Source organism: Acinetobacter sp. AG1 (assembly GCF_001005525.1).
Lineage (GTDB): Bacteria > Pseudomonadota > Gammaproteobacteria > Pseudomonadales > Moraxellaceae > Acinetobacter > Acinetobacter modestus.
Genome location: NZ_LBMZ01000124.1, coordinates 1 through 200,967, shown reverse-complemented (window position 1 = coordinate 200,967; position 200,967 = coordinate 1). Strand labels below are relative to the sequence as shown.

187 protein-coding genes, 1 tRNA gene, 1 pseudogene and 1 riboswitch are annotated in these 200,967 nt (G+C 38.2%); of the genes and pseudogenes, 77 read left to right on the top strand and 112 right to left on the bottom strand.

Annotated features, from left to right (window positions below; translation table 11 throughout):
• Positions 1–263: 263 nt before the first annotated feature.
• Complete coding sequence (locus tag AAV96_RS17730; RefSeq protein ID WP_046740269.1) at positions 264–1,067, top strand: tetratricopeptide repeat protein; 804 nt, start codon at positions 264–266, stop codon at positions 1,065–1,067.
• A gap of 45 nt (positions 1,068–1,112) precedes the next feature.
• Here the strand turns inward: AAV96_RS17730 and AAV96_RS17725 are convergent, their stop codons facing one another.
• Positions 1,113–3,242 (bottom strand): TonB-dependent receptor, encoded by a 2,130-nt coding sequence (locus AAV96_RS17725; protein ID WP_046740268.1) that lies wholly within the window; start codon positions 3,240–3,242, stop codon positions 1,113–1,115.
• 206 nt (positions 3,243–3,448) lie between these two features.
• On the opposite strand from AAV96_RS17725, the gene mutM reads away from it, so the two are divergent.
• Together mutM and AAV96_RS17715 are read left to right on the top strand one after the other, a co-directional pair.
• Positions 3,449–4,270 (top strand): bifunctional DNA-formamidopyrimidine glycosylase/DNA-(apurinic or apyrimidinic site) lyase, encoded by an 822-nt coding sequence (mutM, locus tag AAV96_RS17720; RefSeq protein ID WP_046740267.1) that lies wholly within the window; start codon positions 3,449–3,451, stop codon positions 4,268–4,270.
• Between the two features lie 33 nt (positions 4,271–4,303).
• A complete protein-coding gene (locus AAV96_RS17715) occupies positions 4,304–4,594 on the top strand; it encodes a peptidylprolyl isomerase (protein ID WP_004664683.1) in 291 nt (96 codons plus the stop codon).
• Between the two features lie 41 nt (positions 4,595–4,635).
• Here AAV96_RS17715 and AAV96_RS17710 read toward each other — a convergent pair whose 3' ends face one another.
• The 3 genes from AAV96_RS17710 to typA all read right to left on the bottom strand — a co-directional run bounded on the left by AAV96_RS17710 (position 4,636) and on the right by typA (position 7,636).
• Positions 4,636–4,974: a gamma-glutamylcyclotransferase family protein gene (locus AAV96_RS17710; RefSeq protein ID WP_004664685.1), complete on the bottom strand. Its 339-nt coding sequence runs from the start codon at positions 4,972–4,974 to the stop codon at positions 4,636–4,638.
• Positions 4,975–5,126: 152 nt separating this feature from the next.
• Positions 5,127–5,555: a large conductance mechanosensitive channel protein MscL gene (mscL, locus tag AAV96_RS17705; RefSeq protein ID WP_004664687.1), complete on the bottom strand. Its 429-nt coding sequence runs from the start codon at positions 5,553–5,555 to the stop codon at positions 5,127–5,129.
• Positions 5,556–5,800: 245 nt separating this feature from the next.
• Positions 5,801–7,636, bottom strand: coding sequence for a translational GTPase TypA (gene typA / locus AAV96_RS17700; protein WP_004664688.1), 1,836 nt, complete (start codon positions 7,634–7,636; stop codon positions 5,801–5,803).
• A gap of 176 nt (positions 7,637–7,812) precedes the next feature.
• On the opposite strand from typA, the gene AAV96_RS17695 reads away from it, so the two are divergent.
• The 5 genes from AAV96_RS17695 to AAV96_RS18320 all read left to right on the top strand — a co-directional run bounded on the left by AAV96_RS17695 (position 7,813) and on the right by AAV96_RS18320 (position 13,348).
• Positions 7,813–9,171, top strand: a complete 1,359-nt coding sequence (locus AAV96_RS17695; RefSeq protein ID WP_004664690.1) for a uracil-xanthine permease family protein — start codon at positions 7,813–7,815, stop codon at positions 9,169–9,171.
• Between the two features lie 62 nt (positions 9,172–9,233).
• Complete coding sequence (locus AAV96_RS17690; protein WP_046740266.1) at positions 9,234–10,250, top strand: methyltransferase; 1,017 nt, start codon at positions 9,234–9,236, stop codon at positions 10,248–10,250.
• Between the two features lie 18 nt (positions 10,251–10,268).
• Entirely contained in the window at positions 10,269–11,726 is a 1,458-nt protein-coding gene (locus AAV96_RS17685) for an amino acid permease (RefSeq protein WP_046740265.1), read from the top strand.
• A 253-nt stretch (positions 11,727–11,979) separates the two neighbouring features.
• Positions 11,980–13,185, top strand: a complete 1,206-nt coding sequence (locus tag AAV96_RS17680; protein WP_004664693.1) for an RtcB family protein — start codon at positions 11,980–11,982, stop codon at positions 13,183–13,185.
• A gap of 4 nt (positions 13,186–13,189) precedes the next feature.
• Positions 13,190–13,348 (top strand): hypothetical protein, encoded by a 159-nt coding sequence (locus tag AAV96_RS18320; RefSeq protein ID WP_171249182.1) that lies wholly within the window; start codon positions 13,190–13,192, stop codon positions 13,346–13,348.
• 148 nt (positions 13,349–13,496) lie between these two features.
• Here the strand turns inward: AAV96_RS18320 and omp38 are convergent, their stop codons facing one another.
• Positions 13,497–14,555: an outer membrane protein Omp38 gene (omp38, locus tag AAV96_RS17675; protein ID WP_046740264.1), complete on the bottom strand. Its 1,059-nt coding sequence runs from the start codon at positions 14,553–14,555 to the stop codon at positions 13,497–13,499.
• A gap of 387 nt (positions 14,556–14,942) precedes the next feature.
• Between omp38 and AAV96_RS17670 the strand changes: the two genes are divergently transcribed.
• The 3 genes from AAV96_RS17670 (at position 14,943) to AAV96_RS17660 (ending at position 17,315) form a co-directional block, all read left to right on the top strand.
• A complete protein-coding gene (locus AAV96_RS17670) occupies positions 14,943–15,455 on the top strand; it encodes a GspH/FimT family pseudopilin (RefSeq protein ID WP_046740263.1) in 513 nt (170 codons plus the stop codon).
• Between the two features lie 111 nt (positions 15,456–15,566).
• The gene (locus AAV96_RS17665; RefSeq protein WP_005214322.1) at positions 15,567–16,742 is read left to right on the top strand and encodes a thiolase family protein; all 1,176 of its coding nucleotides are present in this window, start codon (positions 15,567–15,569) and stop codon (positions 16,740–16,742) included.
• Positions 16,743–16,874: 132 nt separating this feature from the next.
• The gene (locus tag AAV96_RS17660; protein ID WP_046740262.1) at positions 16,875–17,315 is read left to right on the top strand and encodes a VOC family protein; all 441 of its coding nucleotides are present in this window, start codon (positions 16,875–16,877) and stop codon (positions 17,313–17,315) included.
• A 54-nt stretch (positions 17,316–17,369) separates the two neighbouring features.
• On the opposite strand, the gene AAV96_RS17655 is transcribed toward AAV96_RS17660, so the two are convergent.
• The 7 genes from AAV96_RS17655 to AAV96_RS17625 form a co-directional block, all read right to left on the bottom strand.
• Complete coding sequence (locus AAV96_RS17655) at positions 17,370–18,719, bottom strand: hypothetical protein (protein ID WP_227505860.1); 1,350 nt, start codon at positions 18,717–18,719, stop codon at positions 17,370–17,372.
• 132 nt (positions 18,720–18,851) lie between these two features.
• On the bottom strand, positions 18,852–19,205 hold the full coding sequence (locus tag AAV96_RS17650; RefSeq protein WP_046740260.1) for a DMT family transporter: 354 nt from the start codon (positions 19,203–19,205) through the stop codon (positions 18,852–18,854).
• A gap of 81 nt (positions 19,206–19,286) precedes the next feature.
• Positions 19,287–19,772, bottom strand: coding sequence for a DUF934 domain-containing protein (locus tag AAV96_RS17645; RefSeq protein ID WP_004664714.1), 486 nt, complete (start codon positions 19,770–19,772; stop codon positions 19,287–19,289).
• Positions 19,765–21,408: a nitrite/sulfite reductase gene (locus tag AAV96_RS17640; protein WP_046740259.1), complete on the bottom strand. Its 1,644-nt coding sequence runs from the start codon at positions 21,406–21,408 to the stop codon at positions 19,765–19,767. Before AAV96_RS17640 ends, AAV96_RS17645 begins: the two co-directional genes overlap by 8 nt.
• 221 nt (positions 21,409–21,629) lie before the next feature.
• A complete protein-coding gene (locus AAV96_RS17635; protein ID WP_046740258.1) occupies positions 21,630–24,026 on the bottom strand; it encodes a glucose/quinate/shikimate family membrane-bound PQQ-dependent dehydrogenase in 2,397 nt (798 codons plus the stop codon).
• Positions 24,027–24,113: 87 nt separating this feature from the next.
• Positions 24,114–25,334: a carbohydrate porin gene (locus AAV96_RS17630; RefSeq protein ID WP_171249185.1), complete on the bottom strand. Its 1,221-nt coding sequence runs from the start codon at positions 25,332–25,334 to the stop codon at positions 24,114–24,116.
• Positions 25,335–25,480: 146 nt separating this feature from the next.
• The gene (locus AAV96_RS17625) at positions 25,481–26,599 is read right to left on the bottom strand and encodes a CaiB/BaiF CoA transferase family protein (protein ID WP_046740256.1); all 1,119 of its coding nucleotides are present in this window, start codon (positions 26,597–26,599) and stop codon (positions 25,481–25,483) included.
• 213 nt (positions 26,600–26,812) lie between these two features.
• Between AAV96_RS17625 and AAV96_RS17620 the strand changes: the two genes are divergently transcribed.
• The gene (locus AAV96_RS17620; protein WP_004664725.1) at positions 26,813–27,826 is read left to right on the top strand and encodes an AraC family transcriptional regulator; all 1,014 of its coding nucleotides are present in this window, start codon (positions 26,813–26,815) and stop codon (positions 27,824–27,826) included.
• Positions 27,827–27,906: 80 nt separating this feature from the next.
• Here AAV96_RS17620 and AAV96_RS17615 read toward each other — a convergent pair whose 3' ends face one another.
• Positions 27,907–29,004, bottom strand: a complete 1,098-nt coding sequence (locus tag AAV96_RS17615; RefSeq protein ID WP_046740255.1) for an agmatine deiminase family protein — start codon at positions 29,002–29,004, stop codon at positions 27,907–27,909.
• Positions 29,005–29,224: 220 nt separating this feature from the next.
• Between AAV96_RS17615 and AAV96_RS17610 the strand changes: the two genes are divergently transcribed.
• Both AAV96_RS17610 and AAV96_RS17605 read left to right on the top strand, forming a co-directional pair.
• Positions 29,225–30,430, top strand: a complete 1,206-nt coding sequence (locus AAV96_RS17610) for an acetyl-CoA C-acetyltransferase (RefSeq protein ID WP_004908831.1) — start codon at positions 29,225–29,227, stop codon at positions 30,428–30,430.
• 10 nt (positions 30,431–30,440) lie between these two features.
• Complete coding sequence (locus AAV96_RS17605) at positions 30,441–32,576, top strand: 3-hydroxyacyl-CoA dehydrogenase NAD-binding domain-containing protein (RefSeq protein ID WP_046740254.1); 2,136 nt, start codon at positions 30,441–30,443, stop codon at positions 32,574–32,576.
• 90 nt (positions 32,577–32,666) lie between these two features.
• On the opposite strand, the gene AAV96_RS17600 is transcribed toward AAV96_RS17605, so the two are convergent.
• Complete coding sequence (locus tag AAV96_RS17600; RefSeq protein ID WP_046740281.1) at positions 32,667–32,954, bottom strand: hypothetical protein; 288 nt, start codon at positions 32,952–32,954, stop codon at positions 32,667–32,669.
• A 267-nt stretch (positions 32,955–33,221) separates the two neighbouring features.
• On the opposite strand from AAV96_RS17600, the gene AAV96_RS17595 reads away from it, so the two are divergent.
• From AAV96_RS17595 to AAV96_RS17585, 3 genes are all read left to right on the top strand, one after another.
• Positions 33,222–33,443 carry a hypothetical protein gene (locus AAV96_RS17595; protein WP_004664735.1) on the top strand — a complete coding sequence of 74 codons (222 nt, stop codon included), beginning with the start codon at positions 33,222–33,224 and terminating at the stop codon, positions 33,441–33,443.
• Between the two features lie 66 nt (positions 33,444–33,509).
• Positions 33,510–34,364 carry a patatin family protein gene (locus AAV96_RS17590; RefSeq protein WP_004664736.1) on the top strand — a complete coding sequence of 285 codons (855 nt, stop codon included), beginning with the start codon at positions 33,510–33,512 and terminating at the stop codon, positions 34,362–34,364.
• A gap of 266 nt (positions 34,365–34,630) precedes the next feature.
• Positions 34,631–34,870 (top strand): hypothetical protein, encoded by a 240-nt coding sequence (locus AAV96_RS17585; protein WP_046740253.1) that lies wholly within the window; start codon positions 34,631–34,633, stop codon positions 34,868–34,870.
• Between the two features lie 69 nt (positions 34,871–34,939).
• On the opposite strand, the gene AAV96_RS17580 is transcribed toward AAV96_RS17585, so the two are convergent.
• Positions 34,940–35,365 (bottom strand): GNAT family N-acetyltransferase, encoded by a 426-nt coding sequence (locus AAV96_RS17580; protein ID WP_046740252.1) that lies wholly within the window; start codon positions 35,363–35,365, stop codon positions 34,940–34,942.
• A 17-nt stretch (positions 35,366–35,382) separates the two neighbouring features.
• Positions 35,383–36,600, bottom strand: a complete 1,218-nt coding sequence (locus AAV96_RS17575) for a class I SAM-dependent methyltransferase (RefSeq protein ID WP_046740251.1) — start codon at positions 36,598–36,600, stop codon at positions 35,383–35,385.
• Between the two features lie 101 nt (positions 36,601–36,701).
• Between AAV96_RS17575 and trhA the strand changes: the two genes are divergently transcribed.
• From trhA to lpxO, 3 genes are all read left to right on the top strand, one after another.
• On the top strand, positions 36,702–37,343 hold the full coding sequence (gene trhA, locus AAV96_RS17570; protein ID WP_155857134.1) for a PAQR family membrane homeostasis protein TrhA: 642 nt from the start codon (positions 36,702–36,704) through the stop codon (positions 37,341–37,343).
• 103 nt (positions 37,344–37,446) lie between these two features.
• The gene (locus tag AAV96_RS17565; RefSeq protein ID WP_046740249.1) at positions 37,447–38,757 is read left to right on the top strand and encodes an MFS transporter; all 1,311 of its coding nucleotides are present in this window, start codon (positions 37,447–37,449) and stop codon (positions 38,755–38,757) included.
• A 156-nt stretch (positions 38,758–38,913) separates the two neighbouring features.
• Complete coding sequence (gene lpxO, locus AAV96_RS17560; protein ID WP_046740248.1) at positions 38,914–39,819, top strand: lipid A hydroxylase LpxO; 906 nt, start codon at positions 38,914–38,916, stop codon at positions 39,817–39,819.
• A gap of 54 nt (positions 39,820–39,873) precedes the next feature.
• Here lpxO and AAV96_RS17555 read toward each other — a convergent pair whose 3' ends face one another.
• Together AAV96_RS17555 and secA are read right to left on the bottom strand one after the other, a co-directional pair.
• A complete protein-coding gene (locus tag AAV96_RS17555) occupies positions 39,874–40,248 on the bottom strand; it encodes a hypothetical protein (protein WP_046740247.1) in 375 nt (124 codons plus the stop codon).
• Between the two features lie 146 nt (positions 40,249–40,394).
• Entirely contained in the window at positions 40,395–43,130 is a 2,736-nt protein-coding gene (gene secA / locus AAV96_RS17550; RefSeq protein ID WP_005214359.1) for a preprotein translocase subunit SecA, read from the bottom strand.
• A 337-nt stretch (positions 43,131–43,467) separates the two neighbouring features.
• Between secA and AAV96_RS17545 the strand changes: the two genes are divergently transcribed.
• From AAV96_RS17545 to AAV96_RS17535, 3 genes are all read left to right on the top strand, one after another.
• On the top strand, positions 43,468–44,103 hold the full coding sequence (locus AAV96_RS17545) for a peroxiredoxin (RefSeq protein WP_046740246.1): 636 nt from the start codon (positions 43,468–43,470) through the stop codon (positions 44,101–44,103).
• 300 nt (positions 44,104–44,403) lie between these two features.
• Positions 44,404–45,213 carry an MBL fold metallo-hydrolase gene (locus AAV96_RS17540; protein ID WP_046740245.1) on the top strand — a complete coding sequence of 270 codons (810 nt, stop codon included), beginning with the start codon at positions 44,404–44,406 and terminating at the stop codon, positions 45,211–45,213.
• Between the two features lies 1 nt (position 45,214).
• Entirely contained in the window at positions 45,215–45,802 is a 588-nt protein-coding gene (locus tag AAV96_RS17535; protein ID WP_171249181.1) for a dual specificity protein phosphatase family protein, read from the top strand.
• 155 nt (positions 45,803–45,957) lie between these two features.
• Here AAV96_RS17535 and AAV96_RS17530 read toward each other — a convergent pair whose 3' ends face one another.
• The 5 genes from AAV96_RS17530 to trpA form a co-directional block, all read right to left on the bottom strand.
• Positions 45,958–46,893 (bottom strand): DUF6929 family protein, encoded by a 936-nt coding sequence (locus tag AAV96_RS17530; protein WP_046740244.1) that lies wholly within the window; start codon positions 46,891–46,893, stop codon positions 45,958–45,960.
• A gap of 88 nt (positions 46,894–46,981) precedes the next feature.
• Positions 46,982–48,088 (bottom strand): SPOR domain-containing protein, encoded by a 1,107-nt coding sequence (locus AAV96_RS17525; protein WP_046740243.1) that lies wholly within the window; start codon positions 48,086–48,088, stop codon positions 46,982–46,984.
• On the bottom strand, positions 48,079–49,365 hold the full coding sequence (gene folC, locus AAV96_RS17520; protein WP_046740242.1) for a bifunctional tetrahydrofolate synthase/dihydrofolate synthase: 1,287 nt from the start codon (positions 49,363–49,365) through the stop codon (positions 48,079–48,081). The genes AAV96_RS17525 and folC overlap by 10 nt, the downstream gene beginning before the upstream one ends.
• A complete protein-coding gene (gene accD / locus AAV96_RS17515; protein WP_046740241.1) occupies positions 49,362–50,258 on the bottom strand; it encodes an acetyl-CoA carboxylase, carboxyltransferase subunit beta in 897 nt (298 codons plus the stop codon). Before accD ends, folC begins: the two co-directional genes overlap by 4 nt.
• Positions 50,255–51,058 carry a tryptophan synthase subunit alpha gene (gene trpA / locus AAV96_RS17510; RefSeq protein ID WP_004664768.1) on the bottom strand — a complete coding sequence of 268 codons (804 nt, stop codon included), beginning with the start codon at positions 51,056–51,058 and terminating at the stop codon, positions 50,255–50,257. Before trpA ends, accD begins: the two co-directional genes overlap by 4 nt.
• A gap of 276 nt (positions 51,059–51,334) precedes the next feature.
• On the opposite strand from trpA, the gene AAV96_RS17505 reads away from it, so the two are divergent.
• Positions 51,335–52,666: a Na+/H+ antiporter NhaC family protein gene (locus AAV96_RS17505; RefSeq protein ID WP_046740279.1), complete on the top strand. Its 1,332-nt coding sequence runs from the start codon at positions 51,335–51,337 to the stop codon at positions 52,664–52,666.
• 35 nt (positions 52,667–52,701) lie between these two features.
• On the opposite strand, the gene AAV96_RS17500 is transcribed toward AAV96_RS17505, so the two are convergent.
• Positions 52,702–53,724 (bottom strand): AraC family transcriptional regulator, encoded by a 1,023-nt coding sequence (locus AAV96_RS17500; RefSeq protein WP_046740240.1) that lies wholly within the window; start codon positions 53,722–53,724, stop codon positions 52,702–52,704.
• Between the two features lie 118 nt (positions 53,725–53,842).
• Between AAV96_RS17500 and AAV96_RS17495 the strand changes: the two genes are divergently transcribed.
• A complete protein-coding gene (locus AAV96_RS17495) occupies positions 53,843–54,718 on the top strand; it encodes a metal-dependent hydrolase (protein ID WP_046740239.1) in 876 nt (291 codons plus the stop codon).
• Between the two features lie 289 nt (positions 54,719–55,007).
• Here AAV96_RS17495 and AAV96_RS17490 read toward each other — a convergent pair whose 3' ends face one another.
• The 5 genes from AAV96_RS17490 to AAV96_RS17470 form a co-directional block, all read right to left on the bottom strand.
• On the bottom strand, positions 55,008–55,394 hold the full coding sequence (locus AAV96_RS17490; RefSeq protein ID WP_155857132.1) for a hypothetical protein: 387 nt from the start codon (positions 55,392–55,394) through the stop codon (positions 55,008–55,010).
• 108 nt (positions 55,395–55,502) lie between these two features.
• Entirely contained in the window at positions 55,503–56,498 is a 996-nt protein-coding gene (locus AAV96_RS17485) for a DUF2804 domain-containing protein (protein WP_005214382.1), read from the bottom strand.
• A gap of 18 nt (positions 56,499–56,516) precedes the next feature.
• Positions 56,517–57,542 (bottom strand): GGDEF domain-containing protein, encoded by a 1,026-nt coding sequence (locus tag AAV96_RS17480; RefSeq protein WP_227505859.1) that lies wholly within the window; start codon positions 57,540–57,542, stop codon positions 56,517–56,519.
• A 247-nt stretch (positions 57,543–57,789) separates the two neighbouring features.
• Positions 57,790–59,034, bottom strand: a complete 1,245-nt coding sequence (gene trpB, locus AAV96_RS17475) for a tryptophan synthase subunit beta (protein WP_046740236.1) — start codon at positions 59,032–59,034, stop codon at positions 57,790–57,792.
• Positions 59,015–59,674: a phosphoribosylanthranilate isomerase gene (locus AAV96_RS17470; RefSeq protein ID WP_046740235.1), complete on the bottom strand. Its 660-nt coding sequence runs from the start codon at positions 59,672–59,674 to the stop codon at positions 59,015–59,017. The genes trpB and AAV96_RS17470 overlap by 20 nt, the downstream gene beginning before the upstream one ends.
• Before the next feature lie 117 nt (positions 59,675–59,791).
• A riboswitch (cobalamin riboswitch) is annotated at positions 59,792–60,005 on the top strand.
• 36 nt (positions 60,006–60,041) lie between these two features.
• On the opposite strand from AAV96_RS17470, the gene AAV96_RS17465 reads away from it, so the two are divergent.
• The 3 genes from AAV96_RS17465 (at position 60,042) to AAV96_RS17455 (ending at position 63,345) form a co-directional block, all read left to right on the top strand.
• Positions 60,042–61,922 carry a TonB-dependent receptor plug domain-containing protein gene (locus AAV96_RS17465; RefSeq protein ID WP_046740234.1) on the top strand — a complete coding sequence of 627 codons (1,881 nt, stop codon included), beginning with the start codon at positions 60,042–60,044 and terminating at the stop codon, positions 61,920–61,922.
• A gap of 95 nt (positions 61,923–62,017) precedes the next feature.
• A complete protein-coding gene (locus AAV96_RS17460; RefSeq protein WP_018677785.1) occupies positions 62,018–62,605 on the top strand; it encodes a cob(I)yrinic acid a,c-diamide adenosyltransferase in 588 nt (195 codons plus the stop codon).
• A 20-nt stretch (positions 62,606–62,625) separates the two neighbouring features.
• Complete coding sequence (locus AAV96_RS17455; RefSeq protein ID WP_046740233.1) at positions 62,626–63,345, top strand: glycerophosphodiester phosphodiesterase; 720 nt, start codon at positions 62,626–62,628, stop codon at positions 63,343–63,345.
• Between the two features lie 29 nt (positions 63,346–63,374).
• Here the strand turns inward: AAV96_RS17455 and AAV96_RS17450 are convergent, their stop codons facing one another.
• Positions 63,375–63,902 carry an META domain-containing protein gene (locus AAV96_RS17450; protein WP_046740232.1) on the bottom strand — a complete coding sequence of 176 codons (528 nt, stop codon included), beginning with the start codon at positions 63,900–63,902 and terminating at the stop codon, positions 63,375–63,377.
• A 211-nt stretch (positions 63,903–64,113) separates the two neighbouring features.
• Between AAV96_RS17450 and AAV96_RS17445 the strand changes: the two genes are divergently transcribed.
• The 3 genes from AAV96_RS17445 to AAV96_RS17435 all read left to right on the top strand — a co-directional run bounded on the left by AAV96_RS17445 (position 64,114) and on the right by AAV96_RS17435 (position 67,616).
• Positions 64,114–65,283, top strand: a complete 1,170-nt coding sequence (locus AAV96_RS17445; protein ID WP_005214393.1) for an acyl-CoA desaturase — start codon at positions 64,114–64,116, stop codon at positions 65,281–65,283.
• A 137-nt stretch (positions 65,284–65,420) separates the two neighbouring features.
• Positions 65,421–66,863, top strand: a complete 1,443-nt coding sequence (locus AAV96_RS17440) for a protein adenylyltransferase SelO (protein WP_046740231.1) — start codon at positions 65,421–65,423, stop codon at positions 66,861–66,863.
• 432 nt (positions 66,864–67,295) lie between these two features.
• Positions 67,296–67,616: a hypothetical protein gene (locus AAV96_RS17435; RefSeq protein WP_046740230.1), complete on the top strand. Its 321-nt coding sequence runs from the start codon at positions 67,296–67,298 to the stop codon at positions 67,614–67,616.
• 53 nt (positions 67,617–67,669) lie between these two features.
• Here AAV96_RS17435 and AAV96_RS17430 read toward each other — a convergent pair whose 3' ends face one another.
• Complete coding sequence (locus AAV96_RS17430) at positions 67,670–68,356, bottom strand: response regulator (protein WP_004664800.1); 687 nt, start codon at positions 68,354–68,356, stop codon at positions 67,670–67,672.
• Between the two features lie 45 nt (positions 68,357–68,401).
• Positions 68,402–70,072, bottom strand: coding sequence for a sensor histidine kinase efflux regulator BaeS (gene baeS, locus AAV96_RS17425; RefSeq protein WP_046740229.1), 1,671 nt, complete (start codon positions 70,070–70,072; stop codon positions 68,402–68,404).
• A 131-nt stretch (positions 70,073–70,203) separates the two neighbouring features.
• Between baeS and AAV96_RS17420 the strand changes: the two genes are divergently transcribed.
• The 4 genes from AAV96_RS17420 to AAV96_RS17405 all read left to right on the top strand — a co-directional run bounded on the left by AAV96_RS17420 (position 70,204) and on the right by AAV96_RS17405 (position 75,253).
• Positions 70,204–70,557: a hypothetical protein gene (locus AAV96_RS17420; RefSeq protein WP_046740228.1), complete on the top strand. Its 354-nt coding sequence runs from the start codon at positions 70,204–70,206 to the stop codon at positions 70,555–70,557.
• A gap of 330 nt (positions 70,558–70,887) precedes the next feature.
• On the top strand, positions 70,888–72,690 hold the full coding sequence (locus AAV96_RS17415; protein WP_046740227.1) for an acyl-CoA dehydrogenase C-terminal domain-containing protein: 1,803 nt from the start codon (positions 70,888–70,890) through the stop codon (positions 72,688–72,690).
• Positions 72,691–72,851: 161 nt separating this feature from the next.
• A complete protein-coding gene (locus tag AAV96_RS17410) occupies positions 72,852–74,633 on the top strand; it encodes an acyl-CoA dehydrogenase C-terminal domain-containing protein (protein ID WP_005214402.1) in 1,782 nt (593 codons plus the stop codon).
• A 122-nt stretch (positions 74,634–74,755) separates the two neighbouring features.
• Positions 74,756–75,253, top strand: coding sequence for a phosphate-starvation-inducible protein PsiE (locus tag AAV96_RS17405; protein WP_046740226.1), 498 nt, complete (start codon positions 74,756–74,758; stop codon positions 75,251–75,253).
• A gap of 40 nt (positions 75,254–75,293) precedes the next feature.
• On the opposite strand, the gene AAV96_RS17400 is transcribed toward AAV96_RS17405, so the two are convergent.
• The gene (locus AAV96_RS17400) at positions 75,294–75,665 is read right to left on the bottom strand and encodes an RcnB family protein (RefSeq protein ID WP_004664807.1); all 372 of its coding nucleotides are present in this window, start codon (positions 75,663–75,665) and stop codon (positions 75,294–75,296) included.
• Positions 75,666–75,818: 153 nt separating this feature from the next.
• On the bottom strand, positions 75,819–76,307 hold the full coding sequence (locus tag AAV96_RS17395) for an RcnB family protein (protein WP_046740225.1): 489 nt from the start codon (positions 76,305–76,307) through the stop codon (positions 75,819–75,821).
• 180 nt (positions 76,308–76,487) lie between these two features.
• Here AAV96_RS17395 and AAV96_RS17390 point away from each other — a divergent pair, with 180 nt between their 5' ends.
• Complete coding sequence (locus AAV96_RS17390) at positions 76,488–76,928, top strand: hypothetical protein (RefSeq protein WP_034602063.1); 441 nt, start codon at positions 76,488–76,490, stop codon at positions 76,926–76,928.
• Positions 76,929–76,953: 25 nt separating this feature from the next.
• Here AAV96_RS17390 and AAV96_RS17385 read toward each other — a convergent pair whose 3' ends face one another.
• Positions 76,954–78,417 (bottom strand): phospholipase D family protein, encoded by a 1,464-nt coding sequence (locus AAV96_RS17385; protein WP_171249180.1) that lies wholly within the window; start codon positions 78,415–78,417, stop codon positions 76,954–76,956.
• Positions 78,418–78,496: 79 nt separating this feature from the next.
• Positions 78,497–80,563, bottom strand: coding sequence for a zinc piracy TonB-dependent receptor ZnuD (gene znuD / locus AAV96_RS17380; RefSeq protein ID WP_046740223.1), 2,067 nt, complete (start codon positions 80,561–80,563; stop codon positions 78,497–78,499).
• A 135-nt stretch (positions 80,564–80,698) separates the two neighbouring features.
• Here znuD and AAV96_RS17375 point away from each other — a divergent pair, with 135 nt between their 5' ends.
• The 9 genes from AAV96_RS17375 to AAV96_RS17330 all read left to right on the top strand — a co-directional run bounded on the left by AAV96_RS17375 (position 80,699) and on the right by AAV96_RS17330 (position 89,480).
• Complete coding sequence (locus AAV96_RS17375) at positions 80,699–81,472, top strand: DUF4184 family protein (protein ID WP_046740222.1); 774 nt, start codon at positions 80,699–80,701, stop codon at positions 81,470–81,472.
• Positions 81,473–81,612: 140 nt separating this feature from the next.
• On the top strand, positions 81,613–83,394 hold the full coding sequence (aspS, locus tag AAV96_RS17370) for an aspartate--tRNA ligase (protein WP_046740221.1): 1,782 nt from the start codon (positions 81,613–81,615) through the stop codon (positions 83,392–83,394).
• A gap of 126 nt (positions 83,395–83,520) precedes the next feature.
• On the top strand, positions 83,521–83,742 hold the full coding sequence (locus AAV96_RS17365) for a hypothetical protein (RefSeq protein WP_004664817.1): 222 nt from the start codon (positions 83,521–83,523) through the stop codon (positions 83,740–83,742).
• Between the two features lie 5 nt (positions 83,743–83,747).
• The gene (locus tag AAV96_RS17360; RefSeq protein ID WP_046740220.1) at positions 83,748–84,614 is read left to right on the top strand and encodes a lysophospholipid acyltransferase family protein; all 867 of its coding nucleotides are present in this window, start codon (positions 83,748–83,750) and stop codon (positions 84,612–84,614) included.
• 100 nt (positions 84,615–84,714) lie between these two features.
• Positions 84,715–85,773, top strand: a complete 1,059-nt coding sequence (gene rfbB, locus AAV96_RS17355) for a dTDP-glucose 4,6-dehydratase (protein WP_046740219.1) — start codon at positions 84,715–84,717, stop codon at positions 85,771–85,773.
• Positions 85,773–86,648, top strand: a complete 876-nt coding sequence (gene rfbA, locus AAV96_RS17350) for a glucose-1-phosphate thymidylyltransferase RfbA (protein WP_046740218.1) — start codon at positions 85,773–85,775, stop codon at positions 86,646–86,648. The genes rfbB and rfbA overlap by 1 nt, the downstream gene beginning before the upstream one ends.
• The gene (locus tag AAV96_RS18060; protein ID WP_081407502.1) at positions 86,645–87,505 is read left to right on the top strand and encodes a WxcM-like domain-containing protein; all 861 of its coding nucleotides are present in this window, start codon (positions 86,645–86,647) and stop codon (positions 87,503–87,505) included. Before rfbA ends, AAV96_RS18060 begins: the two co-directional genes overlap by 4 nt.
• Positions 87,502–88,620 carry a DegT/DnrJ/EryC1/StrS family aminotransferase gene (locus AAV96_RS17335; protein ID WP_046740217.1) on the top strand — a complete coding sequence of 373 codons (1,119 nt, stop codon included), beginning with the start codon at positions 87,502–87,504 and terminating at the stop codon, positions 88,618–88,620. Before AAV96_RS18060 ends, AAV96_RS17335 begins: the two co-directional genes overlap by 4 nt.
• Positions 88,617–89,480, top strand: a complete 864-nt coding sequence (locus AAV96_RS17330) for a glycosyltransferase family 2 protein (protein WP_046740216.1) — start codon at positions 88,617–88,619, stop codon at positions 89,478–89,480. The genes AAV96_RS17335 and AAV96_RS17330 overlap by 4 nt, the downstream gene beginning before the upstream one ends.
• Here the strand turns inward: AAV96_RS17330 and AAV96_RS17325 are convergent.
• The 4 genes from AAV96_RS17325 to AAV96_RS17310 are packed head-to-tail and all read right to left on the bottom strand — an operon-like array spanning position 89,477 to position 92,663.
• Positions 89,477–90,043, bottom strand: a complete 567-nt coding sequence (locus AAV96_RS17325) for an acyltransferase (protein ID WP_046740215.1) — start codon at positions 90,041–90,043, stop codon at positions 89,477–89,479. The genes AAV96_RS17330 and AAV96_RS17325 overlap by 4 nt on opposite strands.
• A gap of 19 nt (positions 90,044–90,062) precedes the next feature.
• Positions 90,063–91,094 (bottom strand): capsular polysaccharide synthesis protein, encoded by a 1,032-nt coding sequence (locus tag AAV96_RS17320; protein WP_046740214.1) that lies wholly within the window; start codon positions 91,092–91,094, stop codon positions 90,063–90,065.
• Positions 91,024–91,875: a family 6 glucosyltransferase gene (locus AAV96_RS17315; protein ID WP_046740213.1), complete on the bottom strand. Its 852-nt coding sequence runs from the start codon at positions 91,873–91,875 to the stop codon at positions 91,024–91,026. Before AAV96_RS17315 ends, AAV96_RS17320 begins: the two co-directional genes overlap by 71 nt.
• Before the next feature lie 14 nt (positions 91,876–91,889).
• Positions 91,890–92,663, bottom strand: a complete 774-nt coding sequence (locus tag AAV96_RS17310) for a glycosyltransferase family 25 protein (RefSeq protein WP_046740212.1) — start codon at positions 92,661–92,663, stop codon at positions 91,890–91,892.
• Between the two features lie 137 nt (positions 92,664–92,800).
• Here AAV96_RS17310 and AAV96_RS17305 point away from each other — a divergent pair, with 137 nt between their 5' ends.
• Positions 92,801–93,490 carry a glycosyltransferase gene (locus AAV96_RS17305; protein WP_046740211.1) on the top strand — a complete coding sequence of 230 codons (690 nt, stop codon included), beginning with the start codon at positions 92,801–92,803 and terminating at the stop codon, positions 93,488–93,490.
• On the opposite strand, the gene AAV96_RS17300 is transcribed toward AAV96_RS17305, so the two are convergent.
• From AAV96_RS17300 to AAV96_RS17270, 7 genes are all read right to left on the bottom strand, one after another.
• Positions 93,487–94,290 (bottom strand): glycosyltransferase family 25 protein, encoded by an 804-nt coding sequence (locus AAV96_RS17300; RefSeq protein WP_046740210.1) that lies wholly within the window; start codon positions 94,288–94,290, stop codon positions 93,487–93,489. The two genes, AAV96_RS17305 and AAV96_RS17300, sit on opposite strands and share 4 nt — an antisense overlap.
• A gap of 15 nt (positions 94,291–94,305) precedes the next feature.
• On the bottom strand, positions 94,306–95,058 hold the full coding sequence (locus AAV96_RS17295) for a glycosyltransferase family 25 protein (protein ID WP_046740209.1): 753 nt from the start codon (positions 95,056–95,058) through the stop codon (positions 94,306–94,308).
• 40 nt (positions 95,059–95,098) lie between these two features.
• Entirely contained in the window at positions 95,099–95,854 is a 756-nt protein-coding gene (locus AAV96_RS17290) for a hypothetical protein (RefSeq protein WP_046740208.1), read from the bottom strand.
• 173 nt (positions 95,855–96,027) lie between these two features.
• A complete protein-coding gene (locus AAV96_RS17285) occupies positions 96,028–97,188 on the bottom strand; it encodes a nucleotide sugar dehydrogenase (protein ID WP_046740207.1) in 1,161 nt (386 codons plus the stop codon).
• 144 nt (positions 97,189–97,332) lie between these two features.
• Positions 97,333–98,259: a branched-chain amino acid transaminase gene (locus AAV96_RS17280; protein ID WP_004664837.1), complete on the bottom strand. Its 927-nt coding sequence runs from the start codon at positions 98,257–98,259 to the stop codon at positions 97,333–97,335.
• Positions 98,260–98,285: 26 nt separating this feature from the next.
• On the bottom strand, positions 98,286–101,033 hold the full coding sequence (gene glnE / locus AAV96_RS17275; RefSeq protein WP_046740206.1) for a bifunctional [glutamate--ammonia ligase]-adenylyl-L-tyrosine phosphorylase/[glutamate--ammonia-ligase] adenylyltransferase: 2,748 nt from the start codon (positions 101,031–101,033) through the stop codon (positions 98,286–98,288).
• Between the two features lie 73 nt (positions 101,034–101,106).
• The gene (locus AAV96_RS17270) at positions 101,107–102,378 is read right to left on the bottom strand and encodes a sensor histidine kinase (protein ID WP_046740205.1); all 1,272 of its coding nucleotides are present in this window, start codon (positions 102,376–102,378) and stop codon (positions 101,107–101,109) included.
• A gap of 719 nt (positions 102,379–103,097) precedes the next feature.
• Here AAV96_RS17270 and AAV96_RS18150 point away from each other — a divergent pair.
• The gene (locus AAV96_RS18150) at positions 103,098–103,223 is read left to right on the top strand and encodes a BsuBI/PstI family type II restriction endonuclease (RefSeq protein WP_264673825.1); all 126 of its coding nucleotides are present in this window, start codon (positions 103,098–103,100) and stop codon (positions 103,221–103,223) included.
• A gap of 202 nt (positions 103,224–103,425) precedes the next feature.
• Here the strand turns inward: AAV96_RS18150 and AAV96_RS17265 are convergent.
• The 12 genes and pseudogenes from AAV96_RS17265 to AAV96_RS17210 all read right to left on the bottom strand — a co-directional run.
• Positions 103,426–103,939 (bottom strand): annotated as a pseudogene (locus AAV96_RS17265) (Fic family protein); the annotation flags it as partial.
• A gap of 7 nt (positions 103,940–103,946) precedes the next feature.
• Positions 103,947–105,857 carry a DUF262 domain-containing protein gene (locus AAV96_RS17260; RefSeq protein WP_052750607.1) on the bottom strand — a complete coding sequence of 637 codons (1,911 nt, stop codon included), beginning with the start codon at positions 105,855–105,857 and terminating at the stop codon, positions 103,947–103,949.
• A 360-nt stretch (positions 105,858–106,217) separates the two neighbouring features.
• Entirely contained in the window at positions 106,218–109,019 is a 2,802-nt protein-coding gene (locus AAV96_RS17255) for a DEAD/DEAH box helicase (RefSeq protein WP_046740204.1), read from the bottom strand.
• Positions 109,016–110,695, bottom strand: coding sequence for a site-specific DNA-methyltransferase (locus tag AAV96_RS17250; RefSeq protein ID WP_046740203.1), 1,680 nt, complete (start codon positions 110,693–110,695; stop codon positions 109,016–109,018). Before AAV96_RS17250 ends, AAV96_RS17255 begins: the two co-directional genes overlap by 4 nt.
• Before the next feature lie 19 nt (positions 110,696–110,714).
• Positions 110,715–111,296 carry a hypothetical protein gene (locus tag AAV96_RS17245; RefSeq protein WP_046740202.1) on the bottom strand — a complete coding sequence of 194 codons (582 nt, stop codon included), beginning with the start codon at positions 111,294–111,296 and terminating at the stop codon, positions 110,715–110,717.
• Positions 111,297–111,298: 2 nt separating this feature from the next.
• Positions 111,299–112,702 (bottom strand): AAA family ATPase, encoded by a 1,404-nt coding sequence (locus AAV96_RS17240; protein ID WP_046740201.1) that lies wholly within the window; start codon positions 112,700–112,702, stop codon positions 111,299–111,301.
• Between the two features lie 46 nt (positions 112,703–112,748).
• A complete protein-coding gene (locus AAV96_RS17235; RefSeq protein ID WP_046740200.1) occupies positions 112,749–115,607 on the bottom strand; it encodes an SNF2-related protein in 2,859 nt (952 codons plus the stop codon).
• Positions 115,608–115,652: 45 nt separating this feature from the next.
• Complete coding sequence (locus AAV96_RS17230; RefSeq protein ID WP_046740199.1) at positions 115,653–116,675, bottom strand: competence protein CoiA family protein; 1,023 nt, start codon at positions 116,673–116,675, stop codon at positions 115,653–115,655.
• 64 nt (positions 116,676–116,739) lie between these two features.
• Positions 116,740–116,970, bottom strand: a complete 231-nt coding sequence (locus AAV96_RS17225) for a helix-turn-helix transcriptional regulator (RefSeq protein ID WP_046740198.1) — start codon at positions 116,968–116,970, stop codon at positions 116,740–116,742.
• Positions 116,971–117,058: 88 nt separating this feature from the next.
• A complete protein-coding gene (locus AAV96_RS17220) occupies positions 117,059–117,955 on the bottom strand; it encodes a hypothetical protein (RefSeq protein ID WP_046740197.1) in 897 nt (298 codons plus the stop codon).
• A gap of 242 nt (positions 117,956–118,197) precedes the next feature.
• A complete protein-coding gene (locus tag AAV96_RS17215) occupies positions 118,198–119,274 on the bottom strand; it encodes a YqaJ viral recombinase family protein (RefSeq protein ID WP_046740196.1) in 1,077 nt (358 codons plus the stop codon).
• 166 nt (positions 119,275–119,440) lie between these two features.
• The gene (locus AAV96_RS17210; RefSeq protein ID WP_046740195.1) at positions 119,441–120,487 is read right to left on the bottom strand and encodes a DUF932 domain-containing protein; all 1,047 of its coding nucleotides are present in this window, start codon (positions 120,485–120,487) and stop codon (positions 119,441–119,443) included.
• Between the two features lie 320 nt (positions 120,488–120,807).
• Here AAV96_RS17210 and AAV96_RS17205 point away from each other — a divergent pair, with 320 nt between their 5' ends.
• The 4 genes from AAV96_RS17205 to AAV96_RS17190 all read left to right on the top strand — a co-directional run bounded on the left by AAV96_RS17205 (position 120,808) and on the right by AAV96_RS17190 (position 124,420).
• Entirely contained in the window at positions 120,808–122,433 is a 1,626-nt protein-coding gene (locus AAV96_RS17205) for a hypothetical protein (RefSeq protein WP_046740194.1), read from the top strand.
• 415 nt (positions 122,434–122,848) lie between these two features.
• The gene (locus AAV96_RS17200; protein WP_046740193.1) at positions 122,849–123,154 is read left to right on the top strand and encodes a hypothetical protein; all 306 of its coding nucleotides are present in this window, start codon (positions 122,849–122,851) and stop codon (positions 123,152–123,154) included.
• 178 nt (positions 123,155–123,332) lie between these two features.
• The gene (locus tag AAV96_RS17195; protein ID WP_046740192.1) at positions 123,333–123,944 is read left to right on the top strand and encodes a hypothetical protein; all 612 of its coding nucleotides are present in this window, start codon (positions 123,333–123,335) and stop codon (positions 123,942–123,944) included.
• 119 nt (positions 123,945–124,063) lie between these two features.
• Positions 124,064–124,420 carry a hypothetical protein gene (locus AAV96_RS17190; protein WP_046740191.1) on the top strand — a complete coding sequence of 119 codons (357 nt, stop codon included), beginning with the start codon at positions 124,064–124,066 and terminating at the stop codon, positions 124,418–124,420.
• 144 nt (positions 124,421–124,564) lie between these two features.
• Here AAV96_RS17190 and AAV96_RS17185 read toward each other — a convergent pair whose 3' ends face one another.
• The 4 genes from AAV96_RS17185 to AAV96_RS17170 all read right to left on the bottom strand — a co-directional run bounded on the left by AAV96_RS17185 (position 124,565) and on the right by AAV96_RS17170 (position 130,136).
• Positions 124,565–124,834 carry a hypothetical protein gene (locus AAV96_RS17185; RefSeq protein WP_046740190.1) on the bottom strand — a complete coding sequence of 90 codons (270 nt, stop codon included), beginning with the start codon at positions 124,832–124,834 and terminating at the stop codon, positions 124,565–124,567.
• 124 nt (positions 124,835–124,958) lie between these two features.
• Positions 124,959–125,807 carry an inovirus-type Gp2 protein gene (locus AAV96_RS17180; protein ID WP_046740189.1) on the bottom strand — a complete coding sequence of 283 codons (849 nt, stop codon included), beginning with the start codon at positions 125,805–125,807 and terminating at the stop codon, positions 124,959–124,961.
• Positions 125,808–126,306: 499 nt separating this feature from the next.
• On the bottom strand, positions 126,307–128,766 hold the full coding sequence (locus AAV96_RS17175; protein WP_046740188.1) for a hypothetical protein: 2,460 nt from the start codon (positions 128,764–128,766) through the stop codon (positions 126,307–126,309).
• A gap of 419 nt (positions 128,767–129,185) precedes the next feature.
• Positions 129,186–130,136 (bottom strand): hypothetical protein, encoded by a 951-nt coding sequence (locus AAV96_RS17170; protein ID WP_046740187.1) that lies wholly within the window; start codon positions 130,134–130,136, stop codon positions 129,186–129,188.
• A gap of 129 nt (positions 130,137–130,265) precedes the next feature.
• Here AAV96_RS17170 and AAV96_RS17165 point away from each other — a divergent pair, with 129 nt between their 5' ends.
• Positions 130,266–130,541 (top strand): hypothetical protein, encoded by a 276-nt coding sequence (locus AAV96_RS17165; RefSeq protein WP_046740186.1) that lies wholly within the window; start codon positions 130,266–130,268, stop codon positions 130,539–130,541.
• On the opposite strand, the gene AAV96_RS17160 is transcribed toward AAV96_RS17165, so the two are convergent.
• Both AAV96_RS17160 and AAV96_RS17155 read right to left on the bottom strand, forming a co-directional pair.
• Complete coding sequence (locus tag AAV96_RS17160) at positions 130,538–131,791, bottom strand: tyrosine-type recombinase/integrase (protein ID WP_046740185.1); 1,254 nt, start codon at positions 131,789–131,791, stop codon at positions 130,538–130,540. The genes AAV96_RS17165 and AAV96_RS17160 overlap by 4 nt on opposite strands.
• Before the next feature lie 151 nt (positions 131,792–131,942).
• Positions 131,943–132,029, bottom strand: a tRNA-Leu gene (locus AAV96_RS17155).
• A gap of 181 nt (positions 132,030–132,210) precedes the next feature.
• On the opposite strand from AAV96_RS17155, the gene queA reads away from it, so the two are divergent.
• The 7 genes from queA to secF all read left to right on the top strand — a co-directional run bounded on the left by queA (position 132,211) and on the right by secF (position 139,578).
• The gene (gene queA / locus AAV96_RS17150) at positions 132,211–133,248 is read left to right on the top strand and encodes a tRNA preQ1(34) S-adenosylmethionine ribosyltransferase-isomerase QueA (protein WP_046740184.1); all 1,038 of its coding nucleotides are present in this window, start codon (positions 132,211–132,213) and stop codon (positions 133,246–133,248) included.
• A 13-nt stretch (positions 133,249–133,261) separates the two neighbouring features.
• Positions 133,262–134,290, top strand: a complete 1,029-nt coding sequence (locus AAV96_RS17145; protein ID WP_046740183.1) for a hypothetical protein — start codon at positions 133,262–133,264, stop codon at positions 134,288–134,290.
• 56 nt (positions 134,291–134,346) lie between these two features.
• Positions 134,347–134,916, top strand: a complete 570-nt coding sequence (locus AAV96_RS17140) for a LemA family protein (RefSeq protein ID WP_004664869.1) — start codon at positions 134,347–134,349, stop codon at positions 134,914–134,916.
• A 160-nt stretch (positions 134,917–135,076) separates the two neighbouring features.
• Positions 135,077–136,207, top strand: a complete 1,131-nt coding sequence (gene tgt, locus AAV96_RS17135) for a tRNA guanosine(34) transglycosylase Tgt (protein ID WP_005162280.1) — start codon at positions 135,077–135,079, stop codon at positions 136,205–136,207.
• Between the two features lie 109 nt (positions 136,208–136,316).
• Complete coding sequence (gene yajC / locus AAV96_RS17130; protein ID WP_004664873.1) at positions 136,317–136,646, top strand: preprotein translocase subunit YajC; 330 nt, start codon at positions 136,317–136,319, stop codon at positions 136,644–136,646.
• Between the two features lie 51 nt (positions 136,647–136,697).
• Complete coding sequence (gene secD, locus AAV96_RS17125) at positions 136,698–138,599, top strand: protein translocase subunit SecD (protein WP_046740182.1); 1,902 nt, start codon at positions 136,698–136,700, stop codon at positions 138,597–138,599.
• A gap of 10 nt (positions 138,600–138,609) precedes the next feature.
• Complete coding sequence (secF, locus tag AAV96_RS17120; protein ID WP_004664877.1) at positions 138,610–139,578, top strand: protein translocase subunit SecF; 969 nt, start codon at positions 138,610–138,612, stop codon at positions 139,576–139,578.
• A 94-nt stretch (positions 139,579–139,672) separates the two neighbouring features.
• Here the strand turns inward: secF and AAV96_RS17115 are convergent, their stop codons facing one another.
• The 32 genes from AAV96_RS17115 to AAV96_RS16960 all read right to left on the bottom strand — a co-directional run bounded on the left by AAV96_RS17115 (position 139,673) and on the right by AAV96_RS16960 (position 169,048).
• Positions 139,673–140,326, bottom strand: coding sequence for a 4'-phosphopantetheinyl transferase family protein (locus tag AAV96_RS17115; protein ID WP_046740181.1), 654 nt, complete (start codon positions 140,324–140,326; stop codon positions 139,673–139,675).
• A gap of 54 nt (positions 140,327–140,380) precedes the next feature.
• Positions 140,381–140,815: a hypothetical protein gene (locus AAV96_RS17110; protein ID WP_046740180.1), complete on the bottom strand. Its 435-nt coding sequence runs from the start codon at positions 140,813–140,815 to the stop codon at positions 140,381–140,383.
• A 14-nt stretch (positions 140,816–140,829) separates the two neighbouring features.
• A complete protein-coding gene (locus tag AAV96_RS17105; protein ID WP_046740179.1) occupies positions 140,830–142,053 on the bottom strand; it encodes a beta-ketoacyl-ACP synthase in 1,224 nt (407 codons plus the stop codon).
• Positions 142,053–142,778, bottom strand: a complete 726-nt coding sequence (locus tag AAV96_RS17100; protein WP_046740178.1) for a 3-ketoacyl-ACP reductase FabG2 — start codon at positions 142,776–142,778, stop codon at positions 142,053–142,055. The genes AAV96_RS17105 and AAV96_RS17100 overlap by 1 nt, the downstream gene beginning before the upstream one ends.
• Before the next feature lie 14 nt (positions 142,779–142,792).
• Positions 142,793–143,224: a 3-hydroxylacyl-ACP dehydratase gene (locus tag AAV96_RS17095; RefSeq protein ID WP_046740177.1), complete on the bottom strand. Its 432-nt coding sequence runs from the start codon at positions 143,222–143,224 to the stop codon at positions 142,793–142,795.
• The gene (locus AAV96_RS17090) at positions 143,225–144,427 is read right to left on the bottom strand and encodes a beta-ketoacyl-[acyl-carrier-protein] synthase family protein (protein WP_046740176.1); all 1,203 of its coding nucleotides are present in this window, start codon (positions 144,425–144,427) and stop codon (positions 143,225–143,227) included.
• On the bottom strand, positions 144,424–144,978 hold the full coding sequence (locus AAV96_RS17085; RefSeq protein ID WP_046740175.1) for a DUF3261 domain-containing protein: 555 nt from the start codon (positions 144,976–144,978) through the stop codon (positions 144,424–144,426). The genes AAV96_RS17090 and AAV96_RS17085 overlap by 4 nt, the downstream gene beginning before the upstream one ends.
• Before the next feature lies 1 nt (position 144,979).
• Entirely contained in the window at positions 144,980–146,275 is a 1,296-nt protein-coding gene (locus AAV96_RS17080; protein WP_046740174.1) for an NAD(P)/FAD-dependent oxidoreductase, read from the bottom strand.
• Positions 146,276–146,299: 24 nt separating this feature from the next.
• Positions 146,300–148,612 (bottom strand): MMPL family transporter, encoded by a 2,313-nt coding sequence (locus AAV96_RS17075; RefSeq protein ID WP_046740173.1) that lies wholly within the window; start codon positions 148,610–148,612, stop codon positions 146,300–146,302.
• On the bottom strand, positions 148,587–149,192 hold the full coding sequence (locus tag AAV96_RS17070; RefSeq protein WP_413772452.1) for a LolA family protein: 606 nt from the start codon (positions 149,190–149,192) through the stop codon (positions 148,587–148,589). The genes AAV96_RS17075 and AAV96_RS17070 overlap by 26 nt, the downstream gene beginning before the upstream one ends.
• Positions 149,193–149,353: 161 nt before the next feature.
• Positions 149,354–149,779, bottom strand: coding sequence for an acyl-CoA thioesterase (locus AAV96_RS17065; protein WP_046740172.1), 426 nt, complete (start codon positions 149,777–149,779; stop codon positions 149,354–149,356).
• Positions 149,780–149,794: 15 nt separating this feature from the next.
• Positions 149,795–151,330 carry an HAL/PAL/TAL family ammonia-lyase gene (locus AAV96_RS17060; protein ID WP_046740274.1) on the bottom strand — a complete coding sequence of 512 codons (1,536 nt, stop codon included), beginning with the start codon at positions 151,328–151,330 and terminating at the stop codon, positions 149,795–149,797.
• Between the two features lie 25 nt (positions 151,331–151,355).
• A complete protein-coding gene (locus tag AAV96_RS17055; protein WP_046740171.1) occupies positions 151,356–152,288 on the bottom strand; it encodes an acyltransferase in 933 nt (310 codons plus the stop codon).
• Positions 152,288–153,028 (bottom strand): glycosyltransferase family 2 protein, encoded by a 741-nt coding sequence (locus AAV96_RS17050; protein WP_046740170.1) that lies wholly within the window; start codon positions 153,026–153,028, stop codon positions 152,288–152,290. The genes AAV96_RS17055 and AAV96_RS17050 overlap by 1 nt, the downstream gene beginning before the upstream one ends.
• A gap of 10 nt (positions 153,029–153,038) precedes the next feature.
• Positions 153,039–154,715, bottom strand: coding sequence for an AMP-binding protein (locus AAV96_RS17045; protein ID WP_046740169.1), 1,677 nt, complete (start codon positions 154,713–154,715; stop codon positions 153,039–153,041).
• Positions 154,716–154,728: 13 nt separating this feature from the next.
• On the bottom strand, positions 154,729–155,280 hold the full coding sequence (locus AAV96_RS17040) for a septation protein IspZ (RefSeq protein ID WP_046740168.1): 552 nt from the start codon (positions 155,278–155,280) through the stop codon (positions 154,729–154,731).
• Positions 155,277–155,525 carry an acyl carrier protein gene (locus tag AAV96_RS17035; protein WP_046740167.1) on the bottom strand — a complete coding sequence of 83 codons (249 nt, stop codon included), beginning with the start codon at positions 155,523–155,525 and terminating at the stop codon, positions 155,277–155,279. Before AAV96_RS17035 ends, AAV96_RS17040 begins: the two co-directional genes overlap by 4 nt.
• Before the next feature lie 11 nt (positions 155,526–155,536).
• A complete protein-coding gene (locus AAV96_RS17030) occupies positions 155,537–155,797 on the bottom strand; it encodes a phosphopantetheine-binding protein (RefSeq protein WP_046740166.1) in 261 nt (86 codons plus the stop codon).
• The gene (locus AAV96_RS17025) at positions 155,794–156,603 is read right to left on the bottom strand and encodes a lysophospholipid acyltransferase family protein (protein ID WP_155857131.1); all 810 of its coding nucleotides are present in this window, start codon (positions 156,601–156,603) and stop codon (positions 155,794–155,796) included. Before AAV96_RS17025 ends, AAV96_RS17030 begins: the two co-directional genes overlap by 4 nt.
• Complete coding sequence (locus AAV96_RS17020) at positions 156,588–157,202, bottom strand: beta-ketoacyl synthase chain length factor (protein WP_046740165.1); 615 nt, start codon at positions 157,200–157,202, stop codon at positions 156,588–156,590. The genes AAV96_RS17025 and AAV96_RS17020 overlap by 16 nt, the downstream gene beginning before the upstream one ends.
• Positions 157,203–157,466: 264 nt before the next feature.
• The gene (gene der, locus AAV96_RS17015) at positions 157,467–158,876 is read right to left on the bottom strand and encodes a ribosome biogenesis GTPase Der (protein WP_005214471.1); all 1,410 of its coding nucleotides are present in this window, start codon (positions 158,874–158,876) and stop codon (positions 157,467–157,469) included.
• Positions 158,877–159,052: 176 nt separating this feature from the next.
• A complete protein-coding gene (bamB, locus tag AAV96_RS17010; RefSeq protein ID WP_046740164.1) occupies positions 159,053–160,195 on the bottom strand; it encodes an outer membrane protein assembly factor BamB in 1,143 nt (380 codons plus the stop codon).
• Positions 160,195–160,893, bottom strand: a complete 699-nt coding sequence (locus AAV96_RS17005; protein WP_004664885.1) for a YfgM family protein — start codon at positions 160,891–160,893, stop codon at positions 160,195–160,197. Before AAV96_RS17005 ends, bamB begins: the two co-directional genes overlap by 1 nt.
• A gap of 31 nt (positions 160,894–160,924) precedes the next feature.
• Positions 160,925–162,217, bottom strand: a complete 1,293-nt coding sequence (gene hisS / locus AAV96_RS17000) for a histidine--tRNA ligase (RefSeq protein ID WP_046740163.1) — start codon at positions 162,215–162,217, stop codon at positions 160,925–160,927.
• Entirely contained in the window at positions 162,214–163,329 is a 1,116-nt protein-coding gene (gene ispG, locus AAV96_RS16995; RefSeq protein ID WP_004664888.1) for a flavodoxin-dependent (E)-4-hydroxy-3-methylbut-2-enyl-diphosphate synthase, read from the bottom strand. Before ispG ends, hisS begins: the two co-directional genes overlap by 4 nt.
• Before the next feature lie 22 nt (positions 163,330–163,351).
• Positions 163,352–164,152 carry a helix-turn-helix domain-containing protein gene (locus AAV96_RS16990; protein WP_046740162.1) on the bottom strand — a complete coding sequence of 267 codons (801 nt, stop codon included), beginning with the start codon at positions 164,150–164,152 and terminating at the stop codon, positions 163,352–163,354.
• Positions 164,143–164,946, bottom strand: coding sequence for a type IV pilus biogenesis/stability protein PilW (gene pilW, locus AAV96_RS16985; RefSeq protein WP_046740161.1), 804 nt, complete (start codon positions 164,944–164,946; stop codon positions 164,143–164,145). Before pilW ends, AAV96_RS16990 begins: the two co-directional genes overlap by 10 nt.
• 17 nt (positions 164,947–164,963) lie before the next feature.
• Entirely contained in the window at positions 164,964–166,199 is a 1,236-nt protein-coding gene (gene rlmN / locus AAV96_RS16980; protein ID WP_004664894.1) for a 23S rRNA (adenine(2503)-C(2))-methyltransferase RlmN, read from the bottom strand.
• A gap of 121 nt (positions 166,200–166,320) precedes the next feature.
• The gene (gene ndk, locus AAV96_RS16975) at positions 166,321–166,752 is read right to left on the bottom strand and encodes a nucleoside-diphosphate kinase (protein ID WP_003654870.1); all 432 of its coding nucleotides are present in this window, start codon (positions 166,750–166,752) and stop codon (positions 166,321–166,323) included.
• Positions 166,753–166,860: 108 nt separating this feature from the next.
• On the bottom strand, positions 166,861–167,061 hold the full coding sequence (gene iscX / locus AAV96_RS16970; protein ID WP_004664895.1) for a Fe-S cluster assembly protein IscX: 201 nt from the start codon (positions 167,059–167,061) through the stop codon (positions 166,861–166,863).
• A gap of 94 nt (positions 167,062–167,155) precedes the next feature.
• A complete protein-coding gene (locus AAV96_RS16965; protein ID WP_046740160.1) occupies positions 167,156–167,707 on the bottom strand; it encodes a phosphatase PAP2 family protein in 552 nt (183 codons plus the stop codon).
• Between the two features lie 24 nt (positions 167,708–167,731).
• A complete protein-coding gene (locus AAV96_RS16960; protein WP_171249179.1) occupies positions 167,732–169,048 on the bottom strand; it encodes a glycosyltransferase family 4 protein in 1,317 nt (438 codons plus the stop codon).
• Between the two features lie 111 nt (positions 169,049–169,159).
• On the opposite strand from AAV96_RS16960, the gene AAV96_RS16955 reads away from it, so the two are divergent.
• A complete protein-coding gene (locus AAV96_RS16955; protein ID WP_046740159.1) occupies positions 169,160–170,116 on the top strand; it encodes a hypothetical protein in 957 nt (318 codons plus the stop codon).
• On the opposite strand, the gene AAV96_RS16950 is transcribed toward AAV96_RS16955, so the two are convergent.
• The 4 genes from AAV96_RS16950 to AAV96_RS16935 form a co-directional block, all read right to left on the bottom strand.
• Positions 170,113–170,952: a symmetrical bis(5'-nucleosyl)-tetraphosphatase gene (locus AAV96_RS16950; protein WP_046740158.1), complete on the bottom strand. Its 840-nt coding sequence runs from the start codon at positions 170,950–170,952 to the stop codon at positions 170,113–170,115. The two genes, AAV96_RS16955 and AAV96_RS16950, sit on opposite strands and share 4 nt — an antisense overlap.
• Positions 170,953–170,954: 2 nt before the next feature.
• Complete coding sequence (rsmA, locus tag AAV96_RS16945) at positions 170,955–171,767, bottom strand: 16S rRNA (adenine(1518)-N(6)/adenine(1519)-N(6))-dimethyltransferase RsmA (protein WP_046740157.1); 813 nt, start codon at positions 171,765–171,767, stop codon at positions 170,955–170,957.
• Positions 171,768–171,799: 32 nt separating this feature from the next.
• Positions 171,800–172,768 (bottom strand): 4-hydroxythreonine-4-phosphate dehydrogenase PdxA, encoded by a 969-nt coding sequence (gene pdxA / locus AAV96_RS16940; RefSeq protein ID WP_046740156.1) that lies wholly within the window; start codon positions 172,766–172,768, stop codon positions 171,800–171,802.
• Between the two features lie 433 nt (positions 172,769–173,201).
• Complete coding sequence (locus AAV96_RS16935) at positions 173,202–173,831, bottom strand: hypothetical protein (RefSeq protein WP_005214496.1); 630 nt, start codon at positions 173,829–173,831, stop codon at positions 173,202–173,204.
• Positions 173,832–174,094: 263 nt separating this feature from the next.
• On the opposite strand from AAV96_RS16935, the gene rplM reads away from it, so the two are divergent.
• The 12 genes from rplM to AAV96_RS16875 all read left to right on the top strand — a co-directional run bounded on the left by rplM (position 174,095) and on the right by AAV96_RS16875 (position 182,993).
• Positions 174,095–174,523 carry a 50S ribosomal protein L13 gene (gene rplM, locus AAV96_RS16930; RefSeq protein ID WP_004664909.1) on the top strand — a complete coding sequence of 143 codons (429 nt, stop codon included), beginning with the start codon at positions 174,095–174,097 and terminating at the stop codon, positions 174,521–174,523.
• 12 nt (positions 174,524–174,535) lie between these two features.
• Complete coding sequence (gene rpsI / locus AAV96_RS16925; protein WP_004640839.1) at positions 174,536–174,922, top strand: 30S ribosomal protein S9; 387 nt, start codon at positions 174,536–174,538, stop codon at positions 174,920–174,922.
• A gap of 132 nt (positions 174,923–175,054) precedes the next feature.
• A complete protein-coding gene (locus AAV96_RS16920; RefSeq protein ID WP_046740155.1) occupies positions 175,055–175,714 on the top strand; it encodes a glutathione S-transferase N-terminal domain-containing protein in 660 nt (219 codons plus the stop codon).
• A gap of 11 nt (positions 175,715–175,725) precedes the next feature.
• Positions 175,726–176,151, top strand: coding sequence for a ClpXP protease specificity-enhancing factor (locus tag AAV96_RS16915; RefSeq protein ID WP_046740154.1), 426 nt, complete (start codon positions 175,726–175,728; stop codon positions 176,149–176,151).
• Between the two features lie 17 nt (positions 176,152–176,168).
• The gene (locus AAV96_RS16910; RefSeq protein ID WP_046740153.1) at positions 176,169–176,816 is read left to right on the top strand and encodes a hypothetical protein; all 648 of its coding nucleotides are present in this window, start codon (positions 176,169–176,171) and stop codon (positions 176,814–176,816) included.
• 381 nt (positions 176,817–177,197) lie between these two features.
• The gene (locus tag AAV96_RS16905; protein ID WP_005214502.1) at positions 177,198–177,557 is read left to right on the top strand and encodes a hypothetical protein; all 360 of its coding nucleotides are present in this window, start codon (positions 177,198–177,200) and stop codon (positions 177,555–177,557) included.
• A gap of 147 nt (positions 177,558–177,704) precedes the next feature.
• Positions 177,705–178,664 carry a hypothetical protein gene (locus AAV96_RS16900; RefSeq protein WP_046740152.1) on the top strand — a complete coding sequence of 320 codons (960 nt, stop codon included), beginning with the start codon at positions 177,705–177,707 and terminating at the stop codon, positions 178,662–178,664.
• An 8-nt stretch (positions 178,665–178,672) separates the two neighbouring features.
• The gene (locus tag AAV96_RS16895) at positions 178,673–179,215 is read left to right on the top strand and encodes a GTP-binding protein (protein WP_004664920.1); all 543 of its coding nucleotides are present in this window, start codon (positions 178,673–178,675) and stop codon (positions 179,213–179,215) included.
• Between the two features lie 32 nt (positions 179,216–179,247).
• Positions 179,248–179,667 carry a roadblock/LC7 domain-containing protein gene (locus AAV96_RS16890; protein ID WP_004664921.1) on the top strand — a complete coding sequence of 140 codons (420 nt, stop codon included), beginning with the start codon at positions 179,248–179,250 and terminating at the stop codon, positions 179,665–179,667.
• 455 nt (positions 179,668–180,122) lie between these two features.
• Positions 180,123–181,469, top strand: a complete 1,347-nt coding sequence (locus tag AAV96_RS16885) for a sphingomyelin phosphodiesterase (RefSeq protein ID WP_046740151.1) — start codon at positions 180,123–180,125, stop codon at positions 181,467–181,469.
• Positions 181,470–181,481: 12 nt separating this feature from the next.
• Positions 181,482–182,411 carry a lipase secretion chaperone gene (locus tag AAV96_RS16880; RefSeq protein ID WP_046740150.1) on the top strand — a complete coding sequence of 310 codons (930 nt, stop codon included), beginning with the start codon at positions 181,482–181,484 and terminating at the stop codon, positions 182,409–182,411.
• 114 nt (positions 182,412–182,525) lie between these two features.
• On the top strand, positions 182,526–182,993 hold the full coding sequence (locus AAV96_RS16875; RefSeq protein WP_046740271.1) for a hypothetical protein: 468 nt from the start codon (positions 182,526–182,528) through the stop codon (positions 182,991–182,993).
• A 31-nt stretch (positions 182,994–183,024) separates the two neighbouring features.
• Here AAV96_RS16875 and AAV96_RS16870 read toward each other — a convergent pair whose 3' ends face one another.
• Genes AAV96_RS16870 through AAV96_RS16850 form a run of 5 tightly spaced genes read right to left on the bottom strand, consistent with a single transcriptional unit; the run spans position 183,025 to position 189,556 of the window.
• A complete protein-coding gene (locus AAV96_RS16870; RefSeq protein ID WP_046740149.1) occupies positions 183,025–184,971 on the bottom strand; it encodes an acetyl/propionyl/methylcrotonyl-CoA carboxylase subunit alpha in 1,947 nt (648 codons plus the stop codon).
• Positions 184,971–185,804 (bottom strand): enoyl-CoA hydratase/isomerase family protein, encoded by an 834-nt coding sequence (locus AAV96_RS16865; protein WP_046740148.1) that lies wholly within the window; start codon positions 185,802–185,804, stop codon positions 184,971–184,973. Before AAV96_RS16865 ends, AAV96_RS16870 begins: the two co-directional genes overlap by 1 nt.
• A 10-nt stretch (positions 185,805–185,814) precedes the next feature.
• The gene (locus AAV96_RS16860; RefSeq protein WP_046740147.1) at positions 185,815–186,975 is read right to left on the bottom strand and encodes an acyl-CoA dehydrogenase family protein; all 1,161 of its coding nucleotides are present in this window, start codon (positions 186,973–186,975) and stop codon (positions 185,815–185,817) included.
• 43 nt (positions 186,976–187,018) lie between these two features.
• The gene (locus AAV96_RS16855; protein WP_046740146.1) at positions 187,019–188,632 is read right to left on the bottom strand and encodes an acyl-CoA carboxylase subunit beta; all 1,614 of its coding nucleotides are present in this window, start codon (positions 188,630–188,632) and stop codon (positions 187,019–187,021) included.
• 3 nt (positions 188,633–188,635) lie between these two features.
• Positions 188,636–189,556 (bottom strand): SDR family oxidoreductase, encoded by a 921-nt coding sequence (locus AAV96_RS16850; protein ID WP_005214516.1) that lies wholly within the window; start codon positions 189,554–189,556, stop codon positions 188,636–188,638.
• Positions 189,557–189,732: 176 nt separating this feature from the next.
• On the opposite strand from AAV96_RS16850, the gene AAV96_RS16845 reads away from it, so the two are divergent.
• Positions 189,733–191,700 carry a DUF2075 domain-containing protein gene (locus AAV96_RS16845; RefSeq protein WP_046740145.1) on the top strand — a complete coding sequence of 656 codons (1,968 nt, stop codon included), beginning with the start codon at positions 189,733–189,735 and terminating at the stop codon, positions 191,698–191,700.
• A gap of 64 nt (positions 191,701–191,764) precedes the next feature.
• On the opposite strand, the gene AAV96_RS16840 is transcribed toward AAV96_RS16845, so the two are convergent.
• On the bottom strand, positions 191,765–193,567 hold the full coding sequence (locus AAV96_RS16840) for an acyclic terpene utilization AtuA family protein (RefSeq protein ID WP_046740144.1): 1,803 nt from the start codon (positions 193,565–193,567) through the stop codon (positions 191,765–191,767).
• Between the two features lie 194 nt (positions 193,568–193,761).
• Between AAV96_RS16840 and AAV96_RS16835 the strand changes: the two genes are divergently transcribed.
• The 4 genes from AAV96_RS16835 to AAV96_RS16820 all read left to right on the top strand — a co-directional run bounded on the left by AAV96_RS16835 (position 193,762) and on the right by AAV96_RS16820 (position 196,423).
• Entirely contained in the window at positions 193,762–194,361 is a 600-nt protein-coding gene (locus AAV96_RS16835) for a TetR/AcrR family transcriptional regulator (RefSeq protein ID WP_004664116.1), read from the top strand.
• Positions 194,362–194,396: 35 nt separating this feature from the next.
• Positions 194,397–194,801, top strand: coding sequence for a hypothetical protein (locus tag AAV96_RS16830; protein ID WP_046740143.1), 405 nt, complete (start codon positions 194,397–194,399; stop codon positions 194,799–194,801).
• Between the two features lie 249 nt (positions 194,802–195,050).
• The gene (locus tag AAV96_RS16825; RefSeq protein ID WP_046740142.1) at positions 195,051–195,668 is read left to right on the top strand and encodes a DUF6915 family protein; all 618 of its coding nucleotides are present in this window, start codon (positions 195,051–195,053) and stop codon (positions 195,666–195,668) included.
• 17 nt (positions 195,669–195,685) lie between these two features.
• Positions 195,686–196,423 (top strand): hypothetical protein, encoded by a 738-nt coding sequence (locus tag AAV96_RS16820; RefSeq protein ID WP_046740141.1) that lies wholly within the window; start codon positions 195,686–195,688, stop codon positions 196,421–196,423.
• Positions 196,424–196,478: 55 nt separating this feature from the next.
• On the opposite strand, the gene AAV96_RS16815 is transcribed toward AAV96_RS16820, so the two are convergent.
• The 5 genes from AAV96_RS16815 to AAV96_RS16795 all read right to left on the bottom strand — a co-directional run bounded on the left by AAV96_RS16815 (position 196,479) and on the right by AAV96_RS16795 (position 200,903).
• A complete protein-coding gene (locus AAV96_RS16815; RefSeq protein WP_046740140.1) occupies positions 196,479–197,651 on the bottom strand; it encodes an acyl-CoA dehydrogenase family protein in 1,173 nt (390 codons plus the stop codon).
• Between the two features lie 93 nt (positions 197,652–197,744).
• The gene (locus tag AAV96_RS16810) at positions 197,745–198,908 is read right to left on the bottom strand and encodes an acyl-CoA dehydrogenase family protein (RefSeq protein WP_004664110.1); all 1,164 of its coding nucleotides are present in this window, start codon (positions 198,906–198,908) and stop codon (positions 197,745–197,747) included.
• A 131-nt stretch (positions 198,909–199,039) separates the two neighbouring features.
• Positions 199,040–199,603 carry a DUF4256 domain-containing protein gene (locus AAV96_RS16805; protein ID WP_046740139.1) on the bottom strand — a complete coding sequence of 188 codons (564 nt, stop codon included), beginning with the start codon at positions 199,601–199,603 and terminating at the stop codon, positions 199,040–199,042.
• A 22-nt stretch (positions 199,604–199,625) separates the two neighbouring features.
• Positions 199,626–200,000 (bottom strand): GFA family protein, encoded by a 375-nt coding sequence (locus AAV96_RS16800; RefSeq protein WP_046740270.1) that lies wholly within the window; start codon positions 199,998–200,000, stop codon positions 199,626–199,628.
• Between the two features lie 510 nt (positions 200,001–200,510).
• Positions 200,511–200,903, bottom strand: a complete 393-nt coding sequence (locus tag AAV96_RS16795) for a DUF2007 domain-containing protein (protein ID WP_004664103.1) — start codon at positions 200,901–200,903, stop codon at positions 200,511–200,513.
• Positions 200,904–200,967: the final 64 nt, after the last annotated feature.

Sequence of the window (200,967 nt, the reverse complement as noted above, 5' to 3'; positions counted from 1 at the left end):
CTCAACAAATTGAACAACTTCTATTAGAAGCACAAACTAAAAAATAGTATCTAATTAAGTGGTGGCTTTTCAGTTGATTAACAAGCCACCACTTAGAACATAAGATTCTGATTTATATTAATAATATAAAAATTAAAATAAATTAATTAAGCAAGATTTATACAAAATCTATATTTACATTTCACACCAAACTTTTATGATGAAGGCATTAAAAACTGCCATGTAATGGATTAAAGCAGATATCTGTGAAAGGAATAAATAAAATGAAAAAGTTGCTGATTGCCAGCTTAATTCTTGCTACAAGTCATTCAACATTTGCGGCTGATAGTAAAGTAACTGCAAAACCAGATGCATTTGCTCAAGCAACTAAACTATACGAAGCAAAAAACTACCCTGCTGCATTTCAAGAAATGCAGCGTCTCGCTGATACAGGTAATGCCCAAGCAATTTATAACCTAGGTTATATGACTCAAGTTGGTCAAGGCACAGTAAAAGATGAAAAGAAAGCCGTACAGCATTATCAAGATGCTTCAAATAAAGGCTTTGCTCAAGCTAGTTATACATTAGCACAGGCTTATCATAAAGGTGATTTGGGCATCACTAAAAATAATCAAAAATACAAAGAGTATTTAGATAAAGCTTCTAATCAAGGTTCTGATGAAGCCATTGTTGAAACTGCAAAAATTTTATTTGAGCAAGGCAAACCTGAATATGATCAGATCGCTGTTCAGAAACTATTACCACTACTGCGGAAGGATTACTATCCAGCAAAACATCTCAAAACAATCTACGATTTGAGTGTTGGTGTTAAAAATAAAAATCCTATTATGCAAGCACAGGCAATTGATAGCATTAAAGATTTAGCTAAAAAAGGTTATGCACCATCTTTAATGGTTCTCGGCAATATGTTAGCAAATGGAGGTATTGTTGACCAAGATTTAGAGCAGGCAAAAAATATTTTTGCTCGCTTAGCAGCAGCTAACTATCCAAATGCGAAGGAATCATTGGTTAAAGTTGAAGAAGCAATTGCTGCAAAAAAAGCAGCTTCAGTAAAAACAAAGAACTAAAATCAATTCAGCAGCACTGCAATTCTATAGAGTGCTGCTTTTTATTTAAAATTGTTTGCTTAACTTAATCCCAGCACTCCAATTTCGTCCATCTGCAGGTTCAAAGAAACGATTATTTCCTTCATTCACAATCACTGAACCGATATATTGTTTATTAAATAAATTATCTATACGGGCAAATCCATTTAAATTCCAATCCGTATAATGAAATGTATATCCTGCATAAGCCGATGCAATTGTATAATTCTCTGCTGCATCACCATTCATATCATTCACATAAACTTTATCCATGAATTGGGTATCAAGCCCTGCATAAAACCCCTGTTCTGGTTTCCAAGAAAAACCAATAAAAGCTTGGTTTTTTGCAATACCAGGAATGACATTACCTTCAGGGATTTGAGCAACTTTTCCAATCGCGGGTACTGTAGAGTCAAAAGTTGCATCTAAATAGGCATAACTTGCATTAACAACTAAATCTTTCCAAAACTTTTTATTCCATGCAAATTCAACGCCCTTACGCAAAGTCTTTTCGGCATTACGAAAGGTTGCTCGCCCACCTATATTTTCTGCAGCGACAATATCGTCTTTGGTCTGAATATAGAATGTTGCCAAATTAAAATCACCAAATACATTTGATGATTTTAAGCCTAGCTCATAATTATCACTTTTAGAGGGTTTTAAATCTAAGCTACTTGCTCCACCTTGTGCAGGATAAGCCATCTCCGTAAATGTCGGGGTCTCAAAACCTTTAGCATAACTTGCGTAGATTAAGGCTTGAGGGATAATCTGCCAGCTCAGAGCGAGAGAAGGTAGAACCTCTTGGTAAGTCGTTTTTCCACTGTTATCACCATTCAATCCAACAATATAATGGTCGTTGGATTGGTAATGGACATTACTATAACGAATACCAGTATCAAGCCGCATCGCAGGTAAAAAGTACCAAGCAGCTTGTAAATATGGATCTATATTCCACAATGTGTTTCTTTCATCTCGACGTAAAGCACCTTTAATACCTTTTTCACCAGTGTCATTAAAGTTCAGATATCCTTGTCGACTCTCATTCATCCCATCAATTGCAAGCCCCGCACTGAATTGGGTACGTGGCAACAAATCCTTTCCTGTCCAACGAAAATCGGCACCATAATAGTCACGTTTAAAATCAATTACTCCGCCCGCTTGATAAGGCGCATTAGGATTAGTCTGAGTTATTTGCAGAATAGATTGATACTGAGTTACATGGCGTTGTCCGATGTAACTCATTGCGTAAATTTCATTTTGATCATTTATCGGCTTTGACCATGTGACACCAGTTTGGGTTTGCTCAATTTTTTTTCGAGCATTGTAATCCAAAACATTTTTAGCCACTTGTTTAGGATTACTTTCCTTTTCCACACGAGTTAACCCACCTGGATCATCAGCATCGATGTTCACATAGTTTGTGATCCAATTAATTTTGCTACCATCATCTAAATTCCATGTGAGTTTTGCATTGTTTAAGACTTTTTCTGCACTACTATGATCGCGATAACCATCTGTATCAAAATAGGATGAGCTAATCATATAGCTTGGTTCATTTTGATTTTTTGAACCGCCTTGTAAAACTAAACCAGCATGATTTTTGTGATGACTACCGCCCGCATAACTCATCTCTATCGAATCTTTGCCCTGTCCTTCCTTTGTTGTTGCTAGAATCGCACCTCCTGAAGAATTTCCATATAACGAAGAAAATGGACCTGTTAATACTTCAAGATGACTTAAACTACTTAAATCAATATTTGAGGTTTGCCCTTGTCCATCTGGCATCGTGGCAGGAATACCATCGGTATATAAACGAATTCCACGAACTCCAAATGTGGAACGCGCACCAAAACCACGCATAGAAAGTTGTAAATCTTGTGCATAATTTTCTCGATTGCGCAGTTGAACGCTAGGTATCCCCTTCACAACCTCAGTTAAATTAACTTCTAAGCTCTGATCATTTTTAGGCATATCTATCCTAAAAATTGATGCTGGTGTTTCCATATAAGCTGTGTCAGTACGAGTTGCTTCGACCTTGATTGTCGGAAGTTGTATAGGCCGATCGACCTCTGATTCAGCAGCCCAAGCAAAAGAGCCATTCAAACCCATGCTTATTGCAACACAACCATATAAAAGATTTGTTTTTACTAAAGGCATGAAAATTCCTTGTTTCACAGAATTTAAGGGCAAGCTTTTTAAAGTAAGTATTTCATTATTTTATAATTAGATTAGATCTTTAACCTTAGCTAAAAAAACCAAAAATCAATTTTAATGATAATTAGCTAATCAAATTAAATATCGTCATAATTGTAAGTTAAACATTTGCCCTCATTGTATTGTTGTTGAAACAACTTGAGCTCACTATGCCCGAACTTCCTGAAGTTGAAACCACAAAAACCAGTTTACTGCCGCTTTTAGAGCAACGTGTACAAGCTGTAAGAGTACACAATCCTAGTTTGCGCTGGCCTATCCCTGATGATCTTGAAAAATTAATTGGTCAACGTTTAATTCAACTCAAACGTCGTTCCAAATATATTCTGGCCGAATTTGAACAAGATCAAATGCTTTGGCACTTAGGTATGTCAGGAAGCTTTCGCCTATGTCAATCCAGTGATGAATTAAAAAAACATGACCATCTTGTGATCGAATTTGAAGATCAGCAACTCCGCTATCATGACCCACGGCGCTTTGGGTGTATCCTGTGGTTAGATGAAACCAATCAAAGTAAATTGATTGATACGCTAGGCCCAGAACCACTAACTCAAGATTTTAATGCAACATATTTACATGAAAAATTAGCTAAAAAAAATGTCGGCATCAAAATTGCTTTAATGGATAACCATGTAGTGGTTGGTGTGGGCAATATTTATGCGACTGAAAGTTTATTCAACATTGGAGTTCATCCTGCACAACCTGCTTCGACACTGAGCAAAGCACAAGTGGAAAAGTTAGTCATCGAGGTAAAACGCATCTTAAAACAAGCAATTGATTTAGGTGGATCAACTTTGCGTGACTATAGTAATGCCATGGGGGAAAATGGCTATTTTCAGCAGACACTTTTAGCTTATGGTCGCGCAGGTGAGATGTGTGTTAATTGTGAAACTACATTAGAAAACTTAAAGTTAGGTCAACGTGCTAGTGTATTTTGTCCACAATGCCAACCTTTGAAACTAAGCAAAGTATAGATCATTTAAGATGCAATCAAGGAGAACAACCTTATGCAAACCGCAATTGTTCGACATATTCTCGTCAAAGATAAAGACTTAGCCGAACAGCTAAAAAAACGAATTCAGTCTGGTGCTGATTTTAGCAAAATCGCCAAACAATACTCGACTTGCAACTCAGCTAAACGTGGGGGCGAACTCGGTGAAGTGAAAAAGGGGCAATTGGTCCCAGTTATTGATAAATTAGTTTTTACAGCAGCAGAACGAATCTTACACGGCCCGATCAAAAGCCAATTTGGTTTTCACTTAATTGAAGTGAAATTTCGCATGGATGGCTTAAGATAATGGTTTGAGCTTAATTATTTTAAGCTCTCTCCTCTTCTCAGTTATTTTAATTCCTGCGGTTTCATCACATAAGTCCATGCATCTATTTTTTCACCAGATTCCAAGACAACCTCAGCAACAACTCGCTCATATTGGAATCCTTCAAACTCATCTAACATTTGCCAGTTTTGTTCTAATTTTTCCGTGCTGAATAAATATCCCATGATTAATGGATCTTGTTCAGCTAAAACTAAGGCAGGTAAACCTTTGTCTGGTCCCCAATCTAATATATGCACAGTTCCATGAACAGATCCCTTATTCCACTCTCCATCAATCGCTGCAAGGATATGCGCATTTTCTCGATTTGGGCATAATGTGCCATATACAAATAATCGATTCATATTGGTTAATCCCTCTTTTAATTTGTACAGCATCTTAAAATGAAAGCATTAAATTTTCTATGTAAAACGATGCATTATTCACTAAATATGATTCAGATACCCCATAAAAAACGGCATTTTAAAATGCCGTTTTTTATGAAAATAATGAGTACTTATTTTTTCAAAGAATCTCTAATTTCACGTAATAATTGAATATCTTCAGGCGTTGCTGCTGGTTCAGCTGGCGCTGCTTCTTCTTGTTTACGCATACGGTTCATTACTTTCACCATAAGAAACACAACCCATGCCAAAATAATGAAATTAATAAAGATCGTTAAGAAATTACCGTAGGTCAAAACATTGACACCTGCTTTCGTCAATTGATCTAAAGACTGTAAATTATTTGGATTGTCTCCGAGCACAATAAACTTTTGCGTAAAATCAACACCCCCACCTGTAATAACTGAAATAAGTGGCATGATGATATCTTTCACCAATGAATCAATAATTTTACCAAATGCACCACCAATGATGACACCAATGGCAAGATCCATCATATTGCCTTTGATGGCAAATTCTTTAAATTCTTGAATAATACTCATTTATAACTCTCCAGAGTTGAACTTAATCGCAACCCATTTTTGCATTGTTTATTACACAGGTGCGGCTATCCACATAATGTTGATAATTTAATATTTTTATCAAAAAAAGAAAGTTATTTCACACTTTAACAACACTTTTTATTTTAATAAAAATATGTGTTTAAGCATGTCCCTACCCTGAAATTTATGCAATAAAAAACCGCTAAATAAATTTAGCGGTTTTGTCATTTTTCAGTGAAGAAAAATTATTTATCACGGTTACGCTTACGTTCGTTTTCAGTTAAGTAACGTTTACGAATACGGATCGATTTTGGTGTTACTTCAACTAACTCATCATCTTCAATGAATTCAAGTGCTTGTTCAAGCGTGTATTCAATTGCAGGCGTCAAAGTTAAGGCATCATCAGTACCAGACGCACGAACGTTGGTTAATTGTTTTGCTTTAGTTGGGTTAACAACCATATCGTCCGAACGAGAGTTAATACCCACGATCATACCTTCATAAACTTCTAACTGAGGTTTAGCGAATAAACGACCACGGTCTTGTAAGCTAAATAATGCATAGCCCAAGCAAGTACCTTGAACCATAGAAATCAATACACCGTTTTGACGCTTCGCAACAGTACCTTGCTTAACAGGACCGTAATGAGAGAAGCTTGATGTCATGATCCCTGTACCAGAAGTCATGGTTAAGAACTCAGAACGGAAACCGATTAAACCACGTGAAGGTACAGTTGCTTCAATACGGATACGACCTTTTCCGTCAACTTCCATATTGGTCATTTCGCCTTTACGGTGACCCATTTGTTCCATTACTGAACCTTGATGTTGTTCTTCAACATCAAACGTTACGTTTTCGTATGGCTCTTGTCTTTCGCCATCGACTTCTTTCATGATCACTTGTGGACGTGATACGCCCATTTCAAAGCCTTCACGACGCATATTTTCAATCAATACTGAAAGGTGAAGTTCACCACGACCAGAAACTTTAAAACGGTCTGGACTATCAGTATCTTCAACGCGTAATGCCACGTTGTGAATCAATTCACGATCAAGACGTTCACGAATATTCCGTGAAGTTACAAATTTACCTTCTTTACCAGCAAACGGTGAGTTGTTTACTTGGAATGTCATCGAAACCGTAGGTTCATCTACAGACAATGGTGGCAAAGCTTCTACATTTTTTTGATCACAAATTGTGTCAGAAATATTGAGTGCATCAATACCAGTGATACAAACGATATCACCTGCTGATGCTTCTTCAACATCAATACGCTCTAAACCGTGGTAACCCATGATTTTTAAGATACGACCGTTACGTGTATTGCCTTCTTTATCAATCACAGTCACAGGAGTATTCGTTTTTACACCACCACGCTGAATACGACCAACACCGATAACACCAACGAAGCTGTTATAGTCAAGTGAAGAAATCTGCATTTGGAATGGACCATCAACATCAACTGCTGGTGGTTCAACGATATCAACGATAGTTTGGAACAATGGTGTCATATCTTCCGCTAATTCTTCAGGAGAAGGACCAGCTACACCACGTAAACCAGAAGCGTAAACGATTGGGAAATCTAACTGTTCATCAGTTGCACCCAAGTTATCAAACAAGTCAAATACTTGATCGATTACCCAGTCACAACGTGCACTTGGCTTATCAACTTTGTTGATAATTACGATTGGCTTCAAACCACGCGCAAATGCTTTTTGCGTTACGAAGCGAGTTTGTGGCATTGGACCTTCTTGAGAGTCAACAAGAAGCAATACGCAGTCAACCATCGACATTACACGTTCAACTTCACCGCCGAAGTCCGCGTGTCCTGGGGTGTCTACGATATTGATACGGTAAGTTGTGTCAGTACGTTGATCTAACCACGTAATTGACGTATTTTTTGCAAGAATAGTAATACCACGTTCACTTTCAAGCGCATTCGAGTCCATGACACGCTCAATCTCGCCTGCACGGTCACCCAAAGCACCAGATTGTTGAAGTAATTTATCGACAAGCGTGGTTTTACCGTGGTCGACGTGCGCAATAATTGCGATATTGCGGAGATTCTTAATATCAGACATAGAATTCGATACGCTTAAAATTTGAGGGCAGATTATATAGAAAAATCCTAAACTTTAGTAGTGACAGTTTGTTGACATGAAACTTTTTTTCGGACGAACTGTTTCAGAATCGTTGGTAAAGTAGGCTAACTCTATTAGAATATTCCACTATTGCTTATCGCTTTTCTTATACTCCCATGTCAAATTCTCAACCCCAACAGCCACTTGATCTCGTCTACGGACTCAATGATCGTCCAAAACCGTTCATCGCATTTTTAGCGGCTTTACAACATCTTTTAGCAATTTTAGTCCCAATTGTTACTCCAGGATTATTAATTTGCTTAGCACTTGGTGTATCTCGTGAAGACACCAATATGATCCTTTCAATGTCTCTGATCATCTCAGGAATTGCAACCTTTTTACAGTGTAAAAAGGTTGGTCCTTTCGGTGCAGGACTATTGATTGTTCAAGGTACAAGTTTTAACTTTATTGGCCCAATTATTGGTATTGGTAGCGCCATGGTTGCTGCAGGTACGCCTGTTGAGCAAGTGATGGCTGCTATTTTCGGTGTGGTAATTGCAGGCTCATTTATTGAAATGGGCGTGTCTCGGATTTTACCTTGGGTAAAACAATTAATTACCCCTTTAGTTACAGGTATCGTTGTTCTTTTAATTGGTTTAACACTGATTAAAGAAGGTCTGATTAGCATGGGAGGCGGTTATATGGCCATGCAAGATCATACTTTTGCCAATACAGATAATCTGATCATGTCCTGTACAGTACTGGCAGTCATTATTTTATTAAATCGTGTTCAAATTATTTGGGTGAAAAGTTCAGCAATTTTAATCGCATTGGTGATTGGTTACATTCTTGCTGGCTTTATGGGTCATTTAAACTTTTCCGTATTGCAAGATGCCCCATTAATTCAGATTCCTACGCCTATGCATTTTGGATTAAGTTTCTCTTGGAGCTTGTTCATTCCAATGGCATTCATCTATCTCGTTACTTCACTTGAAGCGATTGGTGATGTGACAGCGACCAGCAAAATCTCTAACCAACCTGTAGACGGTCCTATTTGGATGCAGCGTATTAAAGGCGGGGTGTTAGTGAATGGTGCTAACTCATTTTTAGCAGGTATCTTCAACACATTCCCAAGTTCAGTGTTTGCACAAAACAATGGCGTGATTCAACTCACTGGCGTGGCAAGTCGTTATGTCGGGATCTGGATTGCGATCTTATTGATCATTTTAGGCCTATTCCCTGCTGTAGCTGCCGTGATTCAAGCCGTACCACAAGCCGTACTTGGTGGTGCTGTGATGGTAATGTTCGGTGCTGTTGCGGCATCTGGTATCAATATTCTTTCAAGTATTCATCTTGACCGCCGCGCTTTGCTGATTATTGCGATTTCACTTGCATTAGGTTTAGGTGTAGCACAAGTTCCACAAATCCTTGAACATCTTCCTGAATTATTCAAAAACATTTTCAGCTCAGGTGTTGCAACGGGTGGTATTGCAGCGTTGATTTTAAATATTGTTTTACCTGAAACTCAAAAATAGTCTTTTAACCATCGTAATTGCCCAGTTTCACCACTGGGCTTTGTTTTTGATGAGAGATCAAAATGGATCCACGTAGTGAAGTCGTTATACGACAACAAGATTATTTAAATGGGCAAGTTTTATTGATTAATGCGCCCAATGATCAACTCGCCAAAAATTTACCTAGCCAAGTGCAAGCGTCTGTCTGGACTTGGAATTATGCTGATCATCAAGGTTTTCAAAGCAGTGGTATAAATTCATATTTTTCAGTTGAGTTTCCACAAGCAAGTTTTGATCAGGTTGTTATTTTCGTTCCAAAATCTAAAGAGTTATTGAATTATATTCTTCATGTCGTGGTGAGCCAGTTAACACTAGGTCAAAGCGTATTTTTAGTGGGTGAAAAAAAAGGCGGTGTTGAACGTGCTGCAAAACAACTACTGCAATATGGTAAAGCCTTCAAACTTGATAGCGCACGCCACTGTCAATTTTGGCACATGAAAATTGAAAAGACTGAAATACACAAACCACTTGACCATTGGTTAAAAAACTATATTGTCCAAGTCAATCAAGAACAGCTCGAAATCTGTGCTTTACCGGGTGTATTTAGTCAAGACCATTTAGATATTGGAACAGCCGTATTACTCCCTTACCTGAGCCAAGTAAAATCAGGTAAGATTGCCGACTTTGGTTGCGGTGCTGGAATTATTAGTGCTTATTTAGCCAAAATAAATGCAAACCAGCACATTTTTGCACTTGATGTTGATGCATTTGCGTTACGGTCTACTGAGTTCACTTTTCAAAAAAATGATCTGAACTTAGCACAGCTACATCTACTGCCTGTCACAGGTTTTGTTGATGCACCTAAAGATCTAGATGCCATCGTAAGTAATCCACCTTTTCATCAAGGCATTCATACCAATTACGATGCAAGTGAAGAACTCTGCCAATTGGCGAAAAAGCATCTGAAAAGTTCAGGTGAACTATGGATCGTGGCTAATCGTTTTCTAAATTATCCACCTCTGATTGAGCAGAGCTTTGGTCAATGTCTTGTGAAGGCAGATCAACAGGGATTCAAAGTGTTATATGCCTGTGCGAAATAAACAGTTTAAGGAATTTTTATGAGCGATACATCTGCTCCTCAACACCTTCAGCGTCAGCTCGGAGCACGCCATCTAAATATGATCGCCATTGGTGGATCAATTGGTACAGGTTTATTCCTTGCTTCAGGTTCAACGATTGCAACAGCAGGTCCTGGTGGTGCGTTATTGGCCTATGCCCTTATCGGAATCATGATTTATTTCTTGATGACCAGTCTCGGTGAATTAGCCACGCACAACCCAACTTCAGGTGCATTCTTCACCTATGGTAGTCGTTATGTCGAAGATGGTTTTGGTTTCGCCTTAGGATGGAACTATTGGTATAACTGGGCAATCACTGTTGCTTTTGAATTGGTCGCAGTTCAGTTCATCATGAAATTCTGGTTTCCAGATATTCCTGGGTTTTACTGGAGTGCAATCTTCCTTGCCATTATTTTTGCAATTAATGCATTGACGGTAAAAGGCTTTGGTGAAAGTGAATTCTTATTTTCTTTGATTAAAGTGATTGCAATTATCGTGTTTATCATCATCGGTATCTGGATGATTGCTAAAATTATGATGACACCGAATGTATCAACTTTCCAACACTGGCATTATAAAGATGCACCGTTTGTTGGTGGATTACAAGCCCTGATCGGTGTTGCCATGATCGCTGGATTCTCCTTTCAAGGAACTGAAATGGTTGGCGTTGCAGCAGGTGAATCTAAAGATCCAAAGAAAACGATTCCTTTGGCGATTAAACAAATCTTCTGGCGTATTTTACTGTTCTATATCTTATGTATTTTTATCATTGGTACATTGGTAAGCTATGATGATCCGCTTCTATTAAAAGCTGCACAAAGTGAAGATATTGCACTTTCACCATTTACCTTACTGTATGAAAAAGCAGGCTTTGCCTTTGCTGCAAGTTTGATGAATGCCGTTATTCTCAGTGCTATTTTATCTGCAGGTAACTCTGGGATGTATTCATCTACGCGTATGCTATTCGATATGGCAAAAGAAGGTCGAGCGCCAAAATGGTTCTCAAAACTTGATGGTCGTGGCGTACCCATGAATGCACTCTATGCAACAACAGCAGTTGCTGCATTATGTTTCTTGACCACCTTTATCGGCGAAAAACAAGTATTTAACTGGTTGTTAAATATGTCTGGGATGTGTGGTTTTATCGTCTGGTTAGGTATTGCCATTTCACATTATCGTTTCCGTAAAGGCTATATTGCTCAAGGGCATAAACTTGAAGATCTTGCTTATCGTGCCAAGTTTTTCCCATTTGCACCTTGGTTTGCCTTTGTTCTCTGCTCTATCATTATTTTAGGACAAAACTATCAAGCTGTGCTGGGTGGTAAAGTTGATTGGTTAGGCTTAGTTTCAACCTATATCAGTATTCCATTATTTTTGGCGATTTGGTTGGGTTATAAATGGAAGTACAAAACCAAATTGATTGCATATAAAGATATGAACGTGAAAGAAGGCGAATAAAAAGCCAAAAATTCACTTGACCCTTAAGTAAATATGAGTAAAATCAGCAGCTCATATTTTCAGCTGCACTATTATATAGGAGGACGACATCATGCCAGCAATACAAGGAACAACAACTTAAGATTTGGCACTGTCGACTCACGGACAAGTGTACAAATCAGAATCACTTGTCCGAATGCTCTATTTAACCTAGCATTCGCTAGGTTTTTTTATGCCTATTCGGACGAAAAATTAAAATACCCGAGATAAGAAAATGGGCATACAAAAAATACTTAATGCTAATGCTGAATATGGTGTTCCAGTAAAAATATTCACCAATGATATTGATAGCGAAAGCATTGAACAACTAAAGAAAATGGCACAACTGCAATTTGTGTATTCGCATATCGCCGTGATGCCTGATGTACATGTCGGTAAAGGTGCGACCGTAGGCAGCGTCATTCCAACAAAACACGCGATTATTCCCGCTGCTGTCGGTGTCGACATCGGTTGTGGCATGAATGCTATTCGACTCAATCTCAAAGCATCACAGTTGCCAGATAATCTCGCACCTTTACGTCATGCAATTGAACGCAAAGTCCCTGTAGGCTTTGAGTTACACAAACAAATTAAGGCGAAAGCCTCAAGCATTATTCCACTGGAAAAACGCTTGCAGCCGATCATTAAAAAGCACCCCGGCTTAGTTCGGATGCTCAGAAAGTTTGATGCAACATGGCAAAAACAACTCGGTACCTTGGGCGGTGGCAATCACTTTATCGAACTCTGTTTAGATGAAAATCAAGACATTTGGGTGATGCTACATTCTGGTAGCCGTGGTTTAGGTAATGTGATTGGAACTTATTTTATCGAGCTAGCAAAGAAAGAAGCTCAACATCGATTTGGGCATGTCCCAGATAAGGACTTGAGTTATTTTGCAGAAGGCTCAAATAGTTTTAATGACTATGTTGAAGCGGTGGAATGGGCACAGGAATATGCTTTTGAGAATAGACGTGAAATGATGCGTCTCATTTTAGAAGCAATTCGACCACTACTCCCATCCTTTCAATTGACTAAAGAAGCGATTAACTGCCACCACAATTATGTCAGCCAAGAAAATCACTTTGGTGAAGATCTCCTGATTACTCGAAAAGGTGCAATTCGTGCTGGTCAAAATGAATTAGGCATTATTCCTGGTTCAATGGGGGCTCGCTCCTATATTGTGAAGGGCAAAGCTAACCCTGAATCATTCTGCTCATGTTCGCATGGTGCAGGAAGAAAAATGAGCCGTAGTAAAGCCAAATTACTTTTTGGTCAAGAGGATTTGATTCAGCAGACCCAAGGTATTGAATGTCGTAAAGACAGTGGTGTAATTGACGAAATACCAAGTGCATATAAAGATATTGATCAAGTCATGGCAAACCAATCAGATTTAATCGAAATCGTGCACACCCTTAAACAAGTTCTATGTATAAAAGGTTAAATAGATGAAACTTAAAGCAATGCCTAAAATCAGAGTTCGTAATCCTGTTGCGCTCTCCCCTTTACTACAAAAAGGAGGAATCCATGAAACAGAAAAACCTAGAGCTCAGCACCGTCGAGAAAGACAAAATACCAAACAACAGCTTAGAAAAGAAGTTTGGTAAATTCTAGAAAATATTAATCAAACACATCAATCAAATTATTTTGCAGGAGTAATCAAAATGTTTATATATTCGAATCACTTGTATACAAACCCATATAAAAAAAGCGACTCATCAGAGTCGCTTTTTTTATTCAGTTCAAAAACTCAAATTATTGAGCTTGTTGACCTGGTTGTACTAGAACAGTACGGCTACCAGTGATCGCAGCGAATACGCGACGGTTCATAGCACGACCTTCTTTAGTTTTGTTGTCAGCAATCGGTTGATCCCAAGCAAAACCTTGAGTAGTCAAGCGAGATTCGTTAACGTTATATTCGTTAACAAGCGCTGATTTAACAGAGTTAGCACGAGCTAAAGATAAACGTTCGTTTAACTTACGTGGACCAGTGTTATCAGTGTGACCTTCAATACGTGCAGTCGCATTCGGGTATTCAGCTAATTTCTCAGCTACTTTCGCGATTTCAGACTTGTATTGTGGTTTGATGTCAGACTTGTTCGTATCAAAGAATACGCGAAGTTCCATGTTAAGATCTTCAGTCAACTCTTGTGGTTGTGGAGCAACTGGAGTTGGTTCAACTGGAGCAACTTCTACTACTGGAGCAGCTGGTTTCAAGTGACCACCAAGAACTACGTTTAAACCAGCAAGTGCTGTATAATTCCAGAAGTTTTCATCGATATTATAAGTACCACGAGCTTCTGTACGTAGAGATAAAGCATCATTTAAGCGCCAGAAAGCACCAAAACCTGCATTACCCAAAGTACCTTCTTCTTTCAAACCACGACCAGTACGACCTAATTGAACATCAGTAGCATTGTCGAATGTATATTTATAGTGGCCAGCACCTAATAATACATATGGCTTAATTTTGCTGTCATAGTTTTTAGTAATTAAATCAGAAGTAACATAGAAGTTACCATTGATTTGTTGTTGCTTATATTCACTAGTTGGCGAAAGGCTAGTTACATCACCTTTAACTTGATTGTATTCAGTCTCAAAACCTAACCAAGGCGTTAATTCAACACCAAGAGCAGCACCAACGAATAAATCGTCTTGTAACTCACCACCATTTGTTAAGTTTTCAGTGCTGTTGTTGTGCTTAGAATCTTGAAATGTGTAACCAAGCATTAATGGAGTTACTGTAACACCGGCATTAGCAGCAGCTAAAGGAGCAGCAACAAGTATAGCAAGTGCAATACGACTCAATTTCATGGATATCCTCCAGAGATAACAATTGTTTGTTGTTCAAGCTTAGCCTATGATTTGTGGCCCTGCGAACATAAAAATGTCTACAGTATTATTTTTAAGCTATTCACTTCACTTTGAATCATACAAACACTTGATGAATTTTCCAAGTGCTTGATAACTTTAACCTCGTAAATTATTGACAAAATTTCTTACAATTTCCGTTGTAGTTCAGTAAATTTTCAATTCAACTTTAAAGTTCGAATAGCTTATTGTTCGCTTTCTTCAATTTTAGCAGTATTTGCTTCATGAAGTAATGGTTAGTTTTCTAATACTAAACTTAATTTAATAAATACAGTAATTACTTAACACTTTGTTAATAAAAAAATTACAAAATTATCAAAAGGTAAAAAAATGTTAAAAGTTAGAGGATTCACGCTCAGTGAATTAATGGTCACACTTGCTATTTTTGCGATTGTTGTATGCCTTAGCTTACCCTTTTTGAATCAATTATTGATTTCAAATGAAGTAAATCAAATAAAAAGAACACTCACAATTTACATACAAAAATCCAAATCTGACGCACAGATTCATCATAAAAATGTGACTTTGTGCGCAAGTAAAAATTTAATTAGTTGTGATTCTGATTGGAACAGTGGGCTAATCGGATTCCTTGATTTAAATGCTAATCGGCAACGTGATTCAAATGATCCTTTATTGTATTCCACAGCATTTAATTATAAGTATGGGAGATTAGATTGGAGAGGTACATTAAGAGTAAATTCACTTACTTTCCAAGGTGATACAGGCCTACCAAGAGGCTCAAATGGAAGCTTCTTTTATTGTATGAATGATTCTAATCATCATACCCAATTAATTCTCAGCAATATGGGACAAATACGTAGTAAGGAAATTACCACGTGTTAAAAACTCTTCAGTCTAGCTTAAACGACGTAAAATACTTTATTCGCATGCTTTTTTTAATATACTGCATAGGTTTTGAACATTCTCTGCAAATTATAAGTCTGGAGACACATAATGACTGACATCGTAATTGTCAACGGCGCTCGTACAGCAATGGGCGGCTTCCAAGGCGCATTATCAAGCGCAACTGCACCCGAATTAGGTGCAATCACCATTAAAGAAGCAATTGCTCGTTCGGGATTACAGCCTACTGATGTAGAAGAAGTAATCATGGGCTGTGTGTTACCAGCAGGTTTAAAACAAGGTCCAGCTCGTCAAGCTATGCGTAAAGCAGGTTTGCCTGATTCAACTGGTGCAGTAACCATTAACAAACTTTGTGGTTCTGGCATGAAAGCTGTGATGCAGGCTGCGGATATGATCAAAGCAGGTAGTGCTGAAATCGTGGTTGCGGGTGGTATGGAATCAATGACCAATGCTCCTTACGTTTTACCTAAAGCACGTGCTGGTTATCGCATGGGTCATGGTGAAATTAAGGACCACATGTTCCTTGATGGTTTAGAAGATGCAGAAACTGGTCGTTTAATGGGATCATTTGCACAAGATATGGCAAATAAACGTAGCTATACCCGTGAACAAATGGATGATTTCGCTATACGTTCTCTACAACGTGCACAGAAAGCAATTACTGAAGGTTATTTCAAAGATGAAATCGTTCCAGTAACTGTATCTAGCCGTAAAGGTGATGTTGTTGTTGATCAAGATGAACAGCCATTAAATGCAAAAATTGACAAAATCCCTAGTTTGAAACCTGCATTTGCAAAAGACGGTACGATTACTGCTGCAAATGCGAGCTCTATTTCTGATGGCGCTTCTGCTTTAGTGTTAACCTCTAGTGAAGTCGCTACTCAACGTGGCTTACAACCTCTAGCGAAAATTGTTGCAACCGCATCAAATTCTCAACATCCCTCTGAATTTACGATTGCTCCTGTAGGGGCAATTGAAAAAGTTTTGAAAAAAGCTGGTTGGGATGCACAAGACGTTGATCTTTGGGAAATCAATGAAGCTTTTGCAATGGTTACAATGTGCCCAATTGATGACTTCAAATTAGATGCAGAAAAAGTGAACATCAATGGTGGTGCTTGTGCACTTGGTCATCCTGTTGGCTCTACGGGTTCACGTATCATTCTTACATTAATTCATGCACTTAAACGCACTGGTGGTAAAAAAGGTGTTGCGGCGCTTTGTATTGGTGGTGGTGAAGCAACAGCTGTTGCAATTGAATTGATCTAAACACTAATTCGATTAACTAAAAATCCTGCCAAGTGCAGGATTTTTTATTTTCATAATTACAAAAAATAATGCACCTGTTATTAAAATCCCGATAAGTTATGCACTGTATAAAAAACAATAAGGAGTTCCCCCATGCAACTCAACCATTACCTAAATTTTAAAGGACAAGCTGAACAAGCATTTATTTTTTACCAATCTGTTTTTGGCGGTGAATTCGCAATGATCAGTCGCTATGGTGATATGCCACACACGGAAGGGGTTATGTTATCAGAAGCAGATAAATGCTTAATTCTGCATGTTTCCTTACCTATTAATGAATATACCGTACTCATGGGTTCAGACGTTAATGATCAGTTCTGCTCTCCGAATAGTGTTTTCACCCAAGGCAACAATCATTATATTTCAATCAATATTGAACACGATGAAATGGAGGCACGACGTTTATTCAACCAGCTTTCTGTACGTGGTCATATTGAAATGCAATTAGAAAAAACCTTTTGGGGCGCACTGTATGGTGCTTTCACTGATCAGTTCGGAATCAAGTGGATGGTCAATTGTCAGCTTGAAGAATAAGATCATTTTGCTGATGCAATATAAAGCCTATATTGCATCAGCCATATTATTCACTTAAAGATTTCCGAGTATTTTCTTGACACCAACATCTTCAAAAATTTCAGAATATTGCTTCATAAAAACTGGTAATTGCTGTTTCATTTGGTCTTTCTGAATCACTGTCCATCGCGGCGGATGGATTTCATAACTTAGAAACTGTAGACGGCATCGTAAATGATAATAAAAATCCTGCCGATCTTTTTCAGTCTGTATATATTCTTGTTGAGTAACAAACCAATATAGCTGATCCCATAAACTATAGCCTTGTGTTAAGTCGAGTCTCTGCAGTAATGACAGATTATCTTTAACTAAAGATAAGTACTGTTTGAGTTCGTCCAAAGTTGGTTGAGTATCACTATATACTTTTGCTTTAATAAAGTTGTGTGGTAATAACTTCTGTTGGGTTAATGCAAAATAATCTAAATACTGGTGAAATTGAATAAACTTTTGCTTTAACGCAAACAAAACCAAAGCATTCGCAATCGTTTTAATTTCAATTTTTTCAATGATCTCAAAAAACTGTGCTTGCTCCCCTTTAAATAAAACCCATTGATATGCTCGAATTTTCACCTGCTGTGGACTGAGCAACTCGATCGGATACTGATTAAAATAATTTTTAAAATTAAAATTCTGCTGTCTTAATGCAAAATAAGCATAATCCATCACGGATAAAAAACGACTATGCCATAATTCAATAATATCATCAGTATTTAAAATTTTTCTTTGATATAAAACATCAAATAAATAATATTGCACATCTCTAAATTGACTATTTTTTAACTCAAATAATAATTTTTGGTCTGATTCATTTTGAGTAATATGATCTAACCAAAATTTACGCACGATTTGATCTTTCGCAATTTTAGATAATTCAAGTAATTGTTCCTGCTTAATCCATTGATATTTTACAATATAATTCAATAGTATACGAGGTAATTGACCTTGTTCAAAAATAACAGTGCGCTGCAAATAATCTGTATTTTCCGCGACGGTATTCAATAATAAATTTTCAATTTCAGGGACAGTGCGTACACGTTGTTGTACTGCGGCAATCTGTAAAAAATGCGCTATACACAATTGAGCAAATTCAGGACGCTGACTCCAACGTTGGATATGCTGTGCTGCCAACTCTCGATTGATTTCCACATAATCACTTAAACGAAATAATAAGGCAGGAAACAGTTCTTGTTCGTAGCAATCCTTTAAATGTTCTAATGTTCGTTGTCGCGCATAACCATCATAATATCTCAATGACTGTAGTAACTCATCCAAACTCTTTTTAATAAATGGAATATCTACGATTTCTGGTTCAGGCTGAGGAATATTCGATATATGTATTTGTTCAAGTACTTGGCGTTCTGCCAATATTTCGGCTGTATTTATATATAGCTCAGATGAAAAAAATATCTTTTTTAAAAATTTAAACATGTTCTTTCTAAATAAATGCTTTAATTTTTTATAACAAATTTAAAAATAGCTGTCACTTTATATTCCTTCTTAAACATCGATATTGGAATACTGCGCAATAATCATCAGCCCAACCGTAATAAATCCAATCCCAACCCACCCTGCTACATCAATATGCTGTCCTAAAAAAACTTTTGCTAAAGCGGCTGTCGCAATAACACCTAGCCCAGACCAAAGCACATATAAAATCCCAGCCTGCATATACTTCAATGCGATCGCAGCACAAGTAAAAGAAACAAGATACAGAACCAAAGCGATTCCTTGGTCAAACTTATTGACTAAACCATTTGCTTTGGCAGAATAAAAAGTTGAGAGCACATCAGTTGCGATGGCGAAAAGCAACCAAATCACCCCAGGATTTATTTTTGCAATAAATGTCAGCATTGTTATTCTTCAATCTATAAATTTTAAATAATACGCAATAAAAAAGCTGAACCTGAGTTCAGCTTTTTTACTTAAATGAGCTTAAGCACCTGTTTGGTAACTCGCTTGTGGCACAGCCGTTGATGCTTGATAAGGATTGGTGAAATCTTGAAGTCCAGCAGCGGCTTCATGAATATCTTTACCTTCTTTAACCACAAAGCTATCAAAGCCAGAACGTTTTAAATAGTTTAAAACATCTTTAAAGATATCACCGACAGCACGTAACTCGCCTTGGTAACCTTGACGACGTAATAATGCTGCAAATGAATAACCACGTCCATCATTGAAACCAGCGAACTCAATGAAGATCGCATCTAATTCATTTAATGGAAATTGATGAGTTTCAGGTGAATCATTAACAGTAATGTATAACGCTTTTTTAGCTTGTACATTTACCAATTGATCTAACTGAGCAGTTGTTACAACCACATCGCCTTGTGGAATTACGCCATCTTCAGCAATCACTTGATAAGTATTATCAGCAATCGTGCCATCTTTGAACAGCACTTGTAGCGATGTATTAAGCATAAGCACGCTCCTTAAATGGTTGGATGCCAACACGGCGATACGTATCAATAAAACGCTCACCTTCAGTACGTAGATCAAGGTAAGTATTTAGGATTTCTTCAATGACATCAGGTACTGCATCAGCAGCAAAAGATGGTCCTAAGATATCACCGATAGATGCATCATGATTAGCGTTACCACCTAGCGTGATTTGATAAAATTCTGCACCTTTTTTATCTACACCAAGGATACCAATGTTACCCACATGGTGATGACCACAAGCATTCATACAGCCTGAGATATTTAAATCAAGTTCACCAAGATTATAGATCGTATCTAAATCATCAAAACGACGGCTAATCGCTTCTGAAATTGGAATTGATTTCGCATTTGCCAATGAACAGAAATCACCGCCCGGACAGCAAATAATATCGGTAATAAAACCAATATGCGCACGTGCCATATTGTTCTGTTCTAAGATCTGCCACAATTCAAATAAATCTTTTTGTGGTACATCCACAAGTGAAATATTTTGTTCATGTGTGGTACGGAACTCACCAAAAGTGTACTTATCTGCTAAATCTGCAATTAAGTTCATTTCTTCAGTGGTGACATCACCAGGAGCAACCCCTGCACGTTTCAAAGAAATCGTCACAATACGATAGCCTTTGACTTTATGTGCATTGGTATTCACGTTAAACCATTGTTTGAATTTAGGATATTCAGCAAACAATGCTGTGAAATCTTGATCTTCTAAATCTTGATAATCAAACGGAGTGAATTCCTCATCTAATTTTTTCAAGATCTCAGGCTGAATCTTCAATGCTTCACGTGTGTGTTCAAATTCGGCTTCAACTTTTTCGGCAAATACCTGTGGTGTTAATGCTTTCACCAAAATCTTAATACGTGCTTTGTATTTGTTATCACGACGGCCATGCAAGTTATACACACGTAAGGTCGCTTCTAAATAAGCAATCAAATCTTCACGTGGTAAGAATTCACGGATTATACTACCAATAATTGGAGTACGACCTAGACCACCACCCGCCATGATTTTATAACCGATTTCGCCTGCTTCATTGCGAACGATATAAACACCAATATCATGGAAAGCTGTTGCAGCACGATCTGTTTCTTCTAAAGCAGAAACTGCAATCTTGAACTTACGTGGCAAGAACGCAAATTCAGGATGGAAAGTACTCCACTGACGAATCAATTCACACGTCGGACGTGGGTCTGCAATCTCACCAGCAACCACACCTGCAAACTGATCAGTCGTGGTATTACGAATACAGTTACCTGAGGTTTGTACTGCATGCATTTGTACTGTTGCTAGCTCAGCAAGAATATCAGGTACATTTTCTAAAGCAGGCCAGTTCAACTGAATATTTTGACGAGTTGAAACGTGGGCATAACCACGATCATATTCAGTCGCAATTTCAGCAATTTTTCTGAGTTGTTTAGTATTCATCAAGCCATACGGCACAGCGATACGGAGCATAGGTGCATAACGTTGCACGTACAGACCATTTTGCAAACGTAATGGACGATATTCGTCTTCGGTCAATTTTCCTGCTAAATAGCGTTCTGTTTGATCACGAAACTGAGCAACACGTTGGTTAATCAGTTGTTGATCGAAATCCGTATATAAATACATGGCGTATGGCTAGTCATTCATTATAAAGGCGACTAGCATAGCGAGCTTTTATTCATCAACAAAATGCTTTTTTTGCATATTTAATAACGATTTTATTGATAAGCCTATCTAATTACCACAAAAAGAAAAAGTCCAGATAAATCTGGACTTTTAATCTCCCCTAACCTCTCTTTATAAAAGAGGGGGACTCCTCCCTTTCATAAAGGGAGGTTGGGAGGGATTTAAGGCAATGCATAAGCCACGAGATAATCCCCCATTTTAGTTCCAAATGAGCCATGTCCGCCGGCCATAATCACCACATATTGTTTGCCATTGGCTTCATATGTCATTGGTGTAGCTTGCCCACCTGCAGGTAAACGCGCTTCCCATAACTTGTCGCCATTCGATACATTAAAGGCACGTAGATAATTATCCTGTGTTGCACCGACAAACATCACATTCCCTGCAGTCGAAATCGAACCACCTAAACCCGGTACTCCAATTTTAACTGGCGGTAATTGGAACAATTGCGGCAAGCTGTCACGAATGGTACCAATACGTTTTTTCCAGACCACATCATGTGTTTTTAAGTCAACGCCAGCAACGTAGCCCCAACCCGGTTGCTTACATGGTAAGCCGAATGGTGAAAGAAACGGACTAATCTCTACCCCATATGGCGTGCCATACATTGGCTGCATCCCTTGTTCAGTTCCTGCGCCTTTTGCAGTTTGAGGACGATTAGGATCAGCTGGAACCAATCGACTGACAAATGGTAAGCCAATCGGATTTGTCACCGCAACTTGGCGATCAGCATTTACAGACATCCCTCCCCACTCAAACACGCCCAAATTACCTGGAAAAACTAAAGTTCCATTTTCTGAAGGCGGTGTATAGATACCATCGTAGTTCAAACGTTTGAATTTTACTCGGCAGATTAACTGGTCAAACATAGTAGCGCCCCACATGTCTTTATCAGTTAATTTATCTTTTGGTGCTAAGTTAAAATCAGAAAATGGTTGTGTTGCTGAATAATGTTCGCCTTTAGTTTGTGGTCCCCACTTCACAGTTTGTGGTACTGGTTTTTCAGTGACTGGAACTACGGGTTGCCCAGTGCGACGGTCTAAAACAAAAGCATTCCCCGTTTTAGTTAACACATAAATTGCAGGAACCGTTTGACCTGATTTAACTTGGATATCTGCTAAAGATGGCTGTGATGGTACATCCATATCCCATAAGTCATGATGTGTGGTTTGAAAATGCCAGACTAACTTACCCGTTGTCGCATTGATCGCCAACATCGAGTTGGCATAACGCTCTTTTAACTCAGTTCGATCACCGCCCCAGATATCTGGTGTACCTACACCTGTTGGCACATAGACAATATCCAATTTTGCATCATAGGCAAGAGGCGCCCATGCATTTGGTGAGTTATTTACAAATGTGGTTTCTTGACCTGGCATTGCATTTGGATCGGCTGCGCCCGTATCAAATACCCATAACAATTTCCCTGTATTCACATCATAACCACGGATGACACCAGAGGGTTCTTTATTAGAATAATTATCCGTTACTGAACCTGCAATGACCACAGTCGTACCAGAAACTACACCAGGTGAAGTTGGGTTATAGCCACCTGGATACGCATACGGCATGAACTCTTGTAAGTTCACCTCACCATTTTGACCAAAGTCAGAACATGCTTTACCCGTATCAGCATTAACAGCGACTAAACGGCCATCATTGACAGGAACAAACACTTTACGTGGACATTCACTAGAGTCTGATTTTTTGCTTTGTAGACTGCTTGCAAATTCACTGGTATTAGCGGCATCGTAGTACATCACTCCACGACAGGTTAAGTGCTGAAAGGTTTTATCAGTTTTGAGTTTAGGATCAAAACGCCATTTTTCTTTACCTGTTGCAGGGTCAATCGCAATCAAATGCTGATGGGGTGTACACATAAACATATTGTTGCCAATTTTAATTGGAGTAACCTGATTTGTGGTTTCACCCGAATCATTCCCTGTCTTGAAGTCACCTGTACGAAATGTCCAAGCAACTTTAATATCTTTGACATTTTTATCATTAATCTGGGTCAGTGGAGAATAGCGTTCACCACCTTGAGTACGACCATAGGCAGGCCAATCTTCTGGTGCAACACCAGTAACAGCTTTGGCTTGTGCAGGTTGCGGCGTTTGAATTACACCGTTAATTTCTTGGGGATCATTAAAAATTGAATACACCATCACCACAATCGCAATAGCTAGTGTCGATGACAAAGCAACTTTGCTCGATGTCAGATTATAGATACCACGTGTAACTGCAGGAATCAGCAATGACAATCCCAAAATACCAAGAATATCGAGACGAGGTGCGAGCGCCCAGAAGTCTGTACCAACTTCCCAAACACCCCAAATCACACTGCCTAACATCAATGCGGCATAAACCCATAAAGGTCCTGATGCACGTTTATGCAGTTGCACCGCCACAACGAGCAGAAGAACACCTGCAACTACATAATAAATTGACCCTCCGATGACCGCGAGCCAAATACCACCAATAAGCAAGTACAAAGCAGTAATTATAAAAATAATTACCGTTAATGTCCTAAGCCCTGATTTTGAAGAAGATTGAGTCATACGATCACCTTACCTCTTTTATATTTTTAGAATCATTGAGAAGATGATCAATCTCCCCAACAGTCGGATACATAACAAAACTGAAACTTAGAAAATCGTTTGGAATTTAATACCGCCAACCCAAGTCTTATCACCATCTTTCAATGCACCAACTTGATGTACATATTGAATATTAGGTCGAATAGTCAACCAATTGGTTGCATGAATGCCGTAATACAATTCCGTATTGTATTCTTCATCTAATAAAGGATTATTTTCATCATTGGCATGAATACGTGCTAAACCTAAAGCGAGTTCATCTTGTGGTCGTTTTTGTAATAATCCTTTATAAATCAAACCAATATTTTGCATATCTTTGATCTGGTTATTTTTTGAATCATGCATTGTGATATTTATAAAACCACTCAACCCTCGATCTGAGTCCATATCTTGACGAATAAGTTGTTGCTTCGCTGTAAACCACCCACCTTGTTTATGTGAGCTTTTTGTAGGATTACTTATCTCAACTGCATCGGCTGTACTGTAGTAATATCCAAAGCGATATTCACCAGAAAGGGATTGCTGACTTAGTCTTGGTGACCAAACAACTTCTAATGGAATGATTGCACCACGTGAGCCATCTGTACTTAAATTAAAGCCCTTACCACGTTTAAGATTCTCTGGGTTATATTCATATACCCCGATTTGAGCATATAAGTCTGGCTGTAAATTATATTTAACACGTAATGCCCACTGACTCACAGGCCAGTTATACCATTGATCCCCGACCCAATTACCCACTTGAGAACCACATAAAGCTAGATTTTGAAAATCACAGGCGAAGCTATTGAAATCTTCACCTTCTCCAAAACGCCCCACTTTAATATCTAAGGCTTGATCTAAAAATTTCTTTTTGATCCATAGATCGGTTAAACGCCAAGTTTGACCACGTCCCCAAACTTCTTGCACAGAACTTTGGTGACCTTGTAAGCCTTCAGCAGTTTGAGATAAGGACTGACCATCACGATAAGTTACCGTAATCTGCGCCTCAGTATCTTGCCAACCTAAAATTTTATTTAAGTCGAAATGAGTACCCAAAGCCAATTGTCCAGTAAATTCACTGCCATGACTTGAATGTTGTTTTGAGTCTAAAATACCTGCAAACTCACCGGTGTAATCTGCAGAAAAATTGTATCCTTGCTGTTCTAACGCAGAGCGTTGACCGTTCCAATTACCAAGCAGCCATTGACCATTCGGATCAAAAACAGAAGCTGCCTGAGTCTGTTGAATAAATAAACTTAATGATAGAACGGATAAACAAGAAACAATCCGTGAATGAGAGATTGTCATGTTTGTGTAACCTTTTATATTCTTATTTATAAAAGGTTACTCTGATTCTTCTGATAACAATTTATTTAAAATGTTAAAGATCTGTACAACATCTTAACAATACAGTGATGAATCCCACATATTGTCTACCACTTTCCCTCACCTAAACCTTGACCAATAAAGGCATATTTAATTTGTGAACGAGAGAATTTAATTGGACATGCCAATTGTGCTTCTGTTTGCTCAGAATTCTCTGACAATGGTACATCCACAACCCAGCCACGTTGTTCAGCAATCGGTGAAACTAATGCTTCATCAAGACTGAGAACAGGTTCGACACAAATATCTAAGTGGTGAAAAAGCTGTTGCCATTCAGCAAAATCTTGACTCTTAAACTTTTCCTGTAATGCTTGTTTCACAGCTTGGCGGTCTTCAGAGTCAAATGAAGCACCTTTTGCCATTAAGATTGGCAATTCCAAAGCCGCTGATAAACCTGCCATAAATTGTGGTTCTAAACTTCCAACAGAGAAATAACGCCCATCTTTGGTTTCATAATAATCATAAAAACTCGCACCATTTAACATCCCTTGTTCTGGTGCTTGTGGCGTCTGACCTGCCAAGCTCGCTGAAGCAGCCATGCTATTTAAACTCGCAACACAATCCGTCATGGAAATATCGATATATTGACCAAGACCACTGCGGTGACGTTCAACCACAGCGGCAAGAATACCAATCACTGCATGCAGAGAACCACCTGCCACATCAGCAATTTGGATTCCAAGCGGTGGAGGTCCACTATCTTGACGACCACTATGACCTGAAACACCTGCTAATGCGAGATAGTTAATATCATGCCCAGCACGATCTTTATAACTTCCTGTTTGACCATACCCCGTAATCGAGCAATAAATTAAACGCGGATTAATCTCAGCTAAAGTTTCATAGTCCAAACCTAAACGGCGCATCACATCGGGACGGAACTGTTCCAAGACAATATCAAATTCAGAAATTTTAGTTTTGATCAGTTCAATATTGCTTGGATCTTTTAAATCAAGTGCAATCGACTGTTTATTTCGATTCAGATAACTGTGTGCAGTGGCTTGCCCATTGGCATAGGGTGGCATAATCCTTACTAAGTCTGGACGAGTTGGAGATTCCACATGGATCACTTCTGCACCCATATCCGCAAGATACATACTTGCAAATGGACCAGGCAACAAAGTAGAAAAATCTAGAACTTTCAATCCTTTTAAAGCAGATGGCATGATAATTTTTACTCGATTTGTTCAAATTTTCTTTTATACTAGGTTTGGATAAACACAAAAACAATGTCATGTTCAGCCATTTACCTTGATAGTTTCGGCAATTTAACATGTACAGAATGAGCAATTATTTTTCTTGTCAATTGCCCAATTTGATATTTTAGACGGTTATTTAGGTCAATTATCGTGAACAGTAAAGAAACTGAAGGATTCAATATGAGCCGTGATACGATCAGCATCCACTTCGTGAATGCGGCTTTAACAGGTGTTAAACGCCTAGGCATGGACGTTGAAACATTACTTTCACATGTCGGAATTGAGGCAGAACTACTGCGTCAACCCAAAGCTCGAATCTCCCCTGAGCAATATACTCGTTTTGTCAAAATGTTATGGATGGTCACCCAAGACGAACACGTTGGTTTTGATGTACAGCCTCGTCGTTTAGGTACATTTGCCATTATGTGCCAATTGATCATACATTCGAAAACACTTGGACAAGCACTCGAACTTTCCTCACAATTTTACAAATTATTCGGTGATGAATGGTCTGTAAGTTTAGAGCGCGATAAACACGAAGCTCGTTTAGTGCCTCACATTCCTAAAGCGCTTGACCCTGATCATTTCATTACTGAAAGTATGCTGATGATTTGGCATGGACTTGCATCATGGTTAATCGAACGTCGACTACCTTTGGAACGTGTTCATTTTGGCTATGAACGCCCTAACCACGCCGATGAATATGATGCGCTATTTTTTGCGCCTGTGATGCAATTCGATGCACCACGTACAGAAATCACTTTTGCTGCTGATTATCTAGATTTACCAATACGCCAAGATGACAAAACCTTAGAAGAGTTTTTGAAAGCAGCACCTGCACAATTACTGGTGAAATTTAAGAATACCAACTCATTAACTTCACGTATCCGAGATGTATTGAAGAGCCAAATTGGTGAAGAAATGCCAACTTTGAATGATGTTGCATCAATGTTGTATTTATCACCTCAAACATTGCGTCGTCGTTTGGCTGCGGAAGGTAAAAGCTATCAAGGTGTCAAAGATGCCTTACGTCGTGATGCTGCAATCCATTTATTATTAACACCAAATCTTACCCTTGAAGACGTAGCTCAACAGGTCGGCTTTAGCGAAACTAGCACCTTCCACCGTGCCTTTAAGAAATGGACAGGTGTTACTCCTGGTTTATATCGTCAATTGCACGGACATCATTCATAGATCATATTTCCAAGTTAGTCTGACCATGCTCAGGCTATCTTGGAAATTTCAATCACTCAATTTAATCTAAACATCTATTATTAGCGATCTCGTGCTGCTTGAATAAGTTTCACAGCATTGTCCCCCTTCACCTGCCAAGTGAGGCAACGTACACTACCACCCATTGGACAAACACTCTCAGCATTGATTGGAATGACTTTCTTCGAAGTATTTTGCTTGATGATCGTTAATGCCTTTTGATCATGTGCCATATTAAAGGTTGGCACATAAATATTGTTATGCGTGACTGTGGCATTGAGATTCACGCCACATGCCGATTCAAAGCCTTGCCACTCACCTTTTGGATTGGTTTTATATTCAACAGGAACTTCGACAATTTTCGCAGTTGGAAATGAAGCTTTCAACTCATCCATTACGGTTGTTCTAAATGATGGTGTTTTTGAATAGTCATTCACAAGCAAGGTATTTTGATCTACCCAACTGACCATGCCATCTGAATGTGCCAACACTTCTTCATCAGGCTCTAAGATAGCAACCTCTTTCGCCCCCAATGTATTTTTTAATTTCTGTTTGGCTTCACTATAACTCAGCTCATTATCTTGCATAAAACGTGTGGTGGTAATCACTCGACCCGCATAGTCATCAACAAAGTTCCCCCCATCAAGCATCAAATCAGTTTTGGCTCTTTGAATTTGATAACGATCAGCAAACTGACTAAAACTTTTTTGTACTTCTTTACTTTGCTTTTGGGTCATAGATGCCCAAGTGTAGGTAAATTGCACGGGCTGCATTGGATTAACGGTAGTAAAATCACGCATCCAGATATCACGCACATCATCCACCAGTAAAATGTCTTCTGGCACTTTGCCAGTGAAATACGGCTTGGTGTCTTTATCAACCAAAATCACCACATTATCATTGCCCAAAATGGACTTGGCGTAATCGATCTGGAAATCGACAATCCGTTGAAAAGCAGATTTGTAATAAGGATCATGCACAGAAGGTGCAGATAATACTAACAACATTTTGTCATCAGCAACTTGATTAGAATAGGTTTGACTAATCTTGTTTTTATCCTCCTTTGCTGTGCTGTTTTCAACATCCCGTCCAGATGAATCACATCCCAAAAGTGACCAGATCAATGCCGCCACTGCATAGTAAGGCTTTAGTTTTATCATGTATGCTCGCCCATTATTCTATCCATCATTTTGCTTTAGTCTAATCCAAGGCACGGTAAGACATATACAACGACACTAAAATTAACGATTGAATTAACGAGTTTTTCCCATTGGCGAAAAACATCAAACTTGCCAATGTTTATCATCATTGCACTGGCACTTAAATTGAGTACACTCGAAGCACAATGATTTTTAATTTAAGGCAATACAAGGAACAGCTATGAGCGAGGCCTATATTATTGATGCCATTCGCACACCACGCGGAAAAGGAAAAAAAGACGGCTCATTACATGAAGTAAAACCAATTACTTTACTGACAACATTATTGAATGAATTACAACAACGCCATCAACTCGACACCTCTAAAGTCGATGATATCGTTCTCGGTTGTGTGACACCAATTGGTGATCAAGGTGGGGATATTGCCAAGACTGCTGCGATTGCCGCAGGTTGGAATGATGATGTTGCAGGTGTCCAAATCAACCGCTTCTGTGCTTCTGGTTTAGAAGCAGTAAACTTGGCAGCACAAAAAGTTCGTTCAGGTTGGGAAGATGTTGTGGTTGCGGGTGGCGTAGAATCTATGTCACGTATCCCGATGGGTTCAGATGGTGGACCATGGGCACTTGATCCTGAAACCAATTTGAAATCATCTTTTGTACCACAAGGTGTAGGTGCAGACTTGATTGCAACTTTAGATGGTTATAGCCGTGCAGATGTAGATGCTTTTGCAGTTGGTTCACAACAAAAGGCCGCTGCTGCTCAAGCAAATGGTTATTTCGATAAATCCGTGGTGCCTGTGAAAGATCATGCAGGTGTAACAATCTTAGAAAAAGATGAATTTATCAAAGGAAATACCACTGTTGAAGGTTTAGCAAAACTGAATGCTAGCTTTGAAATGATGGGTCAAATGGGCTTCGATGCTGTTGCTTTACAGAAGTATCCTGAAGCGCAAAAAATTAACCATGTTCATCATGCAGGTAACTCATCAGGTATCGTTGATGGTGCTGCGGTGGTGTTATTGGCTTCTGAGAAAGCAGTTAAAGAGCAAGGCTTAAAACCTCGTGCCAAGGTGCTTGCAACTGCATTAGTCGGTACAGATCCAACCATTATGTTGACTGGTCCTGCTCCTGCTGCACGTAAAGCATTAGAAAAAGCGGGCTTAAGCATCGACGATATTGATTTATTTGAAGTGAATGAAGCTTTTGCAGCTGTAGTGATGCGTTTTATTACAGAACTGAAAGTTCCTGCTGAGAAAGTCAACGTCAACGGTGGTGCGATTGCGATGGGACATCCATTGGGTGCAACTGGTGCCATGATTCTAGGAACTTTGCTAGATGAATTAGAGCGTCAAGGTAAAAAACGCGGTCTAGCAACATTATGTGTCGGTGGTGGTATGGGTATCGCTACCATTATCGAGTTGGTGTAAGGAGAGCAACATGAGCGCTATTAAATACGAAAAAAACGCTGACAATATTGTAATTCTTACACTGGACTCATCGGGTCAATCTGCAAATACCATGAATGCAGAGTTCCGTGATGCTTTAGATGAAGTCAGTCAAAAACTTAAAGCTGAAACTGATCTGAAAGGTATTATTTTCCGTTCAGCTAAGAAAACCTTCTTTGCTGGTGGTGACTTAGATGAGCTGATTCAGGTACAACCTGAACATGCCACTGAATTTTTCAAGATGATTGAAAAACTCAAAGGTGACTTACGTACAATCGAAACTTTAGGTGTACCTGTTGTTGCCGCATTAAATGGTACAGCGCTTGGCGGTGGCTGGGAAATCGCTTTAGGTTGTCATTATCGTATTGCCATCAATGATCCAAAAACTAAATTTGGTTTACCAGAAGTAACTTTAGGTCTACTTCCTGGTGGCGGTGGTATCGTGCGTATGGTGCGTCTGCTCGGCTTACAAAATGCATTCCCGTTCCTCATGGAAGGTAAGCAATTTGGTGTCGATAAAGCAAAATCTCTCGGCTTGGTACATGACACGGCTGAGAATGAACAAGAGCTGTTAGAAAAAGCAATTGCTTGGGTCAAAGCTAATCCAAAATCACAGCAACCATTTGATGTGAAAGGCTACAAAATCCCGGGTGGCAGTCCAAGCACTCCTGCGGTTGCACAAGTGCTTGCGATTGCTCCTGCAATGCTACGTGACAAAACAAAAGGTTGCTACCCTGCCCCTGAAGCAATCATGGCGGCTGCGGTTGAAGGTGCTCAAGTTGATGTAGATACCGCGCTTCGTATTGAATCACGTTACTTTACACAACTGACTGTCGGTCAAGTTTCGAAGAACATGATCGGTACATTCTGGCATGGTCTAAATGCAATTAAATCAGGTGCGAGTCGTCCTGCTGAAGTTGCTAAATGGCAAGCGAAGAAAGTCGGTGTTTTAGGTGCAGGCATGATGGGTGCAGGGATTGCCTACTCAACCGCAATCAAAGGCATTGCTGTCGTACTCAAAGACGTATCTGTAGAAAATGCTGAGAAAGGCAAAGCTTACTCGCAAAAGCTACTTGATAAACGTGTTTCACAGGGTCGTATGACAGCTGAAAAACGTGATCAAGTGTTAGCACTGATTACTGCAACCGCTGATGCAGCTGATTTACAAGGCTGTGATTTAATTATTGAAGCCGTATTTGAAAATCAAGAACTCAAAGCCAAGGTGACCCAAGAAGCTGAACAGTATTTAGCTGAAGGTGGAATCTTTGCATCGAACACGTCTACCTTACCGATCACAGGTCTAGCAACAGCAAGTAAAGATGCTAAAAACTTTATTGGCTTACATTTCTTTAGCCCAGTCGACAAAATGCAATTGGTAGAAATCATCAAAGGTAAAGAAACTTCAGCTGAAACATTAGCTAAAGCCTATGACTTTGTACAACAAATTGCGAAAACGCCAATCGTGGTGAATGACAGCCGTGGTTTCTTCACCAGCCGTGTGTTTGGTACGTTCATTCAAGAAGGTATGCGTCTTCTTGCTGAGGGCGTGCATCCAGCGAAAATCGAAATGGCAGCACTCAAGGCCGGTATGCCTGTGGGGCCTCTTGCGATTCAGGATGAGGTTTCTTTGACTCTCACTGAGCATGTTGCAAGCGAAACGCGCAAAGCTCTACAAGCCGAAGGTAAGGAATTAGCAAAAACACCTGTAGATGAAGTGGTTTACACCATGATTCACGAGCTGAATCGTAAAGGTAAAGCAGCGGGTGCAGGCTTCTATGAATATCCAGAAAATGGCAAAAAACATTTGTGGGATGGGCTCAGCCGTTGGACAAAAGCCAATGATATTTCTGAACAAGATATGATTGATCGTTTCTTGTTTGTTCAAGCACTCGATACTTTACGCTGCTATGAGGAAGGCGTTCTGGAATCAGTCATTGATGCCAATGTCGGCTCGATTTTCGGAATCGGTTTCGCACCGTGGACAGGTGGAGCGATTCAGTTCCTCAATCAAAACGGCGTTAAGCAATCTCTACAGCGTTCAGAAGAATTAGCTGCTAAATACGGGGAACGCTTTATAGCACCCGCATTACTTAGAAAACATGCTGAATCAGGTGAAGTATTTAAATAGTATGACGCTTCTAAACTAAGCTGTTTGTATGTCCTCCCTCTTTGATCAAAGGGGGAGGAATATTTATTTTAGACCTTTAAAAATTAAGGTTTAACCTAAGAACCAAACTCTTTGAGGCACAGGTCGTTCTACGACTTGCTCAGGTTGGTCTACTACAACTGGCGCTTTCACAATATTAAAAGATCGTGTGAGATGATTCACATGGCTTTGCAACTCTGTATCATCTATTGTTTTAGCATAATCAATGAGATGCTGTGCATATTCTTGATTTTCCACCATATAAAGCACATCAACCACACGACCCGTTACCCGTCTTAAACGCACATAAAACTGCGTAACAGCTGCAAAAACATCCGTATCCGTTGAATCCAAAATCATTCTTTTCTCCATCAAATTTTGTTTTTCATCAATATTGTTATGATCTTCAAAATAGATAATTGCCCTTAAAAAAAGACTCAGCTTCTTATCTACCTTGAAAGAATCTGTGTTCATTGTATTGAATACTATGGCTATTTTAACAATCCAATTCTGTAATCCATATTGGACAAAAGTCGATTTTTGATTTGCTTATTAACATCTGCATACGGAGTGGATTATACTTTTATGTTATAAGGCTATTTATTTTCTCTCTTTAGGAAAAATCCTATGTCTGAAAAACTCTGTCCAGAAACCTCTCCTTGGGGTTGGAAAGCACTCATTATCACCTGTATTTTAAGTTTTCTTTTTATGGTGATTTTTTACTTGGCGATGAACAACGAACCAGATTATATGCCAATGAATCAGAAGAAAGCAGCAGCTCAATCTGAAATGTCAGAGTCATCGATGACAACCGAAACAATGCATGCTGAGCATGAACATCATCACTAAAATATTATTGTCGATCATGATGAATCCGTGTTAAACAGGGATTTATCATGTTATTCGAGATTTTCAATGCTTCACCAAAATCGTCAGGCACTGGTTGTTGAAGGTGGTGGAATGCGCGGCGCATTTACCAGCGGTGTTTTAGATGCATTTTTACAGCAACAATTTAATCCTTTTGACCTTTGTGTTGGTGTTTCTTCTGGTTCAACCAATGTCGCAAATTACTTAGCTGCTCAGCAAGGTCGCACTCTACAAATCTATTTAGATCATTCCCTTCGCTCTGAATTTATCCATTACGGTCGCTTCTTTAAAGGCGGTGATTTATTAGATTTAAAATGGATGTGGGATGTAGTTGAAAAAGAATATCCTTTAAATCAGACACATCTATTTGAAAATCACCCTGAATTTTATATGGTGCTCACCCATGCGATTTCAGGTGAAGCCACTTATATCAGAGCATCTAAAGACAATATTTTAGATGGATTAAGAGCATCTAGTTCTATCCCCGTACTCACACGTCAAGCAGTTGACGTATTTGGTGAACCCTACTTTGATGGTGGTGTTGCGGATGCCCTCCCAATACATTGGGCTGCTCAGCAACATGATGTTTCGAAACTTATGGTATTACGAACACGACCAAAGAATTATTATAAAGCTAGCAGCAAAGGTGATCAGTTGCTCGCTAAATATGTGTTTAAACAAAAACGTGGTTTTGCACAAAGCCTGCTCAACAGAACTCAACGTTACAATGATTCGGTGCAATTTGTTCGCTCAGCGTCAAAACAACAAATTCTTGAAGTTTGCCCCCCTGATTTAAAAAACATGGCAGGTCGACTTTCTAAAAACAAAGCAAAAATTCGCTATAGCTACGATGTTGGCATAGAAACAGGGTTAAAAGCGATTGAGGATTGGAAGAACCTCTGAGTCTGCACGACCAAATCTTGAATGAATCATGATTGAATAATTCGGTTATTTCTATCCCCAATTATTCAATCATTTATGCTTTTTTCTATTTTTAATATCTACAATGCGATTTTTTCAACTGACTTTTGCAGACTCTTACGCATTGAATCCAATACAAAATATAAATAAATTCCCCAAAGTAATTTTAAAACCATATAATATTTAAGGTTTTATTAATTTTATTGATTAATGCTGCAACCTTAAAATTTTAATTTTTGGAATTTATTATGAGCAATCAACCATCACCACAAAAAAACTCAAATGAAGAAACGGTATTAGGATGGAAGTTTGTCATTATTGTGGGTGTATTAAGTACCATATTTCTCAGCTTTTTTTATTTAGCAATGTCTCAAGAACCTGATTACATGCCTGGTGCACAACGTAAAGCCCAACAAGAGAAAGAACTTGCTCAACATGAACATGTTTCTGCTGCATCAGAAGTTATTGAGCATAACCAACAAAAGTAGCATCAAAATATGAGCTTACATCATCTTGATCACGATCCGTTGAGTAAGCCCTCTCAACACGATTTTTATCTATAAAGTGTTTAGACTCATCGTCATTTCAATGTGCGGAATTCCGCACTCATCATATGAATTACCTTGTACAGTAAAACCTAGCTTTTCATAGAATGAGATCGCATGGACTTGAGAGGATAATGTCAGTACTGATCGACGTTGCTTTTGAGCATAACCAATAATTTCTAACATAATCATTTGTCCAAGACCTTGCCCCCGATAGGCTTTTAGTACAGCAACCCGCCCTACACTGTTATTTTCGAGTAAACGTGCAGTCGCGATTGGCTGGTCTTGATCATAGATCACAAAATGCTGAGAAATCACATCTTGATCATCCCACTCATCTGCTTCGGTGATGCCTTGTTCACAAATAAAAACCTGCGTTCGGATCAATTTAGCATCTTGCTGTAATTGCTCCCAACATCCTTGTTTGATTCTATACATATGGCATTCAAACCTGATCAACACTTACAACCAATATTTTCAATCGGCATTTGGTTTTGTAATAATAATTCTAGGCTCTGTTTTTCAATACCATACATCGTTTTTAAGGCTTGGATTTGTTGCATGACTTTTGGATCAGGCTGTTGAAATGCTTTACGTTTCGTCGCCAAAATCATTTTATTTTTACTGGTATGTTCTAAGGCAACAAACTCGAATACTTTGGTTTCATAACCATATGCTTTAAGTAATAAAGCACGTAAAGTATCCGTCAACATTTCAGCCTGTTGCCCCGCATGAATACCAAATTGCAGCATTGGCTGCAATACTTCTGGACTATGTAATTGTGGACGAAGTTCTTTATGACAACATGGGGCACACATAATCATTGAAGCATTCAGACGAATACCCGTATGAATAGCAAAGTCAGTGGCAATATCACAAGCATGTAACGCAATCATCACATCTAGTTTTTCAGGCTGATAACTACGTACATCACCTTCAAAGAAATCAAGATGATTGAAACCTACCTGATCAGCTACATTCTGACAAAACTCAACTAAGTTGGAACGCAATTCCACTCCTGTGATCAATGGTGTTTTTTGTTGCGACTGTAAATAATCATACAATGCAAAAGTTAAATAGCCTTTGCCTGAACCAAAATCGACAATATTTAATTCTTGTTGAGATGCATCAATCTGTTCATAGGCATTAGAAAAAATTTCAATAAATTTATTAATCTGCTTCCACTTACGCGCCATACTTGGAACAATCTGGCCTTTTTCATCAGTAATGCCCAAATGTCTTAAAAAAGGATTTTGCTGCTGTACATAGCGTTGCTTTTCACGATTGTGCTGTTGTTGTTCAACTTTAAGTACTGATGTTTGCTTTTTTTGATGATTTAACATCGCTTTCTTTTTATTTTTCTTTAATTGAATATCTTGATTCAAAGTGAATAAATTGGCTTGTTTAGATAGATTCAGTAACTCAGCAATCTTTTCTACACCATCAGTTAGAGTGTAATTTTTAGTCACATCCTGAGTGGTGTGATGATATAAACAAGACAGTGTTGCCTGTCCTTGTAATTCAATCATACGAAAAGTTATTTTTTCTAATTCTGCCAACTCACCTTTGTATTGACTGAGTATCAGCCGATCAAAGCTTTTATTTTCAATAGATTGCTGGATATCCAAGAAAAACTGCTGTTCTTGTTCAAAAGAAAATTTCGGCGCAAACATAATGAAAACCTGACAAATAGAAACTAAATTTTAAAGCGTCTTACTTTAAAAGGGAAATTGCATTACGATACAGTTGTATTTTTATGCAAACAATAAATCTGATGACCCTAAATACCCTGTTGAGCTATGACCCGAAAGAAGAACGAATTAATGCTTATAGTCATGGTATTGGAGCTGTATTAGCACTGATTGCTTCTATCTTACTCATTATTAAAGGTCAACATCTGCCTTTAGCACAATGGTGCAGTTTATGGGTATATGGTTTTAGCTTAGTCTTATTACTGAGTAGCTCAATGATTTATCATTTTGCTCAAGATGAGCGTAAACGCTATTGGTATAAAAAACTGGACCATACTGCGATTTATTATCTCATCGCAGGTACATATACCCCCTTTCTGAGTATCGCGATTCCAACAGCTAAAGCCCATTATTTACTGATTGCTTTATGGGTAATTGCACTGATTGGCACGCTATTTAAGTTAGTTTTTATTCATCGCTTTCAAAAAGTTTCATTAGCCGCTTATCTTGTGATGGGATGGTTGGCAGTTTTGGTCATGGATGATATGCAACGCTACCTTTCAAAAGAAGCAATTCAACTGTTAATTGCAGGTGGACTCGCCTATACCGTTGGCACATTGTTTTATGCGTTAAAAAAGGTAAGATATACCCACGCAATTTGGCATGTTTTTGTGCTATTAGGGGCAGGTTTACACTTTTTGGCGATCTATTGTTATGTACTATAAAGCTCTACATTACATCCAGTTTGTTAAGTAAACCCCGCATTCAAAAGGGCTTTTCAAGGTCATGATCGCTCTGCATCTTGAATAAATAAAATTAAGGTTATGTATGTCGTCAAGTACTACGACAGTCACTACAGCAGTGGCTAGCAACTCAAAAGTACGGGTATTATTTGCCAGCCTCGTTGGTACTACGATTGAGTTTTTCGACTTTTATATCTACGCAACCGCAGCTGTATTGATTTTTCCACATCTCTTCTTCCCTGAAAGTAGTGATGGTGCCGCAGTACTCAAATCACTCGCAACTTTTGCAATTGCTTTTATCGCTCGTCCAATTGGTGCAGCCATTTTCGGACATTTAGGGGATCGAATTGGGCGTAAAGCAACGCTCGTTGCGGCATTGCTTACCATGGGAATCTCAACGGTTTGTATTGGTCTTTTGCCGACCTATGCACAAATCGGTCTTGCAGCCCCCTTACTTCTTGCCTTATGCCGTTTAGGACAAGGTTTAGGCTTAGGCGGTGAATGGAGCGGTGCTGTTCTACTCGCTACTGAGAATGCCCCTGAAGGCAAACGTGCTTGGTATGGGATGTTTCCACAATTGGGAGCACCAATTGGCTTTATCCTTGCCACAGGTTCATTTCTATTACTGAACGCCTTTATGTCCGAGCAAGATTTTATGACTTGGGGATGGCGTATTCCCTTTATTGCAAGTGCAATATTAGTACTTGTTGGGCTATATATCCGTTTGAAATTACATGAAACGCCAGCATTTCAAAAGGTATTAAATAAACAAAAAGAGGTGAATATACCTTTTAATGAAGTGATGACCAAACATTTTCCTATGCTTGTGTTGGGTACAATTGCCGCAATTTGTACATTTGTAGTGTTCTATTTGACCACTGTATTTGCATTAAACTGGGGTACGACTAAGTTAGGCTATGCGCGTGGGGAATTTTTACAACTTCAACTAGCCGCAACTTTGTGTTTTGCAGCCTTTATTCCTGTCTCAGCGATCTTAGCAGAGAAGTTTGGACGTAAAACCACATCCATCGCTGTCTGCGTATTATCAGCACTGTTTGGCTTATGCTTCGCTCCATTGCTTGGTTCTGGTAGTCCAATATTGGTGTTTTTATTCTTGTGTATTGGACTTTCAATCATGGGGTTGACCTATGGACCAATTGGAACAGTGCTTTCAGAGATTTTTCCAACATCAGTACGTTATACAGGTTCAGCATTAACCTTTAATCTAGCTGGAATTTTTGGTGCTTCATTTGCACCTTATATCGCGACTCAACTTGCAGAAAATTATGGTTTAGGGGCTGTCGGTTTATATCTAAGCTTAGCTTCTGTATTATCTTTAATCGCATTTTTACTGATTCGTGAAACCAAAAATGATGATGTAAATAACCAAATTTAATCGCATCTCTTATTCTCGGATGATTTATTTAATTAATCATCCGAAAACCATTTATCGGGCAATTTCAAGCCTTTTACACTTGGTCTAACAACAACATTCTGCAAAATATTTTTTGTGCTAAAATACCTCCCTCCTATTTTTTAGACGACTGTATTTATGTACGCAGTGATTATCGTTGCCGTATTTTTAGTCAGCTTCCTATACACTTATTATCGCGGCAAGGAACGATTAAAAGCATCTCGACAATTATTCGACCATTCTACATTCCTAGCCCCAGTTAACATGTTTATGACTGGTTTCTCTAAACTGCCAAACCAACCGTTCTTTGATGTGGCGCAGTTCCCAGAACTGAAACCATTACAAGATAACTGGCAGGTGATTCGAGAAGAAGCTATCCAACTTCAAAATCAAATTAAAGCTTCTGAAAAAAATAATGATGCTGGTTTTAATACTTTTTTTAAACGCGGTTGGAAACGCTTTTATCTGAAATGGTATCAGGATAGCCACCCATCAGCACACCAACTCTGCCCTAAAACAGTCGCGCTGTTGGAAAGTATTCCTTCTGTAAAAGCAGCCATGTTTACTGAACTACCATCTGGTAGTTATCTTGGTAAACATCGTGACCCTTATGCGGGTTCTGTTCGCTACCACTTAGGTTTAGTCACACCGAACAGCGATGACTGTTTCATTGAAGTCGATCAAGAGCGTTATTCTTGGAGAGATGGTGAAGCAACTGTTTTTGATGAAACTTATGTCCATTGGGCACATAATCAAACAGATGAAACACGTATTATCTTATTCTGTGATATTGAACGTCCAATGAAATGGGGTTGGGCACAGAAAGTAAATCATTGGTTCGGACGAAACGTGATGTCTGCTGCAAGTTCACCCAATGATGATCAAGATAAAACTGGTTTCATTAACCGTATCTTCAAATATGGCTATGCTGTACACGCCTATGGTCGTGAATTAAAACAACGTAATCGTCGTTTGTACTATGTGTCTAAATGGTTATTATTCGGCATTATTATTGGTCTAATACTTTTACCTAGCTTTTTATAAAAACTGATTATAAAAAAAGAGATGCTGAGCATCTCTTTTTTTGACATTAAATATTTATTTGGGTGGCTGAGCACTCGCCGTTTGCACTGCCGCTTCACCGATTAAAGCAACTTTTGCTTTCTCTTGGCTTCTTGCTGATAAAGCAGGATTAGATGCAACGATACGATTAATATTGGCAGAATTTGCAGGTGCAATTGCCGCAGTTTGTAACACGATTGGACGATTACCTGTATCACCTAGAGTATAACGAATACCTGTACGTGGACTAATCACAGTAGTAACTTCACGTTTAACCTGCGCCTCAGCAGTAGTCGTTCCTTTTGCTGCAAGCACTTTATCGACCGTAGTCGTTTGAGGTACGTTATCTGCAAGTGCAACGCCAGATAATGCAGCACTCGCTAAAATTAAAAATTGTAATGGCTTTTTCATTGTCTTCCCGCTTTTAATGCGAATCCAATTAAGGAGGATAATTCTCATAATAAAACTACAAAGTTGCTCTAGACACAAGTTACTTCTCGTAAAAAAAGCAGAGCGAATGCTCTGCTTTTTACTTAAATATAAACTAAGGTAAAAATTTAGATCTTACCGTGGCATTGTTTATATTTTAAACCTGAACCACACGGGCATGGCGCATTACGGCTTTCTGGTACAGGAAATACTGCATTTCCAGATAAGCTACCACTCTCTTCAGAAATCGTCACTTCACCTGTTAAACCATCTACATCATCATGTTCAAAAGAAAGACGCATAGATTCAGCTTGACGTTGTTGTTGAGCTTCTAATTCAGCTAACTCTTCTGCTGTCGGTACGTGAACGCGGGATAGATCAGTTACAACATCTGATTTAATAATACCCAGCATATTCACGAACAAATTAAACGCTTCTTTCTTATACTCTTGCTCAGGATTTTTCTGAGCATAACCACGTAAATGGATGCCTTGACGTAGATAATCCATCGCTGCTAAATGATCTTTCCAATGACGATCAAGTGAGTTCAACATAAAGTGACGTTCAAGCATTGCAGCTGACTCATCACCCATTTGCTCACGGCGTTGACGATAACGTGCAATTACTTCATCAGAAATACGTGCGACCAAGCCTTCCTCGTCTAAACGACGATCTTGATCAAGCCATTGCTGAACAGGAAGCTCAATACCTAGATCTGTACGTAGTGCATTTTCTAGACCTTGAATATCCCATTGGTCATGAATTGATTCAGGTGGAATAAAGTTAGCAATTACCCCTTTCATCACTTCATGATGCATTTCTTCGATATAGTCTTGTAAAGTGCTTTCAGCCAATACTTCATCACGTTGAGTATAAATAATCTTACGCTGTTCATTATTTACATCATCGTACTTCAATAGATTTTTACGAATATCAAAGTTACGTGCTTCAACTTTGCGCTGCGCATTTTCAATCGAACGACTCACCATTTTGTGCTCAATGGCTTCATTTTCTTGCAAGCCCATTGCACGCATCATCGCAACGACACGATCACCCGCAAAGATACGCATCAAATCATCTTCAAGTGATAAATAGAAGCGTGATACACCTGGGTCACCTTGACGACCTGCACGACCACGGAGCTGGTTATCAATACGACGAGATTCATGACGTTCAGAACCGATGATATGTAAACCACCAGAACTTAAGACATCTTCGTGATCTTTTTCCCATTGTGCTTGTAAACGAGCTTCGTCTTCAGGGGTCGGATTTTCAATTTTGGCAAGCTTTGCTTTCCAGTTACCACCGAGCAAAATATCCGTACCACGACCCGCCATGTTGGTTGCAATCGTGACCGCATTTGGGCTACCGGCTTGCGCAATAATATCGGCTTCACGCTCATGTTGTTTTGCGTTCAAAACTTCATGATGAATCCCTGCTTGTAGCAGTTTTGAAGATAATATTTCACTCGCTTCAATCGTTGCGGTACCAATCAAAATAGGCGCAACACCTTTTTGACGAATATTACTGATCTCTTCAATAATGGCATTGTATTTACCATTACGATTTAAATAAATTAAATCGTTATGATCTTGGCGTACCATTGGACGATGCGTTGGAATTAATACCACATCCAAACCATAAATTTCTTTCATTTCCGCGGCTTCAGTATCTGCTGTACCCGTCATACCTGAAAGCTTTTTATAAAGTCGGAAATAATTTTGGAAAGTCGTGGTTGCCAAAGTTTGGTTTTCTGGTTGAATTTCCATGTTCTCTTTGGCTTCAACTGCTTGGTGCAAACCTTCAGACCAACGACGACCTGGCATAGTACGACCAGTACTTTCATCCACAATAATGACTTCTTCTTTTTGAGTCTGTGGATTTACGCCAATAATATAATGTACGTTTTTTTGATATAAGTAATGCGCACGAATTGCAGCAGTAACATGGTGAACCAAATTCAAATTGGTCGCTGAATAAAGACTTTCACCCTCAGCCAACAATCCCATACGAATTAATTCTTGTTCAACAGTCTCGTAACCCACTTCAGTCATTTCAACTGAACGTTGTTTCTCATCTACCCAGAAATGTCCACCATCAGCCACTTTTTCTTCTTTCTGTGGGCGTAATGTTGGCGGAATACTATTAATCAACTGATACAAATGAGATGAATCTTCACTTTGTCCAGAAATGATGAGTGGTGTACGTGCTTCATCAATCAGGATTGAGTCAACTTCATCGATGATTGCATAGCTTAAGCCACGTTGTTTTTTCTCTTGTAGAGAAAAAACCATGTTGTCACGTAGATAATCAAAACCAAATTCGTTATTGGTACCGTAAGTAATATCGGCGAAATAAGCTTCAGCTTTTTCGGCTGGCATTTGCATTGAATAAATCACGCCAATGCTCAGACCTAAAAATTCAAATAACGGGCGATTCAGCTCAGCATCACGTTGTGCCAAGTAATCATTCACCGTAATCACATGAACACCTTGACCACTCAATGCGTTGAGATAGCAAGCCAAAGTACCCATGAGGGTTTTACCTTCACCTGTACGCATCTCAGCAATTTTACCTTCATGTAAGGTAATACCACCAATCAATTGCACATCATAGTGACGCATACCCATAACCCGTTTTGCTGCTTCACGGCAGACTGCAAAGGCTTCAGGCATCAATTTATCTAAACTTTCACCGTTACTAAAACGCTGTCTGAATTCTGGAGTTTTTGCAGAGAGGTCTGCATCGCTAAGAGCAGATATCGTCGGTTCAAGCGCATTAATTTGTTCAACAATTTTACGCATGCGTTTGAGCTCACGCTCATTTTTTGTACCGAAGATACCTCCGATCAGACTTGCCAACATGAATAAACTCTCTAATCCTGTTTGTTTAAATAAGTAATTTTTTCTTAGCTGTTATTATGGAGTCAGAAATAAGAACTACAAGGGCTTTGCATCCAAACAGGTAAAAAAACTGCGAGGCGATTCTGACATCACACAACTAAAGAGCGTTAATGTAGCAAATTTGGATTTAACTTACATCGCTTTGCGTGTGAATTTATGATCAATTTTTTAGCTTCGCTACATTCAATTATCTTAAATTCTCATAACAAAATGAAAAAACAATAATTTTATTTATAAAGTGATTCCTGCATATTAAATACACACATAAAACATCAATAATGTATTGAGGACTAATTAAATGACATTACGTTTAGGTGATATCGCCCCGAATTTCCAACAAGACTCTAGCGACGGTCATATTGATTTTTATCAATTTTTAGGCGACGGCTGGGGCATTTTATTCTCACATCCAGCGGATTTCACCCCAGTTTGTACCACTGAGCTTGGCTTTACCGCTAAACTGAAAGATGAATTTACAAAGCGTGGCGTCAAAGCAATTGCACTTTCAGTCGACGATGTTGAATCCCATAAAAGCTGGATTCAAGATATTAATGAAACACAAAATACTACGGTCAACTTTCCAATTATTGCGGATAAAGATCGTAAAGTTTCAGAACTATATGGTTTTATCCACCCAAATGCGAGTGAGACCTTAACTGTTCGCTCACTGGTCATTATTGATCCCAATAAAAAAGTCCGCTTGATTATTACTTATCCAGCTTCAACAGGTCGTAACTTTAATGAAGTATTGCGAGTGGTGGATTCATTACAGCTAACGGATAAACATAAAGTCGCAACACCTGCAAATTGGCAACATGGTGAAGATGTCGTCATTGTACCGTCGTTGAAAGATGAAGAGGAAATTAAACAACGCTTTCCTCAAGGCTATACCGCAGTGAAACCCTATCTACGTTTAACACCACAACCTGAGTGAGGATCAAACGAGCAACGCTCGTTACGAAAGCAAGTCGAAACAGCTATGCTGTGAGTTAAAAGATTGAAGCCGACGAAAGGCTTCAAGCGCAGTGCAAGACAAACGAAGTGCGTCCTACATGAAACAAACAATACTTTTTACGAACATAAGTCGAACAGTAAAAAACTATTGAATCTGAATAATAAACTTCATTGCCTATCGATTTGATAGGCTTTTTAAATCGCAAAATAAAAATTTGTTGGTATTTTTTAATCGATACGTTATAAAAATAATTCTCTTCAAAATAGAATAACAATCACGATGATTTATAACATCCATCATCTCCATTGTGGAAGCTTTTGTCCCGTCTGTGCTCCCCTATTTGGACAAAAAGGCTGGAAAGCACATCTAGTTTGTCATTGCCTACTTATTGAAACTGATCGAGGTCTGGTTTTAATTGATACAGGCTTAGGTACACAGGACTACTTGCACACTGAACAACGTCTAGGTTCATTACTGACTCAATTTGGTTCGATTGTGCCCAATCTCAAATTAACTGCTATCGAACAAATTCAAAAATTAGGCTTACGCCCTGAAGATGTGCAACATATCTTTGTCACACATCTTGATTTTGATCATGCGGGTGGCATCTCAGATTTTCCTAATGCAACCGTGCATATTTTAGCTTCTGAGTTTAATGCAACACAGACATTAACAGCCAAAGGTAAACTTCGTTATAAAACTGAACAATTTAAACAACATCGTCATTGGAATTTTGCTGAACATACAAATGGTGAAGCTTGGTTTAATTTAAAAAGGGTTCAAGGTCTTCCTTTTTTCCAAGATGAAATATTGATGATTCCATTGATTGGTCATACTGCTGGACATTGTGGTATTGCAATTAAAAAAGCTGAAGGCTGGATTTTATTCTGTGGTGATGCGTATTACACCCATTTAGAACTCAATCCAAAAAACAAATTGAGAGCCTTAGATCTTACTGAACGTTTATTGGCAGAAGATAATCGACAAAGGTTACATAACCTTAAACAGTTACAATATCTTGCTCAACACGAACCAAGTATTGAGTTAATTTGTGCACATGATCCTGTTGAATTTGATCGTTATCAATAATATGAAAAAAGTGCTTATCACCGTTGTTCTTTTATCAACGCTTAATGTTTCAGGGTGTATGCAACACTCAAGTTTAGAAAAAGACCAACGTCCTCAAAATTGGGGAACTCTTATTTCTAACACCCATAATTTTTATCAAATTAGTTCAGATGTTTTCCGTAGCGAGCAGCCGAGTATTGATTTGATCCCAAGCCTTGAAACTCATCAAATTAATACGATTATCAATTTGAGAGCTAGAAATGAAGATGCCAAAGTTTTAAAAGATCAACCTTTTAATCTGGTACACATTCCAATCAATACTTGGGCAATCAATCGTAAAGACTTGTTAGAAGCAATGCATGTTATTCAAACTGCTAAACAACAAAACCAGAAAATCTTAGTGCATTGCTATCATGGCTCAGATCGAACTGGTGCAACCATTGCGATGTATCGAATTATTTTTGAGCATTGGGCAATTGAAGATGCGGTTAAAGAAATGAAACAAGGGGGATACGGCTATCATATCATTTGGAAAAATATTGACCATCTTTTCACCCCTGAAAATGTAAAATGGATTCAACAACAACTTTCGAATCCAGCAGCTATTTAGTTTGCGAGATGAGCTTTAGATTAAAATCAATTTTTAGAGAGATAAATGTTGGACGTGTAAGATTTGTTTCTTTAATTTTTGGGTTTTATGCATTTTTTATTGGGCTTTAAAAAAACCTAATTTTATAAGTTGAATGGTAAGTTAAGAAATACGAACTAACCTGAAGAATTGGCAAAAACAGAGTTGCTAAGTAATATTTTAAAAACCTCAGAATCACCACCATCGCTATCCGTGACCAATAAAAATACCTCACCATCAGATGTCGACTCTAGCCATGTAATTCCTTCTACTTTAATAGCAAGAGTTTGTCCTTTCGAATCCTGAATCAGATGTGTAAATAAAATTTTTCCCTCTGGTGAGAAAATTAAAATAAAACTGCCCAGCACCGTGCCATCATCATAAGTATTTAATGTTTGCTCAACCGCAGCGGTGGCGATAATTAGATTTTTCTCCACCAGAAAATAAGCCTCAGAAATACCACTTGCTGCCCCTTCAAGCTCTGGTAATGTCAGATTGAATGAATTTTTCAGCGCTCTTTCTAATGATTTTCCATTTTGAAGTTTTATTAAATCAAAGACTAAAACACCATGAAAACGATTAATATTGCCACGTTGAAAAATGTATAAATTGTTTTGATCTGAACAAACTGCTTCTATATTGAGCTCAGCGCCACCAGTCAACGCCAAACAATGTTCTAAGAAATCATAATCCGAGGTATCAAGTAGAACATGAACCTGATGATCAGCTGGATTATACAATAATGCTTTTTTTCGATTTTCTGTAGAACCTGAACCCATTACTAATAATTGAAGTTGTCCATCAAAGCGAATACAGCTAAGCGCTTCAAAGTCTGGTTTAGTTTTTTTACTAAATACCGTTAGTGTCGTATGTTTAGGCTGTTCAAATAATGGAATTATTTCAAAAATAGTCGCACGATTGATATTATTTTTTTGATTAGTTTTGAGTAAGTAACCCACATCATCTCCAACCAAGTAGAGATCATCTCCCACACAAGCCGCACCAGAAAGTGCACTAACACTCGAATCCTCTGAAAATATAAAGTGTTCTAATATCTTAAAGCCGCTACTCATATTGTACTCACTGCCCGCAGAAATAGAACACTTGTAATGAGGTCAAAACTAGACGTTTGCCAGCTTTGATCTCGTCGCTCAGCTTTTGTTATCGCTGATCCAGTGGAACCCAATCAATCACCCACGCTGATTTCATATTTAAACTTTCATCAGAGGTAATTTTTTTACGTGCGGCATCTGCAACATCTCGGTCCTTCGATGGCCCAACCATGATACGAATTCCTTTTGAAGTCGGGCTTGTTGTAACCTTATAGCCTTTGGCACGTAATTTAGATACAACTGCATCTGCATTAGCTTGGTTGGCAGCCAATGCCACTTGTACCATCCATTTTTTATCTCCATTTTCCATGAGATCACGAGCCTTTTCAGCTTCGGCTTTTTTCTCAGCGTCAGCTTTACGCTTTTTCTCGTCAGCTGTTTTTTTCTCAGCTTCAGTTTTACGCTTCTCTTCAGCTGCTTTTTTCTCAGCTTCGGCTTTCCGTTTATCTTCGGCAACTTTCTTATCAGCCTCAGCCTTACGCTTTTCTTCTAACGCTTTTTTATCAGCGTCAGCTTTACGTTTATCTTCCTCAGCCTTTTTTTCAGCTTCTGCCTTACGCTTCTCTTCTGCCAACTTTTTTTCGGCTTCAGCCTTGCGCTTGTCTTCCGCTAACTTTTTATCCGTATCACTTTTCTGCTGATCTGCTTTTTGCTGTTCTACTTTTTTCTTTTCATCTAATTTATTTTTTTCTTCAGTCGCTCGTTGTGTCTTAGCTTTATCATCTTCACCAAGTTCTGGAGGAATGTTATCAGAACTTTCTTGTTCAGCTAGACGACGTGCATTAATCGCAGCATATTCTTCTGCTGCTTTACGCGCAGCAGCAGCTTCAGCTTCTTGTTGCATTTTTAGAAAATCAGCTGCACGTGCTTCTTGTTCAGCAACGGCTTTCTCACGAGAACGACGTTGTTCTTCAAGCAATCTTTTTTCTGTCTCAACATCTACGGCTAATGGTTGTAATGAAACCATTTCACCTTCTTGGGTCGATTGAGCTGTTTGAGTTTTAGGTTCTGTTTTAGGAATTGGGTGTGGAATTGCCATTTGTGTTTTGTCATGCCCTATTTCGTCATTACCTTTAAGGAGTAATGCTGCCAATAAAACACCTCCACCCAATAGAACAACGCCTCCCATCCAGCGTTGTTTGTTATTCATTGACATTGTTCTAAATACTCCCAAACCGCTTCTAAGGTATGAAACGATCCACAGACTAAAATCAGCTGATTGTTATTACTTTGCTTCAGCACATCTTCAAAGGCTTGCTGGATATTACCGTACTCATATACCTGTTGACCTTGTAATGCATCCTGTAGTTGATGCAATGGCGCTGCTCTAGGTACATTTAAACTAGCAATAAACCAATCTTTTACTGTTGTTTTTAGTAAATCGGTGACAGACGAGATATCTTTATCTGCCAGCATTGAAAATACTGCGACAACATCTGTGTACTGTTTATTGTATTTTAAGAATTTTCGCAACTGATTCAATAAAAATTCGACGCCATGTGGATTATGTCCAGCATCAAAAATAACGGTTTTATCTTGAATTTGTCGTATTTCAAAACGGCCTTGCAAACGCGCCTGCTGGATACCCGCTGCAATCGATGCTTGAGAAATCTCTAAGCCACTCACTAAAACAGCAGCCACAGCTGTAGAAATATTGTCTAAAGCAAGCTGACCAATTGGCAATTTTAGCGTTGTACCTGACGATGCAAATGACCATGTTTGACCGTCATCATTGAGTTGATAAAAATAATCTCGATTCAACGCATATAGATTTGCTTGAGTTTCAGCTACTTTATCCTGAATCGCCTGAGGTAATTGTTGTTGACCAGCAAATACCACTGGAATATTCGGACGAATAATCCCTGCTTTCTCAAAGGCGATTTTTTCTATCGTGTCACCTAACCAATCGACATGATCTAAACCAATATTGGTAATCACGGCAATATCAGGATCAATCACATTCACGACATCCAGACGACCGCCTAAGCCAACCTCAAGTACCCAGACATCACATTGTTTTAGTTTAAAAATAAGAAAAGCAGCCAAAGTGGTTGCTTCAAAAAAGGACAATGATAAACCACATTCTCGACGAGCTTGGTCAACCAATACAAATGCATCAACTAAGCTTTGATCATCAACTTCAATCCCAGCAAGTTTTACGCGCTCATTAAAACGATAAATATGCGGTGATTGATACAACCCGACTTTATAACCTTGTGCATTTAAAATTGCAGCGAGTGTCGTTGTTGTTGAGCCTTTACCATTCGTTCCTGCCACAGTAAAAACTTTTGCTTGAGGTTGCATAACTCCCAACTTTTCAGCAACGGGAATTACGCGCTCCAAACCTAAATCAATGCCTGTAACATGAACATGGCCCCAATAATCGAGCCATGTTGTTAATGTATCTGTAGAATGTGGTGCGTCCAGTTTCAAGGTAAATTCATCAGTTTAGCTACGAGTCGATATACAGTATCACGTAATGCATGACGATGAACAATTTGATCGACCACACCATGATCAAGCAAATATTCTGCACGTTGAAACGGTTCTTCCAACTTCTCGCGAACTGTCTGTTCAATGACGCGTTTACCTGCAAAACCAATCATCGCTTTCGGTTCAGCAATATGTACATCACCTAACATCGCTAATGAAGCTGTTACACCTCCATAGACGGGATGAGTCAATACAACGAGGTATGGAACACGAGCTTCTTTCATTTTTTGAATCGCAGCAGAGGTACGCGCCATTTGCATTAAAGACAACATGCCTTCTTGCATACGAGCGCCGCCTGAAGCAGCAAAACAAATTAACGGTTGATGTAGTTGAATTGCTCGTTCTGCCGCTTGGATAAAACGATCACCAACAACGGTCCCCATTGAACCACCCATAAAATCGAACTCAAATGCACAAGCCACCAAGTCCAAACCTTTTAATGAACCTTGCATTACAACTAACGCTTCAGTTTCACCTGTTTTATCTTGTGCTTCACGCATACGCTCTGGATAAGGTCTGCTATCCACAAACTTCAATGGATCTTTGGCGCTAAATTCTTGACCTAACTCTGCATTGACTTGATCAAAGAACCAATTCAAACGATCGCGCGCGCGCATACGCAAATGCTCATCGCATTGTGGGCATACATAGGCATTAAATGACATTGCCGTACGTGTCACTAAGGCATGACATTCAGGACATTCAATGGTTGGTTCCGTAAATGTTGCTTTGAATGTTTGTTGTTCATTCGCAACTTGAATACCAGGTACTTGACGCTCTGTCCAAGGCATTGATGGGTTCAGGACCTTCCCTGCTGTTAACTCTTGACTCATACTAACTCATCGAGCGCGGCTCGAAGCTCCTTCACTTTATTCACCGTCTGTTGCACAGCTTCGTCTGCTGGCAATGTCGCAAAAGATTTAACGAAAGCACTTCCTACGATTACGGCATCAGCAACTTGACCCATTGCTTTTGCAGAAGCTGCATCACTAATCCCAAAACCAACCCCAACAGGAACGTTGGTCATGCTCTTAATTTTCGCAATACGAGCTGCTGCTTCAGAGGTATCTAGTGTTGCTGCACCTGTCACACCTTTTAACGACACATAGTAAACAAAGCCACTGGCTTGATTTACAACATGCTGAATACGTTGATCTGTTGATGTTGGTGCGAGTAAGAAAATTTGATCCATCTCATTTTGTTTTAAGACATCACCAAATTGCTTTGATTCTTCAGGCGGTAAGTCCACCAAAAGTACACCATCAACACCACAATCTTTCGCATAAGCAACAAACTTTTCATAACCAATCACTTCAACAGGGTTTAAATACCCCATTAAAACAACGGGTGTCGTTTGATCTTTTTCGCGAAATTCTTTCACCATATTCAAAGCATCGAGTGTGCTCGTTCCACCTGCTAAAGCACGTTCAGCAGCTAGGGCAATCACTGGACCGTCCGCCATTGGGTCTGAGAATGGTAAACCCAACTCAACCACATCAACGCCTGCTTCAACCATTTGATGAAGCAGTGGAACTGTGACTTGTGGATGCGGATCTCCTGCCATAACATAAGAAACAAGCGCTTTACGGTGCTGAGATTTAAGCTGTTCAAAACGAGTGGCAAGACGTGACATAGGATTATGCTTTCCTTGATTTATATAAATTGAGGAGTTGTTTGTAGTCATACAAGAACACTGCATTGTAACGCTATTTTTTGTTCATTGAACAGAGTTTGACGTGATTGCAACAGTGAATGTTGCTACTTACAACTGCCCTGCTACATTTATCTATATTTTCAGCTTTTTCTCAATGATCAAAGCTTCCTAATTTTAGCTTCATTGAGGCTGATTTTAGAAATGAGCTCAGCTCCTTTATACTACCCGCAATTTTTAAGTTTTCTTTTTATTTTTATGTCTGCCCACACTCAGGAAAAAGTACAAAGCAATGCCCTTGCTTTGCTACCACTATTGGTATTTTTGATCATCTTTCTCGGGAGTGGTCTCTATCATTCAATGATCGGGACAGAATTTGCATTCTATCAAGTCAAAGCACCTATTGCCGCGATTCCAGCTGTTATTCTTGCATTACTACTTTATAAACAGAAACTAAATACGGCGATTGAAGAATTCCTGCAAGGCGCTAGTCATCCAAATTTGATTTTAATGTTTATGGTATTTATGTTGGCAGGTGCTTTTGCAAGTGTCTCCAGTGCCATAGGCAGCGTCGATGCGACAGTACAGTTGGGACTTTCGCTGATTTCGCCTGAATTTGTGTTACCCATGTTATTCATTATTGCGGCATTCATTGCAACAGCAATGGGAACGTCTATGGGCACCATCGCAGCTTGTGCACCAATTGCATTCGGTTTTTCCCAAGCAACAGAGATAGCACCTCTCTATGCCATAGGTGCAGTGGTGGGAGGCGCTATGTTTGGTGATAATTTATCTATGATTTCGGATACAACAATCGCTGCCACACGTAGCCAAAATGTTGAACTTCGAGATAAATTTAGGGTGAATGTGTGGATTGCCTTTCCTGCTGCAATCATTACATTGATGCTTTATGTAATGATGAGTCACCAAACAGAGTCAATTCCATCAAAACCTTATGATTTATTGCTTATTTTGCCTTATTTAGCTGTTTTTTTTCTTGCCTTTACACGCTTACATGTACTTGCTGTATTAATGATTGGTGTTATTTTGTCAGGTGTGATTGGTCTTATTGACAAACCTGAATTTGATTTATTAAAACTCAATAACTCAATTTATGATGGCTTTGTTGGCATGTTTGAGGTGGCATTACTTTCCATGTTGCTAGGTGGTTTGTCTACCCTGATGCAAAAAGAAGGCGGTTTGCAATGGCTTATTCAACGTATTTATACGATTACGCGTCTATTCAAATTTGGCAAACAGCGTGCAGGTGAATTAGGCATTAGTTTTCTGGTCATATTCTCAAATTTATTTGTCGCCAATAATACCGTTGCGATTATTTTATCAGGAGATATGGCACGTGAAGTAGCGAAAGAATATGGTGTTGACCCTAAGCGAAGTGCAGCTTTACTTGATATTTTTTCTTGCGTAATTCAAGGGATTATTCCCTACGGTGCTCAATTACTGCTTGCTTGTTCAATTGCCAAACTTTCGCCTGTTGAACTAATTGGCAATATCTACTATTGCTGGATTCTCGCAGTGTGCGCAATCCTTGCAATTGTTTTTAATTATCCACGTTTAAAAACACGCTAAAAACAATCCATAAATCTCTTTAGCTTGCTTTAAAGTTAAAGAGATTTCAAAAACTGCTTGGGTGTAATTCCTGTCCAACGCTTAAACGCCCGCCCAAACGCACTTTGATCTGCATAATTCAAGCGTTCAGCAATTTCAGAGAATGATTTCCCTTGTTGCAAATACAATTTACTTTGTTCCAAACGGTACTGATCTAAAATATCCTGAAAATTAAGCTGATAGGTTTTGAGTTGGCGTTGTAATGTTCGTTCTGAACAATGCAAACGCTTAGCAACATAACTGAGCAGTAGTTCTTCTTGCTGTAAAAGTCCTTGTTCAATATGCGTTTGTATTTTTTGACGGAACTGTTGTTGCTGAATCTCAAAAGAAGTAATGCTATTCAGTGATTGCTGAGCCTGAGTCGAGAGTACATAGTTTAATTGTTGGTCTGCCGCGATACTTTTTGCTTTTAAAATTTGATTTGAAAAGCGAATTGCATATTGTCCAGCTTGAATTTGGATCGGACAACCATAAAATTTTTCAAAGTGATATAAAGCTGTATGTGGTGCGTAACCAAATTGAATCATCTGTGGCGGAACGAGGGCATCTTGCACAATTGACTGCGCAATTTTAAAGATCAGCGCCAGATTTAGCTCATACATTTCCCGATAATCACTATAGGATGCTCCCCAAACAATTTGAATATAATCAGAAAACTGCTGAACATTCAGTTGTTCTAAATTGGTCTGTTTAAAAACCAAAGAATAATAACGTTGTAAAAGCTGTAACGCTTGTTGCAGATCTAAACTGGTTGAAGCCAAATATCCCATTAAACCCAAATCTTGCAAATTGGCATGTTCAGCCAATACTAATGTAATCGGTCGAGGGAAATAAGCTTGTGCCGATTGCAAAAGCAACGCATAACGTTCGACATCAAAATCATGCTCATCTGGATTTTCCAAGCAAGTATGAAAAGCTTGCCAAAGCTCAGGCGCAACAACTTTAGACAAATCAATTTGTTCTTGTTGTAAAACACGATTAAATAATCGTAGGTATCCAATAATAATTTTAACTGACATATGCCGATCTCATCCTGATCTGTCGTTATTTGTATAAAACTTGGCTGTAACTGTCAAAACATTTCATCGGACTTTTTCCATACTGAGTTCATGAAGAAAAGACAAGGAATAGCAAAAAATGAATGCACACGTTTCCTATCAAGTTGAGCCAGTTGTTAGAACAAAACTAGATTTCCATTTAGATCAGGCGCCACGTTTTTGGTTTGGTGGTGATCCATTTCGTACTCGTATGTTTGATGCATTAAGCCTAACCTTCCCTGATGGCGAACGCTATTTTATTGAATGTGTGCGTTTATTCCGTGACAAAATTAATGATCCTGACTTGCAAGAACGTGTGGCTGATTTTATCCGTCAGGAAGCGCAGCATGGTATTGCACATGACAAAATGAATCAGATCATGAAAGAGCAAGGCATGCCTGTAGATCAATTCACTGCACGTTTGAAAAAGATTTTTAGATTTGAATTAAAAAACCGTTCAGCTCAATACAACATTGCCATGACCGCAGCCGCAGAGCATTTAACTGCGTTAATGGCAGATACTTTTTATAGTAAAAAGGAAACTTTAGCTGAGGCAGATCCATTTGTTCGTGCGCTATTCGCCTGGCATGCGATTGAAGAAATGGAACATCGTGATGTTGCTTTTGATGTGATGAAGCAAGTCGGTGATGTACCTGAAGCAACTCGACGTTTTGCACTGCTCTTCACCACCGTCATGATGTTTGGTTTTACTTTGTATCGTACAGATGTAATGCTAAAAACTGATGGTTTTAATTTAAGACAACGCTTTGATATGGCACGTAAAGGTTTGCCGTGGTTCTTCGGTCGTAACGGTATTTTGACTGCAAAAAGATCTCAATATAGTGACTGGTTTAAAACAGATTTTCATCCCAATCAGCATCCTGTTATTCGCCAATATGATGTTTGGGTTGATACTTTAGCCAAGACCAATGATCCTATTGCTGCAGGTGAAGCATTCTGGCAAGCAGGGCTTTGATACGCTTTAAATAAAAATCTTCTGAGACGTTCCACTGCGATTGATCTGCTATGCAGTGGAATGTTGCGGAATAATACCCTTATGGTTAGCATCTGATTGATAAAAAATATCTTAAAGACCCAACCCAATTAACTAAAAAAACCTTACTCTATTTTCTTCACGATGGAGTACCAAATAGGCTTGAGCAAATTAAACAAATCTCATTTAAAATCATATCATCAACCAGTTTGACATTACGCCCTACAAGAGCGCAACGAGGTATATTCCTCATGGTTAATATTTAACTCACCTACAATTGCACTTGCTTATACGTTTGCTCTTTTGGTGAAAAAAGATATAACTTGTTCATTTTATACCTAAAAAAATACCTATCTTTATTAAAAAAACCAGCTTTAATGTATTTATTCCTGAACTCCTTATTATTTAAATGAAAATAATAATTATATTCCACCTCCTTATCAACAATAGAGATCATAAACCCATCTCCTTTTATCTTATCAGTAAATAGATCATTTAGTTTTACGTCTAATTTAGAATTTGGAGCTACTTTAATAAAAGCACCATCATCCTCATGGATATATATATTATAATTAGATTTATTTTCCAACTGCACATATTCCAAAGAATCCATACAGCCAGTTAGTAAAATAGTGATCAAAAATACTACATATTTCATTATATCCTCCATCCCTATCTACTATACTGTAGGATACCAACTACCTGATTTTATATCTTTTATCCAATCCACCTAGATATAAAATATTAAACAGACTCATATTTTTCATCACCACTTCGCATAGTGCTGTTCTAGTAATCCATATTCATTATCTAATAACACCAATTCAACATTTTCATGTTCAATCGTACCGCTGACTTTCGCTTGCCATTGATTAAACTGGCTACCAATCAGGCGTAGGTTAATATTCTCAAAACGACACCACCCAGTTTCAACCAGCAAATTTAATCGCTCATCTAAAGAACGAATTGACCAACAATTTTCATTTTGTTGCTCAAATAAAATATCAGTGAGTGGATATAAACGACCATCGACCCACAACGCATTTTCATTACCAAAACTTTCATTGACACCTGATGCGAGATTCAAGCCAATACGGCGATCATTTGCATCACGGAACTGACAAGATAACCAAAACCAAGCCGTTTCAGGTCGTAAAAAACCACAGGTATCATCGAGTGCAGCGAGACTATGCGCATTAAATTCGATCTGCTGTTGATCAGGGCTAATAAAAAAGCCTTCTACTGCCAAAGTGGTTTGTTTTTGTGTATACGTCCAGCCATTGATCCCAGTTGGGCTACATAAACTTAAAGCATCAGTACCTGCACAAAAAATACGTGCTTTCAGTTGTACTTCGCCATGTTTGGTCACTTGGATATAACGCACACCATTGGCGTGTTGCATATCAAATTGATACGCAGATTTTTTAAAATAGCTTTGACTAAATAAAGGTTGTTCATCGAGTTGGGTTTTCAAAGCTAATGGCTGAATCGCATTCCATTCGATTACTTTTTTAGAAAGATGATCATAAATATAGAAAAAGCCATGCCCTGCCCATGATAGATCGACAATCGCAATACCAATGCTGTAATGCTCATGTTGTAAACCACAGAATTTAAATTTTTTATATTTAAGCTGCTTGCGCCAACCTTTTAGTACTTGGCCATAAGGCGTTTTATAAATATAGTCGTCCAAATTGATCTGTGAAGGTATCTGATCAAAACGCCCATAACGAGGCTGACCATTTTTCTGTATCAATTTCACAAGATTTCCCCAACTCAATTATAACGTAAATGCCGTTCTGACCTGATTTTTACCATTGTGTTTCGCCTCGTACAACGCCTTATCTGCTTGCTCAAACAAGCCTGTATAATCAAACCCACTAAAAGCTGTACTACTTACCCCAAAACACGCCTTGATATAAAGCATTTCATTTTCTTTCACTTCAACTGCGGTTTGCTCTAATGCTTTACGACATACCTCTGCCACCAACACTGCATTTTCAATAGAGGTAAATGGTAATAAAATGACAAATTCCTCACCACCATAACGTCCAATCACATCACTGGCTCGTAAATTTTTTCGCAGTATATTTGCGACATGTTTTAAAACCAAATCTCCTTGATGATGTCCATATTGATCATTAATATTTTTAAAATTATCAATATCCACCATAATCAATGATGTTTCTCGATGGGTAATTTGTGCCTGTTGCATCTGTAAATCAATAATTTGATTCACCCCACGACGATTAAGCAAACTTGTCAACTCATCGGTACAGCTTAGCTTTTGTATTTTTGAATTATATCTGCGCCAACGCTCTACACTAATATCAAATAAAGTAATCGTAAATGCTGCATATAATGTTGTATAAAACATGGAATAAATGATCTGAGCATTTTGTACATCTTTATGCATCAAGGTATAAGGTTTATACGCAATTGCATAATCCAAATACCCAGCAACCGTTAGTCCTGCTAAAAGATAATATACAATGACGTAAGAAATTAGACCGAAATAGACAACAAAACGAGGAAATAACAATAATGCCGTAAAGGCAATCCCCATAAAAATAATTCCATTAAGAATATTGAGCAAACCAACACCAATCGGCAAGCCTAACAATGAAAATGGGTAATAAACAGATAAAAATAATACATAATAAATATGGGTATTTGGCTTATTTTTAATAAAAAAGCCAAACAGAATTAAAAATGCATTTAAAACAAATATACTAGGATACAACCACAGAAATTTAGTTAATAACTCAGTATTTGCTAAAGGATGATACATATATTTTATTTGCATAAAATAGATGACCACAGCAGTAAAACTAGCATAAAGTAATATAGATTGGGATTTTTTAACTAAATCCCAATCCAAAATGACAAGAAAAGCTTTACTTATATATATGGGTAAGGAGTATTTCATCCTCCGTAATCCTGTATGATTATTGTCGTGTTATACATCCATGTACAACCTGTAACAACATAATAAATATCAATGTTGTTTAGGTACACTATTCATAATAATACTATCATACAAATATTCGATATTATAAGTCGACCATCGGAATACCATCAATTTTTGCAACAGTCATTAAGTCTTTATCACCACGACCTGAAACGGTTGCAATAATGATTTGGTCTTTCGACATCGTTGGGGCAAGTTTAGTGACATAAGCCATCGCATGTGAACTTTCAAGCGCAGGAATGATGCCTTCAATCTGAGTTAAATCACGGAAACCTTGTAAGGCTTCATCATCTTTAATTGGAACATATTCAACACGATGCATATCTTTTAAGAAACTATGCTCTGGACCAACACCTGGATAGTCCAAACCTGCTGAAATACTATGTGTTTCAATGATTTGACCTTGCTCATCCGACATGAGATAAGTACGGTTACCATGTAATACACCCACATGGCCTGCATTCAATGGCGCTGAGTGTTTACCTGTTTCAATACCGTAGCCTGCGGCTTCAACACCGTACATTTTCACATCTTGGTCATTCAAGAATGGATAGAACAAGCCCATTGCATTTGAACCTCCGCCAACGCAAGCAACCAAGGCATCAGGTAAACGCCCTGCTTGTGCTTGGATCTGTTGACGTGCTTCACGACCAATAATTGATTGGAAATCACGAACGAGTTGTGGATATGGATGTGGGCCTGCAACCGTACCAATGACATAATAAGTCGTATCAACATTGGTGACCCAATCACGCATTGCTTCGTTCATAGCATCTTTTAATGTTTTTGAACCACTTTGCACAGGAACTACAGTCGCTCCAAGCAAACGCATACGATATACATTCATCGCTTGACGTTTTACGTCTTCAGCACCCATGTACACCACACATTCCATACCCAAACGTGCTGCAATGGTAGCCGTCGCCACACCGTGCTGACCTGCACCTGTTTCTGCAATGATACGTTTTTTACCCGACAGTTTTGCCAATAAAGCCTGACCAATCGTGTTGTTGACCTTATGTGAACCTGTATGATTCAAGTCTTCACGTTTCAGGTAAATTTGCGCACCGCCGAGGTGCTGAGACCATCGTTCAGCATGATAAAGTGGACTTGGACGACCAACATAGAACGCAAGATCACGGTCAAACTCTGCTAAAAACTGAGCATCATTTTTCATACGACCATAAAGACTTTCTAAGTCTTCAAGTGCAGCCATAAGCGTTTCTGACACAAAACGCCCACCATGAATACCAAAATGCCCCTGAGCATCTGGAAACTGGGTGTAGTCAATCGCCTGATTTTGTTGACTAAGGTTTTGCTGATCCACGTTGGACTCCTTGCATAAATTTTTCAATGAGTTGTTGGTCTTTTATACCTTTAGCGGACTCTACGCCTCCGCTGACATCCACAGCAAAAGCTGCTGTAGTATCAATAGCGTCACTCACATTTTCAGGGGTTAATCCCCCTGCCAAAATTAGTGGAATATTAAGTTTTGGAAATTTATTCCAATCGAAACAGTGGCCTGTTCCACCTTTTAAATCAGGATGCCACGCATCAAGTAGAACCGCACTGGCTCCCACAGCTTGATAGCGTTGAATTTCGGTCAAAATATCTAAATCAGGTTTAACCTGAATGGCTTTGTACCAACGGCGTTTGCAATGCAACGCAATTTGTTGGCATTGTTCAGGTGTTTCATCACCATGTAGTTGTAATACATCCAACGGAACTGAATCAAGCACTGTTTGGATTTCTTCTGCGCTTGCATTTACAAATAAACCGACCAACTGAACATAAGCGGGTACTGAGCTTGCCAAGATTTGCGCTTGTTCAATACTGACATGACGTGGGCTTGGGGGAAAGAATACAAAACCAATAGCATCTGCTCCTGCTTGCACAACAGCATCAATATCTTGAGTCCGCGTGATTCCACAAATTTTGGCACGTGTTCGGCGTTGGGTTTGGCGCATTTGATGTCCAATTTGAGATGACTATTTACTACTCTCACATTGTAAAGCAATTTGACATACTTTGGTCAAAGTTCATTTCCAAATGCAATTGTTTAAAAAACGTTAACACTCTATACTTCGCATCATCTCGCAACAAGTCTAAAGCAAATTCTTTTGCTTATAGGGAAGTTGGTGTAAGTCCAACACTGCCCTCGCAACGGTAACACCGAATTATTAATCTCAGCTAAACGCCAAATCACTGCATCAGAATGATGTGGGAAGATGATTAATAGCATCGTCATTGTGATGATATAGTGAAGTCCGGAGACCTGCTTGTTGTTTATTTCCACTTTAACATTCACGATGGGTGAATGTCTGGAGCGACATCATGTCTACTATTTTTCAACCGACACGTTTAGTTGGTGCTATCGCTATTGCGATGGGGTTTTCTTCAACTACTTTTGCTCAAGATCAATCAATCGATAAAACTGCGACGCTAGATACGATCGTTGTGACGGCATCTCGTTCTGAAGAAAAGTTAAAGAATGTTCCTGCACGCCTTACAGTCATTGATCAAAAGACGATTGAGCAAAATCCTTTATTAAATATCTCTGATTTAATTCAACGTGATCCATCGGTATATATAAAACAAAGCGGTGGCTTAGGACAAATTTCTGAGATTTCACTTCGCGGTGCAAAATCAGTTCATACTTTAGTTCTTAAAGATGGTGCTCGTTTAAATAGTCAAAATGAACTTGCCCCACTCTATCCTGCATTTTTAGATACAACTGATGTTCAACAAGTTGAAATCTTAAAAGGACCTGCATCTGTACAATATGGCAGTGATGCGATTGGCGGTGTTGTTCAATTAATTTCAAAAAAACCTGAAAAAACAGGGACAGATTTAACAGGCATTTATGGGGAAAATAATACTTATAAAACGATCGCCAATGCCAATTTAGTGACTGATCAAGGTTTTTATGCACAAGTCAGTGGTCAACGCTTAGAAAGTGATGGCACACGCATTCTAGAAAGCCAACCTAAAAATGAAAAAGCCAGTTATGACCAAAAGGGCTATCACGCCAAAGTCGGTTTTTATCAAGAAAATACAATAGATGCTTCTGCTTCAATTAGTGAAAATAAGGGAACCAGTATTTTCACTAATAACTATATTAGCAATACAGCACAACGCCAATTTGAGAATCGTGTCATTAATGCAAAGCTTGCATACAATATTTTGCCTGATTTAATCGTAAATGCACGTTATGCAAATGCGCAAGATAAGCAAAATGTACCTTCTTATGGCTCGCGCTACGACACTGAAAATAATGAAGGTGATTTGAACCTAAAATGGAAATTCACCCCAAATCAAAATATCTTAGTTGGTGCAACATATACGGATGCAAATTATCAAACCAATACAATTTTAAAAGGTGATCAAAGTGTTAATAGCATGGGCTATTACCTGCAACATCAATTCAAAAATGAACAATTTGATACGCAGTTCGGTGTACGTTTAGAAGACAATGAGCGCTTTGGCGATCATACCGTTGGGCAAGCAGCGATTCGTTATCATTTCCTACCGAACGTAAGTGTATATGCGAATATTGGAAGTGCATTCCGTGCACCAACACTGAATGAAATGTACTCACAATGGGGAGGAAATATTGATTTAAAGCCAGAGGAAAGTACCTCTTATGAGATTGGTGCTGACTATCAATTGAATCAAAATTTACTTGCAAATATTTCACTTTATCAAAATGAAGTTAAAAACTTAATATCTTCCACATGCCTTTTAGGTTGTACGACAGATGACTGGAAAGATGATGTTTTTCAAAACATTAACATTAACAAAGCCAAATTTTCAGGTGGTGAATTAGGTTTAAAATGGCAACAAGATGATTACTTCATTTCAACCCAATATGCCTATGTAAAAACTGAAAATAAAGAAACTGGGTTAGAAATAGCTTACAGACCGAAAAATACTGTTACCTTAACAACTGGTTTAGAGAACTCTATCTACGGTATCAATATTTCAGCGATTGCTCGTTCAAAATCAAATGCTGCAAATACTGCAAATCCTATTCAAGTACCTGGTTATGCGACTATGGATTTCAATGCCTTTTGGAATATTAATCCAAATGTAAAAGTCTTTACCAATATTCAAAACCTTTGGGATAATCAGTATCACGAAGTATCTCGATCTGCAACAGATTGGTTCATCAACGGTGGTCGCCAAGCTTCTGTGGGTGTCACTCTTCGTTATTAATCGTGCAATCTAGACAATAAAAATATTTTCTTAACTCCAATTTCGGGGTAATGTTCTGACCGACATTATCCCCTTTTTATTTGTAGGACAGCTTCATGGGACATCGTTTAAGTAAAATCTATACACGTACAGGTGACTCAGGTACAACAGGTCTTGGGGATGGTTCACGTGTCGCTAAAGATGACTTACGAATTAATGCGCTAGGTGATGTAGATGAACTCAATGCCACTATTGGCGTATTAAGAGCACAAATCAGCGCATCTCAAATTGAAAATAAAGCTGATTGGGATAAAAGTTTAAGCTTGATTCAACATTGGTTATTTGATTTAGGTGGCGAAGTTTGTATTCCCAACTACCACTTACTCCAACCAATTTGTATCGAATTTCTCGAAAAAGAAATCGATCACATGAATGAATCTCTCCCAATGCTCAAAGAGTTTATCTTGCCTTCGGGTAGCCTAGCATGTAGTTATGCACATCAAGCTCGTGCTGTATGCCGCCGCGCAGAACGCGCTTTAATGTCAGTACACAATCGTGATCAAAATATTCAAGCCACTGCATTACAACTCTTGAACCGTTTATCCGACTGGTTATTTGTTGCCTCACGTGCTTTGCAACGTGCAGAAGGCGGTAGTGAAGTGCTTTGGCAAAAAAACATTAATGATAGTATTGATCAAGCATAATTATTTTAAGGTAAATCAAAATGCGAATCATTGGTCATCGTGGTGCACGTGGTGAAGCTCCTGAAAATACTTTAGGAGGCTTCCGTTATCTACATAATTTAGGTGTACGTGCAGTTGAGTTTGATGTGCGTCAACTCAAAGATGACCAATTGGTTGTGATTCATGATGATGATTTTGTTCGTACCACGGGTAAATCACATCATGTTGAAAGCTGTAATTTATCTGAAGCTCAGCAATTTGATCATCGCCATCAATGGCAGGCGTGGGGATTTGAAGAATACACACCTAGCCTGCCCCATGTAATAGATTGTTTAACTGATTTTGAACATATTGAAGTTGAAATTAAAGCAGTTACAGATCAAGCAGCGGCTGAGCGTTTAATTCTACAATTACACCAAGATTTAGTCGGCTTTGAACAAAATGCCACAATTACGAGTTTTGATGTAAAAATTTTAGCGGCATTACAACAATATCAAAGTCATTTTAAACGTGGTCTGTTGGTTGAAATTCCAATTGGGGAATACGCAATCGAGCTTGCTCAACAATATGAGTGCCACCAAATTGGTTGGAAAGATCAACTGGCAACCGATCAAATCATTCAGTTTACACAGCAAGCTGAACTTGCTGTGAGTGTTTGGACAGTTAATGACGTTGAACGTGCCAAACATCTACAACAATTGGGCATTCAAGGGTTAATCACTGATTTCCCGAGCACCATGTTGCAACATCTAACTTTATAAAAGTATGGAATTTATTCCGACAACTAATTTTATTTTTTAGATTGCGCCTGAATTAAACGCTGCCCTTTTGCATCTAATAAATACAAATTCGTCCCTTCAATTTGAAAACGTTCAATCCGCTGCATCGCATCCATCAGATCTGCTTCTTGTGCTAATGCTTTATCACAACTAAAGTGCTGCGCTCTCACATCAAAACTCATTTTCCTTTGACTAAGATCATATTGATAACTTCCATAAATATTATTGCAGCCCGTATGACCTGAAATGGTTTTAGTCACTGAATTCAGCATAAAACTTGGGTATTGATTGAAGAATAAAGCACGTTTATTTTGAATCATGGTAATTTGCCAATTCACATCTTGAATGCCATCGTTGCTTTTACGAACTTGCAAAGGAGGCAATTCACTTACACGTTTGGGATGTAAGCTATTTTTAGTGATCTGTGTCGGCTGACTTTGGCATGCAGTAAGTAGCAAAGCACAAGATAATATTAAAGTTTTGTGAAAAAACTTATTCAAAGAATAAATTGTATTTTTCACGCTTATTTGTTCTGACATTGATTTATTTCGCCTTTTAATTTATTGATTAATTCAACAAACGAATTCTGTTACTGTTCTTTCAGTACAACTGTAGAATAATACTAGTGTTATCTAATCTGAGCATGCTAATATCGAGCATAAAATAGCAATATATCGTCATGATTGGTTTTGCTATCTCGTTTGGTTTTTATATCTTGTGTAAACAAGGTTTTTAGGAGCGCTGACGGATATGACTTCCGCCCCACTCAAGAAAGCACCCATTAATTGGATTGCAATTTTCGCATTGGTATTTTTACCAGTTGTTGCACTCATTTCGATTCCAATTTATACCTATTATCATGACTTTAGTATGGGCGCATGGATTAGCATGTTTGTCTTACTAGGTGTAAGCAGTTTAGGTATCACTGCTGGCTATCATCGCTTATGGGCACACCGTGCTTATGAAGCAACCCTACCTTTAAAAATCATTCTTATGATTATGGGTACTTTTGCAGTTCAAAATAGTATCTTATTTTGGGCTTCAGGTCACCGTACTCATCACCGTCATGTTGATGATATCGATCAAGATCCTTATTCGATTAATAATGGATTCTGGTATGCACATATGGGTTGGATGTTACGTAACTACCCTGCTGCCGAACCAAATTATAAAAACGCACCTGATTTGTTAAATGACAAATTAGTCATGTTCCAAGATAAATATTATGTTCCTTTAGTTATTGCTGTCCATGCAGGTATTTTATTGCCTGTCGGTTGGTTGGTTGGTGATATCTGGGGTGTATTACTTTTAGGTGGTTTAGTTCGTTTGTTCCTTAGCCATCATGTCACCTTCTTCATTAACTCTTTATGTCATATGTGGGGTAAACGCCCTTATACTGACGAAAATACCGCACGTGATAATTTTATCTTAGCGATTCTCACTTGGGGTGAGGGCTATCATAACTATCACCATATTTTCCAATACGATTACCGTAATGGTGTTAAATGGTGGCAATATGACCCTACAAAATGGTTAATTTGGACGAGTGCTAAGCTAGGTTTAGCGAAAAATTTACGTCGTATCCCAAGCTTTAATATCCAAAAAGCAGAACTTGCGATGAAGTTTAAATATGCTGAACAAGATCTCGCAATTTATGGTCACGATGTGAACACTGATATTGCTCAGATGAAACAACGTATTGCTCAAGAATATGAAGCTTTTACATTGACTCTAAACGATTGGGCGAAGTTAAAAGAGCAAGAGCTACAAGCAAAAAAAGCAGCAATGGCTGAAAAAATCCATCAAATGGATCATAAGCTTAAAGTCGATTTTCAACTGCTTGAACATCGCCTTGCACATCATCGTGAATGTCTAGAAACTTTAGTGCGTAATATCAAAAAAGCACCAGTCTCAGAATAAAAAATACTCAATAAAAATGGTCTCTTTAGAGGCCATTTTTTATGCCTATTTAAAGACTCAGTTCATAACCACAATTCACTATTTTAGACCTATCTTTGTTATAGTCATCATTCAGCTTCTTGCCATGATATTGACCTATGCATTTCAATCCTCGCTATTCATCCCTCAATTCAAAGCTTTATCATCAACAGCAACCAAGTCCTTTACGTGGTGCAAAAGCAGGTCATTTCAATGAGGCTTTGGCAGATGAGTTGCAATGGAGTGATGAAGACAAAGCCAATTGGATCGAGATTTGTAGTGGACAAAAAACTTTTGCTGAATTCACTCCATTGGCGATGGTGTATGCAGGTCATCAATTTGGTCAATGGGCAGGTCAATTAGGTGATGGGCGTGGTTTATTGATTGGACAAATTCTAAATCAACATGGACAAACCATTGATCTACACCTTAAAGGGGCTGGCTCTACCCCCTACTCCCGTATGGGTGACGGTCGTGCCGTGCTTCGTTCAGTTATTAGAGAATACTTAGCTGGACATGCACTCAATGCTCTTGGCGTAGCATCTAGCCATGCCGTTGGTTTCACCACATCTACACAAGGCGTACAACGTGAAACTCTAGAACTTGGTGCGATATTATTACGTACCTCTGATTGCCATATTCGACTGGGGCATTTTGAATGGATCAACCAATATGCACCAGAACTTTTAACTGAATTTACGCAAAAGTGTATCGAATGGCATTATCCGGAATGCCTAGAAGCAGAGAACCCTGTTCTGGCTTTCGCTAAAGCTGTCATTGAACGTACAGCAATCATGATCGCCAAATGGCAATTGGTCGGTTTTGCACATGGTGTAATGAATACCGATAATTTAAATATTACAGGCTCAACCTTAGATTTTGGTCCTTATGGATTTATGGAACGCTTTCGACCAAACTGGATTAATAACCACTCCGATTACCAAGGTCGCTATACCTATCAAAACCAACCGAGTATTGGACACTGGAATTTGTGGACATGGCTAAATAATCTAATTCCTTTAGCTACGCCTGAGCATAAAGAACAATTCAAACAAGATTTAGCAACTTGTTTAGAGCAGTTTGAGCCGACCTTCTTACACCACTATGGTCAAGGACTCTGCGAGAAGACGGGACTCCCCCATTTTCATAAAGACAGTTTAGATTGCAGTTTTGCATTCTTACGAATTTTACAAACGGAACAACTCGACTATACGCAAAGTTTTATTCGTTTACAGAACAAGGAATATAAAGCACTCCGTGATGACTGCTTAGATCTACGCCAGTTTGATGCTTTTCTACATCAATATCAGGACATTCGCAAAACTCAAGATACGGATGAGTTAGATCGAGTTATGCAAGGCGCTAATCCTCATTATATTTTACGCAACCACATGGCACAAAAAGCGATTGAACTAGCCGAACGTGGTGATTTTAGTGAAGTTGATCGTTTATTTAAGCTACTCAATCAGCCTTATCAAAAACAGCCTGATTTGGAATCTGAACAAGATACTGCACCTTTACCAAGTGATGTGCCTGAGGTGATGGTAAGTTGTTCGTCTTAATGATGAATAATTTTGATGTACTTAGTGCCGCTATCGCGGCTCAGACATGTTGTTAATCTAAAATAGGTTGATAAAGCACATCGCCCTTGCTGAGAATTCATCAGAAATTATCCACAATTTCTGTGGATAATGTTGTGGTTATCCACAGGATAAAGTAAAACTACTTACTCATCAGCATATTCAAAAACGATAACCAACACGATTCACTACCTGGATCTTTACAATAATTGATAAATATGACTATGCGTGGACGTTATCGAAACGGTTAAACTACCATCACACCCAAGATCATTAAAAATAATTATTTTGCAGAATAATGCAGATGATAGCCTGTGTGACCCAAAGAGGAGTCATGAGAATGTTGTGGCAAAACTGATATTAAAATATTATTTATGCTTAATTTAAGCATTTTACTACCTCTAGGAAAAAAGCATGTCCATTATGATTCCAGTTCAAGAAGAATATGGTGCAGAATTATATTTATGGGCATCACCATTTACCCACTTTACTGAAATAATTTTATGGTGGATCGAAAAAGATAATATCAATATTTATCAAAATACGATCCAAGAAATATTAACTTTTGGTAAAATAGAAAAACTTCATTCTGAACATGAAATTGATACTTTCTACGAGTGTATTAACACCAATAAAATATCTATAAACTTAGATGATAATACTTCATCTTACTTAATCCATAATCACGAAATTTATTTTCATAAAGGTTTTACTGGTAGAAAGTGGACAATCTAGTACTTGTCCCATCTCATCTTTGCCTAAGAATGAAATAGGACATATAAAAAAAGTTACTCATCAGGATATTCAAAACGATAACCTACGCCATAAACCGCTTGAATCCATTCATGGCGATTACCTGTTTCGGCAGCTTCGGTAATTTTACGACGAAGATTTTTAATATGGCTATCAATCACACGATCTGCGACATCAAAACTATCAGGGTTAATATGATCGAGCAGTTGCGCACGTGAATAGACTTGACCGAGATGCTCCAAGAATAATTCCAATAAACGGAATTCGGTAGGTGTTAAAGTTAATGCTTTTTGTTGATACCAAATCCGTTGCTGCGCTTTGTCTATACGAAATAAATCATTTTGATCAGGTTCTGCCTTACGCTCCAAACGACGTAAAACAGCTTGAACACGAGCAACCAACTCTTTAGGACTAAATGGTTTACAGATATAGTCATCTGCACCCATATTTAAGCCTAAAACACGATCAATTTCTTCAGTACGCGCAGTCACCATAATAATAGGTAAATCAGATTGTTCACGTACTTTACGGCAAATGGTTAAACCATCCATACGAGGAACCATCAAGTCTAAAATCATGAGACTGGGTTTACGTTGTTGAAATTGGGTATAAGCATCCTGACCATCATGAAACATACTGACTTCAAAACCAGCCGCCTCTAAATAATCACGAACCAACTGTGCTAGTTCAACTTCATCTTCAACCAACATAATATGCTTCATGGTTTTCATCCTATCCATCGTCCTCAAGCAAAGAGGATCAAAAAGTTATTTAATTAATTTTGGGAAAGTCAGTACACAACGCAATCCACCTAAAGGTGAATGATTAAAAGTAAGTGAACCATCTAAAGCCTGTGCAAGTTTACAAGACAAAGCCAAACCTAAACCTGTTCCGCCAGTGCTACGTGTGCGTGAATCATCCACACGATAAAAACGCTCGCCTAAACGTGCCAACTGCTCATCACTTAGCCCAAATGGGCTATCATCCACATACAATATCCATTCATGCTCATTTTGTTGAGTATGAATCTGTATTTTTCCACCTTGTTCTGTGTAACGTACACAATTGCCAAGCAAGTTAACAATGATCTGTTTAAAACGATCTCGATCTAAAGATAGGCTTATTCCTTCGCCTGAGAGTGAAACATCAAGCTGCTTTTGTTCAAATGTAGGTTTAAAGTTCTCAACTTCTTGCAGTACTACATCCCATGGATTGACTTCAGCAAAATAGCATTTCAACTGCTGCGCATCTGCCTGTGCCAAATCAGCCAAATCTTGTGTTAGCTTCTTTAAACTACTCACTTGACGCATCATTGCATCAAGATGCTCGGGTGTTGCTTTACGAATTCCATCCTGCATCGCTTCAATCTGTGCTTGTAACACAGCCAAAGGCGTTTTTAATTCATGAGAAGTATCTGCGACCCATTGACGGCGCGATTCCTCATGTTGATGCAAAATATCAGCCAAATGATTCAGTTGATTAGATAAATCTCCCAATTCATCATTTCGCTTAATCACAACTTGATGTTGGTAATTTCCACGCGTTAACTCCAACGTCGCATTGAGCAAACGTTGAATTGGCTTTTTGAAATAAGCTGCCATCAATAATGCAGCCACCAAACTGGAAAGCACGGTTAAGGCATAAACTAAAAGCAAATAACGCTTTTGATTACTAAAGAAATTGATACTTGATGCATCATCTTGATCCAGTACTGGTTTTAAGCCGAGATAACCCACAACTTTTTGATCGACCAGAATTGGACGGTAGGCTATTTGATCAGTTGCAGGTTCGCCCACAATAAATTGGTGTTTTTCATCATATAAAGACAGTCTTGAACTTAAACCTAAACGATCTGGAATTGATACAAAACGCTTTTTAACGTGTTCAGATGATGGACTCGATTTGGTCTCTTGCTTGTCATCTTTCGCATCTTTCTTTAATCGAAATTGGCTTGGACTCAACGGAAAACGTAAGCCTTCAAAGGGTTGATATTCTGAGGGTAAATTTTGTTTAAGAATCTTTAATTCTTCATCATTAAAAATCTGACGATTTTTTATTTCGGTGTTGTTTTGAGCTAAAGTGGGTGAAAGCGTTAATAAGGTATGGTCATTAAAATAACGTTGTTGTAAGGCAATATCATACTGACGGCGCAACCACCACTGAGACAAACGATCATAATCATCAGGTGCTGCGTTCCCTTCAATTTGTAAAATCTGCGCCTGAATAGCATTCCCCCAGTCATGATAAACCGTATAAACATTACCTAGATTCGCAATCAAACGATCTAATTTTTGCATTTCCACATCAGCAACATAACGTGCGAAGTTCTTTTGCATGGTCCAATGCAATACCCCTAAACTGATTGTTGCAATCAATAAGGTAGTCAGTAATACCGTTAAAAATAAACGTATGGCTAAAGGCATGCGACGAACATTCAAAAGCGAAATCTCAATAGTGTTCTATTTATGGATTGTAACCAACATGGTTCAAAAAAACTCTCCATTCTTTCTTCATCTTTATTATCTAATCTTTAACAATCGAATCTTAACTGACTACGCAGGATAAAATAATGAACAAGACAAAAATTGTATTAATGACAACTCTTCTTGGTTCTGTTTTAGGTTTGGCTGCCTGCCAAGTAACACCTTCAGAACAAGGAATGAATCATGACCGCCACCGCCACGAAATGCAACGTCAACCGCCAACCCCTGAACAACGTGCAGAATGGCAAGCTAAACGCGAACAACGTGAAGAACAACGAGAACAAATGCGTGAAGAACATCGACTACAGAGAGCACAGATCGAGAAAGCCTGTCAGGGTAAACGCATCGGTGAGCGTGTGAATGTTCAGTGGAATAATCGTGTAATTGAAGGTACTTGTGACGTTCGCTTTACGCCTGAAAAATCACAATTCAAACGTTAAACCTATGTAAGAACATAATATTATTTCGTTATCAAGGCGCTTCAAGCGCCTTTTATTTATTTGCAGAATCAATTATTTTTAATTACACAGCTGCTTACGATTTTTTGCATATTATTACGAGCGAATTCAACGCAAACTGCCTACAATCAATACGCTTTAAAATAATTTAAGCATTATCTTTGACTTTACAGTCACTAAGAAATGCCCTGTTAAAGCTTGTACGGAACTATAACTTGTTGCACGATTAGCAACACAAAATGATACCCTTTGGGTATATTTACTATTGACTAAGATTATAACTCTGGTTTAACCAGTATTGAGGAAAATGCTATGCCACAATACAAAGCACCCTTACGTGATATGCAGTTCGTATTGCACGAATTATTAAATGCTGAAGCACATTACGCAAAACTTCCTGCATTTCAAGGCACCGTAAGCCGCGAATTGGTTGATCAATATTTAGAAGCAGCAGCTGATTTCTGTGAGAATGAACTTTCTCCTATCAACCAATCAGGCGATCGTGAAGGTTGTACTTGGAATGATGGTGTGGTTACTACGCCTACAGGCTTTAAAGAAGCTTATCAAAAATATATCGAACTTGGCTTCCCTTCTCTTTCTGCTGATGAAGAATTTGGCGGTCAAGCATTACCAAACTCTCTAGGAATCACAATTTCTGAGATGGTTGGTACAGCAAACTGGTCTTGGGGTATGTACCCAGGTCTTTCTCATGGTGCTGTTCGTACAATTGAACATCATGGTTCTGATGAACAAAAAGCGACGTATATGCCAAACCTTGTATCAGGTGTTTGGACAGGTACAATGTGCTTAACAGAATCTCATGCTGGTTCAGACTTAGGTATTATTCGTACTAAAGCAGAACCAAATGATGATGGTAGCTATGCAATTTCTGGCGAGAAAATCTTTATCTCAGCTGGTGAACATGACATGGCTGACAACATCATCCATATCGTTCTTGCACGTTTACCAGGTGCGCCTAAAGGCACTAAAGGTATTTCTCTCTTCATCGTACCTAAGTTCCTTGTAAATGCTGACGGTTCAGTTGGCGAGCGCAACGCTGTACGTTGTGGTTCGATCGAACACAAAATGGGTATCCATGGTAACGCAACTTGTGTGATCAACTTTGATAAAGCAAAAGGTTACTTGATCGGACCAGAAAACCGCGGCCTAAACTGCATGTTCACATTCATGAACACTGCACGTATTGGTACAGCCGTTCAAGGTCTTGCTGCATCTGAAGGTTCTTTCCAAGGTGCTTTAGCATATGCGAAAGATCGTTTAGCAATGCGTTCACTTTCAGGTCCTAAAGCACCTGAAAAAGAAGCAGATCCAATTATTGTTCACCCTGCTGTTCGTAATATGCTTTTAACTCAAAAAGCATTTGCTGAAGGTGGTCGTGCACTTGTTTACTTATTGGCTCAGTATGCAGATATCGTTGAAAAAGGCGAAACTGAAGAAGAGCGTAAGTTTGCTGACAACATCTTATCTTTGTTAACTCCAATTGCTAAAGCATTCTTAACTGAAACTGGTTCAGAATCTGCGAAGCACGGTGTTCAAGTATTTGGTGGTCATGGCTTTATTTCTGAACACGGTATGGAGCAAATCGTACGTGATACACGTATTGCTTGCTTATACGAAGGTACAACTGAAATCCAAGCACTTGACTTGTTAGGTCGTAAAGTATTGCAAACTCAAGGTGCAATGCTTAAAGATTTCACCAAGATCATCCATAAATTTGTTGAAGCAAATAAAGACAATGCTGCAATGCAAGAATTTATTGCGCCATTGGCTGCTGCAAACAAAGAATGGGGCGACATCACGATGCAAATCGGTATGCGCGCAATGCAAAACCCTGATGAAGTTGGTGCAGCTGCGGTTGACTACTTATACTTCTCTGGTTATGTAACACTTGCATTCCTATGGGCTCGTATGGCACTTGTTGCTCAAGAGAAATTGGCTGAAGGTTCAACAGAAGTTGACTTCTACAATGCAAAAGTAACGACTGCTCGCTTCTACTTCAAGAAGATCTTGCCACGTGTTCGCTCACACGTAGATGTACTTTCAACTGGCGTTGCGCCATTGTTTGAACTTGATGCGGAACACTTCGCGTTCTAATCATAGATTAGAGTTAGATGCAACGTTCATCACAGAAAAAGGACTGGTCAGTTTTGACCGTCCTTTTTTTGTTTAATCAATGCTAAATTTACACTATTCAATTTATTTGTTCGTTTTATTTGATCACTTTGCACATGACCTGTGCGTAAAAAGGAACGATTATGCCAATTTACAATGCACCTTTAGCAGACATGAAATTCATCTTAAATGATGTATTTAAAGCAGAACAATTTTGGCAGTCTAATGAGAATCTTGCTCATGTAGATGCTGCAACTGCTGAAGCAATTTTAGAAGAAATGGCTAAATTTGCTCAAAACGTAACTCACCCACTTAACCGTACTGGTGATGAAGAAGGTGCACGTTGGGTTAACGGTGAAGTATTCACACCAGCAGGATTTAAAGAAGCATTCCGTCAATACGCTGAAGGTGGTTGGATTGGCTTAGGTGCTGATGAGGAATGGGGCGGTCAGGCCATGCCAAAAATGCTGACTGTTCTTTCTGATGAGATGTTATTCGCAACCAATCCATCATTCATGCTCTACCCGCTTCTTTCTGTGGGTGCAGGTATGGCATTAAACAGCTATGCATCTCAAGAGCAAAAAGAAACTTATTTACCTAAAATCTACTCTGGCGAATGGTCAGGTACGATGTGCTTAACTGAACCACATGCAGGTACAGATTTAGGAATTATTAAAACTAAAGCTGAACGCAACGAAGATGGTACTTATAACATTACAGGTACTAAGATTTTCATCACAGGTGGTGATCACGACCTTGCTGAAAACATCATTCACTTAGTTCTTGCAAAAACACCTGATGCACCTGCGGGTTCACGTGGTATTTCTTTATTCATCGTACCGAAATACATTGTAAATGCAGATGGTTCTTTAGGTGAGCGTAACCCTGTTGGTCCTGGTTCAATCGAACATAAAATGGGGATCAAGGCATCTGCAACTTGCGTCATGAATTTTGATGCGGCAAAAGGTTATCTCGTTGGTAAAGAAAACGAAGGTCTTGCAGCAATGTTCGTGATGATGAACTATGAACGTTTATCAATGGGTATCCAAGGTCTTGGTGCTTCTGAATTTGCTTACCAAAATGCAGCTCAATATGCGACTGATCGTTTACAAGGTCGTAGTGCTTCTGGTGTTAAATCTCCAAGCAAACCTGCGGATAGCATCTTAGTTCACGGTGATGTTCGTCGTATGTTATTGAATGTACGTGCAAATAATGAAGCATCTCGTGCATTTGCAGTATATGTAGGTCAACAGCTTGATATCACTAAATTTTCTACTGATGCAGAAGCCGTGAAGAAAGCCAATGACCGTGTTGCGCTGTTAACACCAATTGCAAAAGCTTACCTCACAGATACTGCATTCCAAGCAACTTTAGATGCGCAAATGGTATTTGGTGGTCACGGTTATATTCGTGAATGGGGTATGGAACAGTGCATCCGTGATCTTCGTATTTCTCAAATTTACGAAGGAACAAACGGCGTTCAATCTCAGGACTTAATTGGTCGTAAAACGATTAAGTGTGGTGGTGCTTTCATCGCTGAATATATCACTGAGATCCGTGATTTTGCCAATGCATTAGACACTGACTTAAACTTCATTAAAGATGCGACTTTAGATGCTGCAACTGAAATCGAAGCAATTACTCAGTTCATTATTGAGCAAGCAGCTGAAAACATCGAATTCCCGAATTCTACGGCTGTAGATTACTTAAGCGCAGTTGGTCTACTTAGCTTTGCTTATATGTTTGCTAAGATTGCTGCTGCTGCAAAAGACAAGTCTGGTGATTTCTACCAAAACAAACTTGCTTTGGCACAGTACTTTGTTGACCGTATTTTGCCAGAACTTGATTCACGCCTTGCGAAGATCAAAGCAGGTTCTGACTTAATCATGAACTTCAGCGAAGATTATTTTACAAACCAAGCTTAATTCTAGTTCGGTTTTAAAAACTGCCTAAATCATTTGGTTTAGGCAGTTTTTTTATGGCTATAATGAAATCAGCATAAAACTTGCATAACATTCTAATGATCTTGTTGAGAATATAAGCCTGTATGTCTAACTCCAAAGATAAACTCGAAAATTTACAACGTTTATTTGATCGTCTAGGTCATTATGCCGTTGAAGCCTTTCACTATTTAGCTCTGTTTATTATTGGCTGTATGATTGCTTGGTCGGCCGCACATACCGTCATTGAAATTTTGACCGTTAAACAATATGCCAGCATTGATGACATTTTACTGCTATTTATCTACCTCGAACTTGGTGCAATGGTCGGTATCTATTTTAAAACCAATCATATGCCTGTCCGCTTTCTCATCTATGTGGCGATCACTGCACTTACACGCTTATTGATTGCAGATATTCAGCATAATCACAAAGCCTCGATGGATTTAGTCATTATTACAGGCTCTATTTTAATTCTGGCTTTGGCTATTTTAGTGGTGCGTTTTGCTTCATGGAACTACCCATCTGTGATCCGAGGTAAAGATCATGAACAACAACTTCCTGCAAATAAGACACCACGACCACAAGATGATGAACTTGCATAAATAAAAAAGCAGGCATCTCACCTGCTTTTTCTTAGGTATTTTATGCAACACGGAATATTCGATATTTCGAATCAACCAATACATATTTACCTTGTACCTGCATCCAGTTATAACCACGAGGTGGTTCATACAAGCGATGATAACGATAGTTGGAAACAATATATCGGTTACTACGAAATTCTGAAGGTAAACGTTCACCACGTTTAAAATTAATTCGTTGACCATAATGATTGCCGCGATCCCCATTTGACCAACGAGGTTGTTCCCGATGATCATGACGATTGTCATAACGATCATAGCGGTAATCATAACGATCTTTATGTTGATGATCCCAACGATTTGAATCTGCCATAGCTGAGGCAGATACACCAAGCATAAGTGTTGATACCAGTAATACAGCTGTCTTTTTCATGTTCTGATCCTCTGTTTTTCGATCTAAAATCAGATTAAGAAAAACTCTAGGAGAAAGCATGAATAAAAACTGCGACATTGCAAAACTTTGTAATGAAAACCAAGAAATTATGGAGATTTCAAGTTTGAATAAAATTCAAAAAAACATTTAAAATCAGCGAATAATTTCAATCGTAAAATTATCATCAGTCACCAAAAGATAACGACCATCGACCATCACCCAGTGCCGACCTCTTGGTGGTTCACGCAATGAATATGAATCCCAATCTCGAATCACATAGCGTTCACTACGAAACTCGCCGGGTAATTCATTTCCAACAACAAATGATTCACGTCGATAGCTGTGCTCATATTGTGTTTCTGGATAGTATTCAATACGAACACCCGGTCGATGGCTTGGATAAGGATAATAATTATTTTGATTCGGTTGATAATAATAGCCTTTAGGTGGTGCAGTCGGTGTGTAACGCTGATTTGAAAATGCGAAAGGATCTTCTGCTGCTGGTTGATAACGAGGAGTTTGAGGATACGAACGTCTTTCCACCCCACTATAGCCACTCCAAGCATTATCTGCATAACTCATGATAGGGAGATAACCCAATATAGTCGCCAAGCCATAAATATAAATTTTAGATTGCTTCATGATTATCTCCTAAGAAATCAGAGTATCTTTCTATTTTAGAATAAAAATTAAGCATAACTGTTGTAATAATATTTTTTCAGATCTAATCAATCAATTCATCGATCAATCACATCTACGGATAGTTAAATAGAGATATGCTAAAATTATATTTTTGATTTTGAGACGACATTTGTGGCTGAAATGAATTTTGATCGCCTTTATCAATTCTTTTGTAAAGTTCCAAGTGTGCAGGAAGCTCGCATCGTTGCACATGGCACAGATGGTCAACATGCTTGGTGGTTTAAATTCAATATTGATGTTGCACATCCACTTGCATGGCAAACTGTTCAAGAGCTTGGGCATGTTCTGAACTACTTATCGACCAATGAGCGCTTACCCACTCAATTCTTCCCTGTCTCTCCTCCTCCTTATATGAATGGTGAAGCGAAAGACTTTTTAGCTTGGGTAATTCAATGTAATCATCCTGAATTTAATCCTGATGCAGTATGTGATTGGTTAGAAGCTCGTTTGCCTAACCCAGTCGATGATGAAACTCAGTGGAAAATCAAAACGGATTTAAGTGAATTAGATCACTTAGCTGATAAAGATTTAGATCAATTGATTCCACCAAATCCGCAATAAAAAAAGAGGCTTAAAGCCTCTTTTTTTAGAAAGTCGATAAGCCCGACCACTCCATAAAACGATAGAGCCAGTATTTCACTTTTGACTCATCAGCATATTTTGCATAATCAACCGTGATCTGACGACCATTCGCATTACTCCAAGCAGCATCAAAATACTGTCCTGCATCTTTAAAGACCAGTGCTTGCGCTGAACCTAAAACGCGCATGTCGGTCTCAAGATTATAGTTTTTAAGATTACGTGCTGTTAAATTAGCTGAACCTAAAATCATTTCAGCTTGCTGAGCGTTATACTTGAGTAGCATTTTACTATGGCATTGTTCACCATGGGTATCACACCAACGAATTGGAATACCTACCGCATTGAGTTCTGAAGCCACTTGACGATTTGGAATACCATTCTTTTGACGACCAAATGCATCTTTATTTGGATCAAGCATGATACGGATATTTACACCACGTTGTTTAGCCTGTTTTAACGCCTCAATAATATTTCGCTCAGACAGATAGAACATTGCCATGTCCAAATGCTCTTCACTTTTTGCAGATTGAATCATCTTCAACACAGCATCATAAATCGCTTTTTCAGTCAGTAGCTGCACCTGTGGCAAGCGCTTATCTTCCACCAGCCCACCCATAATCACAAAAGGGCTTGAACCTTGTGACATATTCGCGATGGTTTGCTCAGTTTGTAATACATCAATCGCGGTTGGGCCATCCACGACCAATGCGACATTACTATGATGTGAACTTCCATCATGAGGATTCGCTGAGGTCACTAAACTCTTCCAACCTTGAGCCGTATCTACCACTAAGGTTTTACGATGATTGGCTTTAAAATTGAGTAACTCCAAATAACTCCGTATTGTTACTTTATCTTTTCCAAAAGGATTATTTAACCAACCGCCTTCTGGATTATTGCCTAAATTTTGGCAACAAATATACCAAAATCCCGACCACAGTGGATTCGAGGCTCGCAATGGTTTCAGATCAGTTTCTATCACATCTACGCCTGCTTGACGAAGCTGACGATAGTGTTTAGGAGTTATTCCACCATAAACAGAGTTAATTGGATCTGTAATCACAACGATTTGAATTGCGGGGTAAAGTTTACGCTTCAGAATCAACGCATCAGTGAGTTGTTGCATCAATGGAAATTGCTTTACCTTTGATTCACCAACTTCCTGATTAAATAGAAACATATCTAGCACGATCGTGGTTTGTGCTTGATCAATTAGTTGGAATACTTCTTTGAAAATATGCTGATCAACTTGTTGCTGACCTTGTATATCAATATAAGTTTGATCCGCTAAAAATTTCACATTGGCATGGCGAAGTTGTCCAGTAAAATTCAGTCCCTTTGGGAGCGGTTTTACAGTGTGATAAATTGCAGAAGCAATATACCCAATCGCAAAAATACTCAATATGACTGCCATGTAACGTCGACCTGACCAGTTTAATTTTTGATGAATTCTTTGGAAGATGCGCATATAAACAGAAAAAGCCCTAGTCTAATGGACTAAGGCTAGAGCTTATACTTTGATTTTTCAATAAGATTTGAGTGACAAATTAGAAACTAAAGTTCACACCAACGCTAAAATTACGTCCAACTTGTGGAATGGTTGATAAAAACGATGCATGTTGATAAACCTGATCATCCAACAAGTTATTAGCATTTAGGAATACACGATAATCACCGACATTGCCATAATTACCTGAATACGCCACACCCAAATTTAACATATTATAACTTTGTGTATCGGTTTCATAAGCTGCGATCTTATCTTGTTGGAATACATGATAATACTCAGCTGAACCGCTAAAACCATCACCAAAGTCTGCATTCACTTTTGTACCTAAACGGCCCGCTGGTACACGTGGTGCATTTTCATTATCGATCTTGCCACGAACATAGTCACCAAATGCACTGAGTTTATAAATTGAAGAGAGCTGATAACCCACTTCCGCTTCAGCGCCGTAGAACTTGGCTTTATCTTGTGCATACTGAACCAAACGGAAATCTTTATAACGATCTAAAGTTTGAGCATAGATGTAGTCGTCAAACCAGTTATGGTAAACATGTACATGATAATCAAACTTGTTATCATCGTAATGAAAACCAAGTTCGACATTGTTTGATTGCTCTTTTTTAAGCTGATCATTCCCTAGTTCATAGGTATTGGTGGCGAAATGCCCACCATTAGCATATAACTCTTGTGCTAAAGGCAAACGCTCCTGATGTGAGGTAACGAAAGATAGTTTATAGTTTGGTGCAAACTCCCAATTGGCGGCACCAGAAACAGAAAAGGCTGAACCGTCGAAATCTTTTTTCGTTGCATCATCAATATCAATTTTTTGCTGTTCTCCACGAGCAGCTAATTCAACATGAACATCATTAAATTGCGCATGTTCTAATGCAAAAACACTCCATTTTTTAGTGGTATTTGGCGCTAAAAAGGCTTCTTCACCTGTAAGTTTTAATTTTTGTTGTCCATATTGTGTACCAATGACCCCTTCCCATGCACCCAGCGGGTTATGTACTAACTCTAAGCGTCCATCATAACCTTTATTTTTAAAACGAGTCGCGATGGTCTCTTCTTCGATCTCATCATGTTGATAATCAGTATAACTCGCTTGTGCGCGTAATTTTTTAAAACCTGCAAATGGGTTGTCCAACTCAGTACGAACATCATAACGCTCTGATTTTAAATCAATCCAAGGTCCTGCATCATGTGCATGCTCATGTTCCTCATGGTCATGATCATGTCCATCATCTGGATCGTGATCACCACAATGTAAATGTGGTCTACCACTCGAATGTGCATCGCAGCTTTCATATTCATGGCTATGTCCTGGCAAGCCGTATTGATCCTGACGATTGCTATATGAAATACCCGTAAAGCCACGATCATAAATCCACGATAGACCGACATTTACAGTTTGCCCTTTGGCAAAAGTATTATCGACTCGACGTTCTTTTTCGCCTTCATGGAAATAATCAGGTGCAATATAATCATTGGCTTCGCGTTTGAGACCTTCAAGACGTAATGCAACTTGATCACCTAAACCAACAGTAACACCCGCGCTTGCTAATTTTTCATCACTGCCAGTGTTATAGCGTAGCCCAACATTCCCCTCATAACCATTTTCTGGCATCTGTGTCGGAATTTTGCTGTCTGTGACATTGACTAAACCACCAACAGTACCAGCACCGTACAATAAAGTAGATGGTCCTTGAATAACTTCTATTTTCTTTGCTAATAATGGATCAACCGTGACCGCATGGTCGGGCGATAACGTTGAAACATCAATATTTTCAGAGGCATTTTGCAACACTTTGACTCGAGCACCATCTTGTCCTCGAATCACTGGACGACTTGAACCTGCGCCAAACTGATTGGTATGTATACCCATCTCACCAGCTAAGGCATCACCTAATGTTACACTTTTTTCAGTTAACTCTTTTTGCTCAACCACATGATCTGCGACAGCAAAATCGGCCGCATTTCGCTCTAAAGGGTGCGCTTTAATTTCAATCGTAGCAAGTTGTTGAACCTTTGCTTCCTCTTCTGCAAAGGTGGTACTACTGGCTATTGCTAAAATAGATAAAGTCAAAATATTTTTAGAAAATGACATGCCGTGTCTCAGATCAGCTTAAATATATTTTGTTATATTATAACATTTCATTTATTTTGCAATAAAAAACATAACCACAAAAAACATTTGCTACACTGCTGATCCATTATTCAATGTTTATAACGCTCCAAGAATATGCCATTTACTCTTTCTCACGCTGTTCTTGCACCACCTCTATCAAAATTGAGTAAAGGTCATTTGCCTGTCGCAGCTCTTGCAATCGGCTGTATGACCCCAGACCTGCACCGCTTATTTACTCAAGAAACAATTGCATTAACACATCAGTGGTCTGGCATATTATTTCCCAATCTTCCGATTGGATTATTCTTTTGTCTCTTGTGGTATCTCATTTATCGACCTGTCAGTTATCGCTTTCTGGGTATAAAAGATCCCATAAAGATCAGCAATTTTGATGATGCAGTGGGCTTTATTCTTATGAATTGCTTTGCAATTATTCTGGGTACAGCGACACATTTAATCTGGGATGGATTAACCCATCTGGACTTTCGGACCTTCGCTTTTAAAGATTTACTCGCACAAGATATTTCTCTCTTTGGTTTGCATTATTCATTACATTTCATTTTGCAAATTGCTTCATCCATTCTCGCCTTACCTTTTATCTTCTGGATGTGCAAAAGCTATTACATCAAATATAAACTAGCTCAACCTGTACCGATTAAGATCAAAGGATTTATCACGACAAGCTTAATCATTTCAACAGTTGCTGGATTGTTGTCGATTTGGGACTACAGTCGTCATATTTCATCAGAACTCTGGTACACCGAACGATATTTTTTTATTGGTAAATCAATTAACGAATTTACTCAAACAGCACTTTGTGTTTTTACCGCAGCATGTCTGTTGCTACTATTATTTGATCGAAAAGGTCAAACAAGATCGTTTTTTTAAAAAAGCGTCGCTTTAAAATTCTGTTGAAAACATTAAGACTTGAGACAATATGTTCAACAAGGCATAATCTCCCCTTCATTGGTGATGCGCTGTTTACGCATTCACCTTATAGCCAATATAGTTTGGATAAATAATTCAATATGATGCGCACTCATTACTGTGGCTCTTTAACTGAAGCCCAAATCGATCAAACAGTTACTTTATGCGGATGGGTTCATCGTCGCCGTGACCATGGTGGTGTAATTTTCCTTGATATGCGTGACCGTGATGGTTTAGTTCAAGTCGTAATTGATCCTGATACACCAGAAGCTTTCTCAACTGCGGATAAAGCACGCTCTGAATTTGTGTTAAAAATTACAGGTCGTGTACGTCGTCGCTATGAAGGTACTGAAAATGCTAACATGGTGAGTGGTCAAATCGAAGTTTTAGCAAAAGAAATCGAAGTTCTTGCTGCTTCTGAAACACCTCCATTCCCATTGAATGACGAAAATACCAATATTTCAGAAGAAATTCGTTTGAAATACCGTTTCTTGGACATTCGTCGTCCAGAAATGTTAGATCGCTTACGCTTCCGTTCTAAAGTTACAAATTTGATTCGTAACTACTTTGAAGATCACGGTTTCCTAGACGTTGAAACACCGATCTTGACTCGTGCAACTCCTGAGGGCGCACGTGACTATTTAGTACCAAGCCGTGTTTCAAATGGTAGCTTCTATGCACTTCCACAATCACCACAATTGTTCAAACAGTTGTTAATGGTGGGTGGTATCGATCGTTATTACCAAATCGCTAAATGTTTCCGCGACGAAGATCTACGTGCGGATCGTCAGCCTGAATTTACCCAAATCGACGTTGAAACATCGTTCATGAGTGACGATGACATCATGGATTTAATGGAAGGCTTAACGGTTAAAATGTTCAACGAATTATTGAATGTAAAATTCGATAAATTTGAACGTATGACCTATAACGATGCAATGCGTGATTATGCATCTGACAAACCAGATATGCGTATTCCATTGAAATTAGTTGACGTTGCAGACTTAATGCAAGACGTTGAGTTCAAAGTTTTTGCTGGTCCTGCAAAAGATCCTAAAGGTCGCATTGTCGCTTTACGTGTACCGGGTGCTGGTTCACTCCCACGTAGCGCGATCGACGAATACACTAAATTCGTAGGCATCTACGGTGCTAAAGGCTTGGCTTACATCAAAGTCAATGAACTTGAAAAAGGCATCGAAGGTTTACAATCACCAATCGTTAAATTCATCGAGCCAATCGTACTCGATTTATTAAAACGTGTCGGTGCTGAAAATGGCGACATCGTATTCTTCGGTGCGGATAAAGCAAAAGTTGTAAATGATGCAATGGGCGCACTTCGTGTGAAAATCGGTCATGACTTGAATCTTGCAACTTGTGAGTGGGCACCACTTTGGGTTGTTGATTTCCCAATGTTCGAAGAAACTGATGATGGCAAATGGACTTCTGTGCATCACCCATTCACACTACCAAAATCAAGTGTTGAAGAAGTGAAGAGCAATCCAGGTGCAGCATTGTCTGTTGCATACGATATGGTACTCAATGGTACTGAGATCGGTGGTGGATCACTGCGTATTTATACCTTAGAGATGCAAAAAGCGATTTTTGAAGCTTTAGGTATTGGTGAAGAAGAAGCAGAAGAAAAATTCAGCTTCTTACTGAATGCATTACGTTATGGCGCGCCTCCGCACGGTGGTTTGGCATTTGGTCTTGACCGCTTGATCATGCTCATGACAGGCGCATCTTCGATTCGTGATGTGATTGCATTCCCGAAAACTAAGACTGCTGAATGTCCATTAACTCAAGCGCCAGCGCCTGTTGAAGCGAATCAATTACGTGACCTCGGTATTCGTTTACGTGAAAAAGCAAAAGCTGAAGAAAAGTAATTTTTTCAATTAATTGCTGAATAAGACCCTGCTTAATGCAGGGTTTTTTTATATTACATGGTTTTACTTTGCGATCATGCAGCGTAATGGCATAATAAGCTGCTTTTTTATTGAGAGGTCAGCCTTATGGCAATGCGTCCTGATGTACGTCGACACACAATTGTGATTATTGTGTTTTCACTTGCTCAATGGTTTTTTATGCGTTACATCTTAGCAAATGAACTTTTCAATATGACCACCAATCAACGTATTTTATATTTCTGCGTCAGTAGTCTTGTAGGTGCGTTATTGATTTTTGTAGCACTAATTTATATGGTGCTCAAAGGCAATACAGATAAGCAAGATTAATTGCGATGTCGTTTTACAGTACTTTACTACGTATTCTCCCTCTAACATTTTTGCGTAGTATTGCAAAAGTGGCTGCCTACTTTATCAATCAAAATCCTGATAAGAGTATGCTTTGGAAAACCAGAATTAATATTGGTTTAGCCTACCCAAAACTTTCTTCAGATCAAAAAGAACAGCTTGCTCGAGAGAGTGTCACCAAACAATGTCTGAGTTATATTGAATCAGGGAAATGTTGGGCAATGCCTCCTGAATGGAGTATTCAGCAAATTCGTACTGTACATAATTTAGAAGTATTAACAAATGCTTTAAGTGATCCGCGTGGTGCTTTGATTATTACTCCGCATTTGGGTACATGGGAAATGATGAATGCATGGGTCAATCAGTATGGTACACCTACCATTATGTACAAACCCATGAAAGATTCAGGATTTAATGCGTTTGCTTTGCATGCTCGCCAACGGTTAAATGCCACCTTAGTTCCAACGGATGCAAATGGTGTAAAAGCCTTGTTTAAAAATCTAAAACAAGGTGGTTTTAGCGTAATTTTACCTGATCATGTTCCTCAACCTTCAGGCGGGGTTATCGTTCCTTTTTTTGGAATTCCCTGTTTAACCAGTACACTTGCAAGCAAAATGGCGCAAAAAACGCAATGTCGTCTGGTGGGATTAAGCTGTTTCCGTCGTGAAGATGGTGAAGGATTTGATGTGTATTGCGATGATCTGAATGATCCTGAGTTATACGATCGCGATATTGAGATCGCAACTGCGGCACTCAATAAAGCAGTTGAACAGATGATCAACCGCTTTCCTGCTGAATATATGTGGGGATATAAGCGGTTTAGAGGGGCTGATCATACAACGTTTTATGAGTGACTATTTTTTATTTTATCGATAAACCATATAAATTTTAGAAATTAACTTTTTTAAATAATTTATGAATTTAACCATTTAAATTCTTGAAGGAAAATATTTTATGCGGATTATAGTTACAGGTGGGGCTGGATTTATTGGTTCAAGTGTCATACGTCACATTATTAAAAATACAAATGATGAAGTTCTTAATATAGACAAACTTACATATGCGGGAAATCTAGAATCACTAAAAGAAATTGATCAGAATCCACGCTATCAATTTCAACAAGTTGATATTTGTGATGCTTCAAAACTAGAACAGATTTTTGAACAGTTTCAACCTGATGCAATCATGCACTTAGCTGCCGAGTCACATGTTGACCGTTCTATAGATGGGCCAAGTACATTTATTCAAACCAATATTGTTGGCACATACACCTTATTAGAAGCAGCACGTAAACATTGGCAGCGATTAGACGAAATTAAAAAATTAAATTTTCGCTTTCACCATATTTCAACAGATGAGGTTTATGGTGATTTGGATGGGACTACGGATTTATTTACTGAAACAACACCATATGCACCAAGCTCACCTTATTCAGCCAGTAAAGCGAGTTCCGACCATTTGGTTCGGGCTTGGCAACGGACCTATGGTCTACCAACTATTGTAACAAATTGCTCTAATAATTATGGCCCATATCACTTTCCTGAGAAATTAATTCCTTTAGTTATTCTGAATGCCTTAGATAGTAAAGCACTCCCTATCTATGGAACTGGTAATCAAATCCGTGATTGGTTATTCGTTGAAGATCATGCAAGAGCCTTATATCAAGTTGTCACTCATGGTACGGTTGGAGAAACTTACAATATCGGTGGGCATAATGAAAAACAGAATATTGAAGTGGTGAAAACCATTTGCAGAATTCTGGATCAATTAAGACCACAAAATAATGCTCAACCTTATGAAAACTTAATTACTTTTGTAAAAGACCGTCCAGGACACGATTTACGTTATGCAATTGATGCCTCAAAAATAGAAAATGAACTTGGCTGGAAACCTCTAGAGACATTTGAAACAGGTATTCGTAAAACAATTGAGTGGTATTTAAATAATTTAGAATGGTGTCGCCACGTTCAGGATGGCAGCTATCAACGTGAAAGATTAGGGGTAAATCTATAATGTCGACGAAAGGTATTATTCTTGCTGGCGGTTCAGGTACTCGCCTCTATCCTATTACCAAAGGCGTTTCTAAACAATTACTCCCAATTTACGATAAACCGATGGTGTATTATCCACTTTCAGTATTAATGTTGGCAGGTATTCGTGAAGTTCTCATTATTAGTACACCTGATGATATTGACGGATTTAAACGTTTACTTGGTGATGGTTCTCAATTGGGTATTGAATTGAGTTACGCAATCCAACCGAGTCCCGATGGTTTAGCCCAAGCATTCATTATTGGTGAACAGTTTATTGGCAAAAGTAATGTATGCCTTGTTCTTGGCGACAATATTTTTTATGGTCAGGGCTTTACACCAATGCTACGTCAAGCTGTCGCTCGTCAAAAAGGCGCGACCGTCTTTGGATATCAAGTTAAAGATCCTGAACGTTTTGGTGTGGTTGAGTTTGATGAACAAAAACGTGCCGTTTCTCTGGAAGAAAAACCTAAACAGCCAAAATCACATTTTGCTGTAACTGGTCTATATTTCTATGATAATGATGTTGTGGAAATCGCAAAAAAAGTTAAACCATCTGAACGTGGTGAATTAGAAATCACGACTGTGAATCAAATGTACTTAGAGCGCGGCGACTTAAATGTTGAGTTACTTGGTCGAGGTTTTGCTTGGCTCGACACAGGCACACATGAAAGCTTACTTGAAGCAGCACAATTTGTAGAAACGATTGAAAAACGTCAAGGCTACAAAGTAGCATGCCTAGAAGAAATTGCGTTTAACAACGGCTGGCTAAGCAAAGAACAAGTTCTAGAAATCGGCCAAAGTATGAATAAAAATGATTATGGTCAATATTTGGTATCATTAGTGAGTGAATTATGAAACTGATTGATTGGATTGACTTACCAAATTTAGGTGACGAACGTGGTGGTCTTGTTGTTGCAGAGGCCAGCAAAAATATTCCTTTTAAAGTAAATCGTATCTACTATATTTTCGATGCAAAACCAGATATTCCCCGCGGTTTTCATGCCCATAAAGAGCTACATCAGGTTGCATTCTGTATAAAGGGAAAATGCAGAATGATTATGGATAATGGTAGTGAAAAGCAAGAAGTATGGATGGATCAAGCCAATAAAGGGTTAAGGATACCACCTCTTGTTTGGCACGAAATGCATGACTTTTCAGAAGATTGTGTATTATTAGTGTTGGCAAGTGAACATTATGACGAAAGCGATTATATCCGTAGTTATGATGAATTTCTCAGCGTTGTAAATCGTCCATTTATTCATCCATTATCTGATGTACATAGCCCTCATATAGGTCAGAATACCCGTGTTTGGCAATATAGTGTTATTCTCAAAAATGCGGTAATTGGTTCTGGATGTAATATTTGTGCCCATACCTTAATCGAGAATGATGTCCGAATTGGAAACAATGTAACCATAAAGTCTGGTGTCTACATCTGGGATGGAATCAGCTTAGAAGATAATGTGTTTATTGGTCCATGCGTCACTTTTACCAACGATAAAAAACCACGATCAAAACAGTATCCTGAAAGCTTCGCAAATACTGTTGTAGAACAAGGCGCGAGTATTGGCGCGAATGCAACTATCTTGCCAGGTATTCGAATAGGAAAGAATGCAATGATTGGTGCAGGTGCAGTCGTAACAAAAGATGTACCAGAAAATGCAATTATGGTCGGCAATCCAGCAAAAATTAAAGGGTATATTGGACAATGATTCCTTTTCTTGATCTTAAAAATATTAATCAACAATACCGCGAGCAACTCATTGAAGCCTGTACACGAGTTATTGACTCTGGATGGTATATTGGTGGAAAAGAACTCGAACAATTCGAACTGAATTTTGCAAAATTTTGCGGAACCAAATATGCAATCGGCGTAGCCAATGGTTTAGATGCTCTTATTTTGACATTAAGAGCTTGGAAAGAGTTAGGTAAATTAAAAGCCGGTGATGAAGTTATTGTTCCTTCAAACACTTATATTGCCAGTATTTTAGCCATTAGCGCTAATCAGCTTAAACCTGTCCTTATTGAACCTGATCCAGATACCTTCAATCTTGATCCTACAAAAATTGAAGCAGCTATTACAAATAAGACAAAAGTTATTTTACCAGTTCATCTATATGGTCAGCTTGCAGCAATGCCTGAAATTATGCAAATTGCAGATCAATATGACTTATTAGTTTTAGAGGATTCTGCTCAAAGCCATGGTGCAGAAGTTAAAGGTAGAAAAGCTGGGAATTGGGGACATGCATCCGGATTTAGTTTTTATCCTGGTAAAAACCTTGGTGCATTAGGTGATGCTGGCGCAATAACAACGAATGATCTAGAGCTTGCCAATATGCTTAGAGCATTACGCAATTATGGTTCACATGAAAAATATAAAAATCTTGTACAAGGTGTAAATAGTCGTTTAGATGAAATTCAAGCCGCTATCTTGGATATTAAACTTAAATTTCTAGATCAAGAGACTTTACACCGTCGTAAGATTGCCGCACTTTATTTAGAAAATATTAATAATTCTTTAATTCAACTTCCTAAAATGCAAATTAATGCTTTAGATGATAAGCAACATGTTTGGCATTTATTTGTGATTCGAACCGAACATCGTGAAGCTTTACAAAAGCACCTAGCTGAACAGGGTATACAAACTTTGATTCATTACCCTATTCCCCCACATAAACAACAAGCTTATCAGGAATGGAACAACTCAAGCTTTCCAATTTCAGAAACAATTCATTCTGAAGTATTGAGTTTGCCTATGGGACCCACCCTTAGCTTAAAGGATGCTCAATTCATCGTAGATGTCTGTAATGGATTTAAATTATCATGACATCAATGACTACCCCACCTTTAGTAACAATTGCTATTCCTTGTTATAACCATGAGCAATATGTTCAAGATAGTATCCAAAGTATTATTGATCAATCTTATTCAAACATTGAACTAATTATTATAGATGATGGTTCTAAAGATAATTCTGTATTAAAAATTCAAGAATTAATTTCAATTTGTACAAATAGATTTAGTCGATTTGAATTTAGATATAGAGAGAATAAAGGGTTATGTAATACTCTAAATGAAGCATTAAAATGGGCAAATGGAGAATATTTTTGCACATTAGCTTCTGATGATATGATTCAACCTGAAAAAATTGAATTACAAATTCAAGCTTTGCGTGAATATCCTGAAGCTATTGCTTGCTTTGGAGGTGTAAATATTATAGATAAACATAACAAGATCATAGACCAACGTGTCAGAAGTTTTAAAAAAACTTACTTTAGTGAGATCTTTTTAAATCAGCATGATTTACCTGCTTCGTCACAAATGATAGATACTGCAACTCTTCAAAAGGTAGGTGGATTTAATCCTCAAACAAAAATTGAAGATTGGGATCTATTATTACGTCTATCGAACTTGGATAAAGAAATTATCTACATCCCTTATCCGCTTGTAAATTATCGATCACATGACGAAAATATGAGTAAAAATCAAGATATGATGTATGAAGAAATGTTAAAAATCGCAATGCAATATCGAGATCATAAATTATATCCGTCTGCGGTATATACCATACAAAAAATAATAAAAATTAGACCACTAAGAAAAGAAAGTCCTATCAAATCATTAATGCTTCGTTGTAAATATTATTTGATTTATCTTCAAAATAGATATTTTTCAAAACAAAGTTAATCTACAGGAATATTCTTGACAAATTTTGCAGGTATACCTGCAAAAATTGTCAATGGTGGCACATCTTTCACAACAATTGCACCATTTGCAATGACTGCACCTTGACCAATCTTTACCCCCTTCAGTATTTTCACATCAGATCCAATAAAAACATCGTCTCCAATTTTTACTGGTAAGCATTCATAATTTCCATTGGTTCTATTATTAATGGCCAAGCCATGAAAATCTGAGTCAGTGACGAAAAAATTAGTACCTATTAAGCATCTACGTCCAATTGAAATTTCTGTCCGATCAGCAATCATTACAAAGTTATTATTTATAAAGGTGTTATCTAAAATTTCAATTTTAGCAGTAGTATTTCTAGCTTCTATATACCCCACTCCATTAGTAAAATATGGAGATGGAAAAACGCCTAACTCTACATTCTGAACAAAAATCTCTCCAGTTCCGATAAATTGTGTAGCTTGTAATATTTTCCCCGTAAATTTCAATTTACGAATATTAGAAAAGAATTTTCTATAGAACCATACTCTTAATCTAGTATAGCGATACATAAATTTCATGAGATCACCTTAGTTCAAACTAAATATTATCTTTTAAATAATTATAAAAAGAGTTCTGGAGCGAATTAGCAATATATGTCATTTTATGAATATTAATTAGACTAAGAATTCTATTAAATTCAGCCTGATCATAAAAATTATTGGCTTTAGATTGTAATAAATGAGGTAAAGTATCATCTATAATTATAGATTTTTGATCTGGAAAGTACTTATTTATTAAAACATCAAATAAAATTTGGAAGAAAAAGTAATGGGGAATATTATTTTGCGTCTTCCAAAAATTCAACAATAGATCTAAACATGTGTGTATAACAATATTTCCTTTTTTCCCAACAATAAAACTATTTAGAACATTAATACGGTGATTACTATCCCAACCAAAGTAATCAGAATTATACTCAGACCAATAACGTTTATTTTTAGCTTCTGATGATCTTTGAAACATAAAAAAATCAGAATTAGTAATATTTTCTTTAATTGGAGACGTTAACATAATAGTTGCATCTAACCAAATACCCCCATAAACATCAAGTAATGCTAATCGAATTAAATCCGCAAAAAAAGCATGTTTAAATTCAGGGTTCTGTTTCTTTAAATATACAAAGTCAGGCAAATCCAAATAATCATTTATATTACTATCATCCAATCGGATAATTTTAAAATCAGTACAGTATTTATCTACTGATTTAAAGCATAAATTAACAATTTCAGGTAACTGACCATGATTAATGCCTTGCGCCCAATATTGCCAAATTATTTTTTGATCTAGAAAGGCCTTCTTTGGTTTCAGTTGAAAATGTTCAATTTTATTATCTTGATATAGATTAATTATTTTCTCCCAAGCATCAGCCACTGATGCTTGTTTAGATCGGTCTGCTATCAGATTATATTTCTTTCTTAATTTTTTTGGGATGAATCCAAAGTACAAAATTCGCCAAGGCTTTTTATGCAGCCTATGAATTAAACGTACAAAATCAGTCTCATAAGAAAAGAGATTTGATAAATTGTTTGAATCTAACTTTGTAGAATTTTGATTGTTTTGTATTTGCATTTTCCCATTCTACCTGACTAATTTTATGCTCACTCTCACCACGTAAATATGCATGTCCACCAAATCGATAATGTGATTTGTCTAGGAATACTACTTTTGATGTTTTTTTCCAGTATTCATACTCACCACGACTAAAAAGAGGTGGTAAAATTTTTACATCATCACGGTTTAATGCATATTTATTTAAATGGCTTTCATCATGCCATAGCGCAATAACGTCTTTCTCTAAATCAGATTTTATATTCTGATTTAATTTTTCACACATTTCTAAGTATGCTGATGTCTCTCCCCCATTAATCCCACCCATAAAATAATATTGGCCTTGACCGTTTGGAATATAGGCTGAAGATTCAGGATTTCTATCATATGTAAATTTACGTTTGGATAAATGAAACATATGTGGCTGATGAGCAAATACTAACTTTTGATCTTCTCTTAATGGTAGTAGATCATCTGAAGTGATTTTAGATACTATTTCAGAATTTCCATTAAAGAAAAATACATAATCAAATGCTTCTAGTTGATCCTTGATCGATAAAAAAATATCAAAGCGCATTAATGTATCATAAGGCCAGCCTAATTTATTTTGCTGTATACAAGTAACATTATCCTTACTTTTCCCAGCAATATCCTCTGAACTATCTGTAAAAACAAAATAATGCTTTAAACAGTTATTTAATAAATATTTCTCAGCAGATTCATAGAAATATTTCCAAAAAACAGTGTATCGTCCAGTTGCGATGTATAAGACGGCTACAGTTTTTTGATTAATATCACTCATAATTATATTTCTCATTATTTAAACTTAATAGTTTTATAAGCAATAATGCTAAATAATTGCATATATATTCGATAAATTTCTAGTTTTATTTTAGACCACCCTTTCTTTTTATTCTTTTTCATTCTTTGTTGACGCTCATTATATAAATCACTAACCAAAGAGGTTTTGCTCTTTTCAGGGTATAAAATCATTTCCTGAATACATAGCGCTGGATTCATTTGATAAATATTATTTTTTTTATTTAAAATATACTGATTAAACATCAATTGATCCAAAGGTATTAATTCAACAGATTGAATGTATTCTAAATATTCTTTTGCCCCTTTTATAGAAAGTATATAACCAGCCGTACCTAAATTACAGCTTTTTAATTTATATATAGACCGATTCCCCTTTTCCAATTGGACATATGGTTTCCCGATCAAAACACGCTCATTAAATGCTTCAATCTTTATTATATTCCAATCTGGATCAATCCAGTCATGACTATTCAAATAAAAATTTGCATCATCACCTAAATAGATATCATCTTCAAAAATTGCCATATAACTAATATTTTCATCGAGCATTTTTTGCCAAAGCGCAACGTGGCTCATAAAACATGCTAATTCAGTTTTCGCTAAAAATTTTTCATTTACATTTAATTTTAATTTATCAGCCATGGTTGCCGCTAAATCTGGCGTTAATGCATTAAAAAATTGATATTCAACTTGATGATGACTAAATTGATTTTCAATATGCTGTCTTCGATCTGAGGCTGTTTTTAAACTTATGACATAATTTTTCATCGTAAAATAACCTAACAAATCTCCAGCATTATTGTAGTTGCAGTGTATTCAATATTATTTGAGTATACAATGAATTCGTCCTACAATCACAAATATCTACAATCATATTGGCTATGAACTGTTCTGGAGAATGATCGTTGAAAGCACAAGATATTACACTTTGCCTTACTATTGGCCGACGCCCAGAACTATTACGTCAAACCCTAGAAAGCCTATTCAACCAGATTAGTTTTGAACATATTATTGCAATCAATGATTTTCGTGATGAGGAAACCAATCAAGTTTTTCGAGAACTATGTCCTACAGGGATACTGATTAACCTTTCAGAACAAGTTGGACATCACAAAGCCGTGGATTTAATGTATGCTCAAGTTAAGACGAATTACATTTTTCATTGTGAAGATGATTGGCTATTTGATCAACCTATTCAAATTGAAGAATATATAAATATTTTAAAAAATGACTCTTCAGCAACCTCTATTGTATTAAGAAAGTTATCTGACTTTTCTTTTACAGAAGAAGAATTTAATAAGATCCAATTTATTCAAAATAGTGATATAACTACTGCAAAACTTACTAAACTGCATGATCAATGGCACGGTTTCACTTTTAACCCCCATATTTCACCGATTACTATGTGGAAAGCAACACAAGGGTTTCAGAACTTTAGAAAAGAACGACATATTTCACGTTGGTTCCGAAAAAGAAACCAATATAATCTTTTCTTAAAAAATGGTGTATGTCATCATATTGGCTGGGAAAATAGCTTAGCTAATCCACCTAAAACAACATGGTGGCAAAAAACTAAAGCAAAAATCTTTGGTTAATCAAATCGCTTAGGTTCAACCTTAATTTCTCTTTTAACAGCACCTTTACACATAAATAAAAGGTAATAATAGCCCAAAATAATTTGAGCTATTATTCTTCTATATTTAAATTGAATTTTTTCTATTATAGATAATTCAAAAGAAACTGTATTTTTAACTTGCCCGATAATTGAATGCATATCGTCCATCGGCTTGACGCCATACATTTCACATTTATCGCTCTGAAGTAACACTGCTGGCTCAATTTGATAAGCTTCTAATGATCTACAACTATAAATAAACTCATCAGCTAAACCAATGGCTCTCTTTTCCATGAAATCTAGAAGTTTTTTTGCACCACTTGGGTACAGAATATATCCCCCTGTTCCACTTCTATCTTGATATAAACTAAATAATCGAAAATGATCATCAGTTAAATCAAATGTAGCTGATTTTGCAATTAACTTTCTACGTCCATGCACCTCTAAATTTATAAAATCGATATTTTCTAAATTAGTTACCGCATTAATAATTTGTTTAAATTCTCGCACTAAAACAGCATCGTCCTCTAAAACAACACAAGGTTCATTTAATGTAACAACGTACTCCCATGCTTTTTTGTGACTCAAAAAACAAGCTAACTCAGATTGTTTCATTGGTCTTTGACCATTGAAGGCTAATTTTTGATAATCACCTTTACTAAAATCAGCAATTGAAACTGCAGGTAAACGCTCAAATACAACTTTTAATTTATCAAATTGTTCATTTTGCTGCTGTAAACGATCTTTGGAACCATCTAAATTGATCATTAAAACTTTCATTTTTAATACCCTAATTCATTTCTCTAAAAGCTTTTTACATGCATTCCATTTATTCATCCACATCCGTTTCTGGCGAGGTAAAAAACGATCTGCACGTAAACTCTTTTGCTGATTTATTAAGGTTCCAGCATCAATATCACTCTCCGAACCATTTTGGAGTACTAATGCAGGATAAACTGATAAGCCTTTACCATTCTTACTTAGCCATGCTTGTAACTCTACATCAATGGGCATAAAAATAGGCTGATCATTAATCTTTTCTAAAAAATCCTGTGCACCTTTTCTTGACCAAATTAACCCTATAGCTAATATTGGAAAATAATAAGCATTTAATAGCTCATAGTTACCAAATTCAGCAATTTTAGATGTTAGTTTTTTCTTTTTTGCACCTAGGTTAATAACATTCCAATCTGTATATTTATTATTTTCCAGCCATCTTATAATTTCTATAACTTTTTGATTAAAATCCTCATTTAATCTTAAATCATCTTCTAAAATGACACCATAATCTGAACCAGACAATAAAAAAGTTTCAACTGCTTTTTTATGACTTAAATAGCAACCTATTTCAGCACCTATTAAATCTCTTCCAGTAAAAATATGAGATCTTTTACTATCATAATTTGAATATGAGGAAAGTTCGAGTTTACGTCCATCAACAGCTGAAATACGAGTATAGTTAATTTTTTGTTTACTCAATTCTGTATCTGCTTTATTTAAACGTTCTACACTTGAATCCAAATTAATTAAAAAAAAAGAAATTTTCACGATTTGACCCAATATATTAATAAATGTACAGATTATCTAATTACTGCCAAGCATCTTTAATCCAGTCAGAAGGCAATACATAACGATACCATTTACCACCACCACCATTTACGGCATCAGGTGGATTAATTTCGCCATGAAAAATAATAATTTTTGCACCTTTCGGTTTTACAGGCGGCTTCACATATGCTAATGGTATCTTTTGTAAACAATGATATTTATAACTTTTACACCAATCTTCGTTCCAATAACTCAAAGTTCCATGTGCATCAACGAACCATGACAAATAAGCTTGCTCATTACGGAATTTTTGACGAATCTCATCAAAATTTTCACGAAAATACGGTAAAATTTGAGGAAAGCTACCTAATTTAAAACGATAAACAGAACTATTGCCCGTGATACGCCAAGGTCGCTTCCAATCATGAATAATTAAAAATTCGCCTTTCTCTTGAAAAAAGCAGTCAATGTTATCCACAATCACAACATCAAGATCTAAGAACAAAGCATTGCCTTTTAGACCATATAAATCTGACTCGAAAGTAGAAAGTTTGTTCCAACCACGTTCAGGACTACCTGCTGGTAGATCTAACGGTGGGATTGGAAAGCACTGCACATTTGGATCAATGCCCTCGCTACGATCCGTCAAACAAACCATTTTAAAGGGTAAAGTCAGATGACGTTTGACCATGTTATACAGACGATTAACATATTCTGGACCGTACTTCGTTCCCCATTTCATGCACAAAATAATATTGTCTTCATGAGTTGCTGAATCTTGTTGAATGTCTGCCATCTGATAACCTTAATGCCTTAGATATTATTTTCGCGTTGCGATTTTCGTACCAAGCGTTTTAAAACAATATGCACTGAATATTGGGCTATCTTAGCATAGGCATTATCAAAAAAATTATTATTAATTCACCAAACTAGGATGATTCTTTATAGTTTTGTTTAATCATTTAAGTGCTAATTTATTCCAAATAAGTCTCTCGTATAGATTTTTTCCATAACATCACTAAACATCGGCACCATACGATTGACAATAATCAAATCAGAGATTGCTTTAAATTTTTGTAGACTCGACATTAAAGGATGACCAAGGTACGCTTTCGCACCCAAAGTTGGTTCATAGATCACGATTTGGATTCCCGCATCCGCTAAACCACTCAGTACATCATGTACAGCTGACTCTCTAAAATTATCTGAGTCGGCTTTCATGGTTAATCGATAAATACCAACACAAGTGACATTTCGACTCAGTATATCTTCAATAATCGCTTGTTTACGGGTTTGGTTAGAACGAATAATTGCCGAGATCAATTCTTGTGGTGTTTCATGATAATTGGCTAAAAGCTGTTTGGTATCTTTGGGTAAACAATAGCCTCCATAACCAAAGGATGGATTGTTATAGTGATCACCAATACGTTGATCTAATCCCACCCCTTTAATTATATCTAAAGCACTCAATTTGTTTTTTAGACAATAGGTATCCAACTCATTAAAAAAAGCAACTCGCATCGCCAAATAAGTATTTGAAAACAGCTTAATTGCTTCTGCTTCCGTTGAGTCAACACATAACAGTACCGCATCTTTTTTTATGGTTGCTTTCAAATAAAGCTTGGCAATTTTCTCGGCTCGCTTTGACTTTTCCCCTACAATAATCCGTGACGGGTATAAATTATCTTGTAAAGCCTGCCCCTCTCTTAGAAATTCAGGAGAAAAAATAAGATTCTTTAAAGCAAGCTTTTTGGAAAGTTCTTTTGTATAGCCGACTGGAACTGTAGATTTGATCAACATCAATGCTTTAGGATTTATTTTTTGAATACTATGAATAACAGTTTCAATACTCGATGTATCGAAATAATTTGTTTCAGGATTGTAGTTGGTGGGTGTTGCGATAATAATCAATTTAGCCTGTTGATAAGCCAGTTCTTGGTCACAAGTCGCTTCAATATTAGACTCAGATAAATAGTTTTGAATACAGGTATCACTCATCGGGGATACGCGCTGATTAATGTTCTTTACGCGTGTTTTATCGATATCTAATACTATCACATCATGTTGTTTTGAAAATAATAAAGCATTGGATAAGCCGACATAACCTGCACCTACGACAGTAATTTTCATTGCTTCTCTATTGTTTTTAATTGCACTTAAAGTTCACCGTAATCAAGTTCAATGAAAGATTGATGATGATTTAGTTGCAATCTATTGACAGCTCAGCAATAAAAAAGCGAAGCCTGAGCTTCGCTTAATTGATCTGGTTTGATCTTATTTTACATAAGTCAACCAATGTGCATATTTATCGTTACGACCTTGTACTGCATCAAAGAAAGTTTTTTGAATAACAGTGGTAATCGGACCACGTGAACCACAACCGATTTCACGGTCATCATATTCACGAATTGGCGTTACTTCCGCAGCAGTACCGGTAAAGAATGCTTCATCAGCGATGTAAAACTCATCACGTGTGATACGACGCTCAACCACCTCATAACCAAGGTCTTTGGCAATGGTAATTACGGTTTGACGGGTAATCCCTTCTAACGCACCGCCTGCCAAGTCAGGTGTATGCAAAACACCATCTTTGATCAAGAATACGTTTTCGCCTGCACCTTGACAAACAAAGCCTTGAGGGTCAAGTAACATTGCTTCGTCATAACCTGAACGTGCAACTTCTTGGTGTGCCAAAATCGATACAGTATAGTTACCACATGCTTTTGCTTTACACATCGTCACGTTTGGATGGTGGTGCGTAAATGATGACGTTTTAACACGAATACCACGTGCCATCGCTTCTTCACCAAGGTATGCACCCCATGACCAAGCCGCTACAGCAGCATGGATGGTATTATCTGTTGCAGCAATTCCTAGTTTCTCAGAGCCAATCCAAATGAGAGGACGCAAATAAGCTGATACCAATTTATTTTCACGCACAACATCAATCTGCGCCTGCTCTAAAGTCGCTTGATCAAATGGTACATTCATTTGATAAATTTTTGCTGAATTTAATAAGCGTTTAGTGTGATCTTGCAAACGGAAGATTGCTGTACCATTTGGGGTTTCATAAGCACGGACGCCTTCAAAAACACCCATACTGTAGTGTAATGTGTGTGTTAAGACGTGAATTTTTGCATCACGCCAATCAACTAATTTTCCATCTTGCCAAATAAAACCATCACGATCAGCCAAATTCATGGCACATACTCCAAATTTTTACACAATCATTCACTTTCCAATGCTATTGCAGTTGGATCAATTAACCTTTGCCATAACTTGCAAACGATCTCTCGGGTATCGTGCCAATCCGCAGCATTGACTTGCATAGATTGATTTGCAAGCGCTAAACGGTGGCTCTCAGCTCGTTCACGGAGATAAGCATGGATGAGTGCTGTGGCATCTTCACTGGATAAGCAGCCTGCTCGAGCAGCATCTTCAAGAATTCTTACGTTATCAGAATAATGGGCAAGATCTGGATTCGTCCCGCCCCATGCAAGCACTGCATACTGTGCCATAAATTCGATGTCAACGATACCACCTGCATCCTGTTTTAAATGAAAAATGCCATGTTTTTTTTGTTCAGAAGACGATCCCAAATGGTCTTTCATTTTTTGACGCATTTTCAATACTTCTTCACGCACAACATTTTCATCTCGTTTTTGAGTCAAAATCTGGCAACGAATCTGCTCAAACAGCTGACACAAATTTACATCACCCGCAATCGAACGGGCGCGCACTAAAGCTTGATGCTCCCAAAGCCACGCACTTTTTTGTTGATATTGCTCATACGCTTTTAAACTGGTGACTAACATCCCTGCCTCACCTGATGGACGTAAACGGGTATCAATTTCATAAACACGCCCATCTAAGGTTTGCGTCGTCATTAAAGACATAAACTTTTGTGCCACACGAATTGCAAACTCAGCCCCGCTAATACCTTTACGACCATCAGTTTCACCATGTTCTTCAAAAGCATGGATAAAAACGAGATCTAGGTCTGAACCATAACCCAATTCAATCCCACCAAGCTTGCCATATCCAATCACAGCAAAACCTTTATTATCCAAACTACAACGCTGACCATTATTGCCTAAAGGATAACCATGTCGCTCAGCAACCGCTTCATAAGCTAAATTAAGAGTCGCCTGGACGCTAACTTCAGCAATATCAGTCAATGCATCTGACACTTTCATTAATGGACTTTCAGCTAAGACATCGCTTGCAGCAACAGTTAAGACATTGCTCTTCTTAAATAGACGTAAAACGCGCATTTGATCTTCAACTTGATCAATTTCGATGCGTAATAATTGTTGACGTAGTGAATCTTCTAAATCTTTACGCTGCGGTAAACCAAAATCCATAGAAAGGAATTCATCTAACAGGACTGGATATTGTGCTAACTCTTCACAAATCCATGGACTAACCGTCGCCATCTTAACTAATCGTTGTAAAGCACCACGACTTTCCATGAGCATGACCAAATACACAGTACGGCGAAGTACAGATTCAACCAAAGGCATTAATCGCAACAAAGCGACTTGTGGCTGATCTGACTGTAAGATCGCTTCGATCAAGTGTGGCCAGAATTTCTTTAAACGCTCTAAAGCACTCGCTGGAATTTTTCTTAGTGCTTGTCCATGCCAAAAGTTTTGAATTAGATTCTTTGCACCATCATCTAATACAGTATTCAGTTTTTGCTCAAGCTGAACAAAGTCATCTACAGGCTCAGCAAATTCCTTTTCCTGAATAAGTTGTTTAAACTGAACTTTAACTTTGTCGCGTTTTTGATTCAAAACAGCTAAGAAAGTAGACCAATCGTTAAACCCTAAAGTATCTAACATACGTTGTCTTAATTCAGGTTCAGTCGGTAGAGATTGTGTTTGCTGGTCATTGAGTGCTTGAATCGCGTGCTCAATCCGTCTTAGAAATAAATAAGCATCTTCAAGATCAATTACAGCCTGTTGATCAAGTAATTCAGCATTTCCCAAATGATGTAGACTGACCAAACATTGACGATCTTGTAATTCACGTTTCGAGCCTCCATAAATTAACTGAAAAACTTGAACAATAAATTCAATTTCACGGATGCCACCCGCACCCAATTTAATATCATCTTCAATATTACGGCGCATGACTTCACGTTCAATCATCGCTTTCATTTCACGCATCGCAGCGAAAGCAGAATAATCGACATAACGGCGAAAAACGAATGGGCGCGACATTTCCATGAGTTCTGCGCCAGCTTTTTCACCTGTAATCACACGTGCTTTAATCCAAGCATAGCGTTCCCATTCACGTCCATGCTGACTTAAATATTTTTCTAACCCGCTGTGGCTAATCGCCAAAGCTGAACCATCACCCCACGGACGTAAGCGCATATCGACACGGAATACAAAACCATCTGCGGTAATATGATCAAGCAGATAAATCAGTTTCTGCCCCCATAGAATGCAGAACTGCTGTACATCTATACATTTACGCCCATTGGTTTCACCTTGCTCATCGAAGGCAAAAATTAGATCAATATCGCTAGAAAGGTTAAGTTCTTGTGCACCAAGTTTCCCCATTCCAATCACGATCAAATCTTGTAAATGACCTGAATAACCAATCGGTTCGCCATGTTTGGCTAATAGAGGCGGTAATGCAAAAGCTTTTGCAGCACAAATACTGGCATCAGCAAAATCTGAAAGTTCACGTGTTAGCGTCACCACATTGGTAAGTTGATTAGCATCTTGCCAAATCCAGCGAAACATCAACTTTGCACGCAAGACTCGTAATGCTTTCATCCAAGCGTGCTCATCTGTTACATCGGCAACAGCTTGTTGAACTTTTTCATGAATACTTGCGGTAGAAAGTGATTGGAGAAATTGATCTTCGCAATAATCTTGTTCTAATTGTATTTGATATAAATTTAAAACTTGTTCAGCATATTGACTGGCAACTAAAGTTTTCTGTAGCTGTTCCGCATTCATATAAAAAGGCTCGGCTAATCTCGTATAATCTAGGATTAGTTATATCAGTTACACGCTTATCTTTAAAATCTCTTTAGGCTAATTTCGCTTTAGTTTTATGCTGTTCTACACATAAATCTATTGGTTCATTTGCAGCAGGCAATACAACTTTAAAGATTGTGCCCTCACCCTCATTCGAGCTAACACTAATTTCACCATGATTTAGATCAACGAATCGTTTACACAATGTTAGCCCTAGCCCTGCCCCCTTTTCACCTGCAGTACCTTTAAAACTGACCGTGATTCTCGGCTGAAATAGCGTTTCAATCTGCTCAAGGGTCATCCCCAAGCCAGTATCTTTAATATAAATTTCAACAAAGTTACCTTGAGTTTGAGCTTGAATAAAGACTTTGCCAGAACCATCAATATCAGTAAATTTCAGAGCATTGGATACTAAATTCTGAATCACGGAAGTGATCATATTCATATCAGCATAAACTTTAAGATTTTCATCCACTTCATTAATCAACTGGATATTTTTCTTGATCGCCAGTGTTTTTAAGACATCTGTAACAATATTGGTAATCTGTCGTAGCTTAAAATTAATCGGGTGGTAAACAAAACGCCCGCCTTCAGCCATCGACCAATTTAATAAACTTTCCAACAAGTTATAGGTCGACTGAGAGGTATCGTAAAGATAGTCCGCGATATTCTGAATGCTAGATTCATCTAAAGTGTCACGCTCTTTTGCCAATATTTCAGAGAAACCTAATAGACCATGAAATGGTGCTCGTAGATCATGAGATATAATTGAAAAGAATTTAGTTTTACTAAAGTTTAATGCAGCTTCTTGCTCGTATAATTCTTTCAGTTCGTCATGATTGACCTTTAACTCCAGTTTCTGCATAAAACTCATACAGTGCTCTTGAAGTAATTGTTTTTGCAATTCGCTGAAATCTTGTGCAACATCATCAAATAAAACCAGATATCCCAATGAAGTTTGATCTGGATGCCTTAAATGTATTGCAATTGCAGTTTGTATTTTACGTTTGAATGGCGCTAGAAAGGCCAATAAACTCTGATATTGAGGGTGTTGTTGATCGATCAAATCACCATTTACAAATAGTGTATTTAGACTTTTACTAATTTTTGAAATATCAATTACTTGTAACTTTTCTGCGCAACAATGCCAAAGGTAGGGTTCTTGATGGAATGCGAGCAAAGCAGTATCGGCTTGCATCAATTTACGGTTAAACTGTAAAAATTGTTCAAGTAAATTTTGCTCAGAATTCAAGCCCAAAGAAAGCGAAATTTTACAAGCACTTAACTTATCGGCTTGCTGTAATTCTAATAATTGAATAGCCATGCCCGCCTCTCGTGTATTATCGTTATACGGTTATTTACGAATCACTAAGAAAAAAATGTCAAAACCATCACTTACTATTAACAAACTTTAACATAAAAGGCAATTCATGATTGAACCAATTCGCAACAAAACGTGAACTTTCATGAAATTTAAACTTAAATGAATTCCGCAGAGAGTCTAATTTTTGGAAATTTGGTGAACTTTCAAATCTTCATATATCTCAATAAATACATTCACACTCAGCAATAATATTCCTGAAATAAAAGCAGCTAAGATTCAAACAATAAACGTCATCACTGTTCCTATTAAAAGGAGCCAAGCCTCAACATTAAAGCTCTTTAGAAACAATTGTGATGTAAAAATATTTAAATAACTCAAAATTATAAGCATTAAAAAACCCCAAGCCTTTAATACCAGCTTGGGGTCTTTGAATCTTGGTCCCGAGGGTCGGACTCGAACCGACACGTCATCTCTGACAGCGGATTTTGAGTTCAATGTTGTTTTCTAACATATCACAGTATACGAAGACAGCAAACCACATAACCAATTGTTTTTAACTAATATATTCTACTTATTACCAACAACTCACAACATCTAATCTCACAACAAAACAATCTTAAAATCTACAAAATAGCTACAGAATTTTTATATATCATTTAACTGATAATATATCGACTCATTCAACAACTTTGATTGGTATTTCAAATTGTGCTGGTTTAGTGTATGTCACAGCCTTTCCTGACCGTGCCATTATGCGTAAATATTTAGGTGATATTGCATGGGAGACAGAAGTTTGGGTGGGAAATAATAGCAAAAGTCCTACGAACCTTTACCTGATTAGCTAATTCATCTTTAAACATGAGAAAAATCTACAATATGTACACAGTTATGTACACATTTCTAAATATGTACTAAAACTAAAGAAAGTGGGAATTCAAAATTGGCATAATTGTAGCAGATTTAGATTTCTATAGGCATAGTTGGTAATCCAGCGGCTTTTGGTATTGTGAATAGCCACCGATTGTGTACCTATGGCGCCACTTAGTTTTATAAACTCAATCTATACTTTTGCTTCGGATTCTTCGATTTAACTGGAATAGTACGATGAACTAAACCCACCTATATTGCAGGATTCAAATAATTCTTTTGGAACGTTGCTCGATGAGTCAATCCGACCAATTGCATCAACTCACCCAAAGTATAGTCTTCTTGCTTCATTGCCGAAACCAAACGTTGTACTTGATCGCTCATTTGTACGCCAACTTGAGCTGGTAGCATGATCGCTGTCTTGAGCGGTATCAGTTGAACTAAGGATTGCATCTAAAATCATCTGTAAGATGAATTCTATAAATGGTGCTGAATCAGTCCGATCGGTACTCATCTGCAATGCTTGGTAATAGGCTTTTTGATTTTGATAGATTAGACTTTCAACAGGAATATTGGTAAAAATTGGATTCCAACGACTCAATATTAAAGTATCCCAGAGCCGCCTCATTCGCCCATTACCATCAGCAAATGGATGGATAAACTCAAATTCATAATCGAAAACTGAGCTTTGTATTACTAGCTTAGGTTCTATCTGACTTTTCATCCAATAAGCTATACTCATTCCAAATATCATCTAAACTTGGATCATCTCCATTACACAAATAGCCTATTGCTATTTTAAACAGTTTTGCGCGTTCATTTTTAAATTGCTCATAATCACTCCTCAACACTCGCTCTAAAGCCTCACCAGATAACCCGTCATAAGTTGCATCTTTCAACAAATCAAATGGAATTAAGTGACTTTTGAATCTCATACTAACATTTTCAATTTTTGTTATTTTTATTCTTTCTTGAATATAAACTAATGGATCTTGTCTACCTAATGTCCTATTAGTTTTCCAAGTAATTAAAGCACAATTCATCGCCTCAAAGCTTTTTATACCCACATCTTTTAATAAAGCATCTGGAAATAAATGATGGTACTCACGATTAGATATGTTTTCATATGAAACATTATGATTATCTGCAAAATCATGCGCACCAAAGTAATTTGAAATAGTTAACGTACCGCGTGCCTGTATACCAACATTCTTAGGCCATCCTGCTACTTTTAGTACATCTAAATCAGCTAATGGATATTCTTTTTCATTAAAAATAGGAATTTTTGCTAGAACGTTGAAGTCTGGTTCTTTATCTAAAACCGTCAATAAGCTCTTTATTTCCTTAAAATCAGCATATGCCCTACTAGCTGCTGAATTTTCATAACGATTTGTAAAAAATGAACGCCATATATAAGCTTTTAAAACCTTTTCTTTTATAGCAATTTTATCAGTTTCATCATCTTGAATCAGTTTATATAATGCTGAAACAACGGCAAGAATGGCATTAGTTGGTAGACGTGCCTCATCTATTACTCCTAAGCGAGCTAATAAATCAGTCATTTTATCTACACCACGGGTAAGACTCGGCCACAATGCTAAAATCTGAGACTTATCCATTTCAATCATGCCACGATTGTTTGGAACCTTATCTTGCAAAAGTGCTGATGTAGCTAAGATTAAGTGCCTTAAGTTTCCATAGCGTATTGCTTTGGGAGCCTTAAGCTGTAATTCGGCTTCATGATCATGTAGTGATTTCCCTGTTACACTTTCAATTTCAGCTACGATAATGTCATATAACGAAAGTGGTTTACTATTCGTATTCATGTTGATAAATACTTGCAGTGCCACTTCTTTCGGTGTATCTGACGGCAAGGCTAAATAAGGTAAATTATAATGTCGGACAATTTCTCGTAGATGATTAATTTGATCCTTTAATCTTTCTTTGGTTTTATTAAATGATTCCGATTTAGTTTGGAAACTACTGATTAACTCTAAAGCCTCTACATGATCGAGGCTTTTAATATCCGTAGGAATATTTGGTGGTGCTAGATATTCAGTTGCTTCTTGAATCCATGATTCTACCTCTTTAGCCATATCTGTTGGTCTCAATAATTCAACAGGGACTAAACCACGTTTAAATGATTCCCGAGGATTGTCTGCCCACAAAGGCATGGTTAAACCATTTTTATTAAGCCACCTACTTTCACAGTAAACTTCTATAGACTCCCCCTTATTACTCTCATATTTATCAAACTCTGGGAAATATACAAAATACTTTTCATGCTTGTAGTTATTATGCATTGCCCTCCAAAAAGCCGTTAAACGTTGCTGACCATCTAATAGATGTTGATTTACAGTAGTACCTGAGCTTTGGGGTTCTGCGGTTGAAATGAAACGTGAAACAAATTTTTCTTTACCAGCTACATCAAGAATCAAGGCGACACCTATCGGCAAGTTATTGATTACTGTATTTAAGAAACTTATGATTCTTCCTCTATCCCATGCTTCATATCTTTGGAACCGTGGTAATTTAATCTGCCCTGAAAATATTTCCTGATACCATTGAGCTAACTCTTTATTCAATGCTTTACTAGATTGTGTTTTCATCATTTTAAGCTATCTAAAACCTAATATTTAAATGTACCGAAGTAGCTAAATTGTTAATAAGATTACTGCAATAACCTTTTCAATTCATATACATGAACCGCATCAAGTTTGTCGGATATTTTCAATATAAATTAGACTACCAGACCTATTGACAATATCCACTGATGCTCACTTCCCCAACTAAAAACCACAATAGTTTCTACAAAATTTAAGTAAAAACATACATATTAACTGAATTCACTAAATTTTCTTTAGTACTGAATTACCAGCTATTAAACTCTTTCACCACTAACTAAAGATGAATTACCTTAACAAACTGAAAATAAAAAGCTCTAACTCTAGCGTTAGAGCTTTTTTTAATTATTAACATTCAAATCTAAATCTTAGGTAGTCATCCAACCTTTTACTTTCAACTACTTCATTATGTGGGATCAATAAATAATGCCAAGGTTTAGTCGATACTGTCGAAGCATTCTTGCACCACTCACTTCCAGCCTGAGCCTTGATAATCACTTCTTCCGAAGTCATTTCATTTTCTGCTTTTGTTTCAGCAAGCAAATAATACTTTTCCGTCTCAACTACAAAGTCTGGAATGTATTCAGGTTGTGCCCCTTGAAAATTATAATAAATTTGGAATTGCCCTTTTGCAGGCTTAAACCATTTATTACTATCTCGTTCTAAAATAATTGCAAAGCGTCTTTCTGTATCGGAATCAAACTTTTGAAAAACCATGAGACATTTTGAGAAACCCGTAAAAAGCAATTTTTTAATCGGTATTCCTTTAGCGGGCGTTACTCGTATGGATTGAGGAGGAATTTCCTTTATTGCTGTAAAACTTGGCTGTTTCAGCTCAACAAAACTGCGGTTAATTACAACATTATAATTCGATGCCTTTTCCCAATGATGATCCTGCATTTGACCATGGATATTATTGGCAATCGTTTGATAATTCTGTTCGACAACTTGTATTACTTCATCATCGGTTAAGTAGGTTTTAAAATAATCTACCATTTGATTCGATAAGTCATACAACAAGTCTGCCTGAGTAAAATAGTCGATATCATCGAAATCGATCAACGCATAAACAATACGATCTTGAGGACTCTTTTCATTTAAAGCTTCATTAGCCTTAATACTGAAAATCTGATTATTACTCAAGTTTTGACCAATTAACTCACGCTCTTGAGGTTGTAGATGTAGCCCTTGTGTATCGAGATTAAATGAATGAAATCCTGTTGCCACATCATCAGATGGTGTCACGGAAATACGTGGAATATCAATCGTATTCTGGATATGTACTTCAGTAACCTGCTGAACAATTTTTAATACTTCTTCTTTAGATGGAGTTTTTTTGATACTTTGCTCTTCACCAAAATCCAACTCTTGCACCATGATTGAGACATTTTCCTGAATTGCCTTGAGTACATTTGCTGTCATTTGTGCTTGAACTTCGTGACGAGTTAAATCTTCACTATGTTTCACTGTTTCAGTATTTTTAGCTTGTGCTTGAATCTCTTTCTTCACTTGCTGAATTGTCTGAATTACAGTTGGATCTGCTAAATCTAAATCAACTTTCAGGTTTATCTCATTTTTCTTTTCATCTTTCAGCTCAACCTGATCTTGAATAGTGACGGTTTCTTGAGTATCCGTTTGCTGACTATGCCCAGTACCTAACAGCACATCTAAACGAGATGTACTTGTTACACTGATGACTTCTTGCTCTTCATTTTCAGGCTCAAGAATGTAAGTCTTTAACTTAAGAATAGAATCTGCTCGATTCGCCTCATCTACAATATCTTGGAATCGATCATGTGCCACAATACTCAGGCGATCGACTTCTTCTACACCAGTACGCTTTCCATAGGGCAAACGCAAACCACGACCAATAGACTGTTCTACCAAAGTACGAGCATTTGCGGCTCGTAATGGGATGATTGTATAAAGGTTTGTTACGTCCCAACCTTCTTTTAACATGTTTACATGAATGACTATTTCTGTTGGTTCATTTGGATCTTCGACTGATAGTAATCGTTGTGTGATTTCCTCTTCTTTCGTACTACTATCAACCTGGATCACTTTATCTTTGTATTGACCTTTAAAGAATTCATCAGATTCAATCCGCTCTTTTAACTGAGCCGCATGTGTCGTATCACGTGCAATAATAAGAACGAATGGCTTGACTCTTTGTTGACCTGTATTTTGAGCATAGTTAATCAAATGCACCTTGGTCATTTCATGCAAGCGAATACCGTCTTTGAGCTTAATTTCTTCAATTTGCTCCGTGCTTAATCCTTTAGGATCAAAGTTACGCTGAGTCACTACTGCTGGCTCTTTCACAAAGCCATCTTCCATTGCTCGTGCTAGTGGATAATCCATCACTACATTTTTAAATGCAACAGGACCTCTATTCGTTTCCACAAATGGTGTTGCTGTTACTTCCAATCCCATCAATGGTTTAAGCTCATTAATCGCTTTAATCCCCGCACTTGCACGGTAACGATGTGATTCATCCATTAAAAGTACTAGATCATCTAAACCAGCTAAATGATTAAAATAGCTTTCTCCTAGCACTTCACGCATGCGCTTGATACGTGGTTCTTTACCTCCACGCACCTCGCTATTGATCTTGGAAATGTTAAAAACATTGATCCGTACCTGACCTAATAAGCTTGCAGTTGCAGTATCACGACTATCATAGTTGTCACCTGTAATAATCATTGGTGACTGAAAGTTAAACTGGCTTAAATTCGCAAAAACATACTTAGGTGTATTTGGGGTAAAGTCGGTAATTAACTTTTCATAAATGGTTAAGTTTGGTGCTAAAACAAAAAAATTATTAATCCCATAAGCCAAATGCAAATAAGCAACAAAAGCACCCATCAGGCGTGTTTTTCCTACGCCTGTCGCTAAACTAAAACAAATACTTGGAAAATCTCTTTCAAAGTCAGCTAACGTTGGGAATACTGTTTGTAACTTTGCTAATGTTTGCTCATTAACCTGAGCATCTCGTCCCTGCTTTGTTAATAACTCTTTGGCATTTTGAATTGCTAAATCGAGTTTCTCTAAACTTTCTGCTTGTGGCGCACGCAAAGACAAGCGTGCTTTTAAGTCTTTAACAACTTGGGCAACAGGGTTACGCTGTGAATATTGAATTGATGCTGTCATGTTTGATCCCCAAATAAGTCACCCGTTACCTGACTTTGTTCTTGCGTATTTTTAACTTTTTTTGCTTTTGGTTTTTCTTCAATATCTGGTTCTGACATTGGCAGATTTTGAACATTCAAACTGTAATCATCATGTCCCCATTCACATGCCTTAATGATACTGTTCGGAATTTTCTTTAAAGTCAGGTTGATAAAGCGATCAATATTATTTGAACGCCATGCGCTGGCAATTATAAGTAAAGTACGACCTTCACCTACTTCTTCAGAAATCGCTTGTAATTGTTGATCAGTCAATGTCTGTGTCGTGACATAAATAAAATCAGTTTCACTGCCTTTACCATGATTCCAGTACTCAGTTTCTGATGGCGTATAGGTATAACCTTCTAGCTTACACATTGCTTCAACTAGCATTTCCTGATTATATTCAGGATTAATAACCCAATTACTCCATTGATCTTTTTTCATCAAACTCGGAGCAAGTTTATAATAACGATAACCGCCGCCACCTTGCCAACCTATTGATTCAGTTACACCACCTTTATCTTCACCATCAATGACTTTTTGAAGGCGGGGAATAATGTGGGTATGACAATGCTCGCCAAGCTCTACCATAATCCAACGACGGCCCATTTTCTGTGCTACAGCACCAGTTGTACCAGATCCAGCAAATGAGTCCAAAACTAAATCACCAGGTTGTGTAGCAATTTTTAAAATTCTTTGTATTAGCCTTTCAGGCTTTGGTGTATCAAATGCTTCAATTCCATCAAACAAAATTTTGATCTCTTTTTTTGCTTCTTGATTATGACCTACTTCGGAATTAGCCCACCAAGACCATGCATTTTGTCCTTGAACTTCAGAAAGATATGTTTTTTTACGTGGAACTCCCTTACCATCCTTACCAAACCATATTCTTCCCGCGGAAATTTCTTCGTCCATTCGAGTTTTTGTATAACGCCAGCATAAATCTTTTGGCAAATCGATAACCCTCCCACCAGGAGTAGTTAAAGTATAAAATTGGCTTGCTGTAGCATGTCCTGCTTGGGCAGTACAATCTGTTGAAGCCCAAGGCCCTCTCGGATCATTATCAGGATTTGTAAATGCTTTTCTTCTAGTCTCACTAATATCAAGTTGATTAAATGATTTATGAGTTTCAGGAGTAATTCCATATACTAATATATGGTCTTGAGCTGCACCTAAGCGCAATCTGTTATCAGGAGAAGTTCTTTTTTGCCAAACGACATTAGCAATGAAATTTGCACGTCCGAAGATTTCATCACACAGAACCTTCAAGTAATGAGATTCATTATCATCAATAGAAATCCATATAGATCCATTTTCAGCTAACAGTAACTTGAGTAGCTCTAGGCGATCACGCATTAATCCTAGCCAGATAGAATGCTCTAAACCATCTTCATAATGAGTAAATGCACTGCCAGTATTATAAGGTGGATCAATAAAGATACATTTTACTTGACCTGCATATTCACGCTCTAGTGCTTTAAGTGCAAGTAGGTTATCGCCAAAAATTAGCTTATTATCAAAAACATCATTTTCAGTAACTTTATTCTTTGCATGATAAGACTTCGAAGGATCTTCAAGTAAAATTCTTGGCTCTAGGCGTGGTCGTTTATCTTTACCAATCCAAGTCAGTTCAAGTTTTGTTTTCTGTTTAGACATTCTTCACTCTAAATATTGGCTAGATGATAGATTCATTAATTAGTTTTAATGCAGAAAAGCGATCATTATTTTCTACACAAAAATAAACTGGCTGTTTTGGATTTTGGCTTAGCTTAATAGACTCATCTGTTGTTCTCTTTGGATCAGCAACATGAAAGACACAATAGAATGTATGCCAAGAATGTGTATCAATATCAAGATATTCAGAAAAAATGCATTTTAGATAACTAATAATATTTTTGCCTGCTTGCATTTTCCAAACATGCTCTTGCATATTACTTAGTGAAGACTTCATCTCAGTCACAAAAAAATATGGTTTCCCGCTGATTAAAGCCAAAAGAATTCCATCACATGTTTTATTAATTGCCTTTTTATCAGGCAATAATATTGGATTATAAGGTTTAATAAGATCCTGATTAATTGATATAACCTCATCAAATCCAAATAGAGTCAATTTAGTTAATGTGGGAGGATTTGGATCATTTTTTCTTACTTTTTCTGTAAGAATGACTTCAAAATGAGTTCCCACTTTTCTAACTGGACAAAATATTTCGGTATTAATTTCAGCACTTAGGCATGTAAAAATTTCTCTAAACGTCATGATTACATTCCATAACGAAGTGCATCTTGAACTTTATTCATTTCGCGAATTTCATCATCAAAACTTTGAATCTTAATCCCAAAATTTTCCACAACATCCCATCTTTCAATTGTTCCCATCTTTTTACGTCTGCTAGAACCTTCTAATGTAAAAAGATCTTCAGTTGTATTATACACTGCGATACTTTGAGGTTTTATAAAATCGTTTTCATTGTATTTAAATTTTTCTCTAACTTTAGCAATATGTGATTTATCGCAACTTAGCATCACCAAAGTATTTAATTCACGAATAATGTAATCACTATGTGTTGTCATAAACACCTTAACTCTTGCATTAACTAAAGCAGTAACAAATTGAGCAAATTTTCTTTGATTTTCAGGATGCAAATTCAATTCTGGTTCATCAATCATTAATAAACTATTTTCCTCTGCCACATGATTCAACCAAAACCAAATGATCATTAAAGATCGAACCGCACTAGAAGCCTCTCCTAAACCAAGTTTTATTCCTTTTGATCCACTTGGTTGGAAATAAACCCCCATATCTTTATGAAATTTATAGACCCCTCCCGCTATTTCCTGAAATTTAACTAATAAATCAGGATTTTTCTTAATAAAATCACTCTGCCCCTTTTTAACTAATGGTTCTATTCTATAACTAATAAAATCGACATTATGTTCAACAGATTGTGCATATGTTCTCTTAAAACTACGGGCTATATCAAATGGATTAATTTTCTTACTTCCATTCTTTTCCATTTCAGTGAGCAAACTTACCAATTGATTTTTATTAAAGTTTAGTTCATTCTTAAAAATTGCAGATCCTGTCCGCTCTGCGCTAGCTATAAAAACTTCTGGAAAAGTTGTACCTAAGCACGCATGCAATAAATGCTTCTCAATAAGTTCAGTCAAAAGAAAGATTGGGGGATTAGACTCAACCTCTATCCATGCAACTTCAGCAACAGTACTATTTTCTGGTTTTTTTATTGTTAAGAAAGTATCTCCTGTTGGACTATTTATCCTGGCATTAAATTCTTTACCAATCCAATTATTTAAAACATTAAAATCTATTTGAAAGCAGACATCTTTAAATAAATCAGGAGAACACGCAAAAAAATCTGGTAATTTTTTTGCCAAATGAGATATTGCTCTAGTACGTATTCCATCTAAGTTGCTAACTATTTCTTCTTTCAAATCAATCGTTGCTATTCCCTTTTGCAAAAGATCATTTTCAAACTTCTCGGGTAAATCCCAATCTAATAAATCACTCCAATTTTTAAAAAAAGAATAAATAGAATTTGTAATATAAGTTTTACCAGTATTATTTTTCCCACATAAAACTGTTAAATCAGTAAGCTCTATTTCACCTTTATAAATTGGACCTAAATTTTCAAATTTAAATTTCATTTTTCAAACTCTAATAAAGCATCATATTTATCATTTGATCTTGACATCATTGTATCATCCACTCAACAATAAAAAGGTTTTTTACGGCAACTTGCTGTTCAAGCTGTCCCTCTAATTGACCAATAAGCTCATTACGCTGTATATCAATTTCATCTTGTCGATCAAATAATTCACGACGTAACTTTGTACGCTTCGTTTCTAATTCACGCTGAGTTTTTTGCCAATTCAGCTTATCTTGTAATGATGCTGCAATCGTCGCTAACTTTCTCGCTTCTTTAATAGCCTTATCAATTTCCTTAATCTCAACTTCAAGACCATTTTTTAAATCATCGGCCCAGCCATCAAGCTTGATAATTTCCTGATCAAAAAATCCAAGGTTCCGAACATTGACTTCCTCAAGAATCCTGTTCTTACGATTTTCTTGCTCTAAACGTATCCTCTCAGGCAATACAATTTGAGCAGTTTCAGCTTGTGATTTCATTGGTAATTTTAAGAGTTTCTCAGGATCATCATCCGCCAAAAGGTCACCTGAATTGGTCATCGCACTTAAAACAAGATGTTGCTCAAGACGACCAAGACTAGAAACCTCTAATAACTCAGCAATTAAGAAACCTGAATCACCGATGAACGGCTTTAAACTCGATACCTGCAATCCATATGCATCATAATCAAATACTAGCTTTGTAGGCTTTAGCGCTTGTGCCTTATACCGATCTAATAAAGATTGAACAAAAGGATGGTTTAAACGTATAACATGTTCATGTGTATTTGTTTTGGCTAAATCATAACGACCGATATTGAATGAAATTCCATCAATCGTTATTGCATCATTTAATTGGAAACCATTTTCATCAAATATAACATTTGCCTCATGACGACTAAATTCATCATTGAGCAATGCCAATAAATATTGCTCATAAGTCTGTCGAATTTGAACAGCATCAGACTTAATACGATAAAGTACATTTTCATCAAAATGATTCATCAGTAAATTACGAGTATTCAGCATTGCTTCATTAATTTCGGCTGAAAGCTCATTCTGTAAATTTTCAAAGCTTTGTGCTATTTGTACTGGATCACGACACTCCTGATAAATTTCTGCAATCCGTTTTTCAAAATCCACACCAGAACCAATTGTTCCTAAAATCTCATCACTTGCACCAAAGACCCCATCAAAGAGCTGGAACTTTTCAGAGAGTAAATCATAAACACGAGAATCAGCCTCATTACTGCGATCAACGAAATTTACAACAACGACATCATGCTTTTGTCCATAACGATGACAACGGCCAATACGTTGTTCAATACGCTGTGGATTCCACGGCAAATCATAGTTTATGATCAAAGAACAAAATTGTAAGTTAATACCTTCCGCGCCAGCTTCCGTGGCAATCATGACAGAACCTTTTTCTTTGAAGTAATCTACTAATGCAGCACGTGTATCTGCTGACTTCGCACCTGTGACACGATCTGTTCCTTTATATCGTTCAATCCACTCCTTATAGATTTTCTTCGCTTTATCGTCATTATTGGTGCCGTTAAATAAAACCAAACCATCAAAATAAGATGTACCTTTCAGCAATTCAGTTAGATATTCTTGAGTCCGTTTCGATTCAGTAAAAATAATTGCTTTTCTTTCTGCACCTAACTCTTGCAAAGCCTCAAATGCTGTTTCTAATGCTGTAAGTAAAGCTTGCCCTTTGGACTGCTGTTTAATGCTTATAGCTAAAGATTGAAATTCTTTAAGCTCAGCAATTTCCAACTCAATGGCTTGCTTTTCTTGCGCTGATAAAATTTCATCTTCTTCAAGAAGCTCTTCATAGTCATCTCCAGACTCTGTTAAAGCTTCGTAGTCATCATCTAACTCATCCAAAATATTAGAATCTTGATCAAGCAATTTCTTTTCTAGACGAGTAGTCATTGTGGCTAAAGCACCAGCAATCGCCTGAGTTGATGAAGCGAGTAACTTCCACAACACAAGCGAAATCAATTGCCTTTGCCCTACTGGTAAAGCTTGTAAATTAGGGCGACGTAAATAATCAGCGACCAATTCTCTTAATTGTTGTTCTTCTTTTGATGGCGTAAAGTCCTGAACAATTGCACGACGTGCCGTATATGAAACAAAAGGCTGTACCTGTTGTCTTAGAGTTCGTTTACATACAGTTGCTAATCTTGCCCGAAGTTGCGGAAGTGTTACTTCCTTATCCCCTGTAATAAATTGACTTTTAAAGCTTTCTAAATCTCCAAAGACTCGCTCATCTAAAATACTCACCAAGCCATAAAGCTCTAATAAAGAGTTCTGTAATGGGGTTGCAGTTAATAGTACTTTGTTGTGAACATGCTCTAGAGATTGTTTGATCACATTTGCTGTTATATTTTGTTTTTTATAAACATTTCTCAGGCGATGTGCTTCATCTATTACAACCAAATCCCAAGCAATGTTCTTTATGTCATTTGCTTTGGATTTCGCAAACTGATAAGAACAGATAATAATTTCATCTTGAATAAAAGGCTTTGTGTTACCTTCTTTTTTAAGTTGATTGTAAATCTTCGCTTCAAAAATAATAGCCTTCAAGCCAAACTTGTCGTAAAGCTCCTGATACCACTGCTTTCTAAGATTCGCTGGTGTAATGATTAAAATACGTTTTTTTCTCTCCGCCCAAGTTTGAGCAATCACTAAACCTGCTTCTATCGTTTTACCTAACCCCACCTCATCTGCAAGTAACACTCCCTGAGATAATGGATTTTTAAAAGCAAATAAAGCTGCATCCACTTGATGTGGATTCAAATCAACTTGTGAATCAATCAATGTTGAGGCAAGTGAATCAATAGAATTATCAGCAGACTTCTTTGTTAAAATCCAAGATAAATATAGTTTTTGTTGATCAGAAAGCTTGGACAACATAACCGTATGTTTTGTAATTAAGAAATAATAAATATATTAGCATTTTTAAATTAGTTTTTCAGGCTTGTACCAATCACATTCAGCTGCCTGATTTGACCCACATTTAAATTTTTTAGCTTTACAAAAGATGGGCTGGTTATTTGCATAGTCCCAGTTATTCCCACTATATCTACACAAAAAACAATTCTTGATAGGAACTTTGTTATAAGCTGCCAACTTTAACTGGTCTAAGAATATATCACCATGAGCATAACCGACATATACGGTAGAATTCACAAACTCTAAATCTGTTTCAATGATATTACTATAGATAATTTTATCCTTGTACTTAGCAAGCTTTGCTTCAATATCTGACAAATAAGCAAGCTCTAAAAAAGACTTACCTGAATCCCAAACATAAAAGCCAAAAAATTGCTTGGGTAAACATTTGCACTCAGCATCAGTAATTGAAGTACCTCCCTGATTAAAACCTAAAAACAATGCACCATGAGGCTCTAAATTTGCTTGATATATTTGATCTATATCTTCTTCAGAATCAATTCTTATTTCTATAATACGTTTTCCTGAGCTTTGTTTTTTCTCACTCAAAAAGTGCGTTACGGCAATTTCAATATAAATATTGTCTTCTGGGAAATTTGCTCTAGAAAGTAATAAATCTGGAATAAAATTTTCCTCTTTCTTCTCAACTTCAATAATTGAGAAATATTCAGTCAGATCAAACTTCTTTCCAATAAATCCAAGATCACAACTCTTACGAATACTTCTTTTGAATTTATTGCATTTCTTAGAAACATGAAAAGTAATATAAAAAGGTTCATTTTCCTCTAAACATTTTTGATAGACCTCAAAAAAAACCTGTTTGCCCAAACGATGCAAATATGTTTCACCATTGCACTCTTGAATACTTTTATGTGCAAAATGTGGTTGTTTTATTTTTCCATTCACTTTAGCTATTAAAATATTATCACAACCTAAACATGTGAAATCTGACTGTTGCTCTTTACCGATTAGATCAATAGCTCTGACTACTTGTCCCAATTGGTCTTTAGCATATTGATAACGTGCCATCCTTTTTCCAATTATTGTTTTTATATCAAATATAACCAAAAAAATAAGGGAGCAAAAGCTCCCATTATTCCCCACCCTCTAACTTAAACTCAATCCACTGATGGATCTCCCAAGCTGACCAACCAATACGTGATTCACTTAAGCGAATTGGCTGAGGAAATGTAGGATCATAATACTTTAAACCCTTATTTATCAGTTCGTAGATTTTTGATTTGCTCAAAGCAGTAAATTCAAAGACATGTTTGATGTTAATAATTTGATTCATCTGAAAAGTTTGACCAGTGAACGCATTCATGATGTTTTTCTCCCGATCAATGATGCGAGCGCGATTTCGCTCAAATAATAGAGCTCGCTGTAAGAAAAAGCGTTCTGCTTTCTTCTAATCAATTCAAAGCCTGAACCGATTGCTGCAACCCTTTCTGAATATCCTGAACATGGGTTAGGCCTTGCACTTCTTCATGTTGTGGTTGCTTAGTCTCATCAGCATAAAACTCCTCCACTATATCCAGTCCCTCTTCTCCACCCACCTCAAAACTGGCATTACCATAGCCCTGTCGTGCCACATGATCTAAAGCCTCCTGATAAAACCCTGCTGCCTTACTTTGTTCATCCATTTGCTTAGCTGAGCTAATCGCATCTTTCAGATTTGTACCATCACGTAAGGTTAAGTCCACGTAGTAAATCGGAGTACGATAGCTTTGTGTGGTGCTCTTACCTCTTAACGTCAATTGCAAAGGCAAACATGACAGTAAGTCGCCCGAAGCGGCATGATAATAACGAAGACGAGCTGCCAGCGTCCGAATACTATTAAAGCCTGTAGTTCTGAAGATAAATGTCCCTAACTCATCCGATTCATCTAAGTTGACGTAGAGTCTGCCGTAGGGCTTACAGAGTCCACCCTGTGCCAGTGGACATAAGTCAGGTGATGGACATGGATATTGTTCAATACCATTTTGTCCAAGTCGCTGACAGGTTTCTCCATTGCCTGAACAAATTAAACGTCCTGTCTGTCGATCAAATAAGCTGTACTCTGCTCTAAGATTAAGCTCAGGATCATTAAAGATCATACGGACTGGAATGGTTCTGAGTTTTTGATTCGGTGCTTTGGCACGGAGTTGCTCATCCAGTGGATGCTTCACCCAACCCTCTTTGTTTTGGATTTGGCTGGTAATAGTAAATTGGTCATCCTTTTCAGGAACACGTTTACCATTCTTTTCTATAATTTTACCAATGCTGATACGCCCAAGTACGGGTGGTGTAATTGCTAGACCTTTAATCATAAGATGAATCCTTATTTTGTTAAATATTTACGAAGTCACGATATTTACTGTAAAGCACTACCTCTTCACCTATTCCTTTTCAGCCTGATCAATCAACTCTCTTTATTCATCGGTCACAAGAGATTGAGTGCATCAAAGATTTACGCAAAGCTTCTCCAACGCCCTTTCTCTGTTACTTAGAGGAAGGGCAAGTGGGGCGGCTTTGCGCATTTTTTAGGTTTCAGGAGGAGGGCTAGAGTTGGTTAAGAACTTGAATGAATATTAAATCTGCGACTACCAATACGGGTTTGAGGATACTGATCTAATAATTCGGGCTGTGCTTGGAGTAATGCTTTCTGATCTAACACCACACTATCTTTCGATTTCTTCCATGTCACACTGCCCTGACTAAATATGGCTTTTTCGGCATCCTTCATTAATATCTGAATACGATGCTTGAGATAGTCATATTTGGTTTGATGATGTGCTAGATGCTTCTCCTCATTCAGTAGATCAGTAAATAGCTGATCTACTCCTGATAAAGTAGACAGATCCACAGTTTGTAAAGGTATATGCTGCGGGTATAAGAGTTGCAGAGCTTTAGCTGCTGATTCACTAGCATCGACATGAGGTGGTATATCGTTTTCTACACAAGACCAGAAGATTTTTTCTGAAGCAATAAGACGATTGATCACAATTTCATTGCGTTCGACTTTAAATATCTTAGCTTCGTGTCCACAGATCAAGGCACAGATATGTGCTGCTTGTTTACCAGTAACAGCCAATTGATGCTGTACTTGAATGAGCACATACAAAGGAACTCCTTCCCTCCAATGTTTGGTTCCCCACTCTCCGACTGATTTACATTCCAGAAGCTGTACTTCATCACTGCCTACAACCGCATAATCTAGATTGGCCAACATAAAGGCTTTGTCTTCATCAGGATGCTGTAATACTGCATTAACCCGACGAACTTTATTACCTGTGCGCTGCCGATAATAATCTGCAATCAATGGCTCAAGCTTATTACCCCAATACAGAGGTGAATAGTGGTTCTTAAGAGGTTGATCTGGAGGGACTTGCATCCGACCTGTTTTAATCATCCATAATTCCAGCATCGACATATGTGGATTTAAACCACAAGCTGCTGCGGCATCACTACTCCCAATACCCTGCTTTCGTACCTGTAGCCATTGTTCTCGATTCATACCTTTGGTTTTAGCCAAACGTTTAGCTGAATTTTGCTGTGATCTAGAAGTCAAAGTTGTTTGCGGTGGATTTAGGGTTAAAGGTAGATGAGTGCTTGCATGACTTGATGAGGTTTGAGTATTTGGATTCATCATATTCTCCATATCTGTAAAAAATTAAAATTTGGGCATAAAAAAAGCCGCACCTGGGGGAGGTGCGGCAAAAGGAAAAACTATTCATTAAAATTGGTTGATTCAGGAAAGGTTTAGCTTAGGCTATTCATTTACTAAACCTATCCTTACATATGTTGAGTTGAATTTAAGCTACCATTCTTAACGCTTGTTCCAAACCACGTTGCTTAATAGCTGCCCCCATACCAAACCAAGCAGAATCCAATCGATGGTCGGTACTCATGGCTCGTCGTTCATGATCACAAAATTCTGTAATGGCGCAGAGCAATCCATAGGCTGTGTCTTTGGAAGAGCTCAGTTCCGCCCCACGACCATGCCCGTTAAACATCGTCATGACTTTAGACATGGCTCGTCCATTCGGTTCAGTTTTATTATCGGATCGAGGTGAAACAGTTTGGTTAGGCATTGCAGCATTACGGTAGAACTGAATGATGCTTTCATCCTGCTCCGCAATACTTAGATTAGTATTATTAAATACCGCATCAAAGTAAGCTGCTGCTTCCTGCTGAGTCACTTTACGTTGACTCAATTGCTTCATCTCGTACATGTGCTCATCCCATGTACGGACTGAAATACCTAATTGCTGCTTCACTTTTTCTGCATCAAACTTTGTACTGTGTGGAACCTTAATAACGCTTGCACTGCTCTGTCCTTTTAGAGCAATTGCCAGCGTGTTATTACACACTACTCGAATTGAAGTGAATTGAGCTGTTGTGGCGAGCGTTCCATCACAAGCTGTTGCTAATAAAATATAGCCATTACTGACATCCTTGCCTTTTAAAGCTGTGGTCTGCCCTGTCTTAGCCAAAGCCCAGAATTTCTTGCCACCTTTAAGTACACCTGCTGTTTCAAGCTCAAAGCCTGATTGTTCAGTTAGGTCTCGATAGAACTCCAAAATGGAACTCGGCTGTACTTCCTGAAAGCGTTGGCTAACCACAGATAATGGTGCATGGGTATCTGATCGATATAAAACCCGTTGCTCTTCAAAAGGCATAATAATACTCTGACCTTTTTCATTCTGAGCCATATAACTGACATCTGAAGATTCAATACGCCAGTCCATACCTGCCTGCTTCGCCCAAACTTCAAGTGGCTGATTTGGGGTGAGTTGATTACCTAAACCATGCCAAGGGGTTTGACCTACAAATGCCATTGTTTCGACTAAGTGCGCCATATAAATCACTCCACGAGAATTGATTGTTCATGGAGGTAATATGTATTTGAAATTTTTTGGATTAGGAATATAGATACATTTTTAGTCAGTAATTAGACTAATAGATACGTCTAATTTTGGAATATTTTCTCATCACGAATTTTAATTTCATTATTAGTTACATTGGCAAAGAGAGTTCTTTGAAAATTTACAAGGGCAATTATATTCAAAGACAAAAAGTAAATATAAACTAATGCCTCTTGAACTTATAACTTAGGTTTAAGGTAAGTTAAGAGATAGGATTTAAATCAACTAAATTATAATTTTCAAGCGTATCTAAAATGAATACTGAATATTTTGGAAATATTCCATATTACCGACCTAAGCCATCAAGTGAACTAGAATTACGTCTTGAGGCTGAAACTCATCTCCGCTCACAGTACCCTACAGGTATCTATAAAGAAGCAAAAGAAATAAATGATATTGTTCAATATCTTTTTTCTTTTTATAAAAAAAAATTAAATGAGATTCTCCCACAAATTGCGTCTAGAGGTTTTTTAGAGTTTTTGCTTTTTCAGTATGATCAATCATTCTTAATAAACAGTCTATTTAAGAAAAAACTTCTTTCACCATCAGAGATGGCATCATGGTCTAAGATAGGAGCGCAGTCTAGACGAGCAATAAAATATATGGCAGAAAATATCGTCCTGCTTCAACCAACTAGAGAACCTGATTTTAAACGATCAAAATTGGTGAAGCTCGTTGATTATTTATGGATTGCAGCAGAAGAAATGGTTGAGCTATATCTGCTTAGTGATCAAACTATTAATATATTTCCAGATAGTTCTACACTTGAAATACTTCCTGAAGCTCAGAGTGTCTTTTTTAAATTAACCTCATCTAAAGAATTTGCTTTTTTAGATTTAATCAATCGAGATCGTGAAAATAAAGCTTCTTACCTAGGGGAAGGAATTAGTCCATTTGAATTAAATATGATTGAACATAGTTCATTTATGGATGAGGCAATGAAGCTTGATATAGGAGCAACCTATAAAGAATGCCTCTCTTTAATTGCAAACTTAATTCAAGATGCTGAACCTGTACCTAATGGCCTTCCTGTAGTGTTTGTTAATAATAAGTATTTAGTACACCAACTCAGTCAGTTCTCAAAGATACAACCAGCAATAATTGAAAGAATTCTATCTGGTTTTACCCTTACTAAAAAAAATATGGAACTCGAAGAAAGGCAGTTGTGGAAGCCTAAGCAAGAATATCGTGCATTTAGAAGAGGTTTCTTCCTATTACAAGATGAAGGGGCTCCACATATAGTTTTTTCCAAACATATGGCAAAAGAAAACCTGACATTTCTAATAATTTCTGTTGTTTATCAACATTTACCACCAGAATGGTGTGGTAGCAATACTCAAAAAGCACTAGCAGCGATCTCTAACAAAGCAGGAAAGTGGTTCGAGGGTATTGTAATTAAAAATTTAAAAGAAATTGGCATATTGGGACGTTCATATAAAAATAAAATCGGGAATGTGAAAAACTATATAGAAATTCCATCAGGTGTAGGAGAAATTGATTTCTTAGGTTATTCAGAGAGTGAACAAACTTTATTTATTTTAGAATGCAAGATGGTTAATTCTGGGACAGAACCAAAGTTTTATCGTAAGGATATTGAAACTTTTGTACTTAAAAAGAACTCTTACCTAAAACAATTCGAGAAAAAGCATCAATGGATAAATCAAAATCTCCAGCAAATAATTGATATATTGAATACAACTAAAGAGTTCAATCAAAGCACTAAAGTGAAAAAACTTGCGACAGGTTTTATAACCCTCTCTCCAAGTATTGCTACGTACTTTATAGAACAATATCCTTGCGTTAGCCTTACCAATTTAATGGAAGATTATGCTATTCATAAATCATGGCCATATTCTTTAGGAGTGACAGAAATTTCTTAATACCATTAGATTAGTATCACTTTTCTTGTATATGAAAGACAATTATTAAAACAATTGACTAACCCTCCCCTCCCGATTATCCTTTCCCTGCTGACCCACATGGTCAGTCGGTTTTGACAGACCGTTTTAGCTAAGCGCACAACGATACATGTTGTATGTGTTTCTTGTGCGTACCTTTCTCTGTACACCGTTATGGTAGAACGGGAGAGGGACGCGTTCGCGCGTGCTGATTCTTAGCTATCAGTCTGTCAACCCGCTCTCGTTCTGCCACCATCATTTGACAGTGATATGGCAGGATTTCTTCATTAGCTAAGGAGTCAGCCATGACTATTCATATCTATTCATTTTCCTCAATTAATCTTTAAAGAGTTAATTTTTTACTCATTCTTTATTATTAATTGTCATGGGGTTAAAAATGAAAGTAATCAAACTATTGGCTATTGCCACACTATTCTCAGCTTCTAACATTTATGCTGCCACGCTGACAACTAAAGTCACAAGCAAATTGGAATGGACTGAAGAAGGTGCTTACTTCTCTTCAAGTAAAGGAGATATTTCTATCTATACGGTAGGCATCTCACCTAAACAATTCCAAAGTCTAAATTCGCTAAAAAAAGGTGATTGTGTCCTTATCACCGCTAAAGATAGTAAATTAACAAAACAGCAAGGCACTATCTCGATTATGGAATTTCAGAGTGCTAAAAAGGTCACTTGTAAATAAGAGTCACACCACCTTGATTTAGCTTTTGGTCTGGATTTAATCAGAGTATTTTCGGCTTTAAAATTCAATCTATTCAGATTGGATATAGCTTCATTCTAACTACTAGAAAGAATCAGTAAATACACCGAATGGATTTAAATCCTATCTAAAAATGAACAGGGTGCGATAAGGAATTTCTATGAAAAAATTAATCATCGTTACTTTATTTACTACTTGTACAACCCCTACTTTCGCAGCCAATCCAAGTTTTAAAGTGGGTAATGAGTATATTGTTCCAAGCCTTGAAACCCCTAAATCTTTAACGGTTAAGTTAGGGCAACCAACAACACGTCAAGGCAATAAAATGGTTTGGCAAAAAGGTTCTGCTGTGATTATGGCTGAATTTAAAAATACCAAGCTTCAAGAATTATCTAGTAATTTATTTTCTATTCCCCCTTCTGCCAATGCTCCTGAACGAAAAGCAGAGTTTGCATTTATAACAAACGTTTATATCACAGCAAACACTGGGGCTTTTAAGAATGAACCTATTCTTAAAGCTGGTAATTCATTGAAACAAGGTTTCTGTCTAGCAGCCCGCTGGATTGATAAAAAGGAACGTACTCTTCGTTATACGGTTAAAAAGGCAGGTCCTGATAACGGTAGTTTTTATTGGTCTTCTGATACAACACAAGATGCTGTGGATGAATGGGCACTATACCGCAAAGATACTTACACTCAAGGTATGGGGCTTATTTCTCGTGTTGGTTGGATTAATGAACCTGTCAACTATGACGTAAAGAAGTGTTTTTAAAATTAATTAAATTGAATCAAAAAAAGAAAACTACCTCTATTAATCAAATCTGTAACGAAAAATAGGAAAATGCTCTCTTTTTAGATTCTATCCAAAATAAAATACGAGTGAATACAGTAATGAAAAAATTAAATCTATGCCTCATCTTCTCTTTTGGGTTGTTGTCTAGCTTCCCTATGCTTGCTCAAGCAAAAGCCAAAGAAGCAATCTGTCAAATTGATGAAGGTGGTCAAACACGTTACAAAGGAAAATGTAAGTTTGAATCTCAAGGTGGTGGTAGTTTCTATATCAGCCATCCGAGCATTACTAAAAAGGTAAAAGTTGAAGGGCTCATGGTGATGATCGAAGGTAAAGATCAAGCTGTTGTCCAAGCCACTAGATTAGGGGGTGGTGGCTCTATGTGGGGTGAAGCTACCCGCTCTCAAAAACAAAAAGCATGTTGGGTCGGAAGTGATTTTAAAATTTGTGCATGGTGATCCATCATCTGATACAAATTTCACGCTATGACTGAATATCAAACTATAGAAAGAAATAAGGGAATGATGATTCCCTTATTTTATCTTTGTAAAATCTCCGACTTTAAGTAAGAGCAAATAAAGAAAACTTTATACTTGTTCTCCCTATTGAAAGTCATGTTGGCAAATATTGCAGTGGAAATAAGGGCTAGGCGTAGCGATTGGTTGCGAAGGCTGTGTCAAACTATCAATTAACCCTCCTACAACTGCTCCCACCAATCCTCCCAATAACGGTGACATAGGTGTAGGAAAACTTTTAGAAATCATCGTCCCAATCCCTGCTCCTGCCATAGAGCCATATGTATTGGTACTTTTAACTGGTGGTGGGGTACGAGTGATATTGTCTGAATAGCAATATGGACATGTAACATTCATAAGATCATCCTCATTAAATGAAAAAGGCTTATCGATTGATAAACCTTAAGTTTTGAATGTAAGGGAAAAGAAAACATTCAATCTTCATGTTAATGATGTATATCTATGATTTTTTGGGATCAACTTATCCAAAGCAACGCATCCCTTTAATTCGCTCTCGTAGATACTGATCTTTTTTTTCAACCCGTGCCAAATATCGAATAGCGTTCAAAGCATTTTTCACTTCATCCTTACGATTACGATGAATCATGCCAATACCTAAAGTACCTTGCCTGCGATAATTTTCCTTATGCTTTTTACGATGACAGCTAAAATAGCAACCATTATCCTTAGTGATATTTATCCATGTTTTGCCTATCTGTTCAGCATAGTGACTATCACGCATATGTGTCGAACCATTATAGATAAAAAGAAAATGACAGTGATATCCTTTGTCCCTTCCCTGTTCAATTGCCCATGAATAATCAAGTACACCTTTAAAGCAAGTCCAACGGTCACAAATACGGCTTCGAAAGACATTAAGGTCAGCATCGAATTGACAAATGTTGATATCAGCATCATAGGGATAACTAACATCCACACGCACTAATAACAATTTACAATGTTTCTCCAGTAAGGTTTCAAAATCATCCTTTAGTGCTTTGAAATTACGCTGCCGTTGTCGTCTATGTCGATTAAGAAAATGATTATGCTCAACCACCAGCTCTTCACAAAAAGCTATGAACTCTGCTCTTGAATGGAATAGCTCTCTGTATGAGGTTGTTATTCTGTTCATATCTAATGAGCGGCTAGTAGACATTAGATCAAAGTAACCCTGTAGAAGTGGGGAATATTCAAGCTCAGGGTCATAAATATCAGTAGCTTCTTTTCGATAATCTTCTAGTGCTGATTGAGCTTCTTTCCAATAACATTTACCTGAGCAGATACACAACATCAGGTCTTCGATCTCAATCAATGTTTCACTATGGTTCATATAAATATCTCCTATTCGTTGGTACGTCATAGGAGAGATGACTCTGTATTTAATTACCTTCGCACATAACCAATTTGCTATAAATCTTTTGATCCAGATATTTAAATTTTCTAATACACTGATTTTTATAAAAATAAAGAGAATTTATAGTTACAACTCTCAGTAGTAATTGATTGAGCAGATCATTATTTGTTTATTAGATATTTATTTAATAATTAAATTTATATCCTAGGAATAATATCTAGGTATTCTAATAAGATATCGTTTACAACATTGGTCTGTAACCCCTGATGAGATAAGGCCCTTTAGCAAGTAAATGACATTATTTCTACCCTCAGCTTAAGCTAGAAAGCAAGCCAGAATTACGGCTTTTCTTGCTTTAAATACATCAGAATAGCTGAAATGACATGATGCCGTGATAACCCATCAACATCAGGAATATTTCTTTTTTTACAATTCAGGCTTAATCATTTGAAAATAATGATACAGGCTTCTAACTCTACTTAGAATGTAATGAACGTATCCTCCCAAGAATCAGACAATTTTTGCGGGGTAACAATTCATACTCATCTGGCCGTACCAAGATCGTAGGACCATAAGCATAGTAAAGGGAAACTTTCTCAATCAATAATTTACGTTTAGCCCTTTGCCCCTGAAAAACTTCAACATAGTCATGATTTAAAGAGTTTTCGGTTTTAACTATAGGCAGACTACGAGCCGTTAACTTGGTCTGTTTAAGATCACTAAATGGATTTAAAATATTCTTACAGAAATTTAATGCCTTCCACTTCTTAGTCTTTAGGCCAGACTTACTAAAATCCAACGACCAAGAAGTTTTAAGAAATGATAAGTTTTTATTGTTTTGAGGGTGCCTATCATTAAATCTATGAATTTGTTCCTGTTTATTAACCACATAATCAATCCAATAGTCGCTCACTACCTTTCTAAGAATAGCAATATCCCCTATATCTGTATTTTTATCAGTTTTGAAAAATAAAGTGGCATCTATGTAGTGTTTGTATCGATGTGGAATATATATGCCAATGTGCCCCTCTAAACGAAATCCATTGGTATAGCGGCGTTTGAGATTATCAACATAATCCCTGAATATATCATCAAACATTGTTGCTTGCTCTCCCGCTCTTCCCCTACAGCTGAAAATGAAACGTAGTACTACAACATCTGTTTCCAATACCTGGTTCAAGTAATTCTGAATAGAGACGATCTTTTTACTGGCCGTATTTAATCTCTGTTGTTCTTGCTTTGCTAGCGGCTGAAGTGCACTAATTCTGTATTTTCCCAGATCTCTACGTAAACGACTAGTTTTATAAACTTCGTATTCACTTGCAAAGAAACTGTCATATTGCTCAAGAAAAGAAATTGCTTTTAAATTCAGCTCCCTGGGCAAACGTACACTACGATTAATACGCTCTACCTCTGAAACCAGTAAAAACTGCTGAAACATGAAAGATAGCTTCACTAATTTTGGTGATGCTTGAAAACTTTTAATATTGTAGCCATCTGCAAAGTCATAAACAGGATCACAACTCAATCTACTTAGGAAGCTCTCAATTCTGATTAGGTCATCAATCAACTCTTCTGATACATTTGTAGTATCCTGCTGTTTACATAAAAAATGAATGAGTTGGATCTTATGATCTTCTTTTGTCGGCAGTCCTCGACTGTTAAAATATTTATCAAACTTTTCTAATTCTATTTCGTTGATCAATTCATCCAAAAAATGTGGAACTACTTTTGGTTGAGTTTGCTTCGGTTTTTCTTTAGGAACTTCGAACGAATTTTCTTGCTCAGCATTATCAAAATATATTTTTTCTTTAAAATACAAATAATTATTCAGAGTAATATATTTCATCTCTTCATAATGTTCCAGTTCCTCCCCCTTATCAAGTTTCATTAAGAAGATACACGACAAAAAGTATCTTAAAAATTTATTGCGGAAAGTTTGTTTATCTGTTTTTGATTTGAGTTTCCCCGAAAAAGACTCCTCTGGAAATATACGCTGTAGCATGCTATCCCGAGGTATAACATTGATTCTCCACATATGCATCTGACCAATGATCCGCTGCACTTCATGACTAATCATCTCGTGCACGGCCTCTGAAGTTTTGAAGATATTGGCCTTATAGATTAATAAGTAGGATAGAACAAAGTTATTATTATTTATGACATGAGCATGATTAACGATTAAAAGTATTCCATCTTCTTGCCTAAGAGCTTGTTCTAGACGATGAATTACTATCATTAATTCTCTTGATGAGAATAATTCAGAATCCCCCTCATACCTTCTAAGATTACTAGGTAAAAAAATATCGACCACACTAACCCCGATATTTCTTATACGAGAGACAAGATCATCATAGTCCTGTATGAGCATTTCATATATGCGATTCTGGCTCGCTATCTCATCAGGAATATCTTCAGCTGTGATCAACCCCAAAGATGTCTGTGCCTGATAAGATTCAATAAACTTGAATAACTTGTCCGCATCAAAATTCTTTTTAGTCCATAAGCTAGATAATTCAAAATACTCACCATACTCGCACCCCATATTTTTACTATATTCATTCAAAAAAACGGAATAGTTACTAATAGTTGTATCGAAGTAATAGTGATTTCGAAAATTTTGGAAAGCATCAAACTCCCCTTGATCGACTAAAGCCAATTTTTTATAGAAATCTGAAATCGCTAATGACTCCGTTTCATCTTGATTCTTTATTGCATTTTCGTAGTCTTCTCGGGTTGGTGCAGAGCCATTCTCAATTTTTCTTAGAACCTCATGAATACTTTCCAAAGCCACAATCGTCTCATGATAAATACATACTGCTGTATTTTTTTGCATCACAGACAATGCTGCCATTTTGATTTGAAACTTATTCTTCAAGTAAGCAAATAGCCCCTGAAAGAACTCATCACTACTTCCAACCCAAAGTTTGTCCACTGTTAAAATCCATTTTTAGTTATAGAATATTTAAAAAATAGCATAAAAGTTCAGTAAAAGTATCTAATTTAATATAGTTAAAAGTTTTATACCTTATTTCTATCCCTTAAATTTAAACTGTCTAAATTATAATATTTTCTATTTATTCACTAAAAATTTGTCAGCTATCCCTCAATTATCTAATTAAGAATAAAGCTCCCACAACAAAATTCGGCATAAAAAAACCACACCTACTACAGGTGTGGTTTTATTCATTTTTAATAGATAAATTCAAGAATTACTCTGGCTCAAGCTTTCTTTGAAGTTATCCTCATTACATCCATCCAAACTAAAGATTGACAATGAGGTAGATCATTTTTCATGCACTATGACGGAACACCCGAGACCCAACTTTCACTAATAGCGAGTTTTTAAAGCTCTCATTTTTGAATAATGATCTGCTTCACCAAATTCTTCTCATTTCGTAGACAATTAATTAACGATAACTCAATGTCACTATTAAATAGGATTTCCCGACCTAAGCTAATAAATGGGTATTTTCCTTTTAAAGCATGAGAGTATTTTGAGATGCTGGCATTGATGCACTCTAGTTCATAGGCTAATTTTTTTTGCCTTCTCTTTGCATAGAAACGATCAAGATCATCTTCTGGATCTTGAACTCTTCTACTCTTTTGAGGGTTACCATATTCTACAATCTGCTGTTGTATCGTTATTTTCTGAAGAAGAATATTCTTTTTATTTTCAAGCTCTATCAATCTTTCTGCTATAAAGTTCCGATCCACTTCTTCAAACTTTGCAATAACTTCGTCATATACATCATTCACAGCCCTATTCGGGTTTTTCCACTTTCCCTGCGTTTCAGCACGCTCCTTAAGAATATCAAAGAAAATCTTATGTTTAGCATAAAGTTTATTTTCATATCGAGCTTTAATCTTTATATAGCCTTCTATTTTCTTTCTTAACACAGATTGCCTAATCAATGCATATTGTATTGCCTGTCCTGATTGAGTTGTTATCATTTCAATCAATGCCTCAAGAATACCCTTATATTCTGTCTGGACGATGTAATCATCCAACTCATTAAAATTTTCAATTAACTTATCAACTAAACCAATTTGCTCAACAACTCGGCTTGCTGTTACCGATTCATTAAAGCTACTTACACCCCACAAACTATTTTCCCGATAAAAATCATAAAAGCTTTTATCACCAAGACTCACTAACTTTTTTAAAATTAGCTCTTTTACTCCAGTAGTCAACTCAACTTGTTGAATGCATTCTTGCCATTCGTTCAGATGTAAGTTCGCTATTGCTAATAGGTATAACTCATTGCTTAAGGTATGTAAGTCTTCTGCACTTATCTTTTTCATATTTATAAATTTCAATTAGATAAATACATTCTAGCAATGTTTTTATTAACATTAATAGAAGTATTCATTTCCATTCAAGTTATATCTAAGCTGACAACCTCTAATCAATGCTTAAGATAGAGAGGACTTATGGCAAAACTTAAAATTTCAGAAATAACTTTTGAACAAAGACTAGCATTAAAAAATGCATTCATTAATGCAGCAGATCAAGCTGAATTTGAACAGGAAACAATCGCTATTTACTATGGGATTTCAATTTCCTTATTACAACAATGGCGCTGTAAAGGTGGCGGCCCAAGATTCAAAAAAGTCGGTAGAACCATCCTATATCAAAAAACGGATGTACTAGAGTTTTTTAAACAGAAATACGAAAGTACAAGCCAATATGAATACAAAGCCTCTTAACTTGAGGCTTTAATTTTATTAATAGCATCATGCAGTGTGATCTGAGTATACTCAAATATTTGCTGCTCAATATCATTCATTGCCTGTTTTAATTTCTTGGTAGACATTTGAATATAACGCAAAGTTACATCATTTTGTCGTGATGAGTCCTTATGATTTAGCAACCTTTTAATGGTAGCAACGCTATAATCAAGATCGTTAGCAATTGTTGCATATGTTCTTCTCAAATCATGAGTCGTAATATTTGTTCCAGACATTTCATTCAACTTTGCTAAAGCAGTCCTCATATTCGTGATGTGATACCCCTCATTCTGACGAGAAGGAAATACCCATTCATTACCTTTTTGAGCATATCTTAATTTAAATATTTCAAACAAAAAATCTCCCATCGGTAAATGGTGGTCCTCACCATTCTTAGGATCATGGAAAATTAATAAACCTTTATTCATATCGACATCAGTTTCCCAACGCAAGCATTGCCCCTCGTCAAGCCGAACACCTGTCAGCATAATTAATAAATATAAATCTCGAGCATTATTTGCATAGGGCTTGCTATGCCATCGTGTTTCATCCTGATAATTCAATAAGGCACTAAAAAAATTACCAGCATCTTCTTCTTCAAGATAAGAAGTTTTAGCTTTGATGTTATTCCACAGTTTTTTTGCAGTCAAAATTTTGATCGGATTATCCTTAAGTAAAGGCTGTTCATCTTCATCCGTATATGTAAATTCAGCCCATGTATAAATTGCTCTTAATAAACGCATGGAGCCATTAGCTTGAGCAGGGCTAACTTTGGTAATTTCCTTAAACTTGGTGACAATATCCTGACGTGTAATTTCACTTAATCTAATATTCTGGAAACCAGAAAGATAATTATTCATCTGTTTATTATAAGAAATTACCGTTTTACCTTTGAGGTTACGCTCATTTATGTAATCTTGATATGCCACCATCAAAGTTGGAATTTGCTTTTTAATTTTTTGTGGTTTGCGAGGATCTTCACCCGTACCAATTTGTGTCAATATTGTTTCTGCTTTAATCCTTGCTTCAGTTGCTGTTATTTCAAAATACTTCCCAATCGCGACACGATAGTTTTTCCCATCTTTACGACGCTCAGCAATATATGTTTTAGATTTCTGCGTAACACGAAGAGCAAAACCTACTAACGAGGCATCTCGATAGATTTTTTGACCAGTTTTTTCAAACTCGACTTTATCAACAAATGATTTGGTGATTTTATAGGTAGCCATGCAAATACTGACAATTCAGAACATCTGGCGATAATAGAATAGATATGGAAATATTAGCAACTGTCTACAAAAGAGCTACAGATTAAGAAAAATCTACAAAATTTAGGTGACTTGAGAAAATCAATTTTATTATAACTTATTGATTAATAAGTGGTCCCGAGGGTCGGACTCGAACCGACACGTCATCTCTGACAGCGGATTTTGAGTCCGCCGCGTCTACCAATTTCACCACCTCGGGAAGAGTGCGATGCTTTGTGTTGCGTATCATAACCTGTTTGATTTTATTGTCAAACACTAACTATCGCTTATTGCTCACTTTTAAATCATTCAGATATTTTTCTGCTTATAAACACGTGAACTCAGCGAGAAAACACAAAAAAGACTATACTACACCCAATTTTTTGCAATGTTTTAGATGTATGCAACTCTCCGACTTTTCGTTTGATCTTCCTGATGAACTTATTGCTCGCTACCCACTAGATAGTCGTAGCGCATCTCGCCTACTCCATATCGATGCTCAAGGTCAGTATCACGATTATGTTTTCACCGATATTCTTGATTTACTTGAAGAAGGTGATTTGCTAGTACTGAATGATACTAAAGTCATGAAAGCACGCTTAAAAGGCAAACGCGCTACAGGTGGCGCAATCGAAGTACTGGTTGAGCGCATGCTGGACACCCACACCGCACATTGCCATGTCAAATCAAGTAACTCACCTAAAGCAGGCGCAGAACTATATATCGGTGAAGATGCTATTCCTGTCACGGTACAAGGTCGCCATGAAAATCTGTTTGTGGTGAAGTTTTCACAACCGATTTTGTCGGTGCTGGATCAATACGGTCAGCTCCCAATCCCGCCTTATTTCAACCGCGAAGCCGAAGAGATTGATACTGAGCGTTATCAAACTGTATTCCACGATCCTGAAAAAATTGCCAGTGTTGCAGCGCCGACAGCAAGCCTACATTTCGACCAAGGCTTATTAGAAAAATTAGCCGCTAAAGGCGTGCAAAAGACTTTTGTGACCTTACACGTAGGTGCAGGCACCTTTATGCCTGTACGTACCACCGACATCACCAATCATATTATGCACAGTGAATGGTGTGATGTGCCGCAAGCCACAATTGATCTAATTTTAGAAACTAAAGCTCGTGGTAATAAAGTCATTGCTGTTGGAACGACTGCGACTCGTGCCTTAGAGAGTGCTGCGCAAGCTAATCAAGGTAAAATTGCAGCTTGGACAGGTGATACGCAAATCTTTATCTATCCAGGTTATCAATTCTGTATCGTAGATCGTTTGATTACTAATTTCCATTTACCAGAATCAACTTTGCTGATGCTAGTTTCTGCATTATCAAATCGAGACCACATCTTAGCGGCTTATCAACATGCTGTTGAACAACGCTATCGTTTCTTTAGCTATGGTGATGCTATGCTAGTGGATCAATTAAACAACTGATTTAAATAGAACGATGCCGATCGATACTGTAGAACAAGCCTTACATATAAGACGAAAAAAAAATGCGCAGGTTTTCCGCAATATTGCTCGGCTTTGGGATATAGGGCAAAAATCACATAGTGATCAAGATTTGCTGGATGCTTTACATCCGTGGCGTGATGATCATAGCTTATGCTTTTTTAATGTATTGCCTTTTATTTTAGGCATTGTGAGCGTCTGCACATTAGTATTTGGCTATTTTTTTCACCCACATATTCAGTATATCTTTAGCCTTCTCGCTGCCTTTTTGACTGGCTTTTTAGCGTATTTACTGTATGAGCCAAAAGAGCCGCTCACACAGGTCATTACATATCTCGAACAACGCATGACTGTCTTACGTTATGGTCTGCAATTTCAACAGCTACCCGCTTATTTACCCATTCAAGCACAGCCATTATTGGTGATCAGTAGATTGAAGCAATTTTTCCCATTATTTAATCGTGGCACTGAATCTAACGAAATCATCCAATATGCTTCAACTACATGGCATGATGGTACGACAGAACATCAAGTTTTATTGTTTCAATATCACTATGTCAGTGAACTACCCATTTTTCAGGAAGAAAATAGCAATCAGAAAATTGCCAAAGAAATTCACAAATATCTATGGGGAGCTTTTATTTTTCAAATGCCTGCTTCAGGAATAGCGGTCAGCAATAAACGTTCTCGTTTTTTTGAACCATATACAAGTTCATGGCAAAGCAGCGATATTTTAATTAACCAAGAGTTAAATATTTTTGGGGTCGATCAACATCAATTAGCAAAAGAAATTAGTCCCAGCCTCACTTTAAAGCTACATGATTTTTTTCAACATTTTACTGGTGATTTAATTTATCATCATGAAGAGCAAATTTTGTGTTACCTCGGCGAACAAAACCTTTTCCAAACCGCCAGTAAACGCAGTGAAATCCATGATATTTCTGCATTACGTGGACATTTACGTACCATGACCATGCCGCAATATCAAAAGTTTCAACAATTGATGCTTAATTTAATTCAATAAATCCTCCGTCTCTCTTTGAGAGAGGGCTTAGGGAAAACATAATAAGGGGAATGACGATGACCGGTTTACTCATATTCTTGGGAATTTTTGTTGTGATCGTTGTATGGGCGATTTACACACGTAACAATATTGTTCGTTATTTTAATGCGACTAAACGTGCTTGGTCAGAAGTTGCTAACTTTGAGCGTCAAAAAGTAAAGACTTTAGAAGCATTGGAAGCAACATTAGATCAATATACTCAGTTTGAAAAATCAACTTTGGAAAAAGTGACTGAATTACGCCAACAAATTCTGAATCTGAATGTCAATGATACCGATATTTCTCAATTACAACAGATTGAGAAAATGAGTAAGGAACTGATTCGTAGCCTCAATGTGGTGGTGGAAAATTATCCTGAACTGAAAGCTGATGCACTTTATAGCAAGATGATGGATGATATTCAGGAACAAAACGAGAATGTGGGTGCGGCAATCACGATATTTAACCGTAACGTAGAATTGTTTAATAACCAGATCGAGGTTTTCCCCAACAACCTGATCAATACCCTAACCTTATCCAAGAAAGCCATTCGCCCGTTTAAGGATAATCTTGCAACTGAAAATTTTGACTATAAACCGAATTTTTAAAATTTATTTTTACTTGAATATAAGTCAATCTAAGCTTTATCTTGATTGGCTTTTTTATTTTTTAACTTACGCTACATTTAGTAGTAGAACTACACGCCATAATCAAGGAAAATAGCCGCTTTTGATCAGCGAACTGTTTTTTCGCCTTGATGGATGTGTCATGAAATTTGAAAAATTAGGTCAGTCGGGACGTGCCCGTCGTGGTCGACTTACGTTAGAGCATGGTGTGGTTGAAACACCTGTGTTTATGCCCGTGGGTACTTACGGTACAGTGAAAGGCATGTTACCTCGTGACATTGAAGAAATTCAGGCACAGATTATTTTAGGTAACACCTTCCATTTATATTTACGTCCTGGCTTGGAAGTGATCAAGGAGCATGGGGGTCTACATGAGTTTATCCAATGGGATAAACCAATTTTGACCGACTCAGGTGGTTTCCAAGTATTTAGCTTAGGCGCAATGCGCAAAATCAAAGAAGAAGGTGTAACTTTCCGTTCTCCTATTGACGGTTCAAAGGTGTTTTTGTCTCCAGAAATTTCAATGGAGATCCAACACGTACTGAATTCAGATATCGTGATGATCTTTGATGAATGTACTCCTTACCCAGCAACACATGAAGAAGCGCAAAAATCTCTGCAACTGTCTTTGCGTTGGGCTAAACGCTGTAAAACCCACCACCATGATGAGCTTAAGAATAAAAATGCCTTATTCGGTATTATTCAAGGCGGTATGTATGAAGATCTCCGTGATGAATCACTTAAAGGTTTATTAGAAGTTGGCTTTGATGGTTATGCAATTGGTGGTTTATCAGTTGGTGAACCAAAAGAAGAAATGATCAAAGTGCTTGATTATTTACCAAACAAAATGCCACAGGACAAACCACGTTATTTGATGGGTGTTGGTAAACCAGAAGACATCGTTGAGGCAGTTCGCCGTGGTGTCGATATGTTTGACTGCGTCATGCCAACCCGTAATGCACGTAATGGTCATTATTTTGTCACTGATGGTCTGGTAAGAATTCGTAATAGTAAATATCGTCATGATAAAGGACCTTTAGATCCACATTGTGATTGTTACACTTGTAAAAACTTCACCCGTGCCTATTTATATCATTTAGAGAAATGCGGAGAAATGTTGGCATCGATGCTCGGCACCATTCATAACTTGCGTTATTACCAAAGACTGACACAAGGGATGCGTGATGCATTGGATAACGGCACATTTGACGAATATGTTCAGGACTTTTATGCACGTCGTGGTCTAGAAGTTCCCGCTTGTCCAGAAGACTAATGTGAATGAATTGCATCAAGATTTGCGCCTGACCGCAAGACAAGGTACATTGCAAAACGAATTGGAATTTTATTATTAATTTTTGACTTTTTAATTTTAGGAAATCGAAATGAGCTTTTTAATTTCTACTGCTCACGCTGCTCCAGCGGCTGCACAAGGCCCTAGCCTGATGGCAAACTTGTTGATGATTGCTGTATTTATCGGGATCTTCTACTTCTTGATTTGGAGACCTCAAGCAAAACGTGCTAAAGAGCATCGTTCTTTAATCGAAAGCTTAGGTGTGGGCAGTGAAATCGTATTTGCAGGCGGTTTGATGGGAAAAATCACCAAACTTGATGGTGACTTTGCAGTAGTTGAACTCAGCCGTGGTGTCGATGTAAAAATTCAACGTGCGAGTGTCATTTCAGTATTACCTGAAGGCACACTAAATAACCTTTAATCATAAGATAGTCGTGCCTCAGCACGACTTTTTCATTTAAGAAGAAAGCGAATGCGTTACCCTGCATGGAAATATTTACTGATCCTTGTGGTACTTGTGATCAGTACGTTATATGCACTTCCTAGTTTGTATCCAGATGAACCTGCTGTCCAAATTTCAGGCGCTAAAGCAGGCACAAAAATAGATCAAACCATTGTGCAAAAAGCGGAGCAGATTTTAAAAACTGCCAACATTAGCAGTCACGACAATAGCTTCACCAATAATGCGGCATTATTACGATTAAACTCTTCAGAAGCACAGTTAAAAGCCAAAGAAGTGTTGCGCCGTGACTTAGGTGATGACTATGTGGTTGCACTCAACCTTGCACCAACAACACCAGAATGGTTGCGAAAGATTGGGGCTAAACCGATGAAACTCGGTTTGGACTTACGTGGCGGTGTACATTTCTTGCTTGAAGTCGACATGGATAAAGCGATTGGTCAGCGTATGGAAACATCTGCGACTGATTTGCGTCGTCAATTTCGTGACAACAAAATTAAATTTAATAATCTTGCTTTAAGTAATAACACCATTACGATCCAATTTGCTGACAATGCAGATCGTGATGCCGCGGCAGATTTTTTACGTCGTAACGGTAATGAGTTTACTCAACAAGCCGTTGCAACGACATCTGGCGCGACTCTAAAACTGAATTATACAGATACTCGTCGTCAAGAAATTCAGCCTTATGCAGTCAACCAAAACTTAACTACATTACGTAATCGTATTAACGAACTTGGTGTAGCAGAAGCATTGGTACAAACGCAAGGTAGTAACCGTATCGTAGTTGAGCTACCGGGTGTCCAAGATACTGCTGAAGCAAAACGTGTATTAGGTCGTACCGCGAACTTAGAATTCCGTTTAGTTGCTGACAGTAATGATCAATATATTGATCAATACACTGGCAAATATAATGGTCAACCACTTCCACCGGGTACTGAGGTTTTTGCTTATCAATCTCTGGACAGCGGTCGTCAACTTCTTTTACAACGTAATCGTATTTTGACAGGTGAGCGTGTTCAAAATGCAAGCTCTGGTTTTAGTCAAGATTCTGGCGGCGCTGAAGTAAATATTACCCTAGATACCGCTGGTGGTAAGCTCATGGCAGATGCAACACGTAATGCCGTGGGTAAACGTATGGCGGTATTGTTTATTGAAAATAAACAAAAGATCTCTTATGTTGCTGATCCTAAGACGGGTGCTCAAACTGAAGTACGCACACCATATACAGAATCTGTGGTCATCAATGCGGCAACCATTCAAGCTGTATTGGGCTCACAATTCCGTATCACTGGCTTAGATTCACCTCAAGAGGCAGCAGAACTTGCCTTGATGCTTCGAGCGGGCGCTTTAGCTGCACCAATGTACTTTGTAGAAGAGCGTGTTGTTGGTCCAAGTCTTGGTCAAGAGAATATTGATAAGGGTGTGTTATCGACTCAAATCGGTTTCTTGTTGGTTGCAATTTGGATGGTTGTTTTCTTCCGTCTCTTTGGCTTAATTGCAAACTTTGCCTTGGTGTTCAACCTTGCCATGATTTTAACTTTTATGTCATGGATTGGTGCTTCCCTCACTTTACCGGGTATCGCGGGGATCGTTATTGGTATTGGTATGGCGGTTGATGCCAACGTACTGATCTGCGAACGTATACGAGAAGAAATGCTTTGGGGAGCCTCCCCTAAACAAGCAATTGTCGCAGGTTATGATCGTGCCTATAACACCATTTTCGACTCGAACTTAACCACTTTCATCGTAGCATTTATCTTGTTCGCAATTGGTACAGGCCCAATCAAAGGCTTTGCTGTCACCTTGATGATCGGTATCGTATGTTCAATGTTTACTGCGATTACTGTGACCCGTGCTGTCGTCCAGCTCATTTATGGCAAACGCCGTAATTTGACTAAGTTGAGTATTTAAGGAGATTCACATGACTGATCTGACTCAACAAGACTCAAAACAATACGGTCGCCCAGATGATCTAAAAATCATTCCTTTCATGAAGATTGCTAAACCTGCTGCAATCTTCTCGATCTTGATTACTCTTGCGAGCGTTTTCTTTATCGTCACAAAGGGGCTGAATCTTGGTTTGGACTTCACTGGAGGTATCTCTGCTGAACTCAACTACAAAGAAGCTGTTCAACCAGCTCAAGTTGCTCAAGCACTCGATAAAGCAGGCTTTAAAGATGCCGTTGTACAAACATTAGGAAGTAATAAAGACCTGATTGTACGTATGCCAGTGCAAGAAGATCTTAAAGTTGAAGATCTAAACGATACCATCACTAAAGCAGTCCAATTGCCAAATAACCAAGCAGAAGTCCATAAAGTTGACTCTGTTGGTGGTCAAGTAGGTAATGAGCTTTATATCCGCTCTGCAGGTGCGCTTGCACTTGCTTTGATCTTAATGCTGATCTACGTCACCATTCGTTTCGAGTTTAAACTTGCAATGGGTGCCGTAATCTCATTATTTCACGATATTGTAATTATCATCGGAACGTTTGCATTGTTCCAATGGCAATTTGATTTAACCGTGCTTGCAGCAATACTTGCGGTAATGGGTTTCTCACTCAACGATAACATCGTTGTATCGGATCGTATCCGTGAGAACTTCCGTAAAATTCGTGGAGCAACACCACGTGAAATTGTAGATATCGCATTAACAGAGACCTTGCGTCGTACGATACATACCTCAATGACCCTATTACTTGTGGTTCTCGCCATGATGTTCTGGGGAGGTGATGGTTTACATTGGTTCTCAATTGCAATGTGTGTGGGTATTTTTATTGGTACATACTCATCAATTTATATTGGTACCGCATTTGCTTTATGGCGTGGTTTAAATCGTCAAGATTTTATTGTCCAAGTTAAACCTGAATTTGATGAAGAAGAAATTCCTTAAATCTGAATCATCGTAAAATTCAAATCAAAAAAGCCAGCATAATGCTGGCTTTTTTGATTAAGATTAGAGCACGAGGTTGTACGTTCTTCATTTATCAATGTTGAATAATTTGAATCTGCGGAAATTGAAAACCGCGACAAGACTGCTCTGCACGCCATGCGATAGTCAGCACGATCTTCTGATTTAAAACAAAATTTTGATAAGCAAATGTTCCAATCAAAGGATGAGTACACATTCCACCATCATGTGATGGATGAACTTGTGTAATTAAACTATTTAAATTCAGTCTAATTCCAAAACCTGATGCTTTTAAAATTGCTTCCTTAGTCGTCCATACTCTGAGCCAATACTCTGGGTCTTGATCTTGTTGCAACCATGCTTGATATTCTTCAGGATGAAAGGCATGTTGAGCCAAGGCATCAAAACGAACTTTCCGATCCAGCTCTTCCACATCAATACCAATTTCTTTCACACGCTCGCTCATCGCCAAAGCATAGTATTGTTGACTATGTGAATGATTAAATTCCAAGGTATGAGAGCTTAAAAATGGTTTACCATATTCATGTTTTGAAAATTGTAGATCAGTAGTTAAACACTTTAATTTATTTGCCAAAAGTTGATCCCGATAGGCTTTAATCTGTTGTTTTTGATAATCATTAAACGATCTAAAATCTGAGAAATCTGCTTTATCTCGCTCAAGAAGTGAAGCCAAAGCTTGAATATGTATTTCAATTTTACGTGCCACCATCAGCTTCACCCAGTAAACTACCATTTAATAAAAACAGTAGCTTATTAAATAGATTTAGAACTTAACAAGATCGCCTTTCAGTGCAACACCTGCAACCGCTACACCTTTATGACATTCATAGGTTGTCGTACTTTTGGTTTCATTCTTTTTATAGTAGCTCACAATATTGGCCACCGCATTTGCACCACGTGCTTTTGCCGCTTTGTCTAACTGAATAAGTGCGGAACGAAGTACCCAGTCACATGCAGTTTCAGCCGATTTACCAAAGCCATTGGTTTTTGGGTTTGTGACAATATCTTGCTCTAAAACTTTACCACCATACTTATTTCCTTTGAGATAAAACTTGACTGTGCCATCTAAAGTACCGTCAGCTACAGCACGATCAACTGCTGCTTTAAAATCGAAATTATGTGTTACATCGGCTGCTTGAACAGATGTTGTAAAGCCCGTTGCAAGTACTGCAACCAAAAATAATTGTTTGATTGACATTATTGTGCTCCTTGTTATGTTACGCGTTTAAAAATAAGTGAGGTATTAATCCCGCCAAAAGCGAAATTATTGCTCATTATGATATTGGTATTGCTAACTCTAATTTGCTGAGTAATATAATCTAAATCACCACATTGTGAGTCAATTTCATCTAGATTTAAGGTCGGCACCAGTTGCCCACGATTCATCATTTCGATGCCTAACCATGCCTCGATTGCACCACAAGCACCCAAAGTATGCCCAAAATAGCTTTTCAATGAACTGATTGGTTTACGACCTAATATTCTTGCAGTTGCTTGGGTTTCAGCAATATCACCCTGATCTGTCGATGTGCCATGTGCATTCACATAGTCAATTTGACTCGCATCCAAATGTGCATCTTTAAGTGCCATCTGCATACAACGCCCCATCATTTCGGTATTAGGTTTAGTCACATGTTGACCATCGGTATTACTCGCATACCCTACAATTTCAGCATAGATTGTTGCACCACGTTGTATAGCATGTTCATATTCTTCAATAATTAAACATCCTGCACCCTCACCAATCACTAAACCATCTCGGTTAGCATCAAAAGGACGTGGTGATTTTTCAGGGTGATCATTCATTCGACTGGTCGCTAACAAAACATCAAAAACAGCCGCCCCTGCCGCACTGAGTTCTTCTGCACCGCCTGCAATCATGATGGTTTGTTTGCCATATTTAATCGCTTCATAAGCTTGCCCAATCGCCATCGAACCTGAGGTGCATGCACTCGATGTTGGTAAAGTTAATCCTTTCAATCCAAAGTAGACGGTCATATTGACAGCACTGGTATGCGACATCATACGGATATACGTCGTCGCATTAATTTTGCTCATGTCTTGATCAATCAGCATATTGCCAAATTCACTAATCGCATCAACACTCCCAGCAGAAGAACCAAAAGCAACCCCAACATCACCACTTTTCAAAAGAGCTGAATCTAATAAGTTTGCATCTTGTAAGGCATTTTCGGCACTAATCACCGACATCAAAGCGACACGCCCCATACCACGCATCACTTTTCGATTAAAATGTTTAGCGATCTGAAAGGACTTAACCTGTCCAGCCAATTTTGTTCTTAAATCAACATATTGCTCCCACTCAGGCATATAGCAAATTCCGCTTTTACTTGCATGAAATTGAGCAAAAATTTCATCGGCTGTTTCACCTAATGAGGTAATCCCGGCCATTCCTGTGACAACAACACGCTTCATTAGATTAAACCTCCATTGACTGAAATCACTTGACGCGTGATATAATCAGCATCATCAGAACATAAAAAATTCACCACGCTCGCCACTTCATCGACTTGTCCCATACGTTGCATTGGTATCATTTTCAACGCATATGCTTTGACTTCTTCGGTCACCATTTCAGTTTCAATCAAACCCGGTGCAACACAATTCACCGTGATTTTACGTTTTGCCAATTCCAAAGCTAGCGCTTTGGTGGCGCCAATCAAACCTGCTTTGGCAGCGCTATAATTCACCTGCCCACGATTGCCCATAATTCCAGAAACAGAAGAAAGTGTGACAATACGTCCGCCCTTACGCAAATGGATCATTGGCATGATTAATGGTTTAAGTACGTTATAAAAACCATCTAATGAAGTCGAAATCACTTCATCCCAATCGTTGTCCGTTAATGCAGGAAATGCGCCATCGTGGGTAAGTCCTGCGTTTAACACGACCCCATAGAATGCCCCATGTTGTTCAACTTCTTGTTCTAATAGACTTTTAACAGATTCTCGTGCATTTACATCAAATAATACATAGTGGCTTTTGCGTCCAAGTTTTTGAATTTGTTCAACCACTTGTTGCGCCTCAGCTTCACGAGAACGCGCATGAATCGTGATATCAAATCCTGCTTGAGCTAATTGCAATGCAATCGCTTTACCAATACCACGACTTGAACCCGTGACTAATATTCTTCTGTCCATTCTTTATCCCAAACTTATAACTTTAATACAGATTGATCAGTCGGCTCATACACGCTTAACAAAGCAGTAATAACATGATCTGCATAATAAATTTCACAAGAAAATTGCCCTAAGCCTTCATGTAAATATTGCTGTTCCACTCGAATTCTAAGGGTCTGACCCAGTGCAAAATAGGCAACAGGTAAATGTAATTTTCGCGTACCTAACAAAAAACCAACTTTGGGCGACTGCTGCTTTTGCTGCCCGAGCCAGCCTGAATATGCACTTACCGTTTGCGCCATAATTTCAATGCTTGCCCAAGTCGGTAAACCCTCTTCTTCAGAAAACATCAAATCGGTGGTAATGCTCAGCTCAGCAATCGCATAGCCTTCATTAGCTTCCACAAGATAATCAATAAACACCATCGGCTGTTCGTGTGGAATATACTGAATCGCATCTAGTTTCATTTATTGCTCCACGCCAAATAGCAAACTGATATTACTTCCGCCAAAGGCAAAAGAATTACTCATAGCATATTGAATCGGATGTACAAGCTGAGCATCGCTTACATAGTTTTGATCTGCTAATTCAGGATCAATATCAGTCTGTTGATGGATAGGCAACCATGTTTGATTATTTAAGACTTGCGTACAAATCAAAGCTTCTATTGCACCCGCCGCGCCTAAACAGTGTCCTGTCTTATGCTTAGTACTGCTGAGTGCAACGGCATGCTCTTGAAATACCTGTCGAATGGCTTTGATTTCCATCGCATCATTTTGTGGAGTTGCCGTACCATGCAAATTTACATATCCAATCTGATGCGGTTCAATCTCGGCACTCGCTAAGGCACGTTGCATTGCGATTGCAGCGCCCTCACCCTCTGGATGGGGTGCTGAAATATGCCATGCATCCATTGATTCACCAGCACCGTATAACATCACGGGTGCTGCTTCTTTGGTCAATAAAAACAAAGCGGCAGCTTCACCAATATTAATACCATCACGATTGATACCGCAGGGTTGGCAAATATCAGCAGACAAACTTTCGAGACTATTAAAACCATTTAAGGTCAGTTGACACAAAGTATCAACACCACCAACTAAAACGGCATCAGCCAAACCTGACTGAATTAAACGTTGCCCCGCAGCAAATGCCTTAGCACTAGAAGAACATGCCGTCGAAATCGTATAAGCAGCCCCTTGCCATTCGAGATGCTTTTGCAATGCTTTTGCGAGGCACCCCATTTCTTGTGGCTGATGCGAAATTGCAATCGAGGTATCCCCCTCAAAATATTGCTTCAGCAGTGCCTCACTATCTGAAATACCTGAAGTTGATGTTCCAACCACGATACTTAAACGCTTTGGATCAATCTTAGCCACATAATCTCGAAGCTCAGTTTCAATCGTCGCCAAAGCAGTTAATGCAAACCGTAAGTTTCGAGAATCGAATGCATCTAAGCATTCGGATACTTGATCAATCAGTGGATGAGCATAACGTCCAACCCATACCAAACGATCGACCACTAAGCCATTCTCTAAAGTCAAGGTATTATTGGTTTGAGTTAAACTGTGCTGAATATGCTGAGCGGTTTGCCCCAATGCAGATAACCCTATACTCAGGGGAATTCCAACCGCTTGAAATTGTGGCTGTTTGGATAAAGGCTGACTCATGGCTTTACTACTGGCTCAGGCTGATCTGGGTTTAAAGTATTTTCAATTGAACTTAAAGTCATGCGATAAGGGACTTGTAGATTATCTAACTCAATCGAACTCGGCTGTTTTTTGACAAGCAATACCACTTGCTGCCCAATAAAAACCGTTTGCTGATTCGCAGTATTCTCGACACGAACCGCCTCTTGTCCCAATTGAGCAAAATTTGGATAAGTGGCAAACAAAATATCACGAGCAACAAACTCAAACGGTAGTAATCGCATCGCTTCAATTCGTTGTTGTACCTTCACTTGTTGTCCATTAAATATAAGTTGGAATAAAGGCTGACCCGTCAAACCCAATCCCACCAACTCTAACTGCTGACCTTTTTGCTGCTGATACAGTAGAAAGCTAAAACTTTTGTCTTTCCACTGTACCTCAACCTGATCTTGACGCTGATATTGTTGTGCTTGCCAATGGCTGCTTTTCAGACCTTGCGCGTGGGGCATCAACTGACACCCCCCCAATAGCAAGAGACTCATACACAGTAAGCCACCCCAAATTTGTTGCATACTAAACCTCTAAGGCTTGCTCTTGTGCCAAGCCCTCTCGACAATATTCAGCCAAGGTATTTAGACGACGTTTTGCATTTTTATGAATTGGATTCTGTTCATCCCATGCATAACCAGCCAATAGAGAGGAAATCATACGGCGAATACTTTCATTTTGATTACTAGAAAAGACCACATCTTGAAATTCGCCTTCGTACCAAGATTCAACATAAGCGCGGAAAACTTGAATACCTTTACGTAGCGGGACTTCATATTCCTGCATCCAATCGACTTGCTCACCTTGCAGCACTCGACCGAGTAACGGTACAGCAAGGCTTGATGATTTCAATGCAATGGTTACACCTGAAGAAAACACAGGATCCAAAAATTCACCTGCATTACCCAATAACGCATAGTTACAACCTGCTAAATGCTTCACATTGGCAGAATAACCCACCAAAGTTCGTACAGGTGTATCAAATTTAGCTTGTTCTAATACCTGAGATAAAGCAGGATCATCCGCTAGAATTCGTTTCAATAATGGTTCAGGTTCATTTTGTTCGATATCCTCTGATTGATAGTGATCAAAGAAATCTTGTTCTGCTACCACACCAAATGATGCACGTCCATCCGCAAAAGGAATCAACCAATACCAAGCTCGATGATCTTTCTCATGGACAGTAATTAAAATTTTCTCTCGATCAAAATCAGTTCGATCAGCAATCCCATCTTCAATATGGGTAAAAATTGCACGACGCACAGGGAAATTTGAAGGACTTTCCAAGTCTAAGAACTTCGGCAAAATTCGCCCAAAGCCACTCGCATCCAGTAAAAACTTGGCTTGAATTTGATATTGTTGCTGTGACTCATCTAAGACTGTTAAAATCGGTTGCTCAGATGCCACATCGACGGCAATCACCTCATGCCCAAATTGTACATCTGCACCATACTGCTGAGCTTGTTGCGCTAGTAAATGGTCAAAATCCGCACGACGGACTTGCCATGTTGTCCCAGGGCCATCGGTAAATTTTTCAGTAAAATTATAATGGCTGTGTTTTTGACCACATAAAAATGCCGCACCATTTTTAAATTGAAACCCACGTGATTCCACATGCTCACGAACCGTATCGAGCAAGCCTGCTTCTTCTAAAAACACCATACACTGTGGCAATAATGATTCACCAATCGAAAAACGAGGAAAATATTGTTTTTCGATGATCGTGACCGCATAGCCTTTTTGACGAAGTAATGCCGCAGCAGAGCTACCAGAAGGCCCAGCCCCAATAATCACAACATCTGTTTTTTGTATAGTATTCATATAACCCCCTAAAATTTAAATTTTTTAATTTGTTTCTAAATTCACAATATGTTTTTGATCTGCAGGTGTGAGTAAAGTTGCATAAATAAATGAAAAAATGACACCCAATAAAACGGTTAAGCCAAAACATTGAATCGCATAAGTATGACTCAGTGATAATAGTCCAAAGCCCAATAAAGTCGACATCATACACAAGAATAACGCCATGCCAACGACTTGAGGATGATCATGCCCATGTCGATAAAAAATGGCATAGTCTACGCCAATCCCAATAATCAGAAATGTCCCCATAATACTAAATAGGTTAATTTCCACACCCAACCATGCCTGTACTGCAAAAGTACTCAATAAAGCGAGAGTCACTGGCAGCACTAAGGGCAAAATTGAACGGATGCCATAGATAATCCCTAAACCAATCGCCAAACTCAACAAGGCATAGATCAACAAATGCTGTGCTTGCTGACGATGCTGTGCAAAAGCTTGGGAGAGCGTATGAACAGGCTGCTGAAAATGAACATGGGCTGACTCTAATTGCTCTAACACCCCGACCTGCTTGACGCCATTGACAATCACTAAACGCTGTGTCGGATTCACTTGTAAAAACGCTAAAGGATGTTGCTGAAAAACTTGTGTGGTCAGCAATGGCTGCTGAGTGAGTTGCTGCTGCCAAGCTTGAACATCTGCAAATTTCAACCCCATAGTCTCTGCATAATTTTTTAAGATGGATTCAGGAATTTTCGCTAATAACTGTACATTTTGCTGTTGCTGCGCCATGGGTGGAATCCATTGCCCTAAAGCTTGAAAATGATCAATCTTGCCCTGAGTCTGAAGCTGTTGCAGTTGATGAATCAATTGAGCTTCCTGCTGTTCTAACGCTGCACTCGAACTCGCTTGCACCACAAAATAATCACTGCTCTGTTGCTGTCCGAACAAAGTACGAATGTATTGATCTTGCTGTTTTAGTTTGGCATCCATACTTTGTAAATTACGAATATCATCATTGAATTGCAAAGAAAATAAGCTGATCGTTCCAATCACGATAATGGTCAAAATCAAACCATAGCGGGTTGTGTGATGTTGCTGAAACCATTGTCGTGCCTGTCCAACCCAAACTAAGCGTTGAATTGCAGCTTGTGCATTTAACGGTGGTAACCTTGGTAATAACAAAACACTGGTGATCCATGCTGCGACTAAACCGACAATCGAAAAAACCGCAATCTGTCTAAAGGCAGGAAATGGAGTAAAACTGAGGAAAACATAAGCCACAACAGTCGTCATCAGACCCATGAATAAGCTAGGTAACAGCGGAGTTAGGATTTTGAAACCATCCAGCTTTCGATGCTGTGATTGCATCGCCATAAAATAGAAAGAAAAATCAACACAGACCCCAATCAAACTCGCCCCAAAGACCAAGGTCATCAGATGAATTTCACCAAAAATCCAATGTGTCACTGCAAATGCCAACAAAGTACCTGTTGAAACTGCGATGAACTCCGTGAGCAATGGGCGGAATGAGCGAAAACCAAACCAAACCAATAGAATTAAACCCAAAGTTGAACCAAGTCCAATAGTTGAGATTTCCTGTTTGGCAGATTGTGTTCCAAAATTCGAGAATAAAATCGTTCCCGTCCAATGCGACTGTACCTTGAGCTTGGTAAGCTGTGGTTGTAACTGTACAATCCAAGCAGAAACTTGCTCTTGATAATCAATATTATATGGGCTCTGTGTTAATTCTAAGACCAACAAGCGTGAGGTTTTCTGATCGTCATGAATGGTGGCAAAACCCTGCTCTAGCTCAATTTTGCTTGAGATTTGATTGGCGACACTCAATATATAGCGAGGAAACAACAACAATGGATCTTGTCGTAATGATTCAGCCGTAATTGGCATCCCCACACTCATCAGTTGCATCAAACTTTGTTCAGTTAAGGCTTGGTAATCTTGTTGCTGTAAATACTGTTGAGCTTGCGGATTCAATAAACCGACTTTATGTTGATATAACTGTTTCGAGAATTGTTCTAAATCAAGTTGTGGCTTCAATGGCTGCCACAATACACTCTGTTGTAACTGTTTTTGGAGTAACTGAGTTGCTTGCGCTAAAGCCTGTTGATCAGTGCTTTCTAAAACCAAAAATACTTTTTGATTGAGCTGATCACTCATGTATTGCTGGGTTTTGGCAAGCTCAGGATTTTGTTGTGTTTCAGGCAGCAAAGCGAAAATATTGGTTTGGATATGAATCTCTTTTTTCAACCATGCAACAGCAAGTGCGAGACCAACAATGGTTAAGATGATTAACCAAAGGGCAGTAAATTTATTTTGCCAATTGGAAAAGCGCATATTCAGCAGCCGTAAGTTGGTTCGGTTGAGTATTTTGATTACGGAATAAAATCGTCGTGCTGTTATTGGCTTGTTCTTGAATCACAATTTTATCGACATATTGCTGCCCTTGCGCATCAATCCGCACAAACAATTTTTTAAATAAGTTCGACTTCGGTGTTAAGGCAATCTTCCAACCTGTTGCTCGATAATCCGCAGACACCACATTAAAATTCTTGGCTAATGCTTTTTCGTCACCCGACATGAGTTGCAAAAATAAAGTCGCAACAGAACTATACGGGGATTGATCTATCTGAATCTGGCTATAGGTTCTTTGCGTTTTTTGCACCAATTTCTTTTGCGTCACGATCAGATCCGCTTGCACAGGTCGCTTAATTTGCCAAAGCACCCCATTGGATTTTGCAAAGCTCAATGTGCCATTCGAAACAAAGGTTTTATTTAAACTGGCTAACTTCTTTTGTTGTTCAAAGTCCGCACGAACCATATCATTTTTCGACAATTGTTGAAAAATCGTCGTCACCGCAGTGTTATCGGCATAACTGAATGCGCTAAATAGAGAAAGCACGATAAAGAGGGAAATTCCAAGTTTAGCCCCCCCTATTCCTCCCTTAAAAATGGAGACAATTCCACAAACCAAAGAATATATCAAATTCGTGGAAGTCTTCCCCTGATAAGGGGGAGATTTAGAGGGGGGAACGATAATAACTTGGCGACGATCCCCCAAAACAAAGAGATTAAAAATCATATAACCTCTCCTTTAAATTCATCCCATGCATTTAAACAATCCAACAAAATTTGTGGGGACTGATAACACATTTCTCGTGTTTGCATATTCACAGCCACTTGCGTGGTATAACCCTTGGTTAAACGTCGCCCAGTTTCTGCATCGAGAATTAAATACTCAATTTTTAGGCGGTTTTCCCATTCTTTTAAAATAGCTCGTACTTTAATCTTTTGCTCAAACTCAATGCCTTGTACATAACGCACATGGCTTTCAATCACAGGCCACGCATAGCCCGATGCTCTCATTTGATTGTAGTTATAATTAAATTGCTCCAATAACTTACAACGTGCAATTTCAAAATACTTTAGATAATGTCCATGCCAAACTACATTCATGGTATCGACATCATGAAATGGGATTTCAATGATTACATCTGCCTGCATGTTTCGCTCCTCGACCTATTGTTGAAATTGATTCAACAATTCAAGTTTGTCGAAACGATTAATGATCTGTTGTAGTTCAGTTTGTAAAGGGCGATCTTCTTCAAGTAATGCAAAGCTTTGTAAAGTCCATGCAACAAATGCTTGTAAAGTTGGACTTAACTGTGACTCAACCGCTTTTAAATGAACGGCCTGCACACTGGCACAACATAAAGCAGCAAGCACTTGTTGAGTCAGGGTAATCACACGGGTCGCATCACGTGCTGCGATTGTTCCCATGCTGACTTTATCCTGGTTATGACATTCAGTCGAACGAGAGAAAATTGATGCGGCTAAGGTGTTTTTTAAGGCTTCCGCAGTCCAAGCCGAAACCCCGATTTGTACCGCTTTAAAACCATGATTGAGCGGTAGACGCTCGGCTGTTGAACCTGTCAGATTGCGAGGCAAACCATGATTCATTTTATGATCGACCAATTGTGCAATTTGTCGATCCATCAAATCGGCGATATTGGCAATCATAATCTTTAAGCTATCCATTGCTTGGGCAATATGACCGCCATAGAAATGTCCACCATGTAAAACACGCAAATTAATCGGGTCAATCAAAGGATTGTCGTTACTTGAATTCAACTCATTTTCAATGAATTGACGTAACCACGTTTTAGAATCCTCAAATATCCCAATGATATGCGGTGCACAACGTAAAGAATAACGATCTTGTAAACGTGGACTTTGATGCGCTGTTTGCACTTCACTATTCAGCCAATCACGGAGCTGCTTGGCAATGTGTTGTTGTCCTTGATGCGGCTTTTGCGCAAATAGAACCTCATCAAAATGGCTTGGATTACCTTCTAAAGCTAATACATTCAAAGCGGTAATAAGAGTGCTTGCTAAAGAAATTTGTTCAGCTTTTTTATAATTTAAACAGGCAATTGCAGTCATAACTGCCGTACCATTCATCAGTGCCAAACCTTCTTTCGGACGCAAGGTTAAAGGCTGTAAACCTTTCTCAGTATAAACCTGAGTAATCGGCACAATCTTGCCGTGTGCGTATACATCACGCTCACCCACCAATGCCCCTGCGATATAAGACAACGGCGTCAAATCACCACTTGCACCGACAGAACCTTCAGAAGGAATCACAGGAATGATGTTTTCATTCAGCATCCAAACGAGACGTTCAAGCAAACTCAACGACACACCAGAATAACCCCGTGCCAATGAGCAAAGACGAGTCACCACCACTGCACGAGCTGTCAGCAGATCAAGATTTTCACCCAAACCACAACCGTGAAAACGAGAGAGCTGCAACGGTAGTTCATTCACTTGATGCATTGGAATTTCAACCAAACACGAATCGCCATAACCTGTGGTCACACCATAGATCACGCCTTCATCAAGCAATAACTGGTCTAAAAAATCAGCACCACGTTGAATCAACTCACGCCACTCGGTTGTCTCAGGCAATGCCACGTTAAGCTCTTGACGAGCAACTGCCACCACATCTTCAATACTGAGCGGCTGCTCTCCTACGATCAGAGTAGGTTTGATCATTGATCCAATTTGACTTGCATTCACGTTATTTTGTCCAAAACTGATAAAAATTAAACCACTGATACGGCGCACGCAGGCAATGTTGTTCGAGCACATTGACATAATTTTGTGTCACTTGTTGCATACTGGCTAAACGAGTTTTTCGAGGTAGCTCTATTTGCTCTGCGATAGGGTGAATATGAACTTGAAATTTTTGCTGCATACGATAGCAAAAGACCGCTAATACAGGCACTTTGAGTAAATTTGCCAGAATCCATGCCCCTTGTGGCAAAGCTGCGGTTGCACCCAAAAACTGCACATTTTGCACTCGATCTGACTGCACTGGAATCCGATCTGCCGCCACAATTACCCACTCACCTTGCTGCATTTTTTCTTCTAGCAAAATGGCAGTTTCGATCCCCAACTCATCAACCGAAATTAAATTCACATCGGCTTTATCATTAATTTTTTTGAGAAATTGATTAAATTGCGAGGCGTGTTTTTGATAGACCAGCACATTGATTTTTTGGCTATGTTCCGACTTGATCGCACGTAGTAATTCGATATTACCAAAATGCGAAACCACAATAATCGCACCCTTTTGATAGTGCTGTTGGAAATTTTCATGTCCAAATAATTCTAGCTTTTGCTCAGGAATATGCCCCAACCATCCCTCAATTTTATCGAGGATGCACTCACCGAACTGCATGAAGTGAGTATAACTATTGACCCATGTTGGCATTGCTGAGAATGGCGATTGTGTGCCTGCAAAATGGTGTAAACGTTGTAAATATTGCAGTGATGCCTGACGTGCCATCACAGCAAACAACCAATACCACATGATAATAAAATACAACACCACACGACAGAGCCACCGCCCACCGCAACGGTAGAACCCAAGCATCAACATTAATGGCAGAAGTCCGCCACGCTCTTTAATGTCGTGCCAAGTGTCGTGAGCGCTTTGAGGACTTGTCATCAATCAGCCTTAAACTTGTGCCAAATCAGTTTAGGAAAACGAATCAACATGCCTACAAATAAGGTCGCATGTGCTTTGCTCAAGCCAACATTATCACGCCATACATCGAAATGTGATACGCCATGCTCAGGATAAATCACAGGCGTTGGAATATTAATGAATGGTGTATTTTCCCATTTTAAACGAACAAGAATTTCACTATCAAAGCCCATTCTTGGCTGAAATTTGGCTTTATCTAAGATCGGAATAGTCTTATCCAAAGGATAGATCCGAAAGCCACACATACTGTCTTTAATATCTAAAGATAAACTATTTAGCCAAACCCAAAAGTGAGTTACATAACGCCCATATAAGCGTTTTTTCGGTACAGAAGCATCAAAAACTGGCTGACCAATCACCATTGCTTGCGGTTGCTGTTGTGAGCGTTGGAAAAATTTAGCCACATCATTCCAGTGATGCTGCCCATCTGCATCAAGTTGCAAAGCATGGCTCATCCCCATTTGCGCAGCATAGCGTAAACCGGTCATCACTGCCTGCCCTTTACCTTGATTGAGTTCATGCTCAACTAAATGTACCGATTTATTCTGCTGCGCTAATTGGCGTAAAATTGCAGTACATTCGGCATGACTACCATCATTAACCAAAATAATCGGATACTGGAATTGTTCCAGATGTTGCACCAAATCTGCCAAATAATGCGGATGGTTATAAACAGGAATAACAATACTATATTTCAACATGACTGAATGCCTATACACCTTCAACCGCAAATAATAAACGACCAGAAGCCAACACCTGTTGATCTGCGGTCATCTCAAAACTAATTTTATGCTGTTTACGACTTAATTTTAACTGCACGACCGTATACGGACGAATCAGGTTTTGAAACTTCAATTGCTCAAAGCCCTGACACCACACCAAATCCGCCCATATATTTTTGGCGCATTGTTGAACAAAACTAATTTGTCCAACCCCAGGATAAATCGGTTGCGTTGGAAAATGTCCTTTAAAACATTCAAGCTCAGGCGAAAATTCTAAACGGAAATATTCACTGTCTTGCTCTTGCCATTGTGACAAAATAACGGGGGCTAACATCACTGAAAATAATGCCTTTAAATAGTTTTTATCTCGTTTCGACTGAGCATTCTGTGGAATTTGACTGAGAAAACGCCATTGTCTTGGAATTGCAATCGCTTCAAGTTGAAACTGAAGTTGTTGTTTAAGTTGCTTCACAAAAGCTGCCTTGCCCACACTGATCAATTGCTGTTGTGCTTGTGTTGTAAGCACCGCAATACAGGCTAAAATTTGGCGATTTTGATGATCAATGAGTAAAATATGACTTTGCTCAACTTCAGCGAGAAAATTTATATTTTGTTCAATCGCGTCCAAACTTAAGCGTTTTTCTTCGAGTTTTACAATACGATCCAAACGCCCCAAAAGCTTGAACTGCTTATTGGTTATATCCACCCATTGCGCTGCATCTCCTGTGATTATCCAGCCCAACTCACCTGCATGATTACTCTGCACCATCAATTCAGTTGCTTCAGAAATCTGAATCTGAACATTGTTGAATGCTGTCCAAGCCGCATCGTCTTCACGACGATGAGCGATACCACCTGTCTCAGAACTCCCTAAAACCTCAGTAATCGGCACATTCAAATGAATGCGAACGCCAGCATCCAGTTTCCCACCTGAGCTAAACACCACTTCACACTGTTGTAGCGGTAATTCTTGTGTCCAACGTTTTAATAAAGCAGGGCTAGATACGAGATAGTTGCCTAAGCTAGACTGAACTAAACGCTGCTGAACCTGAATCACATCTTCAGGAAATGCCAACTGAGGGCTGTAGAAGCAACGATGTGTTGCCAATGGCAATAACAACTTGAATAATAATCCATAAATATGCTGATGACTGACCGTAGCGATCGCAACCTGATGATCATCAAATTTGAAGCTCGCTGCAAGCCCAGTCACTTCATTCAATAACTGCTTTAAAGTCCGTTCGATCTTTTTCGGTTCACCTGTTGAACCTGAAGTGAAAAAGATGATTTCTGCATGATTTAGGAACTCATCATGACGCAGCCAACCTAATCTTGTATCTGTGGCTAAATCAAGAGAGGTCGTTAAAGACTGTCTCCCTAGAAAATGGATGTCTTGTTGTGCAAATTTTTGCTCCAAATCACGAACACGATTTGGCGGTAAAATGATTCTTTTCTTTGCGAGCAAAGCTGCAAACAACAGTACGATGAATTCGTAACTATCCTGTTCCCATAATGCCCAAGTATCTTGTTGTAAATTTTCAATTTCAACCGATTGCTCAACCACATCTTGCCAAAACTGGGCGTAAGAAATCGCCTGCTGCTCAGAAGTGATACAGAATGTTTGAGCTAAATTACAATCATTATAAAAATATAGAGGCGCAATCATTACACGGAACCATTTAAGAATTTGTCTGATTTAAACGTTGATGTCGTTTCCGCAAAATAAACTCACCGAGAAACAAAAGTCCCATCAAAACATAAGAAACACAGCCATTATAAATGACCCAAAATTGTGTAGGAGCAAATACCGTCACCAATGCAATTATGGCATTTAGACTAAAAAATACACACCAAACTACGGTGACTTTACGTGTCCATTGCACCCCCGATTCAGGCAAATCAGGTTCTACTAAACGGGCAAAACGTTCAATCATCGAAGGTGGTTTATACAAAGTCAAAGCAAAGATCAATAATGCACCTAAGCTCATTCCTACTGGATAGAGTTTTAACCAAGCATGTTCTTTTAAAATTAAGCTTAAACCACCACAAAGAATGGCTAAACCCGTCAAGGGTAACATCGGGTCTTTTTTAGCACTCAAGAGTCGAACAATACCCAAGACCACCAACAACCCACTGACCCAAACAAATTGCCCGTGGGATAAACTCCACCCGACAATAAAGGGATACAACACAAAAAATGTGATTAGTATCCCTCTGAAAATATGCTTCATTCAGCTGTCATGTTTTGAATAACAGTAACTACATCTTGTATCGTTCTCACTGCTTTAAAATCTTCAGGCTGAACTTGTTTACCTGTCAGTTCTTTAATTTTTACGACGAGATCAACGGCATCAATACTGTCAACATCAAGGTCTTCATATAAATTTGAATCAAGTTGAATGTCTTCAGGCTCAATTTCAAATAAATCCTGCATCCAATCTCTGAGTTTTGCCAGCACTTGTTCTTGGGTTAACATCAACTTACTCCCTACACTGCTTGCTGTGCTTCAACTAAAGCGACTAAGCTTTGAATTGATTTAAAATATTGTTTGGTTTCATCTGATTCTGCATTCAAATGAATGTTATAACGCTTTTTCAAAGCGAGCCCCAATTCTAAAGCATCAATTGAATCCAAACCTAAACCATCACCAAACAATGGTGCTTCGGTCTCAATGTCACTGATGCTAATGTCCTCAAGTGCGAGAACATCAATAATCATTTGCTTTAATTCATCAGCAAGATTGCTCATTTTCCAGATAACTCATCATTAAAAATTTGATAGAAACTTTGATTCAATTGACGAACATGTTTAGGACTAATCTCGGAATTGCCTAAGACATCTTGAACATCGATCGCATCAAGCACTTTAATTTCGATATGAAATGGCTGTGCAGGTACATGATACCATTTTTCATTTTTGGTTAAAGTCGATGGCGTACAGGTAATCAGTACAGGACGCACAGGGACATTGGCTCGAATCGCAATATTTGCAGCACCTCGTTGAAACTCATTTAAATACTCGCCCTTTTCAGTTCGAGTACCTTCAGGAAAAATCAACAATGATGCTGCATCTGATTCTTTCAAACGTGTCACACAATCTTCGATGAATTGCTGTGAACCTGCATTCAAAATATATCCAGCACTACGCACAGGACCACGCGTAAAAGGATTAGACCATAATGATTGCTTGACCACACAATTTGCTTGTTGCATTAATCCAATCAATACTACAACATCAACTAAAGTTGGGTGATTAGCTATCACCAACTCCTGACGACTATTTTGTAGCTTTTCTAACCCATCAACGTGATAAGTCATGATTCCAAGCTTGACCATCATTTCGGTAAAGCCCTTAAAACCATAACGAATCACTTGTTGTGCGCGCTGTTGGCGGATTCCAGGATGACGGCTACTTAAATTGACTAAAGGAGCAACAACCGTCGCAATACCTACACCACCCGCACCAAAACTAGCGAAACTAAAACCCGTGGCAGCAACACGCCAAAAATAATTACTTTTTTGTTTAATTTGATTGTGTTTTAACATTTTTTCCATCTCGGTGTAACTTGGTTAAGCTGGACAGATTGCCAAAACTTATAAAATTCAAAGCTTTCCATTGCATTACAATCAGATAACGCAACAATCTCTAAATTCGGCTGCTCTAAACTCACAATCGTTGAAAGTGCGTATGCAGGGAAATCGTACGCATCGGCATAAAGTTTAGGTAAAGCTTGATCATAGGCAATGACCAATACACGTTTCACACCATGGCATGACTTTAAAATTGCATAAGCCTCAATTAAAGCCTCGGTCCATTCACAGCTTAAACTGGTTGACGGCGTATGGTCCTGACACAAGATCGAATACAGACCTGCAATCGCATTATGCACTGAGATTGAAAATTGTGTCGGTGAAGGAACTTGAGCTTTAAGTACGTCTTGTAAAATACTCAGGGTCTTTTCTTCATCGCCAAACTTAGAAGCCCACACAATATAATCGACAGACTGCCCATCTAAACTCACCAAAGCACTATGTAATGCCATCTTTGCGAGCGAAGATAAACGGCGACGTTGCATTGCAGGAATAGCGTCAAGCGCAGCATAATTCTGCTGCGTATATATAAGCTGAGGCTGCGTTAGATGTAACTTTAACATGCAATACAAGTTCCGAATTTGGTGTAAAAATATACAAATAATAATCTTTTTGTGCAGGCATTATAACATTCACACTACATTTCACAAAAAATAATTCCCATTAAATATCAAAAACTTAACGTCAAAATCAACATAATTAACATCGTAACAATCATAAATATTAAGATAATCTAAACAAATGATAATTATTATTAAATTTAAGCACTCAAAAATTAAATGAAAAAAACCCAAAACAATGTTTGGGTTTTAACGGCAAAAATAAGCTTAACGCTTAAATTTTTTCTCAGCCTTTTTAAACTTCTGTACATAACGACGTTTACGTGCTGCAACACGCTCATCAACTTGAGATTTGCGACCTTCAAATGGGTTTTCTGAAGTTTTAAAATCAATACGTACTGGTGTACCTTCCAGCTTGTACACTTTACGGAATACGTTTTCCAAATAACGACGGTAATCAGCAGGTGTTTTGTCTACTTTGTTACCATGAATCACGATTGTAGGTGGATTTTGTCCGCCCATATGCGCATAACGCATTTTAATACGCTTACCACTAATCATTGGTGGTTGGTGCGCATCAGTCGCGTCATTCAAAATCTGCGTTAATTTTGCTGGTGAAACTTTTAAATGTGATGAATCATAAGCACGATGGATTGTTGGGTATAAATCACCCACACCAGTTCCATGTAAGGCTGAGATTAAATGTACTTTCGCCCAAGGAATAAAGTCAAAACGGCGATCAACATCAAGCTTACATTGCTTACGATCATATTCGGTCATGTTGTCCCATTTATTAATCGCAATCACCATGGCACGACCAGCTTCTAATGCATAACCAATTAAATGTAGATCTTGCTCAACTACCCCTTCACGCGCATCAAGCACAACAACGATCACGTGAGCATCTTTGATTGCTTGTAATGTTTTCACGATTGAGAACTTCTCAATCATTTCATCAACTTTACCTTTACGACGCACACCCGCTGTATCAATCAACGTATATTGACGACCATCACGCTCATAAGGAATATAAATTGAGTCACGCGTAGTACCGGGCTGGTCAAATGCAACTACACGCTCTTCGCCAAGCAAGCGGTTGACTAAAGTCGACTTACCTACGTTTGGACGACCAATAATCGCCAAACGCAAACCTGTATTTTTGTTATGTTCTTCAGGATTTTCATCTTCTGGCACTTCAGCTAATACTTCCTCAAGCATTTGCTGTACACCACGACCATGGCTGGCCGCAACTTGAATAGGTTCTCCCATACCAAGTTTATAGAATTCAACTAGCGCGGCTTCTGCATGAACACCATCCACCTTATTGGCAACTAAATAGACTTTCTTACCTAGTGTACGTAATTCACGAGCAATCTGTTCATCTGATGCCAATAAACCTGCACGTGCATCCACAACAAAAACAATAATATCTGCTTCATGGATGGCAGTTTTTGACTGCTCCGCCATATATGAGTCAATACCACCTTCATTCTCACCAATACCACCCGTATCAACGACGATGAATGATTTATTTTGATACACCGCATCGCCATATTTGCGGTCACGAGTTAAACCAGCGAAGTCAGCAACCAAAGCATCACGACTTTTAGTGATTTGGTTAAATAGCGTTGATTTTCCGACGTTTGGACGACCAATAAGCGCAATAACGGGTTTCATAAATTAACCTTAATTCAGACGAGCCATCGTTGATGACATCGTATCAGAAACAGTATGGAAGATTTTGGTGATCAAATAATCACAATAAAAATTCGGGGTTTTGTTCAAACAAATACCCCGATCATTCTTTTATTAGCAATTGCTAATTAAATATTTTACCACAAGCTAAAGCAAAATTAACGATTCTGCCAAATGCTTAATGCACCTTTTCGAGTTGCAACGTAAAGCTGATTATCAATTACACGCAATGAACGGACTTCACCACTGGTTTTCGCTCGACCAATCAACTTCCCTGTATTTGGATCAATCAAATGAATAACTCCATCTAAATCGCCAACCACAAGGTTCTGTCCAAGCATCACAGGATTACTCAATTGACGGTTAAGTAATTCCTCATTCTGCCAAAAAAGTTCACCTGTCGCTAAATTATAAGCTTTCAATTTTCCATCTGCAGTCGAGACAAAAACTTTATCACCTGAAACTTCAGCGCTATTGGTACTACTTGCTTCCTCACTCCACACCACACGCTGTGTTGCAAGATCAGTAGTTGTGACTTGCCCTTGGAAACTGGTTGTTACCAGATATTGACCTGCAACAACTGGGTCACCAACAACATCAATCAAACGTTGAATATCCGAACGACCATCGCTTACTGCAACTCGACGTTGGAAACGCGGCACGCCACTAATTACATCCAATGCATAAACATAAGCATTCGCGGATGCAACAACAACAGTGCGTTCATCTAAACGAACGGGTGCAGGTTGACCACGTAAACTAAACTGAACATTTGGTAATTTATATGCCCACACTTGCTGTCCAGTAACAGCATCATGCGCAAATACAGTCCCGTCATTTGCAATCGTAATAACTCGTCCCGATTGAATGAGTGAAGGAGACAAAATCGCACCAGATAATTTGGCAGACCATTTTTGGCTACCAGTAGCCTGATCTAAAGCAAATAACTCACCTTTGCGGTTACCAATAACGACAATACCCTCACCCGCTTCTACACCAGCAGTGAGTTCTTGCTTAGTAACCTTACTTTTCCAAAGACGCTGCTTACCTTTATAAGCAGAAACCTGACCATCTGGATCAATCGCAAAAATTACACCGTTATCTGTATCTAACTGCAAGCGCAAAGCTTCTGCTGCATTTGTTGACGAAACACTTTGAGAAAAGACCAGATTTAAGCCTTGCTGTTGCGTAATTTTTGGCAACGGATTCGGTTTCACTTCTTTTACTTTATTGGTTGAACATCCAATTAATAAAGCTGAAGCAATTGCAATTGCCAAAGGTAATTTTAGTTTGTTCTGCATTAAGACTCATCCACTTTGGTATCTAAGATCGGGCGCTCAATTTCAGGATCATCTACTAAAATACCAACGCTTTCGAGTTTAATTTGTAAAAGCTGACGCTCTTGTTTACGCTCAATGAGGCTATCCCAAGCACTTTGATATGCTTTTCGCGCCGATGCAGTATCTTTCTTTGCAACAAAAATATCACCACGTAACTCTTCTGCCGTTGCTTTAAACGCTGGTTCAGTCACGTTTGATAAGGTTTTCAGTGCCTCATCATATTTCTTTTGTGCTAATTGTGAATCCGCTAAACGTATTTTTACAATTTGCAGCAAACCCGCATCTTTAACTTTTGAGTTTTCAACTTTCTTTAATGCTTTTTCAGCTGCAGCGTAGTCTTGTTTATCATAAGCAAGCTTCGCCAAGATAAATTGAGTTTGAATCGCTTGAACCGAGTTAGCATCATCTTTCACAATTTTATCTGCTGCTTCAGATACTGTAGCTAAAGCATTTGGTTGACCTGATGCAGCCTTAGCTTCGTCCATCAATTTTTGTACTTTCGCCGTTTGGCTCTGTGCCTCAGCTAAATTTTTCTTTTGCCAATATTCCCATCCGAAAAAGGCAATCAAGGCAATCAGAATCCCGCTAATCATGGCAGAACCATATTTTTTGCCAAAAGACTTTAATTGGTCGAGTTGTTCTTCATCACTTAAACTCATGTGATTGTCCTTTCCCTAAATATTGTGCAATTTATTGTTTAAATTTTTCGATAAAAAAAGATGTCAGCTCAGTTAAAGCGACCTGCGCCTGCTCACCCGTTGCTAGCTCTTTGACCAAAAGCTGTTGTGATTCCCACTCGCGCTCACCCAAAATCACTGCATAGATTGCACCCGATTGATCAGCCTTTTTCATTTGGCTTTTCATACTGCCTTGTGAACCTGTTTTCAAACGAATTGAGCTGTTTGCTGCTTCTAACTGGTCACGGATTTGCTCTGCTAATACTAAAGCTTTAGCTTGAAATGCAGGCTCAGCCAATAAGAAAACTTCACAATCACGTACTTCTTGAACTTGTTCAACCTGCTCAAGCAACAACAGTAAACGCTCCATACCCATTGCAAAACCAACCGCAGGTACAGATTGATCTGCTTTACCTTTCAGTTGTCCTACCAAGCCATCGTAACGACCGCCTGCACAAACCGTTCCTTGTGAACCCAACATCGTTGTCGTCCATTCAAATACAGTTTTGTTGTAGTAGTCCAAACCACGCACTAACTTCTGGTTAATTACAAACTCAACGCCTGCATCAGTGAGGTACTGTTGTAACTGTTGGAAATGATTGATCGAATCTTCTTTTAAGAAATCATGCAACTTTGGTGCATTTTCTAAAATCTTTTGTGTTGATTCAATTTTAGAGTCTAAAATACGTAATGGATTGGTACTTAAACGGCGTTGTGAGTCTTCATCTAATGCATCTTTGTGCTGATTTAAAAACTCAACCAAAGCAGCACGATATTCCGCACGCTCATCCGTCTCACCTAAAGTATTGAGTTCTAGACGAACATTTGCTGCTACACCCATACGTTTCCACAGGCGAGCCGTCATTAAAATGATTTCTGCATCAATATCTGGCGTTGCTACACCAAAAGTTTCAACACCAAATTGATGGAACTGGCGATAGCGACCTTTTTGTGGCTTTTCATAGCGGAACATTGGACCCACATACCAAACACGCGGTGTTGCACCACGCAATAAGTTATGTTCCAACATAGCACGCACACACCCAGCCGTACCTTCTGGACGCAAAGTCAGCGACTCAGGCGGAGTACCTTTATCAAAAAAGGTATACATTTCCTTTTCAACGATATCGGTTGCATCACCAATGGCACGCTTAAACAAACCAGTTTGTTCAACGATCGGTAAACGGATTTGTTGATAGCCATAGGCATCCATTAAAGATGCTAATTGTTGTTCCAGACTTCTCCAAGCAGCAGTTTGTGTTGGAAGGGTGTCATTAAAACCTTTGATCGCGACAATTGAACTCATGATGAACTACGAATAATTTCTTTAGATTTAGCTTCTTCAAGCTCTTGAACACGTTGACGAACCATTGTTTCAATTTCATCAACCAACTGATTTGTGTCAATTAAATGACTTTTTTCACCATTACGATAGACCAGTGAACGCGGTGATGCGCCAACGATACCGATATCCGCCTCTTTAGCTTCACCAGGACCATTCACTTTACATCCAATCACAGATAAATCCATCGGTGTACGGATATCTTCTAGGCGCTCTTCCAAAGCCTGCATCACTTGAATCACATTAAATTCCTGACGTGAGCAGCTTGGGCAAGCAATAAAGTTAATCCCATTTGAGCGTAAGCCCAACGATTTTAAAATATCAAAACCAATTTTAATTTCATCTTCAGGTTCAGCCGCGAGCGAAATACGCATGGTATCGCCAATGCCTTCCATCAACAGTCCGCCCAAGGCAATTGCTGATTTGACTGTTCCAGTACGGTAAATACCTGCTTCAGTCACACCAAGATGCAGTGGATTATCTATCTGTTGAGACAGCAAACGATAGGCATCCATCGTTAAAAACACATTGGATGCTTTAACACTGACTTTAAACTCATGGAAATCTAAACGGTCGAGAATATCAATATGACGCATCGCTGACTCAAGTAAGGCCTGCCCTGTCGGCTCACCATATTTTACTTGTAAGTCTTTTTCCAGAGAACCTGCATTCACACCAATACGAATCGAAATACCATGATGTTTTGCTGCAGCAACGACTTCACGTACTTTCTGATCCGAACCAATATTACCCGGATTAATGCGCAAACAATCTGCACCATAGTCGGCAACTGCTAAAGCAATACGATGATCAAAGTGAATATCAGCAACCAATGGTACAGAGACTCGTTTTCGAATTGCTCCAAAAGCTTCTGCTGCTTCCATTGACGGTACAGAAACACGCATGATATCCGCACCTGCATCTGCACAGCGCTGGATTTGCGCTACAGTTGCATCCACATCACAGGTTTCAGTATTGGTCATACTTTGAACACTGATCGGGGCATCACCACCGACATACACTGAACCAACACGAATTTTACGTGTCGGACGGCGTTTAATTGGATTCACAATCATCGTATAGCTCTACTCTTTGGCATTAACGAGACAAACGGAATTCTGCTTTTCCATTAACCGTATATGGAGACAAAGATATTTGCTCCTGATTCAAGGTCAAGGATACAGCTGTTGCATCATCTAAACGAATTTGGAATGGTGATTCACCACTCAAAGTTAATGTAGATGCTTGACGACCTGTTGCCAATACTTTACCTGTTGCATCAACAATATGCACAGATGTTGGTCGACTAAAGTTCAAAACTAACTGATCGCCAGAAGTTGCGTTCGTTGCCGTTCCCATAGGTATAATTTCGACATCAGAACTTTTTGCTTTCGGCGCTTCAACTTCAGCATCATCTTTGTGGCTAGATGTCCAATTTTGTACAGCCATCACTGCCAACCAACCTAAGACTAAAACAGCAGCTAAAATAGCAATACGCTTCAACCATTTACGGTTACGTACACTTTTCGAACCAGATAGTTTACCCATGATCTTGATAGGAGAATTATTCAAGGCATGGTTTGCTTTAAGGCCAGTATCATTAACATAAATTTCATCAAAACGCTGAATAATCACACTTGCGTCTGCATTTAAATATTTTGCATAAGCTCGATAGTAACCTTTGATAAAGGTCGCCTCAGGTAATGATTTATAGTCATCTTGCTCTAATGCCGTTAATGTTTTAACGGGCATATTCAATACGCTTGCAATTTCTTCAAGTTCTTTCTTTTGTGCAATACGAATTTGACGCAAATACTCACCAGGTCGTTGAATATTTCCTAACGTTGACGATGGCGAGGTTGAGCCAGTTGGCTGATGTGAATTTGGATTTATTTCCATACGGCCTCAGTACTGTACTGTAATTGCAAATAACGTTGATATTCTGGACTATCAGGAAATAATGCTCGTAATTGATTCACTAACACTTGCATTCCTAATTGATCCGCACTCGCTCGAGCAATGCGTAAACCAATCCAAAGTGCACGTGCACCTTGGTTTTTTTGCCCCACATTACGAACATACTGTTCGTATAGTTGCGATGCATCTCTATTATTTTGTTGCAAATAGAAAATTTCTGCCAACTCTAACATTGAAATAGTTGCGTTACGATTTGCTTGTAGCGCTTGTTTGAATGCTTTTTCAGCATTCGCAACATCGCCTAACTTTAAATAGATTCGCCCCAAGTTTTCCAACGATTGAAATCGCTGTTCATAACCTAAGGTTGCACCTGCACGGGTAAATTGCTCAATCGCTTCATTATAACGTTGCATTTGATACAAATATGTACCGTAATTATTACGAGCTTGTGCATTATCTGGTTCTGAAGAAATCGCACGCTTAAAATAAGCATCTGCTTTTTCCATATTGGACTTACTGCCTTCTTGTTGCAGTAGAATCCCCATCATCATATTGGCGTTTGCATCACGCGAATTAATATTTAAAGCTTGATCAAGAGAACGTTTAGCGGAATCCAAATCACCTGTACGAATATATTCAGCAGCCAGTTGAGAACGAACTTGAACAGCCTTTTCTGGGTCTTTCTTCAACCCTGTCGAAGATTGACAAGCGGTTAAACCCATTACAGTAAACACAACAGTAGTTGTTATAATCGTTTTTAGTCGAGTTGTATTCAACGCTATATCCCCAAGTTTTATCCTTGTGTGCGCAAAATTTCTTGTCGTTGCGCCACTTTCTTCTTCCACTGTTCCGCACGACGCGTACGGTCAGCAACCTGTCCTACCAATTGACCACATGCAGCATCGATATCATCGCCACGTGTCTGACGAATCGTACACACAAATCCAGCGTCAGACAAAGTTTTTTGAAAGGCAATGATGCGATTACGACTCGAACGTCCGTAAGGTGCATGTGGAAATGGATTAAATGGGATCAGATTGATTTTACTTGGCAAGTTTTTCAATAATTTTAATAACTGTTGTGCATGCTCAGGGTGATCATTTACCCCCTCCAACATCACATATTCGATAGTGACATGGCGACGTGAGCTTTCATTACCATCTTTAGCTAAATAACGTTGGCATGCAGCAATAAGTTGCTGTAATGGATATTTTTTATTAATAGGAACCAATTCATTACGTAGTTCATCATTTGGTGCATGTAACGAAATCGCAAGTGCAACATCGATGTCTTGCGCTAATTGATCAATTTTTGGAACAACACCTGATGTTGATAAGGTCACACGGCGTTTAGACATTCCGTAGGCAAAATCATCTAACATTAACTGCATTGAGCTGAGTACTGCATCGTAATTAAGTAAAGGTTCGCCCATACCCATCATGACCACATTGGTCACGGTACGTTCACGCTCAGCAACAGGCACATCTTCCATATAAGAATAATTTGCCATCCACAACTGACCGATGATTTCTGCTGGTGTTAAATCACGTTGGAAACCTTGTTTACCAGTCGAACAGAATGAACAATCCAGTGCACAACCCACTTGTGATGAAATACACAGGGTTTTACGCGCACCTGTTTTATCTTCCGCAGGAATCAGTACGGTTTCAACCAGAGAACCTTCACCATCACCTACACGAAACACCCATTTACGGGTACCGTCTTTAGAATAGTTGCGGTGTACCACCTCTGGGGCTTTAATTTCACAAATCTTTTCTAATTTTTCGCGCAATTTTCCTGAAATATTACTCATTTCAGCAAAATCAGTGACGAAAAACTGGTGTATCCATTTCATGACTTGACTAGCACGAAACTTCTTTTCGCCTAAGTCTTCAAAGAACTTTTCTAATTCAGCTCTGGACATGCCAAGTAAATTTACTTTCTTATCGGCAGCTTGAACGACAGACGTAGTTAAAGACTGTTGTTTTTCATCGACATTCTCAGATGAAACGACCACTACAGAACTCATGTATATTTACCTAAACGATATCAGCGCTAGAAAATGCTGTGTATTTTTCACACAACTCAATCTATAAAAAATAAAAAACCAGATAAGTAGTATACCACTTATCTGGCTTGAATACTTTGGATTAACGAGTGCGTGGGCAGATCTCGTTATCAGCAAAGAAGTAAGCGATTTCACGCTCAGCAGAAGCAACTGAGTCAGAACCGTGAGCAGCATTTTCGTCGATGCTTACAGCGAAATCAGCGCGGATTGTACCTGGAGCTGCTTCTTTAGGGTTTGTAGCACCTAAGATTTCACGGTGAGCAAGAACAGCATTTTCGCCTTCAAGAACAGAAACAACAACTGGGCCAGAAGTCATGAATGCAACTAAATCACCAAAGAAACCACGTTCTTTGTGCTCAGCATAGAAACCTTCAGCATCAGCTTGAGAAAGGTGTTTCATTTTAGTAGCAACAATTTTTAAACCCGCTTTTTCAAAACGAGCAAAAATGTCACCAATGTGGTTTTTAGAAACTGCATCTGGTTTTACGATAGATAAAGTACGTTCAATCGCCATGATTGACTCCTATTTATGGTGTAAACTAAAAAATTTGCCGCATTATACCGATGTCATCGCCAATAATCAGCTTGAATCTGTAAAAGTTCAGTGATTTCTGATGTTTTTTTAACGAACTTCATCCAACCAAGCCATTTGAATCGCTTCAAGCAAACCTTCCGTCGACTTATTGGGGTCATCATTAAAGTCTGGTAATGCACAAACCCAAGCATGTAAATCAGTAAAACGAATCCATTGAGGATCTACATCTGGGTGTGCTTCAGTAAGTTCGATTGCGATATCAATCGTATCTGTCCAACGTAAGCCCATTTGATAACCTAATTAACAGTTTGTGATTGAGCGTACTTTAACAAATCCCAAGATTTAAAAAATAGTCTTCTATCATTAAAACCCGTTAAATTATTTAAAGAATGATATTGAAGCTTGGTGCCAACAAAATAATACAGCTAGCAACGGATGCACCAATCACCGCCCCCACGATCACATCACTTGGATAATGTAATCCTAAAATCATACGGGACAATGCAACCAGAATCGTAAATGGCAACATCAAAATTAATAACAACGGTTGGATATAGCCTAATGTAATGGTAACCATGACCGCATGCAAAGTATGACCTGATGGAAAACTAAAATGATCCAATGGTCGCTCGCCCAGTACAATCACTTGGTGAACTTGATATGGACGTGGTCGAGTCGTTTTATGCTTTAAAAACTTATAAATCCCCGTACCAACAGAACCTGCAACGAGCAAATATAGAATTTGCAGACCGTATACCAAACCTTGTGCGATCCATACTGATAACAACATGACATACCAAAATGGTCCATCGCCCAAACGACTAATCGTTTTAAAAAATAAGGCAATGCGTTGTGACTGGGAGAGATGATTAAGGTATACACACCCTTTTAGGTCTAGATCGAGCATTTTTATTTTTGCATTTTGAAATTTCATACTTTTCTCCTTTCTGAGGATACTTTAGGTAGAGTTCATAAGAGGTTCCTTCGCTACCTGATAAAGTGCTTGTTCTAATTGTTGTACAGGAAACTGCCAACTGGTTTCTTGTACAGTTTCGCTTGCTAATATACCCATTTGTCTCAGTTCTGGTAGAGCTGGCAAATGACAAATGGATTGGGTTAAATCTACGGTCTGTCCTAGAGGACTCAACCAACCTGTAACACCGTGTTTGACATGCTGATGCGCACATACGTAGTCATAAGCAATCACTGGTAATCCGCTAGCAATTGCTTCTAGCACTACATTTCCAAACGTATCAGCTTGACTAGCAAATGCGAAAACATCTGCACTTGCATAAGCGGCTGAGAGATTCTTACCACTTAAGCTACCAGTAAAAATAATATCTTCTGATATCGCTAATTTACTCAAACGAATACGATCAGGCCCGTCTCCAACAATTACAAATTTTGTATTTGCACCTTGCTGTCTCTGCCAAGCATGGAAAGCTTTAATTAAGACATCAATTTCTTTTTCTGGTGATAAGCGCCCGACATACAACATTACACGGGTATCAGCATCTACACCCCATTGTTGGCGTAATTGCTGTGAACGATGTTTTGGGGAAAACTTCGCAGTATCAACACCTCGTCCAACAACAACTAAAGGACAAGTCACACCAAAGCCACGTAGTGCTTGTTCGGTGTATTGACTGGGTACACACGTGACATCTGTACTATTATGGAACCATGTTAGGTAACGTTGAATCGGTTTGACTAAAAAAGCCAAGTCAAAGAAACGACTAAAATCTTGGAAAGCTGAATGAAATCCACTCGATACGGCGATTTTTTTTGACTTTGCAGCTTGTAGCGCTGTTAAACCTAATGGACCTTCAGTCACGATATGCACCACGTCAGGTGCGAACTGCTCAAATGCTTTAGAGACTTTAAGATATTGTGGCCAACCAAATTGAACACTTGGGTATTTTGGAATCGGTTGAGACATCACCAAGCATTCTTGTTCAGGTAAAAATTCTGTACAAATCGCTTTTTGTATAGGTCTGACCAATAGAATTTTATGCCCAAGCCGTTGTAGCCCCTGACATAATTGCATCATAGATAATGCTACACCATTAATTTCTGGTGGCCATGTTTCAGTGACGATTGCGATTCTTAAACGAGGGCGAACTAAATCCCGAAGTTCAGACAATTCATCTTGTTTATTTTTAAGTTGTTTCCTTTTAAAGTAAAATTTAAAACTTTCAGGAAACTGTTCTTGCTTTAGTAGAGATGTCGCGTATGTACTTTGCATATCGCCATCCATTTGTGTCGTTATTTTCATGCTTTTAGCTTATAAGTATTTTTTGACACTTTAATGATCAGCACATGACAGTTTCATGAATCAAATGATATGATTTGTTGCTTTCAGCAAAAATAAAAAGATTTTAAAATCATGCAAATATTAAAAGCTAAATCACGTTCGGAATTAGCAGACCGCCTTCGATTCACTATTAAATATAAAGGCAAAGCTCTTGTTGCTTATTTTGTATTTTTTATCACTTATGCTCTTTTGTTTATAGCCTTTCTTTATCTCTTAGGCTGGGTAAAAGGTCAACCCTATCAGCTACATTGGGGGTATTTTACTTTGATCTGTATTTATGCAATTACATTTCCAATAGGATATAAATTCAGCGATTATCGTATTCCCTTTTTTTCGTTTGAAAAATATTTTATTGACCCTGTATTAGTTCAGGATTTAAACAAACTAGAATATATCAAAACAACTGCAACAATTACGGATATTAAAATTCCATCAAAACAATTTTTTAAACCTAAATTGCATACTTTAACCCTACAATTGGACGAAAGAAATGAAGTCATCACAGATACTTCTGTTCATTTAAAGCTATTATTTAGAAATATTTATTTCACCAATTCAAATTACACTCAATTTTATGCTGATCCAGCATGGATTGGTACAAAAGTAGAAATTTGTTTTTTACCCAAATCTAAGCGCATCATTCAATTGATTGCGGATACTGATCAACATGATTTTCAAGATTTAACCACTGAATCTGTTAATAAATCCACATTACACAAAATTCCCTCTCGCTTCGCTCAAGAATTGTTTGCGGTTCAGCATATTGAAGCTACCCGCTCAGAAAATAGTACATGGCAATATGAATTGATCGTCACAACAATATTTCACAATCAATATCATATCCCAGCTAACAGTCAGGGCTTTGCTAAGCTAGAACAGATACTCTCAAATCGAGTTGATTTTTTAAAGTATCGTCAATTTAAACAAAATCCCTCCATTCAATCGCAGATACTTTATCAACCAAGAATGATTAAAATGCCACGATTCCTACCCCAAATTATATCAACACCCAACAAGGCTTTTCTTTAAACCAATGGATTATCAACTGCAAAAAGTTGCTGATCTTCTAGACGATAAGCCACCAATTGTTGCCCCCAAACACAGCCACCATCGACATTTTGGATTTTCGGGCTAATGGTTTTGCCCTGCAACGCCGCCCAATGTCCAAAGATCAGTTGATGGGTTTGGGCTGCTTGGCTTTCAAACTCAAACCAAGGCTGAAAACCAACTGGCATCGGTGCGTCTAACGCATCTTTAAATTCAAATTCAAGTCGCCCTTCGGCATCAGTCAAACGCATTCGAGTGAGATAGTTGGTAATACAACGTAAACGAGCCATACCTGTCAGCTCATCTGACCATAAATCAGGTTGTGAACCATACATCTCGGCAAGAAAACTATCTAAAATCGAAAGATCGTCATGACCAACCACCTCATGTACTTCTTGTGCCAATGCCACCGTTTTTTCGGCATTCCAAATACACGGTACACCTGCATGGGTAATCAAAATTTGATCATTCGGAGATAAACTCAATGGCTGTTTTCGCAGCCAATCAATCAGCTCATCACCATCAATCGCATCAATCACGTCCTGAGTACGATCTTTATCTTTAACTTTTTTAAAACCACGTGCGCAAGCAATCAAGGTCAGGTCATGATTACCCAGTACAGTTGCAGCAGCACCACGATCAGCCAGTTTTTTAATAAAGCGTAATGCGCCCACCGAGTTTTCGCCACGTGCAACTAAATCACCCGCAAACCATAAAAAGTCTTGATCTGGATCAAAGCGAATTTCTTTCAGTAACGCTTTCAGCGCTTCAAAACAACCTTGTACATCACCAATCACATAGTTATAGCGCTTAGACATTGTTAAGATACCATCTGATCAGAAAGTGCGACAAAATCAGCCAAGCTTAAGGTTTCTGGGCGCGCCATCGGATCAACACCTGCTTTTTCAAAACCATCTTCCACCAACATACCTTTTAAGCTATTGCGTAAGGTCTTACGACGTTGGGTAAACACATGCCCCACTAAACGCGCCAATGCTTTCTCATTTTTTGCTACGATCGGTTTAACATCATAGGGTTCTAAACGAAATACGGCTGAGGTCACTTTTGGTGGCGGATTAAATGAACCTGGTGGCACTTCAAATAAGAAAGTCGGTTTACAGTAATACTGGATCATCACCGATAAACGACCATATTCTTTGGTGTTTGGTGTTGCCGTAATACGATCAACCACTTCCTTTTGCAACATGAAATGCATGTCTTTGACTTTGTCACCAAACTCCAAGAGATGGAACAACAAAGGCGTAGAAATGTTATAGGGTAAATTTCCAACCACACGTAGTGGACGACCGTCTTGGAACAATTGCGTGAAATCATATTTTAAAGCATCAGCTTCAATAATGGTCAGACGTTCAGGATGTGGCACACGTCCCGGTAAGCCGGCAGCCAAATCACGATCCAGCTCAACCACGGTCAACGCATCACACTCGCCAATTAAAGGTGAAGTCAATGCGGCTAAACCCGGTCCGATTTCGACAATATTATCGCCCGCACGCGGATTCACTGAACGTACAATTTTGGCAATCACACGTTGATCATGTAAGAAGTTTTGACCAAAACGTTTTCGAGCCTGATGCCCTTCATCTTTAGGGTTTAGGGCATTAATTTGATACATAATAATTCCAACGTGAATAATTTACTCGCCCATTACTGACGGGCTAAATCAAGTGCTAAATCCACTGCAACCTGCAAACTTGATGCTTTTGCCTGTCCAGTGCCTGCAAGAGAAAGTGCTGTACCATGATCGACTGAAGTTCGAATAAATGGCAAGCCTAATGTAATGTTTACTGCTTCACCAAAGCCTTGTGATTTTAACACAGGTAAACCTTGATCGTGATACATTGCTAAAACAGCATCCGCATCTTTTAGATTTTCTGGGGTAAATAAGGTATCTGCAGGCAAACAGAGACTCATCCCTATACCTTGTGCACGATAGCTTTCTAGCACTGGATTAATCACGTCGATTTCTTCTCGACCTAAATAACCGTCTTCACCTGCATGTGGATTTAAGCCACAGACTAGAATACGTGGTTGTGCGATTTTAAATTTGCTTTTTAAGTCTTGAATTAGAATATCAATCACTTGATGCAAACGCTCTTTAGTAATCGCATCAGGTACATCCCGCAAGGGTAAGTGTGTCGTCGCTAAGGCAACCCTTAATGTTTTCGTTGCCAGCATCATTACCACACGATCAATACCTGCAAACTCTTGGTAAAACTCAGTATGTCCGCTAAATAGAATACCTGCATCATTAATAATCGACTTTTGCACTGGCGCTGTAGCAACCCCTACACTCCGCCCCGACATCGCATAGTCAGCTGAACGACGCAATTGCTCTAACACATAAGCAGCATTGGCTGAATCTAACTGACCTAGAATAACAGGTTTTGCTAAAGGCACATGCTCAACGAAAAGCTGCCCTGCTAAACTCGACTTTTTCTCACCTTGAAATGGAATAAGTTCAACATCAATATTTAACTGTTTGGCGCGCTGCTGCAACATTTGGATATCAGCCAAAATAACGATCGGTCGCTCATCAACACGGTTTGCTAGACTTAGACAAATATCTGGTCCAATTCCGGCTGGCTCGCCAGAAGTGACATACAAAGGCAACATGACTCACCAATTCCAATTTAAGCATTACATTATAGTTTACCGAAAGTTTTTTATTTAGAAAGTTTTGTGTATGCCCATAAGATTGGCTAAACATCCAATAGACAAACCAACACCAATAAAAAACAATCCACTCCCATATAAGCAAAAGTTTTATGGAAAAATATGAAATGTAAATTTACAAGCTGATAAATAATAAATTAAATAAATTTATTTTTATTAATAAATACAGCTACATAAACTATAAAAACAGAATTTAAATGCGACTAAAGAAAATCAATTGGAATAACATTAGAGCGATTAAATGCTACAACATAATGCTGATGAAGCACTTGAAATGATTATCTATCAAATTCTATTCTCTCTCAGCGCGCCCTCCTAGATAAGAAGCAATCAAGAAAGAGAATAAAATTAAATACTGAACAATTTAAAAATTTTAAGGCTTTTTCGCTTTAGGCAAATTTTCAGGCACTAGATTAGAAGGTACAAATTCAACTTGACGTGTCCACGGGTTAATTTTTGGTTGTACCTTTTTCTCAGGTTGAACAACCACCGCCTCTTCTTTCTTTTCTACCGCAGCAACCACAGCACTACTCGGCTTCTCTATAAATGGATTTGCAATCGGCTCTTTTTTCTCTGTAGGTTGCGGCTGCTGTACGAGTTGTGGTTCTTTCTTCTCTGGTAATGGAGCTGTATTTACTGGATGAGAAGTATAAGGAGAAGCGATAGCACCTTGTTTTACTACCGTCTGCGATGATTGTTGATGCACAGGAGCATTTGCTTGCACTGAAGAACTTGAGGGTTGCGCCAAGGGATTTGTTTGATCATCTGGTATTTCAATCGGTTTCATTTCAGCAGTGACCATCATTGCTGGATCAACATGCTCACCGCGACTTTCCAAAACTTCAACTTTACGACTTGTACCTTCTTTGGGCTGAAATTCAGAATAATTGGTTACACTGCCTTGATCGACCCATTTGTAGAGGCGTCGTGCATTCGCTTGTGTAGAACAAGCTATTACGCAAATAGCAACTACAATAATGTTTGTAGAAAACGACAGTTTCATCAAATTCCCCAAAAGAAGAGGTAAATACTTCTACTTATTTCAAATAATTAATTCAAAAATGATAGGTCAAATACCATCGCCTCTCAAGCCAAAAAATGTAGCTCAAAATTAACGGCGATATAGTTACAAAATCAGTCACATTGCAGCAAAATATGACATTAACAATGAATTGTTCTTGTGTGATTTTATAAATTCATATAGAATTCGGTCTCCTTTTGTTTGGGCGATTCCTTGCTCAAACCAACTATAATAGGTAGTGGTTAATGAAAACTCTCAGCGCTAAGCCTGCTGAAGTTCAACACGACTGGTATGTTGTTGATGCTTCTGGCAAAACTTTAGGTCGCCTTGCGACTGAAATCGCTCGTCGTTTACGCGGTAAGCACAAAACTTCTTATACTCCTCACGTTGACACTGGTGACTACATCGTTGTGATCAATGCTGAACACGTTCAAGTGACTGGTAATAAATCACTTGATAAGAAATATTATCGCCATACTGGTTTCCCTGGTGGTATCCGTGAGACTAACTTTGAAAAGTTAATCGCTCACAAACCTGAAGCAGTTTTAGAAAAAGCTGTTAAAGGTATGTTACCAAAAGGTCCTCTTGGTTATGCAATGATCAAAAAAATGAAAGTGTACGCTGGTAGCGAGCATCCTCATACTGCTCAACAGCCACAAGTTTTGGACATCTAAGGGATACAGCACATGGCTACTAACTATGGTACAGGTCGCCGTAAGACCGCAACTGCACGTGTTTTCTTATCAGCTGGTACAGGCAAACTCGTAATCAACAATCGTACTTTAGAGCAATATTTCGGTCGTGAAACTGCTCGTATGGTTGTACGTCAGCCTTTAGAGCTTTTAGAAGTTACTGAAAAATTTGACCTTTACATCACTGTTAAAGGTGGTGGTATTGGTGGTCAAGCTGGCGCTATCCGTCACGGTATTACTCGTGCATTGATCGCTGCTGACGAAACTTTAAAACCTGCTCTTCGTCAAGCTGGTTTCGTTACTCGTGATGCTCGTGAAGTTGAACGTAAGAAACTTGGTTTACGTAAAGCGCGTAAACGTCCTCAATTCTCTAAACGTTAATCGTTTTACGAATTGGACAAAAAACCTCGGATTTATCCGAGGTTTTTTATTTATATAGATCTACATACTTCTAAGATGCTTTTCTTATATTTTTTTAGTATGCTAAACCGTTTACTTGATTAGCTTTGTGATATGTCATCTGTTGAAACGACCCCAGTTCAGGGCATTACACTTTATAGTCATGCTGATGATTTCCGTTCACACTGGATTCGTTTTTTACTCGCTGAAAAGCAGATTAAATATCATCTGATTATCACCGATCATGAAGATGAAGATTTAGCTGATCTCAACCCCTACAATCAACTTCCTATGTTGATTGAACAAAATCTAAAACTTTTTTCACCAAATATCATTAGTGAATATTTGGATGATCGCTATCGTCAAAATAAGCTTTATGCGGATGCTCCAATGGCCAGAGCGGAGCAACGTCAATATATTTGGCGTTTTGAACAAGATTGGTTCAAGCTTGCAGATCAAATGCTTAGACATGCCGATACCCTGAACCCACAAGAAAAACAAAAAGCCCAGAAAGAACTTAGAGATACGCTTATTTCACTTACCCCATTATTTCAACATTTTCCTTTTTTTATGTCTGAGACATTTTCAATCTTAGATTGTATGCTCGCACCAATTTTTCTCAGATTAAAAAGTATGGGAATTGAACTTCCACCGCAACATTGCCGACCTATTTTTTTATATTGTCATCGTGTTTTCAGTCGCCCATCTTTCATTAAATCAATGACAGCTCAAGAAAAAAACAGCTACAATGATTTAATTCCTATGATTAAATAAGCTTGTAAATTATGTCAGATCAATTAAATGTTACGCCCACACGCCCTTATCTTGCACGTGCCATTTATGAATGGATTTGTGATAACCAATTGACGCCTTATTTACTCGTTGATGCAACACAACAACACACAGATGTTCCTCAACAATTTGTAAAAGATGGACAAATCGTTTTAAATCTAGCACCACATGCAATCCATCAATTTCATATGGATAATGATGCTATTTCATTTTCAGCTCGTTTCGGTGGAGTTGCAAAAGATATTTATGTACCTATTCGCGCTGTTTTAGGGCTCTATGCTAGAGAAAATGGACAAGGTTTATTTTTTGATCCAAGTGAATATGGCGTTATTCAAGAGACTATCGAAACTCCAATAGAAGATAAAAAGCAAGAAGCCGAACCGAATAAGAAAAAACCTTCTCTCAGGATTCTAGATTAAAAGCGAGGAAATGCACGATGGCATTTGACTTAGTTCAATACTTTTCTGAACAAATTAAAATTCAAAAACCACAGCTCTTTGATCAATATTCATCAAAAGAAAGACTTTATTTTATTGATGAAGTTAATATGCTTGCTCTTGGACAGTTGATCAGTCTTTGGAAAAAAGATAATCAAAAACTTTATCAGGAAATAAAAGCATCTGATCCCCTTTATATCCAAGGAATAGCTAGACATCTTACAACCTCTGCATATAATCAATCCGCTTTAAGCGCTTCTGAGTTAGAGTCAAGTATTTCAGAAATACTCACTTTACAATTCGCAGAATTAAATCAATTAGACCAAACAGGTAGCTTTGGTCAAACAGGTATAAGTGAGCTTCTCTTAGGTCAAATAGAACATCTATCTGGACAAGCAGAAGACTGGGTTTGGTCAACCAACCAACTCACTGAACTTTTAGGTTCAAAACCCATCATACAGCAAGAAGTTTCTCTAGAAACAACGATACAGGAATTTAATCAAATGGTACATCAAGCACAACATACTGAAGAAATTTCAACTCCAGAACCAACCACACCGACATGGTCTTTTATTATTGCACCTGTAACAGCACTTATTATTTTATTATTTTTATATTGCAGCTACATTCAGCTGACGACTATTTAAGCATATTAAAAAATGATAAAGAAAGTATATTACTTTCTTTATCAAACATTTACAGATATTTAAATCATACTAAAATAAGAAAAGCTATATAATTATAAAGATTTACATTTATTTACAATCAAAAAAATAATTAAAATCACCCTGTATTTGTGATAAAAATCACAATATTTTTTTAAAATACACTTTTATATACGATTTTGATTTATTTTTTTGACAAAAACTGTCATTTATTACCAATTCTATTATTTTAAGTGTGTTTAAGTATTATTGATTTAATAAAAGAGTTTCCTATAATGATATCAACTGCTTTTGAAAAATAATCTAAAACAAAAGCAGGGAATATAAATTCATAAACAAAGATGCATAAGTAGAGATAATATCATGGCTAAAATTTCACTAGAAAGCTTGACAAATATTGATGGTTTTGTGGCAGCGGCATTAGTAGACACTGAAAGTGGCTTAGCGCTTGCAACTCAAGGCGGGGGCGCAATTGACTTAGAATTAGCAGCAGCAGGTAACACTGAAGTGATTCGCGCAAAACGTCGTGTTGCAAACTCACTCAAACTTAATGATGATATTGAAGATATTCTAATTACACTTGGTAAAGCATATCACTTAATTCGACCATTAGAGAGTAACGGAAATTTATTTCTTTACCTTGTATTAGATCGTAGCAAATCAAACTTAGCAATGGCACGCCACGAATTAAAAACGTTCGAAAAAGAATTAGACTTTGCTTAATTAAAATCTTAAGATTTTTTAAAAATTAGACTTCTTATATTTATTTTAATTATAAAAATTAGAATTATATAGGAGGTCTATTATCATTCTTAAGTAAAAGTATAATTTCGTGCAGTCCAATATTTTATAAAACATTAAAGTGATACTATGAATGGACATTGCATTAATATCGCAATTTCAGGTATAAGTTTAAAAGTTTCAGATGAACTAAAAATAGAACTTAGAAAAACAATACCTAATGAGTTTGGCATCAACTGGATCAATATTTCAGACCCAAATCTCGATTTATTATTAATAAATGAAAACTTTTTTGATACCGAAGGTATCCAACGTATTATTCAACAAAAACAATTACCATGTTTAAAAATTTCTAAGGGGCAAGGTTCTTGCCAAATCGAGGAGGACAACACACTCTACCTCCCCTTTCAACAAACGGATGCCTTAAAAAATTGGATACAGCTTAGATTGCTAAGTTATATTTCTAATCAACAACCTAAAAAAGATTCTTTATCTAATCATAACGCTGTAAGTGAAAAGTTTTTAAAGGATATGCTAAACCCTGAAAATGCTCGTCTTCATCTTTTTGATGATCATGGGACTTTAGCGATTATTGATACGCGTAGTCAGATTGCATGGTTAGAACCAACTCGCATACACACGCAAACCAATCATAGCTTTAAATATGAATTTGCAACCACTTTTGATTTCACAAAAGTTTCTCGTAAAGTTGAATATGACTTACAGGATTGGTTATGGAATTTATTTTGGCATTCTTTAGAGTTTCAAAGACTTGCGCCGAATGAAAATGAATATTTTAAAATTGAACATTGGCCTCAACCTAGTCAAAGTGCGGATCGAAAAATTACACTTTTGCTTTCAGCATGTTTTATACAAGGAGCCCAACTTTCACAAGTCGCAACGCAATTAAAAATCCCAATTCAAACGGTTCAACAATTTATTGCTGCCTGCATCATTTCAAATAATGGAGACATTATTCCAGCAACAGAAAGTCATTATTTGAAATCAGAAGCAGCCGAACAGCCTGTTGAAGAACACAACTTTTTTAATAAATTTTTCGGCAAAATTAGACGCCGATTTGGGCTTTAAGGAATTATATGATTTTACAACAATATAAGATTGTATTTGCTGGAAGTATGGGTGCTGGAAAAACTGAAGCGATAAGATCACTTTCTGAAGTTCCAGTACTCGCAACTGAAGCATTCAATACAGATAGTCAGGCTCATAATAAAATGCAAACTACTGTTGGCATTGATTATGGTGAAATTACCTTAGATGATGGTGTCAAAATCGGACTATATGGCACACCTGGTCAAGCCCGTTTTGATTTTATATGGCCAGTGATTTGCCAAGGTGCTCTTGGTGTTATTATTTTAGTAGATCATAATAGTAAACTCCCACTTGATGAACTTGAGGGATATTTAGATACATTTAAAGACTATACAAAAAATATATCAATTGGTATTACTCATATTGATGAGAACAAAGGTCAACCAACTTCAATTTATAGAGATTGGTTGATTCAAAATGAATATCAATACCCTTTGTTTTTTATCGATGCCCGAAAACAAGAACACATATTGCTGATGGTTGAATCCTTAATTGCAGCCTTGGAAGTCAATCTTAAAGCAACGAACTAAATGACTTAATAACTTTAATAAAGAGAAAAATTATGTTCAGTATCCCAAGCCAACAACGCACTGCGCCAAAAGAACTCATTCAATTAGCAAAAACACAGGCGAATGACATTTTAACGAATATCCGTGGTATTGATTACATTATGCTTTGTTCTACGGATGGCTTTGAATTGGCATCAATCTATAAAAAGAATCCTTATAACAGCACTAAGTTAGCTGCTGTAAGTAGTTCAATTTTAGCGATGGTTAGTGCATTTTTAAATGAAATTCAATTAAATGGATGTCAGAGTATCACGCTTGATGCTGAAAATGGTAAAGCAATCCTGACTTCGATTCCTGCACCACACCATCCGATGGTGATGGTGACATTAAGTAATAAAGACGTTCTTTTAGGACAATTACTTTATAGCTTAAAACAGGCTAGTGCAGCGATTATGGATGCAGATCAAGCTTAATTTTTCTTCTAAAAAATCTGAAAGTGAGATGCACTTTCAGATTTTTATTTTCAAAATCGAAGATACTCTCCTCACTCACCTGCTCTATCCATATGATTAAAAAATCCCATTGATAAATTTATGCATTCACTTTCTTAATTTTTACTTATATATTTTTATAAAAATTTTTTTCATAGAAATAAAAAACACTATTTTTTCAATAAAGAAAAAAATAGCACCAAAATAAATCATTTATTTACGCACTTATTTGACAAAAATCACATTTACAAAGTTTAAAATGAATCAATTATCAATAAGTTCAGATAAATGGTTGTTTTTTTACATGCGTTGGCAATATATTTTCATTATTATGAATTTCGAACAAATAACAATCATTAAATTTTCGAAAATGAATATTTTATAATTATTGGTTGTCCTTTGTTTATTTATCATTATGCACTATGGAGAGATGTATTATGGGGCTGAGAAGCTTAAAGTTTGGCGCAGGGTTTGCACTGCTTTTAGGAGGTCTTGCTTCGCAAGATGCAGTTGCTGATTCTTATGTATTTGTGACCAATACCACACCACAAACTGTTTCTGTTCAAATCAGTCAAACAGGTACACATATTTTACAACAAGGCAATGAATGGGCGCAGGAAGCAACTCAAATTGCACCATACGAAACTAAACGCGTACTTCGTATCAATCGCTATACGGGTCTAAAATCAGGAAAAACCTATAATTTCGATACAGTTGTAAGTACAGGTAATTCTCAAGTCACGTTGAAACAAACAATGACGGGAACTTGGTCTGGTAGTACGATTAAGCATGGTATTCAAACGGCGACCACTACTTCACCATGGTATTCAGACCGTGATATTCATCGAATCAATACAACTTACGCTGGTTTATCCGCACAAGCCGCAGTAAAAGCTGAATATACTGGAGGCTATGATGATTTCCATTACACGATTCATCAAAATACAGTGCAAGAGCCTGTTTCTAGCAGTGCAGATGAATTAAAAGTACTGACTTATAATGTATATGCTCTGCCAATGGTCGCAAGCAAGATCAGTGAACGTTTGGCTGAGTTACCAAATCATTTAAATGGTTATGATGTGATTATGATGCAAGAAGCTTTTGCTTCTTCTCGTACAGGTATGCTGAATCAACTCGCTCAACAATATCCATATCAAACACATATTCCAGTGGGTTCAGGTTATAACTTATTTGATAGTGGTCTCGTGATCATTAGCCGCTACCCAATCGTGAAAACCGCACAATTAATCTATCCAGACTGTACAGGAACGGATTGTTTTGCTGATAAAGGCGTGTTGTATGCTGAAATCATTAAAAATGGTAAAGCTTATCATGTGACTTCAACACACACTGCATCATTTGATACCGATGAAGCACGTGCCCTTCGCCAAGTCCAATTCCAGCAAATTCGCCAGTTAGTCAATCAACAAAATATTCCAAGTTTTGATGCAGTGTTGATGGGCGGTGATTTCAATGTCAATAAGTTGTTATGGCCTCAAGATTATCAAAATATGCTGACTAATCTCAACGCAACAGCAGCGCCAAGTACAGGTTATACCGCATCGACATTTGATCCACGTGTCAATAAATTAGCAGGTGCGGCTGGTTCAGGTGGCACAGCCGTTGAATATTTAGATTATGTGGTGGCTTCAAATACACATCGCCAACCGACACAATCTCGTAACGATGTGCGTATTTTACGTACCACAGCAGATCCTTTGTACATGACTTGGGATCTCTCAGACCATTTCCCTGTAATGGGACAATTTAATTACAGTCCATAAGCAGGATGCTGTATGAATAAAAGACTATTGCTGACAATTATTATTGTTTTAGTGGTCTTGGTCGGAATTGTAGTTTGGAAGAGCACCGCCTCTTCCGCTGCAATTCAGCAAACCAAATCCACCTCATCATCTGAAAATTCATCTATACAGATGAACGATGCAAATATGTCAAATAAAAATAAGGATGAATTGCTGCAAGACGCTTTATTAAAGCAACTGAAAGTATTACAGCAGCAGCCTGGCAATATCACAGAATTCCTTAATAATTTTAAGGCGAATTGTACAGTGACTGATTGCAATGCAGCTTTAGCAAAAGCATTAGCCAATTATCCTGATCAAGCGTTTGCGCATTTAGTTGAAAATTTACTAAAGCGTATGCCGCAATATGAGCAACAAATGCAAAGTACAGTCTTATCGACATCTTTATCGCCTAAACAACGTTTCGAGGCATTGTGGAAACTCAGAGAACAGACTTTAGGGCAAGCCGAAGCGATGCTTGGCTTTGGGCAAGAACGTAATTATGCAGACTATCGTTTTGCCTATAATGATTTGGCTCAGAATCAAAATCTGAGTGCGGAACAGCGTCTAAAAGCTTTTGAGGCATTACAGCGTCAATATCCTGATGCAACGAAACAGGAAAGCAAAATGGGGCTTTATGAACAAGCGATTCAATTACTGAATCAAAGTTCAAATAATCCTGCTGAGATTGCAAGTTTGAAACAAAAATTGCAGCAGCAGTATTTAACCGAACAAGAACGACACGATATTCAACTTCGTGATCAACGTGAAGTTCAACAGCAGCAGCAGGTCAATCAATATCAGCAAGCCGTGCAACAGCTCCAACAAGAAATGCAGCCATTAAAATCGCAGCTTTCTGATGCAGAATGGCAAAAACAATATGAAACCCGTTTGCAAGATTTACGTCTCAAAATGTTTTCTTAATCATCATTTTTACAACCTTCTGTATCATGAACACGGATGGTTGAATATACGTTTTAAACAAATATGTGGTATTTATAAGAAGGAAAACTAAGATTATTGATGGAAATCAAAGGAATGAACTATCCAGAATTTCAACATGACTTAAATATTGCATTGGAATCAGAAATCTTAGGAGAATTAATTTTTCTGAATGCTGCTCAACATGCTCGTTCTATAGAACAACAGCAAAAATGGAAAACATTGGCACAACTGGAAACTCAAACACTTCAAAGGTTAGAAGATTTCTTAGCGCAACAGGGTCACACTGCCTCAATTCGACCACACATTAAGTTGCAAGCGAAAGCATCAGGTATCGCGATGGCAAAGCTTCCGTGGAAAGTTGCGATGCATTTACTCAAACGAGGTACAAAACCTTTTATGGAAACATTTGAGCGAATGAATCAACATGCCGATGCAACGACTCAAGAATTTCTTCGATACTTATTGGCACATGAACAAGCACTAGCTGAATTTGCAACCCAAGAATTAAAAGGAAATTCCACACACTCATTGGTCGCGGTTGAAAGGCTATTAAAAAGCTAGGCTTAGAACCTAGCTTTTTAATTTACACATTTTATGCAATCGCGACATTTAATAATAATTGTCGTTTTTTCACTTGTTGTCCAATTTGACCAATCAACTCATCTACCACGCCGTCAACATCCGATTTGATTTGTTGCTGGATTTTCATGGCCTCCAAGATCAATAAGGTTTGTCCCTTAACAACCGTGTCTCCAGCATTAACCAATAGATTCACAATCGCCCCATCCATCGGCGCACGGATTTTACCATCCCCTACCACTTCAGCAGCTTCAGGTGCGGCATAGGTGATATTTTCAATCACTAAATTACCATTCGCTGTATCTAAATAGAGTTGATTTTGATCAAGTACATAACTCAATTTACGGCGAACGCCATCAACGTTATAGATGATCTGAGTATCGCTTATTTCTACAACCTGAATCGTACAGTGCTGCTCACATAATCGCACGGTAACTTGTTGTTGATCCATTTCGACTTGTAGTGACAGTTGTTGATCTGCACATTTCAGCTTTAATGGTAGCGGCGTTGCAATACCTGTTTGCCATGCCGTTTTTGAAGCCTTGTGTTGCGCAAATAGTGTTGCTGCAATCGCTAGACTTTCAAGAGTTAGAACTTGTTGATGTAGGCTGACATCATCCTGAAAATGCTGCTGGATAAATGCAGTATTGGTATCACCCGCCACAATAATCGGATGACGCAATAAATTTACCAAAAATTGTTTATTGCTATTTATACCAAGCAATACACAATCATCAACAGCACGCGCTAATAGACGAATGGCATCTTCACGGGTTTTACCATAGGCAATCACCTTCGCCACCATCGGATCATAGAATGGGCTAATTTCACCCGCCTCTAACATGCCATGATCAATACGGACATTAGGCAACGCCGCAGGCTGCCAACGTAATACTTTTCCCGTTTGTGGTAAGAAATCTTGACGTGGATCTTCTGCGTATAACCGCACTTCGATCGCATGTCCATTTAAACTAAGTTCATGCTGCTGCAAGGGTAGAGTTTCACCATTGGCGACACGGAGTTGCCATTCGACCAAATCTAGTCCCGTAATCATTTCTGTCACAGGATGCTCAACTTGTAAACGAGTATTCATTTCAAGGAAATAAAACTCGCCAGACTGATCCAGTAAAAATTCAACCGTACCTGCGCCGATATAATCACAGGATTTTGCTGCCGCCACCGCAGCTTCTCCCATTTTTTGGCGTAACTCAGATGTCATTACTGGGCATGGTGCTTCTTCCACCACTTTTTGATGACGGCGTTGAATTGAACAATCTCGTTCAAATAGATAAACATAGTTGCCATGTGTGTCACCAAACACTTGGATTTCCACATGACGAGGTGCAATCACCGCTTTTTCAATAATCAGCTCACCAGAACCAAATGCATTTTCGGCTTCTGAACGCGCTGTTTTTAAAGCTTCGAGTAAATCAGCAGACTGGTGAACCAAGCGCATACCACGCCCACCACCACCAGCAGATGCTTTGACCATCAATGGGAAACCAATTTTTTCCGCTTGCTCAGCCAAGTATTCAATATCTTGCTGATCACCCTCATAACCAGGTACACACGGTACACCTGCATCAATCATGGCAATTTTAGATAAGCGCTTACTTCCCATGAGATGAATCGCAGCGGCGTTTGGCCCAATAAAGATGATACCGTTGTCGCTAGAAGCTTGGGCAAAATCGGTATTTTCAGATAAAAACCCATAACCAGGATGAACAGCATCGGCGCCTGTCTTTTTGCAGGCTTCAATAATATTGGTGATCGACAAATAAGATTCTGAAACTTTAGATGCACCGATATAAACCGCCTCATCGGCAACTTGAACATGGCGAGCATTGGCATCTGCATCTGAATATACAGCAACTGTCTGATAGCCCATCGCTTTCGCTGTTTGCATCACTCGAACTGCGATTTCACCACGATTTGCGACTAAAACTTTTGAAAATTTCATTATTGCTCAGTCCAATTTGGTAAACGTTTTTGAATAAATGCCATCGTTCCTTCTTGACCCTCTAATCCGCCAACGGCTTGAGCAAACTGCTGTGCAGCAGCATCAAGTAAAGAATCAAGAGGCTCATTTAAAGTTCGATGTAGTAATGCTTTGGTGTTTCGAGATGCCAACGGCGCAGCACGTTTGATCTGTTGAATGGTATCAGCAAGCAATTGCTCAAGCTCAATATCATCACGCACAACTTCATGTATCACACCTAACTTCTGCGCAGTCTCACCATTAAAACGTGAACCTAACAACGCCAAACGACGCGCTTGGGTCAACCCAATCCGTTTCACTACGAACGGTGCAATTTGTGCAGGTAACACCCCAAGTCCTGTTTCAGGTAAGCCAAATTGAGCATTATCATGACTAATCGCTATATCAGAGACACATGCTAAACCAAAGCCACCGCCGAGCACTGCCCCTTCTAAAATTGCAACAACCGTTTGCGGAGCTTGATCAACTTGTTCAATCATGGCACCAAAACGACGGTTAAAATCAACATAAGGCTGTAAGCTTCCTGCATTGGCTGATTCAATGCGTAATGCAGCCATATCCTTAATGTCACCACCTGCACAGAAATGACCACCTTTACCACGTAAAATCACCGCGCGAATCGAAACATCGTCAGCAATATGAGCAAAGACCTGTTGAATGGCATTGACCATGTTCAAGCTCATGGCATTACGGCTTTCAGGTCGATTCAGCCACAGCGTTAAAATACTGCCTTGTTGTTCAAGTTGGATGCTTTCATCCACTTGTAAGTCAGTAAGAGAAGTTGAAAGTGTCATTTTTCTTCTCCTAGTTTTTCTGTTTCTTCGGCAAAATATCCATCAATTTACAGATGATTCCGAGCATAATTTCATCTGCACCACCGCCAATCGAACCTAGACGTCCATCACGATACAACTGTGATGCAGGGTTCTCCCACATAAAGCCATTTCCACCCCAATATTGTAGGCAGCTATCTGCAACTTCTCGAGTTAAGCGCCCTGCTTTAAGCTTTGCCATCGAAGCGATCATCGTTACATTTTCTCCTGCGATATGTTGTTCACAGGCTTGATAAGTTAAAGCTTTTAACGCTTCAACTTCAGTCATCAATTCAGCAAAACGGAAATGTACATATTGGTTATTGATGAGTGGCTGACCAAATGTCGTCCGTTCTTTAGTGTAATCAATGGTTTGTTGAATCACATTTTCCAAACCACCGACAGCATTTGCACATGCCCACATACGTTCTTCCTGAAACTGCATCATCTGCATCATGAAGCCCATACCCTCAGCACCCACAAGATTGCGCTGTGGTACACGAACATTATCAAAATAAACTTGAGCCGTTGTGGTGGAGCGCATTCCTAGCTTATTCAATGGTTCTGAAAAACTAATGCCTGCAGTCTTCGCAGGAACAATGATCATCGATTTATTAACATGCGGTTTGTCATCAGAAGTATTGGCAAGTAAGCAGAAGAAGTCCGCTTGCAGTGAATTAGTAATCCACATTTTGCTGCCATTAATCACATAATCATCACCATCTTTTTTTGCGGTGGTTTTAACCGCTGCAACATCTGAACCTGCATGCACTTCTGAAACTGCAATTGATGCCACATATTCACCACGAATCGCAGGATTCAGAAACTCTTCTCTCAGTTCTTTACTACCAAAACGAGCAAGTGCGGGTGTTGCCATATCAGTTTGTACACCAATCGCTAGAGGCACACCACCACATGCTGCACGCCCCAATTCTTCTGCCACCACAAGGTTATACGAATAATCTAAACCCAAACCACCATTTTCTTCGGGCTTACAAATACCTAGCAAACCTAAATCCGCCATTTTCTTAAAGACTTCATGGATCGGAAAACGTCCCGCGGCTTCCCATTCTGGAATAAATGGATTAAGTTCGTTTTCTACAAACTGACGTGCGGTACGGCGTAATGCTTCATGCTCTGCGGTAAATTTCATAGTTCTGTCCTAAATATTTTTATTGACTAAATTTTGTGTTGAATTAGAAACGTGATACACCAAAACGAGTTGGATTTAACTCGCGTTGCTGTGCTTCATAAATGGTCTGTAACAGGAAGATCAATACCTTACGCGTGTCTCTAGGATCGATAATGCCATCGTCATGTAACATCGCTGTATTAAATAAAGCGGTCGATTGCTGTTCCAATTTCATCGAAGTACTTTGTTCTAGAAAATCCAACATCTGTGGATTCGGTTCCATGCCTGAAGCTTTCTGTTTACCCTCAGCCACGATACGCAACACTTTTCCTGCCTGTGCTGAACCCATCACCGCTACGTGCGAATTTGGCCAAGCAAAGATAAAGTTAGGCGATAAACTACGTCCACACATGGCGTAGTTACCTGCTCCATAAGAACCAGCAACAATGATCGAGATTTTGGGTACAGTCGCGTTGGCAACCGCTTGGATCAGCTTAGAACCATGCTTAATAATGCCGTTTTGTTCAGCATCCGTTCCGACCATAAAACCCGTGGTGTTATGCAAGAATAAAAGTGGTCGTTGGGTTTGTTCACAAAGATGAATAAACTGTGCGGCTTTAACCGCTCCTTGTGGTGTGATTGGTCCATTATTGGTGATAATTCCAATATGTACCCCACCCATTTTTGCCCAACCGCAAACAGTAAGCGCATCATATTCTTGTTTAAATTCTAAAAAGTCTGAATCATCAATAATCCGCGCCACGATTTCTTTCATATCCAAAGGTTGCTTCGGATCTTGCGGAATAATGCCTAACAATTCCTCGGCTGAGTAACGAGGTTCTTTATAATCCTGATCGAGACTTTTGGTTTGTTCTTTCCAGTTTAAATGCCCAAAAATTTCACGAGCAATACGAATGCCATCAGCATCATTTTCAGCTAAATATTCAGCTACACCAGAAACCTGCGTATGCATTTCAGCACCACCGAGTTCCTCAGCCGTTGCCACTTCACCTGTTGCTGCTAACAATAATGGGGGACCAGCCAATAACATTTCTGTTTGCTTACGGACGGCAATCACATAGTCAGATAGACCTGGTTGATATGCACCACCTGCGGTGGCATTACCATGCACAACTGATATTTGTGGAATTCCTGCAGCAGACATTCGTGCTTGATTGGCAAAAGTCATACCACCATAAGTAAACACTTCGGCTGCATAATTTAAATTTGCGCCGCCACTTTCGGTCAATGTCACAATCGGTAATTTTTGTTCAAGCGCAATCTTTTGCAAGCGTAAGGTTTTTTGTACACCCATCGGTGACATGGTGCCGCCTTTGATTGCACTATTACTGGCAGTGACCAAAGCACGAACGCCACTGACAAAACCAATTCCCGCAATAATACCCCCACCCGCTTCAGAGCCATCTTTATCATCATGCATGTTATAGCCAACTAGACCACATAACTCCACGAAAGGTGAATCAGCATCAAGCAGTAAACGTACACGTTCGTGTGGAAGAATTTTGCCTTTCTTATCAAACTTTGGTTTTGCTGCATAAGACTTATCAATGCCTTTTTGCTGTACGGCACGCACTTCTACAATTTGGCTTAATAAGGCATCTCTATTTTGTTGATATTGTTCACTACCGACTGCAATTTCAGATTGAAGAATAGTCATGATTTAATCCTTATTTGCATCTTGCGCTTGTGCAGATTGTTGCTCTGCGTTTCCAATCTGGTCTTTGAGTACATCAGGAATAAATGCTCGATGGAAGCCATTAAAAGACTGGCTATTGGTTGCATCTGCCAGTGGATACATCCTTGTTCCTTGTGAAGCAGCACCATCAACTCTTAAGGTCACACCCGAAACAAATGCAGCAGCATCAGACAGTAAGTAACAAATCGCTGAAGAAATTTCCGACTCTGTACCCATGCGTTTTAACGGTACATTACCTGCCAAACTTGGAATAATAAATTTGGCAAAGTCACCACTGTAGTTATCCATACCGGAAGAAATAATCCAGCCTGGCGCGACACAATTAACCCGAACGCCTGAACGTCCCCATTCAACTGAAGCGGTTTTGGTCAGGTTATCCACACCTGAACGTGCTGCACCAGAATGCCCCATTCCTGGCATACCGCCCCACATATCAGCAGCCATATTGACAATGCTACCGCCGTGTTTTGCCATCCATTGGTTATAGGCTTCACGCATCAGGTAAAAAGTTGAATGCAGGTTATTACGTACTACAGCATCAAAGCCATTGGCAGAAATACTTTCAAGTGCAGATGGAAATTGCCCACCTGCGTTATTCACTAAACCATCGAGCTTGCCAAATTTTTCAATCACTTCAGCAATCATGTTTTTGACTTGTTCTTCATCACGGTTATCACAAACGATGAAATGGACTTTGCCGCCATCCTCTAAAATTTCTTGGCTGACTTTTTCTAGCTTTTCAATTTTTCGCCCTGTAATCACCACTTGTGCACCCAAAGATGCTAGTTCATGTGCGGTACAACGGCCAATACCCGAACCTCCGCCTGTCACGATAATCACTTTGTCAGTAAATGCATCTGCTCTGAAAATTGATTGGTAAGCCATTTTGATAAGATCCATTCATGTATTATTTTTGAATGCCTATACACTACCAAGCAAGTGCTTGGTTTGTAAAGTACATATTGTGACTTAGAGCAGAAGTCGTAGTATTTTAAGTAATTGATTATTTTTGATGCTAAGATATTGTTCAATCTAAGATTTTTAAAATTTAAAAACTCACAATGAATACAAGTTATTATCAAAGTTCGATAGATTCTTTTTTAAACGAAAATAAAAATACAATTTTTGGACAACTGGCACGCCATCATCAACATGATTTAGAAGATTTGCAGAAAAATGCTTGGCTAGAACAAATTGAATTTCTACAACAAGAGCTTAATGATGTTTGTGGACATTTATATTTCGAGTTTTCTATCCCCAGAATGGGAAAACGAGTAGATAACATTTTAATTATTAATAATTTGATTTTCGTAATCGAGTTCAAAGTAGGTGACAGAAGTTATTCAAACTATGCTCAGAATCAGACAATCGACTATTGCCTCGACTTACAGAATTTTCATGAAGGCAGCCATAATAAAACGATTGTCCCCATTCTGATTGCTACAAATGCTCCAAGTAAACCCTCTAATATCAATGATTCATTGAACCTGACAACTTGCATTTTATGTAATAAAGAAAATTTCAAAGAGATATTGCTTCAAATTTTAGACCAAGCAAAAACTACAGAAAGCTTAGATATTCATAGTTGGGAAAATAGCGTTTATAAGCCGACACCAACGATTATTGAGGCTGCTCAAGCCTTATATAAAGGTCATAGTGTTAAAGAAATTTCAAGGAGTGATGCTGGTACAATTAACCTATCAAATACCTCTCATTTAATAAATAAAATTATCGAAGACTCTAAAACCCAACATAAAAAATCAATCTGCTTTTTGACAGGTGTTCCCGGGGCCGGGAAAACTCTTGCGGGTCTAAATATCGCGAATGAGCGACTTAAAACAGATGAATCAGAACATTCAGTATTTTTATCTGGCAATGGTCCGTTAGTAGATGTATTGAGAGAAGCTTTAACCAGAGACTCAGTAGAATCTGCTAAAAAAAGTGGCCAGAGAGTTTCACGTACAGAGGCTGAACGAAAAGCCAAGGCTTTTATTCAAAATATTCATCATTTTAGAGATGATAATTTAAGAACACCTCATGCGCCGATTGAAAAAGTTGTTGTTTTTGATGAAGCACAAAGAGCTTGGCAAAAAGAACAAGTCTCCAAGTTCATGCAACAGAAAAAAGGAATTCCAAACTTTGATATGTCTGAACCAGAATATCTAATCAGTGTGATGAATCGACATGATGACTGGTGCACAATTATATGTTTAATCGGCGGTGGTCAAGAAATTAATACTGGTGAAGCTGGTGTCTCAGAGTGGATCGAGTCGCTAAAAACAAAATATCAAGCTTGGGATATTTATTACTCCGATAAGATTTTGGCTGAACCAAATACCTACCTGAATGATTTAGATTTATCGAATTGGGTCAGAGAACACGGGCATCAAAGAAGTGATCTACATTTATCGACATCTATACGCTCATTTCGAAGTGAAAAAGTTGCGTCATTAATCCAATCTATTTTAGATAATCAAAATGATCAAGCTTCTAAAATTTATCAAGAAATTAAACATAATTATCCAATTAAAGCCACTAGAGACTTAGCCAAGGCAAAAGCCTGGTTAAGAAATCAAGCTAGAGGTACTGAGCGAATTGGGCTTATCGCATGTTCAGGCGCTAAAAGACTAAAAGCAGAAGGCATTTATGTTAAGAATGATATATCTCCAACTGATTGGTTTCTAAATCATCAGGATGATACTCGATCCTCTTATTACTTAGAGGATATTGCAACTGAGTTCGATATCCAAGGGCTTGAAATCGACTATACCTGCGTAACTTGGGATATTAATCTTTATTATGATCAAGGTTGGCAATTTCAAAGTTTTAAAGGCTCAAAGTGGCAAAATATTAATAAAGACTCTACTAAAAGCTATCTTATCAATGCTTATAGAGTTCTATTGACCCGGGCTCGGCAAGGTATGGTTATTTTTATTCCGGCTGTAGATGGAACAGACCCTACAAGACCTCAAAAACACTATGACTCAATCTATAACTATCTCATTTCTTGTGGACTAGACATACTATAAAAAGACATACTGATTTCGCTTGCAGTGTCTCATGCAAGCGAAAATGTAGGCTAAGCGAATGTGATCAAACTATTAGTTTTCTAGGTACCTTCACTGGCATATCTAACAACTGCTGAGCAAAAGCCTTACCTTGTGGATCAATCCGTAAACTGGCAATTCCACCACCGCCTAGTGCATTTTCAAGCATAAAATTCAATGCATTCATAGCAGGTAATTCATAACGAATCACTTTCGATTTTTCAGCGTCTAATACATGTTGCATATAGTCTGCAACATTGGCTTCTGTCAGTGCTGCCCGAATCCAAGGTAGATATTCTGCTTTACGGGCAATCACCCCAATATTGCTATGATTGCCCTTGTCGCCACTACGCGCATGAGCGACGTCAATCAAAGGCACTTCGATTTCATCACCTTGATAAACCGCGACTTCACCAACTGGATGTAGCACAACATCTTTTGCCTTTTGCCCTGTTGGAATCTCAACAGCATGACGTTGCCCTGCAAAATCGACCTCAACCTTGATTTGATCTTTATCAATTAGGAAAGAGAATAATTTCACCACTGCTGAAGCTTTAGGACGACCACCGACAATCCCCGCCAATGCAGGTGCCATGCCCGTCGATGCCTGAGCGATTTCCGAAGCAAAGAACATACAAGCTTCTTTAAACATATGTTTCACAGCAATTTTGACGACCACCTCACGACTATCTTTCACTTTGGCATGCGGACCATAGGTACTTTCGATACCCAGAATTTCAATTGATTTTTCACTAAATGGTAGAACAGAGCGTAAAGCCAGCACACGTTCACATTTATTTAGAATTGAATTGGTAATTGTTTGAGCTTTTTCAGGTGCTTCACGACCTGCGATTAAGAAACTCACTAAAACACGATAACCATCCGCATAGGTAGCACTGACTTTATATTGCTGCGTTGGTGCACGACCTGTTGCACCTGTAACTTTTACTCGATCTTCACCGATTTGCTCTAAATGAACTTGGCTAAAATCAGCCGTCACATCAGGAAGTAAATAAGCTTGCGGATTACCAATCTCATAAACAATTTGTTCTGCGACTGTTGCTGTTGAAACTAAGCCACCTGTGCCTTGTGGTTTAGTCACAATAAAGGAAGCATCGGCACTGACTTCTACAATTGGAAAGCCCATATTGTCAAAGCCCTGTACTAAGCGCCAATCAGTAAAATTACCACCTGTACATTGAGCACCACATTCAATCACATGCCCTGCCAATGAGCCTTGAGCCAACTTATCATAATCATCGAGTGACCATTTATATTCATGCAGTAAGGGTGCAAGTACCACAGCCGAATCAACCACTCGACCTGTAATCACAATATCCGCACCTAAATCCAAGGCATCACTGATCGCAACCGCTCCTAAATAGGCATTACTGCTGGCTACATGATGTGGTAATGCCTCACCATTAAACATTTCCTGAACATTTTGTTTCTGTAACTCAGCATGTTTAGGTAATACATCATCCCCAAGTACCACAGCAACTTTTAAATCTAATCCTTTTTCATCAATTATTTTTTGTAAGGCATCACGACAAGCTAAAGGATTAACCCCCCCTGCATTACTAATGACTTTGATTTTTTTCTCAGCAATTTTATTAATCAGTGGCGACATGACTCGGCTAACAAAATCTAAAGCATAACCATGATTTGGATCGGTCATCATTGCCTTTGCCATGATAGACATGGTAATTTCTGACAAATAATCAAAGACTAAATAATCAATATCACTCAGATGCACCAACTGAAAAGCGGCTGTATTGGTATCCCCCCAGAAACCTGATGCACACCCAATTTTGATTACCTTATTATCATCCTGCTTGATGTTTGTCATGAGCTTTCTCATTGTTATTTCTAAATTGCTCCAACATTACCAAGCAAGTGCTTGGTTTGTAAAGTACATAATGATATGCTGTATTGGCAAAAATAGACAAATCCAAGCAAATGCTTGTTATAAAAAGATAAGACAATTCATGAAATGAATTTTGTTACAATGCTCACTAGATTTAATAGGATAGACGGACTGGCATGATCGCAACTTCAATTGAGCAAATACCTAAAATTGTATGTTTTGACGATAGTCCACGTGGGCGTTTATTGCTGGGTGCTGCTTATCTATTTTATAAACAAGGTTATGACAAAACCACAGTTCGCCAATTGGGTGAATTTATTGGTATCCAGTCAGGTAGTCTTTTCCATCATTTCAAAAGCAAAGATGACATTTTAGCGACTGTCATGGAACAAACCATTATTTATAACTTTGCCCGCTTAAAAGAAGCAGCCGAACGTTCAAACGAGCCAGAGCAACAATTACGTGATCTGATCAAAGCTGAGCTGATTTCCATTACTGGGGATACTGGTGCGGCGATGGCCGTACTCGTCCATGAGTGGTTTGCCCTCTCAAAAGAAAAACAAGACTATCTTCTAAAGATGCGTAATGAATATGAGCAAGTTTGGCTCAATGTGATTGAAAAATTACGTGCTCAAGGAAAAGTTAAACATGATGCATTTATTTGGCGTCGATTAGTTGGTGGTTCTATTTCTTGGTCGGTCACGTGGTATAACCCAGATGGTAAAGTCAAAGTGGATGAACTGACTGAAATGGTTTGGGAAATGGCACTAAAATAATGAATAATTTCCTCTTATATTTTTGAGCAAAATATATGCAACGAACATTTATAATCTTACTTTCCAGCCTAATACTCGGTTGTACAGATGATATCGTTACAACCAAATTTACAGATTTGCGGCATGCGAAAGTTGAACATGCTTTTGAACGCGGTTGGTTACCTCCAATTTTACCGCCCAGTACAAAAAATATTGTTGAAACAAATGATCTAGACTCGAATAAAGGTAACGGCTCTTTTACTTTTTCACCAACAGACCTAAAGTATTTTAGCGATCAAGGTGCAATTCCAATTAAAATAAGTACTGTAAATCATGGTACAAAAAAGGAAATGCAGGATCAGGGGTTTCAAATTTTCGTATATGCTAAAGATTCATCACTTTGGTATATAGCAGTTCATCCAGAAGGGAAAGGAAACTATTGGATTGAGTTAATAAGATAGTCTCCCAAATATAAATATCTGTAACCAGACTGCTTACTAATCAAGTCTTTGATAATTTCTTCAGCGCTACCGCCACTTATATATTCAAACTATCAGCAATACATGGTTAAAATAATTCAGTTAAATGATGACTTTTACTTTAATAAAACAAACGACACAACTTAACGCCTAACCAATTTGCTCTATTCTCGTTCAAATTAAAAACTGCTATTCTGCTTAAACATCAAAAGATTACAAGAAATAGTAAAAATGAATCCAGTTCAACATGCCAATATTTCAGTGAAACGTCGTGGGGGCGAGCTTGAAGATTATATTGATATTCATGCGCTAATCGACAGCACAAAAATGCTATGCACTGACAATCGCCATCGTATCTTGCATACTTTTTGGGGAGTTCAAGAAGTGATTATTCCGATTTTTGGACATTACTTTGAAAATAGTGCTGGCAATAGCATAGAAGTTAAAGATCTTTGTGAAAAAGATCATCTGTTAGTGGATTTCCATCACCGCTTTATTCCAACGATTGGAGACTTCGTTGCAGCAATGCAGGATATTCCTACAGATGGACTAGCTAAACGCCTCGAAAAATTCCACTCAGATGTGATTGATGATCCAAAGCTATCAGCAACATTACTCTCTCCATTATCAGTGACAGGACAACTAAAATCTTTACTGATCACTCACAATAGTTGGTTTATCAATACCATTCTTCCAATGATGGGAAAAAGCGAAGCTAAATTTATTGATTTTGATATTAGTCCAGACTTCTTTTTTAATCCAATGCGTTTTGAGCTATGGATGGACAATGGGATGGCCGTCCCGCCAAGTGCAGCCAAACTGCAAGACTTAAAAATGAAAATCGCTTAATTTAAGGGGAAATAAAAATGAGTAATATCCAATACGTTATTCGTCAAAACGACTTTGCTTACAATGATGAATGGCATCTAACAAATTGCGTTTCAACTGGGGCTATCAAGCAGATTTATACAGATAAAGCTGAAGCTGAAAAGGCATACAAATCATTAGTCGTTGAAGGCTTATACTATGATGAACTATGTAACTATGATATTGGCAATGGTGAAGCAGATGATGCAATCTACGAAAAACTTGAAGCTTTAATTTTAGAAAAAACAGGAAAAACTTTTAATATAGATGATGGTGAAATTCCTAAATTGAATGAAGATGATGCTTTTGAATTTGCTAAAATCTCAGGTATTGTCTGGTACCAATTATTGGAAGTTGATGCATCACAACCCTGCTATGTACTCTGGATCAACTCTGAAGAAGACTATTTTAGTGGCTATGAAACTGGCAGCATCATTTCTAGTCAAGATGAAAACTTTAGTGATGTGTCGTGGGAAGCCAATATTTATGCAATGGACTATGAGTTTGAAGCCTTAATGGACAAACCACTTGCGGAGTTAAGCGATAGTCCACTGTTACTCAAACAGTTTATCCAACAAACTCCAGATATTCGTTACGATGCTGAAAAAGACAGCATTGAGGGTATTGCCCTAGATAATATAAAATTTATCGATATAAAAACTTTGAACTCATTTTTGAAACAACCTATATTTGAAATCCGCCAAATCTCTTTAGAAGAGTTAGCTGAACTAGAATAAATTTAAAAATAAAAAGTGCGGAAATTAACCGCACTTTTTATCCGTCATGAAAGTATTAATAGCCTAGCTGCTTACTGATTAGATCCTTCATAATTTCTTCAGCACCACCACCAATCATATTCACTTTGACTTCACGATAAATTCGTTCGGACTTGGTTCCACGCATAAAACCCATTCCACCCAAAGTTTGTACAGCCGCATCCGCACAAAATTGCATCGTACGAGTCGCTACATTTTTTGACATCGAAATTTGCGCAATTAGGTCTGCACCTTGTAACTCTTTTTGTCCCATTCGATAAGCTGTATCTTCTAATAACGCTCGAGTTGCGGTCAATTGTGTTGCCATATCTACAAGTTTATGGCGAACCACTTGATGATCCACCAAGCGCTTTCCAAAAGTTTGTCGCTGTTTTGCCCAATCTAAGGCTTCCTCATAACAGACCAAAGCATAACCATATGCCATCGCTGCTAGCCAAAAACGCTCCATATTAAAGTTATTCATAATGACTTTAAAACCGGCATTTTCCTCGCCCAACAAATGGCTAACTGGGACTTTGACATTGTCAAAATGCAAATGTGCAGTGTCTGATGCCCACCAACCCATTTTCTGTAAAGGTGATTTGGTTATTCCCTCACTATGCGCATCAACCAATAACATAGAAATGCCTTTTGCGCCTTGAGCATGCTGATCCGTCTTTACAGCAACCGTATAATAATCAGCACGAATCCCTGATGTGATAAAGGTCTTTTCCCCATTCAAAATATAATGGTCTCCTTCTCGAATGGCTTTGGTTTTAATTGCAGCGACGTCAGAACCACCACTAGGCTCGGTAATTGCCAAGGCTGATATTTTTTCACCTGCAATAATCTGTGGCATAACTTCATTACGAATCTCAGGTCGAGCAAAATGATGAATGGGTGGTGTTCCAATGCTGTGAATCATAAGCGAAATATGTACACCACCAGATCCAGCTTTTGCCATCTCAATTGCTGCCAACATCACGTAGAAGGCATCTGCATCGGGAATGCCACCATGTTCAGCATCATAACCTAAGCCCATTAAACCGACATTTGCAGCCTGTTGATAGAGTGCTCTTGGAAATGATCCTGCTTCATCCCATTCATTCACATAAGGTGAAATTTCTTTTTCTACAAAACGTTTGACACTGTCTGCAAAAGCCCGATGTTCAGATGTGTAATAAATCGGGTTAAGTGATAAACCATCCATGCTATTTTTCCTAAATTATTATTTAACTAATTGTTCTTTTATAAATACAGCTTTAGACCAATCTCATCATGATCTAAAGCCTTAAAATTTCGCTTAATAACCGAGTTGGCGGCTGGCAAGGTCTTTCATAATTTCCTCTGCACCACCACCAATCATGTTCACTTTCACTTCACGATAGATACGTTCAGATTTTGTACCACGCATAAAGCCCATCCCTCCTAGAGTCTGCACTGCGGCATCAGCACAGAATTGCATGGTTTGTGTAGCCACATTCTTGAGCATACAAATCTGAGCAATCAGTTCATTTCCCTGTAATTCAGGTTTTCCTAAACGATAGGCTGTATCTTCCAATAGCGCACGAGTTGAAGTTAAACGTGTCGCCATATCTACCAACTTATGACGAACGACTTGATGATCAATTAAGCGTTTACCAAAAGTTTGTCGCTGTTTAGCCCAATCCAAGGCCTCTTCATAGCAAACCAATGCGTAACCATAGCTACTGGCTGCAAGAAAAAAACGCTCCATGTTAAAGTTGTTCATAATGACAAAGAAGCCCATATTTTCGGCACCCAGTAAATTTTTGGCTGGTACTCGTACATCATCAAAGTGCAAATGCGCTGTATCCGATGCCCACCAGCCCATTTTATCTAGCTTTGATTTTGTAATGCCTTCACTATGCGCATCAATCAACAGCATTGAAATACCATTAGCCCCCTTAGCATTAGGGTCAGTTCTCACCGCAACAGAATAATAATCCGCACGAATACCCGATGTAATAAAGGTCTTTTCACCACTGACAATATAATCGTCACCATCTCGAACCGCTTTGGTTTTTAAAGCCGCAACATCAGAACCACCGCTAGGTTCAGTAATTGCCAATGCAGAGATTTTCTCTCCAGACAAAATTTGTGGTAAGACTTCAGCCTTAACCTCTTCTTGAGCAAAATGCTGAATTGGTGGCGTCCCAATCGTATGTGAAAGTAATGATGCAGCCAAACCACCTGATGCACACTTCGCTAACTCGACTGAGGCGAGTAGAGTATAAAATGCATCCGTTCCCGCAATACCACCATAATTTTCATCAAAGCCAACACCGAGTAAGCCAATATCAGCAGCCTTTTTATAAAGCTCACGCGGAAAGGTTTCCGCTTCATCCCATTCATTGATAAAAGGACTAATTTCCTTTTCAGTAAAGCGCCTAACACTCTCAGCAAAGGCTAAATGTTGCTCAGTGTAATATAAGGGGTTGAGTAGCATGCTTGCTTCCTAGTAATTATTGATCATTGTTTATTGAATGAGCACTAAAGTAGCAAAACCAGAAAAACCAAGCAAGCGCTTGGCAAAATTTAAAATTAAAAAATTTTAGAATAATGACATAAGGTACAAAATTATATTTTTAGTCGACCACGAAAACCACGAGTCGCATAATAAGACTGTGCACCATTGTGGTAAGTAAAGACCCGTCCATATCGGCTATCACAAAAAATTGCACCACCCAATTTGCGTACATCTTCTGGTGTTTTTACCCAACTCGAAGTTTTTAAATCAAAATGCTCAACCGACTGCAATTGCTTGTATTGCTCTTCTGTTAGCAATTCAATTCCTATTGTCTCTGCAACCTCAACTGCATTGTTTTCTGGCTTATGTTCTTTACGTGCATCCAAAGCAGCACGATCATAACAAAGGCTTCTACGCCCTTTTGGTGTTTCTACAGCACAATCATAAAAGATAATTTCAGATAATTTTGAATCAAATGAAATGATATCTGGTTCTCCGCCAGTCTCTTCCATTTGATTGAGTGACCATAGCTTTTCGGGTTGCTGTTTCAACTGTTCCTCGATATCCACCCAATTCAAACTATGATGCCGATGCATATTAGCTTCAAAACGCTTTTTTAATATTTCGAACAACATGATCGTCTGTTCAGCACTTAACTGTTTTTTCTTAGTCATTTTTCGTCTCTAAATTTTAATACTACACCGAACGACCATCAAAATGATTGATTTTGATGCTTTCCAAATCTAAATCTTCGATACATCTGATATTAATGGCATACATTCGATTGCCTTTCGGATCAATGCCTGTTGCATAAGGATGAATACCGCAGATCTTACAAAAATGATGATTGATCACATGCTTATTAAATTGGTAACTAGCTAAAGTATTTTCTTGAACTGAAACATTAACTTTATCTATCGGCAAGAACCATAATAGTGAACCTTTTCTTTGACAAATCGAGCAATTGCATGACATTGCTTCAGTCAAATCACCTTGTGCAATGAAGGTGATTTTTCCACAATGGCAACTTCCTTTATATTCCTTCTTATTGTCCTTTTTATATTGTTCTATCGTATTAAACAAAGCTGGTTAAATGATGTCCACTTAATTTAGTTATTTCTTTCGTGATAAGAAAATGTAAGTTGATATCACCATTGATATTCAAGTCGAGCCAAAGTGCTTGCAAAGACCACCTCTCTAGCAACATGGATTACTATAAAGATGTCATTTGTCGTCAGAATTTCCAGAGCATAATCAGACAAACCAATAGCTAAATACTATTTCAATCACTAAAATATGAATAAGGGACAATGAGCATTTTTTATAATTGGCGAGTGTAAATGAATAACTTACGTATAAGAGATTCACGCAGCGCACGAAAACAATAATCCCCTTAAATGATAGAGTTGACTTAATCATGTGCAATCAACAATACAATCAGTCCAAGAAATGCAGCCACAATAGAATCTATCCATAAAATATACTGGGCAATCTTCATTATTTAAATGCTCTTTTTATTTTAGTTTGAGCATATACAGATCATTGATGATTTAAAAAATTTTGCTGATTTGCTATACGGCATTAACTCCAAAAATGTTGGCACTGCCGGCACTTCATTCCATTTTTATAAGAAAAGAGTGGAAAACCCAGCAGTAGAAAAACAACATAAGCAGGGCGTTTACCTTCTGTATAAGGTTGTATATCAGTACTGCCACAATGAGGACAGCTTTCACTTGCTCCAAACTGTTGTTCTACTTCTTGGCTAAAATCTTGAGCTAGTAATGCTTTAGCCTCTTCGGCATAGCTTTCAGGAACTAACAGTCGAACACCACCTAAAGCATTGGAGTAAAGCCAATCCATATTAATAGTATGTTCATTTTCAATACGTGCTGGAATTTCAGCTGCTTCTAACTGAGTTTTAGCAATTTGTGCTTCGTAGGGAAATGAAAAGCTTTGTACTACGATCCAAGTCATATCAGAAAGCCCTTAAAACAACCAGTATATAAAATTCTTTGCCATAAAAAACACCCCCTCTGCG

Bases quoted from the DNA above. Each gene is read 5' to 3' on its own strand.
- AAV96_RS17730 (WP_046740269.1), top strand. From the start codon at position 264: ATGAAAAAGTTGCTGATTGCCAGCTTAATTCTTGCTACAAGTCATTCA.
- AAV96_RS17725 (WP_046740268.1), bottom strand. From the start codon at position 3,242: ATGCCTTTAGTAAAAACAAATCTTTTATATGGTTGTGTTGCAATAAGC.
- mutM (WP_046740267.1), top strand. From the start codon at position 3,449: ATGCCCGAACTTCCTGAAGTTGAAACCACAAAAACCAGTTTACTGCCG.
- AAV96_RS17715 (WP_004664683.1), top strand. From the start codon at position 4,304: ATGCAAACCGCAATTGTTCGACATATTCTCGTCAAAGATAAAGACTTA.
- AAV96_RS17710 (WP_004664685.1), bottom strand. From the start codon at position 4,974: ATGAATCGATTATTTGTATATGGCACATTATGCCCAAATCGAGAAAAT.
- mscL (WP_004664687.1), bottom strand. From the start codon at position 5,555: ATGAGTATTATTCAAGAATTTAAAGAATTTGCCATCAAAGGCAATATG.
- typA (WP_004664688.1), bottom strand. From the start codon at position 7,636: ATGTCTGATATTAAGAATCTCCGCAATATCGCAATTATTGCGCACGTC.
- AAV96_RS17695 (WP_004664690.1), top strand. From the start codon at position 7,813: ATGTCAAATTCTCAACCCCAACAGCCACTTGATCTCGTCTACGGACTC.
- AAV96_RS17690 (WP_046740266.1), top strand. From the start codon at position 9,234: ATGGATCCACGTAGTGAAGTCGTTATACGACAACAAGATTATTTAAAT.
- AAV96_RS17685 (WP_046740265.1), top strand. From the start codon at position 10,269: ATGAGCGATACATCTGCTCCTCAACACCTTCAGCGTCAGCTCGGAGCA.
- AAV96_RS17680 (WP_004664693.1), top strand. From the start codon at position 11,980: ATGGGCATACAAAAAATACTTAATGCTAATGCTGAATATGGTGTTCCA.
- AAV96_RS18320 (WP_171249182.1), top strand. From the start codon at position 13,190: ATGAAACTTAAAGCAATGCCTAAAATCAGAGTTCGTAATCCTGTTGCG.
- omp38 (WP_046740264.1), bottom strand. From the start codon at position 14,555: ATGAAATTGAGTCGTATTGCACTTGCTATACTTGTTGCTGCTCCTTTA.
- AAV96_RS17670 (WP_046740263.1), top strand. From the start codon at position 14,943: ATGTTAAAAGTTAGAGGATTCACGCTCAGTGAATTAATGGTCACACTT.
- AAV96_RS17665 (WP_005214322.1), top strand. From the start codon at position 15,567: ATGACTGACATCGTAATTGTCAACGGCGCTCGTACAGCAATGGGCGGC.
- AAV96_RS17660 (WP_046740262.1), top strand. From the start codon at position 16,875: ATGCAACTCAACCATTACCTAAATTTTAAAGGACAAGCTGAACAAGCA.
- AAV96_RS17650 (WP_046740260.1), bottom strand. From the start codon at position 19,205: ATGCTGACATTTATTGCAAAAATAAATCCTGGGGTGATTTGGTTGCTT.
- AAV96_RS17645 (WP_004664714.1), bottom strand. From the start codon at position 19,772: ATGCTTAATACATCGCTACAAGTGCTGTTCAAAGATGGCACGATTGCT.
- AAV96_RS17640 (WP_046740259.1), bottom strand. From the start codon at position 21,408: ATGTATTTATATACGGATTTCGATCAACAACTGATTAACCAACGTGTT.
- AAV96_RS17635 (WP_046740258.1), bottom strand. From the start codon at position 24,026: ATGACTCAATCTTCTTCAAAATCAGGGCTTAGGACATTAACGGTAATT.
- AAV96_RS17625 (WP_046740256.1), bottom strand. From the start codon at position 26,599: ATGCCATCTGCTTTAAAAGGATTGAAAGTTCTAGATTTTTCTACTTTG.
- AAV96_RS17620 (WP_004664725.1), top strand. From the start codon at position 26,813: ATGAGCCGTGATACGATCAGCATCCACTTCGTGAATGCGGCTTTAACA.
- AAV96_RS17615 (WP_046740255.1), bottom strand. From the start codon at position 29,004: ATGATAAAACTAAAGCCTTACTATGCAGTGGCGGCATTGATCTGGTCA.
- AAV96_RS17610 (WP_004908831.1), top strand. From the start codon at position 29,225: ATGAGCGAGGCCTATATTATTGATGCCATTCGCACACCACGCGGAAAA.
- AAV96_RS17605 (WP_046740254.1), top strand. From the start codon at position 30,441: ATGAGCGCTATTAAATACGAAAAAAACGCTGACAATATTGTAATTCTT.
- AAV96_RS17600 (WP_046740281.1), bottom strand. From the start codon at position 32,954: ATGATTTTGGATTCAACGGATACGGATGTTTTTGCAGCTGTTACGCAG.
- AAV96_RS17595 (WP_004664735.1), top strand. From the start codon at position 33,222: ATGTCTGAAAAACTCTGTCCAGAAACCTCTCCTTGGGGTTGGAAAGCA.
- AAV96_RS17590 (WP_004664736.1), top strand. From the start codon at position 33,510: ATGCTTCACCAAAATCGTCAGGCACTGGTTGTTGAAGGTGGTGGAATG.
- AAV96_RS17585 (WP_046740253.1), top strand. From the start codon at position 34,631: ATGAGCAATCAACCATCACCACAAAAAAACTCAAATGAAGAAACGGTA.
- AAV96_RS17580 (WP_046740252.1), bottom strand. From the start codon at position 35,365: ATGTATAGAATCAAACAAGGATGTTGGGAGCAATTACAGCAAGATGCT.
- AAV96_RS17575 (WP_046740251.1), bottom strand. From the start codon at position 36,600: ATGTTTGCGCCGAAATTTTCTTTTGAACAAGAACAGCAGTTTTTCTTG.
- trhA (WP_155857134.1), top strand. From the start codon at position 36,702: ATGACCCTAAATACCCTGTTGAGCTATGACCCGAAAGAAGAACGAATT.
- AAV96_RS17565 (WP_046740249.1), top strand. From the start codon at position 37,447: ATGTCGTCAAGTACTACGACAGTCACTACAGCAGTGGCTAGCAACTCA.
- lpxO (WP_046740248.1), top strand. From the start codon at position 38,914: ATGTACGCAGTGATTATCGTTGCCGTATTTTTAGTCAGCTTCCTATAC.
- AAV96_RS17555 (WP_046740247.1), bottom strand. From the start codon at position 40,248: ATGAAAAAGCCATTACAATTTTTAATTTTAGCGAGTGCTGCATTATCT.
- secA (WP_005214359.1), bottom strand. From the start codon at position 43,130: ATGTTGGCAAGTCTGATCGGAGGTATCTTCGGTACAAAAAATGAGCGT.
- AAV96_RS17545 (WP_046740246.1), top strand. From the start codon at position 43,468: ATGACATTACGTTTAGGTGATATCGCCCCGAATTTCCAACAAGACTCT.
- AAV96_RS17540 (WP_046740245.1), top strand. From the start codon at position 44,404: ATGATTTATAACATCCATCATCTCCATTGTGGAAGCTTTTGTCCCGTC.
- AAV96_RS17535 (WP_171249181.1), top strand. From the start codon at position 45,215: ATGAAAAAAGTGCTTATCACCGTTGTTCTTTTATCAACGCTTAATGTT.
- AAV96_RS17530 (WP_046740244.1), bottom strand. From the start codon at position 46,893: ATGAGTAGCGGCTTTAAGATATTAGAACACTTTATATTTTCAGAGGAT.
- AAV96_RS17525 (WP_046740243.1), bottom strand. From the start codon at position 48,088: ATGTCAATGAATAACAAACAACGCTGGATGGGAGGCGTTGTTCTATTG.
- accD (WP_046740241.1), bottom strand. From the start codon at position 50,258: ATGAGTCAAGAGTTAACAGCAGGGAAGGTCCTGAACCCATCAATGCCT.
- trpA (WP_004664768.1), bottom strand. From the start codon at position 51,058: ATGTCACGTCTTGCCACTCGTTTTGAACAGCTTAAATCTCAGCACCGT.
- AAV96_RS17505 (WP_046740279.1), top strand. From the start codon at position 51,335: ATGTCTGCCCACACTCAGGAAAAAGTACAAAGCAATGCCCTTGCTTTG.
- AAV96_RS17500 (WP_046740240.1), bottom strand. From the start codon at position 53,724: ATGTCAGTTAAAATTATTATTGGATACCTACGATTATTTAATCGTGTT.
- AAV96_RS17495 (WP_046740239.1), top strand. From the start codon at position 53,843: ATGAATGCACACGTTTCCTATCAAGTTGAGCCAGTTGTTAGAACAAAA.
- AAV96_RS17490 (WP_155857132.1), bottom strand. From the start codon at position 55,394: ATGAAATATGTAGTATTTTTGATCACTATTTTACTAACTGGCTGTATG.
- AAV96_RS17480 (WP_227505859.1), bottom strand. From the start codon at position 57,542: ATGCAAATAAAATATATGTATCATCCTTTAGCAAATACTGAGTTATTA.
- AAV96_RS17470 (WP_046740235.1), bottom strand. From the start codon at position 59,674: ATGCGCCAAACCCAACGCCGAACACGTGCCAAAATTTGTGGAATCACG.
- AAV96_RS17465 (WP_046740234.1), top strand. From the start codon at position 60,042: ATGTCTACTATTTTTCAACCGACACGTTTAGTTGGTGCTATCGCTATT.
- AAV96_RS17460 (WP_018677785.1), top strand. From the start codon at position 62,018: ATGGGACATCGTTTAAGTAAAATCTATACACGTACAGGTGACTCAGGT.
- AAV96_RS17455 (WP_046740233.1), top strand. From the start codon at position 62,626: ATGCGAATCATTGGTCATCGTGGTGCACGTGGTGAAGCTCCTGAAAAT.
- AAV96_RS17450 (WP_046740232.1), bottom strand. From the start codon at position 63,902: ATGTCAGAACAAATAAGCGTGAAAAATACAATTTATTCTTTGAATAAG.
- AAV96_RS17445 (WP_005214393.1), top strand. From the start codon at position 64,114: ATGACTTCCGCCCCACTCAAGAAAGCACCCATTAATTGGATTGCAATT.
- AAV96_RS17440 (WP_046740231.1), top strand. From the start codon at position 65,421: ATGCATTTCAATCCTCGCTATTCATCCCTCAATTCAAAGCTTTATCAT.
- AAV96_RS17435 (WP_046740230.1), top strand. From the start codon at position 67,296: ATGTCCATTATGATTCCAGTTCAAGAAGAATATGGTGCAGAATTATAT.
- AAV96_RS17430 (WP_004664800.1), bottom strand. From the start codon at position 68,356: ATGAAGCATATTATGTTGGTTGAAGATGAAGTTGAACTAGCACAGTTG.
- AAV96_RS17420 (WP_046740228.1), top strand. From the start codon at position 70,204: ATGAACAAGACAAAAATTGTATTAATGACAACTCTTCTTGGTTCTGTT.
- AAV96_RS17415 (WP_046740227.1), top strand. From the start codon at position 70,888: ATGCCACAATACAAAGCACCCTTACGTGATATGCAGTTCGTATTGCAC.
- AAV96_RS17410 (WP_005214402.1), top strand. From the start codon at position 72,852: ATGCCAATTTACAATGCACCTTTAGCAGACATGAAATTCATCTTAAAT.
- AAV96_RS17405 (WP_046740226.1), top strand. From the start codon at position 74,756: ATGTCTAACTCCAAAGATAAACTCGAAAATTTACAACGTTTATTTGAT.
- AAV96_RS17400 (WP_004664807.1), bottom strand. From the start codon at position 75,665: ATGAAAAAGACAGCTGTATTACTGGTATCAACACTTATGCTTGGTGTA.
- AAV96_RS17395 (WP_046740225.1), bottom strand. From the start codon at position 76,307: ATGAAGCAATCTAAAATTTATATTTATGGCTTGGCGACTATATTGGGT.
- AAV96_RS17390 (WP_034602063.1), top strand. From the start codon at position 76,488: ATGAATTTTGATCGCCTTTATCAATTCTTTTGTAAAGTTCCAAGTGTG.
- AAV96_RS17385 (WP_171249180.1), bottom strand. From the start codon at position 78,417: ATGCGCATCTTCCAAAGAATTCATCAAAAATTAAACTGGTCAGGTCGA.
- znuD (WP_046740223.1), bottom strand. From the start codon at position 80,563: ATGTCATTTTCTAAAAATATTTTGACTTTATCTATTTTAGCAATAGCC.
- AAV96_RS17375 (WP_046740222.1), top strand. From the start codon at position 80,699: ATGCCATTTACTCTTTCTCACGCTGTTCTTGCACCACCTCTATCAAAA.
- aspS (WP_046740221.1), top strand. From the start codon at position 81,613: ATGATGCGCACTCATTACTGTGGCTCTTTAACTGAAGCCCAAATCGAT.
- AAV96_RS17365 (WP_004664817.1), top strand. From the start codon at position 83,521: ATGGCAATGCGTCCTGATGTACGTCGACACACAATTGTGATTATTGTG.
- AAV96_RS17360 (WP_046740220.1), top strand. From the start codon at position 83,748: ATGTCGTTTTACAGTACTTTACTACGTATTCTCCCTCTAACATTTTTG.
- rfbB (WP_046740219.1), top strand. From the start codon at position 84,715: ATGCGGATTATAGTTACAGGTGGGGCTGGATTTATTGGTTCAAGTGTC.
- rfbA (WP_046740218.1), top strand. From the start codon at position 85,773: ATGTCGACGAAAGGTATTATTCTTGCTGGCGGTTCAGGTACTCGCCTC.
- AAV96_RS18060 (WP_081407502.1), top strand. From the start codon at position 86,645: ATGAAACTGATTGATTGGATTGACTTACCAAATTTAGGTGACGAACGT.
- AAV96_RS17335 (WP_046740217.1), top strand. From the start codon at position 87,502: ATGATTCCTTTTCTTGATCTTAAAAATATTAATCAACAATACCGCGAG.
- AAV96_RS17330 (WP_046740216.1), top strand. From the start codon at position 88,617: ATGACATCAATGACTACCCCACCTTTAGTAACAATTGCTATTCCTTGT.
- AAV96_RS17325 (WP_046740215.1), bottom strand. From the start codon at position 90,043: ATGAAATTTATGTATCGCTATACTAGATTAAGAGTATGGTTCTATAGA.
- AAV96_RS17320 (WP_046740214.1), bottom strand. From the start codon at position 91,094: ATGCAAATACAAAACAATCAAAATTCTACAAAGTTAGATTCAAACAAT.
- AAV96_RS17315 (WP_046740213.1), bottom strand. From the start codon at position 91,875: ATGAGTGATATTAATCAAAAAACTGTAGCCGTCTTATACATCGCAACT.
- AAV96_RS17310 (WP_046740212.1), bottom strand. From the start codon at position 92,663: ATGAAAAATTATGTCATAAGTTTAAAAACAGCCTCAGATCGAAGACAG.
- AAV96_RS17300 (WP_046740210.1), bottom strand. From the start codon at position 94,290: ATGAAAGTTTTAATGATCAATTTAGATGGTTCCAAAGATCGTTTACAG.
- AAV96_RS17290 (WP_046740208.1), bottom strand. From the start codon at position 95,854: ATGGCAGACATTCAACAAGATTCAGCAACTCATGAAGACAATATTATT.
- AAV96_RS17285 (WP_046740207.1), bottom strand. From the start codon at position 97,188: ATGAAAATTACTGTCGTAGGTGCAGGTTATGTCGGCTTATCCAATGCT.
- AAV96_RS17280 (WP_004664837.1), bottom strand. From the start codon at position 98,259: ATGAATTTGGCTGATCGTGATGGTTTTATTTGGCAAGATGGAAAATTA.
- glnE (WP_046740206.1), bottom strand. From the start codon at position 101,033: ATGAATGCGGAACAGCTACAGAAAACTTTAGTTGCCAGTCAATATGCT.
- AAV96_RS17270 (WP_046740205.1), bottom strand. From the start codon at position 102,378: ATGGCTATTCAATTATTAGAATTACAGCAAGCCGATAAGTTAAGTGCT.
- AAV96_RS17260 (WP_052750607.1), bottom strand. From the start codon at position 105,857: ATGATGAAAACACAATCTAGTAAAGCATTGAATAAAGAGTTAGCTCAA.
- AAV96_RS17255 (WP_046740204.1), bottom strand. From the start codon at position 109,019: ATGACAGCATCAATTCAATATTCACAGCGTAACCCTGTTGCCCAAGTT.
- AAV96_RS17250 (WP_046740203.1), bottom strand. From the start codon at position 110,695: ATGTCTAAACAGAAAACAAAACTTGAACTGACTTGGATTGGTAAAGAT.
- AAV96_RS17245 (WP_046740202.1), bottom strand. From the start codon at position 111,296: ATGACGTTTAGAGAAATTTTTACATGCCTAAGTGCTGAAATTAATACC.
- AAV96_RS17240 (WP_046740201.1), bottom strand. From the start codon at position 112,702: ATGAAATTTAAATTTGAAAATTTAGGTCCAATTTATAAAGGTGAAATA.
- AAV96_RS17235 (WP_046740200.1), bottom strand. From the start codon at position 115,607: ATGTTGTCCAAGCTTTCTGATCAACAAAAACTATATTTATCTTGGATT.
- AAV96_RS17230 (WP_046740199.1), bottom strand. From the start codon at position 116,675: ATGGCACGTTATCAATATGCTAAAGACCAATTGGGACAAGTAGTCAGA.
- AAV96_RS17225 (WP_046740198.1), bottom strand. From the start codon at position 116,970: ATGAATGCGTTCACTGGTCAAACTTTTCAGATGAATCAAATTATTAAC.
- AAV96_RS17220 (WP_046740197.1), bottom strand. From the start codon at position 117,955: ATGATTAAAGGTCTAGCAATTACACCACCCGTACTTGGGCGTATCAGC.
- AAV96_RS17215 (WP_046740196.1), bottom strand. From the start codon at position 119,274: ATGAATCCAAATACTCAAACCTCATCAAGTCATGCAAGCACTCATCTA.
- AAV96_RS17210 (WP_046740195.1), bottom strand. From the start codon at position 120,487: ATGGCGCACTTAGTCGAAACAATGGCATTTGTAGGTCAAACCCCTTGG.
- AAV96_RS17205 (WP_046740194.1), top strand. From the start codon at position 120,808: ATGAATACTGAATATTTTGGAAATATTCCATATTACCGACCTAAGCCA.
- AAV96_RS17200 (WP_046740193.1), top strand. From the start codon at position 122,849: ATGAAAGTAATCAAACTATTGGCTATTGCCACACTATTCTCAGCTTCT.
- AAV96_RS17195 (WP_046740192.1), top strand. From the start codon at position 123,333: ATGAAAAAATTAATCATCGTTACTTTATTTACTACTTGTACAACCCCT.
- AAV96_RS17190 (WP_046740191.1), top strand. From the start codon at position 124,064: ATGAAAAAATTAAATCTATGCCTCATCTTCTCTTTTGGGTTGTTGTCT.
- AAV96_RS17185 (WP_046740190.1), bottom strand. From the start codon at position 124,834: ATGAATGTTACATGTCCATATTGCTATTCAGACAATATCACTCGTACC.
- AAV96_RS17180 (WP_046740189.1), bottom strand. From the start codon at position 125,807: ATGAACCATAGTGAAACATTGATTGAGATCGAAGACCTGATGTTGTGT.
- AAV96_RS17170 (WP_046740187.1), bottom strand. From the start codon at position 130,136: ATGAAAAAGATAAGTGCAGAAGACTTACATACCTTAAGCAATGAGTTA.
- AAV96_RS17165 (WP_046740186.1), top strand. From the start codon at position 130,266: ATGGCAAAACTTAAAATTTCAGAAATAACTTTTGAACAAAGACTAGCA.
- AAV96_RS17160 (WP_046740185.1), bottom strand. From the start codon at position 131,791: ATGGCTACCTATAAAATCACCAAATCATTTGTTGATAAAGTCGAGTTT.
- queA (WP_046740184.1), top strand. From the start codon at position 132,211: ATGCAACTCTCCGACTTTTCGTTTGATCTTCCTGATGAACTTATTGCT.
- AAV96_RS17145 (WP_046740183.1), top strand. From the start codon at position 133,262: ATGCCGATCGATACTGTAGAACAAGCCTTACATATAAGACGAAAAAAA.
- AAV96_RS17140 (WP_004664869.1), top strand. From the start codon at position 134,347: ATGACCGGTTTACTCATATTCTTGGGAATTTTTGTTGTGATCGTTGTA.
- tgt (WP_005162280.1), top strand. From the start codon at position 135,077: ATGAAATTTGAAAAATTAGGTCAGTCGGGACGTGCCCGTCGTGGTCGA.
- yajC (WP_004664873.1), top strand. From the start codon at position 136,317: ATGAGCTTTTTAATTTCTACTGCTCACGCTGCTCCAGCGGCTGCACAA.
- secD (WP_046740182.1), top strand. From the start codon at position 136,698: ATGCGTTACCCTGCATGGAAATATTTACTGATCCTTGTGGTACTTGTG.
- secF (WP_004664877.1), top strand. From the start codon at position 138,610: ATGACTGATCTGACTCAACAAGACTCAAAACAATACGGTCGCCCAGAT.
- AAV96_RS17115 (WP_046740181.1), bottom strand. From the start codon at position 140,326: ATGGTGGCACGTAAAATTGAAATACATATTCAAGCTTTGGCTTCACTT.
- AAV96_RS17110 (WP_046740180.1), bottom strand. From the start codon at position 140,815: ATGTCAATCAAACAATTATTTTTGGTTGCAGTACTTGCAACGGGCTTT.
- AAV96_RS17105 (WP_046740179.1), bottom strand. From the start codon at position 142,053: ATGAAGCGTGTTGTTGTCACAGGAATGGCCGGGATTACCTCATTAGGT.
- AAV96_RS17100 (WP_046740178.1), bottom strand. From the start codon at position 142,778: ATGGACAGAAGAATATTAGTCACGGGTTCAAGTCGTGGTATTGGTAAA.
- AAV96_RS17095 (WP_046740177.1), bottom strand. From the start codon at position 143,224: ATGAAACTAGATGCGATTCAGTATATTCCACACGAACAGCCGATGGTG.
- AAV96_RS17090 (WP_046740176.1), bottom strand. From the start codon at position 144,427: ATGAGTCAGCCTTTATCCAAACAGCCACAATTTCAAGCGGTTGGAATT.
- AAV96_RS17085 (WP_046740175.1), bottom strand. From the start codon at position 144,978: ATGCAACAAATTTGGGGTGGCTTACTGTGTATGAGTCTCTTGCTATTG.
- AAV96_RS17080 (WP_046740174.1), bottom strand. From the start codon at position 146,275: ATGAATACTATACAAAAAACAGATGTTGTGATTATTGGGGCTGGGCCT.
- AAV96_RS17075 (WP_046740173.1), bottom strand. From the start codon at position 148,612: ATGCGCTTTTCCAATTGGCAAAATAAATTTACTGCCCTTTGGTTAATC.
- AAV96_RS17065 (WP_046740172.1), bottom strand. From the start codon at position 149,779: ATGCAGGCAGATGTAATCATTGAAATCCCATTTCATGATGTCGATACC.
- AAV96_RS17060 (WP_046740274.1), bottom strand. From the start codon at position 151,330: ATGATCAAACCTACTCTGATCGTAGGAGAGCAGCCGCTCAGTATTGAA.
- AAV96_RS17055 (WP_046740171.1), bottom strand. From the start codon at position 152,288: ATGACAAGTCCTCAAAGCGCTCACGACACTTGGCACGACATTAAAGAG.
- AAV96_RS17050 (WP_046740170.1), bottom strand. From the start codon at position 153,028: ATGTTGAAATATAGTATTGTTATTCCTGTTTATAACCATCCGCATTAT.
- AAV96_RS17045 (WP_046740169.1), bottom strand. From the start codon at position 154,715: ATGATTGCGCCTCTATATTTTTATAATGATTGTAATTTAGCTCAAACA.
- AAV96_RS17040 (WP_046740168.1), bottom strand. From the start codon at position 155,280: ATGAAGCATATTTTCAGAGGGATACTAATCACATTTTTTGTGTTGTAT.
- AAV96_RS17035 (WP_046740167.1), bottom strand. From the start codon at position 155,525: ATGTTAACCCAAGAACAAGTGCTGGCAAAACTCAGAGATTGGATGCAG.
- AAV96_RS17030 (WP_046740166.1), bottom strand. From the start codon at position 155,797: ATGAGCAATCTTGCTGATGAATTAAAGCAAATGATTATTGATGTTCTC.
- AAV96_RS17025 (WP_155857131.1), bottom strand. From the start codon at position 156,603: ATGGAAAAAATGTTAAAACACAATCAAATTAAACAAAAAAGTAATTAT.
- AAV96_RS17020 (WP_046740165.1), bottom strand. From the start codon at position 157,202: ATGTTAAAGTTACATCTAACGCAGCCTCAGCTTATATATACGCAGCAG.
- der (WP_005214471.1), bottom strand. From the start codon at position 158,876: ATGAAACCCGTTATTGCGCTTATTGGTCGTCCAAACGTCGGAAAATCA.
- bamB (WP_046740164.1), bottom strand. From the start codon at position 160,195: ATGCAGAACAAACTAAAATTACCTTTGGCAATTGCAATTGCTTCAGCT.
- AAV96_RS17005 (WP_004664885.1), bottom strand. From the start codon at position 160,893: ATGAGTTTAAGTGATGAAGAACAACTCGACCAATTAAAGTCTTTTGGC.
- hisS (WP_046740163.1), bottom strand. From the start codon at position 162,217: ATGAGTTCAATTGTCGCGATCAAAGGTTTTAATGACACCCTTCCAACA.
- ispG (WP_004664888.1), bottom strand. From the start codon at position 163,329: ATGATTGTGAATCCAATTAAACGCCGTCCGACACGTAAAATTCGTGTT.
- AAV96_RS16990 (WP_046740162.1), bottom strand. From the start codon at position 164,152: ATGGAAATAAATCCAAATTCACATCAGCCAACTGGCTCAACCTCGCCA.
- rlmN (WP_004664894.1), bottom strand. From the start codon at position 166,199: ATGAGTTCTGTAGTGGTCGTTTCATCTGAGAATGTCGATGAAAAACAA.
- ndk (WP_003654870.1), bottom strand. From the start codon at position 166,752: ATGGCGATTGAACGTACTTTATCTATCGTAAAACCAGATGCAGTTTCT.
- iscX (WP_004664895.1), bottom strand. From the start codon at position 167,061: ATGGGCTTACGTTGGACAGATACGATTGATATCGCAATCGAACTTACT.
- AAV96_RS16965 (WP_046740160.1), bottom strand. From the start codon at position 167,707: ATGAAATTTCAAAATGCAAAAATAAAAATGCTCGATCTAGACCTAAAA.
- AAV96_RS16960 (WP_171249179.1), bottom strand. From the start codon at position 169,048: ATGAAAATAACGACACAAATGGATGGCGATATGCAAAGTACATACGCG.
- AAV96_RS16955 (WP_046740159.1), top strand. From the start codon at position 169,160: ATGCAAATATTAAAAGCTAAATCACGTTCGGAATTAGCAGACCGCCTT.
- AAV96_RS16950 (WP_046740158.1), bottom strand. From the start codon at position 170,952: ATGTCTAAGCGCTATAACTATGTGATTGGTGATGTACAAGGTTGTTTT.
- rsmA (WP_046740157.1), bottom strand. From the start codon at position 171,767: ATGTATCAAATTAATGCCCTAAACCCTAAAGATGAAGGGCATCAGGCT.
- pdxA (WP_046740156.1), bottom strand. From the start codon at position 172,768: ATGTTGCCTTTGTATGTCACTTCTGGCGAGCCAGCCGGAATTGGACCA.
- AAV96_RS16935 (WP_005214496.1), bottom strand. From the start codon at position 173,831: ATGAAACTGTCGTTTTCTACAAACATTATTGTAGTTGCTATTTGCGTA.
- rplM (WP_004664909.1), top strand. From the start codon at position 174,095: ATGAAAACTCTCAGCGCTAAGCCTGCTGAAGTTCAACACGACTGGTAT.
- rpsI (WP_004640839.1), top strand. From the start codon at position 174,536: ATGGCTACTAACTATGGTACAGGTCGCCGTAAGACCGCAACTGCACGT.
- AAV96_RS16920 (WP_046740155.1), top strand. From the start codon at position 175,055: ATGTCATCTGTTGAAACGACCCCAGTTCAGGGCATTACACTTTATAGT.
- AAV96_RS16915 (WP_046740154.1), top strand. From the start codon at position 175,726: ATGTCAGATCAATTAAATGTTACGCCCACACGCCCTTATCTTGCACGT.
- AAV96_RS16910 (WP_046740153.1), top strand. From the start codon at position 176,169: ATGGCATTTGACTTAGTTCAATACTTTTCTGAACAAATTAAAATTCAA.
- AAV96_RS16905 (WP_005214502.1), top strand. From the start codon at position 177,198: ATGGCTAAAATTTCACTAGAAAGCTTGACAAATATTGATGGTTTTGTG.
- AAV96_RS16900 (WP_046740152.1), top strand. From the start codon at position 177,705: ATGAATGGACATTGCATTAATATCGCAATTTCAGGTATAAGTTTAAAA.
- AAV96_RS16895 (WP_004664920.1), top strand. From the start codon at position 178,673: ATGATTTTACAACAATATAAGATTGTATTTGCTGGAAGTATGGGTGCT.
- AAV96_RS16890 (WP_004664921.1), top strand. From the start codon at position 179,248: ATGTTCAGTATCCCAAGCCAACAACGCACTGCGCCAAAAGAACTCATT.
- AAV96_RS16885 (WP_046740151.1), top strand. From the start codon at position 180,123: ATGGGGCTGAGAAGCTTAAAGTTTGGCGCAGGGTTTGCACTGCTTTTA.
- AAV96_RS16880 (WP_046740150.1), top strand. From the start codon at position 181,482: ATGAATAAAAGACTATTGCTGACAATTATTATTGTTTTAGTGGTCTTG.
- AAV96_RS16875 (WP_046740271.1), top strand. From the start codon at position 182,526: ATGAACTATCCAGAATTTCAACATGACTTAAATATTGCATTGGAATCA.
- AAV96_RS16870 (WP_046740149.1), bottom strand. From the start codon at position 184,971: ATGAAATTTTCAAAAGTTTTAGTCGCAAATCGTGGTGAAATCGCAGTT.
- AAV96_RS16865 (WP_046740148.1), bottom strand. From the start codon at position 185,804: ATGACACTTTCAACTTCTCTTACTGACTTACAAGTGGATGAAAGCATC.
- AAV96_RS16860 (WP_046740147.1), bottom strand. From the start codon at position 186,975: ATGAAATTTACCGCAGAGCATGAAGCATTACGCCGTACCGCACGTCAG.
- AAV96_RS16855 (WP_046740146.1), bottom strand. From the start codon at position 188,632: ATGACTATTCTTCAATCTGAAATTGCAGTCGGTAGTGAACAATATCAA.
- AAV96_RS16850 (WP_005214516.1), bottom strand. From the start codon at position 189,556: ATGGCTTACCAATCAATTTTCAGAGCAGATGCATTTACTGACAAAGTG.
- AAV96_RS16845 (WP_046740145.1), top strand. From the start codon at position 189,733: ATGAATACAAGTTATTATCAAAGTTCGATAGATTCTTTTTTAAACGAA.
- AAV96_RS16840 (WP_046740144.1), bottom strand. From the start codon at position 193,567: ATGACAAACATCAAGCAGGATGATAATAAGGTAATCAAAATTGGGTGT.
- AAV96_RS16835 (WP_004664116.1), top strand. From the start codon at position 193,762: ATGATCGCAACTTCAATTGAGCAAATACCTAAAATTGTATGTTTTGAC.
- AAV96_RS16830 (WP_046740143.1), top strand. From the start codon at position 194,397: ATGCAACGAACATTTATAATCTTACTTTCCAGCCTAATACTCGGTTGT.
- AAV96_RS16825 (WP_046740142.1), top strand. From the start codon at position 195,051: ATGAATCCAGTTCAACATGCCAATATTTCAGTGAAACGTCGTGGGGGC.
- AAV96_RS16820 (WP_046740141.1), top strand. From the start codon at position 195,686: ATGAGTAATATCCAATACGTTATTCGTCAAAACGACTTTGCTTACAAT.
- AAV96_RS16815 (WP_046740140.1), bottom strand. From the start codon at position 197,651: ATGGATGGTTTATCACTTAACCCGATTTATTACACATCTGAACATCGG.
- AAV96_RS16810 (WP_004664110.1), bottom strand. From the start codon at position 198,908: ATGCTACTCAACCCCTTATATTACACTGAGCAACATTTAGCCTTTGCT.
- AAV96_RS16805 (WP_046740139.1), bottom strand. From the start codon at position 199,603: ATGACTAAGAAAAAACAGTTAAGTGCTGAACAGACGATCATGTTGTTC.
- AAV96_RS16795 (WP_004664103.1), bottom strand. From the start codon at position 200,903: ATGACTTGGATCGTAGTACAAAGCTTTTCATTTCCCTACGAAGCACAA.